General features: G+C 67.4%; 217 protein-coding genes, 3 tRNA genes, 1 pseudogene and 1 riboswitch (2 of these 222 running past the window's edge). Of the genes and pseudogenes, 112 read left to right on the top strand and 109 right to left on the bottom strand.

Annotated features, from left to right (window positions below; genetic code table 11):
* From ATO6_RS05255 to dxs, 4 genes are all read left to right on the top strand, one after another.
* Positions 1-163: the end of a histone deacetylase family protein gene (locus ATO6_RS05255; protein WP_088622846.1), read on the top strand. It extends 764 nt beyond the left edge of the window; the window shows 163 of its 927 coding nt (coding positions 765-927); the start codon falls outside the window, past its left edge; it ends in the stop codon at positions 161-163.
* Between the two features lie 70 nt (positions 164-233).
* Entirely contained in the window at positions 234-476 is a 243-nt protein-coding gene (locus tag ATO6_RS05250; protein WP_088622845.1) for an exodeoxyribonuclease VII small subunit, read from the top strand.
* A 58-nt stretch (positions 477-534) separates the two neighbouring features.
* On the top strand, positions 535-1,350 hold the full coding sequence (locus ATO6_RS05245; protein WP_254919093.1) for a polyprenyl synthetase family protein: 816 nt from the start codon (positions 535-537) through the stop codon (positions 1,348-1,350).
* Between the two features lie 32 nt (positions 1,351-1,382).
* Positions 1,383-3,311, top strand: coding sequence for a 1-deoxy-D-xylulose-5-phosphate synthase (gene dxs, locus ATO6_RS05240; protein ID WP_088622844.1), 1,929 nt, complete (start codon positions 1,383-1,385; stop codon positions 3,309-3,311).
* A gap of 6 nt (positions 3,312-3,317) precedes the next feature.
* Here dxs and ATO6_RS05235 read toward each other — a convergent pair whose 3' ends face one another.
* Both ATO6_RS05235 and ATO6_RS05230 read right to left on the bottom strand, forming a co-directional pair.
* Complete coding sequence (locus tag ATO6_RS05235) at positions 3,318-3,953, bottom strand: exopolysaccharide biosynthesis protein (RefSeq protein ID WP_254919070.1); 636 nt, start codon at positions 3,951-3,953, stop codon at positions 3,318-3,320.
* Positions 3,954-3,983: 30 nt separating this feature from the next.
* On the bottom strand, positions 3,984-4,838 hold the full coding sequence (locus ATO6_RS05230) for an SDR family oxidoreductase (protein WP_088622842.1): 855 nt from the start codon (positions 4,836-4,838) through the stop codon (positions 3,984-3,986).
* A gap of 83 nt (positions 4,839-4,921) precedes the next feature.
* Here ATO6_RS05230 and ATO6_RS05225 point away from each other — a divergent pair, with 83 nt between their 5' ends.
* The 3 genes from ATO6_RS05225 (at position 4,922) to ATO6_RS05215 (ending at position 7,471) form a co-directional block, all read left to right on the top strand.
* Positions 4,922-6,391 carry an AMP nucleosidase gene (locus ATO6_RS05225; RefSeq protein ID WP_088622841.1) on the top strand — a complete coding sequence of 490 codons (1,470 nt, stop codon included), beginning with the start codon at positions 4,922-4,924 and terminating at the stop codon, positions 6,389-6,391.
* A gap of 131 nt (positions 6,392-6,522) precedes the next feature.
* Positions 6,523-6,810, top strand: coding sequence for an HU family DNA-binding protein (locus tag ATO6_RS05220; protein ID WP_088622840.1), 288 nt, complete (start codon positions 6,523-6,525; stop codon positions 6,808-6,810).
* Between the two features lie 106 nt (positions 6,811-6,916).
* A complete protein-coding gene (locus ATO6_RS05215) occupies positions 6,917-7,471 on the top strand; it encodes a GNAT family N-acetyltransferase (RefSeq protein WP_217898968.1) in 555 nt (184 codons plus the stop codon).
* A 72-nt stretch (positions 7,472-7,543) separates the two neighbouring features.
* Here the strand turns inward: ATO6_RS05215 and ATO6_RS05210 are convergent, their stop codons facing one another.
* Positions 7,544-8,155 carry a sulfite oxidase heme-binding subunit YedZ gene (locus tag ATO6_RS05210; RefSeq protein WP_088622839.1) on the bottom strand — a complete coding sequence of 204 codons (612 nt, stop codon included), beginning with the start codon at positions 8,153-8,155 and terminating at the stop codon, positions 7,544-7,546.
* Positions 8,156-8,269: 114 nt separating this feature from the next.
* On the opposite strand from ATO6_RS05210, the gene ATO6_RS05205 reads away from it, so the two are divergent.
* Both ATO6_RS05205 and ATO6_RS05200 read left to right on the top strand, forming a co-directional pair.
* Positions 8,270-8,632: a VOC family protein gene (locus tag ATO6_RS05205; protein ID WP_088622838.1), complete on the top strand. Its 363-nt coding sequence runs from the start codon at positions 8,270-8,272 to the stop codon at positions 8,630-8,632.
* 73 nt (positions 8,633-8,705) lie between these two features.
* The gene (locus tag ATO6_RS05200; protein ID WP_088623419.1) at positions 8,706-9,578 is read left to right on the top strand and encodes a DMT family transporter; all 873 of its coding nucleotides are present in this window, start codon (positions 8,706-8,708) and stop codon (positions 9,576-9,578) included.
* On the opposite strand, the gene ATO6_RS05195 is transcribed toward ATO6_RS05200, so the two are convergent.
* The gene (locus ATO6_RS05195) at positions 9,575-10,120 is read right to left on the bottom strand and encodes an acyl-CoA thioesterase (RefSeq protein WP_088622837.1); all 546 of its coding nucleotides are present in this window, start codon (positions 10,118-10,120) and stop codon (positions 9,575-9,577) included. The genes ATO6_RS05200 and ATO6_RS05195 overlap by 4 nt on opposite strands.
* A 127-nt stretch (positions 10,121-10,247) precedes the next feature.
* Between ATO6_RS05195 and ATO6_RS05190 the strand changes: the two genes are divergently transcribed.
* Positions 10,248-10,535: a YggT family protein gene (locus tag ATO6_RS05190; RefSeq protein ID WP_088622836.1), complete on the top strand. Its 288-nt coding sequence runs from the start codon at positions 10,248-10,250 to the stop codon at positions 10,533-10,535.
* Here ATO6_RS05190 and ATO6_RS05185 read toward each other — a convergent pair.
* The 4 genes from ATO6_RS05185 to ATO6_RS05170 all read right to left on the bottom strand — a co-directional run bounded on the left by ATO6_RS05185 (position 10,523) and on the right by ATO6_RS05170 (position 16,585).
* Complete coding sequence (locus tag ATO6_RS05185; protein WP_088622835.1) at positions 10,523-13,318, bottom strand: DUF2339 domain-containing protein; 2,796 nt, start codon at positions 13,316-13,318, stop codon at positions 10,523-10,525. The two genes, ATO6_RS05190 and ATO6_RS05185, sit on opposite strands and share 13 nt — an antisense overlap.
* Positions 13,319-13,494: 176 nt before the next feature.
* Complete coding sequence (locus ATO6_RS05180) at positions 13,495-14,142, bottom strand: OmpA family protein (protein WP_088622834.1); 648 nt, start codon at positions 14,140-14,142, stop codon at positions 13,495-13,497.
* Between the two features lie 110 nt (positions 14,143-14,252).
* Positions 14,253-15,104 carry a methylated-DNA--[protein]-cysteine S-methyltransferase gene (locus ATO6_RS05175; RefSeq protein WP_088622833.1) on the bottom strand — a complete coding sequence of 284 codons (852 nt, stop codon included), beginning with the start codon at positions 15,102-15,104 and terminating at the stop codon, positions 14,253-14,255.
* A gap of 80 nt (positions 15,105-15,184) precedes the next feature.
* The gene (locus tag ATO6_RS05170; RefSeq protein WP_088622832.1) at positions 15,185-16,585 is read right to left on the bottom strand and encodes a dihydrolipoyl dehydrogenase; all 1,401 of its coding nucleotides are present in this window, start codon (positions 16,583-16,585) and stop codon (positions 15,185-15,187) included.
* Between the two features lie 125 nt (positions 16,586-16,710).
* Between ATO6_RS05170 and sseA the strand changes: the two genes are divergently transcribed.
* The 3 genes from sseA to ATO6_RS05155 all read left to right on the top strand — a co-directional run bounded on the left by sseA (position 16,711) and on the right by ATO6_RS05155 (position 19,869).
* Positions 16,711-17,568 (top strand): 3-mercaptopyruvate sulfurtransferase, encoded by an 858-nt coding sequence (gene sseA / locus ATO6_RS05165; protein ID WP_088622831.1) that lies wholly within the window; start codon positions 16,711-16,713, stop codon positions 17,566-17,568.
* Complete coding sequence (locus ATO6_RS05160) at positions 17,568-18,752, top strand: amino acid aminotransferase (RefSeq protein ID WP_088622830.1); 1,185 nt, start codon at positions 17,568-17,570, stop codon at positions 18,750-18,752. The genes sseA and ATO6_RS05160 overlap by 1 nt, the downstream gene beginning before the upstream one ends.
* 70 nt (positions 18,753-18,822) lie before the next feature.
* Positions 18,823-19,869, top strand: coding sequence for a DUF1036 domain-containing protein (locus ATO6_RS05155; protein ID WP_088622829.1), 1,047 nt, complete (start codon positions 18,823-18,825; stop codon positions 19,867-19,869).
* 136 nt (positions 19,870-20,005) lie between these two features.
* Here the strand turns inward: ATO6_RS05155 and ATO6_RS05150 are convergent, their stop codons facing one another.
* The 3 genes from ATO6_RS05150 to fabA are packed head-to-tail and all read right to left on the bottom strand — an operon-like array spanning position 20,006 to position 22,582.
* Entirely contained in the window at positions 20,006-20,794 is a 789-nt protein-coding gene (locus ATO6_RS05150) for an enoyl-ACP reductase (RefSeq protein WP_088622828.1), read from the bottom strand.
* A 15-nt stretch (positions 20,795-20,809) separates the two neighbouring features.
* Positions 20,810-22,039: a beta-ketoacyl-ACP synthase I gene (gene fabB, locus ATO6_RS05145; protein ID WP_088622827.1), complete on the bottom strand. Its 1,230-nt coding sequence runs from the start codon at positions 22,037-22,039 to the stop codon at positions 20,810-20,812.
* Between the two features lie 33 nt (positions 22,040-22,072).
* Positions 22,073-22,582 carry a bifunctional 3-hydroxydecanoyl-ACP dehydratase/trans-2-decenoyl-ACP isomerase gene (fabA, locus tag ATO6_RS05140; protein WP_088622826.1) on the bottom strand — a complete coding sequence of 170 codons (510 nt, stop codon included), beginning with the start codon at positions 22,580-22,582 and terminating at the stop codon, positions 22,073-22,075.
* A gap of 180 nt (positions 22,583-22,762) precedes the next feature.
* Between fabA and irr the strand changes: the two genes are divergently transcribed.
* On the top strand, positions 22,763-23,194 hold the full coding sequence (irr, locus tag ATO6_RS05135; RefSeq protein WP_088622825.1) for a Fur family transcriptional regulator Irr: 432 nt from the start codon (positions 22,763-22,765) through the stop codon (positions 23,192-23,194).
* A gap of 294 nt (positions 23,195-23,488) precedes the next feature.
* Here irr and clpB read toward each other — a convergent pair whose 3' ends face one another.
* Positions 23,489-26,107 carry an ATP-dependent chaperone ClpB gene (gene clpB / locus ATO6_RS05130; RefSeq protein ID WP_088622824.1) on the bottom strand — a complete coding sequence of 873 codons (2,619 nt, stop codon included), beginning with the start codon at positions 26,105-26,107 and terminating at the stop codon, positions 23,489-23,491.
* A gap of 210 nt (positions 26,108-26,317) precedes the next feature.
* On the opposite strand from clpB, the gene ATO6_RS05125 reads away from it, so the two are divergent.
* Entirely contained in the window at positions 26,318-26,638 is a 321-nt protein-coding gene (locus tag ATO6_RS05125; protein ID WP_088622823.1) for a hypothetical protein, read from the top strand.
* 81 nt (positions 26,639-26,719) lie between these two features.
* Positions 26,720-27,439, top strand: a complete 720-nt coding sequence (pyrF, locus tag ATO6_RS05120; protein WP_088622822.1) for an orotidine-5'-phosphate decarboxylase — start codon at positions 26,720-26,722, stop codon at positions 27,437-27,439.
* A gap of 4 nt (positions 27,440-27,443) precedes the next feature.
* Here pyrF and ATO6_RS05115 read toward each other — a convergent pair whose 3' ends face one another.
* Entirely contained in the window at positions 27,444-27,932 is a 489-nt protein-coding gene (locus ATO6_RS05115; RefSeq protein ID WP_254919069.1) for an NUDIX domain-containing protein, read from the bottom strand.
* Between the two features lie 5 nt (positions 27,933-27,937).
* Here ATO6_RS05115 and ATO6_RS05110 point away from each other — a divergent pair, with 5 nt between their 5' ends.
* Positions 27,938-29,191, top strand: coding sequence for a DNA polymerase IV (locus tag ATO6_RS05110; protein WP_088622821.1), 1,254 nt, complete (start codon positions 27,938-27,940; stop codon positions 29,189-29,191).
* 7 nt (positions 29,192-29,198) lie between these two features.
* Positions 29,199-29,681, top strand: a complete 483-nt coding sequence (locus ATO6_RS05105) for a DUF3237 domain-containing protein (RefSeq protein ID WP_176440833.1) — start codon at positions 29,199-29,201, stop codon at positions 29,679-29,681.
* Here ATO6_RS05105 and ATO6_RS05100 read toward each other — a convergent pair whose 3' ends face one another.
* Positions 29,682-30,545 carry an N-formylglutamate amidohydrolase gene (locus ATO6_RS05100; protein ID WP_088622819.1) on the bottom strand — a complete coding sequence of 288 codons (864 nt, stop codon included), beginning with the start codon at positions 30,543-30,545 and terminating at the stop codon, positions 29,682-29,684. It abuts the gene before it with no gap.
* A gap of 157 nt (positions 30,546-30,702) precedes the next feature.
* Here ATO6_RS05100 and ATO6_RS05095 point away from each other — a divergent pair.
* From ATO6_RS05095 to ATO6_RS05080, 4 genes are all read left to right on the top strand, one after another.
* Positions 30,703-30,777, top strand: a tRNA-Val gene (locus tag ATO6_RS05095).
* Positions 30,778-30,859: 82 nt separating this feature from the next.
* Positions 30,860-30,985 (top strand): type B 50S ribosomal protein L36, encoded by a 126-nt coding sequence (gene ykgO, locus ATO6_RS05090; RefSeq protein WP_005850168.1) that lies wholly within the window; start codon positions 30,860-30,862, stop codon positions 30,983-30,985.
* Positions 30,986-31,031: 46 nt separating this feature from the next.
* Entirely contained in the window at positions 31,032-32,222 is a 1,191-nt protein-coding gene (locus ATO6_RS05085) for an MFS transporter (protein WP_088622818.1), read from the top strand.
* A 72-nt stretch (positions 32,223-32,294) separates the two neighbouring features.
* Positions 32,295-34,109 carry an alpha/beta hydrolase gene (locus tag ATO6_RS05080; protein WP_088622817.1) on the top strand — a complete coding sequence of 605 codons (1,815 nt, stop codon included), beginning with the start codon at positions 32,295-32,297 and terminating at the stop codon, positions 34,107-34,109.
* Between the two features lie 116 nt (positions 34,110-34,225).
* On the opposite strand, the gene ATO6_RS05075 is transcribed toward ATO6_RS05080, so the two are convergent.
* The 10 genes from ATO6_RS05075 to ATO6_RS05030 all read right to left on the bottom strand — a co-directional run bounded on the left by ATO6_RS05075 (position 34,226) and on the right by ATO6_RS05030 (position 45,082).
* On the bottom strand, positions 34,226-35,884 hold the full coding sequence (locus ATO6_RS05075) for a peptidoglycan-binding protein (RefSeq protein ID WP_088622816.1): 1,659 nt from the start codon (positions 35,882-35,884) through the stop codon (positions 34,226-34,228).
* 41 nt (positions 35,885-35,925) lie between these two features.
* On the bottom strand, positions 35,926-37,146 hold the full coding sequence (locus ATO6_RS05070) for a phenylacetate--CoA ligase family protein (protein WP_088622815.1): 1,221 nt from the start codon (positions 37,144-37,146) through the stop codon (positions 35,926-35,928).
* Positions 37,147-37,258: 112 nt separating this feature from the next.
* A complete protein-coding gene (locus ATO6_RS05065; protein ID WP_088622814.1) occupies positions 37,259-38,116 on the bottom strand; it encodes an ABC transporter ATP-binding protein in 858 nt (285 codons plus the stop codon).
* Positions 38,117-38,214: 98 nt separating this feature from the next.
* Positions 38,215-39,501 (bottom strand): ABC transporter substrate-binding protein, encoded by a 1,287-nt coding sequence (locus tag ATO6_RS05060; RefSeq protein ID WP_088622813.1) that lies wholly within the window; start codon positions 39,499-39,501, stop codon positions 38,215-38,217.
* An 89-nt stretch (positions 39,502-39,590) separates the two neighbouring features.
* On the bottom strand, positions 39,591-40,667 hold the full coding sequence (locus ATO6_RS05055) for a branched-chain amino acid ABC transporter permease (protein WP_088622812.1): 1,077 nt from the start codon (positions 40,665-40,667) through the stop codon (positions 39,591-39,593).
* Entirely contained in the window at positions 40,667-40,918 is a 252-nt protein-coding gene (locus ATO6_RS05050) for a hypothetical protein (RefSeq protein ID WP_088622811.1), read from the bottom strand. Before ATO6_RS05050 ends, ATO6_RS05055 begins: the two co-directional genes overlap by 1 nt.
* A gap of 16 nt (positions 40,919-40,934) precedes the next feature.
* Complete coding sequence (locus ATO6_RS05045) at positions 40,935-41,192, bottom strand: hypothetical protein (RefSeq protein ID WP_088622810.1); 258 nt, start codon at positions 41,190-41,192, stop codon at positions 40,935-40,937.
* 3 nt (positions 41,193-41,195) lie between these two features.
* On the bottom strand, positions 41,196-42,182 hold the full coding sequence (locus ATO6_RS05040) for a branched-chain amino acid ABC transporter permease (RefSeq protein ID WP_088622809.1): 987 nt from the start codon (positions 42,180-42,182) through the stop codon (positions 41,196-41,198).
* Positions 42,183-42,192: 10 nt separating this feature from the next.
* Positions 42,193-43,017 (bottom strand): ABC transporter ATP-binding protein, encoded by an 825-nt coding sequence (locus ATO6_RS05035; RefSeq protein ID WP_088622808.1) that lies wholly within the window; start codon positions 43,015-43,017, stop codon positions 42,193-42,195.
* An 88-nt stretch (positions 43,018-43,105) separates the two neighbouring features.
* Positions 43,106-45,082, bottom strand: coding sequence for an AMP-binding protein (locus ATO6_RS05030; RefSeq protein WP_254919068.1), 1,977 nt, complete (start codon positions 45,080-45,082; stop codon positions 43,106-43,108).
* 228 nt (positions 45,083-45,310) lie between these two features.
* Between ATO6_RS05030 and ATO6_RS05025 the strand changes: the two genes are divergently transcribed.
* Together ATO6_RS05025 and ATO6_RS05020 are read left to right on the top strand one after the other, a co-directional pair.
* Positions 45,311-47,188 carry a PAS-domain containing protein gene (locus ATO6_RS05025; RefSeq protein WP_088622807.1) on the top strand — a complete coding sequence of 626 codons (1,878 nt, stop codon included), beginning with the start codon at positions 45,311-45,313 and terminating at the stop codon, positions 47,186-47,188.
* 100 nt (positions 47,189-47,288) lie between these two features.
* Complete coding sequence (locus ATO6_RS05020; protein WP_088623416.1) at positions 47,289-48,662, top strand: aspartate aminotransferase family protein; 1,374 nt, start codon at positions 47,289-47,291, stop codon at positions 48,660-48,662.
* On the opposite strand, the gene ATO6_RS05015 is transcribed toward ATO6_RS05020, so the two are convergent.
* The 3 genes from ATO6_RS05015 to ATO6_RS05005 are packed head-to-tail and all read right to left on the bottom strand — an operon-like array spanning position 48,659 to position 50,693.
* Positions 48,659-49,447: a metal ABC transporter permease gene (locus tag ATO6_RS05015; RefSeq protein ID WP_088622806.1), complete on the bottom strand. Its 789-nt coding sequence runs from the start codon at positions 49,445-49,447 to the stop codon at positions 48,659-48,661. The two genes, ATO6_RS05020 and ATO6_RS05015, sit on opposite strands and share 4 nt — an antisense overlap.
* Positions 49,447-50,223, bottom strand: a complete 777-nt coding sequence (locus ATO6_RS05010; RefSeq protein WP_088622805.1) for a metal ABC transporter ATP-binding protein — start codon at positions 50,221-50,223, stop codon at positions 49,447-49,449. The genes ATO6_RS05015 and ATO6_RS05010 overlap by 1 nt, the downstream gene beginning before the upstream one ends.
* Positions 50,220-50,693, bottom strand: a complete 474-nt coding sequence (locus ATO6_RS05005) for a Fur family transcriptional regulator (protein ID WP_088622804.1) — start codon at positions 50,691-50,693, stop codon at positions 50,220-50,222. Before ATO6_RS05005 ends, ATO6_RS05010 begins: the two co-directional genes overlap by 4 nt.
* A 58-nt stretch (positions 50,694-50,751) precedes the next feature.
* On the opposite strand from ATO6_RS05005, the gene ATO6_RS05000 reads away from it, so the two are divergent.
* The gene (locus ATO6_RS05000; RefSeq protein WP_088622803.1) at positions 50,752-51,684 is read left to right on the top strand and encodes a zinc ABC transporter substrate-binding protein; all 933 of its coding nucleotides are present in this window, start codon (positions 50,752-50,754) and stop codon (positions 51,682-51,684) included.
* Positions 51,685-52,030: 346 nt separating this feature from the next.
* On the opposite strand, the gene ATO6_RS04995 is transcribed toward ATO6_RS05000, so the two are convergent.
* Positions 52,031-53,296: a glycerate kinase gene (locus tag ATO6_RS04995; protein ID WP_088622802.1), complete on the bottom strand. Its 1,266-nt coding sequence runs from the start codon at positions 53,294-53,296 to the stop codon at positions 52,031-52,033.
* Positions 53,297-53,454: 158 nt separating this feature from the next.
* On the opposite strand from ATO6_RS04995, the gene ATO6_RS04990 reads away from it, so the two are divergent.
* Together ATO6_RS04990 and ATO6_RS04985 are read left to right on the top strand one after the other, a co-directional pair.
* Entirely contained in the window at positions 53,455-54,840 is a 1,386-nt protein-coding gene (locus tag ATO6_RS04990) for an aspartate aminotransferase family protein (protein ID WP_088622801.1), read from the top strand.
* A gap of 4 nt (positions 54,841-54,844) precedes the next feature.
* Positions 54,845-56,194, top strand: a complete 1,350-nt coding sequence (locus tag ATO6_RS04985; protein ID WP_088622800.1) for a CoA transferase — start codon at positions 54,845-54,847, stop codon at positions 56,192-56,194.
* Between the two features lie 53 nt (positions 56,195-56,247).
* On the opposite strand, the gene ATO6_RS04980 is transcribed toward ATO6_RS04985, so the two are convergent.
* From ATO6_RS04980 to ATO6_RS04935, 11 genes are all read right to left on the bottom strand, one after another.
* Positions 56,248-57,423 (bottom strand): calcium-binding protein, encoded by a 1,176-nt coding sequence (locus ATO6_RS04980; protein WP_088622799.1) that lies wholly within the window; start codon positions 57,421-57,423, stop codon positions 56,248-56,250.
* 125 nt (positions 57,424-57,548) lie between these two features.
* On the bottom strand, positions 57,549-58,193 hold the full coding sequence (locus ATO6_RS04975) for a DUF1523 family protein (protein ID WP_088622798.1): 645 nt from the start codon (positions 58,191-58,193) through the stop codon (positions 57,549-57,551).
* 12 nt (positions 58,194-58,205) lie between these two features.
* Positions 58,206-58,472 carry a hypothetical protein gene (locus ATO6_RS04970; RefSeq protein WP_088622797.1) on the bottom strand — a complete coding sequence of 89 codons (267 nt, stop codon included), beginning with the start codon at positions 58,470-58,472 and terminating at the stop codon, positions 58,206-58,208.
* Between the two features lie 3 nt (positions 58,473-58,475).
* A complete protein-coding gene (locus tag ATO6_RS04965) occupies positions 58,476-59,855 on the bottom strand; it encodes a DUF6638 family protein (RefSeq protein ID WP_088622796.1) in 1,380 nt (459 codons plus the stop codon).
* Between the two features lie 31 nt (positions 59,856-59,886).
* The gene (locus ATO6_RS04960) at positions 59,887-60,201 is read right to left on the bottom strand and encodes a hypothetical protein (RefSeq protein WP_088622795.1); all 315 of its coding nucleotides are present in this window, start codon (positions 60,199-60,201) and stop codon (positions 59,887-59,889) included.
* Positions 60,198-60,518, bottom strand: coding sequence for a hypothetical protein (locus ATO6_RS04955; RefSeq protein ID WP_088622794.1), 321 nt, complete (start codon positions 60,516-60,518; stop codon positions 60,198-60,200). Before ATO6_RS04955 ends, ATO6_RS04960 begins: the two co-directional genes overlap by 4 nt.
* Complete coding sequence (locus ATO6_RS04950) at positions 60,515-62,452, bottom strand: ATP-binding protein (RefSeq protein WP_088622793.1); 1,938 nt, start codon at positions 62,450-62,452, stop codon at positions 60,515-60,517. Before ATO6_RS04950 ends, ATO6_RS04955 begins: the two co-directional genes overlap by 4 nt.
* Complete coding sequence (locus ATO6_RS24990) at positions 62,449-62,619, bottom strand: hypothetical protein (protein WP_176440831.1); 171 nt, start codon at positions 62,617-62,619, stop codon at positions 62,449-62,451. Before ATO6_RS24990 ends, ATO6_RS04950 begins: the two co-directional genes overlap by 4 nt.
* Complete coding sequence (locus ATO6_RS04945; protein WP_088622792.1) at positions 62,616-63,740, bottom strand: hypothetical protein; 1,125 nt, start codon at positions 63,738-63,740, stop codon at positions 62,616-62,618. The genes ATO6_RS24990 and ATO6_RS04945 overlap by 4 nt, the downstream gene beginning before the upstream one ends.
* A gap of 15 nt (positions 63,741-63,755) precedes the next feature.
* Positions 63,756-63,911 carry a hypothetical protein gene (locus ATO6_RS24985; protein WP_217898967.1) on the bottom strand — a complete coding sequence of 52 codons (156 nt, stop codon included), beginning with the start codon at positions 63,909-63,911 and terminating at the stop codon, positions 63,756-63,758.
* 78 nt (positions 63,912-63,989) lie between these two features.
* A complete protein-coding gene (locus tag ATO6_RS04935; protein ID WP_088622790.1) occupies positions 63,990-65,066 on the bottom strand; it encodes a hypothetical protein in 1,077 nt (358 codons plus the stop codon).
* Positions 65,067-65,231: 165 nt separating this feature from the next.
* Between ATO6_RS04935 and ATO6_RS04930 the strand changes: the two genes are divergently transcribed.
* From ATO6_RS04930 to ATO6_RS04905, 6 genes are all read left to right on the top strand, one after another.
* Positions 65,232-65,786 (top strand): hypothetical protein, encoded by a 555-nt coding sequence (locus tag ATO6_RS04930; RefSeq protein ID WP_088622789.1) that lies wholly within the window; start codon positions 65,232-65,234, stop codon positions 65,784-65,786.
* A gap of 1 nt (position 65,787) precedes the next feature.
* The gene (locus ATO6_RS04925; protein ID WP_088622788.1) at positions 65,788-66,123 is read left to right on the top strand and encodes a cupin domain-containing protein; all 336 of its coding nucleotides are present in this window, start codon (positions 65,788-65,790) and stop codon (positions 66,121-66,123) included.
* A 72-nt stretch (positions 66,124-66,195) separates the two neighbouring features.
* Positions 66,196-66,549, top strand: coding sequence for a cupin domain-containing protein (locus ATO6_RS04920; RefSeq protein ID WP_088623415.1), 354 nt, complete (start codon positions 66,196-66,198; stop codon positions 66,547-66,549).
* 1 nt (position 66,550) lies between these two features.
* On the top strand, positions 66,551-67,552 hold the full coding sequence (locus ATO6_RS04915; RefSeq protein WP_088622787.1) for a P1 family peptidase: 1,002 nt from the start codon (positions 66,551-66,553) through the stop codon (positions 67,550-67,552).
* 422 nt (positions 67,553-67,974) lie between these two features.
* Positions 67,975-69,450 (top strand): NAD-dependent succinate-semialdehyde dehydrogenase, encoded by a 1,476-nt coding sequence (locus ATO6_RS04910; protein ID WP_088622786.1) that lies wholly within the window; start codon positions 67,975-67,977, stop codon positions 69,448-69,450.
* Positions 69,451-69,593: 143 nt separating this feature from the next.
* Positions 69,594-70,808 (top strand): MFS transporter, encoded by a 1,215-nt coding sequence (locus ATO6_RS04905; protein ID WP_088622785.1) that lies wholly within the window; start codon positions 69,594-69,596, stop codon positions 70,806-70,808.
* Between the two features lie 10 nt (positions 70,809-70,818).
* Here ATO6_RS04905 and ATO6_RS04900 read toward each other — a convergent pair whose 3' ends face one another.
* Genes ATO6_RS04900 through ATO6_RS04885 form a run of 4 tightly spaced genes read right to left on the bottom strand, consistent with a single transcriptional unit; the run spans position 70,819 to position 73,827 of the window.
* Entirely contained in the window at positions 70,819-71,754 is a 936-nt protein-coding gene (locus ATO6_RS04900; protein ID WP_088622784.1) for an OmpA family protein, read from the bottom strand.
* Between the two features lie 43 nt (positions 71,755-71,797).
* Positions 71,798-72,373, bottom strand: coding sequence for a peroxidase-related enzyme (locus ATO6_RS04895; protein ID WP_088622783.1), 576 nt, complete (start codon positions 72,371-72,373; stop codon positions 71,798-71,800).
* A 12-nt stretch (positions 72,374-72,385) separates the two neighbouring features.
* Complete coding sequence (locus tag ATO6_RS04890; RefSeq protein WP_088622782.1) at positions 72,386-73,108, bottom strand: N-acetyltransferase; 723 nt, start codon at positions 73,106-73,108, stop codon at positions 72,386-72,388.
* Positions 73,105-73,827 carry a molybdopterin-binding protein gene (locus tag ATO6_RS04885; RefSeq protein WP_088622781.1) on the bottom strand — a complete coding sequence of 241 codons (723 nt, stop codon included), beginning with the start codon at positions 73,825-73,827 and terminating at the stop codon, positions 73,105-73,107. Before ATO6_RS04885 ends, ATO6_RS04890 begins: the two co-directional genes overlap by 4 nt.
* Positions 73,828-73,874: 47 nt before the next feature.
* On the opposite strand from ATO6_RS04885, the gene sfsA reads away from it, so the two are divergent.
* Entirely contained in the window at positions 73,875-74,615 is a 741-nt protein-coding gene (gene sfsA, locus ATO6_RS04880) for a DNA/RNA nuclease SfsA (protein WP_088622780.1), read from the top strand.
* Here sfsA and ATO6_RS04875 read toward each other — a convergent pair.
* Positions 74,576-75,205 carry a hypothetical protein gene (locus ATO6_RS04875; RefSeq protein WP_141101938.1) on the bottom strand — a complete coding sequence of 210 codons (630 nt, stop codon included), beginning with the start codon at positions 75,203-75,205 and terminating at the stop codon, positions 74,576-74,578. The genes sfsA and ATO6_RS04875 overlap by 40 nt on opposite strands.
* 174 nt (positions 75,206-75,379) lie before the next feature.
* On the opposite strand from ATO6_RS04875, the gene map reads away from it, so the two are divergent.
* From map to ATO6_RS04860, 4 genes and pseudogenes are all read left to right on the top strand, one after another.
* Positions 75,380-76,174 (top strand): type I methionyl aminopeptidase, encoded by a 795-nt coding sequence (map, locus tag ATO6_RS04870; protein ID WP_088623414.1) that lies wholly within the window; start codon positions 75,380-75,382, stop codon positions 76,172-76,174.
* 151 nt (positions 76,175-76,325) lie between these two features.
* Entirely contained in the window at positions 76,326-76,706 is a 381-nt protein-coding gene (locus ATO6_RS04865; protein ID WP_088622778.1) for a hypothetical protein, read from the top strand.
* 295 nt (positions 76,707-77,001) lie between these two features.
* Positions 77,002-77,138: pseudogene (locus ATO6_RS24770) on the top strand (IS3 family transposase); the annotation flags it as partial.
* A 145-nt stretch (positions 77,139-77,283) separates the two neighbouring features.
* The gene (locus ATO6_RS04860; RefSeq protein ID WP_088622777.1) at positions 77,284-77,997 is read left to right on the top strand and encodes a Crp/Fnr family transcriptional regulator; all 714 of its coding nucleotides are present in this window, start codon (positions 77,284-77,286) and stop codon (positions 77,995-77,997) included.
* A 42-nt stretch (positions 77,998-78,039) separates the two neighbouring features.
* Here ATO6_RS04860 and ATO6_RS04855 read toward each other — a convergent pair whose 3' ends face one another.
* Complete coding sequence (locus tag ATO6_RS04855; RefSeq protein ID WP_176440829.1) at positions 78,040-78,657, bottom strand: LysE family translocator; 618 nt, start codon at positions 78,655-78,657, stop codon at positions 78,040-78,042.
* A gap of 174 nt (positions 78,658-78,831) precedes the next feature.
* Between ATO6_RS04855 and ATO6_RS04850 the strand changes: the two genes are divergently transcribed.
* Positions 78,832-79,689, top strand: a complete 858-nt coding sequence (locus ATO6_RS04850) for a bile acid:sodium symporter family protein (RefSeq protein ID WP_254919067.1) — start codon at positions 78,832-78,834, stop codon at positions 79,687-79,689.
* Between the two features lie 7 nt (positions 79,690-79,696).
* On the opposite strand, the gene ATO6_RS04845 is transcribed toward ATO6_RS04850, so the two are convergent.
* Entirely contained in the window at positions 79,697-83,635 is a 3,939-nt protein-coding gene (locus tag ATO6_RS04845) for an AAA family ATPase (RefSeq protein WP_176440828.1), read from the bottom strand.
* Positions 83,636-83,936: 301 nt separating this feature from the next.
* On the opposite strand from ATO6_RS04845, the gene ATO6_RS04840 reads away from it, so the two are divergent.
* Positions 83,937-84,179, top strand: a complete 243-nt coding sequence (locus tag ATO6_RS04840) for a DUF4278 domain-containing protein (RefSeq protein WP_176440827.1) — start codon at positions 83,937-83,939, stop codon at positions 84,177-84,179.
* A 403-nt stretch (positions 84,180-84,582) separates the two neighbouring features.
* Here the strand turns inward: ATO6_RS04840 and ATO6_RS04835 are convergent, their stop codons facing one another.
* The 5 genes from ATO6_RS04835 to rsfS form a co-directional block, all read right to left on the bottom strand.
* A complete protein-coding gene (locus tag ATO6_RS04835) occupies positions 84,583-85,923 on the bottom strand; it encodes a S41 family peptidase (RefSeq protein WP_088622772.1) in 1,341 nt (446 codons plus the stop codon).
* A 3-nt stretch (positions 85,924-85,926) separates the two neighbouring features.
* On the bottom strand, positions 85,927-87,069 hold the full coding sequence (locus tag ATO6_RS04830; RefSeq protein ID WP_088622771.1) for a murein hydrolase activator EnvC: 1,143 nt from the start codon (positions 87,067-87,069) through the stop codon (positions 85,927-85,929).
* Positions 87,066-88,583 carry a 2,3-bisphosphoglycerate-independent phosphoglycerate mutase gene (gene gpmI, locus ATO6_RS04825; RefSeq protein ID WP_088622770.1) on the bottom strand — a complete coding sequence of 506 codons (1,518 nt, stop codon included), beginning with the start codon at positions 88,581-88,583 and terminating at the stop codon, positions 87,066-87,068. Before gpmI ends, ATO6_RS04830 begins: the two co-directional genes overlap by 4 nt.
* A gap of 110 nt (positions 88,584-88,693) precedes the next feature.
* On the bottom strand, positions 88,694-89,164 hold the full coding sequence (gene rlmH / locus ATO6_RS04820) for a 23S rRNA (pseudouridine(1915)-N(3))-methyltransferase RlmH (protein WP_088622769.1): 471 nt from the start codon (positions 89,162-89,164) through the stop codon (positions 88,694-88,696).
* Positions 89,165-89,180: 16 nt separating this feature from the next.
* A complete protein-coding gene (rsfS, locus tag ATO6_RS04815; protein WP_088622768.1) occupies positions 89,181-89,543 on the bottom strand; it encodes a ribosome silencing factor in 363 nt (120 codons plus the stop codon).
* A 250-nt stretch (positions 89,544-89,793) separates the two neighbouring features.
* Here rsfS and ATO6_RS04810 point away from each other — a divergent pair, with 250 nt between their 5' ends.
* A complete protein-coding gene (locus ATO6_RS04810; RefSeq protein ID WP_088622767.1) occupies positions 89,794-90,231 on the top strand; it encodes a hypothetical protein in 438 nt (145 codons plus the stop codon).
* Here the strand turns inward: ATO6_RS04810 and ATO6_RS04805 are convergent.
* On the bottom strand, positions 90,222-91,559 hold the full coding sequence (locus tag ATO6_RS04805; RefSeq protein ID WP_088622766.1) for a mechanosensitive ion channel family protein: 1,338 nt from the start codon (positions 91,557-91,559) through the stop codon (positions 90,222-90,224). The genes ATO6_RS04810 and ATO6_RS04805 overlap by 10 nt on opposite strands.
* A 123-nt stretch (positions 91,560-91,682) precedes the next feature.
* Between ATO6_RS04805 and ATO6_RS04800 the strand changes: the two genes are divergently transcribed.
* The 6 genes from ATO6_RS04800 to ATO6_RS04770 all read left to right on the top strand — a co-directional run bounded on the left by ATO6_RS04800 (position 91,683) and on the right by ATO6_RS04770 (position 97,181).
* On the top strand, positions 91,683-91,892 hold the full coding sequence (locus tag ATO6_RS04800; protein WP_088622765.1) for a hypothetical protein: 210 nt from the start codon (positions 91,683-91,685) through the stop codon (positions 91,890-91,892).
* Between the two features lie 225 nt (positions 91,893-92,117).
* Complete coding sequence (leuC, locus tag ATO6_RS04790) at positions 92,118-93,533, top strand: 3-isopropylmalate dehydratase large subunit (protein WP_088622763.1); 1,416 nt, start codon at positions 92,118-92,120, stop codon at positions 93,531-93,533.
* Positions 93,534-93,544: 11 nt separating this feature from the next.
* Positions 93,545-94,150 (top strand): 3-isopropylmalate dehydratase small subunit, encoded by a 606-nt coding sequence (gene leuD / locus ATO6_RS04785; RefSeq protein ID WP_088622762.1) that lies wholly within the window; start codon positions 93,545-93,547, stop codon positions 94,148-94,150.
* A gap of 72 nt (positions 94,151-94,222) precedes the next feature.
* Positions 94,223-94,951 (top strand): hypothetical protein, encoded by a 729-nt coding sequence (locus tag ATO6_RS04780; RefSeq protein WP_176440826.1) that lies wholly within the window; start codon positions 94,223-94,225, stop codon positions 94,949-94,951.
* A 317-nt stretch (positions 94,952-95,268) separates the two neighbouring features.
* Positions 95,269-96,111, top strand: coding sequence for a hypothetical protein (locus ATO6_RS04775; RefSeq protein WP_088622761.1), 843 nt, complete (start codon positions 95,269-95,271; stop codon positions 96,109-96,111).
* 107 nt (positions 96,112-96,218) lie between these two features.
* Positions 96,219-97,181 carry an endonuclease/exonuclease/phosphatase family protein gene (locus tag ATO6_RS04770; RefSeq protein WP_254919066.1) on the top strand — a complete coding sequence of 321 codons (963 nt, stop codon included), beginning with the start codon at positions 96,219-96,221 and terminating at the stop codon, positions 97,179-97,181.
* Positions 97,182-97,183: 2 nt separating this feature from the next.
* On the opposite strand, the gene ATO6_RS04765 is transcribed toward ATO6_RS04770, so the two are convergent.
* On the bottom strand, positions 97,184-98,056 hold the full coding sequence (locus ATO6_RS04765; RefSeq protein WP_088622760.1) for an epimerase: 873 nt from the start codon (positions 98,054-98,056) through the stop codon (positions 97,184-97,186).
* Positions 98,057-98,149: 93 nt separating this feature from the next.
* Here ATO6_RS04765 and ATO6_RS04760 point away from each other — a divergent pair, with 93 nt between their 5' ends.
* The 5 genes from ATO6_RS04760 to prfB all read left to right on the top strand — a co-directional run bounded on the left by ATO6_RS04760 (position 98,150) and on the right by prfB (position 105,146).
* A complete protein-coding gene (locus tag ATO6_RS04760) occupies positions 98,150-99,070 on the top strand; it encodes a LysR family transcriptional regulator (RefSeq protein ID WP_088622759.1) in 921 nt (306 codons plus the stop codon).
* Between the two features lie 57 nt (positions 99,071-99,127).
* Complete coding sequence (leuB, locus tag ATO6_RS04755; RefSeq protein ID WP_088622758.1) at positions 99,128-100,234, top strand: 3-isopropylmalate dehydrogenase; 1,107 nt, start codon at positions 99,128-99,130, stop codon at positions 100,232-100,234.
* 67 nt (positions 100,235-100,301) lie between these two features.
* Positions 100,302-101,288 (top strand): DMT family transporter, encoded by a 987-nt coding sequence (locus ATO6_RS04750; RefSeq protein ID WP_088623412.1) that lies wholly within the window; start codon positions 100,302-100,304, stop codon positions 101,286-101,288.
* Between the two features lie 105 nt (positions 101,289-101,393).
* The gene (locus ATO6_RS04745; RefSeq protein WP_088622757.1) at positions 101,394-103,916 is read left to right on the top strand and encodes a penicillin-binding protein 1A; all 2,523 of its coding nucleotides are present in this window, start codon (positions 101,394-101,396) and stop codon (positions 103,914-103,916) included.
* Between the two features lie 105 nt (positions 103,917-104,021).
* The gene (prfB, locus tag ATO6_RS04740; protein ID WP_088622756.1) at positions 104,022-105,146 is read left to right on the top strand and encodes a peptide chain release factor 2; all 1,125 of its coding nucleotides are present in this window, start codon (positions 104,022-104,024) and stop codon (positions 105,144-105,146) included.
* A 90-nt stretch (positions 105,147-105,236) separates the two neighbouring features.
* Here prfB and ATO6_RS04735 read toward each other — a convergent pair whose 3' ends face one another.
* A complete protein-coding gene (locus ATO6_RS04735) occupies positions 105,237-106,034 on the bottom strand; it encodes a lytic transglycosylase domain-containing protein (RefSeq protein ID WP_088622755.1) in 798 nt (265 codons plus the stop codon).
* A 140-nt stretch (positions 106,035-106,174) separates the two neighbouring features.
* Between ATO6_RS04735 and ATO6_RS04730 the strand changes: the two genes are divergently transcribed.
* Both ATO6_RS04730 and ATO6_RS04725 read left to right on the top strand, forming a co-directional pair.
* A complete protein-coding gene (locus ATO6_RS04730; protein WP_088622754.1) occupies positions 106,175-107,596 on the top strand; it encodes an amidase in 1,422 nt (473 codons plus the stop codon).
* 52 nt (positions 107,597-107,648) lie between these two features.
* A tRNA-Pro gene (locus ATO6_RS04725) sits at positions 107,649-107,725 on the top strand.
* 84 nt (positions 107,726-107,809) lie between these two features.
* On the opposite strand, the gene ATO6_RS04720 is transcribed toward ATO6_RS04725, so the two are convergent.
* The gene (locus tag ATO6_RS04720) at positions 107,810-108,706 is read right to left on the bottom strand and encodes a LysR family transcriptional regulator (RefSeq protein WP_088622753.1); all 897 of its coding nucleotides are present in this window, start codon (positions 108,704-108,706) and stop codon (positions 107,810-107,812) included.
* Positions 108,707-108,838: 132 nt separating this feature from the next.
* On the opposite strand from ATO6_RS04720, the gene ATO6_RS04715 reads away from it, so the two are divergent.
* The 6 genes from ATO6_RS04715 (at position 108,839) to ATO6_RS04690 (ending at position 115,570) form a co-directional block, all read left to right on the top strand.
* Positions 108,839-109,591 carry an HAD-IA family hydrolase gene (locus ATO6_RS04715; protein ID WP_176440824.1) on the top strand — a complete coding sequence of 251 codons (753 nt, stop codon included), beginning with the start codon at positions 108,839-108,841 and terminating at the stop codon, positions 109,589-109,591.
* Positions 109,588-110,514 (top strand): ABC transporter permease, encoded by a 927-nt coding sequence (locus tag ATO6_RS04710; RefSeq protein ID WP_088622752.1) that lies wholly within the window; start codon positions 109,588-109,590, stop codon positions 110,512-110,514. Before ATO6_RS04715 ends, ATO6_RS04710 begins: the two co-directional genes overlap by 4 nt.
* 11 nt (positions 110,515-110,525) lie before the next feature.
* Positions 110,526-111,401: an ABC transporter permease gene (locus tag ATO6_RS04705; protein WP_088622751.1), complete on the top strand. Its 876-nt coding sequence runs from the start codon at positions 110,526-110,528 to the stop codon at positions 111,399-111,401.
* A 61-nt stretch (positions 111,402-111,462) separates the two neighbouring features.
* Positions 111,463-113,013, top strand: a complete 1,551-nt coding sequence (locus ATO6_RS04700) for an ABC transporter substrate-binding protein (RefSeq protein ID WP_088622750.1) — start codon at positions 111,463-111,465, stop codon at positions 113,011-113,013.
* 56 nt (positions 113,014-113,069) lie between these two features.
* Positions 113,070-113,915, top strand: coding sequence for a metallophosphoesterase (locus tag ATO6_RS04695; RefSeq protein ID WP_088622749.1), 846 nt, complete (start codon positions 113,070-113,072; stop codon positions 113,913-113,915).
* Positions 113,912-115,570 (top strand): ABC transporter ATP-binding protein, encoded by a 1,659-nt coding sequence (locus tag ATO6_RS04690; protein WP_088622748.1) that lies wholly within the window; start codon positions 113,912-113,914, stop codon positions 115,568-115,570. The genes ATO6_RS04695 and ATO6_RS04690 overlap by 4 nt, the downstream gene beginning before the upstream one ends.
* A gap of 34 nt (positions 115,571-115,604) precedes the next feature.
* Here the strand turns inward: ATO6_RS04690 and ATO6_RS04685 are convergent, their stop codons facing one another.
* Entirely contained in the window at positions 115,605-116,513 is a 909-nt protein-coding gene (locus tag ATO6_RS04685) for a LysR family transcriptional regulator (RefSeq protein ID WP_088622747.1), read from the bottom strand.
* A gap of 97 nt (positions 116,514-116,610) precedes the next feature.
* Here ATO6_RS04685 and ATO6_RS04680 point away from each other — a divergent pair, with 97 nt between their 5' ends.
* Positions 116,611-116,931, top strand: coding sequence for a nuclear transport factor 2 family protein (locus ATO6_RS04680; RefSeq protein ID WP_088622746.1), 321 nt, complete (start codon positions 116,611-116,613; stop codon positions 116,929-116,931).
* Positions 116,931-117,710, top strand: a complete 780-nt coding sequence (locus ATO6_RS04675) for an SDR family oxidoreductase (protein ID WP_088623410.1) — start codon at positions 116,931-116,933, stop codon at positions 117,708-117,710. The genes ATO6_RS04680 and ATO6_RS04675 overlap by 1 nt, the downstream gene beginning before the upstream one ends.
* A 7-nt stretch (positions 117,711-117,717) precedes the next feature.
* Here the strand turns inward: ATO6_RS04675 and ATO6_RS04670 are convergent, their stop codons facing one another.
* Positions 117,718-118,599: a LysR family transcriptional regulator gene (locus tag ATO6_RS04670; protein WP_088622745.1), complete on the bottom strand. Its 882-nt coding sequence runs from the start codon at positions 118,597-118,599 to the stop codon at positions 117,718-117,720.
* Positions 118,600-118,737: 138 nt separating this feature from the next.
* Here ATO6_RS04670 and ATO6_RS04665 point away from each other — a divergent pair, with 138 nt between their 5' ends.
* Positions 118,738-119,748: a zinc-binding alcohol dehydrogenase family protein gene (locus ATO6_RS04665; protein ID WP_088623409.1), complete on the top strand. Its 1,011-nt coding sequence runs from the start codon at positions 118,738-118,740 to the stop codon at positions 119,746-119,748.
* 115 nt (positions 119,749-119,863) lie between these two features.
* On the top strand, positions 119,864-120,373 hold the full coding sequence (locus tag ATO6_RS04660) for an ATP-binding protein (RefSeq protein ID WP_088622744.1): 510 nt from the start codon (positions 119,864-119,866) through the stop codon (positions 120,371-120,373).
* 15 nt (positions 120,374-120,388) lie between these two features.
* On the opposite strand, the gene ATO6_RS04655 is transcribed toward ATO6_RS04660, so the two are convergent.
* The 3 genes from ATO6_RS04655 to ATO6_RS04645 form a co-directional block, all read right to left on the bottom strand.
* A complete protein-coding gene (locus ATO6_RS04655) occupies positions 120,389-121,669 on the bottom strand; it encodes a flavin-dependent oxidoreductase (RefSeq protein WP_088622743.1) in 1,281 nt (426 codons plus the stop codon).
* Between the two features lie 60 nt (positions 121,670-121,729).
* Positions 121,730-122,536, bottom strand: a complete 807-nt coding sequence (locus ATO6_RS04650; protein WP_088622742.1) for a MaoC family dehydratase — start codon at positions 122,534-122,536, stop codon at positions 121,730-121,732.
* A 233-nt stretch (positions 122,537-122,769) separates the two neighbouring features.
* Positions 122,770-123,456, bottom strand: coding sequence for a response regulator transcription factor (locus tag ATO6_RS04645; RefSeq protein WP_088622741.1), 687 nt, complete (start codon positions 123,454-123,456; stop codon positions 122,770-122,772).
* 158 nt (positions 123,457-123,614) lie between these two features.
* On the opposite strand from ATO6_RS04645, the gene ribA reads away from it, so the two are divergent.
* On the top strand, positions 123,615-124,706 hold the full coding sequence (ribA, locus tag ATO6_RS04640) for a GTP cyclohydrolase II (protein WP_088622740.1): 1,092 nt from the start codon (positions 123,615-123,617) through the stop codon (positions 124,704-124,706).
* Positions 124,707-124,726: 20 nt separating this feature from the next.
* Complete coding sequence (locus ATO6_RS04635) at positions 124,727-125,224, top strand: L,D-transpeptidase (RefSeq protein ID WP_088623408.1); 498 nt, start codon at positions 124,727-124,729, stop codon at positions 125,222-125,224.
* Between the two features lie 3 nt (positions 125,225-125,227).
* Here ATO6_RS04635 and ATO6_RS04630 read toward each other — a convergent pair whose 3' ends face one another.
* The 5 genes from ATO6_RS04630 to ATO6_RS04610 all read right to left on the bottom strand — a co-directional run bounded on the left by ATO6_RS04630 (position 125,228) and on the right by ATO6_RS04610 (position 128,921).
* The gene (locus tag ATO6_RS04630) at positions 125,228-125,620 is read right to left on the bottom strand and encodes a YbhB/YbcL family Raf kinase inhibitor-like protein (protein WP_088622739.1); all 393 of its coding nucleotides are present in this window, start codon (positions 125,618-125,620) and stop codon (positions 125,228-125,230) included.
* Between the two features lie 124 nt (positions 125,621-125,744).
* Positions 125,745-126,689 (bottom strand): ectoine hydroxylase, encoded by a 945-nt coding sequence (gene thpD, locus ATO6_RS04625; RefSeq protein ID WP_088622738.1) that lies wholly within the window; start codon positions 126,687-126,689, stop codon positions 125,745-125,747.
* Positions 126,690-126,816: 127 nt separating this feature from the next.
* Entirely contained in the window at positions 126,817-127,470 is a 654-nt protein-coding gene (locus ATO6_RS04620) for a YggS family pyridoxal phosphate-dependent enzyme (RefSeq protein ID WP_088622737.1), read from the bottom strand.
* Between the two features lie 54 nt (positions 127,471-127,524).
* A complete protein-coding gene (locus ATO6_RS04615; RefSeq protein ID WP_141101936.1) occupies positions 127,525-127,926 on the bottom strand; it encodes a porin in 402 nt (133 codons plus the stop codon).
* 26 nt (positions 127,927-127,952) lie between these two features.
* On the bottom strand, positions 127,953-128,921 hold the full coding sequence (locus ATO6_RS04610) for a porin (RefSeq protein WP_088622735.1): 969 nt from the start codon (positions 128,919-128,921) through the stop codon (positions 127,953-127,955).
* A gap of 272 nt (positions 128,922-129,193) precedes the next feature.
* Between ATO6_RS04610 and ATO6_RS04605 the strand changes: the two genes are divergently transcribed.
* Positions 129,194-129,715, top strand: coding sequence for a DUF3576 domain-containing protein (locus ATO6_RS04605; RefSeq protein WP_088622734.1), 522 nt, complete (start codon positions 129,194-129,196; stop codon positions 129,713-129,715).
* A gap of 34 nt (positions 129,716-129,749) precedes the next feature.
* Here the strand turns inward: ATO6_RS04605 and ATO6_RS04600 are convergent, their stop codons facing one another.
* Positions 129,750-130,994 carry a glycosyltransferase gene (locus tag ATO6_RS04600; protein ID WP_088622733.1) on the bottom strand — a complete coding sequence of 415 codons (1,245 nt, stop codon included), beginning with the start codon at positions 130,992-130,994 and terminating at the stop codon, positions 129,750-129,752.
* A gap of 148 nt (positions 130,995-131,142) precedes the next feature.
* Here ATO6_RS04600 and leuS point away from each other — a divergent pair, with 148 nt between their 5' ends.
* Genes leuS through ATO6_RS04575 form a run of 5 tightly spaced genes read left to right on the top strand, consistent with a single transcriptional unit; the run spans position 131,143 to position 136,601 of the window.
* Complete coding sequence (gene leuS / locus ATO6_RS04595) at positions 131,143-133,707, top strand: leucine--tRNA ligase (RefSeq protein WP_088622732.1); 2,565 nt, start codon at positions 131,143-131,145, stop codon at positions 133,705-133,707.
* Positions 133,694-134,191: an LPS assembly lipoprotein LptE gene (gene lptE / locus ATO6_RS04590; protein ID WP_088622731.1), complete on the top strand. Its 498-nt coding sequence runs from the start codon at positions 133,694-133,696 to the stop codon at positions 134,189-134,191. Before leuS ends, lptE begins: the two co-directional genes overlap by 14 nt.
* On the top strand, positions 134,188-135,216 hold the full coding sequence (holA, locus tag ATO6_RS04585; RefSeq protein WP_088622730.1) for a DNA polymerase III subunit delta: 1,029 nt from the start codon (positions 134,188-134,190) through the stop codon (positions 135,214-135,216). Before lptE ends, holA begins: the two co-directional genes overlap by 4 nt.
* Entirely contained in the window at positions 135,213-135,995 is a 783-nt protein-coding gene (locus ATO6_RS04580) for a hypothetical protein (protein WP_088622729.1), read from the top strand. The genes holA and ATO6_RS04580 overlap by 4 nt, the downstream gene beginning before the upstream one ends.
* Positions 135,996-136,007: 12 nt before the next feature.
* Positions 136,008-136,601, top strand: a complete 594-nt coding sequence (locus ATO6_RS04575) for a glutathione S-transferase family protein (protein WP_088622728.1) — start codon at positions 136,008-136,010, stop codon at positions 136,599-136,601.
* A gap of 9 nt (positions 136,602-136,610) precedes the next feature.
* Here the strand turns inward: ATO6_RS04575 and ATO6_RS04570 are convergent, their stop codons facing one another.
* The 3 genes from ATO6_RS04570 to ATO6_RS04560 form a co-directional block, all read right to left on the bottom strand.
* Positions 136,611-137,753: a saccharopine dehydrogenase family protein gene (locus ATO6_RS04570; RefSeq protein ID WP_088622727.1), complete on the bottom strand. Its 1,143-nt coding sequence runs from the start codon at positions 137,751-137,753 to the stop codon at positions 136,611-136,613.
* Positions 137,750-138,805 carry a saccharopine dehydrogenase gene (locus ATO6_RS04565; RefSeq protein ID WP_088622726.1) on the bottom strand — a complete coding sequence of 352 codons (1,056 nt, stop codon included), beginning with the start codon at positions 138,803-138,805 and terminating at the stop codon, positions 137,750-137,752. The genes ATO6_RS04570 and ATO6_RS04565 overlap by 4 nt, the downstream gene beginning before the upstream one ends.
* Before the next feature lie 192 nt (positions 138,806-138,997).
* Positions 138,998-140,176, bottom strand: a complete 1,179-nt coding sequence (locus tag ATO6_RS04560; RefSeq protein WP_088622725.1) for an acetyl-CoA C-acyltransferase family protein — start codon at positions 140,174-140,176, stop codon at positions 138,998-139,000.
* Positions 140,177-140,251: 75 nt separating this feature from the next.
* Between ATO6_RS04560 and ATO6_RS04555 the strand changes: the two genes are divergently transcribed.
* Positions 140,252-141,826 (top strand): hypothetical protein, encoded by a 1,575-nt coding sequence (locus tag ATO6_RS04555; protein ID WP_141101935.1) that lies wholly within the window; start codon positions 140,252-140,254, stop codon positions 141,824-141,826.
* A 9-nt stretch (positions 141,827-141,835) separates the two neighbouring features.
* Here the strand turns inward: ATO6_RS04555 and ATO6_RS04550 are convergent, their stop codons facing one another.
* Positions 141,836-142,594, bottom strand: coding sequence for a metallophosphoesterase (locus ATO6_RS04550; protein ID WP_088622723.1), 759 nt, complete (start codon positions 142,592-142,594; stop codon positions 141,836-141,838).
* 42 nt (positions 142,595-142,636) lie between these two features.
* Positions 142,637-143,569: a LysR family transcriptional regulator gene (locus ATO6_RS04545; RefSeq protein WP_088622722.1), complete on the bottom strand. Its 933-nt coding sequence runs from the start codon at positions 143,567-143,569 to the stop codon at positions 142,637-142,639.
* Between the two features lie 198 nt (positions 143,570-143,767).
* Between ATO6_RS04545 and ATO6_RS04540 the strand changes: the two genes are divergently transcribed.
* Both ATO6_RS04540 and ATO6_RS04535 read left to right on the top strand, forming a co-directional pair.
* A complete protein-coding gene (locus tag ATO6_RS04540; RefSeq protein WP_088622721.1) occupies positions 143,768-144,214 on the top strand; it encodes a cupin domain-containing protein in 447 nt (148 codons plus the stop codon).
* Positions 144,215-144,235: 21 nt separating this feature from the next.
* On the top strand, positions 144,236-144,613 hold the full coding sequence (locus ATO6_RS04535) for a hypothetical protein (protein ID WP_088622720.1): 378 nt from the start codon (positions 144,236-144,238) through the stop codon (positions 144,611-144,613).
* Between the two features lie 58 nt (positions 144,614-144,671).
* Here ATO6_RS04535 and serA read toward each other — a convergent pair whose 3' ends face one another.
* Together serA and ATO6_RS04525 are read right to left on the bottom strand one after the other, a co-directional pair.
* Positions 144,672-146,270: a phosphoglycerate dehydrogenase gene (serA, locus tag ATO6_RS04530; protein ID WP_088622719.1), complete on the bottom strand. Its 1,599-nt coding sequence runs from the start codon at positions 146,268-146,270 to the stop codon at positions 144,672-144,674.
* Between the two features lie 101 nt (positions 146,271-146,371).
* Positions 146,372-147,526, bottom strand: a complete 1,155-nt coding sequence (locus ATO6_RS04525) for a phosphoserine transaminase (RefSeq protein ID WP_088622718.1) — start codon at positions 147,524-147,526, stop codon at positions 146,372-146,374.
* A gap of 313 nt (positions 147,527-147,839) precedes the next feature.
* Between ATO6_RS04525 and ATO6_RS04520 the strand changes: the two genes are divergently transcribed.
* The 5 genes from ATO6_RS04520 to ATO6_RS04500 all read left to right on the top strand — a co-directional run bounded on the left by ATO6_RS04520 (position 147,840) and on the right by ATO6_RS04500 (position 150,855).
* On the top strand, positions 147,840-148,664 hold the full coding sequence (locus ATO6_RS04520) for a c-type cytochrome (protein WP_254919065.1): 825 nt from the start codon (positions 147,840-147,842) through the stop codon (positions 148,662-148,664).
* Between the two features lie 69 nt (positions 148,665-148,733).
* Positions 148,734-149,618 carry a phosphoserine phosphatase SerB gene (gene serB / locus ATO6_RS04515; protein WP_088622716.1) on the top strand — a complete coding sequence of 295 codons (885 nt, stop codon included), beginning with the start codon at positions 148,734-148,736 and terminating at the stop codon, positions 149,616-149,618.
* A 58-nt stretch (positions 149,619-149,676) separates the two neighbouring features.
* Positions 149,677-150,009: a helix-turn-helix transcriptional regulator gene (locus ATO6_RS04510; RefSeq protein WP_088622715.1), complete on the top strand. Its 333-nt coding sequence runs from the start codon at positions 149,677-149,679 to the stop codon at positions 150,007-150,009.
* A complete protein-coding gene (locus ATO6_RS04505) occupies positions 150,006-150,485 on the top strand; it encodes an SRPBCC domain-containing protein (RefSeq protein WP_088622714.1) in 480 nt (159 codons plus the stop codon). Before ATO6_RS04510 ends, ATO6_RS04505 begins: the two co-directional genes overlap by 4 nt.
* 49 nt (positions 150,486-150,534) lie before the next feature.
* Positions 150,535-150,855: a hypothetical protein gene (locus tag ATO6_RS04500; RefSeq protein ID WP_088622713.1), complete on the top strand. Its 321-nt coding sequence runs from the start codon at positions 150,535-150,537 to the stop codon at positions 150,853-150,855.
* An 88-nt stretch (positions 150,856-150,943) separates the two neighbouring features.
* Here ATO6_RS04500 and ATO6_RS04495 read toward each other — a convergent pair whose 3' ends face one another.
* Genes ATO6_RS04495 through deoC form a run of 3 tightly spaced genes read right to left on the bottom strand, consistent with a single transcriptional unit; the run spans position 150,944 to position 154,643 of the window.
* Positions 150,944-153,280: an aldehyde dehydrogenase family protein gene (locus tag ATO6_RS04495; RefSeq protein ID WP_088622712.1), complete on the bottom strand. Its 2,337-nt coding sequence runs from the start codon at positions 153,278-153,280 to the stop codon at positions 150,944-150,946.
* Complete coding sequence (locus ATO6_RS04490) at positions 153,277-153,651, bottom strand: hypothetical protein (RefSeq protein WP_141101934.1); 375 nt, start codon at positions 153,649-153,651, stop codon at positions 153,277-153,279. The genes ATO6_RS04495 and ATO6_RS04490 overlap by 4 nt, the downstream gene beginning before the upstream one ends.
* 2 nt (positions 153,652-153,653) lie before the next feature.
* Positions 153,654-154,643, bottom strand: a complete 990-nt coding sequence (gene deoC, locus ATO6_RS04485) for a deoxyribose-phosphate aldolase (protein WP_088622710.1) — start codon at positions 154,641-154,643, stop codon at positions 153,654-153,656.
* A gap of 179 nt (positions 154,644-154,822) precedes the next feature.
* Between deoC and ATO6_RS04480 the strand changes: the two genes are divergently transcribed.
* From ATO6_RS04480 to ATO6_RS04465, 4 genes are read left to right on the top strand one after another with little or no spacing between them, the layout of a single operon-like run.
* Positions 154,823-155,779 carry a metal ABC transporter solute-binding protein, Zn/Mn family gene (locus tag ATO6_RS04480; protein ID WP_176440822.1) on the top strand — a complete coding sequence of 319 codons (957 nt, stop codon included), beginning with the start codon at positions 154,823-154,825 and terminating at the stop codon, positions 155,777-155,779.
* Positions 155,779-156,537, top strand: coding sequence for a metal ABC transporter ATP-binding protein (locus ATO6_RS04475; RefSeq protein ID WP_088622709.1), 759 nt, complete (start codon positions 155,779-155,781; stop codon positions 156,535-156,537). Before ATO6_RS04480 ends, ATO6_RS04475 begins: the two co-directional genes overlap by 1 nt.
* 1 nt (position 156,538) lies before the next feature.
* Positions 156,539-157,429 carry a metal ABC transporter permease gene (locus ATO6_RS04470; RefSeq protein ID WP_141101933.1) on the top strand — a complete coding sequence of 297 codons (891 nt, stop codon included), beginning with the start codon at positions 156,539-156,541 and terminating at the stop codon, positions 157,427-157,429.
* The gene (locus ATO6_RS04465) at positions 157,426-158,343 is read left to right on the top strand and encodes a metal ABC transporter permease (protein ID WP_141101932.1); all 918 of its coding nucleotides are present in this window, start codon (positions 157,426-157,428) and stop codon (positions 158,341-158,343) included. Before ATO6_RS04470 ends, ATO6_RS04465 begins: the two co-directional genes overlap by 4 nt.
* Here ATO6_RS04465 and ATO6_RS04460 read toward each other — a convergent pair.
* The 4 genes from ATO6_RS04460 to nth all read right to left on the bottom strand — a co-directional run bounded on the left by ATO6_RS04460 (position 158,340) and on the right by nth (position 162,618).
* On the bottom strand, positions 158,340-159,080 hold the full coding sequence (locus ATO6_RS04460) for a 2-dehydro-3-deoxygalactonokinase (RefSeq protein WP_088622708.1): 741 nt from the start codon (positions 159,078-159,080) through the stop codon (positions 158,340-158,342). The genes ATO6_RS04465 and ATO6_RS04460 overlap by 4 nt on opposite strands.
* 9 nt (positions 159,081-159,089) lie before the next feature.
* Positions 159,090-160,865: a SulP family inorganic anion transporter gene (locus ATO6_RS04455; protein WP_088622707.1), complete on the bottom strand. Its 1,776-nt coding sequence runs from the start codon at positions 160,863-160,865 to the stop codon at positions 159,090-159,092.
* A gap of 122 nt (positions 160,866-160,987) precedes the next feature.
* Positions 160,988-161,977 carry an adenosine kinase gene (locus ATO6_RS04450; protein ID WP_088622706.1) on the bottom strand — a complete coding sequence of 330 codons (990 nt, stop codon included), beginning with the start codon at positions 161,975-161,977 and terminating at the stop codon, positions 160,988-160,990.
* A complete protein-coding gene (nth, locus tag ATO6_RS04445) occupies positions 161,974-162,618 on the bottom strand; it encodes an endonuclease III (RefSeq protein WP_088622705.1) in 645 nt (214 codons plus the stop codon). Before nth ends, ATO6_RS04450 begins: the two co-directional genes overlap by 4 nt.
* A gap of 119 nt (positions 162,619-162,737) precedes the next feature.
* On the opposite strand from nth, the gene ATO6_RS04440 reads away from it, so the two are divergent.
* The 6 genes from ATO6_RS04440 to ATO6_RS04420 all read left to right on the top strand — a co-directional run bounded on the left by ATO6_RS04440 (position 162,738) and on the right by ATO6_RS04420 (position 167,316).
* The gene (locus tag ATO6_RS04440) at positions 162,738-163,358 is read left to right on the top strand and encodes a Hint domain-containing protein (RefSeq protein ID WP_088622704.1); all 621 of its coding nucleotides are present in this window, start codon (positions 162,738-162,740) and stop codon (positions 163,356-163,358) included.
* Between the two features lie 96 nt (positions 163,359-163,454).
* Positions 163,455-164,069: a DUF4178 domain-containing protein gene (locus tag ATO6_RS04435; protein WP_088622703.1), complete on the top strand. Its 615-nt coding sequence runs from the start codon at positions 163,455-163,457 to the stop codon at positions 164,067-164,069.
* Positions 164,066-165,367: a DUF4178 domain-containing protein gene (locus ATO6_RS04430; RefSeq protein ID WP_088622702.1), complete on the top strand. Its 1,302-nt coding sequence runs from the start codon at positions 164,066-164,068 to the stop codon at positions 165,365-165,367. The genes ATO6_RS04435 and ATO6_RS04430 overlap by 4 nt, the downstream gene beginning before the upstream one ends.
* Before the next feature lies 1 nt (position 165,368).
* Positions 165,369-165,530, top strand: coding sequence for a hypothetical protein (locus ATO6_RS24980; RefSeq protein WP_176440821.1), 162 nt, complete (start codon positions 165,369-165,371; stop codon positions 165,528-165,530).
* Positions 165,531-165,551: 21 nt separating this feature from the next.
* Positions 165,552-165,776 carry a DUF350 domain-containing protein gene (locus ATO6_RS04425; RefSeq protein WP_088622701.1) on the top strand — a complete coding sequence of 75 codons (225 nt, stop codon included), beginning with the start codon at positions 165,552-165,554 and terminating at the stop codon, positions 165,774-165,776.
* Position 165,777: 1 nt separating this feature from the next.
* Entirely contained in the window at positions 165,778-167,316 is a 1,539-nt protein-coding gene (locus tag ATO6_RS04420) for a polyamine aminopropyltransferase (RefSeq protein ID WP_088622700.1), read from the top strand.
* Here ATO6_RS04420 and speD read toward each other — a convergent pair.
* Positions 167,283-167,642, bottom strand: coding sequence for an adenosylmethionine decarboxylase (gene speD / locus ATO6_RS04415; RefSeq protein ID WP_088622699.1), 360 nt, complete (start codon positions 167,640-167,642; stop codon positions 167,283-167,285). The genes ATO6_RS04420 and speD overlap by 34 nt on opposite strands.
* A gap of 31 nt (positions 167,643-167,673) precedes the next feature.
* On the bottom strand, positions 167,674-168,513 hold the full coding sequence (locus ATO6_RS04410; protein ID WP_088622698.1) for a GyrI-like domain-containing protein: 840 nt from the start codon (positions 168,511-168,513) through the stop codon (positions 167,674-167,676).
* A 122-nt stretch (positions 168,514-168,635) separates the two neighbouring features.
* Between ATO6_RS04410 and ATO6_RS04405 the strand changes: the two genes are divergently transcribed.
* On the top strand, positions 168,636-169,598 hold the full coding sequence (locus ATO6_RS04405) for an acetyl-CoA carboxylase carboxyltransferase subunit alpha (protein ID WP_088622697.1): 963 nt from the start codon (positions 168,636-168,638) through the stop codon (positions 169,596-169,598).
* Between the two features lie 4 nt (positions 169,599-169,602).
* Here ATO6_RS04405 and ATO6_RS04400 read toward each other — a convergent pair whose 3' ends face one another.
* The 4 genes from ATO6_RS04400 to ATO6_RS04385 form a co-directional block, all read right to left on the bottom strand.
* Positions 169,603-171,417: a hypothetical protein gene (locus ATO6_RS04400; protein ID WP_141101931.1), complete on the bottom strand. Its 1,815-nt coding sequence runs from the start codon at positions 171,415-171,417 to the stop codon at positions 169,603-169,605.
* Positions 171,418-171,491: 74 nt separating this feature from the next.
* The gene (locus ATO6_RS04395) at positions 171,492-172,136 is read right to left on the bottom strand and encodes a glutathione S-transferase family protein (RefSeq protein ID WP_088622695.1); all 645 of its coding nucleotides are present in this window, start codon (positions 172,134-172,136) and stop codon (positions 171,492-171,494) included.
* Positions 172,133-172,780 (bottom strand): GntR family transcriptional regulator, encoded by a 648-nt coding sequence (locus ATO6_RS04390; RefSeq protein ID WP_088622694.1) that lies wholly within the window; start codon positions 172,778-172,780, stop codon positions 172,133-172,135. Before ATO6_RS04390 ends, ATO6_RS04395 begins: the two co-directional genes overlap by 4 nt.
* A 38-nt stretch (positions 172,781-172,818) precedes the next feature.
* Positions 172,819-173,508, bottom strand: a complete 690-nt coding sequence (locus ATO6_RS04385) for a M48 family metallopeptidase (protein WP_088622693.1) — start codon at positions 173,506-173,508, stop codon at positions 172,819-172,821.
* A 110-nt stretch (positions 173,509-173,618) separates the two neighbouring features.
* Between ATO6_RS04385 and ATO6_RS04380 the strand changes: the two genes are divergently transcribed.
* From ATO6_RS04380 to ATO6_RS04365, 4 genes are all read left to right on the top strand, one after another.
* Positions 173,619-173,951: a TIGR02300 family protein gene (locus ATO6_RS04380; RefSeq protein WP_088622692.1), complete on the top strand. Its 333-nt coding sequence runs from the start codon at positions 173,619-173,621 to the stop codon at positions 173,949-173,951.
* 134 nt (positions 173,952-174,085) lie between these two features.
* Positions 174,086-174,161: transfer RNA gene (locus tag ATO6_RS04375), tRNA-Ala, on the top strand.
* A gap of 113 nt (positions 174,162-174,274) precedes the next feature.
* On the top strand, positions 174,275-174,814 hold the full coding sequence (locus tag ATO6_RS04370; protein ID WP_176440820.1) for an AAA family ATPase: 540 nt from the start codon (positions 174,275-174,277) through the stop codon (positions 174,812-174,814).
* A gap of 137 nt (positions 174,815-174,951) precedes the next feature.
* The gene (locus tag ATO6_RS04365) at positions 174,952-175,911 is read left to right on the top strand and encodes an acetamidase/formamidase family protein (RefSeq protein WP_088622690.1); all 960 of its coding nucleotides are present in this window, start codon (positions 174,952-174,954) and stop codon (positions 175,909-175,911) included.
* A gap of 7 nt (positions 175,912-175,918) precedes the next feature.
* Here ATO6_RS04365 and ATO6_RS04360 read toward each other — a convergent pair whose 3' ends face one another.
* On the bottom strand, positions 175,919-176,842 hold the full coding sequence (locus tag ATO6_RS04360) for a glycosyltransferase family 2 protein (RefSeq protein WP_088622689.1): 924 nt from the start codon (positions 176,840-176,842) through the stop codon (positions 175,919-175,921).
* 4 nt (positions 176,843-176,846) lie between these two features.
* A complete protein-coding gene (locus ATO6_RS04355; RefSeq protein ID WP_088622688.1) occupies positions 176,847-177,635 on the bottom strand; it encodes an SDR family oxidoreductase in 789 nt (262 codons plus the stop codon).
* A gap of 176 nt (positions 177,636-177,811) precedes the next feature.
* Between ATO6_RS04355 and ATO6_RS04350 the strand changes: the two genes are divergently transcribed.
* Positions 177,812-178,903 carry a fatty acid desaturase gene (locus ATO6_RS04350; protein WP_141101930.1) on the top strand — a complete coding sequence of 364 codons (1,092 nt, stop codon included), beginning with the start codon at positions 177,812-177,814 and terminating at the stop codon, positions 178,901-178,903.
* A gap of 9 nt (positions 178,904-178,912) precedes the next feature.
* Positions 178,913-179,614, top strand: a complete 702-nt coding sequence (locus ATO6_RS04345; RefSeq protein WP_088622687.1) for a response regulator transcription factor — start codon at positions 178,913-178,915, stop codon at positions 179,612-179,614.
* A gap of 1 nt (position 179,615) precedes the next feature.
* On the opposite strand, the gene ATO6_RS04340 is transcribed toward ATO6_RS04345, so the two are convergent.
* From ATO6_RS04340 to ATO6_RS04325, 4 genes are all read right to left on the bottom strand, one after another.
* Entirely contained in the window at positions 179,616-180,521 is a 906-nt protein-coding gene (locus ATO6_RS04340; RefSeq protein ID WP_088622686.1) for an HNH endonuclease, read from the bottom strand.
* Positions 180,522-180,604: 83 nt separating this feature from the next.
* Positions 180,605-181,807: a hydantoinase/carbamoylase family amidase gene (locus ATO6_RS04335; RefSeq protein ID WP_088622685.1), complete on the bottom strand. Its 1,203-nt coding sequence runs from the start codon at positions 181,805-181,807 to the stop codon at positions 180,605-180,607.
* Between the two features lie 122 nt (positions 181,808-181,929).
* Complete coding sequence (gene pbpC / locus ATO6_RS04330; RefSeq protein WP_088622684.1) at positions 181,930-183,978, bottom strand: penicillin-binding protein 1C; 2,049 nt, start codon at positions 183,976-183,978, stop codon at positions 181,930-181,932.
* Positions 183,975-189,425, bottom strand: a complete 5,451-nt coding sequence (locus ATO6_RS04325) for an alpha-2-macroglobulin family protein (RefSeq protein WP_088622683.1) — start codon at positions 189,423-189,425, stop codon at positions 183,975-183,977. The genes pbpC and ATO6_RS04325 overlap by 4 nt, the downstream gene beginning before the upstream one ends.
* Positions 189,426-189,582: 157 nt before the next feature.
* Here ATO6_RS04325 and ATO6_RS04320 point away from each other — a divergent pair, with 157 nt between their 5' ends.
* Positions 189,583-191,469, top strand: a complete 1,887-nt coding sequence (locus tag ATO6_RS04320; protein WP_088622682.1) for an ATP-binding protein — start codon at positions 189,583-189,585, stop codon at positions 191,467-191,469.
* Positions 191,470-191,472: 3 nt separating this feature from the next.
* On the opposite strand, the gene yaaA is transcribed toward ATO6_RS04320, so the two are convergent.
* Positions 191,473-192,249 (bottom strand): peroxide stress protein YaaA, encoded by a 777-nt coding sequence (gene yaaA / locus ATO6_RS04315; protein ID WP_088622681.1) that lies wholly within the window; start codon positions 192,247-192,249, stop codon positions 191,473-191,475.
* 27 nt (positions 192,250-192,276) lie between these two features.
* Positions 192,277-194,322 carry a DNA helicase RecQ gene (gene recQ, locus ATO6_RS04310; protein ID WP_088622680.1) on the bottom strand — a complete coding sequence of 682 codons (2,046 nt, stop codon included), beginning with the start codon at positions 194,320-194,322 and terminating at the stop codon, positions 192,277-192,279.
* Between the two features lie 342 nt (positions 194,323-194,664).
* On the opposite strand from recQ, the gene ATO6_RS04305 reads away from it, so the two are divergent.
* Positions 194,665-195,486, top strand: a complete 822-nt coding sequence (locus tag ATO6_RS04305) for a hypothetical protein (RefSeq protein ID WP_088622679.1) — start codon at positions 194,665-194,667, stop codon at positions 195,484-195,486.
* Between the two features lie 168 nt (positions 195,487-195,654).
* On the opposite strand, the gene ATO6_RS04300 is transcribed toward ATO6_RS04305, so the two are convergent.
* From ATO6_RS04300 to ade, 5 genes are all read right to left on the bottom strand, one after another.
* A complete protein-coding gene (locus ATO6_RS04300) occupies positions 195,655-196,704 on the bottom strand; it encodes an acyl-CoA dehydrogenase family protein (protein WP_088622678.1) in 1,050 nt (349 codons plus the stop codon).
* 3 nt (positions 196,705-196,707) lie between these two features.
* On the bottom strand, positions 196,708-197,895 hold the full coding sequence (locus ATO6_RS04295; protein ID WP_088622677.1) for an acyl-CoA dehydrogenase family protein: 1,188 nt from the start codon (positions 197,893-197,895) through the stop codon (positions 196,708-196,710).
* 19 nt (positions 197,896-197,914) lie between these two features.
* Entirely contained in the window at positions 197,915-200,011 is a 2,097-nt protein-coding gene (locus tag ATO6_RS04290) for a 3-hydroxyacyl-CoA dehydrogenase NAD-binding domain-containing protein (RefSeq protein WP_088622676.1), read from the bottom strand.
* Between the two features lie 144 nt (positions 200,012-200,155).
* Positions 200,156-200,476, bottom strand: coding sequence for a hypothetical protein (locus ATO6_RS04285; RefSeq protein WP_141101929.1), 321 nt, complete (start codon positions 200,474-200,476; stop codon positions 200,156-200,158).
* 90 nt (positions 200,477-200,566) lie between these two features.
* On the bottom strand, positions 200,567-202,267 hold the full coding sequence (gene ade / locus ATO6_RS04280) for an adenine deaminase (protein WP_088622674.1): 1,701 nt from the start codon (positions 202,265-202,267) through the stop codon (positions 200,567-200,569).
* A gap of 125 nt (positions 202,268-202,392) precedes the next feature.
* Between ade and aroQ the strand changes: the two genes are divergently transcribed.
* Both aroQ and ATO6_RS04270 read left to right on the top strand, forming a co-directional pair.
* On the top strand, positions 202,393-202,833 hold the full coding sequence (gene aroQ, locus ATO6_RS04275) for a type II 3-dehydroquinate dehydratase (protein WP_088622673.1): 441 nt from the start codon (positions 202,393-202,395) through the stop codon (positions 202,831-202,833).
* Positions 202,830-204,248, top strand: a complete 1,419-nt coding sequence (locus ATO6_RS04270; RefSeq protein WP_088622672.1) for a hypothetical protein — start codon at positions 202,830-202,832, stop codon at positions 204,246-204,248. The genes aroQ and ATO6_RS04270 overlap by 4 nt, the downstream gene beginning before the upstream one ends.
* Before the next feature lie 3 nt (positions 204,249-204,251).
* On the opposite strand, the gene ATO6_RS04265 is transcribed toward ATO6_RS04270, so the two are convergent.
* Positions 204,252-204,686, bottom strand: coding sequence for a MarR family winged helix-turn-helix transcriptional regulator (locus ATO6_RS04265; protein WP_088622671.1), 435 nt, complete (start codon positions 204,684-204,686; stop codon positions 204,252-204,254).
* Positions 204,687-204,777: 91 nt separating this feature from the next.
* On the opposite strand from ATO6_RS04265, the gene ATO6_RS04260 reads away from it, so the two are divergent.
* From ATO6_RS04260 to maiA, 3 genes are read left to right on the top strand one after another with little or no spacing between them, the layout of a single operon-like run.
* Entirely contained in the window at positions 204,778-205,806 is a 1,029-nt protein-coding gene (locus tag ATO6_RS04260; RefSeq protein WP_088622670.1) for a cupin domain-containing protein, read from the top strand.
* Positions 205,803-206,495: a fumarylacetoacetate hydrolase family protein gene (locus tag ATO6_RS04255; protein ID WP_088622669.1), complete on the top strand. Its 693-nt coding sequence runs from the start codon at positions 205,803-205,805 to the stop codon at positions 206,493-206,495. Before ATO6_RS04260 ends, ATO6_RS04255 begins: the two co-directional genes overlap by 4 nt.
* A complete protein-coding gene (maiA, locus tag ATO6_RS04250; RefSeq protein ID WP_088622668.1) occupies positions 206,492-207,130 on the top strand; it encodes a maleylacetoacetate isomerase in 639 nt (212 codons plus the stop codon). The genes ATO6_RS04255 and maiA overlap by 4 nt, the downstream gene beginning before the upstream one ends.
* 132 nt (positions 207,131-207,262) lie before the next feature.
* Here maiA and ATO6_RS04245 read toward each other — a convergent pair whose 3' ends face one another.
* Positions 207,263-207,652, bottom strand: a complete 390-nt coding sequence (locus ATO6_RS04245; RefSeq protein ID WP_088622667.1) for a PaaI family thioesterase — start codon at positions 207,650-207,652, stop codon at positions 207,263-207,265.
* A gap of 92 nt (positions 207,653-207,744) precedes the next feature.
* Here ATO6_RS04245 and ATO6_RS04240 point away from each other — a divergent pair, with 92 nt between their 5' ends.
* Positions 207,745-208,140 (top strand): thioesterase family protein, encoded by a 396-nt coding sequence (locus tag ATO6_RS04240; RefSeq protein WP_176440819.1) that lies wholly within the window; start codon positions 207,745-207,747, stop codon positions 208,138-208,140.
* Between the two features lie 7 nt (positions 208,141-208,147).
* Here the strand turns inward: ATO6_RS04240 and ATO6_RS04235 are convergent, their stop codons facing one another.
* From ATO6_RS04235 to ATO6_RS04225, 3 genes are all read right to left on the bottom strand, one after another.
* Positions 208,148-208,765 carry a VOC family protein gene (locus ATO6_RS04235; protein ID WP_088622665.1) on the bottom strand — a complete coding sequence of 206 codons (618 nt, stop codon included), beginning with the start codon at positions 208,763-208,765 and terminating at the stop codon, positions 208,148-208,150.
* Between the two features lies 1 nt (position 208,766).
* Positions 208,767-209,960, bottom strand: coding sequence for a 3-hydroxybenzoate 6-monooxygenase (locus tag ATO6_RS04230; RefSeq protein WP_088622664.1), 1,194 nt, complete (start codon positions 209,958-209,960; stop codon positions 208,767-208,769).
* A gap of 127 nt (positions 209,961-210,087) precedes the next feature.
* Positions 210,088-211,263, bottom strand: coding sequence for a MalY/PatB family protein (locus ATO6_RS04225; protein ID WP_088622663.1), 1,176 nt, complete (start codon positions 211,261-211,263; stop codon positions 210,088-210,090).
* A gap of 98 nt (positions 211,264-211,361) precedes the next feature.
* Here ATO6_RS04225 and def (ATO6_RS04220) point away from each other — a divergent pair, with 98 nt between their 5' ends.
* The 7 genes from def (ATO6_RS04220) to thiQ all read left to right on the top strand — a co-directional run bounded on the left by def (ATO6_RS04220) (position 211,362) and on the right by thiQ (position 218,246).
* Positions 211,362-211,874, top strand: a complete 513-nt coding sequence (gene def / locus ATO6_RS04220) for a peptide deformylase (protein ID WP_088622662.1) — start codon at positions 211,362-211,364, stop codon at positions 211,872-211,874.
* A 3-nt stretch (positions 211,875-211,877) separates the two neighbouring features.
* Positions 211,878-212,372, top strand: coding sequence for a peptide deformylase (gene def, locus ATO6_RS04215; RefSeq protein WP_088622661.1), 495 nt, complete (start codon positions 211,878-211,880; stop codon positions 212,370-212,372).
* Positions 212,373-212,375: 3 nt separating this feature from the next.
* Entirely contained in the window at positions 212,376-213,281 is a 906-nt protein-coding gene (gene fmt, locus ATO6_RS04210; RefSeq protein ID WP_088622660.1) for a methionyl-tRNA formyltransferase, read from the top strand.
* Positions 213,282-213,418: 137 nt separating this feature from the next.
* The gene (locus ATO6_RS04205) at positions 213,419-214,777 is read left to right on the top strand and encodes a dicarboxylate/amino acid:cation symporter (RefSeq protein ID WP_088623404.1); all 1,359 of its coding nucleotides are present in this window, start codon (positions 213,419-213,421) and stop codon (positions 214,775-214,777) included.
* Positions 214,778-214,926: 149 nt separating this feature from the next.
* Positions 214,927-215,029, top strand: a riboswitch (TPP riboswitch).
* Positions 215,030-215,066: 37 nt separating this feature from the next.
* Positions 215,067-216,044, top strand: a complete 978-nt coding sequence (gene thiB / locus ATO6_RS04200) for a thiamine ABC transporter substrate binding subunit (RefSeq protein ID WP_176440818.1) — start codon at positions 215,067-215,069, stop codon at positions 216,042-216,044.
* Entirely contained in the window at positions 216,020-217,567 is a 1,548-nt protein-coding gene (locus tag ATO6_RS04195; RefSeq protein WP_088622658.1) for a thiamine/thiamine pyrophosphate ABC transporter permease ThiP, read from the top strand. The genes thiB and ATO6_RS04195 overlap by 25 nt, the downstream gene beginning before the upstream one ends.
* Complete coding sequence (gene thiQ / locus ATO6_RS04190; protein ID WP_088622657.1) at positions 217,554-218,246, top strand: thiamine ABC transporter ATP-binding protein; 693 nt, start codon at positions 217,554-217,556, stop codon at positions 218,244-218,246. Before ATO6_RS04195 ends, thiQ begins: the two co-directional genes overlap by 14 nt.
* A 90-nt stretch (positions 218,247-218,336) precedes the next feature.
* Here thiQ and ATO6_RS04185 read toward each other — a convergent pair whose 3' ends face one another.
* The 5 genes from ATO6_RS04185 to ATO6_RS04165 form a co-directional block, all read right to left on the bottom strand.
* Complete coding sequence (locus tag ATO6_RS04185) at positions 218,337-219,125, bottom strand: cytochrome c1 (protein WP_088622656.1); 789 nt, start codon at positions 219,123-219,125, stop codon at positions 218,337-218,339.
* Between the two features lie 14 nt (positions 219,126-219,139).
* Positions 219,140-220,459, bottom strand: a complete 1,320-nt coding sequence (gene petB, locus ATO6_RS04180; RefSeq protein WP_088622655.1) for a cytochrome b — start codon at positions 220,457-220,459, stop codon at positions 219,140-219,142.
* 11 nt (positions 220,460-220,470) lie between these two features.
* Positions 220,471-221,055, bottom strand: coding sequence for a ubiquinol-cytochrome c reductase iron-sulfur subunit (gene petA, locus ATO6_RS04175; RefSeq protein ID WP_088622654.1), 585 nt, complete (start codon positions 221,053-221,055; stop codon positions 220,471-220,473).
* A 273-nt stretch (positions 221,056-221,328) separates the two neighbouring features.
* Positions 221,329-221,934, bottom strand: a complete 606-nt coding sequence (locus tag ATO6_RS04170) for a glutathione S-transferase (RefSeq protein ID WP_088622653.1) — start codon at positions 221,932-221,934, stop codon at positions 221,329-221,331.
* Positions 221,935-221,990: 56 nt separating this feature from the next.
* Positions 221,991-222,382, bottom strand: partial view of an FMN-binding negative transcriptional regulator gene (locus ATO6_RS04165; protein WP_088622652.1) — the 3' portion only. Its footprint extends 232 nt past the window's final position; the window shows 392 of its 624 coding nt (coding positions 233-624); its start codon lies off the right edge, out of view; the stop codon is at positions 221,991-221,993.

The following is a 222,382-nucleotide window of genomic DNA, read 5'->3' as shown; positions in this document are numbered from 1 at the left end:
GGAGACGGAGGATTTCGTCCACATCACCCGCGAACTGCTTGCACTGGCCGCCGAGGTCTGCGGCGGGCGGGTCGTGTCCTGCCTCGAAGGCGGCTACGACCTCGACGCGCTGGCCGAGGCGGGCGCGGCGCATGTGGACGAACTGATCGCGGCGGGCGCCTGAGTGCCTTCGCCCCTTGGACCCGCCCGCCAGCGGGGATAAGGTGCGCCACGATCTGAACAGGAGGCCCGCCGTGACCGATCAGCCCGTCGACCAGATGTCCTTCGAGGACGCGATGAAGGAACTCGAGGCCGTCGTCGCCAAGCTCGAACGTGGCGAGGTGCCCCTCGACGAATCCATCAAGCTCTACGAACGCGGCGCGGCGCTGAAGGCGCGGTGCGAGAAGAAGCTGAAGGAGGCCGAGGAGAAGGTCGCGGCGATCACGCTCGACGCCTCGGGCCAGCCCGCCGGCCTGACGCCCATCGACCCCCAGTGAGCCCCGCGTGAGTTTCGACGCCGCGCTGTCCGCCTCGGCCGATGCCGTCGAGGCGCATCTGGCCACCGTCCTCGCCGGCATCCCCGGCGTGACGGGCGATGCGATGCGCCATGCCGCGACCGGCGGCAAACGCCTGCGCGCCTTCCTCGTGCTGGAAAGCGCCCGCCTGCATGGCGTGCCGCATACGCAGGCGCTGTGGCCCGCAGCCGCGATCGAGGCGATGCATGCCTATTCGCTGGTCCACGACGACCTGCCCGCGATGGATGACGACGACCTGCGCCGGGGCCAGCCGACGGTGCATGTGAAATGGGACGAGGCGACCGCGATCCTCGCCGGGGACGCGCTGCAGGCGCTGGCCTTCGAATGCGCGGCGCATCGCGAGGCCGGAACGGCCGAGGTGCGTGCGACGCTGGCGCTGACACTCGCGCAGGCCGCGGGCGCGCGCGGGATGGTGCTGGGACAGGCGATGGACATCGCCGCCGAGACCGCCACGACACCGCTGACCATCGACGAGATCACCGCGCTGCAGGCGGGCAAGACCGGCGCGCTGTTCGAATGGTCGGCCTGCGCGGGGGCGATCATGGCGGGCGCGGATGCGACACCCTTGCGCGACTACGCGCGGGCCTTCGGCCTTGCTTTCCAGATCGCGGACGACATCTTGGACGTAGAGGGCGACGAGGACGCCACCGGCAAACGCGTCGGCAAAGACGGCGCGGCGGGCAAGGCGACCTTCGTCTCGCTGCTCGGGCTGGACGGCGCGAAGGCGCGGGCGGTTGTTCTGGCGGACGAGGCCTGCGACGCGCTCGCCCCCTACGGTGCGGCGGCTGAGAACTTGCGGGAGGCCGCCCGCTTCGCTATCTCGCGCCGGAGCTGACCCGCAGCGCGCGCCCCGAGGAGGGGAAGGCCATGACGAACCGACCGGACACACCGCTTCTGGACCGCGTGCACACGCCCGCGGACATGAAAGGCATGTCGGACGCCGAACTGCGCCGTCTGGCGGACGAGCTGCGGGCCGAGACGATCTCCGCCGTCAGCGAAACCGGCGGCCACCTCGGTGCGGGTCTGGGTGTCGTGGAACTGACCGTGGCGCTGCACGCGATCTGGGATGCCCCGCGCGACAAGATCATCTGGGACGTCAGCCATCAGGCCTATCCGCACAAGATCCTGACCGGCCGCCGGGACCGCATCCGCACGCTGCGTCAGCAGGGCGGGCTGTCGGGCTTCACCAAGCGGGCCGAAAGCCCCTACGACGCCTTCGGGGCCGCGCATTCCTCGACCTCCATTTCCGCGGCGCTCGGCTATGCCGTGGCGCGCGATCTGGGCGGCGTGACGGACGAGGGGCTCGGCGACGCCATCGCCGTCATCGGTGACGGCGCCATGAGCGCGGGCATGGCGTTCGAGGCGATGAACCACGCCGGTCATCTCGGCAAGCGGCTGATCGTCATCCTGAACGACAACGAGATGTCCATCGCGCCCCCGGTCGGCGCGCTGTCCTCCTACCTGTCGAAGCTCTACGCCGGTGCCCCTTTCCAAGAGTTCAAGGCGGCGGCCAAGGGTGCCGTCAGCCTGCTGCCCTCGCCGTTCCAGGAGGGCGCCAAGCGCGCCAAGGAGATCCTGAAGAGCGTGACCGTCGGCGGCACGATGTTCGAAGCGCTCGGGTTCTCCTATGTCGGGCCCATCGACGGGCACGACATGGACCAGCTGCTGCCGGTCCTGCGCACGGTGAAATCCCGCGCCAGCGGGCCGATGCTGATCCACGTGATCACCAAGAAGGGCAAGGGCTATGCCCCCGCCGAACGCGCCGCCGACGGCGGTCACGCGACGGCCAAGTTCGATCCCGTCACGGGCGAACAGAAGAAATCCAAGTCGAACGCGCCCAGCTACACCAATGTCTTCGGCGAGACGCTGGTGGACCTCGCCGCCGAGGACAAGCGCATCTGCGCCGTCACCGCCGCCATGCCGGACGGGACCGGGCTGCAGATGATGGCGGGCCGCTACCCGTCGCGCTGCTTCGACGTCGGGATCGCGGAACAGCACGCCGTCACCTTCTCCGCCGGTCTGGCGGCGGGCGGGATGCGGCCGTTCTGCGCGATCTACTCGACCTTCCTGCAGCGCGGGTTCGACCAGGTGGTCCACGATGTCGCGATCCAGCGCCTGCCGGTGCGCTTCGCCATCGACCGCGCCGGTCTGGTGGGCGCGGACGGCGCGACCCATGCGGGCAGCTTCGACGTCGCCTACCTGTCGAACCTGCCGGGCTTCGTCGTCATGGCCGCCGCCGACGAGGCGGAGCTGAGGCACATGGTCGCCACCGCCGCCGCGCATGACGAGGGGCCGATCGCCTTCCGTTATCCGCGCGGCGAAGGCGTCGGCGTGACCCTGCCCGCGCAGGGCGAGGTGCTGGAGATCGGCAAGGGCCGCATCGTGCGCGAGGGCGCGCGGGTGGCGATCCTTTCGCTCGGCACCCGTCTGGCCGAAGCCGAGAAGGCCGCCGAGGCGCTCGAGGCGCGGGGGATCACGCCGACCGTCGCCGACGCCCGTTTCGCCAAGCCGCTGGACCGCGAGATGATCCTCGACCTCGCAGCGCGTCACGAGGCGCTGATCACGGTCGAGGAAGGCGCCATCGGCGGCTTCGGCAGCCATGTCGCGCAGTTGCTGGCCGACGAGGGCGTGTTGGACAAGGGGCTGAAGTTCCGGTCCATGTTCCTGCCCGACACCTTCATCGACCAGGCCGATCCGCGCGTCATGTACGACATCGCCGCGCTGAACGCGGACGATATCGAGGCGAAGGTGCTGGATGTGCTGGGCGTGACCCGGCTGGACGCCAAGAAGGCCTGACCGGGGTCAGGTCATCAGCCGCCAGATCGCGTAGCCCGCGCCGCCGACCCATATGTAGCCGATCAGCGTGAACAGTCCGTCACGTGCCAGCAGGCCGATGGCGAAGAAACTGATGGCGGTGGCAAACAGCGACGTGACCATCGGCAGGATCTCGAGGAACGGGATCACGAGGCAGATCGAGATGATCACCAGAAGCGTCAGGATGTTCGAGGCCGAGTTCACGAACATCGGCAACCGCTGGTGCGTGCGCGCGTCGATCCAGCCCGCCGGGCGGCGCAGCCAGTTCACGGCGCTCTTCAGCCGATGGCCCTTGATCTGACGACGCTTCAGCCAATCCGGCAGCCAGACGTGGTCGCGCCCCATCAGCTTCTGGGCGCTGATCAGCACGATGAGCGATGCGCCGATGGTCGGCAGGCCGGGGATGCCGGACAGCGGGGACACGAGGATCATCGACGGCACCAGCAGCAGCGGCGCGTAGGAGCGCATGCCGATCTCGTCCAGCGCGCCACCGAGCGACACGCTCTCGTTCCGCGCGGAGGATTCGAGCTTGTCGAGGATGTCAGCAAGGCTGCGCAGTGGCCGCTCTTGAAGGGCGAGTGCGGTGGTGCGTGGCATGGCAACTGGGTTGGGTGCGTCTGTCATGATGCTCAACGCGCCCGGACGAAAAGGGTTTCAGTCCTCTCCCGTCTTCATCAGGGCCGCCAGACCATCGCGATAGGTCGGGTAGATCAGGCGCACGCCAAGCTCGTCCTTGATACGGTCGTTCCGGACCCGCTTGCTCTCGGCATAGAAGCTGCGGGCCATCGGCGTCATCTCGGCGGTCTCGAAGCTCTCTTCGGGCGGCAGAGGCAGGCCCAGCAGGTCGGCGGCATGGGCGATCACGTCCTGTGGCGGGGCGGGATCGTCGTCGCACAGGTTGTAGACCGCGCCGGGGTTCGGGCGGGCGATGGAGGCCGCCAGCACCTGCGCGATGTCCTCGACATGGATGCGGCTAAACACCTGCCCCGGCTTGACGATCCGCCGCGCCGTGCCCGCGCGGACCTTGGCGAAAGGTCCGCGTCCCGGCCCGTAGATTCCCGCCAGCCGGAAGATATGCAGCGGCAGGCCGGGGATGTCTCCCCACTCCGCCTCGGCCGCGACCCGCCACTTGCCGCGCCGGGTGGAGGGGGTGAGCGGGGTCGCCTCGTCCACCCAGCCCCCCTCATGATCGCCATAGACCCCGGTGGTCGAGAGATAGCCGACCCACGCGAACTGCCCGGCCCGCGCGGCGATTTCCGACCGCAACTCGCGCAGCATCGGATCGCCGTCTGCATCCGGCCCGGCCGAGACCAGAACATGCGTCGCCGCGTCCAGCGCATCGGTCAGGTCGCTGCCCGGAAAGACATGCGGCACGACCCCCTCGCCCCGCAGCACCTCCGCCTTGTCGGCGGTGCGTGTGGTGGCGTGGATCGTCCAGCCTTGCGGCAGGAGGAGACGGGCGAGGGCGCGGGCGGAATAGCCGTGGCCGAGGGACAGAAGCGTGCTCATCCCCCTTGGATGCAGCGCGGGCGACGCTTAGGCAAGGGGTCTAGCCACTTGCCTCCGCCCCTCCGCCGGGCCAGATAGTGGACATGGAGCACCCCTTTTCCACGCCCCCCGCCGCCGAACCGCAGGCCTTCACCGATCCCGCTGCCGCGGTCGAGCGGCTGACCGAGCTCTACGAGGCCGCGACGACCTTCCTGCGCGACGCCTTTCACGAGGCGCTGCGCGACGGCCCGCCCGAGGGGCGCATCCGCGCCTTCTACCCCGAGGTGCGGATCACCACGACCAGCCACGCCAAGATCGACAGCCGTCTCAGCTTTGGTCACGTCCCCGCGCCCGGCACTTACGCCGCGACGATCACCCGGCCCCGGATGTTCGCGAACTACCTGCGCCAGCAGATCGGCCTGCTGATCGAGAACCACGGCATCGCCGTCACCGTCGGCTGGTCCGACACCCCGATGCCGCTGCACTTCGCGGTGGCGGGCGACGCCGACGTGACCGTCCCGCAGGAGGGCGCGTCGAGCTTTCCGCTGCGCGACGTCTTCGACGTGCCGGACCTGAACACGACGAACGACGACATCGTCAACGGCACCCATCAGCCCCTGCCCGGCGATCCCCTGCCCCTCGCGCCCTTCACCGCGCAGCGGGTCGATTACTCGCTGGCCCGCCTCGCCCATTACACCGCGACGGATCCGGAGCATTTCCAGAACCACGTGCTGTTCACGAACTACCAGTTCTACGTCTCGGAGTTCGAAAGCTTCGCCCGGCGGATGCTGGCGGACCCGGACTCGGGCTACACATCCTTCGTCTCGACCGGCAATGCCGAAATCACGGGCCCGCTCGGCGACCTGCCGCCCAGCCCCAAGATGCCGCAGATGCCGACCTATCACCTCAAGCGCCCGAACTCGGCCGGGATCACGCTGGTGAACATCGGCGTGGGACCGTCGAACGCCAAGACAGCGACCGACCACATCGCGGTCCTGCGCCCGCATGCCTGGGTGATGGTCGGGCACTGCGCGGGGCTGAGGAACAGCCAGAGCCTTGGCGACTACGTGCTGGCCCATGCCTATCTGCGCGAGGACAAGGTGCTGGACGACGACCTGCCGGTCTGGGTGCCGATCCCCGCGCTGGCCGAGATTCAGGTCGCACTTGAGGAAGCAGTGGCGGAAGAGACGCAGCTTTCGGGTTATGACCTGAAGCGCGTGATGCGGACGGGCACGGTGGCGACGCTGGACAACCGCAACTGGGAACTGCGCGACCAGCGCGGCCCGGTGCAGCGCCTCAGCCAGAGCCGCGCGGTGGCGCTGGACATGGAAAGCGCCACGATCGCGGCCAACGGTTTCCGGTTCCGGGTGCCCTACGGCACGCTTTTGTGTATATCCGACAAGCCCTTGCACGGAGAGCTCAAGCTGCCGGGGATGGCGTCGGACTTCTACAAGACGCAGGTCGCGCGGCATCTGATGATCGGAATCCGCGCGATGGAGACGCTCCGCGACATGCCGCTGGAACGCATCCACAGCCGGAAGTTGCGCAGCTTCGACGAAACCGCGTTCCTCTGACGGGGCGGAAAGCGCGCCAAGATGCGCGTTTTTCCCTTGTTTTATTGCACAAATTGTTGTGTTTGGACCCCACATCCGGTTAAATTCCGGGAATGAGGCCCTACTGATCGGGCAGATTAAGGAGACCAGAAATGGCGAAACCGATGACCAAGACCCAGTTGGTGGCCGCACTGGCCGACGAAATGGGCGCAGACAAGAAGACCGCCTCGGCCGCGCTGGACGCACTGGCTGGCGTGATCACCAAGGAAGTCGCCGGCGGCGGCGCGGTGACCATCCCCGGCGTCGGCAAGGTCTACTGCCGCGAGCGGCCCGAGCGCATGGTGCGCAACCCGGCCACTGGCGACCAGTTCAAGAAAGAGGCCGACAAGGTGGTCAAGGTGACCATCGCGAAGGCGCTCAAGGACAGCGTGAACGGCTGATCTCCGGCATCCGTTCGGCGTCGGTGCACACTGGTCGCTGAACGAACCGGATACCAACGAAGGGTCGCGACATTCGCGGCCCTTTTGCTTTGGAGATATGGGCCTGATGAACCTTGTCATCCCGACACGTCAGCACCTGCCCGATTACCTCGACGCGCTGCAGCGCGGCTGGTCACCGGACAATCTGCGCCCCGAGGCGGCACAGGCCCAGATCGCGGCGGCCAAGGCGGACCCCGAGGCCTTCCTCGCCAGGTTCGACGACCGCAGCGCAGAGGGCCCGCCGATCGTCCTGCCAGACGGCAGCACGACTCCGCGCCTGCCGGGGTTTCAACGCTGGATCTGGCAGGACGGTTTCTGCGGCACCATCGGTCTGCGCTGGCAGCCGGGGACGGAGGATCTGCCGCCGACCTGCCTTGGCCATATCGGCTATGCGGTGGTTCCGTGGCGGCGGGACCGGGGTTTCGCGACAGCCGCCCTGGCCGGGATGCTGCCCGGGGCCCGTTCGATTGGCCTGCGCCATGTGGACCTAACGACCGCACCGGAGAATGCCGCGTCGATCCGGGTCATCGAGAAATGCGGCGGCGTGCTGGTCGAACGGTTCGACAAGCCGGCGGCACTTGGTGGTGGCCCGTCTCTGAGATTCAGGATCGAGCTAAGCTAGTCCGGGGAACGAAAGTGCCCCGCCCGGACGCTGAGGGTCCGGGCAGGGCCGATCGCCTGAGGGGACGCGGTCTCAGGCGGTCCGTGGGGTGCCGTGGCGGCGGCGCGAGGGGCGCAGGTACCAGTACCAGACGCGGTAGGCCTCCAGCGCCGCCAGCGGGGCGAAGTGGACCAGCGCGGCGGCGGGACTGCCCCAGTCATGCAGCGCGGCCCAGTGCACCAGCGTCAGCACGGCGGCGGCATAGGTCCAGCGCTGGAGCGATTTCCACGCGGTCCCCATCCGGCGCATCGCCCAGTCCATCGAGGTCGCGGCGAGCGGGATGAAGATGATGAAGGCGATCCAGCCGGTCCAGATGTAGAGCTTCGGCAGGTCGTCCAGCGTCCGGTCGAGCCCCCGGTCAACGAGATAAAGCACCGTGTGCGCCCCCGCATAAGCGAAGGCCGCGACGCCGAAGTAACGGCGGTTCTTCTTCAGCCAGCGCGGCCCGCGCCAGCCCTTGAACAGCAGCGCCAGCGGCGTGGCCATCAGGGTCACGATCAGCAGCCGGGCCGAGGTCTCGCCCGTGGGGTGGACGAGGATGTGCATGATGCGGGCATTGTCCGATGTCGCCAGTTCCCACGCCATGCCGAGCGCGGGAAGCGAAAGCGCGAACCAGAGCCACCAGGGGTCGAGACGTTTCAGCATGATCTGTCCTTTCCGTTCTGTCAGCTGATACGCGCGGGGCCGACAGCGCCGTCGCCACGCGATGGCATGGCGGGTATGATCTGGGCTCAGAGCGGCGGAACGAGGGGGCCGAAGATGGCGAAAGTGACGGGTATCGGCGGGTTCTTTCTGCGCGCGGCGGACCCTCAGGCGCTGGCCGCGTGGTATGCCGACATACTGGGCATCGGGCCGGAGCCGGATGCGCCGGAGCCGGTCTGGATGCAGGCGGCGGGCCCCACGGTTTTCGCGCCTTTTCCGGAGGATAGCGACTACTTCGCCGCTGACCGGCGGTGGATGCTGAACCTGCGCGTGGACGATCTGGACGGGATGATGGACCGCCTGAAAACGGCAGGCGTCGCCGTCGAGACTCGGGCCGACTGGGACGATCCCGCCGTCGGCCGCTTTGCCCGCATCCACGACCCCGAAGGCAACCCGATCGAGCTGTGGCAGCCCGCCTGACCGCCGCGCCCGTATGGACCCCGCGCGCACCTGCGCCTACACATGGCGCGCGAACGGCGGGACAGGCGGAACCATGAGCATCAGGGCGGTCATTCTGGGACTGAGCTTCGCGCTCTTCTGGTCCTCGGCCTTCACCTCGGCGCGGATCATCGTGGCGCAGGCGCCGCCGCTGGCCTCGCTGTCGCTGCGGTTCCTCGTCTCGGGCATCATCGGCATCGCCATCGCCCGCGCGCTCGGCCAGAGCTGGCACCTGACGCGGGGCCAGTGGTGGGCGACGGTGATCTTCGGCGTCTGCCAGAACGCGCTGTACCTGGGCCTGTTCTTCACCGCGATGCAGACCATCGAGGCCGGGCTGGCGTCGATCATGGCCAGCGCGATGCCGCTGATCGTGGCGCTGGCGAACCGGCTGGTGTTCGGCGAACGCCTGTCATGGATGGCGGTCGTGGGACTGGCGCTCGGGATCGGCGGGGTGCTGATCATCATGGGCTCGCGCCTGTCGGGGGGCGCGGACCCGTTCGGCATCGTCCTCTGCATCCTCGGGACACTGGCGCTGGCCATCGCGACGCTGTCGGCACGGGGCGCATCGTCGGGCGGCAACGTGCTGATGGTGGTCGGTCTGCAGATGCTGATCGGCTCAGCCTTCCTCGCCGTTCCGGCGGCGATACTGGAGCCGATGGAAGTCACGTGGTCGTGGTCCCTGATCCTCGCCTTCCTCTACACCACGCTGGTGCCGGGGCTGCTGGCGACGTGGATCTGGTTCACGCTGGTGAACGACATCGGCGCGATCCGCGCCTCGGTCTTCCACTTCCTGAACCCGTTCTTCGGCGTCGCCATCGCGGCGGTCATCCTTGGCGAGGCGCTCGGCCCCCAGGACGTTCTCGGCGTGGCGATCGTGGCGGCGGGGATCCTGCTGGTGCAGCTGTCGCGGGCACAGAAGGCGGGCTAGACCCGTTCCGGCGGCCAGGGGCGGGCGTTGTCCGCCTCGGCCCACGCGCTGATCCAGCCGGGCAGATGCGGGCGGTTGGCGTGGATCTCGGGGCGGTCGACCAACGGCACGACCACCTCGTCGATGTTCACCATCTTGCGGTTCTTCACCACGGCGGCGCGGAACACGCCCTGCCCGGCGCAGGTCTCTGGATCGGTCCAGAGCGACTGGTCGAAATAGATGAACCGGCTGTCCCACCCGGCAATGCGGGTGCGCTGCTCGATCCTTTCGAACAGGGTCAGGCGGCGGCGGTAGCGGACGGAACTGCCCGCGATGGTCAGCGCCATGCCGTTGGCCTTGAACAGGTCCCAGACCCCGGTGCGCACGGCAAAGGGGATGCGGCCCATGTCGTAGATCGTCAGGGTCAGGCCGTTGTTCAGCTCGGCCATGACGTCGAGGTCCCAGGGCAGGATCCGATGGTGCGAGACATGGGTGTCCCATGGCGCGATCGGGCGGGACTTGTAGCGCAGGACCTGCGTGGTGATACGGATGAACGGATACATGGCGTCACCTCCGGCGGCAGGGAGGCCACGGGGTGACGCGAAGGTCAACCGCGACCTTGCGTCCGCCTTGCGCGAAAGGGGCGCATTGCTTACCTAAGGCGCTGACCAGACCGAAGGGAGCGACCCGGTGCAGAGCCTTTACCAGATCCTTATGCTGATCCTCGACATCGTGTGGTTCTTCATCATCGCGCACGTCATCATGTCGTGGCTGATCAATTTCCAGGTGCTGAACCTGCGCCAGCAACTGGTCGCCCAGATCTGGTATGGGCTGAACCGGATCGTGGAGCCGCTCTATCGCCCGGTCCGCAAGATCCTGCCGCCGATGTCCGGCATCGACCTGGCGCCGCTGGTGGTGCTGGTCGGGATCTACGCGATCCGCATCATCCTTGCGAACAACGTCGGCTATTTCCTCTGATCTTCGGGGCCTTCGGGCTCCGGCCCTGAGGCGTCCGGGCGCAGCACGAACAGCTGGTAGACCCGGCCAATCCCGATCAGGGACAGTCCGAGGCCGAGGAACGACGCCACCCGGAACAGCCCGGTGAGGCCCGACATGTCCACGAGGAACGCCTTGGCCACCGCGATCATCAACACCCCCAGCGAGGCATAGCGCAGCCACGCCGCGCGCCGCCAGACGCCGACGGCCAGCAGCGCCAGCGCGAAGAGGATCCAGACGACGGAATAGGCGTAGAGCTCGCCTGTTTCGGGCATGGTCTCGGGGGTCAGGGTCAAGTCGGAGCCGCGGAAGGCGCGGCGGGTTTCCAGCGTGACCCAGACGAAGGCCAGCAGCCCCGCGACGCCGCCGGTGACCTGCCGCAGCTGTTTCGGCAGGTGGAAATCACGCAATGCGGCGATGGTGCCGAACAGGATCGCGGGGATCAGGTAGGCCAGCGTCAGGCCGTTCACCAGCGGCCAGCTGCCGACCGGCATTCCGGTGGCGATCGGGTTCTGCTGCATCACCTGGAACAGCACGGATGCGGCGAGGGCGAGGCTCAGCAGGCCGATACCGATCCATTGCGCCCAGGGACGCCGGTCCACGACGCGCGCGTGCAGCAGCAGCGCGGCGGCGATGGTCCACCAGATGGTCTGGATCGCGTGATCGGTCAGCTGCCAGCGTGCGCCGAGCTCGCCGTTCGACCAAAGCAGAAGCTGGGTCGAGACCATGAGGAGCGCGAAGCCAAGCGCCGCGACCTCGCACAGCGGGACCAGCAGGTCGCTGTTGTCACGGGCGAACCAGCGGGCGGCGACGGCCAGCGCAACGGCGGGCAGGCCGTAGCCGTAGAGCACCCAGCCGACCACGCCGGGAATACCGCCGTCGTAGTCGAGGATGCCGGGGTTCAGGCAGAGGCGGACGATGATGACCGATGTGACGACCGCCGCCAGCGCCCTGAGTTCGCGCACCGGCAGCTGCCGCCAGATCCACGCGAGGGCTGTGACCTCGACCGACAGGGTGACGGTCAGCCAGGCCTCGCGCAGCAGGCAGGTGAAGGCCAGCGCCAGCGCCGCAGTGGACCCCGCCGCGTAGAGCGCGAGCGCGGTGTCGGACCGGCCCGTGCGCCGCGCCTCGGCCCATGCGGTGACGAGGAAGGCAAGCGCGAGGGCCGCGGCGAGGGTCGCCCAGCTGATGTCGACCTGCAGGCCCCCGATCCGCCAGTAGCCGATGATGAACAGCAGCACCGGCATCGCTGCCGCCGTGCCGGCCCAGACGGCGGGTGTCCGCGCGCCCCGCGCGCCGAACGCACCGCCGATGCCGAAGAGCGCGGCAAACCCCAGCAGGGCGCGGGCGAAGGGCACGTATTCGGGCGGCATGACGAAGGGACCGTAGCCGGGGCCGAAGGCCGGGACCGGCAGGCCGGAGACGAAGGCGGGACCGGTCGGCAGCTCGGGCGCGGGCCAGAGGACGGCGCTCGCCAGCACGATCAGGGCGGCGGCGACGACGAGGCTTTCCAGCGCGGCGCGGCGGGTGGCGAGGACCAGCGCGACGAGGCCGTAGAGGCCGAGGAAGACGAAGCCGCCGGTGTCGAAACCGGTGGCGGCGGCGGTCATCAGCAGCAGGACACCGCAGGCCGTGAAGCCGAGGCCCGAGGTGTCGCTGATCATCGCCGACAGCCAGCGCAGCAACGGTGTGTCGGGCGTCTTGAGCGGCAGGCCGGTGGACAGCAGCGCAAAGAGCGTCGCCATGCCGAGGGCGTAGAGGCCGAGGACAAGCTGGTCGACATCGGCGCCTGCCTCCAGCAGCCAGAGCGCGGGCCATGCCAGCGCGCCCAGCAGGGTCAGGGCCGAGAACCACCACCACTTGCGGGCGGTCATCAGGGCGAGACAGGCCGCGCCGAGGACGAAGAGGTAGAGGAACAGCGGCACCGGCGAGCTGTCGGGCGCGATGATCATCAACGGCACGAGGTAGCCACCGATCAGCCCCATCAGCGCGACGAACCAGCCCTGCCTAAGGGCGAGCGCCAGCGCGGCATAGGCGGTCAGGCCGAGCGCGATGAAGGCCTGCGTCGGACCCATCAGGCCATAGAGGGCATGGGCGGAGAACAGCGAGACGAAGATCGCGAAAATGCCGGCGCCCGAAAGGGCCGAGGGGATGAAGTCGCGCCCCCGGAGCGAGGGCCGGGCCGGGCGGCGTTCCAGCCATTCGCCCCCGCCGATCAGCGCGCCACCGAGGGCAAGGCCCGCGATCACGCGGAAGAGCGGCGTCAGCCAGCCCTGGTCGATGGCGTAGGTGAACAGGAACACGGCGGCGAGGCCGATAGTCAGCGCGCCGAGCCAGATCATCCACTTGGAGGCGAAGGATTCCTCCATGCTCCGCGCGGCGGCGGGTTGTGGAGTTTCGGCGGGCACTTCGGGGGTCGCTTCCGGTTCGGCGGACGGCGGCCGTGGCGTCCACGGGCCGGAGATGCGGGGACCGCTGTCCTCGGCCCCGGCGGAAACGGGGGCGACCGGCGTCTCGTCGGGCCCTTGCGCGCCCGCCTCGTCGGGTGTCGGCGCGGGCGGTATTTCGTCGGGCTCTTCAACGGCCGCGCCGGCTTCAGCAGGCGCGCGGACACCCGCTGCCATCGCGCCTTCCAGCTTGGCGACATGCGCGGCCAGCGCGTCGATCCGTTTGCGGGTATTGCCGATCATCACGAAGAGGACGATCGGCCCCCCGATGAAATAGGCCGCGATGGCCAGCCCGATCAGGGCGAAAATGCCGTCCATTGGCGTCACCCGCACACCACCGGCGCCGCGTCGGTCGCGCGACTCTGCCCGGTTTCACTGTCCCGGCGCCGAGGAAACCCGGAATCCGGCGGTTCGCCAACGAAAATCTGCGGCCCGGAACGCAAACGCCCGGCCGACTGGCCGGGCGGTGCCGATAGCGGTGCCGTCCTGACGGATCAGGCGTTCGGCAGGATGACGATTTCCACCCGGCGGTTCTGGGCACGCCCCTCGACCGTCTGGTTGGTCGCGCGCGGCTGATCCTCGCCACGTCCGAAGGACTGGACGCGGGCGCCGTTCACGCCGGAACCGATCAGGATGTTCGCCACGGACTGCGCGCGGCGGGCCGACAGGTTCTGGTTGTAGTCGGCCGACCCGGTGTTGTCGGTGTGGCCGATGACCTGAACGGTGGTGTTCGGGTAGCGGTTCAGCGAGGCGGCGACGGTGCGCAGGTCCGACGTCTGGTCGGCGCGCAGCGTGGCGCTGTCGGTCGCGAACAGGATGTCCTGCGGCATGGTCACGATCAGACGGTCGCCGGTGTTGACGATCGAGGTGTCCGACCCGAGCGAGCCGCGCAGTTCGCGTTCCTGCTGGTCGAGGTAACCGCCATAGGCCGCACCCGCGATACCGCCGACGATGCCGCCGACAGCCGCGCCCTTGGCGTCGCCACCGAGGATCGCGCCGGTCACGGCACCGAGGCCGGCGCCGATGGCCGCGTTGTTGCGGGTGTTACGGTAGCCGTCGTTCTGGTTCATCTCGCCGCAGGCGGTGAGGGTCAGAAGGGCGACACCGGCCAGTCCGAAGAATTTCGTGCTGCGGGTGGTCATATCAATGCCTCTTGCAAAGTTGGTCTGCTCGTCCGCCCGTATAGCAGAGCGGTTCCGCCGCAGAACGCAACTTTGTGAGAGGATCGGCGGCTTTTCGCTTAACTCCGCCGTCAGGCCACCGGTTCCGCCTCTTCGCGCGCGCTTTCCCAGGCGAGGATCGCGCGTTTGACCGGCAGACCCCAGTGATAGCCGCCAAGGCCGCCGGATTTCCTAAGCGCCCGGTGGCAGGGGATCAAAAAGCTGATCGGATTGCGCCCGACCGCCGTGCCGACCGCGCGGACGGCTTTCGGCGTGCCGATGGCCTGCGCGATCTCGGAATAGGTGGTGACATGGCCCGAGGGAACGCGCATCAGCGCCTCCCACACCTTGATCTGGAACGGGGCGCCGATCAGGTGCAACTGCGCCTCGCCCGATTGCGCGAAGGCGGCGGCGGACATGACGTCCAGCGCGCCGGGTGTATGGGTGTAGGTCGCATTGGGCCAGCGGCTGGTCATGTCGGCCATGGCCGCATCGCGTGTCGTCTCCGCCGTAAAGGCGATGCCGCAGATGCCCTTGTCGGTCGCCATCACCAGCGCCTCGCCAAAGGGGCTGTCCACGTAGTCCCACCGGATCGCCAGCCCCTCGCCGCCACGGGCGTAGTCGCCGGGGCTCATCGCCTCCCATCTCAGGAACAGGTCGTACAACCGGCCCGTGCCCGAGAGACCCGAGGCATGGGCCGCCTCCAGCGTCGTGAACCGGGCCTGCAGAAGCGCGCGGGCGTGGCCGAGCGCGAGATACTGCTGATACCGCTTGGGCGAGACTCCGACCCAGGCCGAGAACAACCGCTGGAAATGCGCGGGGCTCATCCCAATCCGGGCGGCGAGGTCGTCGAGGGTCAGCGTGGCCTCGGCGGCGTCGATCTCGTCCAGCGCGCGGCGCATCACCTGGTAGTGGTATCGGTCGGGGGTCATGTCCTGTGGCATCGGGCCTCTCCTTTGCCACAGGTATATCGCGCCGCCGGGCCGCCGCGCGACCCGGATGTTGCGCAATGATCGGACCGGGGTCAGACGCCGGGCGGCGAGCCTTCGTCGGTCGTCCAGTGGACCCCGGCCTCGATCGCCGCGCAGAGGTCGCGGAAGGCGGACTTCACGCCCTCCTCGATCGTGGGATGATAGAACGGCAGATCCTTGGCCGCCCCCGCGTCGATGCCGAGGCCGATGATCCAAGCCATCTGGTGCGCGATGTGTTCGCCGTCGGGCAGGCAGAGGTCCGCCCCCACCAGTTTCCCCGTCTTGCGGTCGGCATGGACGCGGATCATCCCGCCCGCCCGGTCCTCGACCCGCGACCGGCCCTGGTTGGAGAAATCCGCGCGACCCGTGACGAGGTCGTTGTCGTTGGACGGCAGGATGCCGACGATCGCCGCACTCGGGCGGGTGAAGGTGATTGCCAGCGCGGTCTTGCGATCCGTCCGGCGGATGTCGGGGAAATGCGCGGCGTTGTAGCCCGCGATGGCGCCCTCGTCGGACGCCTCGTGCAGCAGGGGTCGGACGCCGTTCACGTCGCCCGCCATGAAGACGGGCACATCGGTGCATTGCAGGCAGTCGGGGTTCACCACCGGCCTGCCGTCCTCGTCGAACGCCATCCCGGACTTTTCGAGGTCGAGCCCGTCGAGGTTCGGCGGCCGCCCGGCGGCGATCAGCAGGCGCTCGAACTCCGCCTCGTGGCCTTCGTAGGTGATCCGCACACCCTTCTTGACCTGCTCCGCCTCGGGCGTGACCCCCATGTGCAGGTTGAACTCGAGCGCCAGCAGGTCGCGCAGGACACCGCCGGTTTCGGCGGGCATCCCGGCGATGGTGTGGCCCATGTCGTAAAGCTCCACCCGCACGCCGAGCCGGGCCATCGCCTGCGCCAGTTCCACCCCGATGGCGCCCGCGCCGATGACGCCCATGCTATCGGGCAGATCCTTCAGCTCGAAGATCGACTCGTTCGTCAGGATCAGGTCGCCGAAGTCCTTGAACGGCCCCGGAATCGCAGGGGCCGAACCGGTCGCGACCACCACGGCCTTGGCGCTGACGGTGTCGCCCTGATCCGTCTCCAGCTCTCCCGGCGCGGTGAAACGGGCGCGGCCACGTAGCGGCACGTCCTCCGGCAACCGGTCGAAACTGGCGCGCACACCGCCTGCGAACTCGTCGCGGAACCGGCGTACCCGCTCCAACACCGCCGGACCGTCGACCTTGCCTTCGGCCTTGATGCCGAACGCGCCCGCCCCGCGCACCGCCGCCATCGCGTCGGATGCGGCGATCAAAAGCTTGGACGGCATGCAGCCGACCGTCGCGCAGGTGGTCCCGTTGAAATAGGGGTCGATCAGCAGCGTCTTCGCCCCCTCGCCCCGCGCCTTGCGTTCCGCCGAGATCCCGGCGGTGCCCGCCCCGATCACCGCCACGTCGCAGTCGTAATGTGCCATCTGGACCCTTTCCGTTACCGCGACCAACAGGACGCCCGCCCCCCCGGTTCCGTCAACCCAGCCAATCCACTTGCCAGATTGGCCCCCGGACGCTAGGCAGAAGCCGTTTTTGCTAGGGGGGAAAGATGGCCCAGGACGATCCCAAGACGCTCGTATCCACCGACTGGCTGGCTGCGCATATGAAGGATCCCGACCTGCGCATCCTCGACGGGACGACATTCCTGCCCGGCACCGGCCGCGACGCCAAGGCAGAATACGAGGCCCAGCACATCCCCGGCGCCCGCTTCTTCGACATCGAGGACATCAGCGACGCCCGGTCCGAGCTGCCGCACATGGCACCCCCGGTGGAAAAGTTCATGTCCCGCCTGCGCGCCATGGGCGTCGGCGACGGTCACCAGGTGGTGGTCTACGACGGGCTGGGCCTGTTCTCGGCCGCCCGTGTCTGGTGGCTGTTCCGCCTGATGGGGCAGGACAACATCGCCGTGCTGGACGGCGGCATGCCGAAATGGCTGGCCGAGGGCCGCGAGGTCGAGGACATGGAGCCGATCGTCCGCGACCGCCACATGACCGTCCGCCGCCAGAACCAGCTGGTGAAGGACGTCACGCAGGTTTCTGCCGCGTCCAAGCTGGGCGACTACGCCATCGTCGACGCCCGCGCCGCCGCCCGCTTCCGCGGCGAGGCGCCCGAGCCGCGGCCCGGCCTGCGCTCCGGCCACATCCCCGGTTCGCGCAACGTGCCCTACACCGACCTGTTGAATGCCGACGGCACCATGAAGACCCCGGACGAAACCCGCACGATCTTCGAAGCCGCCGGCGTGGACCTGAAGAAACCCGTGATCACGACCTGCGGATCCGGCGTCACCGCCGCCGTCCTGTCCCTTGCCCTGGAACGGATGGGCAAGCGCGATCATTCCCTCTACGACGGGTCCTGGTCCGAATGGGGCGCGTTCCCCACCCTTCCAATCGCCACCGGAGAGGCATGATGTTTCAGAACCTCAAGGAACAGCCCGCGGACAAGATCCTCGCGCTGATGGACCTCTACAAGGCCGACGACCGTCCGAACAAGATCGACCTCGGCGTCGGCGTCTACAAGAACGCCGAGGGCATCACCCCGGTGATGCGCGCCGTGAAGGCGGCCGAACAGAAGATCTGGGAAACCCAGGACTCCAAGGCCTACACCGGCCTCGCCGGCGACCCGGTCTATTCCGACGTGATGATCTCGCTCGTCCTCGGCGGCGCGGTCCCCCGTGACCACGTCTCGGCGGTCGCCACCCCCGGCGGCACCGGCGCGGTGCGCCAGGCGTTCGAGCTGATCAAGATGGCCACCCCCGGCGCGCGTGTCTTCGTGTCGGACCCGACCTGGCCGAACCACCTGACCATCCTGAAATACCTCGGGATGGAATCGGTCCCCTACCGCTATTTCGACAGCAATACCGGTGGCGTCGACTTCGACGGCATGATGGCTGACCTCGGCGGGCTGAAAGCGGGCGACGTCGTCCTGCTGCACGGCTGCTGCCACAACCCGACCGGCGCGAACCTGAACCTGACCGAGTGGAAACAGGTCATCGCGCGGCTGAACGAAGTAGGCGCGGTGCCGATGATCGACATCGCCTACCAGGGCTTCGGCGACGGGCTCGACGACGATGCGGCGGCGGTGCGGCTGGTGGCCTCCTCGGTGCCCGAATGCCTGATCGCGGCGTCCTGCTCCAAGAACTTCGGCATCTACCGCGAACGCACCGGCCTCCTGATGGCCGTGGCGCAGGACAAGGCGCTCGGCAAGGTCACCCAGGGCAACCTCGCCTTCCTGAACCGGCAGAACTTCTCCTTCCCGCCCGACCACGGCGCACGGATCGTCTCGACCATCCTGACGGACGAGGCCCTGACGGCGGAATGGAAGACCGAGCTCGAAGAGGTCCGCCTGTCGATGCTCGGCCTGCGCGAACAGCTCGCCTCCGAGCTGCAGCGCCTGTCCGGCTCCGACCGCTTCGGCTTCCTCGCACAGCACCGCGGCATGTTCTCGCGCCTCGGCTGTTCGTCCGAACAGGTCGAGACGCTGCGCCGCGACCACGCGATCTACATGGTGGGCGACAGCCGGATGAACATCGCCGGGCTGAACAAGGCCACCGTGCCGCTGCTGGCCAAGGCGATCATCGACGCGGGCATCTGAGCCGAAATCCTTGCCGGGCGCGCCCCGCGCCCGCTAGGCTCCCCCGATAACGAGTTGGGGGAGCTTGAAGATGTCCATTTTCCGGATCGCGGCGGTCATCGCCGCACTGGCCGTGCCGTCGGCCGCAACGGCCGGGCTGACCTTCTGCAACGACAGTGGCCGCAGCCAGTCCATCGCCATCGGCTACAAGGTGGGCGAGTCCTACCTCTCGCGCGGCTGGTGGAACCTCGATCCCGGCGCCTGCAAGGAGGTGCTGACCGGCGACCTGACCCAGCGATATTACTACTACCGGATGGAATCGCGCGGCTACAGCTTCGACGGCGATTACGCCTTCTGTGCGGAAAACGCGGCGTTCCGGATCGAAGGCGACACCGCCTGCGCCACGCGCGGCTACGACGAACGGCGTTTCCGCAAGATCGACACCGGCAAGACAGCGAAAACCTTCACCTATACCGTAACCGGATCCAGCCAGACGGCGCTCAAATCGGACGCACCCGCCAAGACCCCCGCCCAACCGGTTCCCGCCACACCGGCCCCCGCGCAGGGCTTCGCCCCCGGCACCTATGGCGAACCCTACAGCGATGCCGTCACCTTCCAGGGCTGCGACAGCCTCGACGGCCCGTTCAGCTGCAGCTTCATCGCCAACCTGACCCGGTTCCACGTCTATGACGACGGCCGCACCCCGGCCCCGGTCATGGCCGCGCTGAAATCCTTCGCCCCCGGCACGCCGCTCTCGGTCACCGGCGACCTCGCCGGCATCTTCGACACGACCGCCGAAGTCGTGCTCTCGGCCGCCACACCCCGCCAACCGAACAACGCCGACAAGTGGCTCGCCGCGATGCAGGGCGGCTGGTACGCGACCGACGACAGCCGCGTCCAGATCACCGTGCTCGGGGCGGAGATGGAGGAAACCTACGACGGCACCGTGACCGCCCGCAGCTACATGGCGGTGCAGGGAACCTGCGGCGACGCACCGGCACAGGGCAACTACCTCGTCACCCGAGACTCGGAAACCGGCGACATGTACTGCTACGGCCTCGACCGGATATCGCAACTGGACTGGAGCATGTTCTATCTCCCGCGCGGCAACCTGCTCGCCTACCGCCGCCTCGACTGAGACACGCGCCGGGTCCCCTGCTTCTTCTGGTCAAAAATACTTTGGGGGAGTTCGAGGGGGCAAAGCCCCCTCGTCACGACACAAGTAAGGGAATGCGCCGCAGGCGCACGATCAGGTCAGAACCGGCCCGTAAGGCCTACAGGTTTTCCGGCTGCGGCATGCCCAGCACGTGATATCCGCCGTCGACCCGGATGATCTCACCGGTCGTGCAGGCCCCCGCATCCGAGGCGAGGTAGACCGCCGTGCCGCCGACCGCCTCCAGCGTGGCGTTCGCGCGCAGCGGCGCGTTGGCCTCGGTCTGGCGGAAGGTCTTGCGCGCCCCGCCGATCGCCGCGCCGGCCAGCGTCTTCATCGGACCGGGCGAGATCGCGTTCACGCGGATCCCCTCCGGCCCCAGGTCGTTGGCGAGGTAGATCACCGCCGATTCCAGCGCCGCCTTGGCCACGCCCATCACGTTGTAATACGGCGTCACCCGGGTCGAGCCCTGGTAGGTCAGCGTCAGGATCGCGCCGCCGTCCTTCATCAGCGGCACCGCGCGCCGGGACACGTCGATCAGCGAATAGCACGAGATGTCCAGCGACTGCTTGAAGTTCGTTCGGCTGGTGTTGATGAACCGCCCCGACAGCTCGTCCTTGCTGGAAAACGCGATGGCGTGGACGAGGATGTCCATCTTGCCCCATCTCTCCTTCAGCGTCGCGAAGGCCGCGTCGAGCGAGGCGTCGTTGGTCACATCCGCATCCAGCAGCAGGTCGCTGCCGACCGAGGCCGCCAGCGGCTCCACCCGCTTGCCGAAGGCCTCGCCCTGGTAGGTGAAGGCCAGCTCGGCCCCCTCGGCGGCCAGCGCCTTGGCGATTCCCCATGCGATCGAGCGATCGTTCGCGACCCCCATGATCAGGCCGCGTTTGCCTTTCAGTGCATCACCCATCGTTCCGCCCTCAGATCACGCCCGGTACCGGCTGAGCAGCATGGAGCCGTTCGTGCCGCCGAAGCCGAAGGAATTGGTCATCACAGTGTCGAGTCCGGCGTCCGCCTTGAACGCCGTCGCGATCTCTTCCGGCTTCAGCGCCGGGTCCAGATGCGCGACGTTGATCGACGGCGCGATGAAATCGTGCTTGAGCATCAGCAGGCAGAAGATCGCCTCCAGCGCCCCCGCCGCGCCCTGCGCGTGGCCGGTCATCGACTTGGTCGACGAGATCGGCGGCGTGCTGCCGTCACCGAACACCCGCCGCACCGCCTCGACCTCGCCCACGTCACCGACCGGGGTCGAGGTGCCGTGCGCGTTGATGTAGTCCACGCTGCGCCCTTCGGGCAGCGTCGACAGCGCCAGCCGCATCGCCCGCTCGCCGCCTTCACCGGACGGCGCGACCATGTCGTGCCCGTCCGAGGTCGCGGCATAGCCCGTCACCTCGGCATAGATCGTCGCCCCGCGCGCCAGCGCGTGTTCCAGTTCCTCCAGCACGACGATGCCGCCGCCGCCCGAGATGACAAAGCCGTCACGGCCAGCGTCGAAGGCGCGGCTCGCCTTGGCCGGGCTGTCGTTGTACTTGGACGACATCGCGCCCATGGCGTCGAATAGGCAGGACAGCGTCCAGTCCAGTTCCTCGCCGCCGCCCGCGAACATCACGTCCTGCTTGCCCAGCATGATCTGTTCCGCCGCGTTGCCGATGCAGTGCAGCGAGGTCGAGCAGGCCGAGGTGATGGAATAGTTGATGCCCTTGATCTTGAACGCGGTGGCGAGGTTCGCCGACACGGTCGAGGACATGCATTTCGGCACCGCGAACGGCCCGATCCGCTTGGTCGCGCCGGACGACAGCACGGTCTGGTGCGCCGCGAACATCGCGCTGGTGGACGGGCCGCCCGACCCGGCGACGAGGCCGGTGCGCGGGTTCACGATCAGGCTCTCGTCCAGCCCCGCATCCGCGATCGCCTGCTGCATGGCGATATGGGCATAGGCCGCGCCCTGCCCCATGAACCGCAGCGCCCGCTTGTCGATATGCTCGGCCGGGTCGATCTTCAGGGTGCCCGCGATCTGGCTGCGGAAGCCGTGCTCCGCCATCTCGGGCGAGGCTTCGATCCCCGACGTCCCGGCCTTCAGCGAGGTCAGGACCTCTTCGGCGTTGTTCCCGATCGAGGACACGATCCCCAGACCGGTGACGACAACTCGGCGCATTCGCTCTTCCTCCTCGGTGCCCTCTGTCCAGCCTCAGCTTTCGGACAGGGCGACCTTCATGTCCTTGACCAGATAGATGGTTTCGCCATCCGCCTCGACCCGTCCGTCCGCGACGCCCATGGTCAGCCGCCGGGTCTGCACGGCCTTGGTGAAATCGACGTAGTAGGTCAGCATCTTGCGGTCCGGACGCACCATGCCGGTCAGCTTGACCTCGCCGACGCCCAGAGCATAGCCGCGCCCCTGCCAGCCGCGCCAGCCGAGATTGAAGCCGGTCAGCTGCCACAGCCCGTCGAGGCCCAGGCACCCCGGCATGATCGGGTTGCCGGGAAAGTGGCACTCGAAGAACCACAGATCGGGATTGATGTCGAATTCGGCCACCACGTGGCCCTTGCCGTGTTCGCCGCCGTCGCCGCTGATGTCGGTGATCCGGTCCATCATCAGCATCGGCGGGGCCGGAAGCTGGGCGTTGCCGGGGCCGAACAGTTCGCCACGGGCGCATTTCAGCAGGTCGTCTTTGTCAAAGCTCGTCGGATAGCCCGCCATCGTCTCTCGCTCCCCCGCCACAGATCCGGTCTGAAAACTTCGACCCCCTCTATCACCCGCCGAAAGCCCAAGGCAAGTATTGCGACCCGAATGCAAGCTCCTGACGCAACGACGGGGTAAATCGTTAAACCGATTGAAATTTGGTCCGATACTTTCCTATATTGCCGTCCGAAGAGGGGAATGCCTGTGCAGACCATCACCAAGGACGCCACCAGACGAGGCAGCGACTGGCTGTCGCGCGGCGGGCTGCGGCCGACACGGCAGCGCCTGTCGCTTGCCGCATTGCTTGTCGGCGACGGGCGGAACCGCCACGTCACCGCGGAAAGCCTGCATGTCTCGGCCCACGACCACGGCCAGCCGGTATCGCTGGCCACGGTCTACAACACGCTCCGCGCCTTCTGCGAGGCGGGGCTGATGCAGGAAATCACGGTCGACGGGTCGAAGAGCTACTTCGACACCAACATGCACGACCATCCGCATTTCTTCTGGGAGGACGAGGGCCGTCTGACCGACGCGCCCGCCGACCAGCTTGAGTTCACCCGCCTGCCCGACGCGCCCGAGGGTGCCGAGATCAGCAAGGTCGACGTGGTCATCCGCCTGCGCCGCCGCTGACCCCGCGCAGGTTGCGGCCAAGCTCTGCAAACCCGGCCCAGCGGCCGGGTTTTGCGTTTCAGACCGTCGCGACGGTGGCCTCCTGCGTGACGCCAAGGTCGGCTCCGCGCAGGTTGGGATCGCCCATGTCACAGGCGGCAAGCGCCAGGGCGGAAAGGATGAGGGCGGCAAGTTTCATGCGGTTCTCCTGTATGATGCGGTCATGGTGCCGCCCCATACAGCATCTTGCAACTCCAGACAGAAAAACGGCCCCGCAAAGGGGCCGTTTCGATTTTGCTTTCACCTTGCGGAAGCTCAGTGCACCGTCGCGTCCTGCGGCTTGTCGCGGTTGGTGCTGCCAACCCGGTCGCCGATCAGCAGACCGTCCGCCCCGGCGCTGACCGGAACGACCGCGCCATCCTTGACGTCGCCCGCCAGCAGCAGCTCGGCCAGCGGATCCTGGATCGCCCGCTGAATCACCCGCTTGAGCGGACGCGCCCCGAACACCGGATCGTAGCCCTCGTCCGCCAGCCACTTGCGCGCGGCCTCGTCGAGCGTGAGCGTGATCTTCCGACCCGCCAGCCGCTTCTGCAGCCGCGCCAGTTGGATGTCGACGATCCCGTCCATGTCCTTCCGCGCCAGACGGTCGAAGATCACGATCTCGTCCAGACGGTTCAGGAACTCGGGCCGGAAGTGGGCCCGGACGGCTTCCATCACGTCGCGCTTCGCATCGCCGGCATCGGCACCTTCGGGCAGCCGCGACAGCGCCTGCGAGCCGAGGTTCGACGTCAGCACGATCAGCGTCTGCTTGAAGTCCACGGTCCGGCCCTGACCATCGGTCAGCACGCCGTCGTCGAGGACCTGCAGCAGCACGTTGAACACGTCCGGATGCGCCTTTTCGACCTCGTCGAACAGCACGACCTGGTAGGGCCGGCGCCGGACGGCTTCGGTCAGCACACCGCCTTCGTCATAACCGACATAGCCCGGAGGCGCGCCGATCAGGCGGGCGACGGAGTGCTTCTCCATGAACTCGCTCATGTCGATCCGCACCATCGCGCTGTCGTCGTCGAACAGGAACTCGGCCACGGCCTTGGTAAGCTCGGTCTTGCCGACGCCGGTCGGGCCGAGGAACAGGAACGACCCAAGCGGCCGCCCCTCGTCGTTCAGCCCCGCACGCGCCCGCCGGACGGCGTTCGCCACGGCGGTGACGGCGGCGTTTTGGCCGATGACCCGCTTGTGAAGGCCGTCTTCCATACGCAGCAGCTTCTCGCGCTCGCCTTCCAGCATCTTGGTGGTCGGGATGCCCGTCCAGCGCTCGACCACGGCGGCGATCTGCTCCGGCCGGACGGCCTCTTCGACCATCACGCCCTCGGCTTCCTGCTGCTCGGCCTCGCCAAGCTGCTTTTCCAGTTGCGGGATCACGCCGTAGGAGAGCTCACCGGCCTTCGCCAGATCACCCTGCCGCTTGGCGATCTCCAGATCGGCCCGCGCGCGGTCCAGCTGTTCCTTAAGCTCGCGCGCCGAGGCCAGCTTGTCCCGCTCGGCCTGCCACTTGGCGGTCAGGCTGTCGGATTTCTCCTGCAGGTCGGACAGTTCCTTTTCCAGCCGCTCCAGTCGGTCCTTCGACGCGGCGTCGTCTTCCTTCTTCAGGGCCTCGCCCTCGATCTGGAGCTGGAGGATCTGCCGGTCGAGCTGGTCGAGCTCTTCGGGCTTGGAATCCACCTCCATCCGCAGACGGGACGCGGCCTCGTCGACGAGGTCGATCGCCTTGTCCGGCAGGAACCGGTCGGTGATGTAGCGGTTCGAGAGCGTCGCTGCGGCGACAAGGGCGGAGTCGCTGATCCGCACGCCGTGGTGCAGTTCATACTTCTCCTTGATGCCCCGCAGGATGCTGATCGTGTCCTCGACCGTCGGCTCCTCAACCATGACCGGCTGGAAGCGCCGCGCCAGCGCCGCGTCCTTTTCGACATACTTGCGATACTCATCGAGCGTGGTCGCGCCGATGCAGTGCAGCTCGCCCCGCGCCAGCGCCGGCTTGATCAGGTTGGCCGCATCCATCGCGCCGTCGGTCTTCCCGGCCCCCACGAGCGTGTGCATCTCGTCGATGAACAGGATGATCTCGCCCGCGGCGGTCTCGATCTCCTTCAGGATCGCCTTGAGCCGCTCCTCGAACTCGCCGCGATACTTCGCACCGGCGATCAGCGCACCCATGTCGAGCGCCAGAAGACGCTTGTTCTTCAGGCTTTCCGGCACGTCGCCGTTGACGATGCGCAGCGCGAGGCCCTCGGCGATCGCCGTCTTGCCGACGCCGGGTTCACCGATCAGGACCGGGTTGTTCTTGGTGCGGCGCGACAGGACCTGCATCGAGCGGCGAATCTCGTCGTCGCGTCCGATGATCGGGTCGATCTTGCCCTCTTCGGCGGCCTTGGTCAGGTCGCGGGCATATTTCTCCAGCGCCTCGAAGGTGTCCTCGGCGCTCGCGCTGTCGGCGGTCCGGCCCTTGCGGACGTCGTTGATCGCCTCGTTCAGCTTCTGCGCGGTGACGTCGCCGGCTTCCAGCGCGTCCTTGGCCGGGCTGCGGACAAGCGCCAGCGCGGTCAGCAGACGTTCGACCGGGACAAAGCTGTCCTTGGCCTTCTGCGCGATGCTCTCGGCCTCGCTCAGGACCTTGACGGTCTGGTTGTCCATGTAGATCTGGCCCGCGTCGCCGGACACCTGCGGGATCTTTTTCAGCGCCACGTCCAGCGCTTGCGTCACGCGTTTCGGATCCCCGCCCGCCTTGCGGATCAGGTTCGACGCCATGCCTTCGGGGTCATCCATCAGTGCCTTGAGCACGTGTTCGGGCGCCAGCCGCTGGTGGCTGTCCCGGATCGCGATCGTCTGTGCCGCCTGGATGAAGCCGCGCGACCGCTCCGTGAACTTGTTCAAGTCCATCGTTCGTCTCCTTTTCAAAGCGTCCCCTGGCGACCACCCTGAAACAGGCATGTGCCGCACCGGAACCTTGAAGCTGAAATGGGGGGCGGTTGACCACCGTTCAAGCGCCCGCGCACCCCGCATGGGAACATTTTGCACCATCTGTGCGTTCGGTCACCAATAAGAAACGAATGGGCAGGGACAGTTGGCATGGCTTTATCGGAGGCATCCATGACCACTCAGAAAACCCGGATCTCGCAGATCACCTACAACCCGGCGCGGCGTTGTTTCGAGGCGTCGGTCACCCTCTTCGACGGGGAACAGGCATACACCTACCCCATCTCGATGCCGGCACCGCTGGACAGCGCGTATTCGGACATCTCCAAGGCCGTGCTGGAGCGCGCGCGCCGCAAGCATGAAAAGGCGCTCGGGCCGATCCGTTCGACCCGCCTGGCAGAGGACGCGCTGGCAATGCCGATCGTCCTGCCACCCTCGGTGCGCGAAGCGACCGTGGGGCTCTGGGACCGCCTGCTGAACCACCGCGCCGCCTGAAACGGCGCGGCCCCGCCGCCATAAGGCTTGACCGCAGCGCCCCGATCGCTCATCCGGGGCGCGACACGGCGGGAGAGAATGATGGCAAGCGACAAGCTGATCGTGGCGCTCGACGTACCGAACGCCCTGCAGGGACTGGAACTGGCGCAGCGCATCGGTGATGCGGCGACGTTCTACAAGATCGGGCTGGGCATGCTGACCGGCGGCGGTCTGGCGCTGGCGAACGAACTGAAGCAGGAGCACGGCAAGCGCGTGTTCCTCGACATGAAGCTCTTCGACATTCCCCAGACGGTGGAAAACGCGGTGCGCGGACTGGCCGCCTTCGATCTCGACTTCCTGACCGTGCACGGCGATCCCTACGTGGTCGCAGCCGCCCGCGCCGGGGCGGCAGGGCGCGTGACGCAGATCCTCGCCGTGACCATCCTGACCTCGCTGGAACGCGCGGACCTTGACGACGCGCTGATCACGGCGGGCGACGTGCGCGAGATCGTCACCGCCCGCGCCGTGCGCGCCTTCGAAGCCGGGGCGGACGGTGTGATCTGTTCCGCCCGCGAGGCCGCCGCGATCCGCGCCCTGCCCGAGGCCGAGGGCAAGCTTATCGTCACGCCGGGGATCCGCCCGCTGGCCTCCGCCGACGACGACCAGAAGCGCGTCGCCACCCCCCGCAGCGCCATCCGCGACGGCGCCGATCACATCGTGGTCGGCCGCCCTGTCTGGCGCGCCGAGGATCCGCGCGCGGCGGCGCAGGCGATCCAGTCGGAAATCGAAACGGCGTGGCAGTCCAACACCAGCTTCGCCTGACCGCTCATCCGACCTGGCGGTCGGCCTCGCCCCGCATCATCCCCGTCCCGGTCATCGCGTCCCGCAGGCGCGACCTGAAGTGCGGCACGGCCGTCGCATCGGCCAGATAGTCCGCGGGCCGGACCAGGTCCCAGCCCTGCCCTTCGTTGCCGAAGCGGATCTCCCCGGCCCGCGCCGGATGCAGATGCGCCAGGAAGAACCACGCGGGGATCTCTCCATCATACCAGCGCCGCCAGGACACGTCGCCGGGGCTGACCACCAGCCCGATCTCCTCGCGCGCCTCGCGCAGGGCGCAGGCCAGTGGGCTCTCGCCGTTCTCGCGCCCGCCGCCGGGCAGGTCGAGGTAACCGGGCCACGGAATCGGCTTGTCCACGTCGCGCCGGACGACCAGAAGCCGCCCGCCGACGATCAGCGCGATCTTCGCGCCCTTGAACGGCCTGTCATATCCCATGCGGCAGATGTAGGATGCCCGGACCACGCTTGCCAGCGACACGTCACATGCCCGCCCTCTGCCGCGACTGCCTGACCGAATTTCCGACCGGCGCGCGCTGCCCCGCCTGCCGGTCGCGCCGCGTGATCGCCCATGCGGAACTGAACACGCTCACCATCGCGCATATGGACTGCGATGCCTTCTACGCCTCAGTCGAGAAACGCGACAATCCAGAGCTGCGGGACAAGCCGCTGATCGTCGGCGGCGGGCGGCGCGGCGTCGTGTCCACCGCCTGCTACATCGCCCGCATCCGCGGCGTCCGTTCGGCCATGCCGATGTTCCAGGCGCTGAAGCTGTGCCCCGAGGCGGTCGTCGTGAAGCCGCGCATGGCGGCCTATGTAGAGGCGTCCAAGGCCATCCGCGCGATGATGGAGGAGCTGACGCCGGTCATCGAACCGCTGTCGCTGGACGAGGCGTTCATCGACCTGACCGGCACGGCACGGCTGCACGGACATCCGCCCGCCTACATGCTGGCGCGGCTGGTCAAGCGGATGCGGGTGGAGCTGGGGCTGACCGGCTCCATCGGGCTGTCGCACAACAAGTTCCTCGCCAAGGTCGCCTCGGACCTCGACAAGCCGCACGGGTTCTCCGTCATCGGCGAGGCTGAGACGGCGGATTTCCTGCGCGACAAGCCGGTGCGGCTGATCTGGGGCGTGGGCGGCGCGGCGCAGGCGGCGCTGGACAAGGCCGGGATCCGGACCTTCGCCGACCTGCTTCGCTGGGACCGCGCGGACCTGACGGCCCGCTTCGGGTCGATGGGCGACCGGCTATGGCACCTCGCGCGCGGGCAGGACCGCCGCCGCGTGTCGGCCAACGCGCCGGTCAAGTCGATCTCCAAGGAAACGACGTTCTTCGAGGACACCGGCGATGCCGATATCCTCGATGGCCACCTCTGGCGGCTGTCGGAACAGGTGTCGGACCGGGCAAAGGCGCGCGGACTGGCCGGGCGCGTCGTGGTGCTGAAACTCAAGCGCGCCGACTTCCGCCTCGTGACCCGCCGCATCTCGCTGCGCGAGCCGACGCAGATGGCGGACACGATCTATCGCCGCGCCCGGTCGCTCTATGACCCGGTCGCGAAAGAGGCGCCGTTCCGCCTTATCGGCGTCGGCATATCCGACCTCGTGCCCGAGGGGGACGCCGACCGTTCGGGCGACCTGCTGGACCCCGATGCCGCCCGCCGCGGCAAGGCCGAACGCGCCGCCGACGCGATTCGCACGCGGTTCGGCAGCGACGCCATCATCAAGGGCCGTGCCCTGCGCTGAGGACTTCATGGAAACCGACACGATACTCGCCGGGCTGCCCCTGCCCACCATCTCGACCTCGCTGCTATGGGAGGCGCTGATCGACATCGCCCCGCGCGAGGACATCGGACAGGGCCCGCACGGTCACCGGGTCATCGTGCCGATCACCGGCGGCAGCTTTCGCGGCGGGCCGGAGCATCCGGACCTGTCCGGCTCGGTTCTGGCGGGCGGGGCCGACCGGCAACTGCACCGCACGGATGGCGGGCGCGAACTGGACGCGCTCTACGAAATGCGGATTGCGGACGGGACGCTGCTGACCATCCGCAACCGGGTCATCATCGACGACGCCGCACCGGAGGGCCGCTATGCCCTGTCGCGGGTCCAGGTGACGGCGCCCACGGGCGTCTGGGACTGGCTGAACCGCAGGGTCATCATCGGCACCCTGCAACCGGCGATGCCGAAACGGCAGGCCGTGGTGATCCGCGCCTTCCTCGCGCGGACCGGGATCTGATCACTCCGCCGCCAGCGGCAATTCCCCGGTGCGGCCGATCTCGGTCACCTCGGCGATGACGGTGCGCAGCAGCTTGCGGAACGGCTCGAAGTTGGAGTTCGGTCGGATCATCCGTTCGTTCATGTAGATCGAGCGGTCGATCTCGATCTGGATCGCGTGCTGACGCCGCGAGGGACGTCCGTAGTGCTGGGTGACGAAGGCGCCCGCGAAGGGCGCGTTTCGGATCACGTGCAGCCCGACACCGGCAAAGGCCGCCTCGATCCGGTCCACCACGGCATTGTCGGCCGAGGCGCCGAAGCGGTCGCCGATGACGACGTCGGGGCGTCGTGCCCCGGCGCGGGCAATGCAGTCCACCGCCTCGTGCGGCATGGAATGGCAGTCGATCAGGATCGCCTCGCCGAAGGTGCGGTTGGTGATGTCCAGCAGCGCCTGCAACGCGGTGTGATAGGGCCGCCAGCACGAATCGATCCGGTGCTGCGCCTCGGCCCGCGTGATCTTGCCGCGATAGATCGCGCGGCCATTCGACACGACGCGGGGAATCACCCCCAGCCCCGACGTGATCCGCGGGTTGTGCGAGGCGCGGCGCACGCCCTCGACCAGCGCGGGGTCCAGTTCATCGGCGGACCGGTTCAGATCGACAAAGGCGCGCGGCACCCGCGCGGCCAGCATCGGCGCACCGAATTCGATGGCCGGCGCGAAAAGCTCGTCGACAAAGGCATCTTCCGACGAGCGGATCGTGAAATCGTCCAGCACCGTGGTCCGCAGGAAATCGCGCGGGTAGTCCCGCCCGCTGTGCGGCGAGGCGAAGACGACGCTGGTGGTCTGCGCGTCGGGGGTATGCAGGCGGTATGGAAGGCTTTGCATGAGAACTCCGTTAGCCTGATAATAGCGCCAAAATTTGGGGAGCCAAAAGCCCTTGATCCTCCCTTCGACTCCTTTTATAGACCGGCGGACCGGCGCGGAGCATTCCCGCGCCCCTTTTGTTCGGGGTGCACACGGGATAGTGAAACGCAGGCCATACGGGCGGTTAGCTCAGCGGTAGAGCACTACGTTGACATCGTAGGGGTCACTGGTTCGATCCCAGTATCGCCCACCATGAATTCACCGGTTCCTCGGGGCAACCCGCGGCACCAACCGAGAAACCCTGGCGCCCCGCGCCGCGACAAGAGGAGAAGGCCATGAAGGTCCGCAACTCGCTCCGTTCGCTCAAGAACCGGCATCGCGACTGCCGCGTGGTGCGCCGCAAGGGCCGCGTCTACGTGATCAACAAGACGCAGCGTCGGTTCAAAGCCCGCCAGGGCTGAGACCGTTCGCAGGACACACGATTGGCCGCCTCCGGGCGGCCTTTTCGTGTCCGGCCACATGCTGACACCCGCCACCACACCGCCCCGCCTGATCACCCTGATTCTCCTGTCGGGCGCAGCGCCTCTGACGCTGAACATGTCGCTGCCCTCGCTGGCGCATATCGCCGAGGACTTCGACGCCTCCTATGCGCTCGTCAGCCTGTCGATCTCGGGCTACCTCGCCATGACGGCGGTGGTGCAGCTGATCGCCGGGCCGCTGTCGGACCGGCTGGGTCGGCGGCCGGTGATGCTGTTCGTGCTGTCGCTGTTCACGCTGGCCTCCATCGGCTGCACGCTGGCGCCGAACGTGACGCTGTTCCTGATCTTCCGCATGCTGCAGGCCGGGATGATCTCGGGCTACGCCATCTCGCTCGCCGTCACCCGCGACATCCTCGGCGACAGCGGCGCGGCGAAGCGGATCGCGCAGATCGGCATGGCCATGGCGATCGTGCCGATGGTCGGGCCGGTCTTCGGCGGGATGCTCGACACGCTGTTCGGCTGGCGGTCGGGCTTCATGCTCTACACGGCGATCGGGATCGGCCTGCTGATCCTCGCCTACCTCGACATGGGCGAGACGCGGGCCCATGCCGCCACCCGCCTGCCCGCCCTCGGCCTGCTGAAATTGCCGGCCTTCTGGGCGCCGACGATCTCGGTCGCCTTCTCGGTCGGCGGGTTCTTCACCTTCGTGTCGATCGCGCCCCTGGCCGCGACCAATGCCTACGGGCTGAACGGCGCCGAACTCGGGGTGCTGATCGGCTCCATCACCATCGGCTTCGCCATCGGCAACTGGATCGTCAGCCGCGCCAGACGAGCACCCGAGGTGCTGATGGTCATGGGCCGCATCTCGACCTGCGTGGGGATCGCCCTGTCGACGCTGGTGCTGATCACCGGCCTGCCCGGCGCGATCACCTTCTTCGCCCCGATGCTGCTGGTCGGCTTCGGCAACGGCCTGACGATCCCCTCGGCCAACGCCTCGCTGCTGGCCGCCGCTCCGGGACGCGCGGGTGGCGCTGCGGGGCTGTCGGGGGCAATGACGGTCGGCGCGGGCGCGGCGATCACCGGCCTTGCGGGGGCGCTGGCCAGCCCCGAGACGGCGCGGGCGGACATGCTGGCGATGATGACCGTGATCTCGGCCATCGCGCTGCTGGCGGCGCTGGCGAACCTGCGCATCGTCCGGCGTCACCGCGCCGCAGGCTGACACAGATCATTGTGCGGGGGCGGGAATGCCCCCACCTTTGCGGCATCCCCAATTCGAACCGGGCCGCGCCAGATGCCGAAATCCAAGGTCACACCCCTCTATCCCGAACAGCCCGCCAGCACGCCGCAGCGCACGCACAACGCACCGCCACGCGCCGAGGCGCCCTATCCCCGCGCCCTGCTGGACCGCAGCGCCCGCGCCGCGCTGGCCCGCGCGACCGGCGGCGTGTCCCCGGCCGCGACCATCGAGGCGTGGACCGACTGGGCCCTGCACCTCGCCGCCGCGCCGGGCCGCCGCGCCGACCTCGCCGACAAGGCCGCGACCGACGCGATGGCGCTGTGGACATGGGCGATGAAAGGCGCGCTGACCGGCAAGCTGCCCGAGGAGCGCCCCTTCGTCCCGTCGAAGAACGATCACCGCTTCACCCACCCCGGCTGGGCTTCGGCACCCTTCGCGCTTTGGCAGCAGGGCTTTCTCGCCTCGCAGGACTGGTGGGCGGAAACCACCCGCGCGATCCCCGGCCTGCACCCGCACAGCGCCGACCGGATGCGCTTCATGCTGCGCCAGATGCTCGACACCGCCTCGCCCTCGAACCAGCCCGCGCTGAACCCCGAGATCATCGAGGCCACCCGCGACAGCCACGGCGCGAACTTCGTCGAAGGGGCGGCCAACCACCGCGAAGACCTGATCCGCCTGCTGACACAGGCCCCCAAGGAGGTGCCCGAGGGTTACGAGATCGGCGAAAAGATCGCCTGCACCCCCGGACGGGTCATCTATCGCAACGAGATCATGGAGCTGATCCAGTATTCCCCCCAGACCGAGTCCGTCCGGCCCGAGCCGGTGCTGATCGTTCCGGCGTGGATCATGAAATACTACATCCTCGACCTCAGCCCCCAGAACTCGCTGATCAACTGGCTCGTGGGACAGGGCCACACGGTCTACTGCATCTCGTGGGTGAACCCCGGCGAAGAGATGCGCGACCTCGAGCTTGAGGATTACCGCAAGGACGGCGTGATGACCGCGCTCGACTGCATCTCCCGCGTTCAGCCGGGGCGGCAGATCCACGCCTGCGGCTATTGCCTGGGCGGGACGATGCTGGCGATCACGGCGGCGACCATGGCGCGGGACGGGGACGACCGTCTGGCCTCGGTCACGCTGCTGGCGGCGCAGACCGATTTCACCGAGGCGGGCGAACTGCTGCTGTTCCTGGACGAAAGCCAGGTGGCCTACCTCGAGGACCTGATGTTCGACCAGGGCTACCTCGCCAAGCCGCAGATGGCCGGCGCCTTTGCCGCCATCCGCGCCGAGGACCTGATCTGGACCCGCGCCGTCCGCCGCTACTTCCTCGGGAAGGAGGACGCGCCGACCGACATCGGGGTCTGGAATGCCGACGTCACCCGGATGCCCGCCCGGATGCACTCGCAATACCTGCGGGGGCTCTTCATGGAGAACCGGCTGTCCGCCGGACGGTTCGCGGTCGAGGGGCGGGTGATCTCGCTCAACGACATCACCGCGCCGCTGTTCATCGTGGGCACGGAAAGCGACCACATCGCGCCGTGGCATTCGGTCTACAAGATCAACCTGTTCACCAAGGCGCAGTCGACTTTCGTGCTGACCAAGGGCGGGCACAACGGCGGCATCGTCAGCGAACCGGGCCACCCCGGCCGCCACTACCGCATCGGCTGCCGGGAACAGGGCGCGCTCTACACCGATCCCGACACGTGGTTCGCCTCGCATGACCCGCAGGAGGGGTCCTGGTGGCCCGCATGGGGCGACTGGCTGGCCAGCCGCAGCGGCAAGCCGGTCGCGCCGCCCCGGACGGGCGCGCCGGAAGCCGGGCTCAAACCGATGGAGCCTGCGCCCGGCACCTACATCTTCCAGCGCTAGCGGTTGTCCCACGGGTGCGCGGGTGGAGGGCGAGGCGGGGGCTCTGCCCCCCGGCCTGCGGCCGTCCCCCGAGGTATTTGGAACCAGAAGAAGCAGGGGACGGTCGCGATGACCGGTCAGCGGACCGCAAGCAGGCGGACCATCGTTTCCTGGTTGATGAAGCCGGTGACCTGGATGCCCTGCGACTGCTGGAACCGCCGGATCGCCCGCCGCGCGGCGCGGTCGAACTGACCGTCGATCGCGCCCGGTTCGAAGCCCAGCTGTTCCAGCCGGCGCTCGACCAGCAGGCGTGTCACGGGGTTGCCCGCAACCTGGTTCTCGATCCGCTGCGCCTCTTCCCGCTGGGCGGCATTGTTGCGGTCGTCCTGCAGTTCCGCGATCCGCGCCCGCGCGGTTTCGGCGAAGGGCGACTGCGGGAACCGGTTGAGGAACTCCTGGTAGGCCTGGATCGTGTTGCGCTGTTCGGTCTCCTGCCAGGCCAGCCGCTCCTCGCGGCGGACCTGGTCGGCGCGCTCGGCCTCGATCGCGTCGAGCCGCTCGCGGGCGACCTCGGAATAGACGCCGTCCGGATAGCGCTTGAGATAGGCGCGCAGCGACGCCTCGTCGGCCCCCTGCCCCAGATCGCGCCAGTAGGCCCGGTCGGCCCGCTCCTCGGCCGCGCGCCGTTCGGCCGCCTCGCGCTCCAACTGCGCGGCGCGGACGTCGGCGGCGGACTGGATGCGGTCGATCTGCGCGGCGGTCAGGTAGGTCGTCCGCTCGTAATTGTTGGCCGACTGCCATGCGCCGATGGCTGTCCGTGTCGCGGGGCCGAAGATGCCGTCGATCCCGCGCGGGTCGAAGCCGATCAGGGCGAGGTTGCGCTGTATCTGCCGCCGCTGGTCGCGGTTCAGGTTCAGCGCCTTCTCGATCGCCTCGGCCTGCCGCACGGGCGCGGCCTTGGCGTCCTCGATCATCCGGCGCGCGTCGGCGGCGAATTTGCCATTCGGATAGCGCTCCAGATAGGACTCGAGCGCCTCGACGGTGCCGATGTCGCGGACGGCGGACCAATACGCGATCTCCTGCGTGTCGGGATCGTCGCGCGGCGGCGTCGGTGCCGGCGTGTCGCCCGCCGCGGCCCCCGTCAGGCCCGACGCGGTCGAGATGTAACCCTCGGCCTGCACACCGCGTCCCGCCTGGTCCAGCGCGGCGGCATAGCTCGCGCCGGGCTGCAGCAGCCCGTCCCGCAGGAGGCTCAGCAGGTCATCCGCCGATCCGCGCGCCACGGTTACGCCCTGCGGCGCCTCGAAATCGACGCCGCCGGACACGAAGCCGAACCCGCCGTCCAGCTCCGTATCCGGGTAGGCCAGCAGCACCACGGCCTGCCCCGGCGCGGTCGCCGCGAGTTCGGCCAGCGGGGCGAGCGGCAGGGCCGCGCCACCGATGCCGAAGGCGTTCGGCTCGTCCACCGTCCGCCCGAGCAGCCAGCCGCCCGAGGGCGTCTCCGCCATGTGCCCGGCCAGCACGATCACGATACGGTTGTCGTCGCCGTCCTGCACCTCGTCGGCGAAGTCGGCGGCAAGGCGCTGCATCTCGGCTCCGCTCATGTCCGCGCCGCGGAAGACGGTAAAGCCCGCACCCTCCAGCGTTTCGGAAAAGAACCGGTCGAACCGCGATCCGCGGATGTCCGACACGCGGTCGTAGTCCGAATTCACCACGACCAGCGCGATGTCCTTTGCTACGACGGGCGTCGCGAGCCCCATGGCCGCGACGGCGCCCAGTATACGGATGGCCTTCATCTTTCCTCCTCCCGCCCCTCAGGCAAAAGGACGCCGGGGCCTCAATCGTAACTACGCAGGTCCTCGATCACCTTGCCGTCGTTGGGCAGGCTGCCCGGCGGCACGATCTCGATCTTGCCCTTCAGTTTCAGCGCATCAACCACCGAAGACAGGTAACGTTCCCCTTCACCGCCATTCGCCGATTCGATCCGGACGATCATGACATCCATTTCGCCTTCGCGGTCCGCGATGACACGGGCCTTTGAAATGTCGTCATGCCGCGCGACCAGCGCCGCCACCTGCTCGGGCCGGACGAACATGCCCTTGATCTTGGTGGTCTGGTCCGCGCGGCCCATCCAGCCCTTGATCCGCATGTTGGTGCGGCCGCAGGGGCTGGTGCCTTCCATCACCGCGCTCAGGTCGCCGGTGGCGAAACGGATCAGCGGGTAGTCGGGGTTCAGCGTCGTGACCACGACCTCGCCGACCTCGCCCGGCTTCACCGGGGTGCCGGTTCCCGGCGTCACGATCTCGACGATGACGCCCTCGTCGACGATCATCCCTTCCATCGCCGGGCTTTCGTAGGCGATGTTGCCAAGGTCCGCCGTGGCGTAGCTCTGCAGGCAGGAGATGCCGCGGTCGGCATACTCCTGCCGCAGCGACGGGAACAGGGCCCCACCCCCGACCGCCGCCTTGGTGATCCCCAGGCGGAGCCCCATCTCCTCGGCCTTGTCGAGGATCACCTTCAGGTAATCCGGGGTCCCGGCATAGGCCGTGGTCCCCACGTCATGGGCCGCCTGCGCCTGCAGTTCGGTCTGGCCGGTCCCGGCGGGCAGCACCGTCGCCCCGACCGCCCGCGCGCCGTTCTCGAAGATCATGCCGGCGGGCGTCAGGTGATAGCCAAAGCAGTTCTGCACGATGTCGCCCTTGCCGATCCCCGCCGCATGCAGGAACCGCCCCATCCGCCACCAGTCGTGCCCGTTGCCGCCCGGTTCGTAGATCGGCCCGGGGCTCTGGAACACATGGGCGAAGCTGCTGACAGGCAGCGTCGTCAGCCCGCCGAAGGGCGCGGCGGCCTTCTGCGCGGCGACGAGGTCCGACTTCCTGAGCACCGGCAGCTTTGCCAGCGCGGCGGGCCCGGTGATTTCCGACGGGTCCACGTCCTTCAGCGCGGCATAGCCTGCCAGCCCCTTGGCCGCCTCGATCTGCAGCGGCAGGTCGCGGGCATAGGCGGAGGCGCGTTCATCCGCGCTGCGGGTCTCGCTGGTGTCGAAATAGGTGCTCATCGCATCCCTCGTCGCATGGGGCGCCTGTCCGGCGCACATGGCTCCGGCGCCGCCCCTCGCGGGCGGACGCGTGATTGTCGTCGATGACGGCGCTGTCTCTGTCGCCGCCGGATCAGCTCAGCCAGCGCTTGCGGCGCCGGTAGGAGCGGACGTCGCGGAAGGACTTACGCCCTTCGTCCGAGACGCCAAGATAGAATTCCTTCACATCCGGGTTCTCACGCAGGTCGGCGGCAGGGCCGTCCATCACCACGCGCCCGGATTCGAGGATGTAGCCGTAATGCGCGAACCGCAGGGCCACGTTGGTGTTCTGTTCGGCCAGCAGGAACGTCAGCCCTTCCTTCTCGTTCAGGCTTTTGACGATCTCGAAGATCTGCTCGACCAGCTGCGGCGCGAGGCCCATCGACGGTTCGTCCAGCAGGATCATCTCGGGCCGCGCCATCAGCGCCCGCCCGATGGCGACCATCTGCTGTTCGCCGCCTGACGTGTAGCCCGCCTGCGACCTGCGGCGTTCCTTGAGACGGGGGAAATAGTCGTAGACCATGTTCAGGTCCGCATCGATCTCGCCCCGGCTGGACCCGCGCGTATAGGCGCCGGTCATCAGGTTTTCCTCGACCGTCAGGTGCTCGAAGCAGTGACGGCCCTCCATCACCTGGATGACGCCCTTCTTGACGAGGTCGGCGGGGTTCAGCCCGTAAATCTCTTCGCCGCGATAGACGATCTTGCCTTTCGTCACCTCGCCCCGTTCCGAGCGAAGGAGGTTCGAGATCGACTTCAGCGTCGTCGTCTTGCCCGCGCCGTTGCCGCCCAGCAGGGCCGTGATGCCCCCCTTCGGCACGGCGAGCGAGACGCCTTTGAGGACAAGGATCACGTGGTTGTAGATCACTTCGATGTTGCTCACGCGCAGCAGCGGCTCACCCGCTTCGGGTGCGTCCACGGGGGCGGTCGGTGCGATCGTCTCGGCCTGGCTCATCTCGTCCTCGAAATCCTGTCGGGCCCTGCGTCCGTCGGACGGCCCGGTTGGGGTGCCGGGGCCCCGTTGCAGGGCCCCGGCGCTGTCACGTCACGCTATCAGTTGCACTCGCGCGGGGTGATGCCGGCTTCGGTGGCGTAAGCCATCGAATCTTCCTGGATCAGCGGGTCGATGATCTCGAAGTCCGGCTCGATGTAGTCGGTCAGCACGGTCCAGGTCTTGTCCGCCGCGTTCCACTGCTGCACCGCCGCGAGGCGCGGGGTGGAGTGGGCGCCGCAGGTCTGCGACACGGCAGGCGCAAAGCCGCCAAGGCCGATTTCCTCGAACCGGGCGTCGGAGACGGTCAGGTTCTCCAGCGCGTCGCGCATGTCGGCGGCGGTGATGGCCGCATTGCCGGTCTTTTCCTGTGCCTGGCGGATCGCCTCGGCAGTCATCGCCGCGGCATAGACGCCACGGTTGTAGCCGACTTCGCCCCACTTGGAGCCGTCACCGGCGTTCTTGCCGGCGTCGATCACGGTCGTCTTGATCTCCTGCAGCGCAGGGAAATCGGTGCCTGCACCGTGGAAGGTCAGCGACTTGTAGCCGTTTGCACCTTCACCGGCCGGAACCACGTCAGCTTCGGAGCCGGACCACCACACGCCGATGAACTTGTCCATCGGGTAGCGGATGTTCGCGGCTTCCTGGATCGCGACGGAGTTCATCACGCCCCAGCCCCACATGAAGACGTAGTCAGGACGCTCGCGGCGGATTTGCAGCCACTGCGACTTCTGTTCCTGGCCGGGGTGGTCCACGGCGATCGGAACGAATTCGAAGCCATGCTTCGCAGCCAGCGCTTCCAGCGTGCGGATCGGTTCCTTGCCGTAGGCCGAGTTGTGGTAGACCAGCGCGATCTTCTTGCCTTCCAGCGAACCGCCTTCCTGCTCCATCGCGTATTTCACCGCGACGGACGCGCCGTCCCAGTAGGTGACGGGCAGGTTGAAGATCCACTCGAACACCTTGCCGTTCACGGCCGAGGTGCGGCCATAGGCCATCGACCAGACCGGAATGCCGTCAGCCGAAGCTTTGGGGATCAGCTGGTAGGTGATGCCGGTGGACTGCGGAATGTACAGCAGCGAGCCCTGGCCCTTGGTCTGCTCGTAGCATTCCACGCCCTTTTCGGTGTTGTAGCCGGTTTCACACTCCAGAACGTTGATCCGCTCTCCGCCGATGCCGCCGTCGCGTTCGTTCAGCAGCGTCATGTAGTCCGAATAGCCGTCGGCGTAGGGGATCCCGGAGGGCGCATAGGGGCCGGTCCGGTAGTTGAGCGCCGGGATGGTCAGGTCGGCGTAGGCCGGCACTGCCGTCATCAGCGCAGCGGCCGCGGCCGCGATCATCTTCAGTTTCATCGGTCGTATTCCTCCCAATTGGTTTTTTACCGATTTCTTGCCCGCCCGCGGGTTGTTTCCCCCCGCGGTCTCCTCCCGGCTCGCCCGCGTTAATGCGGGAACGGCCAGAGTCTCATCTTCTCCTTCAGCGTCCGCCAGTAGGCGGTCAGCCCGTGCGGCTCGAGGATCAGGAACATCATGATCAGCCCGCCGAGGATCAGCAGCTCGAGATGCGCGGCGAGGTCCGTCGCCCATCCCATGCCGCCGACCAGCACGTTCTTCAGGAACACCGGCAGCAGCACGATGAACGCCGCCCCCGCGAAGGACCCGAAGATCGAACCGAGCCCGCCGATGATGATCATGAAGAGCACCAGGAACGATTTCTGGATGCCGAACACCTCGCCCACCTCGACCGCGCCGAGGTAGACCGAGAAGAACAGCGCGCCCGAGATGCCGACAAAGAAGGACGACACGGCGAAGGCGCTCAGCTTGGCGGCCAGCGGGTTCACCCCGATGATCTCGGCCGCGATGTCCATGTCGCGGATCGCCATCCACTTCCGTCCGACCGAGCCGCGGGTCAGGTTCCGCGCCAGCCACGCCATGACCGTCACGAAGGTCAGGCAGATCAGGTATTTCGCCCAGGGCGAAGCGGTCGGGCCGGTGACCTCGATGCTCAGCACGGTCCGTGTCGGCGCGCTGATCTGGCCCGAGGCCGAGTAGTTGTAGAACCAGCCCACCTTGTTGAACAGCCACACGAGGAAGAACTGCGCCGCCAGCGTCGCCACGGCGAGGTAGAAGCCCTTGATCCTGAGCGACGGCAGGCCGAACAGCACGCCCACGCAGGCGGTGACGCCGCCCGCAAGGATCACGTGGATCACGATGTTCACTTCGGGGAATGCCGTCATCAGCTTGTAGCAGGCATAGGCCCCCACGGCCATGAAGCCGCCGGTGCCCAGAGACACCTGACCACAGAATCCCGTCAGGATGTTCAGCCCGAGTGCCGCGATCGCGTAGATCAGGAACGGCAGCAGAACCGCGCTGGCCCAGTAGTCGTTGATGACCAGCGGCACCGCGATGAAGGCGATCGCGAGGATCGCGTAATATCCCCACCGGTCGATCCGGATCGGGAAGGTCTGGCTGTCGTCCTTGTAGGAGGTCTTGAAGTCCCCCGCCTCACGGTAAAGCATCAGACGCTCTCCCCCTTGTTATCTTCAAACGTCGGCACGCCCCGTTTCGGCGTGGCCGCATACCCTGTCCGTTCCGAATGCCGCACGAGCTGGAAATAGGCCCACAGCCCGAGCGCTCCACCCAGCGCCGCCAGAAGCGCCGCCGTCACCATCTGCCCCGCGTCGTCGACATGCGCCGAAAGCGCGAGGTATCCGAAGGCCCAGAAACCGGACCACGCCACCACGTTCACCACCGCGATCGCCTTGTGCATCCGTCCGTCCTCCATCTCAGGCCATGCCCCAGCGGCGGCAGAGCCACCGCTCGGTCGAGGCGCTCAGCGCGACCAGCGCCAGCGCCGGGCCGCCGATCCTCAGCCACGCAGCCAGCTGGCCACCCGTGGTCCGGGCCTCCTCGCCCAGATCCGCGCCGCCCTCGACCGCCTGCCGCGCGATGCCCAGACCCGCGATGCTGCCGAAGGTGGCGATGATCGACATCCCCAGCACGATCCGCAGGATCAGCAGTATGGTCTTGCGCAGCAGCAGCACCGGCTACACCCTCTCGATGATCTTGTCGCCGAACAGCCCCTGCGGGCGGAACACCAGCACCACCAGCGCCAGCACGTAGGCGAACCAGTTCTCGGTCGCGCCGCCGACCATCGGGCCGATGGCGAATTCGAACAGCTTCTCGCCCACGCCCACGATCAGCCCGCCGACGATGGCGCCGGGGATCGAGGTGAATCCGCCCAGCATCAGCACCGGCAGCGCCTTGAGCGCGATCAGAGACAGCGAGAACTGGACGCCCGACTTCGACCCCCACATGATACCCGCGACCAGCGCGACGAAGCCCGCGACTGACCACACCATGACCCAGATGAAGTTCAGCGAGATCCCGACCGACAGCGCGGCCTGGTGATCGTCCGCCACGGCGCGCATCGCGCGGCCCTGCTTGGTGTATTGCGCAAAGATCACCAGCGCGACCACCAGCAGCGCGGCCACAACCGACGCAACGATGTCGAGGTTGTCGATGAAGAAGCCGTAGCCGAAGGCATTGAATGTCGTTTCGTCGATGAACCCGTTCAGACCCTGAGGCAGACCGACGTCGAGGTTCTTGATGTCGGACCCCCACATCAGGTCCCCGAACCCTTCGAGGAAATAGGCCAGACCGATGGTCGCCATGAACAGGATGATCGGATCCTGGTTCACGAGGTGCCGCATGATGTAGTGGTTCACCAGGTAGGCCAGCGCCACCATGACCACCATCGTCAGCAGGATCGCCGCGATAGCCGGGATCTCCCATCCGAAGTGATGGAGGTCCGTGCCGAAGATCGCGTTGATCAGATGGCTGAAGGGCACCTGCCCCTCCATGATCCCGACCAGCGTCAGCGCCGCGAACAGCGCCAGCACGCCCTGCGCGTAGTTGAAGACCCCGGAGGCCTTGAAGATCAGCACGAAGCCGAGCGCGACAAGCGCGTAGAGCACCCCGGCCATCAGGCCGTTGAGGATGACTTCCATCGCGAAGAGTAGTTGTTCAGGCATGTCTCTCCCCTCAGTCGTGCGCCACGCCAAGATAGGCGTCGATCACTTCCTGGTTGTTGCGCACCTCGTCCGGCGTGCCGTCCCCGATCTTCCTGCCGTAGTCCATCACGACCACCCGGTCGCTCAGGTCCATGACGACGCCCATGTCGTGCTCGATCAGCGCGATGGTGGTGCCGAATTCGTCGTTCACGTCGAGGATGAAGCGGCTCATGTCCTCCTTCTCCTCGACGTTCATGCCCGCCATCGGCTCGTCCAGCAGCAGGATCGACGGCTGCGCGGCCAGCGCGCGGGCCAGTTCGACCCGCTTCTTCAGACCGTAGGGCAGGCGCGCGACCGGCGTCTTGCGGATGTTCTGGATCTCGAGGAAGTCGATGATCTTCTCCGCCACTTCGCGGTTCTCGATTTCCTCGCGCTGCGACTTGCCCCACCACATGGCCTGGCTCAGCAGCCCGGTGTTCATGTAGTTCAGGCGGCCGGTCATCACGTTGTCCAGCACCGTCATCCCCTCGAACAGGGCGATGTTCTGGAAGGTCCGGGCGATCCCCTGCCGTGCCACCTCGTAGGGCTTCATCGGCGGGCGCTTCTGGCCCTTGTAGATGACCTCGCCCTCCTGCGGGACGTAGAAGCCCGAGATCACGTTCAGCATCGACGACTTGCCGGCGCCGTTCGGGCCGATGATCGCGCGGATCTCGCCCTCGCGGATGTCGAACGAGATGTCCTTGATCGCCACCACGCCGCCAAAGCGCAGGGTGATGTTCTTCATCTCCATCACCACGCCGCCGATCTTGCGACCGTCCGCTGTGACAAAGCCCTCTGCCGGTTGTGCGTCCATCATGTCCTTCCCTCCCCGCGGCCTGCCGCTCTGCCCCTGACGCCCGCACGGGATGGCGGGCGGGGCGTCGCGGCACGCGCGCGCCGTTCCGTCATTCCGCCGCGACCGCCTTGGGGGCCGATGCCGGCACCGTCTTGGCCTTCACGATCTTCAGCGTCGCGCTGATGTAGCCCTTGCGCCCGTCCTCGTAGGTCACCTCGGTCCGGGTCGCGATCTCCTCCGAGCCGTCATAGAGCGCGGTGATGATGTCGGCGAACTTCTCGTCCACCGTCCGCCGCCGCACCTTGCCGGTCCGTGTGATCTCGCCGTCGTCCGGGTCCAGTTGCTTGTGCAGCACGACGAAGCGGTGGACCTGGCAGCCCGACAGCATCTCGTCCTCGGCGACGCTGGCGTTCACCTCCTCGACGTGGCCCTTCATCATCTCCAGCACCTTCGGGTGCCCGGCGAGTTCGGTATAGGACGAATAGGCGAGGTTGTGACGCTCGGCCCAGTTGCCGACCGCGTTCAGGTCGATGTTCAGGAAGGCCGTGCATTCCTCCCGGCCATTCCCGAAGACCACGGCTTCGAGGATGTTGGGGAAGAACTTCAGCTTGTTCTCGACGTACTTCGGCGCGAACAGGGCGCCGTTGGCCATCTTGCCCACATCCTTGGCCCGGTCGATGATCCGCAGGTGTCCGCTGTCCGGCTCGATGAAACCCGCGTCGCCCGTTGCGACCCAGCCCTCGGCGTCCTTGGTCGACTTCGTGCTTTCCTCGTTCTTGTAGTAATACTCGAACACGCCGGGGCTGCGGTAATAGACCTCGCCATTGTCCCCGATCTTCAGCTCCACCCCCGGCGACGCGACGCCCACGGTGTCCGACCGCACCTGTCCGTCGGGCTGCTGCGTGATGAAGACCGACGCTTCGGTCTGGCCATAGAGCTGCTTCAGGTTGATCCCGAGCGAGCGGTAGAAGTGGAAGATCTCCGGCCCGATCGCCTCGCCCGCGGTGTAGCCCACGCGCACCCGGCTCAGGCCCAGCGAGTTCTTGAGCGGGCCGTAGACGAACAGGTTCCCCAGCCAGTACTTGAACCGGTCGCCCGCGCTGACGCTCTCGCCGTCGAGGATCTTGCCCCCGACCTTGCGGGCATGGGCCATGTACTTGTCGAACAGCCGCTTCTTGAACTTCGAAGCGTCCTCCATCCGGATCATGACGTTGGTCAGCTGACCCTCGAACACGCGCGGCGGGGCGAAGTAATAGGTCGGCCCGATCTCGCGCAGGTCCGTGACCATCGTTTCCGGGCTTTCGGGACAGTTCACGCAGAACCCGGTCCACATCGCCTGACCGATCGAGAAGATGAAATCGCCCACCCATGCCATCGGCAGGTAGGCCAGCACCTCGTCGCCGGGCCCGAGGCTGTCGAACTCGCTGGAATTCTTCGAGGTTTCGATGATGTTGCGGTTCGACAGGACCACGCCTTTGGGCTTGCCGGTCGTGCCCGAGGTGTAGAGCATCACGCAGACGTCGTCATAGGCCAGCTTGGACTTGCGCGCCGTCAGCTCGGGCGTCAGCTCGTCGATGGCCGCGCGGCCCATGGCCTGCACGTGTGCATATTCATGCAGCTTGGCGTGGTCGTATTTCCGCAGCCCGCGCGGGTCGAGGTAGATCATGTGCTCGAACTGGTGCAGCTGGTCCTGCACCTCGATCACCTTGTCGACCTGCTCCTGATCCTCGGCCACGACAAAGCGCGCGCCGCAGTGGTCCAGCACATAGGCCATCTCTTCGGCGGCGCTGTCCTGGTAGATCGGCACCGGGATCGCGCCCACCATCTGTGCCGCCGGGAACACCCAGTAGAGATGCGGACGGTTCGACCCGATGATCGCGATGAAATCGCCCGGCTGCACCCCGAGGTTGATCAGCCCGAGAGCCAGCGCCTCGATCTCTTCCTTGGCCTCGGCCCAGGACCACGTCTGCCAGATCCCGAATTCCTTTTCGCGATAGGCGGGTTTGTTGCCGAACCGCTTTGCATTGCGGTCCAGAAGGGCCGGAATGGACGCAATCGCGCCCGCGTCCTGAGACGGTGCTGCCAACGGTATCTCCTCCCCTTGTCCCGGCTCCCCCCGGGACGCGCCTTGATGGCGATTCTCTGCGGCCCGTCTCCGGGCTGTCCCTATGTGTCGCGGGGAAGTCTTTCCCCATCATTTCCTAATTCTAACGAATTGTAACAAGTCGGGACGCTTTGCCTGCGGCCCGCCCGGTGCTAGCCATGTCATCAAGCAGGGAGGGGAGGTCCCGTGCCGACCGGAGCGACGCAGAACATGACGATGGCGGGGCTGAACCTGATTCAGCAGGCCCTGACGATCTACGACAATGACCTGCGGCTGGTGCTGTGCAACCGCCGCTTCGTCGAGATGTTCGACCTGCCGCATCACCTGAACGAACCCGGCGCGACCTTCGAGGACACGATCCGCTTTCTGGTGGAACGCGGCGAATACGGCCACCTGCCCGATACCGAGGCCGCGGTGCGCGAGCGCGTGGATCAGGCGATGACCTTTCAGCCGCACTACCTCGAACGCGAACGCGCCAACGGGCGCACCATCAGCGTCGAGGGCTCGCCCCTGCCCGAGGGCGGATGGGTCACCGTCTATACGGACATCACCGAGATCAAGGCGCAGGAGGCCCTGCTGCGCGCCCGGTCCGAGGAACTGAACGCTCAGCTCCTGACCCGCGCCGAGGAGCTGTCCGCCGCCAACCGCAAGCTCTCGGCCACCAACGCAGCCTTGGCCGAGGCCAAGCGCGAACTGACCGCGATGGAGGCCCGCACCCGCACCACGACCGAGATGATGCCGGCGCATATCGCCCACCTTGGCCCCGACCGGCGCTACACCTTCTCCAACCGCCGGCTGAACTCGATCATGCCGGGCCGTCCGTCGAACATCATCGGCCTGCACATCGCCGATGTCCTCGGCACGCAGGCCTACCGCGCGATCCAGCCCTATCTCGAGGCCGCGCTGAAGGGCCGGTCCTCGGTGTTCACCTTCACCGACGAAGCGTCGTCCCGCCGGATCCGCGTGGCCTTTACCCCCGACCGTCATGACGGGGCCTATGTCCTGTCCACCGACGTGACCGAGGAAACCCAGACCCGCGTCGCCCTCGCCCAGACCCGCCGCCGCGCGCTGGCGGCGCAGATGACCAGCGGGATGGCGCATGATTTCTCGAACCTGCTGACCATCATCCTCGGGATGCAGGCGCAGCTTGGCCGGATGGACCTGCCCGACCGCGCCCGCGACCTCGTATCCGCCACGCTCAACGCGGCCCGACGCGGCGGCGACCTGCTGAACCGGATCGCGGAGATGACCACCGGCCCGGAACACCGCCCGACGGCCACCGGCCTCGGCCCGTTCCTTGCCGATTTCAGCACCATCGCCACCGCCGCCCTGCCCTCGTACATCACGCTGGACATCGTGGACGATACCGGCGGCGCGACCCTGATGCTGGACCGCGGCACGCTGCAGGATTCGCTGCTGAACCTCGTTCTGAACGCACGCGATGCGATCGGGACCGAAGGCGCGATCACCCTCCGCGTCGCCTCGGTCAAGGACACATGGGTCGAATTCGCGCTGACCGACACCGGACCCGGCTTCAGCCAGGCGGCGCTCGACAATGCCTTCACGCCGTTCTTCACCACCAAGGGCGGCGAGGGCTCGGGCCTCGGGCTTGCCATGGTCTACAACGCCACCTCGCTGGCGGGCGGTCAGGTCCGCGTCGGCAACGCACCCGGCGGCGGCGCGCGGATCAGCCTGCGCCTGCCGTGGCGTGGCGCGCCGCGACCCGTGGATCCCGGCCTCGTCCTGCTGGTCGAGGACAGCGCCGACCTGCGCCGCTCGGTCCGGGACATGCTGCGCGACCTCGGCCATGCGGTGATCGAGGCGACGACGGCGGACGAGGCGCTGGACCTGATCGCGCAGGTGCCCGGCATCACCCTGATCCTGTCCGACATCTCGCTCGAAGGCACGGGCACCGGCATCGACCTGCTGGACCGCTTGCCCGCCGGTGCGCCACCCTGTTACCTTATGACGTCGCTGCGGCCCGACCACCCGCTGCACGCCGCCGCCGTCACCCGCGCGCCGGTGCTGCGCAAGCCGTTCGGAGCCGAGGCGCTGGCCGCATACCTGCGCGGAGAACAGGCCGCCTGAGCCTTTCTTGATCGCGCCCGGTTGACTCTCGTGTCGCGCGGTGCGCCACTCTGCGGCGACAGATATATCCGATCCATGGAAAGGGCCCACCATGAACAAGATGAACCAACTGCCAAACTCCATCGAGGCGCGGGATGCCCGCGTCCACATGCATCCCTACACCAACGCCCGGATGCTCGAAGAACAGGGTCCCGTGGTGATGCAGCGCGGCGATGGCGTCCATGTCTGGGACGTCAGCGGCAAGAAATACATCGAGGCGATGGCCGGCCTGTGGTCCGTCGGCATCGGCTTTTCCGAACCCCGCCTTGTCGAGGCGGCGGCGAAACAGATGGCCGAACTGCCCTACTACCACACCTTCGCGATGCGGTCGCACACCCCCGCCGTCGAACTGGCCGAGATGCTGATCGACATGATGCCGGTGCCGATGTCCAAGGTGTTCTTCACCAACTCCGGCTCCGAGGCGAACGACACCATCGTCAAGATGGTCTGGTATCGGTCCAACGCGCTCGGCAAGCCGGAAAAGAAAAAGATCATCGGCCGGGTCAAGGGCTATCACGGGATCACCGTCGCGTCTGGCTCGATGACCGGGCTTGCTCCGAACCACACCTCGTTCGACCTGCCGCTGCCGGGCTTCCTGCACACCGGATCGCCCCATTTCTGGCGCGAGGGCCAGCCGGGCGAGACCGAGGCGGAGTTTGCCGCCCGCCGCGTCCGCGAACTGGAGGAGCTGATCCTGGCCGAGGGTCCGGACACCATCGCCGCCTTCATCGGCGAACCGCTGATCGGCGCGGGCGGCGTGATCGTTCCCCCGCCGGGCTACTGGGAAGGCATCCAGGAGGTGCTGAACAAGTATGACATCCTGCTGATCGCGGACGAGGTCATCAACGGCTTTGGCCGGACCGGCAACATGTTCGGTTCCGAAACCTTCAACATGAAGCCGGACATCATGACGCTGTCCAAGCAGCTGTCGTCCTCCTACCTGCCGATCTCGGCCATCGTGATGAATGACCGGGTCTACCAGCCGATCGCGGACGAGACGCAGCGCCTCGGCGGGTTCGGCATGGGCTTTACCGGCGGCGGGCACCCCGTCGCGGCAGCCGTGGCGGTCGAGAACCTCAAGATCATCGCGGAACGCGACCTGCTGGGCAACGCCCGCACCGTCGGTGCGCACATGCAGAAGCGGCTGGAGGAGCTCGCCTCGCACCCGCTGGTCGGGGAAAAGCGCGGCACCGGCCTGATCGCCGGTCTTGAACTGGTTCTGGACAAAGAGGCCAAGACGGCGATGGAAAAGCCGGGGATGCTGGGCATGAAAGCCGCCGCCAACATCTTCGCCGAAGGCGTCGTGACCCGCGCCATCGGCGACACGCTGGCCTTCTGCCCGCCGATGATCATCACCAAGGAACAGGTGGACGAGGTCGCGGACAAGGTGAAGATCGGTCTGGACAAGACCGCGTCCGAGCTGGGTATCGCCTAAGCGCGCCTGAGCCCGAACACAGCGGTCGCCGCATAGACGGCGGCCGCGCTCGCCACGATGGACGGCCCCGCCGGCGTGTCGAGCCACAGCGCCAGCTGCAGCCCCCCAAGCGCCGCCGCCACCGCGATCACCGCCGCCATCCCCGCCATCACCTCGGGTGTCCGCGCCAATGGCCGCGCCGCCGCTGCAGGGATGATCAGCATCGCCGTGATCAGCAGCGCGCCGACCACCTTGATCGACACCGCGACGACCACGGCCAGCGCCACCGTCAACACCATCTTCTCGCGCTCGGGCGAAATCCCCGCCGCCGCGGCCAGATCGCCGTTCACCGTCGCGGTCAGCAGCCGCTGCCACCGACACGCCAGCAGCGCGGCAACCAAGGCACCGCCACCCCAGATCACGCCAAGATCGCCCCGGCTGACACTCAGGATGTCGCCGAACAGGTAGGCCTGCAGGTCCACCCTGACATTCGGCAGCAGCGCCACCGCCATCAGGCCGAAGGCCAGCGCGGAATGCGACAGCACCCCCAGCACCGCGTCCGCCCCCTGCCGCCCCGACGACAGCACCGCGACGGCCAGCCCCATGATCACGGCCACCGCCAGCACCCCCGCCGTCACCGGCAACGCAAACCCCAGCGACAGCGCGACCCCGAGGATCGCCGCATGCGCCGTCGCATCCCCGAAATAAGCCATCCGCCGCCACACGACGAAGCACCCCAGCACCGAGGCCACAAGCCCCACGCCGACCCCGGCCAGCGCCGCGCGGACAAGGAAATCGTCCAGCATCACTCCGCCCCCTCGTGGTGGTGGTGATGCGCATGCCCGTGAGGGTGATGATGGTGGTGATGCCCGTCATGGCCGTGATCGTGGTCATGCCGGTAGAGCGCCAGCGCCCCCCCGGTCCCCGTCCCGAACAGCGCCCGGTATTCCGGCGCGCTCGACACATGCTCCGGCGCGCCCTCGCAGCAGACGTGCCCGTTCAGGCAGATCACCCGGTCCGACGCGCTCATCACGACGTGCAGCTCGTGGCTGACCATCAGCACCGCACAGCCGACCTCGGCCCGGATCTCCTCGATCAGCCGGTAGAACGCCGCAGAGCCCGGCTGGTCCAACCCCTGCGTGGCCTCGTCCAGCATCAGCACCTGCGGCTCGCGCAGCAGCGCCTGCGCCAGAAGCGCCCGCTGCAGCTGCCCGCCCGACAGTTCCGTCACCTGACGCCCCGCGATCTCGGAGCCCAGCCCGACGCGCACCAGCGCCGCGTCCGCCTTGGCGGACCCGACCCGCCGCGGCAGGTCCAGGAACCGCCGCACCGTCAGCGGCATCGTCGGATCCACATGCAGCTTCTGCGGCACGTAGCCGATGCGCAGCCCCGGCGCCCGCTCGATCCGCCCCGCGCCGGGCTTCAACGCGCCGGAGAGCAGCCGCAGCAGCGTCGACTTGCCCGACCCGTTCGGGCCGACGATCGTCACGATCTCGCCCGCGTCGAGGCGAAAATCCACGCCCTCCAGCACCACGCGCCCGTCATAGGCCGCGCGCAGGCCCGTCCCGGTGATCAGCCTCATGCGCCCGTCTCCTGACAGGCCGGGCACAGCCCCTCGGCCTCCACCACCGTGCTTTCCACGGCAAACCCGGCGGTCCCGCCAAGGGGCGAGCGCGCCTCGGCCTCCGCCACCTGCCCGCAGCCCCGGCAGATCAGGAAGGCCGGATCGTGGCTGTCGCCCGGATGGACGCAGGCGACATAGGCGTTCAGCCGCTCCACCCGGTGCGCCAGCCCGTTGTCCACCAGGAACCCCAGGGCGCGATAAGCGACGGGCGGCTTCGACCCGAATCCATCCTTCGCCAGCCGCTCCAGCACCTCGTAGGCGCCGAGCGCAGCGTGATGCTCCAGGAGGATCTCCAGCGTCCGCCGTCGCACCGGCGTCAGCTGCACCTTGCGTGCGCTGCACAGCGCCTCCGCCTGTTCGAGCGTCGAGGCGATGCACCGCTGGTGATCGTGTTTCGTGAATCCGAGGGGTTGCAGGTCATCCGTCATGGTGCAATGTTATAACGTAACAAGTCGAAACACCACCCCAAAACGCAAGGAGCCCTCCATGCGGCTGATCCACTTCGCCCTGATCGCAACGCTCGCCACGCCGCTGGCCGCCGAACCGCCCCGTGTGGCGACCGACATCCTGCCGATCCACTCGCTGGTGGCAAGCGTGATGCAGGGCGTCGGCACGCCGGACCTGCTGGTCAGCCCGGGCGCTTCGCCACACGGCTACGCGCTCCGCCCGTCCGAGGCGCGGGCGCTCTCGGAGGCCGATCTGGTCATCTGGGTCGGTCACGGCATCACGCCCTGGCTGGAGGAGTCGCTCCCCACCCTCGCCCCCGACGCGACCTCGCTGGAACTGCTGGAGGCCGAGGGCACGCTCCTGCTGGCCAACCGCGAGGCGGATCATCACGATCACGCGGACGAGGGGCACGAGGAAGACGACGACCACGCGGACCACGCCGACGAACACAACCACGGCGACAGCGACCCGCACGCCTGGCTCGACCCGCGGAACGCCCGCATCTGGACCCGCCTGATCGCCGAGGACCTCGCCGCCCGCGACCCGGAGAACGCCGAAACCTACCGCGCCAACGCGGACCGGGCCGAGGTCGCGCTGACCGAACTCGAAACCACGATCACCAGCCGCCTCGACGGCGTGGAGGGCGAATTCATCACCTTCCACGACGCCTACCAGTATTTCGAGGCCCGCTTCGGCCTGACCTCGCACGCCGCCCTGTCGCCCAGCGACGCCCGCCAGCCCGGACCGGCCCGCATCGCGGCCCTGAGGGACGAGGTGGCCGAACACGGCATCACCTGCCTCTTCGCCGAACCGCAGTTCAATCCGCGCCAGATCGAGACGCTGGCAAACGACCTCGGCGTGAATCACGGCACGCTCGACCCCGTCGGCGCGGATATGGAGCCCGGATCGGAGCTCTACCCGGCGCTGCTGACCCGCATGGCGGACAGCCTCGCCGCTTGCCTCAGGGGCTGAGCGGCGGCACCTCGACCGCCACGCTGGACCTCGTTTTCGAACCGGTCGGCGTGGCGGACAGCCTTTGCGCGCGTCTTGTGCCGGGGCACGTTTTGAGGCCGTCCAAGTTATGGCGCGGGGCCTGACCCCGCCCCTCGCAAAGCAGAGAGCTGCGGCGGGCTCCTTGCTCCCGGCGACGGTCTGAGTGGCGATCACGCGCAACGCCGCAAGATCACCTTGCCCTGCCAGAGCCGAAACGAGTGGCTGCACGATAGTTCAACCGACCCCCTCGCCCTACCAGACTCCGTGTGCGGAAACGACGTGCGAGCGAGTCCCGCGCCATCAGCTGCCGGTCCGGCCCCCGGCCCTACTCCACCAGTATCGCCCGGAAGTCGTTCACGTTCGTCCCGGTCGGCCCCGGCACGAACAAACCGCCCACCGCATCGAACGCGCCCCACGCGTCGTTCCGGCCCAGCGCCTCGGCTGGGTCCACGCCCGCCCCACGCATTTCCGCCGCGGTGGCACCATCCGCGAAGGCCCCGGCGTTGTCCTCGGACCCGTCGATCCCGTCCGTATCCGCCGCCAGCGCGTGGATGCCCTCACACCCTTCGACCGCCATCGCGAACGACAGCAGGAACTCGCTGTTCCGCCCCCCGCGCCCGTCCTTGCCGCGCAGCGTCACCGTCGTCTCGCCGCCCGACAGGATCACGACCGGCTTGGTGAAGGGCCGCCCCTTGGCCGCAACCTCGCGCGCGATGGCGGCGTGCACCTTGGCCACCTCGCGCGCCTCGCCCTCCACCGCATCCGACAGGATCACCGCCGGCACGCCCGCATCCTCCGCCACCCGCGCCGCCGCCTCCAGCGACCGCGCGGCCGAGGCGATAACGTGGACCTCGTGCCCGGCCAGCCGGGGATCGTCCGGCCCCGGCGCATCCTCCGGCGCGTCCTTCAGGAACGCCGCCACCCGTTCCGGCAGCGCGATGCCATAGTCCCGCACCGCCCGCATCGCCGCCGCCCGGTCCGTCGCGCTGGCGACCGTCGGCCCCGACGCGACCTCGGCCGGATCGTCGCCGGGCACGTCCGACACCACCAGCGTCACGACCTTCGCCGGATGTGCCGCCAGCGCCAGCCGTCCGCCCTTGACCCGGCTGACCTGCTTGCGGATCGCGTTCATCGCCCCGATGGGCGCGCCCGAGGCCAGCAGCGCCTCGTTCAGTGCCTGTTCGTCCTCCAGCGTCAGCCCCTCCGGCGGCGCGGCCAGCAGGGCCGAGCCCCCGCCGGTGATCAGGGCCACGACCAGATCGTCCGCCGTCAGCCCGTCGAGCGCCGCCATGACCTCGCGCGTCGCGGCCTCGCCCGCCGCGTCCGGCACCGGATGCGCCGCCTCGATCACCTTGAGCGAAGGGCACGGAGCGGCATAGCCGTAGCGGGTCACGACCACGCCCTCGACCGGCCCGTCCCATGCGGCCTCGAACGCGGCGGCCAGCTGCGCCGCGCCTTTGCCTGCGCCGATCACAACGGTCCGCCCCTTTGGCCGTTCTGGCAAATGGCCTTTCAAAGCCTCGGCGGGATCGGCGGCGCCCACGGCGGCCTCGAACAGCATCGTCAGAAAAGCTCGTTTCGCCTGATCCATACCGCGCAGCTCCTTTCGGGTCCGTTACCGACCCATTTCCGGACCCAAGCCTAGGCCGCCCGGCATCGGCCTGCCACCCCGATTGCCCCCGATTGCCAATGGCGGGGAACAGTCCTACGCTCCTGCCCAAATCCCCACCCCATGACCGGAGCGTTCCCATGGACGGCAAATTCCAGGACAACGACATTTCCAAGATCGTGGACGCCGACCGCGCCCATGTCTGGCATCACCTGACCCAGCACAAACCCTTCGAGACCGGCGAGCCGCGCATCATCGTCGAGGGCAAGGGCATGAAGGTCTGGGACCAGAAGGGGGTCGAACACCTCGACGCCGTGTCGGGCGGGGTCTGGACGGTCAACGTCGGTTACGGGCGCGAATCCATTGCGAACGCCGTCCGTGACCAGTTGATCCAGTTGAACTATTTCGCCGGTGCCGCGGGTTCGGTCCCCGGCGCGCTCTTCGCCGAGAAGCTGATCGAGAAGATGCCGGGCATGACCCGCGTCTATTACTGCAACTCGGGCTCCGAGGCGAACGAGAAGGCCTTCAAGATGATCCGTCAGATCGCGCACAAGCGCTATGGCGGCAAGAAGCACAAGATCCTCTACCGCGACCGCGACTACCACGGCACCACAATCGGCGCGCTGTCGGCGGGCGGTCAGGAAGAGCGGATCATGCAGTACGGGCCGATGGCCCCCGGCTTTGTCGCCGTGCCGCATTGCCTCGAATACCGCGCCCAGTGGGACCTGAGCGGCGAAGAGTACGGCCGCCGCGCCGCCGACGCCATCGAGGAGGTGATCCTGCGCGAAGGCCCCGACACCATCGGCGGCCTGTGCCTGGAGCCGATCACCGCAGGCGGCGGCGTCATCGTCCCGCCCGAGGGTTACTGGCCCCGCGTGCAGGAGATCTGCCGCAAGTACGACATCCTGCTGCACATCGACGAGGTCGTCTGCGGCATCGGCCGGACCGGCAAGTGGTTCGGCTATCAGCATTACGGGATCGAGCCGGATTTCGTGACGATGGCCAAGGGCGTCGCGTCCGGCTACGCCGCCATCGCCTGCTGCGTGACCACCGAGAAGGTGTTCGACCTGTTCAAGGACGACGCCTCGGACCCGATGAACTACTTCCGCGATATCAGCACCTTCGGCGGCTGCACCGCCGGTCCGGCGGCAGCGCTGGAGAACATGCGCATCATCGAGGAGGAGAACCTTCTCGAGAACTGCGAGAAGATGGGCGCGCGGCTGATCGCCAATCTCGAGGCTCTGGCGGAAAAGCATGCCGTCATCGGCCAGGTGCGCGGCAAGGGCCTGTTCTGCGGCGCGGAACTGGTGAAGGATCGCGAGACGAAGGAACCGGCGGACGAAAAGCTGTGCGCCAAGGTCGTGGCCGAATGCGCGGCGGAGCGGGTGATCATCGGCGTCACCAACCGCTCGATCCCCGGCTTCAACAACACGCTGACCTTCAGCCCCGCGCTGATCGCGACCGAAGAGGACATCGACCGGATCACGCAGGCCGTGGACGTTGCCCTGACCCGCGTGTTCGGCTGATTTGATGCAGGACATCCGCGACGCGCTCGGCCTGAGCGGCACCCCCGCCACGATCACCGGCGAGGGCAACCTACCCTCGCGCTACGCCGTGACCGACGTGCTGGCCGCCTCGGTCGGCGCGGTCGGCGAGGCGTTGGCCCAGCTCATGGCGGGCACCGGGCTGAGCGCCTCGGTCCCCGCCGTCTCTGTCGACAGGCGGCTCGCCTCGTTCTGGTCCTGGTACTCCCTTGCACCAGACGGTTGGGAGCTGCCGCCGGTCTGGGACGCGGTGGCAGGCATCTACCGCACCCGCGACGGCTGGATCCGCCTCCATACCAACCTGCCGCATCACCGCGATGCCGCCCTCGGCGTGCTGGATGCGCCGGTGGATCGCGACGCGGTGGCGGCCAAGGTTGCGGAATGGGACAAGGACCCGCTGGAAACCGCGATTGTCGAGGCAGGCGGCGTCGCCGCCGCGATGCGGTCGCGGGCCGAGTGGCGGGCACATCCGAACGGTGCGGCGGTGGCGGCCGAGCCCCTGATCCACTGGGACAAACCGCATCCTGCGCCCAAGCTGAACTGGGAGGGCCGCGCCGACCGGCCGCTCGCCGGGCTGCGCGTCCTCGACCTGACGCGCGTTCTGGCAGGCCCCGTTTCGACCCGGACGCTGGCGGGCTTCGGGGCCGAGGTATTGCGCATCGACCCGCCCGGCTGGGACGAGGCGAACGTGGTGCCGGACATCACGCTGGGCAAGCGCTGCGCGAAGCTGGACCTGAAGGACAAGGACGACCGCAGCCGGTTCGAAACGCTGGTGCAGGGCGCCGACGTGATCGTGCACGGCTACCGGCCCGAGGCGCTGGCGGGGCTGGGCTATTCGCCCGCCGCGCTGCAGATCCTCAAGCCGGGGCTGATCGAGGTCACGCTGGACGCCTATGGCTGGACCGGCCCGTGGAACACGCGACGCGGGTTCGACAGCCTCGTCCAGATGGCCTGTGGCATCGCGGACGCGGGCATGGGCTGGGCGGGGGCCGACCAGCCGACGCCGCTGCCGGTGCAAGCGCTGGACCATGCCACCGGCTACCTGATGGCCGCCGCCGCGCTGCGCCTGATCCACCAAGCCGCCGCGGGCGAAGGCGCGGGCCGGGCCCGGCTGTCACTCGCGCGGACAGGCGAACTGGTGTGCAGCCATCGTCAGGAGGTGCCGGGCACACTCGCGCTCAAGCCCTCGGATGCGGACTATGCCGAGGCGGTCGAGCAATCGCCCTGGGGTCCGAGCCGACGCCTGCGGCCCTCGCTGACCGTGGCGGGCGCGCCGATGCACTGGGACCGCAGCGCGCAGGTGCTCGGTTCCTCGCCGCCGGAATGGCTGTCCTGAACTGAAAAAGGCCGGGCTTGCTGCCCGGCCTTTTCGTTTTCGGATCAACAGGTTCAGACCAGGTGGGCCGCGATCATGTCCGGCAGGTCGCTCTGGCTGACGAACACGAAATCCGCCACCGTGATGTCGCCCGCCGCTGTATTCTCCAGCGTCAGGATCAGTTCGTCCGACGCGCCGGTGTTCAGGCTGACGGACGTGGTCATCGTCCCGGCGTCATGGCTGATCGTCAGATCGGCCGGATCAGGCGCGCCGGCCACCGGATCGTAGAACAGGACCAGTGAATCCTCGACCCTGTCGAAATCGGTGATCGTCGCGGCCGCGTGGCCGTCCTGACGCAGCAGGCCGAAGGTATCCGCCCCGTCGCCCCCGGTGGCGACATTCAGACCGTGCATCAGCAGCAGGTCGTCGCCCTCGCCGCCATCCAGCGTGTCGTTCTCTTCGGGCGGATGCAGGCTGAACGGATCGTTGGGCGTGCCGCCGCCGAGCAGGACGTCGTCACCCTTGTCGCCCGCGATGCTGTCATCGCCTTCGAAGCCGTTCAGGTAATCGTTGTCGTCGCCGCCCGAGATGTAATCGTCACCGCCGCCGCCGTTCACCGTGTCGTTGTCCTGACCGCCAAGGATACGGTCCGCGCCGACACCGCCGTGCAGCGAATCGTTCCCGGCCTCGCCCCAGATCAGGTCGTCGCCGTTGTGCCCCTTGAGGTCGTCATCGCCGAACCCGCCCTTGAGCGTGTCGTTGCCGTGATCGCCCTCGGCCCAGTCGTCGCCATCGCCGCCCTTGATGGAATCGTCGCCGCGCTGGCCGTGGATCTCGTCGTCGCCGTCGCCGCCGAGCAGCGTGTCATCCCCGAGCGCACCCCAGAGCTTGTCCTCGCCCGTGCCGCCGCGCACCAGATCGTCGCCGGCACCACCGTGAAGCCGGTCGTTGCCCGCGTCACCTTCCAGCAGGTCGTCGCCGCCGTGACCCTTGAGCACGTCGTCTCCGCGCTCGCCGCGCAGGTCGTCGTTGCCGTCGTCGCCTTCAAGCGTGTCGTTGCCCGATGCGCCCCAGATGTCGTCATCGCCCGGTCCGCCGATCAGCCAGTCGTCGCCGGCCATGCCGTACATGCGATCATCGCCCTCGGCGCCGTCGATGGTGTCGTCCCCGTCGGTGCCTTCGATCGTGTCGTCACCGGGCCCTGCGGTAAACGCACCCATAAGTCCCAGCAAACTGAGTAGATAAAGCATGGCAGCCCCCCGGCCGAAATATCGTTAACATTCCGTTAACAATATAGCTCTTGGGGGTGGCTACCAGCGCGAAACCGGAAACCCGTTGTTCTAGGATTGGAAACAATCAGGCCGCAGGGCGCCGATCATTTCGATCGCCACGTCCCCAGCCAGCGGGAAAAGCGCCCCCGCCGTTCCGCCATACGGTCTCCGGCGGCCTCCCATGTGTCGCCGACATCCTCCATCATCGGGTCGATGCGTCGCTGGCGAAAGCGGATCCAGCGCACGCGGATCGCCCAGACGATGGCCGCGAAGATCGTCAGGATGATGATGTTCAGCCAGGGGATGATCGTCACGTCCGGGCCCGCCACCGGCTTGACCCCGACGGCGTTCGGAAAGATCGACATGAACTCGTTCCGCCAGCCGTAATGGGTGATCGAGACCCACTTGGGGTTCTCGGAGGTCGACTTCATGTCCGCCGCCTCGGCCTGCAGGTTTGAGGTGTCGAACTTGAAGTACGGCGGCCAGCCCCAGCCGGTGTCCTCGTTGCGATAGACCATGACCTTGCCGTTGGCCTTGCGCGCCTGGATGAAGAACACGTCGCGGTTCACGGTCGTGCCGTCCGTCCCCACATCCGGCTGCGCCCAGAAGATCGAGTTCTCGCCGAAGTCGATCCGCTTTTCGTAGGTGTCCGTGACCCGCGCGATGTCGTGCTGGGGCAGCGTGTAGTGAAAGAACGCGGCGACAAACAGCCAGACCACGATCCAGAAGGTCCATTTCACATAGCGCATCGCGGGGTCCCCTTACATGAAGTTGACGACATAGATGATCGTGGCCACTGCTGCCAGAGGCACGAGGTACACGAGGAGGATCAGCTTGCGGCGGAAGCTGTCGTCGTAATCCTCCAGCCCCTCCTCGACGTAGGTCTCGAGCTCGCCGGGGCGACCGTCCTCCTCCCAGCGTTTGCGCAGCTTGCCGCGCCGCACCTGGCGCGACCAGAACGAAACGGCGGCGTAGATCACCGTCAGGATGACAAAGCCGACGATGAAGACCGGGATGAAACCGAACATGGCCTACCTCCTCCTAGGGATCGCGCCCCACGGGCCGACGCGGGCCACCAGATCGTCCTGCCGCGCACGCTTCTTCGGTTCGGGCTGCGGCGGCGGCGGCGGATCTTCGGCCAGAGGCGCGTCGTGGCCGAACAGCGCATCCCGCGCGCCCGCCTTGTCGGCGGCATATTCGCGGGCGAGGAAATCGGCGACATAGCTCTTCTTGGTGTCCGACCAGCCGGAATAGAGCCGGTAGAACAGCTCCTTGTGGCAGATGAACAGCTGCCGGACGTCCTTGGGGCTGAGTTCCGACAGCAGCATGTTCACCAGGTCGCGATCCGGCACGTCCGCCGCGCGGAGCGTGTAGAAATAGGCCGGGTCCTCGGACGAGACGCGCGGCCACTGCCCGCCCTCCTCGGCCCAGGCGACCAGCCTGCGCAGGGTGTGATACTCCGGCGGCAGGTCATCCGCGTGCTTGCGCGCCAGCTGCCGGATGTCGCGCCGGGTCGCGCCGGTCAGGTCCATCCCCGACTCCTGCGCGGCATCCACGACGATGAAGTCCATCTTCTGCCGCAGGATCGCCGCCCCGTCGATTCCGCGCGCCCGGACGATCGGCTCCACCAGCCCGTTCAGTTCAAAGAACTTGGCGATCTGGTTGCGGTCGTCCATGTCGTAGACCCGCATGACCCCCATGTCGCGCAGCCGGTTCTTGTAGCCGCCCGTGATGACCGCCGGATGTTCGACACCCCGGAACAGGTAGGTCCCGCCGAAATGGGCGGTCCAGAAGTTCTCCTGCGTGAAGGTCGTATGGGTCAGCTGCACCGGGTTCCGCGTCACGTCGCCGGTGCGCTTGGCGATGGTGATCATCTCGGCGATGAGCACGTCGTCGAACCACGCGTCGTCCTCGTTCAGGAACCGGTTCACCCGCCGCCCCAGCTCGCCCGCATCCTTCAGCGTGCCCGAGGTCGTGTCGGCCTCCACCACCACCTTGCGGATATCGAGCAGTCGCGCGGGGTCGTCGACGGAGAACACGGTGTTCACAAGCTCCCCCGCCACCGCGTCACGGGTCGTCAGCGCGAACAGCTGCGCCTCGTTCTGTTCGATGAACTGCCGCAGGATCCCGCGCGAGGTCGAGAACGAGGCGTTCAGGAGAGGCGCGGTCTTCTGTTCGGTCGAGAGCAGGATGAACTGCCGGTTGCAGCCATTCTCGTTGAGATAGAGCTCGTCCCCCAGTTCCACGCCGATCTCGGGAGAATAGCCCGAGATGTCGATGTGGAAATCGGTCAGGGCGGTGCGCTTGCCGGTGAGGTGTTCGAGCGCGCGGTTGTAGCGTTCGATCAGGGCCGGGGCCCGGACGGGGATCAGGTTGCCGAACATCAGGCCATGGGCGATGAGGCGTTTCATGTCATGCTCCCCTCGGTCAGGCGAAAACGGGTCATGCCGCGGGCCTCTTCACCAGTACCGACAGGATCCCCGAGATCAGGACCACGACGGCGGCGACCAGCAGGCCGAAGATCACATGATACACCACCATCAGCGGGTCCGCCCGGATCGGAATGACCGTGCCCACGATCTGGTCGAAGAACGTCAGTTCCAGCGCCGCGAATGCACCGACCACCAGCAGGGACAGGGCGACGCGCCCGGCCCCGCGCATCGCGGGGCGCCACGCCCGCAGCACCCAGGGCAACGGCGCCAGCAGCACCGCAGGCCCGAACAGCAGGATCGCTCCCAGCCAGTCCGACGACGTCATCTCGCACCTCCCCCGGCGCGCGACAGCCACAGCGCCGACCCGAGCGCGCAGAGCGGCGCGACCACCATCCCCGCCAGTGCGGCCGTCAGCAGTGTCGACAGGGGCGCGATGGTCAGCGGTTCGACCGGCAGAACCGGGACGAGCACGAATATCGCGAGCCAAGCGATCACCAGCCAGACGTAGTCGAGCGCCAGCATCAGCACCGGTGCCCCGACGGCCAGTTCCGCCCGGCTCGACCCCGGCGCGAACCGGCGCAGAACGAATGGCAGCGCCAGTCCCGCCAGAACCGGCGGCAGGATGACGAGAGCGACGCTCATTCCCGCCCCTCCAGATACCGCCGCTTCGCCTCTTCCTGACGCCCGAAGTCACGCACCATCGCCTCGATGGCCACCTCGTCGGACTTGTCGGCATAGCGGAATTCGGAATCCGCGTAGCGGTTGATCTCCTGGATCACCATGTCGGTGGTGATCGGCACCCGCAACTCCGCGATCATCGCGGATTTCTCGTCGTAGGATTTCCGCAGGAACAGCTCCGGGTTCTCCATCCACGCGTCCGGCAGCTCGAAATCCATCGCCCGCACCTTGACCGCGTCGGTGATGTTCTTGATCGCCCGGCCCGTGAACCGCTCGTCGGCCTCCTGGATGGCCTTCAGGTAGGTGCCCATCTTGGCAATGGTGTCCAGTTCGCCGACCTGCGCCTGCACCCGGTCGAAGACCTTGACCAGCCCCTCTTCATGCGGACGGGCATGGCCCTCGAAGGTCCGGGCGACGGCGCGTTTGATCTCCTGCGCAGAGAACAGCTCGTGCTCGCCCAGCGGGATGTTATGCTTCTTGCCCATCAGCAGGGCGAGGATGTCGATGTAGTCCTCCCGCGTCTGCGGCCCGTCGACGAGGAACCGCGCGCCCGCCCGCTGGCGGAGGGCGTCGTCCACGTTCTCGGGATAATTGGAGAACATGCCGAAGGTGCAGTTGCCGCGCACGACGGTATTCGCCCCGGCAAAGGCCTCCATGAAGACCGCCGTCACCTCCTGCTGGCCCGCGCTCGACTGACGGTCGCCACGCTTTCCGGCGATCTGGTCGATGTCGTCGATGGTGCCGAAGCCGATCACCTGCGGGTCCAGCACGTTCTGGACGAAGGCATTGGCGTTCTGACCGGACTTGCCCTGGTAGCTGTCGATGTTGTCGATGCCGAAGTTCTGGTAGCGGAAGGTGTAGCCCGCGACCTTGCAGTAATCGTTGATCAGCCCGGCCATCATCTGGATCAGGGTGGTCTTGCCGGTGCCCGGCTTGCCGTCGCCCATGAAGGTGAAGATGAAGCCGCCCAGCTCGGCGAAGGGGTTCAGCCGCCGGTCGAAATCGTAGGCCATCAGCATCTTGCTGAGCTTCATCGCCTGATACTTGGCAATGTGGTTGCCGACGACCTCGTGCGGCTTCTTGAAGGTCATCGTCAGGACGGTGCCCTTGGCCTTGCGCGCGGGCTCGAAGCCGCGGATGGCGAAATCGTCCGCCTCCACGCGCCAGGCCGCGCCGCGAAACGCCTCCAGCCGCGGCGCACCCTCGGACCGCAGCGCGATCTTCTCCATCAGCGCCTCGGCAAAGGCCATGACGGTCGCGACCATCCGGTCCTCGTCGGTGCCGAGCGCCGCGATGTCCTGGTCGAGTTCCCACAGCACGCCATGCAGGGCCAGCTGCACGTTGTCGGTCAGCACCTCGTCCACGTCGCCCAGCTCGACGGTGACCTCGGTGGCATGCGGGGCCAGCAGGAAAGCGGTGGCATTGGCAAAGACATGCAGCCCGATCAGCGCCTCGGCGGCCAGCAGTTCGGAAAACGCCGTCCGCCGGTCGGCAGGCAGAGCCGCCTCGAGGTTCTGCCGCTTGAGGTCCTTCAGCCCGGTCCGCTCCTCATAGCTCTCCGCCACGGCCAGCGCGATGGCGATGGCCCGCCGCAGGGCCGCGCCGACGGCGGCCTGCCGCGGCGAGGTCATGGGATCGTCGCCGTCCGAGGCCTCGATCCGGTCCAGAACCCGAACCCCCTCGGTCCGCTCCACCCGGCGCGTCGCAAGCCCCGGCGTGGTCGACCGGAACCGCCGCCGCGTGCCGATGCCCGGCGACCGCTCCTCAGCCGTCACCGGCTGCGTCGCCACTCCGATCCGGGGCGCATGGTCAAACCCGTCGAGCATGGCAAAGGCCGCATCGTAGTGCTTGCGGATATCCTGCTCGCGCAGTTCCATCTGGTCGGACGTCAGGCTCATGCGGCGATCCTATGCTTCATCTGGCCAAATAAACTCCCGCCGGAGGCTTCGTCGTCGAAGACGGCGAAATCGAAGCGCTCCGCTACAAGCCACCGCGCCGGCGGGCGGGCGCGGGACAGAGATTTCATGCCTCCGGCGGGAGTTTTTCTGGCCAGATGAAGGATCATCGGTAGCTCAGTACCTTTCCGTCCGGGGCGACGACGAACTTGCGGACCGTCGCGAAGCCCGCCGGCTGTTTCTCGGCCAGCACCTGGTAGGGGCGGGTCGGCAGGATGATCGACCGCTCCATCGAGGTTGCGCCGGTATCCGCGCCGCGGCCCGAGAACGGGTCGAGCGCGAAGATCTCGCGTTCCACCGTGCCGAACCAGCCGGAGCGCTGTGTCTTGACCTCTTCGGACCGCAGGTCCTCGACCGTCCAGGCCAGCGCCCAGTCCTCGCCGTCCGGCGCGGCGGCCTCGGCCAGAACCTCGCGGATCGGGCCGGTCTGGCGCGTATAGGCATGCGAATACATCGGGCCCACGTGGATGCGGCGCAGGCGCTTGGGGTGGAGGTCGTCGAAATCCTCGTCGAACCCCTTGGCGATGGTCAGCAGCTTGAGCCCGCCCAGCGACTGCGCCATCAGGTGCGCCTGTGCCTCGGGCCAGCGGCGTTCGTCCTTTGGCAGCGCGGTGCGGCCCGAATCCTCGACCTCCATCAGGTAGAGGACCGGCAGGTTGATCTGGCTGTCGTAGACGGACCAGTGGACGAGGTATTTCCGACGGTCGGCAAGGCCCGAGAGCCATTGGGCCTGCGGGTCATTGCGCGGCCAGAAGATCTGTCCCCGCGCCAGTTCCTCGTAATAGAGCCGCTGTGAAAGGGCGAACTGCAGGCGGGTCGGGATCTCCTGCTCGCGGATGATCGTCTCGACCATCTGTTTTTTCAGCTCGGCCACGCTGGCCATGTCGCGCAGGTGGCGGTCGGCCTGCTGCGCGTCGTTGGCCATGACCAGCAGTTCCTGCGTGGCCGGGAACCCGCTTTCGTGGTCGTCGATGGTCAGCGAGCCGAAGAAGCGGCCGGTGTCACGCCCGGCCAGCAGGTATTTCATCGACAGCGCGCGGAAGGTGTAGGTCAGGGCCGCGATATGACGCGCGATCACCTTGGTCTCGTCACGGGTGAAGGTGCCCTCGACCTCCATCAGCCCGGCGACGCGGGCCATGTGGCCCGTGATCCGCTCGAACTTGCGGAAGTAGCGGCGCGAGGCGAAGGTGTCGGTGATGCCGACGTGGTCGTTGGCGGCTTTAGTGCTCATCTACGGTGGACCGTTTCAATCATCGTGATCGCAATCGGAGTGATCGACGAAAAGGTAGGTATCGTCCTCGAGCGCATCGCCCGGCCGCGCCAGCCCGACCACAAAGATCGCGATGCCCATCAGACCGGGACCGATCGGGTAGAACGGAAAGACCTGCGGCCAGAACACCATGCCGAGAAACCAGAGAAACCCGGTCGCCCCCAACACGGCCGCGATGAAATGGAGAAGGCGCCGCCACTGCCGCACCCGTCAGCCGCCGTACAGGTTCTTGTCGTGCTTCTCGACGATCTGCTGGAACCGCCGGGCAAAGCGTTCGTCGGCCTTGGCCTTTTCCTCGAGCACCTTGCGGGCGAAGACCATGTGACCCTCGTGCGCCTCGAGCATGTCGGCCATCCGGGCATTGGTCGCGGCGCCGATCTGGGCCATCGCCTGCTGCGCCTGCTTGTCCGTCTCGGTCCCGATCTCGTTGATCTTGTGCGCCACGTCCTGCTGCTGCGCGGTCTTCAGCGACTTGGTCAGCGCGTCATAGAGCACGACCCGCTGCTTGGTGTCCGTCTGCAGCTTGTTGATCAGCACCATCTGCGTCGCCGCCTGGTTCTGGAGGCTGTCGACCCACGACTTGCCCTTCTCGATGTAGCGTTCCAGCGTCTGCGACTTGGCGAGCTTGACCTGCTCGTCCTGCACCAGCGCGTTGTACTGCTTGTTCAGGTCCGCCAGTTCCGTCTCCAGCTTGGTGCGGGCGGCGGCGTCCTGTTCGACGGCGATCTTGTTCTCGAGCTCGATGATCTTCGGGTCCATCGCGAGGATCTCGGCCCGGACGGTTTCCAGTTCGCCGACCGTCACCTCGCGCTCGTCCAGCGTCTCGGTCAGGTTCGTCTCGACCCGCGTCTTCTGGCTGTCCAGCACGTCGAGCTGGCTTTGCAGCAGCTTGGTGATGACGTCGGACTTGCCGATCAGGTCCTGCAGCTTGTCGTCGATCGAGGCGGTCCGGATACGCTCGCCGCGCATCGAGTCCGCCTTGGCCTTGGAGAAGATGCCGACGAAGCTTTCCCAGCCGGTCTTGGACCGCATCTCGTCGAAGTCGCGCGAGAAGGCGGCGGTCACGTCGTCCAGACCCATGATCAGTTCCGCGATGTTCGCGTTCATCACGTCGGCATGGGCGTGGACCTCGTCCAGCGTCGCGTTCTCGATGTCGACCATGGCGTCGTCACCGGTCTTCATCTTCTGCCGCGCGCTTTCGATGCGGCTGGTGACCTCCGCGATCTTGGCCTGCGCCTTGGCGACCTGTTCCTGGCTTTCGCGGACCTGAGCGTCGAAATCGGCCATCTGGGCCTCCGTCTGAGAAATGGGCTTGTTCGATATGGGCACAATTAACGCGATTTTCACTGGCGCGTCACCGGAAATCGGGGTCAGGTTATCCCGACTTGCGGGCGTTTGACCACCGATGCACAGCTTGGGCGGCACGAACCGGATTTCAGAACGGAGTTTGACATGAAACGATTTTTCCTTGCCGCCGGCCTTGCCGCGATCCTTGGCACCGCAGCCGCGGCAGACGAGGTGACGGACACGCTGCAAAGCGCGCTGGACGCCTATAACGACGGCGACCTGCAGTATGCGCTGGAAGAACTGGACTTCGCCAAGCAGCTGATGCTGGCGATCAAGACCGACGCGCTTGGCGCATTCCTGCCCGCCGCACCCGAAGGCTGGACCCGCGAGGTCAACACCGAGATGAACGCGGCGCTCGGGATGATGGGTGGCGGCGTCGGGGCCGAGGCGGATTATTCCGGGCCGGGCGAGGGTTTCAAGATCACGATCCTGGCCGACAACCCGATGGTCGGCGCCATGGGCGCGATGATCACCAATGCGGCGGCCTATGGCGCCAAGGTGGAACGTGTCGGACGCGAGAAGTTCATGGTGCAGGACGACACCGTGCAGGGCCTGATCGACAACCGCATCCTCGTAAAGGCCGAGGGCGGCGACGTGCCGATGATGCTGGAGCTGCTCGGCACGATGGATTTCCGCGAACTCGGCCGGTTCGGCAACTGACATGCCGCTGATCCCCGTCACGCCCTCCGTTCCGCCGGAAACCGATCGCCCTGCGCCCGAAAAGGTGATCTCGGGCGATCCGGTCTTCACCACGTGGAACCTCGAGGAGCGCGACGGGCTCTACTGCGGCCTGTGGGAGGCGACGCCGGGCAAGTGGCGGATCGCCTACGACGAATGGGAATACTGCCGCATCCTCTGGGGCCGGTCCGTCATCACCGAGGATGGCGGGGCCAGCTTCACGGTCACGGCGGGGGACAGTTTCGTAATCCCGCCGGGCTTCCAGGGCACGTGGGAAGTCCTCGAGACCACCCGCAAGGACTACGTCATCCGCCTGTGACGCGCGGGGGTTTCCTTCGCCCGCCCGCCTGACTAGCGTGCGCCCGGAATGCAGGAGGCGCAGATGGCGAAGCTGACCAAGGTGACCCTGTCCGACAAGCTCGGACTGTTCTACAGCCACTGGGATCCGCATGTCGTGGCGGATTACAACGGCAACGACGTCATGGTCGTGAAGTTCGCGGGCGAGTTCCCGTTTCATCATCACGAGACAACCGACGACTTCTTTCTGATCCTCGAAGGCGAGGTCGTGATCGACGGCGAGGACGGCGACAGCGTCACCCTGCGGGCCGGGGACCTCTGCGTGGTGCCCGCGGGCATGACACACCGGCCGCGCGCGAAGACGGAGGCGAAGGTGCTGCTGATCGAACCCAAGGGGGAGCCGAACACCGGCGATCCCGCGACGGCCGCCGCGAAACCGAGGATCTGACATGGCTGAACGACTGCGTCCGGGTCCCCGCAACCTGATCACCGACGTCACCGGCCTGAAGGTCGGCAATGCCCGCGAAGACCGGATCCGGACCGGCGTCACGGTGCTGACCGCCGACCGGCCTTTCACCGCCGGTGTCCACGTGATGGGCGGTGCGCCCGGCACGCGCGAAACCGACCTGCTCGCACCGGACAAGACGGTGGAGGCGGTGGATGCGCTGGTGCTGTCGGGCGGCTCGGCCTTCGGGCTCGATGCGGCGTCGGGCGTGATGGACCGGCTGCGGGCGGCGGGGCGCGGCTATGCCGCCGGGCCGCACCGGGTGCCGATCGTGCCGGGGGCGATCCTGTTCGACCTCGGCAACGGGGGCGCGAAGGACTGGGTGGAGAACCCCTATGCCGCGCTCGGGCGGCGGGCCTACGACGTGGCGGGGCCGGAATTCGCGCTCGGCACCGAAGGGGCCGGGACCGGGGCCAACACCGCCGGGCTGAAGGGCGGTCTGGGGTCGGCGTCGATCGTGCTGCCCTCGGGCCATACGGTCGCGGCGCTGGTCGCGGTCAACGCGCTCGGGACGGCGGCAGTGGATGGCGGGCCGCATTTCTGGGCCGCACCCTTCGAGATCGGGGATGAGTTCGGCGGGCTGGGGGCGGCAACGTCCTGGCCCGACCCGCACTGGCCGGTGACGAAGGCCAACGCCAGGCGCAACACGACCATCGGGATCGTCGCGACGGATGCCGTTCTGACGCAGGCGCAATGCACCCGGCTGGCGGTCGCCGCGCATGACGGGTTCGCCCGCGCGCTGGTCCCGAGCCACACACCACACGACGGGGACCTGATATTCGCCGTCGCCACGGGGGAAAAGCGGATGGACACGCCCTCCGCCGATACGCTGATCCTTGGGCATGCGGCGGCGACCTGCATGGCGCGGGCGGTGGCGCGGGGGGTCTATGCGGCACGGTCGGAGGCCGGGGATATCTTCCCGGCGTGGTCTGCGCTTTTCGGGTGAGGGTGGCGCTTGCCGCCGTGGTAGGAGGGGGGCTGTCTGCCCCCCGCTGCCTGCGGCAGCCCCCCCAAAGTATTTTTGACCAGAAGAAGCAGGGGACGGGGCAAGGGTGCGGACAGTTTCGTTTCCGGGATCGGTCAGGGCTTCTATTATTCTGAAGGATAACGATATTCGGCGGGCTACCGGCTGGCCTGCCAGTTTGAGGTTGGGGCTCTTTTCCCGTTTCCGAAGACAGGGCATTCGTCCGCGCCGGTTCTGATCGAGACCGGGATCCGGCGGAGGCGCAGCATGCGTTCCGATCTGTAAGCGGTTGCCTCTGGCAGATCGAGCCCGTCGCGCCCGGACATGGCCGATCCGTGCTGGCGCTGGACAATTCGGGGCCTAAGTGATCAGCCTAGGCAAGCACCAATGCAGGAAGAGCCGCCATGCTGGACAGCACAACCGATCTGAAATCCCTTCTGAAGGATCCCTCCCTCCTCGTCGAGGCCGCCTATCTGGCCGGCGAATGGGTTCAGGGCGACGAAGGCACGTTCGACGTCACCAACCCCGCGCGCGGCGATGTCATCGCCCGTGTCGCCGACCTGAGCCGGGCGCAGATCGCCACGGCCATCGACAAGGCCTACGAGGCGCAGAAGGACTGGGCCAGCTGGACCGGCAAGGAACGCGCCGCCGTCCTGCGCAAGTGGTTCGACCTGATGATGGAGAACCAGGACGACCTGGGCACCATCCTGACCGCCGAGCAGGGCAAGCCGCTGGCCGAGGCCAAGGGCGAGATCGCCTATGGCGCGTCCTTCATTGAGTTCTTCGCCGAGGAGGCCAAGCGGGTCTACGGCGAGACGATCCCCGGCCACCAGCGCGACAAGCGGATCATGGTGCTGAAGCAGCCGATCGGCGTCGCGGCATCCATCACGCCGTGGAATTTCCCGAACGCGATGATCACCCGCAAGGCCGGGCCTGCGCTGGCCGCAGGCTGCGCCTTCGTCGGGCGGCCCGCCAAGGAGACGCCGCTGTCGGCGCTCGTCATGGGCGTGCTCGCGGAACGCGCGGGGATCCCCAAGGGGGTCTTCTCGATCGTGACCTCGTCTAAGAGCTCGGATGCGGGCAAGGAGTTCTGCGAGAACCCCAAGGTACGCAAGCTGACCTTCACCGGCTCGACCGAGGTCGGGCGTATCCTGCTGCGGCAGGCGGCCGATCAGGTCATGAAGTGCTCGATGGAGCTGGGTGGCAACGCGCCGTTCATCGTGTTCGACGACGCCGACATCGACGCGGCCGTCGAGGGCGCGATCATGTGCAAGTTCCGCAACAACGGCCAGACCTGCGTCTGCGCCAACCGGATCTACGTGCAGGCCGGTGTCTATGACGCCTTCGCCGAAAAGCTGAAGGAGGCGCTGAGCAAGATGAAGGTCGGCGACGGGCTGGAAGACGGCACGCAGCTCGGCCCGCTGATCAACGCCGACGCCAAGGAGAAGGTGAAGGAGCATCTGGAGGATGCGACCTCGAAAGGGGCACTGGTATTCTACGGCGGCGATCTGGGCGACATGAACAGCAACTTCTGCCCGCCGACCATCGTGACCGGCGTCACGCAGGACATGCAGGTCGCGCAGGACGAGACCTTCGGCCCGCTGGCCCCGCTGTTCAAGTTCGACACCGTAGATGACGTGATCGCCATGGCCAACGACACGATCTTCGGGCTGGCGTCCTACTTCTACGCCAAGGACCTGAGCCGCGTGTACAAGGTCGCCGAGGCGCTGGAGTACGGGATCGTCGGCGTGAACACCGGCATCATCTCGACCGAGGTGGCACCGTTCGGCGGCGTCAAGCAGTCGGGCCTCGGGCGCGAGGGCAGCCATCACGGGATCGAGGACTACCTCGAGATGAAATACATCTGCATGTCGGTCTGATCCGATCCAAGGATTGATGTGGGGCGGCCTTCGGGCCGCCCTTTTCATGTCGCGCCCCCAAGGCCGTGGTCGACTCGGATTGATCGGCCGGGCGACCCGTGGCACGCTCGGTCGGACCAATTCCGATCAGTGAGCGCAGAGCCATGGCGACCCGGACCGCAAAGCCGTCTGACGTGAACGTGGCGATCTTTGCCGGGTGCATGGTCGCCTTCCTCGGCTTCGGCTTCGCGGCCACCTTCGGCGTCTTCCTTGCGCCGATGTCCGCCGAACTGGGCTGGGGGCGCGAGACGTTTTCACTGTCGGTCGCCGTGCAGGCGCTGACATGGGGGTTCGCGCAACCGGTCGCGGGGGCCATCGCGGACCGGTATGGCACCGCCCGCGTGCTGGCATTCGGCGCCATCTGCGCCGGGCTCGGGTTCGTCCTGCGCGGCATGACCACCGATCCTGTCCTGTTCGTCATGACAGGCCTGCTGGTCGGCGCGGGCACCGGGGCGGCGTCGTTTCCCATCGTCATCGGCGCGCTCGGCAAGATCGTCACGGCCGAGCGGCGCAGCTTTATCCTGGGGCTCGGCACCGCTGCCGCGTCGCTGGGGATGTTCGTATCGGCCCCCTCGGCCAGCCTGATGATCGGCGGCTTCGGCTGGCAAACCGCGCTGATCGCCATCGGCTTCAGCTTCGCCCTGATCCTGCCGTTCCTCATCTTCATCTCGCGCGTCTCGGTCCCGACCGCCACCGGGTCGGGCGCGGGCGCGTTCGGGACCGCGATCACCGCCGCGTTCCGTGACCGCAGTTACCTGTGCCTGTTCTTCGGCTTCTTCGTCTGCGGGTTCCACGTCGCCTTCATCCAGACCCACCTGCCCGCCTACGTGGTCGATATCGGCCTCGCCCGGTGGGTGGGCGCGTGGTCGCTGGCGCTGATCGGGCTGTTCAACATCGCCGGGTCGTTCCTGTCTGGGTGGTCCGGGCAGGTGCTGTCGAAGAAGAAGGTGCTCAGCGGCATCTACTTCACACGCGCGGTCGTCATCGCGATCTTCATCTCGCTCCCGGTGTCCGAGGCGACGGTGCTGGTGTTCTCGGCCGTCATGGGGCTGCTGTGGCTGTCGACCGTGCCGCTGACGATGGGGCTGGTCGCGCAGACGCAGGGGCTGAAGTTCCTGTCGACGCTGGCCGGACTGGTGTTCCTCAGCCACCAGACGGGCAGCTTCATCGGGGCATGGATGGGCGGGCGGATCTATGACCTCAATCAGGACTACACGCCGATGTGGTGGGCGGCCATCGCGCTCGGCCTGCTGGCGGCGCTGATCCACCTGCCGATCCGCGAGGAGCCGGGGCCGCTGGCGCAGGCCGAGATGTCCTGAGACACGGCGATTATTCCCGGTTCGGGATTTCCGTGTTCAGCAGCACCGCCTCGACCCGCCGGTTCGCCTCGCGCCCGGCGGCGCTGAGGTTGCTGGCGATCGGGGCGAGATAGCCCATGCCCTCGGCATCCAGCTGCCCGCGCGGGACGCCATGGCGGTCGACCAGCCGCTCCGCGACCGACTGCGCCCGGCGGCGGGACAGGGCGATGTTGGCTTCGAGCGATCCCTGCGTGTCCGTGTGCCCGACCAGCGCGATCCTGAGGCCGGGCGAGGATTTGAGGTAGAGCGCCAGCGCGGCCAGAGAGGTATAGCTGCCTTCGGTCAGGTCCGACGAGCCGGTGGCGAATTCCAGATCGGCCAGCGCGACGTGGCCGTCCCGTTCCAGCCGGGCGCTGACACCTTCCGCATCCTCGGGCACCTCGGGCAGAGGCTCCGCGACATCGGACGGCGGCGGGGTGCCCGTGCCGGTCTGGGCGCCTTCGGGCTCGATCACGACCGCTTGGATATAGCCGGAGGTCGCGGCATTGCTGACGAGGATCAGCAGGTGGCTCGCCCGGTCGCCTGTCCCGCGCGAGGCGGTCAGAACCCGGTAGTCGAACAGGTCGACGATCATCGCGGGGGCCTGGAACAGCTCGGTCGCATAGCGGAAATCGAAGCCGCCGCAGGCCCGGTCGGCGCATTCGAGGATGATGTCGTAGCCCGCCTTCGTCACCTGCTCGCGGAACGGCGCCATGAACTGCAGGGTCGTCATCCCCTGCGTCGGCACCTGCCACGCGCGGCGGGTGACACGGCCCTCGACTTCCAACACCGGCAACCTGCCGCCGGAAAAGACGCCGACCGGCAGGGAATAGCTGTCGTGATCGCTGATGGATTCGGCCGTCACCCGCGCCGAGGTGGGCAGCGCCAGATCGAATGCCAGACCCGGCCCCGCCGACAGTCCGAGCATCAGAACGCCGACGGTCAGAGCGGATGATCTCCGCCCCGTCACCTCAGCGGCCCAGCCCGTGGTATTCGTCGTTCGGACGCATGTCGACGGCCGAGGCCACGCGGTTCGACATGTTGAAGAAGGCCGCGACATTGGCGATGTCCCAGATGTCGCGGTCAGAGAACCCGTGGTCGCGCAGCGCCTGCCGGTCGGCCTCGGTGATCGCGTGGCTTTCCACGGTCATCTTGGAGGCGAATTCCAGCATCGCGCGCTGTTCCGGCGTCACCGGCGCGGTGCGCCAGTTCATCACCAGATGCTCGCCCAGTATCGGATCGCCCGACAGTTCCCGCACCGCCGCGCCATGTGCTGTCAGGCAATAGAAGCAGCGATTGATCGACGACACCGTGACCGCGATCATCTCGCGCTCCAGCTTGGTCAGGCCGCTGTCGTTCAGCATCAGGTCGTTGTAGAGCGCGGTGAAGGCGTTCAGCTTGTCGATGTCGAAGGCATGCGCCTTGAGAACGTTCGGCACGAGGCCCAGCTTGTCCTGGCAGATGTCGAAATACTTCTGCGTCTGCGGCGGCAGCGGATCGACCATCGGCAGGTCGAGCGCGGTGACGCCGTTGTCCTTGCGGGCCATGCGCGACCTCCTTCAGAGCTTCTGGCGGTAGTGGTAGCCGCCGATCACCTTCATCCCGAGTGAGGAGTATAGCGCATTCGCCGCCGTATTCGCCTCGGTGCAGGCCAGCGCGAATGTCGTCGCCCCATGATCGCGCGCCCACATGGCCGCGTCGATCGTCGCACCGCGCCCCATGCCGCTGCGGCGCGATCCCTTGCGGACCTCCAGCGCGTGCAGCATCGCGATGTCCTCGTAGACCGCCGCGAAGGCGGTGCCGCCGACCTCATTGCCCATGCGGCCGAGGAACCCGGTATGCGGCTCGATCGCGCGGTCCATCACCGCCAGCCGCTCGGGCCCGATCCCGCCGTCGCGCCACAGCTCGACCATGAAGGCCAGCGGGCCCCAGCCGTGGATCGTCTTGACGTCCTTGCCGGTCTTTGTCTGATCCGCCACCGTATCGACGGGCGCGGCATAGAGCCGGGTCGGATCCACGACGACATAACCCCGCGCCGCCAGCATCTCGTCCAGCGCGGCATCGCCGGGGCGGATCATGAACAGCCGCGTCTGGCCGAGGTCCAGCATAGCCTGCTCCGCCGCGTCGATCTCGGCCTCGGTGACCGCGTCTTCCGCCGTCGCCGCCGACACGCGCTTGCCGCCGCCCTTGCCGTCGCGGATCGTGAAGGGACCCACGGAAAACTTGTGCGCGGCGGGCCATGTGGCTTCGAGCGTGGCGAAGAGGCGATTGAGGTCGGTCATGCGGGGAACATCTCTGCAAGTTTGGTCATGGCTTCGTCGATCCGTGCGCCATCGACGCCACGGACCACGACATTTGCCCCGAACACGCCGTTCTGGGAATAGGGGTAGGACCCAAATGACAGGTCCGCGTATTCCTTTGCCAGCGCCCCGAGCGGCTCCGCGATCTCGCCCTCGCCCCGTTCGATCCTCAGCGACTGGCTGAGCAGCGGCTGCCCGCCGGTGATCCGGGGCAGGATCGTCGCGACCATCGCCTGGAACACCGCTGGAACGCCGGCCATGATATGCACGTTGCCGACCGTGAACCCGGGCGCGATGGAAACCGGGTTGTCGATCAGCGTGGCCCCGTCCGGGATCCGCGCCATACGCATCCGGGCGTTCGTGATCTCCACCCCGCGCCGTTCCCAGTGGGCGCGCAGCAGCGCGGCGGCATCGTCGCGCACGTCGATGTGGCAGCCGAACGCTTCGGCGATACAGTCGGCGGTGATGTCGTCGTGTGTCGGCCCGATCCCGCCCGAGGTGAAGACCTCGTCATAGGTTTCGGACAAAGCCTTGACCGTGGTCACGATGGCCTCGCGATCGTCACTGACGATGCGCACCTCCTTGAGGTCGACGCCGTGCTTCACCAGTTCCTGCGCGAGGAAATGCATGTTGGCGTCGCGGGTCCGGCCCGAGAGAATCTCGTCGCCGATCACCAGCATCGCAGCGGTAGGGTTGGGCATCCGGGACCTCCTTGAGTGCGCCTGACGAAGGGTATAGGCCCGGCCTCATGCGGTTTCAAACCCCCCTTCTCCCCGCGCGGCTGATCCGCCGCTACAAACGCTTCCTCGCCGATATCCGGCTGGACGACGGGACCGAGGCGGTGGCCCATTGTGCCAACCCCGGTTCGATGATGGGGCTGGCCGATCCGGGCACGCGGATTTGGGTGGAGCCGAACGACGATCCCCGGAAGAAGCTGAGGTATGGCTGGCGTCTGGTGGAACACGAGAACGGCCATTTCACCGGCGTCGACACCTCGGTTCCGAACCGGGCGCTGCGCGACGTGCTGATGGCCGGCGCCCTGCCCGGCCTCGACGGCTATGCCGAGGTGCGGCCCGAGCAGAATTACGGCACCGGCAGCCGCATCGACTTCCTCTTGCGCGGGGACGGACGGCCCGACGCCTATGTCGAGGTGAAGTCGGTCACGCTGTCCCGCCGCCCCGGTCTGGCGGAGTTTCCCGACAGCGTCACCGCGCGCGGGCTGAAACACCTGAACGAACTGGCCGAGGTCGCCCGCGCCGGGCACCGGGCCGTGCTGCTGTTCCTCGTCCAGCGCACCGACTGCGACGCGGTCGACGTGGCCGCCGACATCGACCCGGCCTATGCCGCGGCGATCGCCCCCACGCTGGCGGCGGGAGTCGAGGTCATGGCCATCGGCTGCGCCATCACGCCGGATGCGGTCGAGGTCGCGCAGCCGTTGCAGCTGACCGGTCAGTTGTCGGGAACGACCAGCTTGAGGTCCGGATCGTAGGTCATGTCGATCACCACCGTCTTGCCATCCGGCGTCGGCTGGTAGTGCGCGGTGCTGTCCCGCAACTCGGTCCGCAGGAGATGCCCGGTCGCCTCTTCGACAAAGATCGTCTGCCGCCCGCCGAACCACGCGCCGAATTCGTCCGGGTTCGTCTTGGTGTGGAACCGGTAGACCGTCACGGCAGTCCCGTTCAGATCCTGTGCGCCCAGACACTCCGGCTCGGTCACGTTGGCGCGGCGATCGGCGTCCTGTTTTTCCTGCCATTCGCGCCGCCCGTTCGGCAGCGGCGTCCCCATCGGAGTCCACGGGCCGTCAAGCGTCGGCCCGGACCACATCTTGGTCTCGTCGATCAGCATGACCACCGCCTGGCCCCGCGTCTGCGAGGCGTAGCGCAACGGCGTTTCGACCCACTGATCGACCACCGCCTCCTCTGATCCATCGGCGGCAAAGGCGGTCATGACCTGCGTATGCGGCGGACGGGCAAAGCTGCTCATCGGTCCATCGAACAGCGCGTCGATCTCCTGCGCGCAGTCGGCAGAGACCGCGGAGGCCGCCATGAGCAGGGCGGCGAATACATAAAATACCTTCATCAAATGCTCCCAAAATGCGAAACGGGACGGTGTTGCGACCTTAAATCGCTCCGCGGAGGGTTACAATTCCGCGCGCGCTCTGGAAAATCCCGGCTCTACCGGCTATTTTCCCGGCAGAACCCCGCTAAAGACCCATGAAAGGCACTTCGGGTGGACAAAGAGAACCGCGGCAGGATGACCAAGGATGGAATCCGCATCTACGAGGATGCGGACTTCGACGGCATGCACAAGGCCGGACGGCTGGCTGCCGAGATCCTCGACGGCATCGCGCCCCTCGTCTTCCCCGGCCAGACGACCGAGGCGATCGACGCCCGGATCGAGGAGATGGTCAACGAAGCGGGCGCCACCTCGGCCACCATCGGTTACAAGGGCTACAAGCACGCGTCCTGCATCTCGGTGAACCATGTCGTCTGTCACGGCATTCCGGGGACCAAGCTGCTCAAGGACGGGGACATCCTGAACATCGACGTGACGGTCATCGTGGATGGCTGGTACGGCGACACCAGCCGGATGTATGTCGCGGGCAAGATGAACCGCAAGGCCGAGCGTCTGGTGCAGGTCACCCACGATTCCCTGATGAAGGGGATCGAGGCGGTGAAGCCCGGAAACACCTTCGGTGACATCGGCCACGCCATCCAGAGCTATGTCGAGGCGCACCGCATGTCGGTGGTCCGCGACTTCTGCGGCCACGGTCTGGGTCGGGTGTTCCACGCGCCGCCGAACGTGCTGCATTACGGCCGCCCCGGCACCGGGCCGCGGATCGAGGAAGGCATGTTCTTCACGATCGAGCCGATGGTGAACCTCGGCCGCCCCGAGACCAAGATCCTCGCCGACGACTGGACCGCCGTGACCCGCGACAAATCGCTGTCCGCGCAGTTCGAACACTCGGTCGGCGTCCGTGCCGACGGGGCCGAGATCTTTACCCTGTCGCCGGGCAACCTGTTCCACCCGACCTACACAACGGACTGATCCGACCCGCCACCGACGGTCACAGGCTCTGGGCGGCTTTCGGCCAGTCCAAGCTGGATTCTCCTGCTGCATTGACGCATCCGGCCATGTTGCCGACGATGCCATCCCGTGCGCCCGGATTGTCGGGCGCCCCGTCAGACGGAGACACGCATTGCCCAATCCAACCCATTTCACACCCGCCGCCGCGCTGATTGCAACGCTCGGTGTCGCCGCCCATGCCGCCACCAGCGAAGACCCCGCGCCGGGGGACGGCGTCACCGCGATGTGCGCCCTGCGCGACGACCCCGAGGTCTGCACCTGCGCGACCGAGGCCCTGCAGGATGAGGTGACGGAAGAGGATTTCGCCGCCTACGACAGGATTGGCGCGGATTTCACCGCCCGCCGCGAAGCGGGCGAACCGCTCGAGGCCGCATGGGATGCCGCACTTGCCCCCGTCGCCGATGACATGGGCCTGCGCCCGAACAAGCTGCAGGCGCAGATGAACCCCGTCGGCAGGGCTCACCGGACCGCCATTCGCGGCTGCAAGAGCTAGGACAGCGTGCGGCCGGACGGTAGCAAGAGGTTTCGAGGGCGGGTTCTGTCGGAGCGTTGAAGCAGGAACTGGCGGGGTGCCTGACGTTTGACGTTGTATCCTGAGACCATTTCCCGAAAACACATTGATGAGCCGTCTTAATTGGAGGTCGAGTGTGCGGTCGAAGCTGCCGTTCGCCGCTGTAGCAAAGCCACGGTCTTGGACCTGCTCCCCTGAAAAATCCGCGTTTTGAAGTTAGCCTGTTCTCCAGACGAGGAGACAGACAACCAAGAGATTCCGTTTCAGCGAACGGCAGATCACTGCCATCCCGAAGGCGCATCAGGCCGGGCTGGGCGCGAGGGAACTGTGCGGCAAGCCCGGGGTCAGCGACGCGACCTTCTGCACGTGCCGCTCGAATATGGCGGCATGGAGATGTCCGGTGCCCGTCGGCTGGCGGCGACCCACTCGGCAGTTTCTGAGCCAACCACGAACGGCGAGAGACATTTTCATTCAGATAAGTCGCAAGAACTGAATGTGTTTGTGCTACAGCAAGCAGTGCCACGTGAACGCAAGCCGTCGGAATCCTGTGAGGACCTGAATGCCGGATCAGAAAATCGAGGCGATACAGAGCTGTTACCTCTTTTCCGAAGCGGACAGGCAGGGCCTTTCGGCTCTCGCCCAGGCCAGCCGCATGGTACGGTCCGCCAAGGGGACCACAATATTCCAGGAAGGGGACGAGGCCGACGGGCTGCGCGTCATGCTCTCGGGCCTTGTGCGGATCTGGATCGCCGACCAGGAGGGGCGGGAACTGACCCTTGCGCTGGTCGAACCGGGGGAGACCTTTGGCGAGATCGCCATGCTGGACGGCTTGCCACGCACGGCCAATGCGACAGCGCTGGAGGATAGCGAATGCCTCGTCACCCCCTCGGGCGCGCTGGATGCGGCGCTGGCGCAGGACACCAAGTTGGCGCGCCACTTGATCCAGTTGCTCTGCGAATTGCTGCGCCGGAACACGGAAACGATGGGCGCCTTTGCCTTCCTCGGACTGGACGGGCGGCTGGCGCAGAAGCTGCATGACCTCGCGCTGTCCCATGCCACCGTCTCGGGCGGCCGTGCGCAGTTCCAGCGCCAGTTCTCCCAGACCGACCTCGCGCAAATGCTGGGCGTCACGCGGGAGGCCGTGAACAAGCGGCTCAAGGCGCTGACCCACGACGGGCTGATACAGCAGACCGAGGGCCTGATCGCCATTCCCGACCTGGGCGCGCTTGCCGCGCGCGCCCAGAGTGCCACGGGCCTTGCCAAAGGCCGCTAGGGCCTTTGGCGTCCTGCCTGTCCGTCCTCGAAGGCAGAGCCTTCACCAAGCCGCACCCAGTGCGATGGCGGCCAGGCCGACGCAGAGCAGTGCCCCGCCGGAAAGCCCTTTCAAGAGCTTCTGCCCCCCGGCCTTGACCAGCACCTGCGACGCCGCAAGGTAGGGTGTCAGCGCCGCGAACGAGGACAGGACCACCGCGCTGCCGCAGAACACGAGGAGTTGCGCCGGAGGTTCATCTGCGATCGAGCCGATCAGGCCGGGAAAGATCGAGACGAAGAAGATCAGCGCCAGGGGATTGGCCAGCCCGCCCCAGGTGCCAAGCGCCGCCAGCCGCAGGGCCCCGTTCACGCTGGGCACCCGGTTTGCCACCGTGACCGCCGGAGCCCGCAGCATCCGCGCCCCGGACCAGACCAGGAAAGCACCGCCGCCGAGTTGCACGCCCAGAAGCACGCCATCTGCCACTTCGCGGGCCGTCAGGGTCAGGGCCAGGGCGATCGCGGCCCAGATGAGTTCCGCCACGAGGATGCCGCCCGTGGCGACAAGCCCACCGAACAACCCGCCCCGCGCCGTCGCCGCCCCGACAAGAGCCACGTTCTGTCCGGGGGCCAGGTAGGCGGCGAAATTGGCCGCAGCAAGGGTGATCCAGATTTCCGGTGTCATGATGTCCTCCACTCTTCCCGCGCGGAGTGACATCTTTCGGCGCGCCGCGATGTGACCCTGTTCACAGAGTTTGCAGACAAGACGGAGCAGACTGGGTGAAATCCGGTCGGCTGCCGGATCCCGGTGACAAGACGTGAGCCGTTGACCTAACGTGATTTCAAAAGGAGCCTGCCCTTGCTTGTCGATCTCGTCCTTCCGGCGGTTCTGACCGTCATCATGTTCTCGCTTGGTCTCGGGTTGACCGGGGATGACTTCGCGCGGGTTGCCAAGGCGCCTCGGGCGTTCGGCCTTGGCGCCGTCAATCAGGTCATCCTCCTGCCTGTGGTCGGATTCCTCGTCGCGACGCTCTTCGGGCTCCCGCCGGAGCTTGCGGCCGGCACCATGATCCTTGCGCTCTGCCCCGGCGGCGTGATGTCCAATGTCGCGACGCGCATGGCGGGCGGATCGGTGCCCCTTTCCGTCTCGCTCACGGCGGTGATCAGCCTCGTGTCCATCGTGACGCTGCCGGTTCTGACGGCGCTTTCGGTCCGCCACTTCATGGGGTCCGAGGCGCCCGAGGTCGACGTCACGGCGCTTGGCGTGACCATGTTCCTGTTGACGGCGGTGCCGGTGGGGCTGGGGATGCTCCTGACACGGCTGGCCCCCGCGGCGACGGTCCGGATCACGCCGTGGATGCACCGGATCACGACGGTCCTGTTCGCCGTGCTGATCCTGTTGGCCCTGGCCGCGAACTGGGGGCTTTTCCTGGCCAATATCGGCACGCTCGGCCCGGCTTTGGTGGTGATGACGGCGGTGTTGCTGGCGATCGGTGTGCTCAGCTCGCGCGCGGCGGGGCTCGGCCCGAAGGAGGTCACGACCGTGGCCATCGAGTCCGGCATCCAGAACGGGACGCTGGGCATCGCGGTCGGGGGCATCATTGCCGGGGTCACGACCGGCCTGCCGCCGCTGACCCTGCCGACGGCGATCTACTCGGTCACCGCCTGGGCCCTGGTCATCCCGTTCATCACCTGGCGCCGCAGGGCGACCGCCTGAGGACGGGTCAGGCCGAGAGCCGCCAGAGCTTTGGCAACGGGATACCTAGCCGCGCCAGGTGGCGGTCCCGCTCGGCCCCGGCACCGGCGATCCCGGTCCGGTCGAGCCGGTCGAGCGCATTGGCCGCCGCATAGCTCATCGCCCGGTCCTCTGCCGCCGCGACAGAAGCCTGCCAGGCCTTCTGCGCCTTCTCGGCCTTGCCCTGCCACCAGAGGCTGTCGCCCTCGGCCAGGGCCGCCATCGGCACGCCGGCCCGGTATTGCCGCCCGATCCGTTTCGCGGATTTCGTGACGGTCGCCAAATGGCCCTGCAGATCCTCCAGCGGCATCCCGCGCTCATGCAGGGCCCAGAGCAGATCGCAATAGATCGGCGCGTTCTGCGTCATGTAGACCTGCGGCCGTTTCGTCCGTGCGACGATGTCCAGCGCCGCGACCAGCGACGCCCGCGCACCCGCGTCGTCCCCGTCGGCCAGCGCGAGGGTGGCCGCGGTGTAGTTGAACACCAGACGGTTGTTGTCGTTGGCGTCGACCGCGTTGGCCGGATCGTCGAAGAGCCTCTGCATCGCCGCGACGTCTTCCCACATCTCGTCCCATCGGGACAGGCACAGAAGGTCCCGAGACCGTCCGTTGTGCGACCAGATGATGCCATGCACGACACCACGGTCCCGGCTGGCGGCCAGGGTGACGTCGGACCAGCCCCTTGCCTCCTCGAACCAGCCCTCCAGCCGCTTCAGATTGGCGAGGGTGGAGGTCGAGGTTTCCCAGGTCTTCCGCTCTCCGCAGGCCTCGGACACGGCCATGGCATGGCGGAAATACCGCTCTCCATCGGACCAGCCGCCCTTGCCGGATTCGTAATTGCCGGAAACCATGTAGACCCAGCCCTCGGTCGGCGGATCGTCCAGACGGTCGACGATTTCCAATGCGCGTTTCTGCAGAGCGTCGCCATCCAGCGCCCAGGGCAACGCGGTCGAAATCAGCGCCATCCCGATATAGAGCTTGGCGAGTGTCGCGCTGTCTCCGCCGGCCTTCCGGGCGAGGTTCGCGCCACGCAGGATCTCTGACAGGGCGAAGGGGATTTTGTTCAGCTCGTAATGCAGTTCGGACAGCATCATCGTCGCGTCGGCGGCAAGGATGATCGGGGCACGCTCGTCGGCCGGCATCTCCTCCCGGTGGGGTTTCAGCCGAAAGGCCGCATAGCCCGAGATCAACCCCCGAGTCGCCTGGCCGCCTGTCTCCGGCGGCGGCCGGTCGAGGTCCGAGATGCAGCGCTTCAGGAAATCCTCTGCCCGCTGGTACTGTCCGATGGCGCGCAGCGCATAGGCGATGTCATAGCGCCATTGTGCCGCCGCCAGACCGTCCGCGGCGCGCTGCGGGGCGATGGCCAGGGCACGTGTCAGGAAATCCACGACTTCGAGGTTCGCATAGGCGCGCTTGGCCCCCTCGGCGGCCGCCGCGAGGTGGGCGATTGCGGCATCGTGATCCTCGGCCCGTTCCGCATGGTGCGCCATCAGCGCGAGGTCGGACTGGTCCGGGCTGTCCCCGGCGCGGCGCGCGATCTCGGCGGCGGCCCTGGCATGCAATGCCCTGGCGTTTGCGCTGACCAGCGAGTGATAGGCCGCATCCGCGATGATCGCATGGTGGAAATGCCAGTCGCCATCGGCACCACCTTCAATCAACCCGGTGGCGGCGATCTGCTCCAGATGAGTGTGAATCGTCTGGGCATCGGCCGAGGGATGGATGGCGGCCAGGGTCACTGCATCGAAGGTCCGGCCCAGCACGGCGGCGGTTCGGATCGTCAGTTGCTCTGCCGGAGCGAGGCGGCTGATCTGTTCCAGCACCGCCCCCGCCGCATCGGCCGGAATATCGACATGGGCCAGACCGGATTCGCCGAGCCGAAGATGGGCATACCCCCCTTCGACCGGGACCAGTCCGCGTGCCGCCAGGGCTTGCACCAGGGCAACGGTAAAAAGAGGATGCCCCGCGGCCGTCTGCTGCAAGAGCTCCGCCAGGGGCGATGCGGATGCGCGGGCACCCAGTGCCTGGGCCGCAAGCAGACCACTGTCATCCTGCGTCAGCGGCGCAAGGTGCAGCACCTCGATCTGCTCGGGGTCGAGGAACCGGCGTGCCTCCGTCGGCAGGTCGTCCGGCTTCAGCGCGCGCGTGACAAGGCAGACAGAGACCGGGGCCGACCGCCCAAGTTCATCCAGCAGCTGCCAGGTCGCGGAATCGAGCCAATGGGCGTCCTCCACCACCAGCACCGATCCGTCGTGCGGCAGACGCCGAGCGATCAGCGACACTGCAAGCTCCCGCGTCTGTTCGGCGCGCCCTGCACCGACCAGCGCGCGGGAGCGGTCCGTCTCGGGAATGTCGACGGGCAACAGGGGCGAGAGCAGCGGCAAGAGTGCTTCCGCCTCCGCCCCCAGCGTATCGAGCAGCGCGGTTTGCCAGACGGCCAGCAGATCGTCCGGGCCAAGGTCCATCAGCTCCGAAACCAGCGGCACCACGGGCGCGTAGCCGATCGCGCGCCGGATGCTGTCGGCCTGGATGCTCGCATGGGGGACATTGGCCACGTCCATTTGCTGGCAGAACCAGTCCGCGAGGCGCGATTTCCCCATCCCGGCCTCGCCGGTGATGAAGAGATCGGCCTTCTCGCCCGCTTTCAGGCGGACGATCGCGGCACTCATCAGGTCCTTTTCGGCCTGCCGCCCGATCATTTCGCCCGCATGTGTCAGCCCGCCCAGCCGTTCCTGCGTGACCTCGAACACGGCGGCGGCCCCCTCCTGCCCTTTCAACTGTAGCCGCGAGACCTCCCGCGTCTCGAACCGTCGCGCGATGCGGTCGCGCGTCGCGGCATCGAGCGTCAGCGGCGCGGCCCCGGCGAGGCACATCGCGGCAGACCGGTTGACGCAATCGCCGATGACAACGTGCTGGAGGTAGGGATCGGCCCCGATCAGCCCGACAAAGACCTTGCCGGACGCCACGGCGGCGATCATTCCTTGCCCGGTCAGCGCCTGTGCGGCGCGCACGGCCCTCTCGGCGCCGTCCTCCCAGGCGCTGGTGGCCAGGCCCCAGGCCGCAAGTGCGACGAACCCCTTGTCGTCGCAGCAGGTCTGCAACAGCGTCCCGCCTTCCGCCTCGACCTGAGAAACGATCCGGCCCAGCGCCGCAGCCGCGTCGGGCAGATCGGCCTCACCGTCGAACGAAAAGCCCGGCACGCGAAGGAACAGCACCGAGATCTGCCGGAACTCCGCGGCCCAGTCGGGGCCCAGCGCAAGCCCGGCGCGCTGATGCGCCCGCAGCCAGGGGCCGGCGTCCAGGGGGGCGGGGGCAACGCCGGGCATCGGCTCGGCCTGCATTGAGGTGACGATGAGTTCTGCCCCGATCAGGTCAGCGGCAGCAGCGGTCAGGCGCACACCCTCCGGACTCAGCGCCAGATCTTCCACCGCCCGCAGCGCCGGTCCGCAGAAGAGGCTCTGACGACCGGTCGGATCATCGATATCCACCAGCCAGGCCGGGCCAATACTGACGCCCGCCCGCATTTCGAGCGGCGTTTCAGTCGTCGCGATTCCGGCAATCCGGTTCTGCACCGTCAGGCCGCAAGCCACCGCCCGGCGCACCGCTGCCTGGGGCGCCCCGACGGACGGCCAGTGCGCCGCCACCGCATCCCCGGCGTAATAGAGGACCGCGCCCCCATGACCCGAAATCACCTCGCTCACCACGCTGAAGACCGCGTCGATGGACTGCTGCACCAGTTCGGCACCGCGCTCCGACCTTGCAACCGTCTCGGCGCCCATGCGGGAAAAGCCTGAGAGGTCGCAGAAAAGAACCGCGCCCTCGCAGGCCAGCGCCCGCGGCTCCGCAGGGGCAGGGCCTGTCAGCAAGGCCCGCGCCGTCGTCGGCACCAGCACCGCTTCTGTCAGCACAGACGATTCGGTTGTCATTTCCATGGACATGAATCCCCCCTCCGTCGGGATGAAGCCCGGCAGGTTAACCTAGGGTAACTATGTTGCCTGTATGCAGCTTTGGCCAGCCTGCTCCTTGCTTTGGACGGCTTTAGGATCGCCAGCCCGTTTCCGGACCGCCCTTTGCTGAAAAGTCCGCGCCGCAAGGAGCAGGGCCAGAGGTGTGATCTGTTTCACCAGTGGGTTGTGACCCGGGTCACAGCGGGCAAACGCGCAAACAGGCAAAGTCATCTCAGCGTTCACGAGACGCCAAATGAAATCAAACACCAAACCAAGGAGAATACAGATGGCTAAGCTTATTTACCGCGGCGTGGAACATGATGGCTTCAAAGAATTCGTGGCCCGCACCCCCAAGGCCATGACCTATCGTGGCGTCCGGCATGACGGCATGTCCTCGCAGACCGTAACTGCGCGCCGCAATATCGAGTTGCGCTATCGCGGCGTCGCCCATGTCATCGCAGTCAACGGCACCCGCATGGTCGCAACTCCGATTACCCGCGAGATCCCGCACAACGCACTCGCAGCCTGACGCGCCTAGGCCGCCCGGCCGGATGCCGGACGGCCGAGATCATACCGGCCTGATCTGCCGCCCATGTCCTACAGTTAGGTAGTGACACCGCCACTGGCAGAACGGGCCGGTTTGCCTGACCGTCGATTGGATTGCCGCAGACCCTCGACAAGGCATTCACGTGGCCCGGCGTCAAAGGGCCAAAGTGACCATCGTGCGCTTCGCGTCCAACGACCGTCCCAAAGACTTAGGGCCTTGGACAACCTGAGCGCGCCGTTGCGCGTGCAAAATCAGCCTGGCGCCCTCTGTATTAGTTTGTCCTCGAAGCAGACATTGCACTTCGGACCTCCCCATTTCGTATGAGCATGACACATTAAAAAAGGGGGCCCTGCGGCCCCCTTCCTTCGTTCCTCGATCCCAGCACTTACTTCGGCGCCAGCGCCGAGTAGCCCTTGAGGATGTCGATCGCATAGGCCAGCTGATAGTCGTCATCCCGCAGCTTGGCGGCCTCTTCGGCCTTGGCGCGCTCTTCCTCGATCTGCCGGATCTCGTCCTCGGACAGCGAGTCGTTGGACAGGGCGCCGCGCAGGTCCGCTTCGGACCGGGACCGGCGGGCGGCGCTGGTGGCGTCCTCCTCGTCCTCGGCTTCGGGGTTGCGCGGGGGCTGTGCCACGACGATGTCCGGCGAGATGCCCAGCGACTGGATCGACCGGCCCGACGGCGTGTAGTAGCGCGCCGTGGTCAGGCGCATCGCGCCGTCGCCACGCAGCGGCATGACCGTCTGGACCGAGCCCTTGCCGAAGGACTTGGTGCCCACCACGATCGCGCGGCGGTGATCCTGCAACGCGCCCGACACGATTTCCGATGCCGAGGCCGAGCCGCCGTTGATTAGCACGACCATCGGCTTGCCGCCGATCAGGTCGCCCGGCGTGGCGTTGTAGCGCTCGCCGTCCTCGGGCGCACGGCCACGGGTCGACACGATCTCGCCCTTGTCGAGGAAGGCGTCAGAGACCTTGATCGCCTGCGTCAGCAGACCGCCGGGGTTGTTCCGCAGGTCCAGCACGACGCCGTTGATGTTGTCGATGCCGCCAGCCGCGTCGATCTCCTTTTTCAGCCCCTCTTCGAGGTTGATGTAGGTCTGGTCGTTGAAGGTGGTGACCCGCAGGACCACGGTCTTGCCCTCGGTCCGGGCGCGGGCGGCGGTCAGCTTGATCGTGTCGCGGATGATCGAGATGTCGAAGGGTTCCGCCGTGCCCTCGCGCACCACGGTGATCACGATCTCGGACCCGACCGGGCCGCGCATCAGGTCGACCGCGTCGTCCAGCGTCAGGCCCAGCAGGCTCTCGCCGTCGACATGGGTGATGAAGTCACCCGCCTCGACGCCGGCCTCGGCCGCCGGGGTGCCGTCCATCGGCGACACGACTTTGACGAAGCCCTCTTCCTGCGTGACCTCGATCCCCAGCCCGCCGAACTCGCCACGGGTCTGGACCCGCATGGCCGAGGCATCCTCGGGCGACAGGTAGCTGGAATGCGGGTCGAGCGAGGACAGCATGCCGTCGATGGCAGCCTCGATCAGTTTGCCCTCGTCGACCTCTTCCACGTATTGCGCGCGGATGCGTTCGAAGATGTCCCCGAACAGGTCGAGCTGTTCGTACACGCTGGTCGGGCGGGAACTTTCCTGCGCCAGCAGCGGTGCGGCGACCTGGGTGCTGACCAGAACGCCGGTGGCGATCCCGCCGGCTGCGGCGATCAAGAAGCGTCTCATGAATTACTCATCCTTCGTCGTTCTGAACCAAGTTTCGGGGTCTTGCGGCACGTTGTCCTGCCGGACCTCGATATAGAGCGATTCCGTGCGGTCGCTCCCCCCGCCTGCACCAGCCTGCTGAAGGATGGCACCCGCACTCGGGTCCCGCCCCCCCATGAGGCCCACCGGATTGCCGGCCGGAAGCACCTCGCCGGCAGCACCATAGACCACATCGAGTCCGGCCAACACGAAAAGAGTACCCGCTTGCGGCTCAAGGATCATCACGTTTCCGTAGCTGAGAAGCGGGCCCCGATAGCGGATCGTGGCCGCCGTCGGTGTCGTCACAAGCGCGCCCGGACGGGTCGCGACGACGATGCCCTGACGGGTCACGCCGGCGGCGTCGGTGTCGCCAGCGCGGCGCAAGATCGTGCCCTCGACCGGCAGCGGCAACGTGCCCCTTCGCTCGGTGATGTCGGGCAGCGATCCCGGCGCCTCGTTCTCGGCGATGTCGGTCAGGCCGGATGCGAAGGCCTCCAGCGTCTCGGTCGAGGCGATCAGCAGCGCGGTCTTGACCGGATCCTCGGTGAACCGGCGTGGCAGGCTGGTGCGGTCGGCCACCGCCTGGCTGAGCGCGGCCCGCGCCTGCTGCACGCCATCCAGCCCGTCACGCAGCCGGGCGGCGGCGGCATCCTGCAGCGCATGCAGGTCGCGCGCCTCTTCCAGCATCCGGCGCAGTTCGGTCACGCGGGTTTCCAGGGCGGGGGCGACATCCGACAGGATCATGCCGGACCGCGCGGTGCCGACCGGGCCCGACGGATGCAGCATCCGCACCGGCAGCGGGTCGCGCGTCATGGTCTGCAAGACCCCCAGCAACTGCCCGATCTCCGCCTCGCGTGCGTCCAGCTCGGCCTGCAGCTCGGCCTCGCGCAGCGACACCCGGCGCAGCCCCTCGCGCATCGCGCCCAGCCCGGTTTCGAACGCGCGCAGTGTCGCCGTCAGCGCCTTGACGCGGTCGCGGGCATCCTCGGCGGTCGCCAGTTGAGCCGACGCCTCCTCCAGCGCCTTCGCCGCCGCACGGGCCTGCGCGCCGGGATCGGGCGCCTCGGCCATGAGCGCGGGCGGCGTCAGCGCAAGCAGCGCGGCGAAGAGGGCGCGGCGCAGGGTCATCCGATCAGGCTTTCCCCCGTCATCTCGGGCGGCTTGGGCAGTTCCATCAGTTCGAGGATCGTCGGCGCGAGGTCGGCCAGCCGTCCATCGTGCAGCACGGCGCCCTCGGGTCCGCCGAACAGGACAACCGGCACGAGGTTCGTCGTATGCGCGGTGTGCGGCCCGCCGGTCACGGGATCCACCATCACCTCGCAATTGCCGTGGTCGGCGGTCAGCACCATCGCCCCGCCCGCCTGTTCCAGCGCCGCGACGACGCGCGCCAGGCCACGGTCCACCGCTTCGCATGCGGCAATGGCCGCCTTTAGGTCGCCAGTGTGGCCTACCATGTCGGGGTTTGCGTAGTTGGTGACGATCAGGTCATAGCCGTGCTCGATCGCCGCGACGAAGCGGTCGGTGACCTCTTCGGACGACATCTCGGGCTGCAGGTCATAGGTCGCGACCTTGGGCGATTTCGGCATGAACCGGTCCTCGCCATCCTCCGCGACCTCCTTGCCGCCGTTCAGGAAGAAGGTGACATGCGGATATTTCTCGGTCTCGGCCAGACGGAACTGGCTGCGCCCCTGCCGCGCGACCCACTGGCCCAGCGTGTTCACGATCTCCTGCTTGGGATAGCAGGTGGACATGTAGGCGTTGTGGCCCTTGGAATACTCGACCATGCCCAGCAGGGCCGCCAGTTTCGGGCGGGGCCCGGTGTCGAACCCGTCGAAATCCGGTGCACCGATGGCCGCGAGGATCTCACGTGCCCGGTCGGCGCGGAAGTTCAGGCAGAACACGCCGTCGCCGTCCCTGACGCCCGCGTAGCCCCCCAGAACGGTCGGCGTGATGAATTCGTCCGTCTCGCCGTTCTCGTAGCCTCGCGTGATGGCCGCATGCGCATTGGTGCTGCGCTGGCCTTCGCCCTTGATCATGGCCGTGTAGAACTCCGCCACCCGCTCCCACCGGTTGTCGCGGTCCAGCGCGTAGTAACGGCCCGACAGGGTGCCGATGCTGGCGCCGTCGGGCAGCCCTTCCTCGATCTCGCCGAGGTAGCCGTAGGCCGATTTCGGCGCCACGTCGCGCCCGTCGGTGATCGCGTGCAGCACCACCGGCACACCGGCCCTTGCAACGGCGCGGATGGCGGCGAGGATATGGTTGGTGTGCCCGTGCACCCCGCCGTCGGACGCCAGCCCCATCAGGTGCGCGGTGCCGCCACTGGCCTTCAGCACGTCGATGAAGTCGTTCAGTGCGGCGTTTTCGAAGAACGACCCGTCCTCGATGGCCAGGTCGATCTGGCCGAGGTCCATCGCCACCACGCGGCCCGCGCCGATGTTCGTATGCCCGACCTCGGAGTTGCCCATCTGTCCGGTCGGCAGACCCACGTCCGGGCCATGGGTGATGACACGCGCATGCGGGCAGGTCGCCATCAGGCGGTCGTAGGTCGGGGTATGGGCGAGGTGCGGGGCGTTCGCCTCGGTCCGGTCGCTCAGACCCCATCCGTCCAGAATGCACAGAACCACCGGTTTCGGTGCCGTCATCACTGCCTCTCCGCTGCCCGGCCCCTACCTAGTGCGGGCGGGGGTGGAATGTCCACAAGGCCGGGGGCCGCTACGGGTCGGATGAGCGCATTTGTCACCGGAGCGGGCGCTCATTCGCGGTGATAGGGCGATCCGGCAAGGATCGTCGCGGCGCGGTAGAGCTGTTCGGTCAGCATCACGCGGGCCAGCATGTGTGGCCAGACCATCTTGCCGAAGGACAGCGACCAGTCCGCCCGGGCCCTGAGCGCCGGGTCGATCCCGTCCGCCCCGCCGATGACAAAGGCCACGTCCTGCGCCCCGTCGTCCCGGTGCCGGGCCAGCCGGTCGGAGAACTCGGGCGAGGTTATCACGCGGCCGCGTTCGTCCATCGCCACCACCACGGCGCGGTCGGGGATCGCCTTGTCCAGCAGAACCGCCTCGGCGGCCATGCCGCCGCCCTTGCGGTCGTCCACCTCGACAACGGACACCGGCCCGAGCCCGAGGGCACGGCCGGTCCGGTCGAAGCGTGTCAGGTAGTCGTCGATCAGCGCACGTTCAGGCCCCGCCCGCAGGCGGCCGACGGCACAGATATGCACGCGCATCAGGGCGCGGGCGCGATCAGACGCGGGATGCGGCGGCCTCGGTCGGCAACCACATCTTTTCCAGCTGGTAGAACTCGCGCACTTCGGGGCGGAAGACATGGACGATCACGTCGCCCGTGTCGATCAGCACCCAGTCGCCCGTCTCCTTGCCTTCCATCTTGCAGGACCGGCCGAGGTCGGACTTGATCCGCTCGGACAGTTTCTCCGCGATGGCGGACACCTGACGGGACGAACGGCCCGAGCAGATCACCATGTAATCCGCAATCGAGGTCTTGCCGCGCAGGTCGATCTGCACGATTTCCTCGGCCTTGTCGTCGTCAAGCGATGTCAGGATAAGCGCGAGGAGCTCTTCGCTGGTCGCGTCTTTATGGGGCTCCATCAACGCAAGCCCCTTGTCAGCGGCAATGGCCGCGTCGAGGTCGAATGACAGGACATTGTCCTCCCGGTCTGCACACCGTCAGAGCCCCGGTGCTGGGCATGTCCTTAACGTAACAACAAAGATGTGCCGTTTCAATGAAACCGGGACACATGCTCCGGGTTCCGCCGATTTCCCATATCCGGGGATTGCCGCGCCTGACCGGCCTCGTCAATCTCCCCGGATTGGCGACCGACCGGAAACCACGCCAGACATGCCGATTTCCTTTGCTTTTCCCGCCGGAACCGACCTGGTCATCATCAGGCTGATCGGTCTGGTGTCCCGTGCCGAGAACGACGCATCGCGCCGCGCCGTGCTGTCGCATCCCGGCACGCCGGGCATGCGGCGGCTGCTGACGCTGACCTCCGACCTGTCGGGGACCGAGGTCGACTCGGCCGACATGCGTCGCACCGCGCACGCGCTGGCAGCCTCGGCCGTCGCCCGCGCCCGACCGCTCAGCGCCGCGATCAGCGCCAGAGACGACTCGCTGGGGTTCGCCATGGGGCGGATGTTCCAGTCCTTCGCCACCGGTCTGCCGGGCTTTGCCGAAACGCAGGTCCTGACGCCGCCGCAGGCCGAGGACTGGGCGGGGCTGGACGAGGCGTTCGACACGATCCTCGACCGTGACGGTCATCTCATCGTTCAGGACTGATCCGCCCCGCCGCGCGTTTCCAGAACCGATCCGTCCAGCACCTTGACCTCGCGCTGCGGGAACGGGATCGAGATGCCGTTGGCCTTGAACGCATCCCAGAGCGCCAGATAGACATTGCCCCGGATGTTGGTCAGCCCCTGCGTCGGGTCGCGGATCCAGAACCGCAGGATGTAATCGACCGAGCTGTCGCCGAAGCCCACGATATGACAGACCGCCGGCTTGTGGGTCAGCACACGCTCCACGCTCATCGCCGCCTCGATGGCCACCTTGCGCACCACATGGGGATCGTCGCCGTATGCCGTGCCAAAGAAGATGTCGAGCCGTACGAAATCGTTGGAATGGGACCAGTTGACGACCTGACCGGTGATCAGGTCCTCGTTCGGGATCAGGTATTCCTTGCCGTCCCGCGTGGTGATCGACACGTACCGCGCGCCGAGGCTGTTGATCCAGCCGAAGGTCTCGCCGAGGCTGATGACGTCACCGGGCTTCACCGACTTGTCGAGCAGAATGATGATGCCCGAAACGAGGTTCGACACCACCTTCTGCAGGCCGAAGCCGAGCCCGACACCGATCGCGCCCGACAGCACGGCAAGGCCGGTCAGGTCCACCCCGACCGCCCGCAGCCCGATGAAGAACGCCGCGCCGTAGAGGATGACCTGCAGGAACTTGACCACCAGCACCTGCATCGAGGGGCTGATGTCCTCGACCCGGTTGATGTTCGCCGCACTGGCATGGGCAAGGAACCGCGCCACGGTGAACAGCGCGGCCAGCATCACCATCGCCTGCAGCAGCAGCCACAGCGAGAAACGGGTTTCGCCGATGCTGAAGGCCACGGAGTCGAGCAGCGTATGCGTCTCGTCCGTCAGCCCCACGATGATGAGCGTCGCCCAGATCCAGCCGCCGATCCGGACCAGTGACCGCAGCAGGTTGTTGGCGATCAGGCGCGTGACCAGTGCAATGGCGAGGTAGGCGAAGGCGAGGCTGCCGATGATGGTCAGCAGGTAGGACCGGGATGGCCATGTCGCCTCGCGCATCAGCCAGACCAGCGGCCAGATCATCGCGACGAACAGGATCAGCCGCATCCGCCTGTGCAGCAGCAGCGCGAACCGCAGGCGCCACTTGGGCCACCCGTCGCGTTCCCGCAGCCAGGCGTGATACCGGGGGCCAAGGATACGGGACCCGACCTCTGCCAGCACGATCAGCCCGAGGGCGATCAGGATCTGGTAGAGATTCCACTGCCGCATCAACCCGTTCAGAAAGAACTCGGTCTGCTTGTAGAGACCCTCGAAGATCTCTCGCGCGATCTCGCTCGTCTGGTATGGGTGCATCGCTCCGCCCTTTGGGTAACTGATCCTGCACCACCCCGCGGGGTCCCGGCAAGCCTGCGGTCCTCCGCCGACATTCTGCACCGCGTCGTGACCCGACCGGCCCGGATGTGCGAGACTCAGGGCATGGCACATACCGACTCGCGCACAGACGCCCCGCTCAGCCGCTTCACGCAACCGGCCCGCGCGGCCCGCGACAGCTATCTGCTTCAGCGGTACCGCAGGGCCCTCCTGTCCCATGGCACGGGACCCAAGGGCATCCTCATGGTCGCCGACCGGGATCCGGATCGCGACCGTGCACAGGCGCTCGTCTTCGGCCAGCCCGACGGCGCCTGACCCGGCGGGCCTTGTCCCGCTTCGCTGCACTGCCGCGTGCCTCGCACTTGCGGGGCGCGCGGTGCAGGCGTATCACACCGGGCATGAAACGTATCTTCGACATGGATGATCGCGCGCGCCTGCCCTGGCGCTTTTTCGGCGCGTCCCTGACGGTTCTTGCCAGCCTATAAGGCCGGCCCTTCCCCGATTCCTGATTTTCGAAACAAACACTCCAGGAGAGGACTCATGTCCCCCAAGACGCTCTACGACAAAATCTGGGATGCCCACGTGGTCGACCAGTCCGATGACGGCACCTGCCTGCTCTACATCGACCGCCATCTCGTGCACGAGGTCACCAGCCCGCAGGCCTTCGAAGGTCTGCGCATGTCGAACCGCAAGGTCCGCGCGCCGGAAAAGACCATCGCCGTGCCGGATCACAACGTCCCCACGACCGGCGACCGCGACGCCAAGATCGAGAACGAGGAAAGCCGCATCCAGGTCGAGGCACTCGACAAGAACGCGCGTGACTTCGGTCTGAACTACTATCCCGTGAACGACATCCGTCAGGGCATCGTCCACGTGGTCGGCCCGGAAAACGGCTGGACCCTGCCCGGCATGACCGTGGTCTGCGGCGACAGCCACACCGCGACACACGGCGCCTTCGGTTCGCTGGCGCACGGGATCGGCACGTCGGAGGTTGAGCATGTGCTCGCCACCCAGACGCTGATCCAGAAGAAGTCCAAGAACATGAAGGTCGAGATCACCGGCAAGCTGCGCCCCGGTGTGACCGCCAAGGACATCACCCTGTCGGTCATCGGCCGCACCGGCACCGCCGGGGGCACCGGCTATGTCATCGAATATTGCGGCGAGGCGATCCGCGACCTGTCGATGGAAGGCCGGATGACCGTCTGCAACATGGCGATCGAGGGCGGCGCCCGCGCCGGCCTGATCGCGCCCGACGAAAAGACCTTCGACTACGTCAAGGGCCGGACCCACGCCCCCAAGGGCGCCCAGTGGGAAGCGGCGATGAACTGGTGGAAGACGCTCTTCTCCGATGACGACGCGCATTGGGACAAGGTCATCACGATCAAGGGCGAGGACATCGCGCCGGTCGTGACCTGGGGCACCTCGCCCGAGGACGTGCTGCCGATCACCGGCGTCGTCCCCGCGCCCGAGGACTTCAAGGGCGGCAAGATCGAGGCGGCCCGCCGTTCGATCGAATACATGGGCCTGACCCCCGGCCAGAAGCTGTCGGACATCGAGATCGACACCGTCTTCATCGGCTCCTGCACCAACGGCCGGATCGAGGACCTGCGCGCGGCAGCCGAGATCCTGAAGGGCAAGAAGATCAAGGCCGGTCTCCGCGCCATGGTCGTGCCCGGTTCGGGCCTCGTCCGCGCTCAGGCCGAGGAAGAGGGTATCGCGCAGGTGTTCAAGGACGCCGGTTTCGAATGGCGCCTCGCGGGCTGCTCCATGTGCCTTGCCATGAACCCCGACCAGCTGGCCGAGGGCGAGCGCTGCGCCTCGACCTCGAACCGCAACTTCGAAGGGCGTCAGGGCTACAAGGGCCGCACGCACCTCGTCTCGCCCGCCATGGCGGCGGCGGCGGCCCTGACCGGGCGGCTGACCGACGTGCGTGACATGATGACCGAAACCGCCTGAGGACCCGACATATGGAAAAGTTCGAAAAACTCTCCGGGATCGCGGCCCCCATGCCGCTGGTCAACATCGACACCGACATGATCATCCCCAAGGTCTTCCTGAAGACGATCAAGCGGTCGGGCCTCGGCGTGAACCTGTTCGACGAGATGCGCTATGACCGGCAGGGCAACGAGATCCCCGATTTCGTGCTGAACAAGCCGGCCTATCGCGAGGCGCAGATCCTCGTGGCGGGCGACAACTTCGGCTGCGGCTCGTCGCGGGAACACGCCCCGTGGGCGCTGGCGGATTTCGGCATCAAGGTGGTCATCTCGACCTCCTTCGCGGACATCTTCTTCAACAACTGCTTCAAGAACGGGATGCTGCCCATCGTGCTGCCGCCCGAGCAGGTCGAGGTGCTGATGAAGGACGCCGAGAAAGGTGCGAATGCCCGGATGGAGATCGACCTCGAGGCGCAGACCGTCACCGCCTCGGACGGCGAGGTGTTCCACTTCGAGATCGACCCGTTCCGCAAGCACTGCCTGCTCGAGGGCCTCGACGACATCGGCCTGACGCTGGAAAAAGGCGCGGCCATCGACACGTTCGAGGCCTCGGCCTCGCAGGCCCGTCCCTGGGTCTGACCTGATACCGGCGGCCCGGTCACCGGGCCGCCGACTTCCCCCCCGGGGCCACTTGACCGGGACGCGCGGGACATGCGGATCATCTTCAGCCGAAAGGGCGTCGACAGCGCGGCGGGCGGATGCGCCTCACCCATCGTCGACGGGCGGCTCTTGTCGCTGCCGATTCCCGCACCCTTCGAGCGCAGCCTCACCACATATGACGACCTCGGCCTCGGCGACCTGATCGAGCGCCAGAGCCGCGGGCGCGTGCGCCGCGATGCGCTGGCCCATGCGGATCCGGAGTTTCACGCGGGCCGCGTCGCCTTTGGCCAGACCGGCGCTGCCCTGTCCCACCTGGAGAACCAGGGCGTCGGACCGGGCGATGTCTTCCTTTTCTTCGGCGTGTTCGACCACGACGGGCGCCGCGATCACCGGATTTTCGGCTGGATGCGGATCGAGGCGATTCTCAGCCCCGCCGACGCAGACGGCCCTCGCGCCCCGCTCGGTGGGTCCTTCGCGCATCCCCACACGCTGGCGGGCTGGGGCGCCGGGAACACGATCTACGTCGGCCCCGGCGCTTGCGGTGCACCACCCGATCCCGCCCTCTGCCTGACTGCGCCCGGCGCCGCGTTGACGGACTGGCGGGTGCCCGGATGGCTGCGCGACAGAGGCCTGAGCTATCACGGCGCACCGGGACGATGGACGCCCCCCGACCGTTTGCGGGCGGTCGCGCGAGGGCAGGAATTCGTCACCGACGTGACCGGTCATGCGGCCGCCGCATTCTGGCTTGAGAATGTGATCGAGCGAATTTCGGCAGGCTGATCCATGTAACCACTGATTTGCTCGCTGTGGTTGTGGTGATTTTTCACCTAACACCCTGAGATTGCGGGTGATTTGAGATCAATATGTTGAGACAGCACCCGCTATTGCCACAATTCTGCCCGCAGATTGATGCAAGAACGCACCAGTCGGTCCCTTCAATAGCCTCATTTTCAACGTCAATTGCGGGTGACGCTTGAGCCCCGTTCCCAATCGCGGCAACAATTGGGCAATATTGAGGCATCCGCGACCCGCGGGTTCAAGTTGGAACACAGGGGCGGCGACGTACCGCTCCGGGCCAGTTTGAAGGAAAACGAGCTGTGATCGTCCGTCTGACCGGCGCGCTTCTGCGTGCACTCCTGGTGGCGCTTGTCATCGCAACCCCGGCGCTTCTGTTGCCCGAGGTCGAAGCGGATTCCGCCCAGGTGGTGGCGCTGATGGCGCTGATCGCCGGAACCTTCGTGTTCCTGGAATACTTCAGCCGCTATCCCTCGATCATCGAGTTCCGCTTCGCACCGCCGTTCAACCGGCTGCGGTTCTTCGCGATCTTTGCCGTCGTGCTCCTCCTGACGGTCTCGACCGCCGGGGATCATCTGGAAACCCCGGTCGCGGCGCTGTTCCGGGTGCTGGGCACGATCTTCAGCCAGGCGCTCGATTTCCCGTATTCGCCCGTGCACCTCGTCCTGCTCGCGCTGCCCGAAGGCACCCCGCCCGCCGAGGTCGCGATGGTCCGCGACGCCGCGGGCATCTCGTATCTCGTCGCGCTCTGCGCCCTGCTCGTCTTCGCCTACCTCGTCAAGGTCAAGGGTTGGCCGGGCCGCTACGGCGCGTTCAACGTCTGGATCAACCTGCCGCTGTTCGACCCGACAGGCGGCGGAGACGTGCTGAACCGGCTCAAGCGGGACTCGGTCGTTAACGTGGTCTTAGGGATCCTTCTGCCATTCCTGACCCCGGCAGCATTCAAGCTGGCGACATTTGTGGTCGGGCCGGTCTCGATCACCGACCCGATGACTCTGATCTGGACGCTGACGGCATGGTCCCTGATCCCGGCAAACCTCGTCATGCGCGGCATCGCCCTGATGCGCATCGCCGATATGATCGAGCAGAAGCGCCGCCGCACCTATGCCGAGGCGCGGACCGAGGAACAGTTCCAGGCCGCCTGATCGCGGCGCTTGCGACGCTGCTGATCCTCGCGACTCAGTCCGTCGCGGCGGATCACCTGCGGATCGCCTATTTCGACTCAGAACTGGCCCGTGACGGTCCCGGCCTGTTGCTGCGCGACATTCAGCGTGGCGACCCTCAGGTCGCCGCCGTGCAGGCCGTGATCGACCGTGCCGGTGCAGAAATCCTGCTGCTTGCGGGAATAGACCACGACGGTGCGGCACAGGCGCTGTCCGCGCTGAACGCGGGTCTGGCCGAACCCTACCCGCATATCGCCGGGCTGCCCGGCAATGCCGGTATCGACAGCGGGCTGGACCTGAACGGCGACGGGCGGCGTGGCACGCCGCACGACATGCAGGCATGGGGCCGGTTTTCCGGTCAGGGCGCGATGGCCCTCCTGTCCCGCCACGCAATCGACCACGACGGCATCATCGACCTGACCGGCCTGCTGTGGCGCGACCTGCCGGACAGCGGGATCGTGGACCATAACGGTCAGCGGGGCGCCGCGGCCAAGGGGGCCGACGTTCTGCGCCTGTCCACCGGCGGACACTGGATCGTGCCGCTGATCCTCCCCGGCGGCGGCACACTGACCCTGCTGGCCTTCAGGGCCGGCCCCCCGGTCTTCGACGGACCCGAGGACAGGAACGGCTGGCGCAACCGGGACGAGGTTCTGATATGGCGCCACCTCCTCGACGGTCGGCTGGGCCCTGCCCCGGCGCCGCCGCTGATCGTTGCCGGTGGCGCGAACCTCGACCCTGCGGATGGCGAGGGGCATCGCGACGCGATCCGCACACTTCTGTCGGACCCCCGCCTGCAGGACCCGCGTCCGGCGACGCCCGGCGGCTCCATCGCCGCCAATGCAGGGCACAAAGGTGATCCCGCGCGCGACACCGTCGACTGGACCGATCCCGTCCCCGGCAATCTGCGGGTGGACTACCTGCTGCCCTCGGCCGGGCTGAGGATCCGGGCCGCCGGCGGGATATGGCCGCCGCCGGACGATCCATTTGCCCCGACCGTGACGACGGCCAGCCGCCACCGGTTGATCTGGGTGGACATCGCCCTGCCCGACTGACCTCAGGCCAGCGGTGCCACGGCCCGGCGCAGGATTTCTGCCTGCGGCGTCGGACGGTAATCCGGCAGCAGCCGCTTCAGCGCCCCGCCGCCCAGCCGGTGCGGCATCGACCAGAGATAGCGCATCTCGAACACCCCGCCGAGCACCGGCATCACCGGCCGCAGCAGCCACAGCGGCCACCACGCCATGCGACGCACCGTGACGGGCTGACCGACAACCGGCGCCAGCGCCGCGCCGAGATCCCTTGCCGTCAGCGTCAGACCTGGATCGGTCACCACCGTGAACCGCTCCAGCGTCTCAGCCCGCTCCGTCAGCATCACCGCGATCCGCGCGGCATCCGGCAGCCAGCACCACGCATGCGGCGCATCGAGCGCGCCGGGATAGCTGAGCCGCCCCTTCCATACCTTGGGCGCGATGAACCGGTCGAACCAGTTGCCCGAGGCGCGGTCGTCGATGAAATCGCCACAGACCAGCATGATCGTCCGCACCCCGCTCTCGCGATAGAGCGCCTCCATCCGCCGCCTGAGCAGACCGAGCGGATTGCCCGCCCGCTGCGGGCTGGCTTCGTCGAGGTCCGGCGCACTGCCAGCGCCAAAACCATAGACATTGGCGGCGAGGACCACCGGCACGTCCTCGGCCAGCGCCGCGGCAATGACCTGTTCGTGCAGAGGCAGGAACTGCGCCGCCCACAGGTCATAGCTGGGCGGGTGCATGCCCATGACGATCGCATCGACGCCCCGCGCGGCCTCGCGTAGATCGTCGCGAGCCCGGTCGAAGCGGCGGATGGTCCAGCCTGCCGAGGCAAAGGCGTCAGCGGTATGGCGCCCGAACTTGCCGCTGGCGCCGGTGATGAGGACTGTCTTCGGTTGGGTCATCGGGGTCTCCTTTTCGATCAACTGCCCCGGATCTGCGCCACGACCCTTTGAATTGGAATTGCCCAATATTTCGCTTCATGTATTCAATTATGAATGACCTCTCCTCTCGCCCGCATCGACTGGACCCTCATCGAAGCCTTCCTCGCCGTGGCCGAGACAGGATCGCTCTCCGCCGCCGCGCGCCGGATCGGGGCCAGCCAGCCGACCCTCGGGCGACACATCCAGAGGCTTGAGACGGAAACCGGCCAATCGCTCTTTGCCCGCCACCCGCGCGGGTTCGAGCTGACCGAGGCCGGGCAGGCGATCCTGCCCGCCGCGCGGCGGATGCAGCAGGCGATGGCGGACATCGCCCTGACCGCCGCCGGACGCGACAGCGCACTCAGCGGCACCGTCCGGATAACCGCCAGCGAAGTCGTGTCGCACCATATCCTGCCGGGCATCATCGCCCGCATCCGGCAGGCGGCACCGGACATCCAGATCGAACTCGACGCGCGGGACACGACCGGCAACCTGACCTTTCGCGAGGCGGATATCGCCGTCCGCATGTATCGCCCGGAACAGCTCGACATCGTGACGCGGCACCTTGGCGACATCGAAACCGGCTGCTTCGCCGCGCGTAGCTACATCGACCGTCATGGCCGTCCGACCGGCCCGGACGACCTGATGACCCACGCCCTGATCGGCTATGACCGGACCGAGCTGATGCTGCGCGCCATGCGCGATATAGGCTGGCCGGTCAGCCGCACCGATTTCGCCACCCGGTGCGACAACCAGGTCACCTACTGGGAACTGGTGCGCGCGGGTTGCGGCATCGGTTTCTTCCAGGCGCAGATCGGCCGCGCCGACCCGGCGGTCGAGGAAATCCAACTCGGCCTGCCCCTGCCCGGCCTGCCGGTCTGGCTGGCGGCGCATGAGGCGGTGCGCCGGACCCCGCGCATCGACCTTGTCTGGACCCACCTCGCCGAGGGCCTGTTGCCGCACCTCATGCGCCCCGGCCAGACGGCGGTTTCTTGACCGCCCCCGGCCAAAGGGATAGGCGATTTGCGGAACGGGAAAAGGAAGGACAGGCTCATGAGCAACCCCTCGCTCCTGATCCTCGCGGGCGACGGCATCGGCCCCGAGGTGATGACCGAAGTTAAGAAGATCATCGACTGGTTCGGCGCGAAACGGGGCATCGCCTTTGACGTGTCCGAGGACCTCGTCGGCGGCTGCGCCTACGACAAGCACGGCACGCCGCTGCACGACGACACGATGGCCAAGGCGCAGGAGGTCGACGCCGTCCTGCTGGGTGCCGTCGGCGGCCCGAAATACGACAACCTCGACTTCTCGGTTAAGCCCGAGCGCGGCCTGCTGCGCCTGCGCAAGGAGATGGACCTCTACGCCAACCTGCGCCCCGCGCAGTGCTTTGACGCGCTGGCCGATTTCTCCTCGCTGAAAAAGGACGTGGTGGCCGGGCTGGACATCATGATCGTCCGCGAACTGACCTCGGGCGTCTACTTCGGCGAGCCGCGCGGCATCTTCAAGGAAGGCAACGAGCGGGTCGGCATCAACACGCAGCGCTACACCGAGAGCGAGATCGAGCGCGTCGCGCGGTCGGCCTTCGAACTGGCGCGCCGTCGCGGCAACAAGGTCTGCTCGATGGAGAAGGCCAACGTGATGGAATCCGGCGTCCTCTGGCGCGAGGTGGTGCAGAAGATCGGCGACACCGAATATCCGGACGTCGAGCTGAGCCACATGTATGCCGACGCGGGCGCGATGCAGCTGACCCGCTGGCCCAAGCAGTTCGACGTGATCGTCACGGACAACCTGTTCGGCGACCTGCTGTCCGACCTCGCCGCTATGCTGACCGGCTCGCTCGGGATGCTGCCCTCGGCCAGCCTCGGCGCGCCGATGGCGAACGGCCGGCCCAAGGCGCTGTACGAGCCGGTGCACGGTTCGGCCCCCGACATCGCGGGTCAGGGCAAGGCCAACCCGATCGCCTGCATCCTGTCGTTCGCGATGGCGCTGCGCTATTCGTTCGATCTGGGCGACGAGGCCACCCGCGTCGAGCAGGCGGTCGAGAAAGTGCTGGCCGACGGTCTGCGCACCGCCGATCTTTTGGGCGAAGAGGGCAAGGCACCGGTCAGCACCGCCGAAATGGGCGACGCGGTCGTGGCTGCGCTCGACGCCTCTCTCTGAACCCGGTCCGGCGGCCCTAAGATGGGGCGGGACGTAAGACAAAGCGTCCTGCCACATGGGGCCGCCGATGGGACACAATGCCAAAGGGGCGGGCTTTGCCCTGCTCGCCTTCGCGATCTACGCCACGCATGACGTGGTGGTTAAGACACTGGGGGGACAGTACGCGTCCTTCCAGATCGTCTTTTTCAGCGTCCTGTTCGGCTTTCCCCTCGCGATGCTGGCCCTGATCCAGGATGTGACGCCGGGCACCCTGCGCCCGGTGCATCCGTGGTGGAGCCTCGCCCGCGTCGCCGCCGCCGTCTGCGCCGGGTTCAACGTGTTCTACGCGTTCTCGGTCCTGCCGCTGGCGCAGACCTACGCCATCCTGTTTTCCGCACCGCTTCTCGTCACCGTCTTCGCGATCCCGATCCTTGGCGAGCGGGTGCGTCTGAGGCGGTGGACGGCGGTCATCATCGGCCTGTGCGGCGTGCTGGTCGTCGTGCAGCCGGGCAACGCGGAGCTCGGGCTGGGACATCTCGCTGCGTTCATCGCGGCGATCAGCAGCGCGCTGGCCTCGGTCATCGTGCGCAAGATCGGGCGCGAGGAGCGGGCCATCGTGCTGATGCTCTACCCGATGCTGGCCAACTTCTGCGTCATGGCCGTGCTCATGCCCTTCGTCTACAAGCCAATGCCGATTGAACATCTCGGCCTGACGGCCCTCATGTCCGTTTTCGCCTTCATCGGCGCGAACCTGATGATTCAGGCCTACCGGCGCGGGGAGGCGGTCATCGTCGCGCCGATGCAATACAGCCAGATCGTCTGGGCCATCCTGTTCGGCGCGCTGATCTTCGGCGAGCATCCGACGACGACGACCCTGATCGGCGCGGCAATCGTCGTCGGCAGCGGGCTCTATATCGTGCTGCGCGAGGGCCGGATGCACGGCGACACGCAGGCCCCGGTGCTGCGCACGCGGTCGCGGTTCGAAACGGGCACCTTCCTCAGGATCGGACCGCTTCTGCGGCTGCGCGAACGGCGCTCGGCGGCGCGGGAAAGGGCGGGGCCTGCCGCTGAATGACAAGTGTCGTCACGAACGGCGTCCGCCTGCCTATTCAGGCCGTTGTGTTTTGCGTCATTCCGCCGTTCGGCCTATATAATGGCCTGAAATCCCAAGGGGCGCGACGTGATCCGATTCATTCTGTCATTCTTCGGTTCGATCTTCACACTCGTGACGCTCGGCATGGCCGTCGTCGCGCTGTCGATCGGCGCCGTGTTCTGGGTCTATGGCCGTGACCTGCCCAGCCACGAGAGCCTCGCGCAGTATCAGCCCAAGACGATCAGCCGGATCTATTCCGGCGAGGGCCGGATCATCGACGAATTCGCCGTCGAACGCCGCCTGTTCGCCCCTGCGGAAGAGATCCCGGACCTCGTGAAACAGGCCTTCATCTCGGCCGAGGACAAGAACTTCTACAGCCACGGCGGCTATGACACGCGCGGGATGGTGGCTGCGGCCGTCGATGCGGTGAAGTCCCGCGGCAAGGATGTGCGCGGGGCATCGACGATCACCCAGCAGGTGATGAAGAACTTCCTGCTGTCCGGCGACCGCAAGATCGAACGGAAGATCAAGGAAATCATCCTCGCCACCCGGCTCGAGGAATCGCTGCCCAAGGAAAAGATTCTCGAACTCTACCTGAACGAGATCTTCCTCGGTCAGAACTCCTACGGCGTCGCCGCCGCCGCCCAGACCTATTTCAACAAGACGCTCGGCGAACTGGCCCCGCACGAGGCGGCGATGCTGGCCGCCATGCCGCAGGCGCCGGGCCGCTATCATCCGGTCACCGCAAAGGCGCGGGTGACCGAACGGCGGAACTACGTGCTGCGCGAGATGATGGAGAACGGCTATATCACCGAAGCCGTCTATCGCGCCGAGGTGCAGGAACCGCTGCGCTCGGTCCAGAACGGCGACTTCACCGGTTTCAAGGAAAGCCTGCCGCCGCGCGACTACTTCACCGACGAGATCCGCCGCCAGCTCAGCCGCGACTTCGGCGAGGGCGAGTTCCTGACCGGCGGTTTCGCCGTCCGCGCCACGATCGAGCCGGACATGCAGGTGCTGGCCGCACATGCGCTGCAGACCCAGCTGGAAAACTACGACCGCGGGGCCGGCCAGTGGCGCGGCACCGGCAAGACGATACCCGAGGAAGAGCTTGGGTCGGAGCAGGCCTGGCGTGACGCGCTGGCCCGCACCGACGTGCCGCGCGACATCGATCTCGATTCGCAGTGGTATCCCGCCGTGGTGCTGGAGATCGGCGAACAGGAGATGCGGATCGGCATCGAGGGGGTCGAGGAAACCGCCGCCGAACCGCATGTCATTCCGCGCAAGGACATCTCGTGGATCCGCGGCAGTTTCCGCGACAACTTCAACCGCGGCGACGTGGTGCTGGTCCGCCGGATGACCGAGGATGACGGCGGCGCCTTCATCCGCTGGACCCTGCGGCAGGTGCCCGAGGTCGAAGGCGGCTTCATGGCGATGGACGTGAACACCGGCCGCGTGATCGCGATGCAGGGCGGGTTCAGCTACCAGCACTCGGTCTTCAACCGCGCCACGCAGGCACGCCGCCAGCCCGGTTCGTCGTTCAAGCCCTTCGTCTACGCCGCCGCGCTGGACAGCGGATATACCCCCGCAACGATCATCATCGACGCCCCGATCGAGGTTGAGACGGCCCAAGGCATCTGGCGGCCGCAGAACGCCAGCCGCGAATTCTACGGCCCCACGCCGCTGCGCACCGGGATCGAACGGTCGCGGAACCTGATGACTGTGCGCCTTGCGCAGGAGGTCGGGATGGACGTCGTCGCCTCCTACGCCGAACGCTTCGGGGTCTACGACAACATGGGCCAGTTCCTGGCCAACGCGCTCGGGTCCGAGGAAACGACGCTGTTCAACATGGTCGCCGCCTACGCCATGTTCGCCAACGGCGGCGAGCGGGTGGAACCCACGCTGGTCGACCGAGTGCAGGACCGCTACGGCAAGACGATCTACCGTCACGACCGGCGCGACTGCGTCGACTGCGCCGATCCCGCGCTGCCCAACCACGCCTCGCCCCGCATCGTGTCGAACCGCGACCGGGTGATGGATGCGATCACCGCCTACCAGCTGACCTCGATGATGCAGGGCGTCGTCCAGCGCGGCACCGCATCCGGCTCGGTCAAGCTTCCGGTGCCGACGGCGGGCAAGACCGGCACGACGAACGACGCCAAGGATGTCTGGTTCATCGGCTTCACCTCGAACATCGTGGCCGGCTGCTACATCGGCTACGACGAACCCCGGTCGCTGGGCCGCGGCGCGTCGGGCGGCGGATATTGCGGGCCGGTGTTCCAGCGCTTCATGTCCGAGGCGGTCAAGAAATACGGCGGCGGCAAATTCCGCATCCCGCCGGGCGGGCATTTCATCAAGATCGACCGCTTCACCGGCGCCCGGCTGGCCGATGACGCTTCGGGCCCGAACGTGGTGGCGGAATACTTCCGCGACGGCGAAGAGCCGATCTTCGGCATCTCCTTCGACGGCGGTTTCGCCATGGGGTCGAACCTGCCGCTGTTCGAGGAAGCCCGCGGCGGCCAGGGGCAGGAGGTCACCACATCGACCGGCCGCAAGGCCGTGGTGGGGCCGAAAGCGAACTTCGGCACGCTGTCGTCGGGTGGCCTTTACTGATGACGTTCCGGTGATACGGCGCTGACCCGGCGCCGTATCGCCCCATCTGCTTGCCGGGGGGCGTCCGCCACGGTATCAGGCGGCACCGATCCACGGGAATGACCTATGCGCGCCGAAACCCAGTCCATCGTCACCGAAATCGAGAAAAGCCTGACCCTGCTGGGCCAGCGCATGGGGCTGGACACCGCCGCGCACCGGCTTGAGGAATTCAACGCGCGCGTCGAGGATCCGAACCTCTGGGACGATCCCGCCAAGGCGCAGAAGCTGATGCGCGACCGGCAGATGCTGGTCGACGCGATGGACACCTACGACGCCCTGAACCGCGACCTGACCGACAATGTCGAACTGATCGAGATGGGCGAGGAGGAAGAGGACACCGATGTCGTCGCCGAGGCCGAAAGCGCGCTGAAAGCGCTGAGGGCCCGCGCCGCCGAGAAGGAGCTGGAAGCGCTTCTGGACGGCGAGGCGGACGGCAACGACACCTTCCTGGAAATCAACGCGGGCGCCGGTGGCACCGAGGCCTGCGACTGGGCCGCGATGCTGCAGCGGATGTATGTCCGCTGGGCCGAAAAGCGCGGCTACAAGGTGGAACTGCAGTCCGAGGAAGCGGGCGCCGAGGCCGGGATCAAGTCCTGCGCCTACAAGATTTCCGGCCCGAACGCCTATGGCTGGCTGAAGTCCGAGTCGGGTGTGCACCGGCTGGTGCGCATTTCGCCATTCGGCAAGGGCACGCGAGAGACCTCGTTTGCCTCGGTCTGGGTCTACCCCGTCGTCGACGACAACATCGAGATCGAGGTCAACCCGGCCGACATCCGGATCGACACCTACCGGTCCTCGGGCGCGGGCGGTCAGCACGTGAACACCACCGACTCGGCCGTGCGGATCACCCACCATCCGACCGGGATCGTCGTGACATCGTCGGAAAAGTCGCAGCACCAGAACCGCGACATCGCCATGAAGGCGCTGAAATCGCGTCTGTATCAGCTCGAGCTCGACCGCCGGAACGCCGCGATCAACGAGGCGCACGAGGCCAAGGGCTCGGCCGGTTGGGGCAACCAGATCCGGTCCTACGTCCTGCAGCCCTACCAGATGGTGAAGGACCTGAGGACCAGCCACGAGACGTCGGACACGCAGGGCGTGCTGGACGGCGATCTGGACGCCTTCATGGCCGCCACTCTGGCGATGGCCGTCAGCGGCAAGAGCCGGGCCGAGGCGCGAGCCGAGGGCTGAGGACGCGGGGGCTCTGCCCCCACACCCCCGAGGTATTTGGAACCAGAAGAAGCAGGGCACCTGTGCGATCCCCTGGGCGTCGGTCGTGCGTCAGCGGTCGATCCGGGCGGCGGTCAGCGCGATCGCCTGCTGGTAGACCGTGGCGGCATTCCATTCGTTCAGGACGCGGAAGTTCTGCGTGCCTTCCTGGTAGGGCTGGCCGGGCTGCCAGCCCTTGCGGCGCAGGAAATTGGCGGTCGAGGCCAGCGCGTCGGTCTGGTTGTACAGATCGACGCGACCGTCCCCGTTGCCATCGACCCCATAGGTGATGACGTTGCCGGCGAGGAACTGGGTGTGCCCGATCTCGCCATGCGCCGCGCCGCGTGCGTTCGGGTCCAGCCAGCCGCGGTCGACCAGCTGCAGCGCCGCCAGCAGGTGCTGGCTGAAGAACGCGCTGCGGCGGCAGTCATAGGCCACGGTCGCGACCGAGGAGAGCACGGAGTACTTGCCCATCACCCGGCCAAAGCCCGATTCCATCCCGTGGATCGACAGCAATATCCCCGCGGGCACGCCGTAGGTACGTTCCAGCGCGGCAAAGAAGTTCGGGTTCTGCGCCTTGCGCTGGCGGCCCATCGAGGCGATGGCGTCGGTGCCCCGGATCCGCATGAAATCCTTGAGCGAATAGCGCACGCCGGTCTGCTTCCGGTCGGCTGCGATGGTGCCCGTGGAATATTGCGTCTGCATCAGCACCGACACCCCGCGCTGGCCGATACCGGCGCCCCGTGCCTCCTGCGCGAAGGCGGCTTTCCAGGCTTCGAAGCCTGACGCGGTGTTGCCGCAGGGCGCGGCCAGCGCCATCGGCGCGGTGAGCAGCAGGCTGGCAAGGGTGGAGATGAGGGCACGTCGCATCGGATTATCCTTTGAAAAAATGCTTTTCCAGAAACTAGCCCGGCGGACCGCACCGATCCAGTCCGCAGGTATGCGGAAAGACATGGCACCCCGCCGCCCGTCAGGTCTATCCTGCGGCAAACCGGAGGAAAGGCGGCACCATGACCCTCATAGACCTGAGCGCGGCAGACCTTCTGGCCCGCATCCGCAACGGCGAAACCAGCTGTGTCGAGGCGATGCAGGCCATGCTGGACCGAGTCGCCGCGGTGAATGGCGACATCAACGCCATCGTCAGCATGAAGGACCCGGACGCCCTGCTGTCGGAAGCGCTGGCCGCCGACACCGCCCGCGCCTCAGGCGCCGACATCGGGCCGCTGCACGGCCTGCCGCTGGCCGTCAAGGACCTGGCCAATGCGGCGGGCTTTCCGACGTCCAAGGGCTCTCCGATCCGGCCGGGGGTGATCGCCGAACAGGACGACCTGGCCATCGGCCGCCTGCGCGCGGCGGGCGCGATCGTGGTGGGCAAGACCAACACGCCGGAATTCGGGCTGGGCAGCCACACGTTCAACCCGGTGCACGGGCCGACGCGGAACCCCTATGACCTGACACGGTCGGCCGGGGGCAGCTCGGGCGGGGCGGGGGCTGCGCTGGCGGCACGGATGCAATGGGCCTGCGACGGGTCCGACGCCATGGGCAGCCTGCGCAACCCCGCCGGCTGGAACTGCTGCTACGGCTTCCGCCCGAGCTGGGGGCGTATCCCGCCGGATCCGGAGACCGACGTGGTGATGCACCCGCTTTCGACACTGGGACCGATGGCCCGCGACGTGACCGATGTCGCGCTCTTGCTGGACGTCATGGGGGGCCCCGATCCGCGGGCCCCCTTCGGACCGGCGCCCGAGGTCTTCTCGGGCCGCATCGACGCGGACCTCAAGGGGCGGCGCATCGCCTGGGCTGCCGACTGGGGCGGCGCATGGCCGATGGAGGAGGGCGTGCTGGACACCTGCGAGGCGGCTCTGACGATCCTCGCCGATCTGGGCTGCGAGGTTGAGCGGATCGATCCGCCCTTCCCCGCCGACGAGCTGTGGGACAGCTGGACCACCCTGCGCAGCCTGTCGAACGTCAGTGGCCGCGTCGCGGATTATGACGACCCAGTCAACGGCCCCCTGCTGCGCGACGTCGCGGTGTGGGAGGTCGAGCGTGGGCTGGCGCTGACGGCCCGCGACATCACGCGGGCCAGCAAGATCCGCTCGCGCTGGCACGGCGTCGCGGCGGGGCTGTTCGCGCAGTATGACGCGCTGGTGGTGCCGACGGCGCAGTGCTTCCCCTTCCCCGTCGACTGGAAGCACCCGACCGAGATCGCGGGCCGCCCGCTCGACACCTATCACCGGTGGATGGAATGCGTGATTCCCGCCAGCCTGCTGGGCCTGCCGGCTCTCGGCGTGCCCGCCGGATTCGGCCCTGCGGGGCTGCCGATCGGCCTGCAGTTCGTCGGGCGGTACGGCGGCGATCTGGGGATCCTTCAGCTTGGCCAGGGCTGGCATCTGGCGACGGAGTTCCCGCAGAAGAATCCGCCGCGCATATGATCCGCCGCCCCTTGCCAAACCCTGCATATCGGGTTACTCCGCCCGCCACGGTCGGAGTGTAGCTCAGCCTGGTAGAGCACTGTCTTCGGGAGGCAGGGGCCGGAGGTTCGAATCCTCTCACTCCGACCAAGTGAACAAGGCGTCCCACCGGGGCGCCTTTTGGTTTTTGGCGCCCTGAGCCAGATGCGGACCGGACCAAGGGCGAGCGCGGCATCACCCGGTCGAGGCGCCGGCCATCTCTGACCCGAAGGCGCGGGCCACACCGAAGAACCCGTCGATGATCCGCCCCTCGCTTCCGGCGAGGCTGAAGACCGTCTCGTGCGTTCTCAGCGTCGTCATCTCGGCGATCGGCAGGCGCACGACGCCATCAGACCGGCTGGTGCTTTCGCGCCACAGAAACCCGATGCCCAGACCGTTGACCACCGCCTCGTAAAGTCCGTCCCGCGCATCGAGCGTCAAGAACGGTTGCGGCGACAGGCCCGCCCGCGTGAACATCCGGTCCACCGCGCGCTGCGTGGACGACCCCGAGGCGCGAAAGATCAGGGGCTCGCGCGACAGGGTCTCGGCACTGACCTGCGCGTGACGGGCAAGCGGATGCCCGACCGGGGCGATGGCGATGACCTCGGACCCGGCGATATGCTCGCGCCGGAACCGCGGGTCCTGAGGGATGTCCGGCAGCACGCCGATGTCGCATTCATGGGTCAGCACCGCGCGGGTGATCTTCTGATGGGATCCGGTTTCGACCTTGAGGGTCACGCCGGGATAGGCCCGGTGAAAGGCCGCGATCAGCGCCATGCCCGGCATGGCATTGCCCAGCCCGATGGAAATCCGGCCCTCGCGCAGAGACGACCGGCTGAGCAGCAGCCGCTCCGCCTCGTCCCGCGCCTCGGCCATGCGCTCGGCCGAATCGCAAAGTCTGTGACAGAGCTCGGTCGGCAACAGCCTGCCCGCGTCGCGCAGGAACAGCTTTACCCCGAAATCCGCCTCAAGGCCCCGGACCTGAACGGAAATATTGGGTTGCGTGACGCCAAGCAGCCGTGCGGCCGCGGCATAGGAACCAGTTTCGGCGACGGCGCGGACGGCGTCCAGACGGGCATTGCTGAGGGTCATCTGCGGGCGGTCCCAACTGCAGGTTTGCTTTGGCCATACTCTGGCTTTGTTTCGTTACAGCCATGTCACAGCCGCTCTCCAAATGTGGGCATCAGACGCGGGGCCCGGCCCGCGAAGATGCGGAGAGATGATTTGGACCTCGAGACGACCCTTGTGCCGGCTGACCGCCACGCGGCCCTCGACCCGCGCGCCGTGAAGGATGCGGGGCTGGTGCTCTGCGATCTCGACGGGTGTCTGGTGTCCGAAGGGCGCCCCTTTGCCGACACGGCCGCCTTCGTCGCGGCCTGCGGATCCCGTCTGTGGATCGTGTCCAACGCGTCGGGCAGCACGGCCGCGGCGCTTTCGCTCAGGCTCTCGGAGATGGGCCTGACGGTGCCCGCCGCCCGCATCCTGCTGGCCGGAGAGATCACGCTGGGGCATCTGTACGAGGTCGAGCAGATCCGCCGCCTGCGCCTTTACGCCGCGCCTGCATTGGCCGATGCCGCGCGGGCGCTCGGGATCGACACCGGGTCCGACCGGCCCGAGGCGGTGCTGATCTGCCGCGACGCGGGTGTCACAGTCGACACCATGGGCCCGATCCTGTCCGACATCGGACTTGGCGCGCGACTGTGGATCGCGAACGAGGACCTGTCGCATCCCGCCCATGACGGTCAGCCGGTGGCCGAAACCGGCGCGCTGCTGGCCGCGTTGCGGGCGATCCGGCCCGAACTGCAATGGCGCAGCCTCGGCAAACCTGACCCGACGATGCTGCAGATCGCGCTTGCCCGGACCGGCACCGCCCCCGAACACGCGGTGTTTGTCGGCGACAACGCGGCGACCGACGGGCGCGCGGCGGCGGCGGCGGGCGTGCCCTTCCTGCATATCCAGCGGAGGCCCGGACGATGATCCCGTACCTGCTGCGCATTCTGGTCAAGGCCGTGGTGACGATCTTTGCCATCGTCTCGGTCACCTTCATCGCGACCCGCATGTCGGGGAACCCGATCGACACATTCCTCGGCGACGGGCTGACCGCCGAGGGACGGGAGGAGCTGATCCGCTATTTCCAGCTGGACCGGTCGCTGGGCGAACAATACCTCGCCTTCCTGCGCGGCGCCCTGTCCGGCGAATTCGGGCTGAGCTTCGTCGACCGCCGCCCGGTGACCGAGGTTGTGGCCGAACGACTCTGGCCTTCGGCGCAGCTCCTGCTGGCCTCGGTCGTGTTCACGATACTCGTCTCGATCCCGCTGGGCGTGCTGGCGGCGATCTATCGCAAGAGCTGGGTCGGATCGGCGGTCATGGTCATCGCCTTCGCGGGCTACGCCGTGCCGTCCTTCATCCTCGCCATCGTGATGATCCTGACGTTTTCCTACTGGCTGAACTGGCTGCCTGTGGTGGGGAACGGTACGGCCCTGCACTTCATCATGCCGACGATCGCCATGTCGGGCGTCCTGATCGCCGCGCTCACCCGGTTCACCCGCAACGCCATGCTGGACGTGCTGGGACAGGACTTCATCCGCACCGCCCGTGCCAAGGGGCTGGGCGAGGCGCGGGTGGTCCTGCGGCACGGGCTGGGCAATGCGGGCGTCACAGTGATCTCGGTCATCGGGCTGCAGATTGCGGGGCTCGCCGCGGCGGGCAGCGTGGTGGTCGAAAGCATCTTCTCCTGGCCCGGCATCGGCCAGCTGCTGGTGAACTCCGCCATCGGGCGGGACTACCCGGTGCTGCAGTTCGGCGTGATCGCCGTCGCCGTCGCCGTGGTCGCCATCAACGCCGTCACCGACATCGCCTATGCGCTGGCCGATCCGCGCATCCGGCTTGCCCGCAGCTGAGGAGATCGACCATGGCCAGCATCGCAGACACCGCCGCGCCCCGGCGCTTTCGCATCGGGCAGACCGACCTGATCCAGAAGATCGCCATCGCCACGGCCCTGATCCTGTTCGCCTGCGCCCTCTTCGCGCCGCTGATTGCCCCCTACGATCCCCTGGCGCAGAGCCTGCTGAGCCGACTGCGCCCGCCGATGGGGTTCGACCGCTATGCGTCCGGCCACTACACCGGCACCGACGAACTGGGCCGCGACGTGCTGTCGCGCGCGCTGTACGGCCTGCGTCTGACGCTGACACTGGCCTTTGCGGGGGCGGTGATTGGGCTGGCGATCGGCGGCACGCTGGGCCTGATCGCGGGGCTGCGGCGGGGCTGGGTCGAGGACACGATCATGTCGCTGGTCGACATGCAGATCGCGATCCCCTTCACCCTCGTCGCCCTGCTGATCCTGTCGCTCTTCGGCTCCAGCCTGACGGTGCTGGTCCTCGTCCTCGGGATCGCGGGGTGGGAGCAATATGCCCGCATCGTCCGCGCCGAGGTCCGCAAGCTGGGGGCCCTGCCCTTCATCGAGGCCGCGCGCGCCGCCGGTGCCGGCCCGGTCTACACCGCCCGCCACCACGTCCTGCCCAACATCGTCTCGCCGCTGGTGGTGCAGTTCACGCTGGCCGTGTCGAACATCGTGATCCTCGAAAGCACGCTGTCGTTCCTCGGCCTCGGCGTCCAGCCGCCCCAGCCGTCGCTCGGCTCGATGGTGGGCCTCGGGCGCGACTACATGCCGACCGCGCCGTGGATCGTGCTGACCCCCGCCGCGCTGATCGTGGCGCTGACCTTTTCCGTGCAGATCCTCGGCGACTGGCTGCGTGACCGCGCCGACGTCCGCCTGCGCGACCGCTGAACAAAGACGAGAGCCGGACAACCGGCCGCACCACGACACTCAACCAGAACCGGAGAACCAGATGTTCCGACTGATGCTGACCACCGCCATCGCCGCGCTGCCCTATGCCGCCAGCGCGCAGGAAATCACCGTGGGGGCCGCCAACATGGCACCCTACCTCGACCCGGGCCGCGACCATTCCAACGTCGGCTCGCAGTTCTACTACAACAGCTTCGACACGCTGATCGACCGCGACCACACCAAGCTGGAACCCGAATGGGTCCCCGCGCTGGCCACCTCGTGGGAACTGATCGAACCGACCGTGATGGAGCTGAAACTGCGCGAGGGCGTCAAGTTCCACAACGGCGACGACATGACCGCCGATGACGTGATCTTTTCGCTGAACCGGATGATGCAGGCGACCTTCCCGCCCTATGTCGTCCGCGCCAAGGACCGGCTGGGCAACTTCACCCATGCCGAGAAGATCGACGATCACACCATCCGCATCCACGCCGAACGCGAGGAGCCGCTGTGGGAGACGCTGATCTCGCTCCAGCAGGTCATGATCATCCCCGAAGCCTACACCAAGGCCCTGTCCGGCGATCCCGAAGTGGCCGAGGACAGCGACTACGAGGCCTTCGCCCTCGCCCCCGTCGGCACCGGGCCCTACGCCATCGAAAGCTTCCAGCCGGGTGAAAAGCTGGTCTGGGCCCGCTTCGACGATTTCTGGGGCGACAGGGCCCCGCTGGCCAGGGTCAACGTCGTCCAGATCGCCGAAACCGCGTCCCGCGTGACCGCGCTCAAGACCGGCGAAGCGGACATCATCACCAACCTCGCGCCCGACCAGCTGTCGCTGGTGGACAGCGATCCGAACCTCAAGACCGAAGGCTCGGCCACCGCGCTGTTCCACGTGATGATCATGAACCAGAACCACCCCAAGCTGCAGGATCCGCGCATCCGCAAGGCGATGAGCCTCGCCATCGACCGCGACGCCCTGAACGAGGCGCTGTGGCTGGGCAAGGCCGTGGTTCCGTCCTCGCACACGATGGTCGAGATGGGCGCGCTGCACCAGCCTGACCTCGTGACCTTCGAATACGATCCCGAGCGCGCAAAGGCCTTGCTGGAAGAAGCCGGTTACGACGGGTTCGAGATCACCTATGACACCGCCGCGACCTATTACACCAACGGCCTGCTGGCCGCGCAGGCGATCATGGAGATGTGGGCTGCGGTCGGCATCAACGGCAAGGTGCAGGTCCGCGACAAGTGGTCGGGCAACGACCCCGAGATGATGGCCCGGAACTGGTCCAACCCGATGTATTTCGCCGACCCCTTCGGTTCGTTCGGGGTGATGTGGGCGCCGAACGGCCCCTCGCAGAGCGAGGGCCGGTTCAACACCGACGCGGACTATGCCGAGAAATGGGAACGCTTCCGCTTCTCGACCGATGTCGCGGCGCGCAAGGAAGCCTACCGCGAGGTGATGGAGCGGGTGAAGGACGACCCGGCCGTCCTGCCGCTGTACCGCCCGTTCGAAAGCTGGGGCATGAAGCAGTCGGTCAACTGGGCGCCGATGCCGGGCCACATCCCCTACGTGCTCGACTTCCGCGCCGGCAGCATCTCGCTCGCCGACAGCTGACGCCATCCGGGCCGGGCGCATCGGGCGCCCGGCCCACCCCTTCAGGAGCCATACCCATGACCCGGATCGCCATCGTCACCGACATCCACCACGGCGCGCCCTCGCACACCAAGCGCGGGGACACCGCGCTGCAGCTGCTGGCCGACTTCGTCACCTGGGCGAATGCCGAGACGCCGGACCTCGTCCTCGACCTCGGGGACCGCATCTCGGACGTCGACAGCCAGTCCGACGCCCGCCTCGAACGCGAGGTGGCGGATGTTCTGTGCGGGCTCGACGCGCCGCTGCACCATGTCTGCGGCAACCATGACCGCGACAACCTGAGCGTGGCCGAGAACGCGGACATCCTGTCGGCCGATCTGGCGCACGAAATCCTCGACCTCGGCGACTGGCAGCTTGCCCTGTGGCGCGCCGATTCCAAGATCAACCGCACCGCGCCGCGCCCCGGTTTCGACCTGCCCGAAGCCGATCTGCTGTGGCTGTCCCAGATGGCGCAGCGGGCCCAGAAACCGACGCTTGTCGCCAGCCACGTCCCGTTCTCGGGCCATAGCCAGATCGGCAACTACTACTTCCAGCGCAACGCCTCGCTGTCCACCTATCCGCAGTCGGACCGCGCCCGCGCCGCGATCGCGCAGGCGCGCGTCCCCGTTGCCTGTGTGGCCGGGCACGTCCACTGGAACACCGTCACCACCGTCGACGGGATCCCCCACATCACCCAGCAGAGCCTGACCGAAAGCTTCACCACGGGCGGTGAACCCGCCCGCGCGTGGGGGATGATGACGCTCGGGGAAAAGGTCCACTGGCAAGTCTTCGGCGATGATCCCTTCGAGGCGACCCTGACCCCCTCGCGTCACCGCTGGACCCCGCCGCTCGCCCCCTTCTTCACCGAGCTTGCCGCGGAATGACCGTCACGCCCCCCAATCCGCCCGTCCTCTCGGTCCGGGACCTGCACGTCGCCTTCGGTTCCACCGGGGCCGTGCACGGCCTGTCGTTCGACATCCACAAGGGCGAGACGCTGGCGCTGGTCGGTGAAAGCGGCTCGGGCAAGAGCGCGACCGCGCTGTCCATCCTGCGCCTGATCGAACGCGAGGGCGGGCGGATCGCCGGGGGCTCGATCCGGCTGGGCGGTGACCGCCCGGCCGAGATCACCGGCCTGAAGCCCGCCGCGCTCAGGGCGCTGCGCGGCGACCGGATCGCGATGATCTTTCAGGAGCCGATGACCTCGCTCAACCCGGTGATGACCATCGGCGCGCAACTAGCCGAAACTCTGGCGCTCCACCGCAACCTGCGTGGCACCGCGGCGCGCGAGGCGGCGCGCGCCGCATTGGATCGTGTCCGCATTCCGGAACCGGACCGGCGGCTCAGGCAGTATCCGCACGAACTGTCCGGCGGGCTGCGCCAGCGGGTGATGATCGCCATGGCGCTGATCTGCGAACCCGAGGTGCTGATCGCGGACGAACCGACGACCGCGCTCGACGTCACCACGCAGGCCGAGATCCTGCGCCTGATCGCCGCGCTCCAGCGCGACATGGGGATGGCGGTGCTGTTCATCACCCACGACCTCGGCGTGGTGTCCGAGATCGCGGACCGCGTCGTGGTGATGAAGGACGGCCGCAAGGTCGAGGAAGGTCGCACCGCCGACCTCTTTTCCGCACCCCGCGCCCCCTACACGCGCGAACTGATGGCCGCCTCGCCACGCCTTGGCGAAGGCGCGCCCGCGCCGCTTCCTGCGCCCGAGCCGGTCCTGAAGGTCTCGGGCCTGACCACGATCTTCGGCGGCGGACTGTTTTCGGGGCAGGCGCCGGCGCCCGCGGTCCGCGACGTCTCGCTGGAGCTGGGCCGGGGCGAGACGCTTGGCCTCGTCGGGGAATCCGGCTGCGGCAAGTCCACGCTCGCCCGCTCGATCATGCGGCTGGTCGAACCCGCCACGGGCCGGATCGAACTGATGGGCGCGCGGATCGACGGCCTGTCGCCGGCACGGCTTAAACCGCACCGTGCGCGGATGCAGATGGTCTTTCAGGACCCCTATGCCTCGCTCAACCCGCGCATGTCCGTCCGTGATCTGGTCACCGAACCCGCCGCCCTGCACGGTCTGCCCGAAGCGGACGACCGCGCCGCACTCGCGGCTGATCTGCTGGCCCGCGTGGGCCTGCCCGCCGATGCCGTGCACCGCTACCCGCACCAGTTCTCGGGCGGTCAGCGGCAGCGCCTGTGCATTGCCCGCGCGCTGTCGGTCCGCCCGCAGATCATTGTCGCGGACGAGGCGGTTTCGGCGCTCGATGTGTCGAACGCGCGGCGGATCACCGACCTGATGGCCGAGATCCAGCAGCGCGACGGCGTGTCCTTTCTCTTCATCAGCCACGACATCGCGATCGTCGAACGGGTCAGCCACCGTGTCGCCGTCATGCTCAAGGGCGAGATCGTCGAGACCGGGCTGACCGAGCAGGTCCTGCGCGACCCGCAGCACGCCTATACGCGAAAGCTTCTGTCCGCCGTGCCGCGCATCGGACGGCGACCAGCCCCCGCCGTTCCCAGGATCGAAGAACCGGTTTTCGGCTGATCCGCACCGACGGGCCGCGGGCCTTTGGACAATCTCAGCCCGAGGGTCCGGAGGCCGGCACGCCGCGCCGCGCCATGGCCAGGAACGCCGCGAACCCGGCCGAGGGGTTGCGGCGGCCGGGGTAGTACAGGCAGAAGCCCGGACGCGGCGGTGTCCAGTCGTCCAGCAGCCGGACCATGCGTCCCTCAGCGATGTCGTCGATCACATCCTGTTCGATGAAATAGCCGATGCCCTGTCCATCCAGCACCGCCGCCCTCGCGATCGCGGCCTCGTCGATGGTCAGGCGGCCCCCGGCATCGACCAGCACCGGCGCGCCGTCCTTCTCGAACGTCCAGCGGTACAGCGCGCCGTTCGGCAGGCGCACGCGGATGCAGTCCTGCAGGGGCAGGTCGGCAGGGCTGAGCGGGCGCGGGTTCGCAGCGAGCCATCCGGGTGAGGCGACCACGGCGTGCCGCTGCGCAGGACCGAACGGCAGGGCGATCATGTCGCGCGCCACCAGATCGGCCGGCCGGACCCCGAGGTCGAAGCCCTCGGCCACGATGTCGACCAGCCGCCCCTCGGTCACCAGATCGACCTCCATCTCGGGGTAGCGCCGCAGGAACGCCAGAACCAGCGGCGCGATCTGCCGTCCGCCCTGAACCGAAGCGTTTATGCGCAGCTGACCGGACGGTGTGTCGCGCAGGGACCGCGCGGTATCCAGCGCCGCGCGGATGTCCGTCAGCGCGGGCGCCACACGGTCGATGAAGGCCCGCCCGGCATCGGTCAGCGACACGCTGCGGGTCGTCCGGTTGAACAGGCGGACGCCCAGCTCGGCCTCCAGCCGTGCGATCATGTGCGACAGCGCCGTGGTCGAGACGTCGAGATCCAGCGCGGCGGCGCGAAAGCTGCCCCGGCGGGCGATGGCCAGAACGGCATCCAGCGTTTTCAGGCCGACGTCTTTCATTGTCCCGATTTTGTCATCTCCAGATGCCGATTTATCCCGCTTATCGGGTTGATCGTCCACTCCTACCTTTCGGGCATCAACAGAAGGGAGCAATCCGATGACACTGCCCGACCCGATCCAGACCTATTTCTCCGCCCGCGCCCCGCAGGATGCGTCGCTGCTGGCCGCCGCCTTTGCCCCGAACGCCGAGGTGCGCGACGAGGGGCAGGTGCTGCGCGGCCCCCAGCAGATCCTGCGCTGGTGGCAGGAGGCCAAGGCGAAATACGACCATCGTGCCGAACCGCAGGACATGACCCAGACCGCCGGACGGACCGTGGTCCGCGCGCGCGTCACCGGCAACTTTCCCGGCAGTCCCGCCATGCTGACCTTTACCTTTGCCCTGTCCGGCAACCGGATCGCCGCGCTGGAGATCGGATGATGCCCGGCTTCCTGACTTTCGAAGGCCGTCGCGCGCTGATCACCGGCGGGACGCAGGGCGCAGGCGCCGCGACCGTCGCGCTGTTTCGCGACCTCGGGGCGCATGTGCTGACCACGGCCCGCAACCGCCCCGAGGGCCTGCCGGACGACATGTTCGTCGCCGCCGACCTCACGACGCCCGAAGGCTGCGAGACGGTCGCCACCGCCGTGCGCGATCGGATGGGCGGGGTGGACATCGTGGTGCACATGCTCGGCGGTTCCTCGGCCCCCGGTGGCGGGTTCGCCGCGCTTGGCGAGGCGGAATGGCAGGCGGAGCTGGACCTGAACCTGATGCCCGCCGTGCGGCTGGACCGCGCGCTGCTGCCGGGCATGATCGCGCAGGGGGCGGGCGTCGTGATCCACGTCACCTCGATCCAGCGCCTGATGCCGCTGCCCGCCTCGACCACCGCTTACGCCGCCGCGAAAGCCGCGCTGTCGGTCTACAGCAAGAGCCTGTCCAAGGAGGTTTCGCCCAAGGGTGTCCGCGTGCTGCGCGTGGCACCGGGGTGGATCGAAACGGACGCCTCGGTCCGGCTGGCCGAGCGTCTGGCGCAGGAGGCGGGGACTGACCTGGAGGGCGGCAAGCGGATCATCATGGAAGGTCTGGGCGGCATCCCCATCGGCCGGCCGAGCACGCCGGAGGAGATCGCGAACCTGATCGCCTTCCTCGCCTCGGATCGCGCCGGGACGATGACCGGGACCGAAGTGGTCATCGACGGCGGCACGGTGCCGACGGCCTGACCGCCGATCAGGCGAACTCCGCCGCCAGCGCCTCGATCAACAGGCGGATCCGGCGGATGCGGCCACGCCCGGCGGGATAGACGACCTGCAGGCCGATCGGCGGTGTCTCGAATGCCGTCAGCAGGGGCACCAGCCGCCCCGCGGCCAGATCGCCCGCGATGTCCCACTCGGATTTCCGGGCGATCCCGTGACCGTCGATGCACCAGCGGCGCACCGCCTCGCCGTCGTTGGCGGTGCGGTCCCCGCGCACCGCAATCCGGCGTGTCCGCCCGTCGATGTCAAAGGGCCAGAACCGGTCGGTGTTCGCGCCGAAACGCATCATCAGACAGTTGTGGCGTGCGAGGTCCTCGGGATGCTCCGGCACGCCGTGACGGTCGAGATAGGCGGGCGCCGCGCAGACATGGCGGGCGCAGTCGGCCAGCCGCCGCACCATCAGCGTGCTGTCCTGCAGATCGCCGTACCGCACGGCCAGGTCAAAGCCCTGTGCCACGAGGTCGACATAGCCGTCACTCAGGTGCAGGTCGATTTCGACCTCCGGATGCGCGGCCTGAAACGTGTCCAGAACTGCCGCGATCCGGTTGCGCCCGAGGTCAGCCGGGGCCGACAGGCGGATCGGCCCGGCCACGCGCGCCGCGCCCAGCCGGATGCGGGCGTCCAGATCCTCGGCCTCGGCCAGCAGGTGCTGCGCCCCCGCCGCCAGCGCCCGGCCCTCCTCGGTCAGGCTGAAGGACCGCGTGGTGCGATGCAGCAGCCGGGTGCCGTAATGCGCCTCCAGCGCCGCGAGCCGTTCCGACACGGTCGCAGGCGACAGCCCCATGTCCCGCGCCGCCGCGGCCAGCGAGCCACGGTCGAGGATCGTCAGGAAAAGGCGGAGCTGGTCGAGGAGCATTGTTCGCCCATGCCGAAGTATCACTTCGGATCAGGCCCCATTATCAGGAGCATTGGCAAGGACTACCTTGCGCCGCAGATGCAACTCCACGGCTCCGAGGATTTCACGATGCCAGACACCCACACCCCCGCCGCGACCATGAAGGCGGTCGGCCTGACGCGCCACCTGCCGGTCGACGACCCGGAGGCGTTCCTCGATCTCGACCTCCCGCGTCCCGTCCCGCAGGGTCACGACATCCTGGTCGAAGTGCGCGCCGTTGCCGTGAACCCCGTCGACACCAAGGTCCGGCGCCAGCCGGGCGAGGTGCAGAACCCGCCGCGCGTTCTGGGGTTCGACGCCTCGGGCGTGGTGGCCGGGGTCGGCCCGGAGGTGACCCTCTTCGCACCCGGTGACGAAGTCTATTATGCGGGCGACATCACCCGCCAAGGATCGAACCAGCAGTTCCAGCTGGTCGACGAGCGCATCGTCGGCCGCAAGCCCGCCAGCCTGACCCATGCCGAGGCCGCCGCCCTGCCGCTGACGACCATCACCGCCTACGAGGCGATGTTCGACCGGCTGGGCATCGACCGGGACGGCGCCGACAGCGGCCAGACGATCCTGATGTTCGGCGGCGCGGGGGGTGTCGGCTCCATCGCGATCCAGCTGGCCAAACGGGCCGGGCTGACGGTGATCGCCACCGCCTCGCGCCCGGAAACCATCGCCTGGGCCAGAGAGCTCGGCGCGGACCATACCGTCAGCCACCGCGAAGACGTCGTCGCGCAGGTCCGCGCGCTCGGGTTTCATCATCTCGACCACATCGCCATCTTCAACGACATGCGCCACTGGGATGCGGCGGTGGAGCTGATCCGGCCGCAGGGCGGGATCGTCACCATCGACGACACCAGCCTGCCGATGCCGATGGCGGGGATGAAGACCAAGGCGGCCAGCCTGCACTGGGAATACATGTTCGCCCGCCCGGTGCACGGGACGCCCGACATGATCGAACAGCATCGCCTGCTGTCCTTCGTCGCGGACGAGATCGACGCCGGACGCCTGCGCACGACCGTCAGCGAGGTTCTGAGCCCGATCAATGCCGCGAACATGCGGGAGGCCCACGCGATGATCGAGGCAGGAACCGCCAAGGGCAAGATCGTGCTGGAAGGGTTCTGACCCTCTGCGACCCCGCGCAAGGACGCGGGGCCAACTCTGGCGAAAGACGGTTCGCCGGACTACTGGACTGTCGGGCCGCGCGGCAGCGGGGCAAAGGACGGACCGGGAGCAACCCATGCACAATCCCAAGCAAGAACCGACCCTGCACCTGATCTGCGGACGGATCGCCGCCGGGAAATCCACGCTGGCCACCAGGCTCGGCGAGGCGGACAACACCGTGGTGATCCGCGAGGACGACTGGCTGGCGGGGCTCTATGGCGATCAGATGGCGACCATTCAGGACTACCTGCGATGCGCCGCGCGGCTGCGATCCGTCGTCGGTCCGCATGTCCGAGAGCTGCTGAACGCGGGGATGTCGGTGGTCCTCGACTTTCAGGCGAACACGATCGAGTCGCGGGCATGGATGCGCGGCATTCTGGACACCTCTGGGGCCGCGCATGTGCTGCACCTGCTGGACGTGTCCGAAGAGCAGTGCCTGGCGCGCCTGCGCGCCCGGAACGCGGCGGGCGATCACCCCTTTGCGGTGACCGAGGCACAGTTTCACCAGATTTCGCGCCACTTCATGACGCCGCAGCCGGACGAGGGGTTCAATGTCGAGGTGCACCGCCCTCGGGCGGAGGCCTGAGGCCCCCGGAACCGTTCAGCCCGCCACGGTCGCGCCGGACGGGATCGTCCGCGGGGCCGCGTTCAGCGCCTCACGCGCAAAGCCCGCGGCCTTCTGGTAACCCGCCATGAAGTCCCGCCGCTCGGCCTCGGGGATCACCTCGTCGATGTCGTCGAACGTGCCGCCACAGCGTTCGTCCACGAGGTTCAGCAGGCCGAAGGGCCCCGCCCCCCGGTTGCGCAGGATCACCTGCGATATCGGACCGCAGAGCGCGTCGTCATAGGCCGCCAGCGCGTCCGGCGTGACACCGTGGGCCAGCATCCTGGCCCCGATCACGCGGGCATCCACGATGGCCTGGCTCGCGCCGTTCGACCCGGTCGGATACATCGCATGGGCGGCGTCGCCCATCAGGGCCACCGCGCCGTCGCGCCACGTGGGGATCGGATCGCGGTCGATCATCGGGTTCTCATAGGCCACGTCGGCGCCCCGGATCAGGCCCGGCACGTCCAGCCAGTCATAGGTCCAGCCCTCGAAATGCGCGGCGGCCTCCTCGACACCGACCTGCCGGAACCAGCCCGTGCGGGACCAGCCCTGGGCCGGGTCCAGCGTGATCTCGGCGATCCAGTTGACCATCGCGTAGCCTTCGGCGTCGGGATACGAGATCGGGTAGATGACCATGCGGTGCCGGTGCGTGCCCAGGCCCACGAAGGACGATCCGGTGCGGATCGGCTTGGTCCGCGTCGTGCCCCGCCACATCACCGCGCCGCCCCAGTGGATCGGCGGCTGGCCCGGATGCATCTGGGCCCGGATCGCGGAATGGATGCCGTCCGCGCCGATCAGCAGCGTGCCGCGCTCCTCGTGCACCGTGCCGTCCGGCCCCTCGACCAGTGCGACGACGCCTGCCCCGTCCTGACGATAGCCGGTGACCTTGTGGCCGAGCCGCAGGGCATCCGGCCCGGCCCGGTCGGTGAAGGTCTGCGCCATAAGCATGTGGAACGCACCCCGGTGCGCGGCATATTGCGGCCAGTCGTAACCGGCGTAGGTGCCGCGCGGTTCGGCATAGATGTCGTTGCCGTTCAGACCGACCAGCGCCCATTCCCGCGCGGGCACGCCGACGGAATCCAGCGCCTCGGCCCCGATCCCGAGGTCGTAGAGTTCGCGCACGGCGTTCGGCTGCAGGTTGATCCCGACACCGAGCGGCTTCAGCTCTCGCACCGCCTCGTAGACCCGGCAGGGCACGCCGATCTGGTGCAGCGTCAGGGCGAGGCTCAGCCCGCCGATACCGCCGCCCGCGATCAGGACCAATGGATCACTCATGCCGCCCCCTCCTGCGCTGCCGCTGGTCTTTTAGCAGGTCGCGACGGGGTGGCAACGCGCTCACTTGCCGGGGACGAGCTCCGAGATCGCCATTTCCACCAGCACCTTGCCGTCGCGCGACAGGCAGATGGCCGACCACTCGCCCGCACCCTCGACACGGACGTCAAAGGCGTCGTCCCAGTGGATCGGGCGGCGGAAGCGGATGTCCATGCGAATGTGCTTCGGCGCGAACTGCCGCCAGATGGCGGCGGTCAGGTAGCGCACGCCATGGGCCCCGCCGATGATCGGCGCGCGGTAGCCCGCGCGGTTGGCGGCGTCCATGTCGTTGTGGATGGGGTTGGTGGTCTTGAGGCTGTAGGCCGACACGATGTCCGGCGTCAGCTGGATGTGCTCGATGACCTCTAGCGCTTCGGGATCGGCGATCACCGGATCGGGCCGCTTGCCCGCCCCGCGCAGCTTGGGGTCGGCATATTTCTTCGGATCGGTCCGCAGCGAGACGCGCCCGGTGCGCAGGCACAGCCGCCCGTCCGAGCCGTGATAGGTCGCCTCGGCCTCAGAAGTGGTGCCCCGCGGCACCTCCTTGACCTCGACGATGCCGCCGGTGACCGTGACCTCCTCGTCGAATTTCGGCAGGTCGCGCACCTCGAGCCACTGCACCATGTTCACCGCCCCGGACGAGGGCACGCCGTTGCGCACCTGCTCCTCGATCGCCAGCGTGATGAAGGTGGCCGGGTCCAGCCCCCCGCCAAAGGTCATCGGGTCAATACCGCAGATTCCCAGCAGGCGCTTTTCATCCTCGGCATTCGGCACGAAACGGCGCTCGGCGTACTTGAACCCGGCGTAGGGTTCGAATTCCTTAACGGTCATTGGCGATCCTCCCTCCCGCAGCCTGTCACCGCCCGCACCCCCCGTCACCGGCCCGGCCCCAGCCTTCGCGGATGTGCAAAAAAAAGCCCGGGCCAAGGCCCGGGCGAGTCCAACAGGGAGGTGCGTGACGTAACCCGGTCACGCGCGGGTTGGGTTAATCATAACTTGCGATATGGATACCACTTTGATCCAGCGCAAGTCAGGTCAGGGATTCCTTACGTGGTGTGGCGATTTTACGCGACCAGGCGATAGCCGCCGGATTCCGTCACCAGCAGGCGGGCGTTGGACGGATCGGGTTCGATCTTCTGCCGCAGCCGGTAGATGTGGGTTTCCAGCGTATGCGTGGTCACACCGGCGTTGTAGCCCCAGACCTCGTGCAGCAGCACGTCGCGGGCCACCACGCCTTCGGTCGCACGGTAGAGGAACTTGAGGATGTTCGTCTCTTTCTCGGTCAGACGGATCTTCTTCTCGTCCTCGGTGATCAGCATCTTCATCGACGGCTTGAACGTGTAGGGCCCAAGCTGAAAGATCGCGTCCTCGCTCTGTTCATGCTGGCGCAGCTGCGCACGGATGCGGGCCAGCAGCACCGGGAACTTGAACGGCTTGGTCACGTAGTCGTTGGCGCCCGAATCGAGGCCGAGGATCGTGTCGGCATCGCTGTCGTGCCCGGTCAGCATCAGCACCGGCGCCTTGACGCCCTGCTTGCGCATCAGGCGGCACAGTTCGCGCCCATCCGTGTCGGGCAGGCCGACGTCCAGAATAATGAGGTCGTAATGCGCGTCCTTCACCTTCTGCATCGCCTGCGATCCGCTGCCCGCTTCGAAGACGTCGAAGTCTTCGGTCATGACAAGTTGCTCGCTCAGCGCCTCGCGCAGGTCGTCGTCATCGTCGACCAGAAGGATTTTTCTAAGTTGTCCCATAAGGGGCCTCCTTTTTCACTGGCGATCACATCTGCATGACGCCCCCGCCCGGCAAGTTATGCGTCAGATGTTTCACGCGGACGTGTCCCCCGTCCGTCGAATGTTTCAAATCCGTTAGAAAAGTCTTAGATGAACCGGACATCAGACCGGTATCCCGCATGAGCCTTGCCCCCGACATCACCGAAACGCTGGCCCGCGCCCGCTCCGACCTGCGGCTTGGGCTGGGGGTCGTCCTGTCCGACGGCGCGTCCGGCGCGCTGGTCATGGCCGCCGAAACGCTGAGCCCCGCGCGCCTGCAGGACATGCTGGCGCTTGGCGGGCGGCCGGTGCTGGCGATCACCGCACGGCGGGCCGCGACGCTCAAGGCCCGGCCCTATGATGGCGATCTGGCGCGGATCCGGCTGCCGGGCGATGTCACGCCCGGCTGGATCATGGCAGTCGCGGATCCGGCGGACGATCTGAAATCGCCGATGAAGGGGCCGCTGGTGGCCGAACGCGAGGGACCGGCGCACCTGCACCGTCTGGCGCTGAAGCTGGCGAAATCCGCCCGCATCCTGCCCGCCGCGCTGGTCCTGCCGATCCCCGAGGCGACCGCCTTTGCCGCCGAACATGGCCTGACCCGCGTCGACGCACCCCGCGCCGCCAGCGTGGTGGACGAGATGAGCCCGCTGCACCCGGTCGTCCATGCCCGCGTGCCGCTGGAGGCGTCGGAGGCCGGGCGCGTCCACGTCTTCCGGCCCGACGACGGCGGAGAGGAACACTATGCCATCGAAATTGGCCATCCGCCCCGCGACGAACCGGTTCTGGCCCGCCTGCATTCGGCCTGTTTCACCGGCGACCTGCTCGGCTCGCTGAAATGCGACTGCGGCCCGCAGCTGCGCGGCGCGCTGGCGCAGATGGGGAGCGAGGGCGCGGGCGTGCTGCTCTACCTGAACCAGGAAGGACGCGGGATCGGCCTTGCCAACAAGATGCGGGCCTATTCGCTGCAGGATCAGGGCTTCGACACGGTCGAGGCGAACCACCGGCTGGGCTTCGAGGATGACGAGCGCGATTTCCGGCTGGGAGCCGAGATCCTGAAACGGATGGGGTTCCGGTCGGTCCGCCTGCTGACGAACAACCCCGCCAAGATCGCGATGATGGAAAAGAACGGCGTCACCGTCACGGAACGGGTGCCGCTGAAGGTGGGCGAGAATGCCCACAACCGCGCCTACCTCGCCACCAAGGCGAAGAAGTCGGGGCACCTGCTGTGACCACCGTCAGTCCCGCCGACATGGTCCTGACCCCGACCGGCCTGCGCTTTCTGGGCCGCCGGTTTCCCTGCACCATCGGGCGCGGCGGCATCCGTGCGGACAAGCGCGAAGGTGATGGCGGGACCCCTGTGGGAACGCACCGGATCGTCGGCCTGTTCTACCGTCCCGACCGGATCGCGGTTCCGAACAGCTGGGCCGAGCCGATCCTGCCGCGCGACCTGTGGTGCGACCAGTCGGGCGATCCCCACTACAACCACCTCGTGCAGGCGCCCTATTCCGGCGGGCACGAGACGCTGCGCCGGGCCGATCCGCTTTATGACATCGTGATGGTGATGGACTGGAACTGGCCCGACGCCGTGCCCAGCAAGGGCTCGGCCATCTTCATCCACGGCTGGCGGCGTCCCGGCTATCCGACCGCCGGATGCATCGCGTTCCGCCGCGATCACCTGCGCTGGATCGCGGAGCGGGTGATGCCCGGCACGCTTGTGCATGTGCCGGGTCAGATCACCGTGGACTGAGTTTTATTCGGGGTAACGGCGCTTGGCGGCCGCCTTGGCCAGCACCTTGTTTCCCGCTTTGGCCGTCGCACGCCATTCGTAGGTGTGCACCCCGCTCGGCGGACAGGGGCTCTTGTATTTGAACAGCCCCGCCGGAACCTTGCCGCTGCCCGTCATCTTCAGCCGTGCCCCGCCATGGTCGTAGCTGGGGACATCGAGATCGACGAGCTTGAATTCGATGGTTTCCGTCCCTGCCGGCACACCGCTGAGGGTGAACTGCGGATTGCCGACCGTGTTCGGCCGACCGGAGGTGCAGGAGGGGATGTTGCCCCAGCCCGAGAAGGACAGCTTCATTTCGGCAGAGGCCGCGCCGGCAGAAAGTGCCAGCAGCGCGGCGGCGAGAAGTGATTTGTGCATGTGAGAATTCCGCAAATACCAAGTGTGAATGCGGTCATGCTAGCACATCCCGGTGGAATTCAGAGAAGTATTGAGATTCGGACGGGCACAGGTTCAAACCCTGCGCCCGGTCCGCATTTCATTGTCAGGCAAACGCGCCACTGACCGGCTCGATCGGATCGGGGACCGGCCGGCCCTGGTTCGCAAGGAACGGCGGGCGCGGCTTGTCCGCCGCATAGGGGTCGCCCACGAGGTTCGACATCGCGTTGTAGACGAAGAAGCCGTTCGACCGCGGGTCCGGCGTGATGTTCCCGTTGGACCCGTGCAGCGTGTTGCACTCGAAAAAGACGATCGTCCCGGCCGGACCCGTCGCCACGTCGAGGCCCAGCTCCTTCACCAGCCGCGAAATCGTATCGGGCTGTGGCACGCCGATCTTCTGCGCCTTGAGCGAGGTCTCGTGGTTCGCATCGGGCGTTTCACCTTGGCAGGCGATGAAGGTCTTGTGCGATCCCGGCACCAGCATCAGCGGTCCGTTCAGCGCGGAGTTGTCGGTCAGCAGGATCGAGGCCGACACCGCGCGCATCCGGGGCATCCCGTCTTCGGCGTGCCAGGTCTCGAAGTCCGAATGCCAGTAGAACTCCTTGCCGGTGAAGCCCGGTTTGTAGTTCAGCCGGGACTGGTGCAGGTACACCCGGTCCCCCAGCAGGAACTCCGCAACGCCGGCGACACGGGAATCCCGTGCAAGCCGGTCGAAGAGCGGCGAGTGCGCATCGAGCCGGAAGATGGTGCGCACGGCGTCGCTCTCCGGTTCGGTGATCAGGTCGTCCCGGCCGATCTCCTGCGGTGCTTCGCGCAACCGGGCGGAGGTGTCGATCAGGGCCTGCAGTTCATCCGGAGAAAAGACGTCGCGTCGGACAAGGTAGCCCTTGGCGCGGTAGTGATCGGCCTCGTCGCGGGTGATCGGCGCGGCCTCATGCCATTCGGACCACAGGACAGGATCCAGCCTGTCGGTCAGCCTCTCACCGTCGCGCAGCCGCGTGGGATAGGCGTCCACCTCGGTGAACTGCCTCTCGGGGGTGGTGACGTTCATCACGCTCCTCCTTGAGTCTTGCAACAAGTTTTCGATTTTTCGCCGCGCGCCTAGGCGCGGCCTGCCACACTAACCTTGGGTCGCGCAGCAGGTTCCGGCTTGTCTCCGCCGCAGCGCGGCGAACGCATCAATGCGTATCGCGGGCCCCGAAGATGGCCGAACCGACGCGCACATGGGTCGCGCCCTGCCGGATCGCCTGCTCGAAATCGCCGGACATGCCCATCGATAGCCCCGGCAAACCGTTGCGTTCGGCGATCTTGGCGAGCAGCGCGAAATGCAGCGTCGGCTCTTCCTCGACCGGCGGGATGCACATAAGGCCCCGCACCGGCAGATCCAACCCCCGGCATTCCGCGACGAAGGCATCCGCCTCGGAGGGCAGGACACCTGCCTTCTGCGGTTCCTCGCCCGTGTTCACCTGGATGAAGAGGTCGGGACAGGCCCCGGTTTCCTGTGCGATCCGGGCTATGGCACCCGCCAGCTTGGGCCTGTCGATTGAGTGGATCGCCTGCGCTAGTTCCATCGCCTGCCGCACCTTGTTCGACTGAAGCGGGCCGATGATGTGGAGTTCGATCCCGTCATAAGTCTCGCGAAAGCGGGGCCACTTGCCCGCAGCCTCCTGGACCCGGTTCTCGCCGAACATCCGGTGCCCCGCGCGCAGCACGTCCTCCACCACGTCATCCGGCTGCATCTTGGAGACGGCGATCAGGCTGACCGAACCGGGCGCCCGGCCGGCGGCTTCTTCGGCTGCGGCGATTCTCGACTGGATTTCGGACAAGGACATGGCAATTCTCCCGCGCTGGCGGGACAGAACACCAGAACGCGCGCGAAGTGAACCCTAGTAGCGGACCGGCGGGCGTTGCGGTTCGCCGGTGGTGGTGATGTAGAACATGGGTGCGTTCCATTGCACCGGCTGCCCGACGCCACCTGTCGCCCGCATGTTCACGCCGGCGGACAGGCCGTTGTCCATCGGGACGTGGATCGTCGTGTCCAGACGGTTGCGGCCGTAGAGGTCGGTCGTGTCGTTCAGACTGCTGTCATAGGTCACGCCCATCGAGGCATCCCCCGAAAACCGGATGACCGGCTCGGCCAGCGCCGTTTGCGGCGCAATGAGGAGGATGAGAGTGGAGATCAGACCGTGTCGCATGTCATCAGAATGCGCGAGGTCCGCCACCGGGGCAAGCCGGGCGTCCATCCGGTCGCCCAAACGTGAAAAGGGCAGGTCCGAAGACCTGCCCAATCCTGATGTCCTCGACTTCTGAAAGATCAGAAGTTGAAGCGAACACCGAGGTCGGCTTTGGTGCCGCCGTATGCGCGCTCAACACCGCCGCGGACCGAAGCGCCGCCGCCGAGGTTGTGGATGAAGCCCAGGCCGAAGTTGGTCTGGTTGCCAGCAACCGAAGTGTTGGTGTTGTTCTCGTCGATCGAGACATATGCCTGGACCGAAGTCGCGGTGTTCACAGAGAACGAACCGGACAGGACGTAGAACATGCCGTCGGTGCCGTTGTCAGCAACTTTGGCTGCGACCGAAGCCGGGCCGATGTTGCCGCCGAGCGTTGCGAGCCATTCGGTTTCCGGGCCAACTGCGTTGTCCTGGTAACCAGCTGCGAAGGTCCAGCCGTTGAACTCGACGTTACCCGTGATCTGGGTCTTCGAGGTGGTGCCGACGTAGCCGTGGGTCAGCATCACGCCGTACATGCCGTTCGAGTACTCGACTTCTTTACCTTGTGCGAGACCGCCGCCACCGGAGGAGTACGACAGGTTGTCGTGGGTCAGAACGCCGCCCAGAGTCGGGACGTTGGCGAACGACATGCCGGTCAGACCGATCGAGCCGTGGTACAGGTTCGGCATCGAGTCGAATGCGCCCAGAACGTTGCCGACGCGAACGGTCAGGCCGTTTGCGGAGACGTAGAACTGGGGTGCGTTCCAGCCAGCACCGGTCGCGGTGGTGTTCGCAGCGCGAGTCACCAGAACGCCGTTACGGAAGAAGTTGGAGTTGACGGTCGGGCGGGTCCGGAACTTGGCGCCGAACTTGATGCCCTGGTCAGACGTGGTCGACGCTTCGATGTCGAACTGCAGACGCGAGTGCATGGCAACTTTGCCGCTGTTGGCGCCGCCGTTCGGGTCGGAGTAGACCAGACCAAAGCGGCCAAAGCCGCTGAAGTTCACGTCGCCGGCAACCGCGACGGTCGAGGTCGCGATCAGGGCAGCCGTGGTGAAGAGAACTTTTTTCATCGTTTTCCCTCGGTTTCTCAGTCACCCCAAGACCGGGGCATCCGGCTTGGGTATGCAGGGTCTTTCGCTCTTTTGGGGGTCTCATGGCAAGTGGATGCCCCATGCCCGGATGACTGGACCTCAAATTGGTGCAGCAATGCCACAGTGATGCCACGGTTAAGAAAGCGCGTCCTCGCATCATAAGCGGACTGCACCGTGGGAATCTCATTTTCCTTGCCCCTCGGACGGCCCTTGTTTAGGACAAAGGCCACAGGATCGGAGCGAACAGACGCATGATTTTTTCCCGTGTTTTCAGGATCGCGGCCACGGTTTCGCTGATAGCGGCACTGGCAGCCTGCGGGAACCGCGGCGGACTGCTGCCTGCCGGCGAGCAGGAAGAAGGCGCGACCGAGATCAATCCCTCCACGGGTCGGGCGGTCAACCGCGGCAACCCGCTGGAACAGGGCGACGGGACGTCGATCTTCGACATCCTGCGCGACCGTGACGACGGCACCAAGGTCGCGGTCAACCGCTACCTCTGGAATGCCTCGCTGGATGTCCTGAATTTCATGCCTGTCCAGACAGTTGACCCCTTCACCGGCGTCATCGTCATGGGCTACGGCACCCCGCCGGGCGGCGGCGGCAGCTATCGCGCGACCGTTCACATCAGCGATCCGGCCCTCGAGGCGCGGTCGCTGCATGTCTCGCTGCAGACCCGCGGTGGCCGTCCGGTCAGCGCATCGACTCAGCGTGCGGTCGAGGATGCGATTCTCACCCGCGCCCGCCAGCTTCGCGTCGGCGACAGCTTCTTCTGACGTGCGGGCCGCGTTCTGATCCCGCATCGCGGGGTCAGACGGTCATGTCTGCCAGGTCCTGAACCCACTGCATCTGCCGTGGCAGGCTGATGGTCTTAAGATCATAGCGTTCCCGGATCAGGTTGCGCGCAGTGCGTCCCAGCCGGGTCCGCGCCTCTGCCGAGTCGAGCAGCCGCCCCACCTCGTCGACCAGTGTCCCACCGTCGAAGAAATCCACCAGCCGCCCGGTTTCGTCATGCACGATCGCCTCGCGCACCGGTTCGGTCCCCGAGGCGACGATCGCAGCCTCGGCGCTCATCGCCTCGAACAGCGACCAGGACAGGACGAAGGGATAGGTCAGATAGATGTGCACCCGGCTGAGCTGAAGCAGTTCGACGAACCGGCTGTAGGGGATCCGCCCGAGGAAATGCACCCGCGCCCAGTCCGCGTCCGGTATCTGCCCCCGCACCTCATCAATAAAGATCTGTTTCCACGTCTTTCCGGCCGGGGCGGCGGCGCCGTAGCTGACGCCATCGCCGCCGACGATCATGATCTGTGCATTGGGCCGTGACTTGAGCAGATCCGGCAGGGCGCGCATGAACACGTGATACCCGCGGTAGGGTTCCAGGTTGCGGTTGACGAAGGTGATGACTTCGTCCTTGCGGGTCAGCGTCGGTCCGGTCGGCAGCTGGTAGCTGGCCCACTGGTTCCGCTTGATCGCCTCTGTGTCGATGCCGTCATGGACCACGGTGATCCGGTCGCGGAACGATGCGGGAAAGGTGTTGGCCTGAAACTTCGTCGGACTGATACCCGCCTGCGCGATCTGGAAATGCAGCTCGTTGTTCAGGTTCTTGAGACGCAGGCGAATCGCCTCGGTCTTGTCGTGGGGCCGGCTGAATTCGCGGTCGAAGCCGACATGCGGATATCCGGCCAGATGATACAGCTCGCAATAAAGCCCGATCCGCGCCTTCGGCCAGACGTCACGCAGGAACAACGACTCGCCCCAGCCATGATGTGCGATGATGACGTCGGGGTTGTATCCCGCTTCCTTCAGCTTGCTCGCAGCGTGAAAACAGGACTCGGCCCGCGTAACCTTGGTGTCGAGGTCCAGCATCCAGGGATGTGTCTTCTGCTCGGTCTTGCGGCGGATGCTGTAGGGCAGGATCTTGACGCCGTTCCAGTCCGTCGGCTCTTTCACACGTAGGGTCAGCGCGACCACGTGATGTCCCGCCTTGGCCAGGGCGACCGAGAGGTGCTTGAACTGGCCGGGGAAGTTCTGGTGAATGAAGAGAATATTCATCGGAGCTGCTTGCTGTTTAGGGCTCTTTATACGACCAGCCCCGCCCCTGACCAGATTTTGCCAGCGCTCCCCCCCGGCAATCGCTCTGGACCCTTGCCTAATTGCCGCATATCACCCCCGAAACGCTGAAAAGACGAGGAAACCGGTCATGGCCCGCTATGAGCCCGCAGAGATCGAGGCACGCTGGCAGAAGGCGTGGGAAGACGCGCGCATCTTCAAGGCCGAACGCGATCCGTCGCGGCCGAAGTACTACGTGCTCGAGATGTTCCCCTACCCGTCCGGCCGGATTCACATCGGTCACGTGCGCAACTACACGATGGGCGACGTGGTGGCGCGGTTCAAGCGCGCGACCGGGTTCAACGTGCTGCACCCGATGGGCTTCGACGCCTTCGGGATGCCGGCCGAGAACGCGGCGATGGCCAACGGCGGCCACCCCAAGGACTGGACCTATTCCAACATCGACACGATGGTCGAGCAGATGAAGCCGCTCGGCTTCTCGCTCGACTGGACGCGGATGTTCGCGACCTGCGACCCGGAATACTACGGCCAGCAGCAGGCGCTGTTTCTCGACTTCCTCGAAAAGGGCCTCGTCTATCGCAAGAACGCGGTGGTGAACTGGGACCCGGTCGACATGACCGTGCTGGCCAACGAACAGGTCATCGACGGCAAGGGCTGGCGCTCCGGCGCGCCGGTGGAACGCAAGGAACTGACGCAGTGGTTCTTCCGCATCTCCGAGATGGCGGGCGAACTGCTCGACGCGCTCGACGGGCTGGACGACTGGCCCGCCAAGGTGAAGCTGATGCAGGCCAACTGGATCGGCCGCTCGCGCGGGCTCCAGTTCTCGTTCGGCGTGGTCGAGCCCGAGCACGGGCACGACCGGATCGAGGTCTACACCACCCGCCCCGACACCCTGCTGGGCGCGTCCTTCGTCGGCATCTCGCCCGACCACCCGCTGGCCAAGGAGCTGGAGCGGCACGACCCCAAGGTCGCGGCCTTCTGCACCGAGGCGCGCAAGGGCGGCACCACCGAAGAGGCGATCGAGACGGCGGAAAAGCTGGGTTACGACACCGGGCTGAAGGTCCGCCATCCCTTTGACACGTCGTGGGAACTGCCGGTCTACATCGCCAACTTCATCCTGATGGATTACGGCACCGGCGCGATCTTCGGCTGCCCCGCGCATGACGAGCGCGACTTCGAATTCGCGACCAAGTACGGGCTGGACATCATCCCGACCTTCGAACCGGTCGAGGGCGACTATCCCAAGGGCGCCTACGTGCCCGCCAAGACCGACAAGGTCCGCTGGACCCGCGGTTTCGCATGGGACGAACTGGCGACCGGACAGGACGCCATCGACGCGGCCATCGACTTCTGCGAGTCGAAGGGCGTCGGCCAGGGCGTGACCAAGTTCCGCCTGCGCGACTGGGGCCTCTCGCGCCAGCGCTACTGGGGCTGCCCCATCCCTGTCGTGCATTGCGAAACCTGCGGTGTGGTGCCCGAGAAAAAGGAAAACCTGCCGGTCGAACTGCCCTACGACGAGGGCGGCAAGCCGATCGACTTCTCCATCCCCGGCAATCCGCTGGACCGTCACCCGACGTGGCGCGACTGCGCCTGCCCGTCCTGCGGCGGCCCCGCCCTGCGCGAGACGGATACGATGGACACCTTCGTCGACTCGTCGTGGTACTTCGCCCGCTTCACCGCGCCCCGCGCCACCACGCCGACGGTGGCCGAGGATGTCGACTACTGGATGAACGTCGACCAGTATATCGGCGGGATCGAGCACGCGATCCTGCACCTGCTCTATTCCCGCTTCTTCGCCCGCGCGATGCACATCTGCGGCCACCTGCCGGAGAAGTCGAAGGAACCCTTCGACGCGCTGTTTACGCAAGGAATGGTCACGCACGCGATCTACCAGACCACCAAGAACGGCCGTCCCGTCTACCATTACCCCGAGGACGTGGACCTGAAGGACGGCCGCGGCTACCTCAAGGACGGGACGGAGGTGGAGATCATTCCCTCGGCCAAGATGTCCAAGTCCAAGAACAACGTCGTCGACCCGGTCGCGATCATCCAGCAATACGGCGCGGACACCGCCCGCTGGTTCGTCCTGTCCGACAGCCCGCCGGAACGCGACGTCGAATGGACCGCCGCCGGGGCCGAGGCCGCGAACCGCCACCTCGCCCGCGTGCACCGGATCGCCTCCGAGATCGCCGAGACAGGCGAGGCGGGCGCGAAAGGGCCCGATGAGCCGCTGCTGCGCGAGATGCACAAGACGATCCGAGACGTGACGCTGGGGGTCGAAAGCTTCGGCTTCAACGCCGCGATCGCCAAGCTCTACGCCTTCACTAACACGCTGTCGAAATCCGACGCCGCTCCGGCGGCAAAGCGGCAGGCCGCGCTGACCCTCGCGCAGCTCATGTCGCCCATGACCCCGCACCTGTCCGAGGACATCTGGTCCCTGCTCGGCGGAAAGGGGCTGATCGCCGAGGCGCCGTGGCCCGTGGCCGACGAATCCATGATGGTCGAGGACTCCGTCACCCTGCCGATCCAGGTGAACGGCAAACGGCGGGGCGAAATCACCGTGCCCAAGGACATGCCTGCGGGCGAGGTTGAAAAGGCCGCGCTGGCAGTCGAGAATGTGCAAAGGGCGCTGGACGGGGCACAGCCCCGCAAGGTCATCGTCGTCCCCGGCCGGATCGTCAATGTGGTCGCCTGACCGTCGCCAGTTCCTGTCTCTCGCCGCACTCGCGGGCCTTTCGGCCTGCGGGTTCTCCCCGGTCTACGGACCGGGCGGGGCTGCGAACCGGCTGACGGGCCGCATCCGGCCCGCCGACCCGGTGACGGCGGATGAATACGTCCTCGTGCGCGAGCTTGAGACCCGGCTGGGCCGCGCCGCCGCCTCCGCGCCGATGTCGCTGGCCTACACCACCTCGATCACCGAGGAACGGATGGCGATCACCACCGACAACATCACCACCCGGTTCAATGTCATCGGCTCGGTCGAGTTCGACGTGGTGGATACCGCAACCGGCGGCACGCTGACCTCGCACAAGGTGCAGAGCTTCACCAGCTACTCCGCCACCGGCTCCACAGTGGCGACTCAGGCCGCGCGGCGCGATGCGCATGAACGGCTGATGGTGATCCTGACCGACCTCATCGTCGCCCGGCTGATGGCCGAGTCGGACAGGCTGCCCGCATGAAGCTGACCCCCCGCGACGCCCCCGGCTACTTCAACCGGCCTGAGGCGGACCGGACCGGCATCCTGATCTACGGTGCCGACGGCATGCGCGTGGCCCTGCGCCGCCAGCAGGTGGTCAAAGCCCTCGTCGGGCCGCAGGGCGAGGAAGAGATGCGCCTGACCCGCATCGCCGCCGCCGACCTGCGCCGCGATCCCGCGATGCTGGCCGATGCGATCAAGGCCACGGGGTTCTTTCCCGGCCCCCGCGTCGTGCATGTCGAGGACGCGGGCGAGGCGATGGCCGATCCGATCCTGAACGCCGTCGGAGACTGGGCGCCGGGCGATGCGCAGGTGGTCATCACCGCCGGCACGCTCAAGGCGACGTCGAAGCTGCGCAAGTTCTTCGAGGGCCACAGGAACGCCTGGGCCATCGGCATCTACGACGACCCGCCCTCGCGGGCCGAGATCGAGGGCATGCTGACCGACGCCGGGCTGAAGAACCTCGACGACGCCGCGATGCGCGACCTGACCGCGCTGGCGCAGGTGCTCGACCCCGGCGACTTCCGCCAGACGGTCGAGAAGCTGGCGCTCTACAAGTTCGACGACCCGGTCCCGCTGAGGGGCGAGGACATCGCCGCCGTCGCGCCGACCTCGACCGATGCCGACATCGACGACGTCCTGAACGTGGTGGCCGAGGCGCGCGCGGCCGAGATCGGGCCGGTGATGCGGCGGCTGACCGCGCAGGGGGTGCAGGCGGTGACGCTCTGCATCGGCGCGATGCGGCATTTCCGGACGCTCTATGCCGTGGCCTCGGCCCCAGGCGGCCCGTCCGAGGGGATCAACCGCCTGCGCCCGCCGGTCTTCGGCCCGCGCCGCGACCGCATCCTGCGGCAGGCGCAGGGTTGGGGCGCGTCCCGGCTGGAGGACGCTCTGGCGCTGCTGACGGACACCGATCTCGCCCTGCGCTCCGCCGGACGCACGGCACCGGACATGGCGCTGGTCGAACGCGCGCTGATCCGGCTGGCGATGATGTCGGCGCGCAGATGATCCGGGCGCTCGCCCTCGCCCTGAGCCTCATCGCGGCGCCCGCCGCCGCGCAGCAAAGCATCATCGGCGGCCATCCCTGCGGCCCCGCACTGATCCTGTCGCACGGCTTCGGCGGTTCCTCGAATGGCCTGTCGGACCTCGCCGCGGCGGCGGTGTTCGGCGGCTGGAACGTCTGGCTGCTGGACCACCCCGAAAGCGGCCGCGACGCCCTGCGCGATGTCCTCGCCGCGCCCGACCGCCGCGCGGCGCTGGCCAGGGCGGTGGCAGACCCGGCCCTCAACGCCGCCCGCGCCCGCGACCTCGACCACCTGCTCGCCACCGCCCTGCCCCGTTGCGCGGCCCTGATCACCGTCTTCGGCGGCCATTCGATGGGCGCGCAGACCGCGATCATCGAGGCGGGCGCGGCGAACGGCATGGGTGTGACGGGCAGTGACCGGTTCGACGCCTACATCGCGCTGTCCCCGCAGGGCCGGGGCGAACGTTTCAAACCCGGTGCATGGGCCGGGATCGACAAGCCTGTGCTGATGATCACCGGCACCCGCGACACGGCGATCGAGGGCGACTACCGCACTCGCCTGTCGGCCTTCGAGGGCCTGCCCGCCGAAGGGACCAAGTGGCTGGCCATCATCGACGGCGGCACGCACCGGCATATGTCCGGGCGCGGTGACGATCCCGAGGCGGTGCTGGTCCGTGAAATCGTGTTGGATTTCCTGACCGGCCTCGTGAATGGTGGCGTGGACCTGAAATCACGTCCCGGTGTCGAGATCCGCCACCGGTAAGGGAGGATCACGATGTATACCCTGCTCGGCTCGGGCCAGTCCCGGACGTTCCGCATCCTGTGGATGCTCGAAGAACTGGGCGAAAGCTTCGACTGGCTGCCCGAGGCCCCGCATTCAGAAAAGGTGCGGGAACATTCCAACCTCGGCAAGCTGCCGGTTCTGCTGGTCGACGGGACACCACTCACCGACTCGGTCGCGATCATGACCTACCTCGCGGACAGCCACGACCGGTTCACCGCCGCGCCGGGCACGCTGGAGCGGGCATTCCAGGACAGCCTGACCAACCAGATCCTCGACGAGATCGAGGGCGCGGTCTGGACCTCGGCCAAGCACAGCTTCGTCCTGCCGGAAAAGATCCGCGTCCCCGAGATCAAGCCGGTCTGCCAGAAGGAATTCGCCCGCTCGACCGCCAAGCTGGCGGAACGCGCGCGGGGCGGCTACCTGACCGGCGACACGCCGACCGTGCCCGACTTCCTGCTGACCCACTGCCTGAACTGGGCGCGCACCGCGAAATTTCCGGACGCGCCCGAGGCGCTGGTGGCGATCGGCGAACGCATGCGCGCCCGCCCCGCGTTCCAGGCGACCGTCGCGCGGCTCAAGGGCTGACCGCCTGCCTCAGCCGACGTGATCGACCAGGTCGATCCGCTGCGCGATCTGGCCGATCTCGTCCAGCCATTCCTCCACGATCTGCGGATCGTGGGGGGCTGGCGTGACGCCCTCGGGCAGACGCCCGGCCAGCACCGCCTCGACCGCCAGCGAGACGGGGACCGAGACCAGACGGCCCATGGCCGAGGCCTCGTCATCGCCCCATGCGTCCATCGCGTAGGTCTTGTGCCAGACGGTCTTGCCGTCCTTCTCGGCCTTCAGCGACACGAACAGGACGACGCGGTCCGGCTCGCCCTCGTCATAGGCGTGGTCGCGCCAGAACTGGTCGGACATCTCGGTCAGCCGCGCCTCGCCCTCGGGACCGGTGAGGGTTTCGATCTCGCGGAAGATCGGGTCCCATGCCCTGGCCCAGCCATCCAGCCGCAGCGTGCCGCGCACGAAGGTGCGGACCTTCCAGTCGGGATCGAAGCGGTAGTCCTCGATGAAGGGAAAGCTGTCGCGGTTCGGATAGGCCTCGAACGTCTCCTCGCCCGGCAGGGGCGAGGTGAAGCGGGTGATGGCGTTCCACGGGCGGTCGACGTTCAGCGTCTCGAAATCCTTCAGGGATTTGGACGGCGAGCGCAGCGCCTTGAGCACGCCGAGCGGGGACCACGAGAACTTGTAGCGGAAGTCGTTGGCAATCTTGGGAAACCCGCCGCAGTAGGAGGTGAAGCTGATCTCGTTCGCGGGGTCAAAGGCGTCGGACGCGCGGTAGTCGGCCACGAGATGATGCGCCATCAGGTGGTCGATGCCGGGATCGAGGCCGACCTCGTTGACGAAGCTCAGGCCCTTGTCCCGCGCCGCGCCGTCCAGCGCGCGGGTTTCCGGCGCGATATAGCTGGAGGTGACGAAATGCGCGCCCTTGTCGACGCAGAGCGCGGCAAGCTTCGGGTGCCAGTCGCCGGGCAGCATGGAGATCACGACATCGCCGGGCGCGACGGCGGCATCCAGCGCGGCCATGTCGAAGGCGCGGATGTCGTCGGTCAGGTCGCCGACCTCTTCCTGTGCCCGCGCGACGGTCCGGTTCCAGATGGTGACCGGATAGCCGAGGCCGATGAGGCGGCGCAGGCCGGGGATGGCCGACAGGCCGGTGCCACACCAGTGGATGGTCATGCGAGGTCCTCCATATGTCTGTCGAAGATGGCTTTGGCCCGGCCCCAAACGCCTGCGTCGAGGGCATCTAGCGTCTGCAGCGAGGGCAGAAGCTGCGCGGCGTAGTCCTGCGAGCTTTCCAGCGGCAGGAGCGAGGGCAGGTTGTCGATCGCGGTCACATCGAGCGGCGGGGCGTCATGCACGCGCAGCGCGGGGGCGTCCCATGTCGTCGTGCGGTCGTAGACCTTGATCGGCGAGAAATCCGAGGTCGGGTCGCAGGCGATGTCGCCGATCACCGTCAGGTCGCGCGGCTGGCCGGGCAGGTCGGCGGGCACGAAGACCGGGGTGCCCGGCATGGCAAGGATCGCGTTCAGGAAGATCTCGTGACGTGCGATCTCGGGGAACGGCCCGCCGCTGGCGGTCTCGTCCTTGTCCCACTTGGTAACCTGCATCCCCATCTCGGTGCAGAGATCCGAGGCCCCCGTCCCGACCCGCCCGAGCGCGCCGATGACGATGGCACGGGGGGTGCTCTTCGCGCTTTGCAGCGCGCCTCGCAGCTCACCGGTCAGGGCGTCGCGGTTGGGGTAGGAAGAGACGGGTCCGCAGATGCCGCCGTCCTGCTGCGCCAGCCAGCATTTCAACGCCACCGCGGCACCGGCGAAGCCCGCCCAGTAGCCGAAGGCGGCGACACGGCGGCCGGTGTCGTCCAGAAGGTATTCGAGGTCGTAGAGCGTGCCGCCGCCTTCGCGGAACCGTTCCAGCAGGATGCGCCCGGCGGGCTGGCCCTTGAAGGCGTGGCCGAACATTATGTGCCGGTGGCGCAGAGGCGTGCCGTCCTCGGGCAGTTCCTTGAGGCCGAAGACGATGGCGTCCTGCGGCGCGTCGGGCCAGCTGGCCTCGGGCGCGACCTCGGCCCCGGCGGCGCGGTAGGCGTCGAGCGGGATGATGCGGGTGCGGCTGTCCTCCACCGTCAGGCGGAAGCCGCGGGCGATCAGATCCGCCGCGCCCTCGGGCGTGAGGCCGGTGCGGTCTTCGTTCGGGCGTTGTTCTGCGCGAAGCCAGATGTGAGTCATGTCTGTGTCCCTCGGTCGGGACAGCCGTAGGGGATAGCCGCGCCGGGCGCAACGGGGGCGCTGGAGGTGGCTGCGGAGGGGGGCGCTGCCCCCCGCCGGGCCTGCGGTCCGGCGTCCCCCGAAGTATTTTTGACCAGAAGAAGCAGGGAACCTGCGCGCCCCGTCATCGGACGAGGCGGGTGGTCCGCCGGGTCAGAGGCGCTCGATGGCCAGCGCGATGCCCTGGCCGCCGCCAATGCACATGGTGATCAGGGCCGTCTTGCCGCCGATGCGTTCGAGTTCGTAGAGCGCCTTGACGGTGATGATCGCCCCGGTCGCGCCGACCGGGTGGCCAAGCGCGATGGCACCGCCGTTGGGGTTCACCTTGGCGGGGTCGAGGCCGAGGCCCTTGTTCACCGCCAGCGCCTGCGCGGCGAAGGCCTCGTTCGATTCGATGACGTCGAAGTCCGAGATCGACAAGCCGGTGCGTTTCAGCAGGTTCTCGACCGCGGGGACCGGGCCGATGCCCATCACCTCGGGGCGGACGCCGGCATGGGCATAGCCGATGATCCGCGCCTTGGGCTTGAGCCCGGCCTTTTCCGCCGCTTCCGCCGTCGCCAGAACGATGGCCGCCGCGCCGTCGTTGATGCCCGAGGCGTTGCCCGCCGTGACGCAGCCGTCCTTCTGGAAGGCGGGGCGCAGGCCGGCGAGGCCTTCGAGCGTGGTCGAGGGCTTGACGTGTTCGTCGGTGTCGAAGGGGACCTTGTCGCGCTTGATCTGGATTTCGACGGGGACGATCTGGGACTTGAAGTGCCCGGCTTCGATCGCCGCCATCGCGCGCTTCTGGCTTTCGAACGAGAAGGTGTCCATCTGCTCGCGGGTGATGTCGTGCTCCCTGGCCACGTTCTCGGCCGTCACGCCCATGTGGCCGGTGCCGAAGGGGCAGTTCAGCGCGCCGAGCATCATGTCGAGCACCTTGATGTCGCCCATCTTCTGACCCCAGCGTTCCGAGGGGTTGATGTAGGGGCTGCGCGACATCGACTCGGCACCGCCGGCGAGGCCGAACTCGGCATCGCCCATGGCCAGCGACTGGACGACCGAGACGATCGCCTGCGCGCCCGAGCCGCAGAGGCGGTTCACGTTCATCGCGGGGGTGGTGTCGGGGATACCGGCCTCGATCGCGGCGACCCGGCTGAGATACATGTCGCGCGGCTCGGTGTTGATGACGTGGCCATAGGCGACGTGGCCGATCTGCGCGCCCTCGACGCCCGACCGTTCCAGCGCGGCCTTGGCGGCGGTCGCGCCGAGGCTGATCGGGGCGATCCCGGCGAGGCTGCCGCCGAAGGTGCCGATGGCGGTGCGTGCGCCGTCGAGAATGACGATGTCTTTCATGTGCTGGTCTCCTCTCACCGGGCGCAACCGCGCCCCTTTGACACTGTCTTGCCCTGTGGTGGGTGAACATGCAACGTGTCCGCCATGCTGCTTGCCGATTTCGCCCCGCTGACCCCGGCCGAGGAGGCCATGGTCGCCGGGGCCCCCGGCGACGGGCGGATCGTCATCGGCGAGGCCCTGCCCGAGGGCGAGGACGACACGCTGCGGATCCGGGCCGGGCTGATCCGGCTGGCGCTGACCGGCGCGGATCCGGGGCTGGTTCTGAACGACAAGGGGCTGCGGCTGAAGGGCGCGCGGATCGAGGGGGTGCTGGACCTGCGCTCGGTCACGACGCGGTTCGACCTGGCGCTGACATCGTGCCACCTGACCGATCCGGCCGAGATGATGAACGCCCGGATGCGCGGGATATACCTGAGCGACTGCTACCTGCCGGGGATCGAGGCCGACGGCGCGGTGCTGGACGGGTCGTTCTACATCCGGGGCGAAACGCTGGTGAAGGGCGAGCTGAGCCTCGCCGGGATGCGGGTCGAGGGCGACATCCAGTTCTGCGGGCTGGCGATCAAGGCGAGCGGGCAGGACGCGATATTCGCCCCGTCGCTGAGCGTCGGCGGATCGGTCTACCTGGGCGACTACCCCTATGCCAACGGGCGGACGACGCTGGACTGCGAAGGCGCGGTGTTCATGGCCTCCTCGCGGATCGGGCGGGACCTGTTCGTCACCCGCTGTGCCATCGCCGCCAGCGAACCCACGGGCGAAAGCCTGTTCCAGGCGAGCGAGGAGCACGGGCCGGAGAACGCGTTGTCGCTGGCGCGGGCCAACATCGGGGGGATCCTCTATTTCAGGGAGAACCAGATCGCGCGCGGGGCGGTCAGCCTTGCCGGGGCCCATGCCGCACGGCTGCGGGACGAGCCCGCCGGGCCGGGGGCCAGTTATCCGGTCCGGCTGGACGGGTTCACCTACGACGACTTCTCGCGCCATGCCGAGACCGGGATCGGCGCGCGGCTTGAGTGGCTGGCGCGGCGTCCGCGCGACACGGCGTTCACCGCGCAGCCCTATGAGCAGTTCGCACGGACACTGGATCACATGGGGCACAGGTCGGACGCGCGGACGGTGCGGATGACCAAGGAGCGGGTGCTGCGCGAGGCCGACCGGGAAAAGCTGCGCGCGCGGCACGGGCGTGGTCTGCGCTGGTGGCTGGACCTTGCGGGCGACGTCATCATGCGGTTCGGCGTGGGCTATGGCTATCGGCCCGGCCGGGCGCTGGTGATCGCGGTGGTGATGATCGCGGGGCTGACGGTGTTCTTCGACCGGGTCTGGCAGGCCGGGGACATGGCGCCGAACGCCGCGCCGATCCTCGTGTCCGCGGGCTGGCAGGCGGCGGTGGAGGCGCATCCGGACAACCCGGCCGCCTTCTGGGCCGCGCCGGGTCAGGCCGGGCAGGATTACGAGACGTTCAACGCGCTGGCCTATGCGGCGGATGTCTTCGTGCCGCTGGTTTCGCTGGGGCAGGAGGCCGCCTGGGCGCCGTCGACCGCGCGCTCGCCGCTCGGGCGGATCGGCTGGTGGCTGCGCTGGATCGCGACGGCGCTTGGCTGGGTGGTCACGGCGCTTGGCGCGGCGGCGGTGACGGGGGCGGTGCGGCAGGACTGAGCGTGAGGCTCAGCCCCAGACCCGTTCCTCGTCGGGCGCCAGCGGCTGCGGCGGCAGCAGTTCGTGCCCCTTTTCGGTGATCATGAAGCACTCGCCCTCTTCCATCACCGCGACGACCAGATCGCGGCCAAGGCCCGCGCCCGCGTCGAGGTCGATGTGCGGCCCGAAGTGGCGCGCGGCAGGCACGGGCGTGTGTCCGTGGATGACCAGCCAGGGGTGCGGGCCGGGATCGAGCAGGAACTCGTCGCGGATCCAGATCAGGTCGTCGTTGGACTGCTGGTCCACCGGCAGGCCCGGCTTGATCCCCGCATGCACGAACAGCAGGCCCTCGCGTTCATGGGCATAGACGAGCGAGGCAAGGAATTCTGCGTGGTGATCGGGCACGGCGGCGGCAAAGGCGCGTTGCAGGTCCTCGGGCGCGAGGTCCGGGTCTGGATCGATGCCGTAGCTCTGCATCGCGACGCCCCCGAGGCGGGGATGCGACCAGCGCGCGGTGGCCCGCATCCGGGGGTCGGTGTCGGTGCCGTCGGTCAGGTAGTTCAGCATCATCCGGTCGTGGTTGCCCATCAGGCAGGTCCAGTTGCGCCCCTCGGCCATTCCCCTGGACAGGATCTCGAGCACGCCCGCGGTATCCGGCCCCCGGTCGACGTAGTCGCCCAGAAAGACGATCTCGGCATCCGGGCTGCCGTAGTCGCGTTCGACGAGAGCCAGCGCGTCCTCGAGAAGCGCGCGTTGGCCGTGGATGTCGGGAATGACGTAAATGCTCATGGGCGGAAGGAACCACGCGTCCGGTGAAAAGGGAAGTCCGTGTTACATATCCAGAGGACGCGTGAGCGCGGCGATCTGTTCCCGCAGCCACCGGTGTGCCGGATTGTTTGTCGACCGGCGGTGCCAGACGATACAGATGGTGGCCGCGTCGACCGGCATCGGCGGGGCGTGGCAGGTCAGGCCCGCAGCGGGCGCGACACGCCGGGCCAGCGCGGTCGGGATCAGGGCGATCAGGTCGCTGCCCGCCACGGCGCGGTAGACGCCGGAGAAGACCGGCAGCGTCATCGCCACAGTGCGCTTGCGCCCGACCTTGTGCAGCGCGGCGTCGCCCATGGCCTGCAGGCGGCCCTCGGGCGAGAACAGGACATGGTTCAGCGTGCAGAACAGGTCCATCGGGATCGGGTCGCCGTCCGCGATTCCGGCCTCGGCCAGCGCGGGATGACCGCGGCGGGCTATGGTGGTGAAGGTGGAGTTGAAGATCACGCGGTGGTCGACCCAGTCGGGAAAGGTCATGCGCGGGATCAGGGCCATGTCCACCTGGTAGCGTTCGAGCGTGTCGATGTAGTTGTCGGGCACGAGATCAACCAGCTGCACACGCATCCGGGGCGCGACACGTCCGACGTGATCGCCGAGGCCCGGCATCAGCATCTCGGCGAAGAAGTCGCTGCCGGACAGCTTGAACGACAGCTCGGCGGTGCCCGGATCGAAGGCACCGGGCCCGGCCAGCATGTCCTCGATCCGCTCCAGCGTCTCGCGCAGCGGCGTTTCGAGGCTGCGGGCGAAATCCGTCGGTTCCAGCCCGCGCCCCTTGCGGACGAAGAGCGGGTCGTTGAACGCATGCCTCAGCCGCGACAGGGCCGCCGAAACCGCGGGTTGCGACAGCCCCGCCCGGTTACCGGCCCGCACGGTCGATCCCTCGGCCAGCAGGGCGTCGAGGACCTTGAGCAGGTTGAGATCGAATCCGGACAAATTCATGCGGTGAATTATTAAGATACAATCAATCGATTTCTATAATCCGATTGGGTGGGTCATAGTCTCATTGCCGGCGCGGATCCCCCCGAGCATCCCCCGGCCCCCTTGAAAACGCCCCGACCGGCGGCAGGCACCTTCCCGCGACCCTGTGGTCCGCGACCGGGACCGGTTTGTCCGACGGGCCAGTAGTGAGTAACGATCATGACACTTCCCCCATTGGGCACGGACGCCCTCATCTGGCTGGGCACTGAATACAAAGTGCTGCTCTCGCCCGAGGATACCGAGGGCCGCCTGTCCCTCGTCGACAGCATCTCTCCGGTCGACAGCGGCCCGCCGCGCCATGTTCACGAGGCCGAGGACGAGATCTTCTACCTGATGACCGGAGCCTGCGAGTTCTGGCTGGAGGGCGAACAGTTCACCCGCAGCGCAGGCGAGGCGGTGTTCGTGCCGCGCGGCCGGGAACACACCTTTCGCGCAATCGGAACCGAGGCGTGCCGGCACCTCGTCATCCTGACCCCCGGCGGGTTCGAGGGTTTCTTCCGCGACATGGCCGAGGGACAGTTCCGGATTCCCGACGACATGCCGGCGGTCGAGGAGTCGGCGGCGCGCCACAATATGCGCTTCACGGGTCCGCCGCTTGGCGTATGAATGAGAAAAAGGGAGGGACCAATGAACCTTATCGCACGCACTTTCGTGACGCTCGGCGTCGTCTGCGCCGTGATCGGCATGGCCTGGGGCATCCATATGTCCGCCTCGGGCGACCACATGCTGTCACCGGCGCACGCGCACCTGAACCTGCTGGGCTACGTCAGCCTGTTCCTGTTCGGTGTTTACTACCACCTCGTGCCCTCCGCGGCGGAGGGTATCCTCGCCAAGGTGCATCTCGCTGTGGCCGTCGCGGGCGTGGTGATCATCGTGCCGGGGATCGTTCAGGCGATCCAGCAGACGGGCGAAACGCTGGCCAAGATCGGATCCGTCCTGACGATCCTGTCGATGGTCGTCTTCCTGATCGTCGTTCTGACGACCGCCGGACGGCGCACCGCCTGAAACGACAGGAGCCGCCCCTTACGGGACGGCTCCGTTCATTCTCACATGGCGGCGTGGCTCAGACCACGTCGAACACCAGCGGTTTGACCTGGGTAAAGACGCCGGTGCCTTCCAGCTTCTTCAGCAGCTCGTTCGACGGCGCCGTGTCGAGATAAAGCAGCGCGATGGCCTCGCCACCCGCCGCGGCGCGGCCGAGGGTGAAGTTCGCGATGTTCTGGCCGGCCTCGCCCAGCGTCGACCCCAGCGTGCCGATGACGCCCGGCACGTCCTTATTGGTCGTGTAGAGCATGTGGCTGCCGACCTCGGCGTCGATGTTGATGCCCTTGATCTGGATGAAGCGCGGCTTGCCGTCCGAAAAGACGGTGCCCGCGACCGAGCGTTCCCGCTTTTCGGTCACGACCGTCACCTTGATGTAGCCGTCGAAGGCGCCGGACTTGTTCTGGTTGGTGGTCGAGATCTTGATCCCGCGTTCCTGCGCGACGACCGGGGCCGACACCATGTTCACGTCCGGATTGGCCTTTTTCATGATCCCGGCGATCACCGCGCAGTTCAGCGCGGCGAGGTTCATCTCGGCCACGACACCATCATAGAGGATGTTGATCGCCTTGATCGGCTCGTCCGTCATCTGGCCGATGAAGCTGCCGAGGTGCCCGGACAGGGCGACCCAGGGGCCCATGACCTTGGCCTCTTCGGCGGTCATCGAGGGCATGTTCAGCGCGTTCTCAACGGCGCCGTCCAGCAGGTAGTTCGACATCTGCTCGGCCACCTGCAGCGCCACGTTCTCCTGCGCTTCGGTCGTCGCCGCGCCGAGGTGCGGGGTGCAGACGACGTTGGGCAGGCCGAACAGGACGTTGCTGGTCGCCGGTTCCTCGGAGAAGACATCGAAGGCCGCGCCGGCGACGTGGCCGGATTTCAGCAGGTCGGCCAGCGCCTCTTCGTCAACCAGACCGCCACGGGCGCAGTTGATGATACGCACGCCCTTCTTGGTCTTTTCGAGGTTCTCGCGCGACAGGATGTTACGGGTCTGGTCGGTCAGCGGGACGTGCAGCGTGATGAAATCGGCGCGTTTCAGCAGGTCGTCCAGATCGTCGATCTTCTCGACGCCCATCTTGTCAGCCTTTTCCTGGCTCAGGAACGGGTCGTAGGCGATGACCTTCATCTTGAGCCCGCGGGCGCGGTCACAGACGATGCCGCCGATGTTGCCCGCGCCGATCACGCCGAGGGTCTTGGCGGTCAGCTCGACGCCCATGAACTTGGACTTTTCCCACTTGCCCGCATGGGTCGAGGCCGACGCCTCGGGGATCTGGCGGGCGACGGCGAACATCATCGCGATGGCGTGTTCGGCGGTGGTGATCATGTTGCCGAACGGCGTGTTCATGACGATCACGCCCTTCTTGGAGGCGGCGTCCTTGTCGACGTTGTCGACGCCGATCCCGGCCCGGCCGATGACCTTGAGGTTGGTGGCAGCGGCCAGGACCTTGTCGGTCACCTTGGTGGCCGAGCGGATGGCGAGGCCGTCGTAGTTGCCGATGATCTCGAGCAGCTTTTCCTTGTCCTTGCCGAGCTTCGGCTGGAAGTCGACCTCGATGCCGCGATCCTTGAAGATCTGGACGGCCGCGTCGGACAGTTCGTCAGAGATGAGTACCTTGGGAGCCATGTGTCTGGTCCTTTGAGAATGGGGGGCGGTGCGTGCAGAGCACGCACCCTACGGGATGTCGGGGAGGCAGTAGGGTGCGTGCTCTGCTCGCACCGTCCGTGTCACGCGGCCTGGGCCTGCGCGGCGATCTCGGCGTCGAAGGCCCATTCGACCCACGGCATCAGGGCCGTGACGTCGGAGGTTTCGACCGTGCCGCCGCACCAGATCCTGAGGCCGGCCGGCGCATCGCGATAGGCGCCGAGGTCGAGCCCCACGCCCTCTTTCTCCAGCCGCTTGGCGACTGCCTTGGCGAAGGCCGCGCCGTCCTTGATCCGGTCGTCCGCGAATTTCAGGCAGACCGAGGTGTTCGACCGCGTCGCCGGGTCGATGGCGAGATTTTCCAGCCACGGGGTCTTTTCGCAGAAGTCCCAGATCACCTTGGCGTTGGCATCCGCGCGGGCCATCAGGCCCTTCAGCCCGCCGACCGACCGCGCCCAGTCGAGCGCGACGAGGTAATCCTCGACCGCCAGCATGGAGGGGGTGTTGATCGTCTCGCCCACGAAGATGCCTTCGTTCAGCTTGCCGTTCTTGGTCATGCGGAAGATCTTGGGCAGCGGCCACGCGGGCTTGTAGCTTTCCAGCCGTTCCACGGCGCGGGGACTGAGCACGAGCATGCCATGCGCCGCCTCGCCGCCCAGCACCTTCTGCCAGGAGAAGGTGACGACATCCAGCTTGTCCCAGGGCAGGTCCTGCGCGAAGGCGGCGCTGGTCGCGTCGCAGATCGTCAGGCCGGCGCGATCGGCGGGGATCTTGTCGCCGTTCGGAACGCGGACGCCCGATGTGGTGCCGTTCCAGGTGAAGACGACGTCGGTGTCGAAGTCGATCTCCGCGAAATCGACGATCTCGCCGTAACCGGCTTCCTTGACCTCGGCGTCGATCTTGAGCTGCTTGACGACATCCGTCACCCAGCCCGAGCCGAAGCTTTCCCACGCGACCATCGTCGCCTTGCGGGCGCCGAGCATGGACCACATCGCCATTTCGACGGCGCCTGTGTCAGAGGCCGGAACGATGCCGATCTTGTAGTCGGCGGGAATGCCGAGGATCTCGCGCGTGCCCTCGATGGCGGCCTTCAGCTTTTCCTTGCCGATGGCTGCACGATGCGAGCGGCCGAGCGGTGCGTCGGACAGCAGATCGAGCGAGAATGTGGGGATCTTGGCGCAGGGGCCGGAGGAGAATCGCGGGTTGGCCGGACGCGTCGCCGGTGCTTGGGTAGCCATGTAGCCTAACCTTCCAGATAGATGCCCCCCGTTGGGGAGGGGTGTCCCGCCGCCGGATATACGGGCGATTCGGTTGCCTTGCAATGAAGCTGGTGTCGCATTTGGGCGCAGCCTTGCCGCAAATCGCCTCTGGATGCGCTTTCCTGACGCCTATCGGAAACCCCGCGCGGCTCAAACGCCCTTGTCCGGGCGGGTTCGGCGCCGGACGTCGGGCTTAAGTGGCGTCCACCCAACATCTTTTTCTTGCACCTCACGTGCGCGTGATAATGTCGACGAGGGGTCGTTACCGTTATCACGTCGGAGGAAGTTAATTTTGTTCAGACCTATCGCGACCGCATTTGCCGGTCTTTTGCTGTCCACGTCCCTTGCCAGCGCCGAAACGCCCGTCGAGCGGGGGCAGTATCTGGTCGAGGGCCCTGCCGCCTGCGGCAACTGCCACACCAGCCCGGTCCCCGGATCGCCCGCCTATGGCGGATGGTCGATCATGGAGCCGAACTTCACCGCCGAGGCGCCGAACATCACGCCGGGATCGCGCATCGCGGGCTGGTCGGACGCGGAGCTTGCCAAGGCCATCCGCGAGGGCATCCGCCCGGACGGCTCGGTGATCGGGCCGCCCATGCCGATCGGCCTTTATCGCGGCCTGGGCGACGACGACCTTGCCGCAATCGTCGCCTACGTGCGCACGCTCGAACCGGTGGAGACGGAGTTCAAGGCCTCGCAATACCCGTTCCCCCTGCCCCCCGCCTACGGGCCGCCGGTCGACAGCGTCACCGCGCCCGAGCGCGGCGAGACGGTGGAATACGGTGCTTACCTCGCCGGGCCGGTCGCGCATTGCATGGAGTGTCATTCGCTCAAGAACGGCATGCCGGACCTGGAGAACAACCTCGGCGGCGGCGGGCATGAATGGCACGGGCCATGGGGCATCTCGGTGGCCGCGAACCTGACCAGTCACCCGGATGCGCTGGCAAAGTACACGGATGACGAGGTGATCGCGATGATCACCAAGGGCACCCGCCCGGACGGCAGCCCGATGTTCCCGCCGATGCCCTATGCGCATTACGCCAACATGACCGATGGCGATGCGAAAGCGGTCGTTGCCTACCTGCGCACCCTGCCGCCGATCGAACCGGGCAACTGACCAGTCCAAAGTATCTGGTCCTCCCTACTGCGCCGTGGTTAAACCGCGGCGCAGCTTTGCGGAGGCCCCATGTACGTCGTCACCCTGAACAGCGATCCCCTCGCCCCGGCGCTCGATGCCGGTATGGTGGAGGCCATGCGCACAGACTGGCAGGGGGGCGAGCTGCGGTGGCTGGCCGAGAACGAGGCGGCGGAGTTCCCGGTGCCCGCGATGCCTGCCGATTTCCGCGCGGTCTGGGAGGAGATACAGGCGCGACGGATCGACCTGAACATCCAGCCCGCCGCGGGACGGCGCAAGAAGATGCTGCTGGCCGACATGGACAGCACCATGATCCGTCAGGAATGCATCGACGAACTGGCCGACGAGGCCGGGGTCGGCGAGCGCGTCAAGGAAATCACCGCCCGCGCCATGAACGGCGAACTGGGGTTCGAGGGCGCGCTGACCGAACGGGTCGGCCTGCTGAAAGGCCAGCCGGTCGGGATCATCGACAAGGTGCTGGACGACCGGATCGAGCTGATGCCGGGCGGGCCGGAGCTGCTGGCCACGATGAAGGCGCAGGGGGCGTTCTGTGCGCTGGTCTCGGGCGGGTTCACGGCCTTCACCGGCCGCGTGGCGGAACGTCTGGGCTTTGACGAGAACCGGGCGAACACGTTGCTGGAGGCGGATGGCCTGCTGACCGGCGACGTCGCGCGGCCTATCCTCGGGCGCGAGGCCAAGGTGCAGGCGCTGGAAGAGATCACCGCCCGGCTCGGTATCGGCGAGGGCGACGTGATCGCGGTCGGCGACGGGGCGAATGACCTAGGGATGCTGAAACGGGCGGGAACGGGCGTGGCGCTGCATGCCAAGCCGGTGGTCGCGGCGGAATGCGAGGTCCGGGTGAACTTCGGCGACCTGACGGCGCTGCTTTATCTTCAGGGCTATGCGCGGGACGCCTTCGTCTACCCTGATCTTTGATTTCTAATTCTGTTAATTAACTGTTGCGCAAATTAAGGAATCGGTCCAGCTTGTCCCCATGACAAGTCTGACCGACACCTTCGCCGCGCTCTCCGATCCGACCCGCCTGTCGCTGGTCGAGAAACTGCTGACACGCGGCGAACTGCCGGCCGGGACGCTGGCGTCCGAGGCCGACATCTCGGCCCCTGCCATTTCGCGGCACCTGAAGGTGCTGCGCGAGGCCGGGGTCATCCAGCAGCGCGTGCAGGGCACGCACCGCTATTACTCCGTCCGGCCCGAGGCGCTGCGCACAGTGAACGGCTGGACCATGGACCACCGCGCGTTCTGGGCGGGCAGCCTCGACAGGCTGGACGACCTGCTGGCGCTCGATCCCGAGGGAGACGACACATGAAGGATACGGAAACCACCGATGTCGCGTTCGTCCGCGACTACTCGGTCGCGCTGGACAGATTGTGGAGGGCGGTGACCGAACCGGTCCAGCTGATCCAGTGGTTCGGGCCAGAGGGGCTTTTCATCCAGGACTGCGACCTGGATTTCCGCCGGACCGGGCCGTGGTCCTGTTCCATGGTCGGAAAAGAAAGCGGCAACCGCTTTCATGTGTCGGGACAGATCACCAGTGTCAGCCCCCCGGCCGAGGGGCGGGGCAGCGTCGGCCTGACGTGGGCCTGGCACGACGACACCGGCAGGCGCGGACCGGAAAGCCATGTGAGCTTCACCGTCGAGCGGACGGCCACGGGCGCGCGCCTGACCCTGACACACAGGGCGCTGGAAAGCGTGGATTCGGCGCAGGACCATACGCGTGGCTGGCTGTCGACGCTGCGCAAGCTCGATTTCTTCCTCGATCCCGGCGCACGGCTGCCGGACTGACCCGGCAACCCGCAGCAGACGCTGCATCCAGACACGTGAAAGGACTGACATGCCCAAGTTTCTCTATATCTACCATGGCGGCGCCGCCGGTGCGCCCTCCACCCCCGCCGCACAGGAGGCCGCGATGAAGGCCTGGGGCGACTGGATGGCCACGGTCGGCCCGGCCCTCGTCGATCCGGGCGAGCCGGTCGGGAAGTCGAAATCGGTGACCGCCTCGGGCGTGTCGGACGATGTGGCGCAGGCTGCCTTCGGCTATTCCATCGTCGAGGCGGAGAGCATCGAGGCGGCCTGCGAAATGGCCAAGGGGAACCCGATGGTCGCAGGCGGCGGCTCGGTCGAAGTCGCGCAGATCATGCCGATCCCGATGTGACCGGCGGGGATGGGGGCTCTGCCCCCGCCGCGGCCTGAAGGCCGCGACTCCCCCGAAGTATTTGGAACCAGAAGAAGCAGGGGACCTGCTATTCGCCCCAGGGGATCCAGACGGTCTTGATTTCGGTGGCCGCGTCGAGGAAGGCGCGGCCTTCGGCTTTCGTCCAGTCCGTCGCGCGCCCGTCGTTGACCCAGGTGCGTTTCAGGTTGCCCGCGCTTTCGGCCTCGATGACCTTGGACAGGTCGGTGGAGGAGAAGGACCAGACGGCATCCACATCGAGGTGCTTGGCAAGGACCGGGGCGAGTTCCGCGTGACTGCCGGTCAGGATGTTGGCCACGCCGCCCGGCACGTCGGAGGTGTCGAGGATCTGGTAGACGTCGGTCGCCGCCAGCGGGTGCGCCTCGGAAGCGACCAGCACCATGCGGTTGCCCATGGCGAGGCCGGGGGCCATCAGCGAGATCAGGCCGAGAAGCGGCGCCTCGTCCGGGCAGATCGCGCCGATCACGCCGACGGGTTCCCGCATCCCGAGCGCGGTGCCGCGCAGCGGGACGTTCTTGACCTCGCCGCCATACTTGTCGGCCCATGCGGCGTAGGTGAACAGGCGGCTGATGCTCGCCTCGACCTCGGCCATGCCGCCGGTGCCGGTCATGGCGTCGATGCGGGCGGCGAATTCGTCGGCGCGGGCCGAGAGGTTCTCGGCCACGTAATAGAGGATCTGCGCGCGCAGGTGGCCGGTGGATTTGGACCAGCCGGCGGCGGCCTGCGCTGACTCGACCGCGTTGCGGATGTCCTTGCGGTTGGCGACACCGACCTGGCCAAGCGGCGCACCCTTGGCCCCGTGGACGGTGCGGGAGTAGCCGCCGTCAGGCCGGGCCTGCTTGCCGCCGATGTAGAGCTTGGGGGTCCGGTCGAGGCCCTGAACCGGGCCGGTGTCGCCGTTCACCGGTTCGAGACGTTTCAGCGGCTCTGTATCGCCCTTCTGCGCCGTATAGGCCATCAGACCTTCCCAGCCCCCTTCCCGGCCGAAGCCGGACTCGCGCACGCCACCGAACCCGGCGGCAGCGTCGAACATGTTTGTGCCGTTCACCCAGACCACCCCGGCGGCCAGCTTGGGCGCGATGTCGAGCGCGAGGTTCACGTTCTCGGTCCAGAGTGTCGCGGCGAGGCCGTAGCGGGTGTTGTTGGCGAGGCTGACCGCCTCGGACGGGGTGCGGAAGGTGGTGGAGACGAGGACGGGGCCGAAGATCTCCTCCTGCATAAGCGGATCGGAGGGCGACAGGCCGGTGATCAGCGTCGGCGGGTAGAAGCAGCCCGAAGCGGGCATGTCGCAGGCGGCGCGGTGCACATCTCCGGCGCGGTTGGCGTTGACCAGCCGGGTGATCGTGTCGATCTGGACCGGATCCACGATCGCACCGACGTCGATGCACTTGTCCAGCGGATCGCCGACGCGCAGCTTGTCCATACGGATGCGCAGGCGGCGGTGGAAATCCTCGGCGACGCTCTCCTGCACCAGCAGGCGCGAACCGGCGCAGCAGACCTGGCCCTGGTTGAACCAGATGGCGTCGACCAGACCCTCGATCGCGCTGTCGATGTCGGCGTCGTCGAACACGATGTAGGGCGACTTGCCCCCCAGTTCGAGCGTCAGCGCCTTGCCCTGCCCGGCGGTGGCGCGGCGGATGCGGCGGCCGACCTCGGTCGAGCCGGTGAAGGCGACCTTGTCGGCCTCCGTGTGGGTCACGATCATCTCGCCCGTCGCGCCGTCGCCGGTGACGATGTTGACGACGCCGCCGGGGACACCGGCCTGTCGGCAGATGTCGGCGAAGAGCAGCGCGGTGAGCGAGGTGTATTCGGCAGGCTTCAGCACCACGGTGTTGCCAGCCGCCAGAGCCGGGGCGATCTTCCATGCCAGCATCAGCAGGGGGAAATTCCACGGGATCACCTGGCCGCAGACGCCGATGGCGCGGCGGTCGGGGTGTTCGGCCTCCATCAGCTGGGCGAGGCCCGCGTGGTAGTAGAAGTGCCGGTGGACCAGCGGGATGTCGATGTCGCGGCTTTCACGGATCGGCTTGCCGTTGTCGAGCGTTTCGAGCACGGCGAAGAGGCGCGCGTTCTTCTGGATCAGCCTGGCCAGCGCGTAGAGCACGCGCGCGCGGGCGTGGCCGCCCTGCGCCTCCCATTCCGGCTGTGCGCGACGGGCGGCGGCGAAGGCGGCGTCGACATCGGCCTGGGTGCCCTTCGTGATATTGGCGAGGACCTCGCCGGTGGCGGGATTCTTCGTCTCGAACGTCTCGCCGGGATCGGTGAAGGCGCCGTCGACGAAGTTGCCGAAGCTTGCGCCCTGATCGACGATCCAGGCGAGCGCATCCTCGGCGCTTTCGGGGGCGGGGCCGTAGTCCATGGTTTCGAAGATTTCCTTGACGGTCATCGGGACAAGTCCTTGCATTCGAGCCGACTGATCGAGGCGTCCTGCGCGCCGTAGATCAACCTGACGACGGTAAGCGGGGGGGCGAGTTTGCGGTCATCCGTGCCGGGCACCGGCTGGCCGTACACGACGATGACCGAACTTGCGTCGAGATACGTTTTGCGTGCACCGGACCTGTAGACGGTATGAGCGTACATCTCCTGATCGTCGGCCGAATAAACCAGCGCTTGCATGAAGACGCCGATTTCAACGGGTGGCCCCACCGGCGCACCGTCTATCATCCAGGGGCCACAGGCAAAGGTCTGAGCCTGGCCGGATACGGCCAGAAGAACGGTCAGGACGCTCGCTGCGCCAAGAATACCGCGACCGGCCATCCTCACCCCGCCGCGTGCCGCCATCCGGCGGAGTATGCGCCGGTGACGTGGTGTTCCAGCTGCCGCTCGATATCGCCGAGCAGCGAGGACGCGCCGAAGCGGAAGAGGTCGGGGCGCAGCCAGCGGTCGCCCAGTTCCTCCTTGATCAGCGAGAGGTAGACGAGCGCGTCCTTCGCCTTGGAGATCCCGCCCGCGGGTTTGTAGCCGATGCGGATGCCGGTGCGGTCCTGATAGGCGCGAATGGCGCGGATCATCGTCAGGCTGACCGGCAGCGTCGCGTTCACGCCCTCCTTGCCGGTCGATGTCTTGATGAAGTCCGCCCCGGCCATCATGCAGACCAGCGAGGCGCGGGCGACATTGCGCAGCGTGCCGAGTTCGCCGGTCGCGAGGATCGCCTTGACGTGCGCCTCGCCGCAGGCGGCGCGAAACTCCTTCATCTCGTCATAGAGCGCCTGCCAGTTGCCGGTCAGCACGTGGCGGCGCGAGATGACGATGTCGATCTCCTTGGCCCCGGCCGCGACGCTTTCCCCGATCTCGGCCACGCGCAGGCGATAGGGCGAAAGGCCCGCCGGAAAGCCGGTGGACACGGCGGCGACGGGGATGCCCGATCCCTCCAGCGCCTCGACGGCGGCGGGCACCATCTCGTGATAGACGCAGACCGCGCCGACGGTCAGGCCGGGCCGGCCCAGCGTGTCGAGGATGTCGGCGCGCACCGGCTGGCGGGCCTTGGCGCAGAGGCGGCGAACCCGGCCCTCGGTATCGTCACCGGCCAGCGTCGTCAGGTCGATGCAGGAAATCGCGCGGGCCAGCCACGCGGCCTGGTAGTCCTTCTTGACCGACCGGCGGCCGGGCAGTGTCGCCGCGCGGCGTTCGATGGCCGAGGTGTTCGCCTGAACCGAGCGCACCCAGTCCATGTCCAGTTCCATGCCCGGATTGCGTGGCTCCACCGTCTGGGGAAGTCCCGGCGCGAGGGTTTCGCTGACCTGATCCATCGGTGCTCCTCCCGATAATGCCGGGAAAGGGTGTCATGCCGCCCTGCCCAAGGCAAGCGAGGCGGCGCGACGTCAGGCAGCGGGGCGCCGGTTTCGGCGGATTTATGAAAATGGTTCTCAATTGCATTGACTTGATGAGAATGGTTCTCAGATACTGATGTGCAAAGGAGAATCATCACATGCGTCTCAGCCGCCGCCAGATGCTTGCCACCTCGCTTGCCGGTCTCGCCGCCACCCGCCTGCCCGCCGCCGCGCCGGTTCAGATCGTGGCGACGACCGGGATGATCGCGGATGCCGCCCGGACGATCGGCGCAGGGCTGGCCGAGGTGCGCGGGCTGATGGGGCCGGGGGTCGATCCGCATTCCTATCGCCAGACCCGCACCGACATCGTCGCGATGACCCGCGCCGATCTGGTGCTGTGGCACGGGCTGTATCTCGAGGCGCAGATGGAGCAGTTCATGCAGGATCTCGCCGTGCGCCGGAACGTCGTCGCGGTGGCCGAGAGCATCCCGCGCGACCGGCTGCGGGCGCATGCGGATTATGCCGAGAAATTCGATCCGCACGTCTGGATGGACCCGGCGCTCTGGTCCACGCCGGTGGCCGAGGTCGCGCGTGCGCTGACCGTCGCCGTGCCAGGGGCCGAGGCGCGGATCGCCGAACAGGCGGCGGGCTATCAGGACGTTGTTGCACGGCTCGACACCTACGCGCGCGAGGTGCTGGCGACGGTGCCGGACAGCGCCCGCGTGCTGGTCACGGCGCATGACGCGTTCGGCTATTTCGGCCGCGCCTACGGGTTCGAGGTGGTCGGCATCCAGGGCATCTCGACCGAGAGCGAGGCGGGGCTGAAACGGATCGGCGACATCGTGCGGATGCTGGTCGACCGCCGGATCGGGGCGGTCTTCGTGGAAAGCTCGGTCTCCGACCGCAACATGCGCGCACTGGTCGAAGGGGCCGCCGCCGAGGGGCACGAGGTGCGGATCGGGGGCGAGCTCTATTCCGACGCCATGGGCGTGCCGGGGACTTACGAGGGGACCTATCCGGGGATGATCGATCACAACGTCTCGGTCATCGCGGCGGCGCTCGGCGGGCGGGTGCCGCAGGGCGGCATGGACGGGCGTCTGAAGGCGGTGCTGTGATGCTGATGCGGACTGAGCCCGAGGATGTCAGCGCCAGTCCCTTCGCCGTGCGCGGCCTGACCGTGGGCTACGGCGGCGATCCGGTGGTGCAGGGCGTGGACCTGACGGTGCCGGACGGCGCGATGCTGGCCATCATCGGGCCGAACGGGGCGGGCAAGTCGACGCTGCTCAAGGCCTCGCTGGGGCTGGTGCCCCGGATGGCCGGGACGGCGACGGTTTTCGGTCAGCCGGTCGCGCGGCAAAGGGCGCGGATCGCCTATGTGCCGCAGCGCGCGAGCGTCGACTGGGACTTCCCCGCGCGGGCGATCGACGTGGTGATGATGGGCCTCTACCGCGACCTCGGACTGCTGCGCCCGGTCCGGGCGCGACATCTGGACCGGGCGCGCGACTGCCTCGCGCGGGTCGGGATGGAGGACTTCGCCAGCCGCCAGATCGGCCAGCTCTCCGGCGGTCAGCAGCAGCGCGTCTTCCTCGCCCGTGCGCTGGCGCAGGATGCGGAGGTCTACCTGCTGGACGAACCCTTCGCCGGGGTGGATGCGGCGACCGAGGCGGCGATCATCGCCGTGCTCAAACTGCTGCGCGATCAGGGGCGGACGGTGGTCTGCGTGCATCACGACCTGTCGACCGTGCGGGATTATTTCACCCATGTCTTCCTGATGAACCGCACCGCCGTGGCGCAGGGCCCGGTGGCCGAGGCGTTCACCCAAGAGACGCTCCAGCGCGCCTATGGCGGCCGGCTGGCCTTCGCGGCGGGCTGAGATGGAGCTTGGCTATAACGCCCTGCTGGTCCTGACCGGCGCGGGTCTGCTGGGTTTCACCGGCGGCGCGACCGGCACCTTCCTCGTCCTGCGCAAGCGGGCGCTGCTGTCCGATGCGATCAGCCATGCGACCCTGCCGGGGGTGGCTCTGGCCTTCATGGCCATGGTCGCGCTCGGGGGAGAGGGGCGGAACCTGTTCGGCCTGATGCTGGGCGCGGCGCTGTCCGCCGGGATCGGGCTGGCGGTCGTGCAATGGCTGACCGGACGGACCCGTCTGGCCGAGGACGCGGCGATCGGGGCGGTGCTGTCGGTGTTCTTCGGCGCGGGGGTCGTCCTGCTTACCGTGATCCAGACCATGACCGCCGGACGGCAGGCGGGGCTCGAGGCGTTCCTGCTCGGCTCCACCGCCGGCATGCTGCGGAGCGAGGCCGAGATCATCGCGGCGGGCGGCGCGCTCTGCCTGCTGGCGGTCGCGGGTCTGCGGCGGCTGCTGGTGCTGGCGGCCTTCGATCCGGGCTATGCCGAGAGCATCGGCATGAACCCCCGCCGGATCGACGCGGCGCTGATGATGCTGGTTCTGGCGGTGGTGGTCGTGGGGCTCAAGATCGTCGGGCTGGTGCTGATCGTCGCCCTGCTGATCATCCCGCCGGTCGCCGCGCGGTTCTGGACGGATCGCGCCGGGGTAATGGCGGTGATCGCCGGGCTGACCGGGGCCGCGGCGGGCGCGGGCGGGGCGCTGATCTCGGCGCTGGTGCCGGGGGTGCCGACAGGGCCGGTGATCGTGCTGCTGGCGGCCGGGGCCTTCGTGCTGTCGATGATCTTCTCGCCGAAACGCGGCGTGCTGGCGGCATTGGCCCGGCGCAGGCGCTGGCGGGCGGAGGTGATGGAATGAGCGGCGAGGAATTCGTCCCCCTGTCGCTGGTGCCCCTTCTGATCGGGGTTTGCGCGGCGCTGGCCAGTGCGCTGCCGGGGAACTTCCTGATCCTGCGGCGGCAGGCACTGATCGGTGACGCGATCTCGCACGTGGTGCTCCCGGGGATTGTCGTGGGCTTCCTGCTGACCGGGCGCGTGGCAACCTGGCCGATGATGCTGGGCGCGGGCGGCACGGCGCTGGTGTCGGTGCTGCTTATCGAAGTGGTCGCCCGCTTTGGCCGGGTGGAGCCGGGGGCGGCCATGGGGGTCGTGTTCACCTCGATGTTCGCGGGCGGCGTGCTGCTGCTGGAACTGTCGGACACCTCATCGGTCCACCTCGACGTGCAGCATGCGCTTTACGGCAACCTCGAGAGCCTGATCTGGCTGGACGCCTTCGGCTGGGAAAGCCTGTTCGACCCCGTCGCGCTGGCGGGCCTGCCGCCGGAGCTGCCGCGCATGGCGCTCGTGGCGCTCGGCATCGCATTGTTCATCCGGGTGCTCTGGCGGCCGCTGATGCTGTCGACCTTCGACGAGGGCTTTGCCGCCATGGCCGGGATCGCCACCCGCCCGCTGAGCCTTGCGCTGATGGTCATGTCCGCCATCGCGGCGGTCGCGGCCTTCGATGCGGTCGGGTCGATCATCGTGATCGCCATGTTCATCTGCCCGCCCGCCGCAGCGCGGATGATGACCGACAGCCTCGCCCGCCAGATCGGGTGGAGCGCGGTCTTCGCCACCGTCTCGGCGGTGCTGGGCTACGTGCTGGCGGGCTACGGGCCGCTCTGGCTGGGCCGGGCGGATGCGGTCAGTGCGGCGGGGATGATTGCGGTGGTCGCGGGCGTGATCCTCGGGCTGGCGGCGGTCTTCGGTCCCTGCCGCAGGCGGGCGGGGACCTAGCGCGTCAGCCCGAACTTGGTGCCAAGCGCCAGCATGCCCTTTTCCGCCGCCTGATCGCCCCGGACCTGCAGCACCGGCACGCCCTGCGCCTCCAGCCCCTTGCGATAGGCCGTCGCGGCAGTCCCGTCGCCGACCACCGCCACCTGCTGCCCCAGCCAGAGCGCACGGGCCGAGGCCAGTTCCGCCCCGATCAGCGCGCCGAGCGCAACGTCGCGCCGTTCGGCCACCGCCGCGCTGCCCAGCGTCGCGGCCAGACGCTCAGGCCGCGACAGGCTGTCGGACAATGCGTCGGCATCGGCCACCGCTTCGGCCGCGCCGAGGCTGGCGGCCAGCGTCATGGTCAGCGCGGACTGGAGAAACACGACCTCCGCCGCGCTCAGGCTGATCCAGTGCGTCACCGCGCCGGGCAGGCAGATCGTGCCGTCCCAGTCAGGGTTGAGCGCGGCAAATCCGATGGCCTTCAGTCGCGCGCCGTTCAGCCGGTGCAGGGGTTTCGCCTGTTGCAACGCTGTCAGCACCAGCCCGCCGGGGGCCTGATGCAGCGCGTCGGGGGTCAGTTTCGCCGGGATGGCTTCGGACGGTGCGTCTGCGGCCCCGGCGATCAGCAGGCGGTCGGAAGGAACCTGTCCGGGAGCCGCGCGGCTTGCCTCGGCGTCCAGCCGCGCCCGCACGGCGGAGCCGTCGAAGCTCCAGCCGGTCAGCCCGTCATCGGTGCCGCATATGCCTGTCCAGTCCATCCACGCTGGCTATTCCGCCGCCGCCGCGCGGTCAACCGCGGGCGGCATCAGACCGGGGGTCAGTTTGCGGTAGGCGTCGTATTGGGACAGGAAGACCTCGCCCGACAGCTCGTCCAGGAAATGCGAGCGTTTCAGGCGATCCATGACCGGCCCCTTCACCTCGCTCAGGTGCAGCGCGATGCCCATTTCCTGCAGCCGCTTGTTGATCTCCTCCAGGCTTTCCAGCGCCGATAGGTCGATCTCGTTCACGGCCGAGCACATCAGTACGATGTTCCGGATCGGCTGCTCGCCTGCCACGCGGGCCAGGATGATGTCCTGCAAAAAGGCCGCGTTGGCGAAGTAGAGCGACTCGTCGATGCGGATGGTCAGCAGCGAGGGGTCGGTGTCCACCTTGTGCCGCTTGATGTTGCGGAAATGCTGGGTCTCGGGGACTAGCCCGACCTCGGCCACATGAGGGCGCGAGGTCTTGTAGAGGAACAGGCCGATGGACAGCGCGACACCCGCCGAGACGCCGATCTCGACCCCGAAGCCGAGGGTCAGCAGGATCGTCGCGGCGACGGCGGCGAAATCCACGCGGGAATAGGACCACGCCCGTTTGAGGATGGAAAAGTCGACCAGCGACAGCACGGCGACGACGATGGTCGCGGCGAGGACGGCCTTGGGCAGGAAGTAGAGCAGCGGCGTCAGGATCAGCGCGGCCAGCAGGATGCCGACCGCCGTGAAGGCCCCGGCCGCCGGCGTTTCCGCGCCCGCGTCGAAGTTCACGACCGACCGGGCAAAGCCGCCGGTGACCGGATAGCCGCCGCTGACCGCCGCCGCGATGTTCGACGCGCCGAGGCCGATCAGCTCCTGATCCGGGGTGATCCGCTGGCGGCGCTTGGCGGCCAGCGTCTTGGCGACCGAGACGGATTCGACGAAGCCGATGATCGAGATCAGGACGGCGGCGAGGGCAAGCTGGCTCCAGAGTTCGGGATCCGCGCTCGGCAGCGTGAAGGGCGGGATCCCCTGCGGGACCGAGCCGACGATGGCGACACCGCCCCAGCCGGACAGACCGAGGGCCCAGGTGGCCAGCGTCCAGAACGCGACGGCGGCGACCGGGCCGGCCTTGGCCAGCACGTCTGCCATGCGCGGGGACAGGCCGCGTTTCAGCAGCAGCGGCTTCAGCCCCTTGCGGACCCAGAACAGGAAGGCGACCGACGACGCGCCGATGATCAGCGTCAGTACATTCGTGCTGCCGAGGTTCTCGACCAGCGACACGACGAGGCCGATCAGCGAATGGCCGTCCGCGCTGATGCCGAACAGGTGCTTCAGCTGCGAGGTCGCGATCAGCAGGCCCGAGGCGGTGATGAACCCGGCGATGACCGGGTGCGACAGGAAGTTGGCGAGGAACCCGAGGCGGAAGATGCCGAGCAACAGCAGGAACGCGCCGGACATGAAGGCGAGCGTGATCGCGGCGGTGGCATAGCCTATGCTGCCCTGCTCCGCGATCGACCCGACGGCGGCGGCGGTCATCAGCGACACGACCGCGACCGGCCCGACGGCCAGCGCCCGCGAGGTGCCGAAGATCGCATAGGCCACCAGCGGCAGTATCGAGGCATAGAGCCCCATTTCCGGCGGTAGCCCGGCCAGCAGCGCATAGGCCAGCGACTGCGGGATCAGCATGATCGTCACGATCACCGCCGCGACGAGGTCGTTGGTCAGCGTGTCGCGGTCATAGCTGCGGCCCCAGTCGAGGATGGGCAGGTAGCGGCGGGCGGCCTTGGCGAGTTGGGACGGCTGGGGCATGCGGAGGTTCCTTGATTCCCCGCGACGGGCGCGGGGTGGGCCTCACATATATTGTGAATTGAATATGTAGTTCAACCCCGGATCGGAGTCGCGGTGCCCCCGACTTGATACCGTCCCCCCTCTCAGATCAAGCCTTCCTTGCGGAACAGCGCCTTGAGGTTCGCTTCGGGCCGCGCCCCGACATGCGCGATCACCTCGGCCGCCGCGACGCAGCCCATGCGGCCCGAGGTGGCGAGGTCGGCGCCGGTGGCGAGGCCATAGAGGAACCCGGCCGCGAACAGGTCGCCCGCGCCGGTGGCATCGACCGGGGTCACGGGGGTGACCGGCACGATCGCCTCTTCCTCGCCCTTCACCAGCACCACGTCATGGCCCGAGCGGGTACAGACGATCAGCCCGGATTCCCCCGCCGCCGTTTCCAGCGCCTTGCCGAGGTCGTCCGTCTCGTAAAGCGACAGCCATTCGTGTTCGTTGCCGATCACGTAGTCCAGTTCCCGGACCAGCCGGCGGAAGTCGCTGCGGTGCCGGTCAACGCAGAACGGGTCGGACAGCGAAATCCCCGCCATCCCGCCTGCCTCGCGCGTGGCGCGGCTGACGGTCTCGAAGGCGGCCTTGCCCTTGTCCTTGTCGAACAGGTAGCCCTCGAGGAACAGGATCCGCGCGTCGGCGGCCACGTCCAGCGGCACGTCTTCGGGCCCAAGTTCTGCCGAGGTGCCGAGGTAGGTGTTCATCGAACGCTCGCCATCGGGCGAGACGAAGATCATCGAGCGCGACGTCGGCAGGGTGTCGTCCTTGACCGGACCGTTCGGGAAATCGGTGCCGTCCTTGGCCATCGCCTGTGCGTAGAACCGCCCGAGCGCGTCGTCGCGCACCCGCCCGATGAACCCGGTGCGCAGCCCGAGGTTGCCGCAGCCCGCGATGGTGTTCGCGACCGACCCGCCGGGTGCCTGCACCTGATCCCTCATCGAACCATAGAGCATCTCGCCCCGGTCGCGTTCGACCAGCTGCATGATGCCTTTCTGGATCCCCATCAGTTCGAGGAAATTGTCGTCGGCGCGGGCGATGACATCGACAATCGCGTTGCCGATGCCGATCACGTCGTAGGTCTTGGTCATGGGGTCTTGTCCTCGAATGGGCAGAGATCGCGGATCAGGCAGGCGTTGCACTTGGGCTTGCGCGCCACGCAGATGTAACGACCGTGCAGGATCAGCCAGTGATGGGCGTGCTGCTGGAAATCGACCGGGACGTTGTCCTCGATCGCGCGTTCCACGGCGACCACGTCCTTGCCGGGCGCGATGCCGGTGCGGTTGCCGACGCGGAAGATGTGGGTGTCGACGGCCTGCGCCGGATAGTGCCACCACATGTTCAGCACCACGTTCGCCGTCTTGCGCCCGACCCCTGGCAGCGCCTGCAGCGCCGCGCGTGAATTGGGCACCTCGCCGCCATACTCGTCGACGAGGATGCGGCTCAACTTGATGACGTTCTTGGCCTTCTGGCGGAACAGACCGATGGTCTTGATGTGCTCGGTCACGCCTTCTTCGCCAAGCGCCAGCATCTTTTCCGGCGTGTCGGCGACGGCGAACAGCTTGCGCGTGGCCTTGTTCACGCCCGCATCCGTCGCCTGCGCGGACAGCGCCACGGCGACGACCAGCGTATAGGCATTGACGTGTTCCAGCTCTCCCTTCGGCTCCGGCTCCGCCGCGTGGAACCGGTCAAAGATCTCACGCATCGTGGTATAGGGGAGTTGCTTGGCCATGACGTCTTAATGCACGGCGGCCCCGTGGGTGGCAAGCTGCGGCGCGGGGTTTCGGGGTGTCTGCCTTAACCGGCGGGAAACTCTGATCGCGGAAGGTGCAGGCGCGGAGGATCGGCGCCATGCTGAACAGTCATTTTCCCCTGACGGGTCTGGGGCCCGGCACCATGCTGCTGGCCGCGTCGGGTGAGATCCCGGTCGAATGGCTCGCGCCCGGCGACCGGCTGATCACCCGCGACCACGGCGCGCAGCCGGTGCTGCATGTCGCCCGGCTGCGGACGATGCCCGACGGCGGGGCACTGCCGCCGCCCATCGTCTTCCTGCCGGGCGAATACGGGCCGGGCGGCAGGCTGATGGAAAAACTGCGGGTCGCGCCGGGGACGCGCGGGCTGGTCAAACGTGCGGAGTGCGAGCTCTATTTCGGCACGGACGAGGTGCTGGCGCGGTTCGGCGACCTGACCCGGCGGGCCGAACCGCGGGTAGACCCCGGCATGGGCCCGCTATCCTACCACCTGATCGTCATGGCCCGGCACGAGATCATCAATGCCGGATCGCTCTGGGTCGACAGCGTGGATGCCGACACGGCCCGGACGCTGGACCTGCCGCCTGCCGTCCGGCGGGCGACCGCCCTGCTCGACCCCGGCGCCCGCGCCCCGCGTCGCTGCCTGACGCGGGACGAGGCGGTGCTGATGCGGGGCCGTCTGCCGCCCGAACTGTCGCTGCTGGACCTGCTGGCCGCCTGACGGTCCGCCACGGATGGGGCGCAGGGTGACGCGCGGCTTGCCGCACCCTGCCTGAATTGGCATGGTCGCCCGGACCGACCAGGGAACCGGGACGACATGGCCGATCACAACTGCCCCAATTGCGGCGACCGCATCGACCCGCGCATGGCGGGCTTCCGGCATGTCGTCTGTCCGTCCTGCGGCACCTCGCTGCTGATCGAGGACGAGGCGGTGCGGCAGGCCGGTCAGGCCGGCGTGATGCACGACGCGCCGATGCTGTTCGGGCTGGGCGACCGGGTGAATGTCTGGGGCAAGAACTATGACATCCTTGGCCATGCGCGATTTTCCTACGGGCGCGGATGGTGGGACGAATTCCAGGCCGTGAACGAGGCGGGCAGCCTGTTCTGGCTCTCGGTCGACGAGGGCGACGTTGCCATCCAGGCCCCGCTGCCCCAGCCCAACTGGCCCAAGGCCACCAGCGCCCCGGCGCTCGGCGCCCAGTTCAGCGTGGACGGGCGCAAGTTCAACGTGACCGAGGCCGAGCGCGCCGAATGCCTCGCCCTGCGCGGGGCCTTCGACGAAGAGCTTACGGTGGGCGAAACCTATGACTTCGTGAACTGCGCAGCCGCCAATGGCGCGCTGCTGTCGGGCGAGTTCTGGCCCGGCGGACGGTCGTGGTTCATCGGCAACTGGGCCGATCCCTTCGACATCCGGGTGGAACGCGCAACGTGACCCGCGACGCCGAGATCAAGTCGATCAACTGCACTTCCTGCGGGGCGGGCCTCGACGTGCATGGCGGCGGTCGGGTGCTGGCGCATGTCTGCTCCTATTGCGGGGCCGAACTGGACGCGGTCGACAACTACAAGGTGCTGGCCAAGTTCGAAGGGCTCCAGCGCCCCGGCTCGCCGCTGCGGATCGGGATGCGCGGGCAGATCGAGGGCGTGGAGTATACCGTCATCGGCACGCTCGGGATGGAGGAACGGTATCACGGGCAGGTCTGGAACTGGGTCGAGCATCAGATCTTCTCGCCCACCCATGGCTACGCCTGGCTGACATGGGAAAGCGGGCACCTGGTGTTCACCCGGAAATACCGGGGCGAGGTATCGCCCGGCTGGGTGTCGTCGGCGCAGGTCGAGCGGGCCGAGGGGCGGCCGAGCGTGAACAGCCGCGGCGTGCGGTTCGGCTACTACGAAACCTCGGACGCCGCGATCACCTTTGCCGAGGGCGAGTTCAACTGGCGGCCCCGGATCGGCGACCGGACGACCACCGTTTCGATGCTGGCCGACGGGGCGATGCTGGATTTCGTGGACAGCGGCAATGAGCGCGAGGTGGAGCTGACGCACTACCTGCCGCAGGCCGAAACGCTGGCGGCCTTCGGGGCCGAGCCGCGGCCCAAGGCGCCCTATGTCCACGCGGTGCAGCCGGTCTGGCGCTATCCCGACGACACCTTCCTGCTGGTGGCCGGGCTGGTCTTTGCCGTGGTCAGCCTGTTCGGCGCGCTGATCCTCGGCTTCGACGACGGGCGCGAGGTGTTACCGGCGCAGCAATTCGCCCTGTCGCAGCTGCCGGCGGAAGTGAGTTTCGACCTGACCGACACCGAGAAGCTGGCGCTGATCCAGCTCTATGCGGATGTCGACAACTCGTGGACATGGCTGGAGGCCAGCCTGACCGATCCCGAGGACCAGCCGGTGTTCGAGGTGGGGCGCGAGATCGGCTATTACTCGGGCTATGACGACGGCAACTGGACCGAGGGGTCACGCTGGGCCACGGTGCGGTTCCACCCGCCCGCACCCGGCACCTATACGCTGGAAATCGCGATGGCCGAGGCCGAGACGTGGGAGCGTTCCGGCAGCCCGCTCAGCCGCGTCGGCGTCACCGTCAGCGAGGGCGCGAAAAGCGGGTTCTGGCTGGTGATCGCGGCGGGCCTGCTGATGCTGCCGGGCCTGCTGACGGTCGGCGGGCGGCTCGTGTCGCGCCGCCGTCGCTGGCAGGGCAGCGACTGGGTCGAAGAAGACGAGGACGACGACTGAGATGAACCTGTTCCGCGTCGTCTTTCTGATCGCAGCCCTCGGGACCGTCGCCGGGGCCGGGTATCTGTCATATTTCGGGGTCTGGCGCGACAGCACCGACCTCGACCGTTCCGTCCGGCTGGGAAGTCCGGGCGGCGGCGGTATCAACGGACGCGTGAAATAGGCGCGAGACACAGGAGAGCGCATGGAACCAATCGTCGCCATCAAGCTGGCCGAGCTTGTCAGCACCGTCATCTACACCTTCGTGGGCGTGGCGCTGCTGTTCATCATCTGGAAGCTGATCGACTGGGTGACCCCCTTTCCGGTGGTCAAGGAGATCGAGCAGGACAACAACATCGCGCTCGCCGTGCTGATCGGATCGGTCTTCGTATCCGTCGCCATCATCATCGCCGCCGTCATCCTGTCCTGACATGACGGACCTCAGGGTCGCCCCGCGCGAGGCGTGGCTGCTGGTCGCCACGTTCCTCGTCGCCGTGGCCGGGCTGATCTACGAGCTGATCGCGGCGACCCTGTCGAGCTACCTGCTGGGCGACAGCGTCCGGCAGTTCAGCTTTGTCCTCGGCGTGTTCCTGTCGTCGATGGGGGTGGGCGCTTGGGTGTCGCGCTACGTGGGCGATGCGCTGCAGGGCTTCGTCCACGCGCAGATCGCGCTTGGCATCGTCGGCGGGTTCCTCGCGCCGATCCTGTTCTTCACATACGCGGCCTACGGCGCGGTCGCGCTGCCGCTGTTCCTGGTGCTGGTCGCCGTCGGGGTGCTGTCGGGCATGGAAATCCCGCTGATCGCCCGCGCGCTGAAGGAAATCGGCGCGCCGGAGTTCCGGTTCGAAAACGTGCTGTCGGCGGACTACCTCGGCGCGCTGGCCGCCTCGCTGGCGTTCCCGGTGCTCGTCATTCCCTACCTCGGGCTGATGTCCGCGAGCCTTGCATTCGGGCTGCTGAACCTCTGCGTCGCGGGCCTGTCGCTGTGGCTGTTCCGGGCGCGGATGGCCTGGGGGTCCGTCGCGGTCTGGGGCGTGGCGATGGTGATGACGGTGATCGGCCTGGCGCAGGCGGAACGGATGGTCTCGGTCGCCGAGGCGCAGCTGTTCGAGGACGAGGTGATCCTGAGCGAGGCGACGCCATACCAGAACATCACCGTCACCCGGTTCCGCGACCGGGTGCGGCTGTTCCTCGACCATTCGATCCAGTTCGATACGCAGGACGAATACCGTTACCACGAGGCGCTGGTGCATCCCGCGCTGTCGATGGCCCCCCGCGCGAGGCATGTGCTGATCCTCGGCGGCGGCGACGGGATGGCGCTGCGCGAGGTGCTGAAGCACGACGATGTGGAGCGTGTGACACTTGTCGATCTCGACCCCCGGATGACCGAGCTGTTCACCGATAACCCCGACCTCGCGGCGCTGAACGGCAACGCCTTCGGCGATCCGCGGGTGGAGGTGCGGAACACCGATGCCTGGCGCTTCGCGGAAGAGAGCGGGGAGAGTTACGACGTGATCATCGTCGACCTGCCGGATCCGAAGAACATCGCGCTATCCAAGCTCTACAGCCTCGAATTCTATGCCGTTCTGATCGACCGGCTGTCGGCGCAGGGCATCCTCGTGACGCAGGCCGGATCGCCGCTGTTCGCGCGGCAGGCGTTCTGGTCGGTGGCCACCACGCTGGGGGCCACGCGCAACCCGCAGCGGCCGGGCGAAGGGCTGTGGACCCTGCCTTACCACGTCTACGTCCCGAGTTTCGGGGACTGGGGCTTTGTCATCGCCGCGCCGATGCAGCCGAGGGGGACGTCGCCCGTCCTTCCGGACGGTCTCCGGTACCTCACGCCCGAGACATGGGCGGCGGCGCAGGTCTTCGGGACGGACACGGGGCCGATCGCGGCCGAGGTGAACTCGATCCGCGACCACGCGCTGGTCGGCTATTACAACCAGGGCTGGGACGCCTGGTTTCGCTGAACCTCGGTGACGCGGGTGTCAGAGGGTGCCAGTGCCTGCTGCAGATGCGCCGCCGCCGCGCGGGCGTCGGTGCGGCCGCACATGAAGATGTCGACGGCGGCGAACCCGATCTCGGGCCATGTGTGGATCGAGATATGACTCTCGGCCAGCAGCACCACGCCGGTGACGCCTCCCCGGTCGGGAAAGCCGTGGAAGTGATCCGACAGCACCGTAGCCCCCGCCGCCCGCGCCGCGCCTGTCAGGGCGGTCCGCAGGCGGTCGGTGTCGGTCAGGTGCCGTGCGCCGTAGAGGTCGATCAGCAGATGGGTGCCGGGGCTGTGGTCCATGCCCCATGGCTAGCGCGGCAGGACGTTCAGGTCACGCGGGTTTCAGGGGAAAGTGGATTTCGGTCACCAGATCCTCGGGCGCGGTATCGAGCGGGGTGTTGAGGTAGAGCTCGTAGAGCGCCTCGCCCGAAGGTTCGCGCCCCGACGCCGGGAACCACGTGCGGAACAGGTGATCATAGCCCTGCGGCAGGTCGGCATAGGGCCCCCGGAAGGTCAGCACGGCTGCGGGACCGGGCGGAAGGCGTCGTTCCTCCAGCCCCTCCGGCAACGGCATGTCATTTTGCGCCACAAGAGCGGCAAAGCTTGTCAGCTCGGCTTCGGGCACCGTGTTGATGTCGTCGTAGAAGATGGCGATCATCGGGCCCAGAACCTGCGTCAGATCGCGCGCGGCGACGGTTGCGCCAAGGCGGTCGTAGGCTTCGGCGATCCGGTAATAGGCGCCAATGTGCGGCAGGCCGAAAAGGCGGCGGACGGGGATGTCGCGGATCTCGACGGGGTAGGCCATGGTCTCTCCTCTCATGTCGGACAGCAGCGGCAGCGGGCCGCCCCGGTCGCGGAACCGGCGCGGGGTCATGCCGTATTGCGCGGCAAAGGCGCGGGCAAAGCTGTCCACGTCGGGGTAGCCGACCCGCCGCGCCAGTTCGCCCAAATCGTCCGGACGGGATCGCGCCAGTTCGCTGGCAGCCATGTGCATACGGATCCGCCGCAGCCAGACCGCCTGCGTCTCGCCCATGTGCTGACGCCAGACGCGGTGCCAGTGAAAGCGGCTCATCGCGGCCACGTCGGCGAGGTCGTCCAGCGAATGTGCGCGACCGGGATCGGCATGGACATGATCGATGACGCGACGCAGGCGGCGTTCGACGGCTGACATTCTCCGCACCTTGTCAGGTTTCCTCCGGTCGTTATCTGCCATCACACCGCCCGGCAAATCTTGCGCAGTTGCATCATTCCCTTGCCGCCTTCATATAGCAAACAGCCGCAACGGAGGTCCCGATGACCAACTACCTCGACTTCGAACGCCCCCTCGCCGAGATCGAAGGCAAGGCCGAGGAACTGCGCGCCATGGCGCGGCAGAACCCCGAGGCGCATGTCGAGGAGGAGGCGGCGGCGCTGGACAAGAAGGCGTCGGACATGCTGGTCAAGCTCTACAAGGAGCTGACACCCTGGCGGAAATGCCAGGTGGCGCGGCACCCGGACCGGCCGCATTGCAAGGACTACATCGAGGCGCTGTTCACAGACTACACGCCGCTGGCGGGGGACCGGAATTTTGCCGACGATCACGCCGTCATGGGCGGTCTGGCGCGGTTTCAGGACAAGCCGGTGGTCGTGATCGGCCACGAAAAGGGCAGCGACACCAAGTCCCGGATCGAACGCAACTTCGGCATGGCCCGGCCCGAAGGCTATCGCAAGGCGATCCGGCTGATGGAACTGGCGGACAAGTTCGGCCTGCCCATCGTGACGCTGGTCGACACCCCCGGCGCCTATCCCGGCAAGGGCGCGGAGGAGCGCGGCCAGTCCGAGGCGATCGCGCGGTCGACCGAGAAATGCCTGCAGGTCGGCGTGCCGCTGGTGTCGGTGGTGATCGGCGAGGGCGGATCGGGCGGGGCCGTGGCCTTTGCCACCGCGAACCGTGTCGCGATGCTGGAGCATTCCGTCTATTCGGTGATCTCGCCCGAGGGCTGCGCGTCGATCCTGTGGAAGGATGCCGAGAAGATGCGCGAGGCCGCCGAGGCGCTGCGTCTGACCGCGCAGGACCTCAAGCAGCTGGCTGTGATCGACCGGATCATCGCGGAACCGATGGGCGGTGCGCATCGCGATTCCGAGGCGACCATCGCTTCGGTCGGCAAGGCCATCGGAGAGATGCTGGCCCAGATGCACAACATGTCGCCCAAGAAGCTGGTCGAGGACCGGCGCAACAAGTTCCTGTCGATGGGTTCCAAGGGCCTCGCCGCCTGAGGCTTCAGAGCTTTTCGAGGTTCCCGCGCCGCAGGCTCGCCCGCCAGAACAGCACCAGCAGCGCCGCGACCCCGGCGGTCGGGTACCCGATCCACCGCGCGAGGTCCGCGTTCCCGGTCAGCACCGCAATCACCGTGGCAAGCGCCGCGTAGGGCACGGCCAGCGCGACCAGGGCCCAGCCCCTGCGCCGCCCGCGCGGCAGGCCGGGGCCGCAGGTGACGCTGTCGTAGTCGTAGCCCCCGTCATCGGGCAGCAGCGGCAGGTTGGAATAGTTCATCTCGTTCAGCACCGTCATCCGGAACAGCCCGTCGATCACGGTCCGGTTCTCGAAATACGCGTTGTGCGACCTTGCCGGGGCGGGAAAGTCGTAACTCTGCACATGGACATCATCCACGGCGCGTGCCCCCGGCCCGCTTTCCACCGGAGACTGAAGCGGACCCGAGATCGGATCGGCGTCGTCCCAGTAGTTGATCCAGTGGATATGCGGCTTGCGGTTCTTGACGAAGGGCATCCGCGCGGTGGTGGTCTTGAGCTGGTCAAGCACGTCGAGAAAGCTCAGCACCTTGCTGCGCTGACCGCCGAAGAAGTAGTGGATCTTGTCGATCGGGCTGCCCATCGTGACGAAGTGGCTGATCTTTTCCAGCGGGATCGGCCCCGCAATCGGGTTTGACCGGCCATGCGCGAGGTTGCGCATCGCCAGCAGCGGGATGGTGTCGAAGGCGACGCTCGTCCCCAGCGAATGCGCGGTGACGACGACCCGTCCGCAGTCCGGATCGCACAGCACGTGGCGCAGGGTGTCCTGCCCCATCGTCAGCACCTTGGCGCGGCGTTCGAAGGTCGCGTCGGTCTCGGTGTAGGTCGACCAGCCATAGACGTCGCCCATCGACTCGGTCAGGAACCGTGTGACGCCGATCAGGGACAGGCCGCTGACCACGATCCCGGCGGCGGTCTGGACGGTGGGCTTCAGATGGTCGCCGAACAGGTCGCGGATGGTCGATAAGACCCCGGTTCCCTCGGCCTCGGTCGCGATGATCTGAAGCAGGTGGAACACCGACCACACCAGCCCGCCGAGCGACAGGACCAGCGTCAGCAGCAGGGTGCCCAGCAGGAAGGCATTCCGCGCCTCGATCAGGTGGGCGTAGATCCACCAGACCCACGCCAGCTTCTTCATCCGCTTCGCCGCCTCGGGGTAGCGGCGCAGGCCGGTGTCGAAGAGCTTGAGGAAGTGCCAGAAATATCCCCGCCAGCCCCGGTGGTAGAGCGATTTGCGGAACCGCCCGTAGGCGCCGAGCATCCGGTCGAAATCCTGATCGGTGACGCCTTCTGGCCAGTAGTGCGGACATTGCTGCAGGTCGCGCAGCATGGATTCCCGCAGGCGATGGCGTTCCCACCACGGGGTCGCGGCGGAATAGATCGGACGCAGCACCTGCTTCAGCATCCACAGGCCGATCCCGTAGGCCGATTTCGACCCGGCCATCGCGGGGGCCCAGTAGCATTCGTAGACCCGGATCTCGCGCTCTCCGCCCGTCTGGTGGGGCGCAGGCAGATGCCTGGCGCGCATGTAGGTGACGATGCCGTCCTCGCTGCGCCGGTCCGGTTCCTGCCGCGCGCCGATGCCGACAAGACGGCCGAGCGACTTGCCCTCGCCCTGCTGCCGGTTGCGCAGGTAGACGTCCATCGCGTCGATCAGGCGGCACGATTCCTCGTAGCGGCGCTGGCTGCCCATGCCGTGGAAGTGAACGATGGCGGTGTAGCCTTCGCCGGACTGGCCACCGGGATCCGGCGTGGCCTGCGGCAAAGCGTCGGTCGAACTGGTCATTCTGAAATCACCCCGGAGGGACGGGCCGCAGCCCGGCTGCAATGACCGGAGCATGCCGTAAGGTCAGGGGCCGATCAACCCTCGGTGGAATCGACCGGCAGCCCCGCGTCAGTCGTGGTCACGCTCGGGCGCTCTGCCATGGCCTGCCACCAGCGCGACAGGACCGGGTGGCGTGCCAGCATCCCGGCCCCCTCGGGGGCGGTGGCAAATGCGGCGATCATCGGGGCGAGCTGGATGTCGGCCAGCGTGACCGGACCGGACAGGGCGAGGCCCTCGGTCGCGATATCCTCGAGCATCGCCAGAACGGGACCGGCGGCGGTGAGGCCCGCATCCAGTTCCGCCTGGTCCACAGTCCGTCCGACCGCACGGTCCCACGCCCCAGCGACATAGACCTGCCGGACCAGCGGCCAGTAGGCGTAGCTGTTCACGATCCCCTGCACCTGCCACATCCGGGCGCGGCGTTTCGGATCGTCGGGGATCAGGGCCGGACCGGGGAAGCTGGCGATGTAGTCGAGGATCGCCAGCGTCTCGAACAGGCGGAATCCGTCGTGATTCAGAACAGGGATGCGGTTCATCGGATGCGGGTTCGGCGGGTCGTTTGCGCCCGAAAACGGGTTCACCTCGATCAGCGCATAGTCCAGCCCCCGTTCGTGCAGGGCGATGCGGGCGGCGCGGACGTAGACGCTGTAGCGGAAACCGTGGAGCGTCAGGCCGCTCACGTCACAAGCATCCTCAGGCCCTGCGTGACGTCCGACCGGACTGCAAGGCGCAGGCCGGGTTCGTCCCCGGCCTTCAGCGCCGCGATGATATGCCGGTGGTAATGCGGCGCCTCGCGGCGGCGGACGCGGCCATAGAGCTTGGCCATCGTCGGCCCCAGCTGCAGCCAGACCGTTTCCGCCATTGCCAGCATCGCCGGGGCCTGCGCCCGCAGGTAGAGCGTGCGGTGGAATTCGAGGTTCGTCCGGATGTAGCCGACGGCGTCGTGGCGATCGACCATCTCGCCGATCGTGGTGTTGATTGCCTGAAGGCGGTCGATCAGCGCGAGGTGCGCGCGCGGCAGGGCGCGGCTGGACAGCTCCACCTCGATCAGGGCGCGCAGGGCGGCCAGTTCCTCAATCCGCTCGTTCGACAGGTCCGGCGTCGCGACGCGGCCCGAGGCGGAGAGGGTCAGCGCCCCTTCTGCCACCAGACGGCGCACCGCCTCGCGCGCCGGTGTCATCGAGACGGAGTATTCCGCCCCGATGCCGCGCAGGGTCAGCGGCTGGCCGGGTGGCAGTTCGCCGTGCATGATCCGCGTCCTGAGACCGCGATAGACCCTGTCATGGGCGGAGGGGGACGGATCGGGGCGTGTGTTCAACAGCATGAAAAAACTGTGATCACAAAACCGCGGGCCGTCAACGATCAGTCGAAGCGCAGCGCGTGCAATCCCGGCCCGTGCTGCCGCAGCCAGCCCCGCGCCGCCTTGTGCGGCCCGTAGAGACGGTCGACATGCGCCCAGAAGGCGGCGGAGTGGTTCATCTCGGCCAGATGCGCAACTTCGTGCGCCGCGACGTAATCCAGGATCTCGGGCGGGGCGAGGATCAGGCGCCAGGAATACATCAGCCCGCCGTCCGCCGTGCAGGACCCCCAGCGGGACCGCGTGTCGCGCAGCGTCAGCTTGGTGTAACGCCGTCCAAGCGCCGCCGCATGCCGGTCCGACGCCTCGGCCAGCCGGTCGCGGGCCAGCGCCTTGAGCCAGGCGGCGATCCGGCGGCTGGCGGTATCCGCGCTGCCGGGGACGATCAGCGCATCGCCTTCCAGCCGCAGCCCGCGCCCTGTGCCGGCGCGAATCGTCCGATCCACACCTTCCACCGGAAGGCTGGCGCCGATACCGATGCTGACCGGCTGCGCCTGCCGGTCGAGGTGCCCGCGCAGCCAGTCTGCCTTTTCCCGCGCAAAGGCCAGCCCCTCGCGTTCGCTGACCCCGCGCGGCAGGGTCAGCGTCACACGGCCGTCCAGGCCCGAGACACGCAGGCTGATCCGCCGCGCGCGGATGGATCGTTTCAGATTGACCTCGACCGGGGGGTTGCCCGGAAGGATGTGCTGTCCCATATGCCTCATGCTCGTGTGATCCGGCCCCGAAAGGCTTTGACACCCATATCGCGTTATGGCAGGTGGCGCGGATCGCCGACAATATATGTCACTGAACGAAGGGATTTCCCATGCCCAAGGAAGAGTGGGGCACCAAGCGCGTCTGCCCGACCACCGGGAAGCGATTCTACGATCTGAACGCCAATCCGATCGTCAGCCCGTACACCGGCGAGGTCGTCGAGATCGACACCGCGCGCGGTCGCATGATCGCCGCCGACGCCGAGGATGCGGCGACCAAGAAAATGCGTGCCAACGACCGGGACGACGATTCGGATGTCATCGAAGACGATGATGACGACGTCGATGTGGATCTGGACGACGATCTGCTGGACGACGACGACGATGACGACAACGTGTCGCTGGACGACATCGCTGATGTGTCGAACGAGGATGGCGACGACTGACCGTCGCGCCACCTGAACCGAGCCGCGCCGCCCTCTGGGCGGCGTTCGCTTTTTGGGTGATTGCGAAATCCGTCGCGGGCCTTCCGTTTTTCGCTTGATCCCCGTCCAAGCCTTCACTAGATACCCGCCACTACGGGGCCTTAGCTCAGCTGGGAGAGCGCTTGCATGGCATGCAAGAGGTCAGGGGTTCGATCCCCCTAGGCTCCACCAAATTCCCGCCAGTGCCGACAGACCTTTGCGCGAAGCTTCCGTTGCTTCGGGCTGCTTGGCGGCTGTCTCTCACCGCACGGCGGGCGGAACTCCATGACATCAGGGGACGCCCCATGAGCCACCGTTTCTTCGTCGTGACGGGCGGTCCCGGTGCGGGCAAGACCAGCCTGATCCGGGAGCTCGCCCGGCGCGGTGTGCAGACCGCGCCCGAATCCGGCCGCGCTGTGATCCGCGAGGAGCAGGCACGCGGCGGCACCGCCCTGCCGTGGGGTGACCGGCTGGCGTATGCCATGCGGATGCTGGAACGCGATCTGACGGGCCATGCCTCGGCCGGGGCCGGCACGGGGCCTGTGGTCTTTGACCCTGGCGTGCCGGATGTGCTCGGCTATCTGGCACTCTGCGGTCTGGATGTGCCCGAAAAGGTGGCGCGTGTGGCGCGCGAGACCCGCTACAACCCGACGGTATTCTTCGCGCCCTACTGGGGCGAGATCTTCACGCAGGACGCCGAACGCAGGCAGGACCGGGCGGAGGCCATGGCGACCGCGGAGATCATGGCCGAAACCTATGCGCGCCTCGGCTATCAGATCGTGGAACTGCCTCGCGCGGACATCGCCGCCCGCGCGGAATTCGTTCTGGCCCGGCTGCATGGTTGAACTGAGCGCCAAGTGCCACCGCCTGCCGCCTGCGCATTACGCATCCACCGGGTCCCGGGACAGCAATCCGCCGCGGACGCTGGTCCCTGCCGTGACGCTCAGCCAATCTGCGGACGACATCAGCAAGGAGACTCGGGATGCCCACACATCGGATCGACGCCGGACCTGACACTGCGCACTGGGGCTGGTTCTCGGCCCGCGCGACGCCGGTCGTGACGGTGGACAGCGGGGATACGGTGATCATCACCTCGGTCTCGGGCACGCCCGAGGTCATGCCGCCCGACGAAATGACCGTGCGCCCCGAACTGCTGGCCATCCACGACAAGGTGGAGCGCAAGCTGCCGGGGCACATCCTGACCGGGCCGGTGGCGGTCAGGGGCGCCATGCCCGGCGACGTGCTGGAGGTGCGGATCCTCGACGTCGCGCTGGCGGATGACTGGGGCTATACGATCACCCGCCCGCTGGCCGGGGCGCTGCCGCTGGAGGTCGGGCGGACGCTGATCCACACCGCGATCGACCAGACCGCGGGCACGGGCCGCCTGCCGTGGGGGACCGAGCTGAAGATGGCGCCCTTCTTTGGCGTCATGGGTGTCGCGCCGCCGGACGACTGGGGCATGATCTCGACCATCCAGCCGCGCGCGCATGGCGGCAACCTGGACAACAAGGAACTGGTCGCGGGCACGACACTGTTCCTGCCGGTGATGGCCGAGGGGGCGCTGTTTTCCTGCGGTGACGGGCACGGTGTGCAGGGTGATGGCGAGGTCTGCGTGACCGCCGTCGAGACCGGGCTGACCGGCACGTTCGAACTGCACCTGCACAAGGGACTGGGCTGGGACTATCCCCGCGCGGTGACGCCCGATCACCTGATGACGATGGGCATGCACGCCGATCTGGACACCGCCGCGCAGGACGCGTTGCGGCGGATGGTGGACTGGATCACGGACCTGTCCGACCTGACGCGGGACGAGGCGCTGATGCTGATCAGCCTGTCCGGGGACGTGCGCGTGACCCAGCTGGTGAACGAGCAGAAGGGTAGTCACGTGATGATGTCGAAGGCCATCCTCGCCACCCTGCCAGGGGCGAAACCGGCGCTCTGACCCAGGTTCAGGCGGACCGGAACGGCCGCATCGCGTGGTAACAGGCCGCGCGGAACAGGTCGCCCGCGGTGGCCGCCGGTGACACGAGGCCATGCGCGCGCCGCAGCCGCAGGGTGCGGCCGACTATGCCGGACCTGGACATTTGGCGCAGGTCGTCCTCCGCGATCTCGGCGACGATCCCGCGCATCGCGTCTGCCGCTGCGCCCGAGCGGGCGGCGATCAGCTGCGCGCCCAGCCGGGTGATCGGACGCGGGCCGGTGCGGCGGCGGACGGCAAAGCCGAGGTCCGAATCCTCGACGTGAAAATAGAGCCGTTCCGCCGGGTCCCAGTAGATCTGGCCGGCCAGCAGGACCTGCGCCCAGAGCGGGCTGTCCTCGCCATACATCGCGCGTTCTGCGTCGTAGTAGCCGCCGAACCGCTCGAACACGCCGCGACGCACCATGACACAGCTGGAATGCAGGGCGTCCACGAGCTGTTTCCACCGCGGCGGGTCGTAGCGATAGACCGGGCCCGCAGGTCCGTCGAGACCGAGCGCGCGCACCTTGTTGTTGCGCTTGTGGGCATATGCGCCTGCATCGTAGCCGCTGACATAGGCCACACAGTCCGGATGGGCGTCGAGCGCGGCAAGCCCTGCACAGGCGAACCCGTTGCACCACTCGTCATCGGCATCGAGAAAGGAGAGGACCGGCGCACTGGCCAGTCGCGCCCCCGCATTCCGCGCCGCCGCCGGGCCCGCATTGGCCTGCCTGACGATGCGCATCCGGTCATCCTTTCGGCTCTCGGCGATCTCGGCCGATCCGTCCGTGCTGCCGTCGTCGACGACGATCAGCTCGACCCCGTCGGGGCACTCGGGCCCGAGGACGGAGTCGATCGCACGCAGGACCGTCCTGCGCTTGTTGTAGAGCGGGATGATGACGGAAAGCCGGATCATGCCGTCATGCGTCGATCGAGGCGCCGACGAAGGCGTTCACGATCCCGCCGTCCACCGTCAGCGCATTGCCGACGATATAATCGCCCGATCGGGCCGCAAGGTAGATGGCCGCGGCCGCGATGTCCTCGGGATTGCCGATCCGGCCGTTCGGGATTTTCTTGCCCACATCGTCGGCGTGGTCGCGGGCCGCACGGTTCATGTCCGATGCAAAGGCGCCGGGGCAGATGGCGGTGACGTTGATCTGGTCCTTGATCAGCTCCGCCGCCACCCGACGGGTCAGGTAGATCAGCCCGGCCTTGGAGGCGTGATAGGCGTAGGTGTCCCACGGATTCAGCCGCTGCCCGTCGATCGAGGCGATGTTGATGACCTTGGACGGCTTGTCGGCACTGGCCCGCGCCGCCAGCATCGGGCGCAGTTTCTGCATCAGGAAGAACGGCGCCTTCAGGTTCAGGTCCATCGACCGGTCCCAGCCGGTTTCCGGGAACTCGTCGAACGGCGCGCCCCACGCGAGGCCCGCGTTGTTGATGAGGATGTCCAGCCCGTCCTCATGCTCCTTCAGCTGGGCGATCAGGCTGTCGATGCCCTCCATGTTCGACACGTCCGCGGGCAGGGCGATGCAGTTCGGGCCCAGTTCCTCGGCGGTGGCGAAACAGGCTTCGGCCTTGCGGGACGAGATGTAGACCTTGGCGCCCGCCGCGACGAATGCCTCGGCAAAGTGCTTGCCGAGGCCCCGCGACCCGCCAGTGATCAGCGCAGTGCGGCCCTTGAGCGAAAAGAGTGTCGAAATGTCCATGTGTCCTCCCTGATCCATGTCCGGGCCGCGCTGATTTCTCGCACGGCTTGCAATCGATCCGGGACTATACGATTGGACCCGCAAACGCCAAGCTGTAACATAATCGTGTGCGGACTGCGCCACCGGCCAGACAAGGCCGGGGCATGCATTTGGGGAATGGATAGGGACGCGAAGCATTGAAGGACGAACTGCGCATAACAGAGGACCGGGGCCGGATTTCGCCCCAGGCCCGCCGCCACAACGATATGCGCCGCGCCGCGGTCTCGGCCCACCCCGACCTGCGCGGGCTGGCCGGGACAGAGCCGCGCACCGCCCTTGCCCTGCCGGTCATTCTGCTGGCGCATTGGGGCACGGCCTGGGCCGTGTCGGATGCGCCGATCTGGGTGATCTTCCTTGCCGCATTCTTCGTCGGCCAGATCGCGATCCATGCCGCTGGGTCGCTGCTTCATGAAACCGCGCACAAGCTGATCTTTCGCGGACGCCGCGCCAAGCTGGCCTTCGACATGGGGCTGGAGTGGATCATGTCGTCCTATGGCAAGCAGCTGACCTACCAGTATGAACACGTCACCAGTCACCACCCCTATATCGGCGACTACGAACGCGACTATGAACACGAGGACATCTGCGCCCTGCAGTCCCGGATGATGCTGCGCTCCGAGAACCCGGTGCTCCAGCACATCCTGACCGGTCTTGTCCTGATCCTGCACCTGCTGCCGCTCGGCTCCGTCCTCGGCGATCCGCTGATCCGCTGGATCAACAACCGTGCCACCCACCGTCCGCAGAGCGACCCCGACCGGCACATCAACGCGGCCAAGCCCCCCGTGGGCGAGATGCGACTGTTCATGGCCGTTTCGCTGGTGTCTAACCTGACGCTGCTGTGGCTGCTTGGTCCCTGGGCGCTGCTCTATCACCTGTGGGCGCTGTCGCTGTTCCTGGGCAAGTTCGGCATCTGGAACCTCGGCCAGTCGCTGTCCGAACATCAGGGCCAGGACGAGGTCACGCCGACCCGCTCCTATTACGGCTGGCTGAACTGGCTGCTGTTCAACACGGGCTATCACAACGAGCATCACACCTTCCCCGCCGTGCCGTGGAACCGCCTTCCGGCCTTGCGCAGCGGCGCGCCCGAGGTCTTCAATGTCGAGGTGGACAAAAGCTATTTCGGATACTGGCTGGACCACGTCCGGGGCGACTTCACCGCCAGCCGCGAGAACCCGATGCTGAACGACGACAATTCCGCCCGCTGTGCCGGACAGGGCCGACCGGCCTGATCCCATGCAATGAGTGCCCCCCTCGTCACCATTCTCGACGACGAACCCGAGATCCGCGCGATGCTGGCCGCCGCGCTGGAAGAGGCGGGGTTCCGCACCATGGGCTTTTCCCGCGCGACCGAGTTCGAGGCGGCGCTCAAGAGCTTTTCGCCCGATCTCTGCCTCGTCGACCTGTCGCTGCCGGACCGCGACGGGCTGACCCTCGTGCACCGGCTGGCGCTGGAACAGGGTGCGACGGTCATCATCATCTCGGGCCGCGCGCAGGTGCAGGACCGGGTCACGGGGCTGGAGCTGGGCGCTGACGACTACATCATCAAGCCCTTCGACCCGGCCGAGGTCGTGGCCCGCGTCCGCGCCCGCCTGCGCCGCGACCGCCCGGCCGCCTCGGGGGGCGAAACGGCCCGCTTCAACGGCTGGACCGCGCATTTCGACCGCTTCTCGCTGGTGGACGAGACGGGCGCCGAGACGCCCTTTTCCCATGCCGAGGGCGAGGTGCTGCGCCTGTTCCTCGAACGCCCCAAGCGCCTGATCTCGCGCGCGATGATGCAGGAAACGCTGGGTGGCGCGGCGGGCGAGAGCTTTGACCGCGCGATGGATGTCCGCATCTCGCGCCTGCGGCAGAAACTGCAGGAAGACCCCAAGAACCCGCGGCTGATCAAGACGATTTACGGGGCGGGTTATATATTTCTGGGGGATGTGGAATGGGCCTAGGTCAAGCGACCCGGCCGAATACCTGCTCTCGGTGAAACCTCAGATAGTCCGGGTGCGGGTGATGGCGCAGGTTCGGCGGCGCCATCAGCTTCTGACCGGGATGTATCAGGCGGCGCGCCGTTTCGGGATCGACCTTGTTGTGTGAGACGAGAATCGTCATGTCCTCGGCGACCGAGATGAGCCCCCGGTCGAACATCCAGTGCAGTGTCCCGGACAGGGCAATCCCGTTGTTGATCGTGTCGGGACCATTGTTCTTGACCGGTCGAATATGCGCGGCCTGCACCTCGGGCCGTCCGCCGCCGTTTCGCAGTGACAGCCCGGAAATGGCGCAGCGTCCGCCATAGGCTGCCTTCGCCTTTCTCTCAAAGGACTGATCCCGATAACTGCGCGATGCCAGTATGCGCCGCCGGTCACCCGAAAGCGGCGCTACACTATAGTCGGTTTGTGCTTCCTCGAGGCCCGGCCGGTCGGTTCGCGGCATCGCATCCGGCCCGGCAATAGCGGCCAGCCCTGCATCCACGATCGCTGCAAACTCCGGGTCGGACAGCAACCGGACGGCCGAGACGTTCTGCCCACCCGACGTCGCCCGCCCGTCCGCGCCGCGGAGCGATTTCTCATAGGCGATGCCAAATGGCGTTTCGCGCGGCACGATATGTTCGAAGTCCATCAGGCTGCCCGGCTCGATGACTGCATAGTAGTGATCGAACCGCACCGGATCAGGCTCGATCCCGATGACCTTCTGGACTCCTACATAGCCAAAAGCGCCCTTTCGGCTCTCATAAAGGACGACCCAATCGCCAACTGTCTCCTTCACACGCGACAGATAGATTTTCGGGAAGTTGTAAACCTCGCCGGGGGCATCCGCATAGATCGAGACAGGGTTCTGAATGAATACCGCATGTCCCAACGTCCACTTCCTCCCGGCACGTGTGCGATACGCTGCCAGGAGATGTCCCACGACACAACCTCATTAAGCGATAGCCAAGGACCTCACCCCGCCATCTTCTCCACCGCCCCGGCCAGCACCTTCAGCCCGGTGACAAGGTCGTCCTCCGCCGTGTCCTCGGCGAAGGCATGGCTGATCCCGTCGATCGACGGCACGAAGAGCATCGACACCGGCATCAGCCGCCCCACGCTCGCCGCATCGTGCAGCGCCCCGGACTGCATCCGTCGCCAGCGACCGGGTGCGACCGCCTCGGCCGCCTCGCCAAGCGCGGCCTGCATGCCAGCGTCCATCGGCACGGGGTCGAGGCCCACGAGCCCCGAGTAGGACAGCTCGAACCCGCCCGTTTCGGCCACCTCGCGGGCGGTGTCGCGGATGATCTCCTCCATCCGCGCCAGCCGCTCCTTGTCGCCATCGCGCCACTGCATGGAAAAGCTGCACCGCCCCGGCACGATGGAATGCGCGCCGGGATGCACGTCGACATGGCCGCTGGTCCAGACCGACTGCGGCGTCACCACGTTGCGGAACCGCTCCGCGATCAGCGTCTGGAACTTCAGCATCGCCTGCAAAGCGTCGCGGCGGCGGTGCATCGGCGTGGTGCCCGCGTGGTTTTGCTGACCCCCGAAGGTGATGCGCATGTCGCGGATGCCGACGATGTCGGTGACGACCCCGACCGCCTCGCCCGCTTCGTCCAGCCAGGGCCCCTGTTCGATGTGACATTCGACGAACCCGCTGAACCGCGCCGGGTCTACGAAATCGCCCGCCAGATGCGCCATACGGGCGCGCGCCTCGGCCAGTGTCACCCCGGTGGGATCGCGCAGCTTGTCCGCCTCGTCCAGGCTCGTCGCCCCCGACCAGACCCGGCTGCCGGTGGTCACGCCGAACCGGCCTTCCTCGTCCTGAAAACTGACAGCCGACACCGCCGGCCCGCCCCCCTCGCGCGCGGCCCGTGCCAGTTCCAGCCCGCAGATCACCCCGAGCGCGCCGTCCAGCCAGCCGCCCTCGGGCTGGCTGTCGGAATGGGACCCGACCAGCAGAGACTTGCCCTCCGCCAGCCCCCAGACCGATCCCATCGGGTCGATGCGCGGCTCCAGCCCCGCCGCCCCGTACTTCGCAGCCAGCCATTCGCGCGCGGCGATGTCCGGATCGGAATAGCCCGGCCGGACCACCCCCTTGCCGACGCCGGAGGCGCCGAAGCCTCGCAGTTCATGCAGATCGGACAGGAAACGCTCGGGATCGACGGGAATCATCAGGGCACCTCGCTTTCGCCCGATTACAGCCGTCCGCGCGGGGAAGGTCAAATTGATCACGATAATTTCCGGGGCCCCCGGCCGGGAATGGCAGGAATTGCCTCAGCGCTGTCGGCCGGACGTTATCTGACCTGAACCCGGACCCGTGCCGCCCGGCCTTCGGCGTCGATCACCGCGATCTCGGAGAAACCCCGGCCCAGCCCGTCCAGGAGCATCTCGCGCCGCCGCACGCCGGTCGCGACAGGCTCGCCGCTGACCAGCCATGTGAAAGGGGGCCTTCCCTCGCGCACCTTCACCGGCACGCCCGACCTGCCCGCCTCCAGCACAGCGCCTTCGGGCGGAAAGGCCATGACCGGCGCGCTGTCGTCCACAGCGACCGCGGCGCGGCCACGGAACCACTTCAGTGGCTCCGGCAACTGCGACGCGCCGATCAGCAGCGTTTCCGGCGGCGGGGCATGCAATGGATCCAACGTGGGTTTCAGACGCTGGAACGCCTCGAACAGCAGCGGCGCGGCGACATCGGCGCCGAACGCGCCCGGCACCGGCGTGCCGTCCGGGCGGCCCATCCAGACGCCGATCACATGCTGTCCGTCGAACCCGACGGCCCACGCATCCCGGTGGCCGTAGCTTGTCCCCGTCTTGTAGGCGAGCCGGTTGAGCGGCGCATCCGGCGGCGGGGCGAGGCCCGACAGCACATGCCCGACCTGCCATGCCGCCGCCCGGCTGACGACCCGCGCACCGGTCACGGCGGGATCACCCATACGCCACCGCAGGGAAACCCGCTTGCCGCCCTGCGCCAGCCCGGCATAGAGCCCGGTCAGATCCTCCAGCGTCACCCCGACACCGCCGAGAGCGATGGCAAGCCCCGGCTTGCCACCCGGCAGCACCGCCCGCACCCCGGCCCGCGTCAGCGCCGACATCAGCACCTCGGGCCCGAGCGCGTCGGTCAGCAGCACCACCGGCACGTTCAGCGACAGCCTCAGCGCATCCGCCACCCGCACCTCGCCCCGGAACGCGCCGTCGAAGTTCTGCGGAGCATAGCGCCCGAAGGACACCGGGCGGTCCGCGATCAACGTCTCCGGATGCGCCAGTCCCGCGTCGAAGGCCAGCGCGTAGACCAGCGGCTTCAGCGTGGATCCGGGCGAGCGCAGGGCGGTCGTCATGTCCACGAATCCCTGCCGCGCCTCTGCGCTCCCGTAGCCCGCCGATCCGACCGAAGCGAGGATCTCGCCCGTGGCATGATCGGCCACCACCATCGCGACCGAAACGCCATCCGCCGCGCCGCGCAGGCTGTCCTGCGCCAGCCGCTCGAGCCTGGCCTGCAACGCTGAATCCAGCGTCAGAACCTGCACGGCCCGGTCCGGCGCATCCGCCCGCGCCCGGTCCGTCATGTGCGGGGCAAGAGCCGGAAACGGACGGCGCGCGAAAGGCACCGGTTCGCTCTTGCCGACACGCGCGGCCTCGGACCCGATCACACCGGCCGCCGCCATACGGTCCAAGACGCGGTCCCGCGCCTGCCGCGCGGCCTCGCGGTCCAGATCCGGCCGCCGTGCCTCGGGCGCCTGCGGCAGCGCGATCAGAAACGCCGCCTGCGCGGGCGTCAGCCGCGCCGGTTCCTTCCCGAACCACGCCAGCGTTGCCGCGCGCAGCCCTTCGAGGTTTCCACCGAACGGCGCCAGCTCCAGGTATAACGCAAGGATCTCGTCCTTGCTCAGCCGCCGCTCCAGCGCCATCGCCAGCCGGGCCTGGCGCAGCTTGCCCGCCCACTGGCCGGTCCCGCTGTCCTCAAGCAGCCGCGCGACCTGCATCGTCAGCGTCGAGCCGCCCGACACCACACGCCCGTTCCAGACCGCCTGCCACCCGGCGCGCAGCACGGCGAGCGGATCGACCCCGTGATGCGACCGGAACCGCCGGTCCTCGTAGGCCACCAGCATCCGCAGATACCCGGCATCGACCCGCGCCGGATCGACTGAAAGCCGCCACAGGCCATCCGCCACCGTATAGGCTCGCAGCAGCGCCCCGCCCCGGTCCCGCATCTCGACCGCCGTCTCGGGCGTGAGCGCGGGCAGCACCGTCCGGTCCACCCATGCGTCCACCGCGTCCCGGCCCCCGGCCCCGAGGCCGAGCGCCAGAACCAGCGCGCCGAGCGTCAGGCCCGCGCGGCGGGTCATTCGGTGACCGTCACCTGACCCGCATCCGTCCATGCGCGGTAGCGCGGGCGGTACATGTCCTCGACCACCGCCGCCGGGTGATGGTAGCTGCCCGGAGAGATGGCGCGGACGATATAGGCCAGGTCAAAGCTGTTCTTCGACCGCCAGTCCACGGCGGCGAGGAACCGGTCGGACCGGAACTCGGTCGTCTGGGTGTCCGCCGTGTCGAGCCAGTCGAGCGCCGCGATATCGCCCGAGCGCAGGAGCGACGGGTTGTCGATCTCGAACCCGGCGGGCAGCGGATCGTCCACCATCAGCCGCGCGCCCGTCTCCTCGAACGGCCGCACCCGCAGCACCACGACCAGCCGCGTCCCGGCGGCCACCGTGTCGGGCGACACCGCCTCGCCCTCCATCGTGTAGTACATGCGGTCGATCGTGTAGCCGTAGCCGCCGGCCGGTCCCGGCTGCGACGGCACGCCGATGGTGGTCAGCGTGATCTCGGTCGCGCTCTGGCTTTCGTTGCGGATCGCCATGCCGACGGCGGCCTCGGCCTCCATCGCGCGGACCATCGGGCCGTCGACCGTGACGCCGTTCACCGAGATGCCGTTGACCGAGGGATCGTCCACCAGCGCCTTGGCCGCCAGCAGCGTCCACGCGCTTTCCTGCGTCGACAGCGGCCCCTCCGCCGCGCCCACAACCGAGGCGAGCTGCAGACGGTCCACCGCCGTCGATCCGGCCTCGACCGCCAGCGAAAGCACGCCCGCCGCGTCGCGCAGGTTGGTGCCGTAATCAGCCCGGAACACCTGCGCCTCGGACCGCGCGCGCCGCGCCTCCAGCTTGCGGCCCGCGATGGTGAACATCGCATCCGCCCGAAGCTGGTCGCCGTAGCTCGCCAGCGCCGCGCCGACCTGGGCAGCGGCCAGCGGTGTGGCGAAGTCCTCGCCCTTCACGTCGGCATAGTAGCGCAGATCACCCATGTTCGCCGCGCCCTCGCGGGCCAGCACCATCAGCGCATAGGCCACGTCCTCGCCCCCGCCGTTGGTTTCGGCGTCGAAGTCGGGCGCGTAGTTGATGCGGTTGCGCAGGTTGTCCATCGCATTGCGGAAGGCGATGTCGGGCACCGGGTAGCCCGCCGCCTTGGCCCGGCTCAGGAAGTCGGAGACATAGGCGTCGAGCCAGAAGTCCCCCGAATCCGCCCGCCACAGCCCGAAGGCGCCGTTCGACGCCTGCCGGGTCAGGACCCGCGTCACGGCCTGCGCGATGCGTTCGTCCACCTGCGGCTTGCTGGCCAGTCCCATGGCCTCGGCCACGGACGACAGATAGAGCAGCGGCATCGCCTTGGACGTCACCTGTTCGGTGCAGCCATAGGGATACCGGTCGAGCGTGGCGAGAAGCGCCGGCGCGTCGAGCCGGGCCAGCGGTCCGGCCGAGACGATGGCCTGCCCGGTGCCGGGGCGCAGGCCCGCGAAGACCTGTGCGTCCAGCGTGAAGGTCGCGCCCGCCGCCAGCGAGAAGCGCTGTGTCGTGGACATCGCCGGATCGTTCGCCCGGACCGGCACCGTCAGGGACTTGGTCAGCGCCCGTCCGCCCGGCGTGGTCAGAACCACGCGGATCTCATGATCGCCGACTTCGTCCGCCGTCACCGGCAGCCTCAGCACCGCCTTGCCCTGCTCCGTCAGATCGACGCCCGACGGTGCGGCGGCAACACTCACGCCATCCGCCACCACGTCGAGCCCCGCGCGCCCTGCCGGGCCGGAGGCGTGCACGATCTCCAGCAGCAGCGTGGAGCTGTCGCCCGGCGCCATGAAGCGCGGCAGGGTCGCAGTGACCACCACCGGGTCACGCACCAGCACGTCCGCCTCGGCCGAACCGACTCCGGTCGGGGTCCACGCCAGCGCGGCCAGCCGGACCGTGCCGTTGAAGGCGGGAATGTCGAAGCTGACCTCGGCCCGCCCGTCCGCCCCGACCTGCACGGGGCCCGAGAAGAAGGCGACCAGCTCCTCGGTCGGCGGCGGGCTCTGCAGCCGCGCCTGACCCTCGCCGTCGCCACCCGAGCGCACGGCCCCCATGGCGCCCTGCGAGCCGTCGATCAGCCGTCCGTAGAGGTCACGGATGTCGACGCCAAGCCTGCGCTGGCCGAAGTAGTAGCCATTGGGATCGGGCGTCTTGAACCCGGTCAGGTTCAGGATGCCGACATCCGTCGCCGCCACCGTGACCCAGGCCGTTTCGCCCTCGGCCACGCCGTTCACCACGACAGCCGCCGTCAGCGTTCCGCGCGGATCGCTCTCCGCCGGTGCGTCGAAGCTGACGTCCAGCGCCTTCGCGCCCGGATCGATCTTGGCATAGCCCAGCCCGAGCGCGCGGGCCGGGTTGTGCCCGGCAGGGGTGTCCATCGGTCGGATGACCGACACGGTCACGTAAGCCCCCGCGCCCCAGTCGGCCGTGACAGGCATGTCGATGACATTCTCGCCCTCGGTTACCGGCACCGCTTTCGTGTCGATCAGCCGGTTCGACAGCACCGTCACCAGCGCCGTCCCCGCGTAGCGCGGCACGACGCGAACCTGCGCGGTATCGCCGATGGCATAGCCCGGCTTGTCCAGCGACAGCTCAAGCGTGTCCGGGGTCGAGGATGTATCCGCGGGCGCATACCAGCCCGCATAGAAGGACATGGACGAGGCCATGTCGCCGCCGGCCTGCTCGACCACGATCTCGTACTGGCCCCAGTCGACCGGTCCAGCGACACCGACCGGATCGCTGCCCAGCATCGCGGTGCCGCTGGCCACCTCGGTGCGGGTGGTGAAGGGCTCCCATTCCCAGCTGCCGTATTGCTGATACCACTGATAGCGCGTCTCGACGCGGTTCAGCCGCCACCGCACCTCCATCGGTGCGGGCGTCAGATCCGGCCCGATGGCGATCAGGTCGAACGTGGCATCCACCCCCTCGGGCGCGACATCGTCGAAGCCGGGACGGATCCCGATCACCGGCGCGTCCGGCAGGACCATCCGCGTCGCGGCGCGCTCGACCGGGCGGCCCGAGCCTTCGCGAACGCGGACGGTCAGGCTGACCTCGGCGGGACGGTCCAGATCGTCGAACTCCGGCAGGCCGAAGGTGATCGCGGCGCTGCCGTCCTCGGCCGTCTCGCCGCCGGGGAACTCGCCGATCTGATCGTAGAGCTGTTCGTCATGCCGCCCGAAGCGATAGCGCGGAAACTGCTCCAGCGTGCGCTTGGCCGAAACGCGGACATCGCCCTCGATCCCCAGACCGCCCGCAGGCGCGCCGAAGAGATACTTCGCCTCCAGCGTGACCTCTGGCATGTCGCCGAGGCTCATCACGCCCTCGGGCAGCGCGAGATCGAAGTCGATGCGCTCGGGCAGGAAATCCTCGACCAGCACCGTCTTGGACGACAGCGCCGGCGCGTCGGGATCGGCGTGGATGTCCAGCCGGTAGGTCCCGCGCGGGGCCGCTGCGGCGACGGGCAGCGCCCAGACATGACCGCCCGCCCGGTCGTCGGTCGAGGTCACGCGCGAATATTCCACCCCGTCGGGCCGGGTCAGCACCGCCGTCAGCGGCAGGCCGTCGATGGCTGAAGCAACCCCATCCCGTGCCAGCGCGGTCGCATGGATCACCTCGCCCGCCCGATAGGCGCCCCGGTCGGTCGCAAGGAACACGTCGATCGGCGGCGCGGGCTGGCGCCCCTCGACGCCACGGTCGGACAGGTCGAACGCCGGATCGGTCAGCGCGAGGAAGGCAAGGTCGTCCGACCCGTCCCGCACCGTCACCAGCGCGGGCGCGGCACCGCCACGGCCCCGCGTCAGCCCGGCCTCGAAGACCACATGCCCCTCGGCATCCGTCTGCGCCGTGCCCAGCACCCGGTTGGCGCGCGACAGCAATTCCACCGTCACCCCTTCGCGCGCGGCGGCATCGCCGAGGCCACGCACGAAGACATGGGTGCCGTCCGTTCCGCTCATCGTCGTGATGCCGAGGTCGGTCAGGATGAACCACTGCGTCGCGGGCTCATACTCGTCCTGATCCGGCACCGTCGCGGTCAGTGCATAGGCCCCCGGCGTCAGCCCGGCGAGGATTTCCCCCATCGGCAGGCGGGTCATCATGTCCGTGTTCAGCTCGTTCGCCGTCTCGCCGGTGCCGGTCCAGATCTCCTCGGCCACATCGGCGCCAAAGCTCTCTTCCTCCCACTCGTAGATCGGACGCCCGAAATAGCTGTCCTGGATCGCACGCAGCAGGTTGCGGTCGATGACCCGGCGCAGCTTCAGCTCGACCTTGTCGGTGTTCACCGTCTCGATCGGCAGCGCCGCGTCCCCGGCGGCGGGCAGCACGTAGGCCCGGCCGGGGAAACGCGCCATCGGCGTCCGGTCGCGGATGTAGAACCGCAGCTCGACATCCTTGGCCAGCACCTCGCCCGACTTGGCGGGCATGCCTTCACGGAACACCACCGTGTAGCGTTCGCCATGGGTGCCGCCGTTGATGCAGATCTGGTTGCCGTTCGCCTCGACCGCCATGGTCTGATCCGGCAGCCTGACGTAATCGGCGTAGTTCACCCCGTCCTCGACCAGCGGCTCGGTGAACTCGGCGCAGATGCGCGGCCGGGCCTGATCGTTGTCGACGCGATGCTCCTCGATACGGAAGCCGTATTTCGCGATGGCGTCGTCCAGCGCCGCCTCGATGTCCTCGCGCGGCTGCAGCGACCGGGCCAGCCGCAACGCCGGGATCGTGTCGCGCCCGCGTCCGTTCACCCGCAGCGCATCCGCCAGCGCGGTCAGCGCGTTGACCCGGACCGGCACGGCATCCGCCCGCAGGTAGGCGTTGGCGGCCGCATCCAGCGCGCGGTCGCGATAGCGGCTCCGGTCGCCCGAGTTCTCCGTCCGGACCTCCAGCAGCAGACGCGAGAATTCAGCCCAATGCGCGGCCTGATCGCTCTGCGCGACTGCGCCGCCCATCCAGCGCATCGCATTCAGCGTATCGCCCGAGACATCGGCGCTGCGCGAATTCTCCAGCATCCGCTGAACGTCGAACTGGCCCGAGGGATGGATCCAGCCGATCTGTTCCGCCAGTTCGCGCGCGCCCGTCAGCGTCCTGTCTCCGAGAAAGCCCAGCTCCCCGACACGCTCCGCCGCCAGCAGCCGCGCACCGTTGGTCGGCGTCAGCATCACCGCCGAATGCGCCCCGTCGAAGGGGATCTGGCTGGACACCGCGGATTTGGGGAAACAGGCGTTCGATTTCGCGTTGAAGGTGAACGCAGTGCAGGCATCCAGCGCCTCGCAGGCCGTGCGGCAGGCCTCGAACGAGGTGTCGAACATGTTCTGCAGGTCGGAGCCCGGAAAATCCGTGTTCATCGTGACGATCATCCGCTTCTTGGGCAGCGGCTGGTCGGCGGCCGTCTGGCCCAGACCGGGCAGGGCAGAGGCGAGGGTCAGTCCACCCGCCACGAGAACAGCAAGAAATCGATTCATCGGAAAACTCCTTGGGCAATTGCCGCATGGTCGCAGGAGGTCACGTCGCACGCAAGGATTCCATCGGAATCGGCAGGAAAGTGAACGCATTGTTTACCCTCGTCGCGCACCCTGTCCGGACCCGAATTCCGGGCCGAGAACGGAGCGTCGCGCGGCAATGACAATGGCCGACAGATTGTCCGAGGAACGTCGCGGCCGGCTGGCCGCCGAACGCCTGCTGGAGCAGAAGCAGGCGGAGCTGTTCGCCGCCAACCGCAAGCTCGGCCTGCACGCGCGGCAACTGAGCGAGGAGATCACCGAGACCCGTGAAGAGGTGCGCAGCGTCCGGGACGAGAACCAGCGCTTCCGGTCCGAGATCACCGAGGCGAACCAGAAGATCGCCATCGCCGAACGCCGCCTTTGGATGTCGATCCGCGCGATTCAGGACGGGTTCGCCTTCTTCGACAGCGAAGGCCGGATGATTGCCGCCAACGATGCCTGGATGCAGATATTCGACGGTCTGGACGAGGTGCAGCCCGGTGTCTCCTACGTCCGCCTGCTGCAACTCGCCACCGAGGAAGGGATCATCGACACCGGCGACGAGTCGCCCGCGCAGTGGCGCGGTCGAATGATCGACCGCTGGCAGGACGCCGCGCCAGAGCCCGAGGTCATCCGCCTGTGGAACGACCACTTCATCCGCCTCATCACCCATCGTGGCCACGGCGGCGACGTGGTGAACATCGCCATGAACATCACCGCCTCGGTCCGGTACGAGGAACGTCTGCGCGAGGCCCGCGAACGGGCCGAGGCCGCGAACCGCGCGAAATCCGCCTTTCTCGCCAACATGAGCCACGAGATACGGACGCCGATGAACGGCGTGGTCGGGATGGCCGAACTGCTCTGCGACACCGCGCTCGACCCCGATCAACAGCTCTATGCCGAAACCATCCGCTCGTCGGGCGAGGCGCTGCTGGTGATCATCAACGACGTGCTCGACTACTCGCGGATCGAGGCGGACAAGCTGGTGCTGAACCCCGAACCGTTCGAACTGGAACAGATGATCCGCGAGGTCATGACGCTGCTGATGCCGTCCGCCCGCGCCAAGGGGCTGGACCTGCTCACGGACTACGACGCATGGCTGCCCGCGGTGGTTACGGGCGACCGGGGGCGGATCCGGCAGGTGCTGACCAACCTGATCGGCAATGCGGTGAAGTTCACAGCCGAGGGGCATGTGCTGGTCCGGGTCATGGGGTTCCACCTGCGCGGCAGCGTCGATCTGCACATCACCGTCGAGGACAGCGGTATCGGGATAGACCAGGCCCAGGTCGACCGGATCTTCGACCAGTTCAGCCAGGCCGAAGGCGCGCACAACCGCCAGTTCGAGGGGACCGGGCTGGGCCTGTCGATCTCGCGCCGCCTGATCGGCCTGATGGGCGGCGACATCTGGGTGGACAGCGAACCGGGGCGGGGATCGGCCTTTGGTTTCCGTATCACCCTGCCGGTCCATTGCGCGGCGGATGCGGCAAGGCCAGCGCCGGATGCCCCGGCCCCCTCGACGGCCGTCGGCACGAGTGCCGGGCAGGGCTTCGTATCCCGCCGCCACCGGCAGGACGCGGCGCAGGAACCGGCCCCGGAGTTACGCCTGCTGCGGGTGTTGGCGGCCGAGGACAACCCGACCAACCGGATGGTGTTCGACCGGATGCTGCGCGGCGCGCGGATCGAGTTGCATTTCGCAACCAACGGCGAAGAGGCCGTCGACGCTTGGCGCGACCACGCGCCCGATCTGATCTTCATGGACATTTCCATGCCCGGCATGGACGGCAAGGAGGCGACCCGCCTGATCCGTCAGGCGGAGCAGGCCACGCCCGGCGCGCATGTGCCGATCATCGCGATGACCGCCCATGCCCTGCAGGGCGACGCGCAGGAGATCCTGTCGGCAGGGCTGGATCACTACCTGACCAAGCCGCTGTCGCGCGACGCGATCCGCGCGGCGATCACCCGTCACGCGCCTCAGGGCACGCTCTGGCCTTTCCCGCGCCTGTCGTCGCTGGCCCTGACGGGCTGAGCCTCAGGCCCCCGCCTGCCTCGGACGGACAAACGCCGGACGCCCCGGTTCCGACCGCGCAGGATCATGCGCATAACCGTCCTCGGCGAACTCCACGATCCGCGCCGGGTCCGTCACGTCCCCCCGGATCAGCCAGCCCGCCATCGCACCCCGCGCGCGCTTGGCGAAGAAGCTGATCATCTTGGCGCTGCCGCCATCCTCCTCGAGGAACTGCGGCGTGATGACGTTCAGTTTGAGCCGCTTCAGATCGACCGCGCCGAAATATTCCTGGCTGGCGCAGTTCACCAGCGTGTCTGTGCCCAGCTCCTCGGCCCGCCGGTTCAGCACCTTCGCGGGTTGGTCGCGCCAGTAGTCGTAGAGGTTCGCACCCCGCCGCGTCGACAGCCGGCTGCCCATCTCCAGCCGGTAGGGCTGGATCCCGTCCAGCGGCCGCAGCACGCCGTAAAGCCCCGACAGGATCCGCAGCCGCTCCTGCGCGCGCATCATCTCGGACCCCGTGAACTCCCCGGCCCTGAGCCCCTGGTAGGTGTCGCCCGCAAAGGCCAGCACGGCGGGCCGCAACGCAGAGGCGACCGGCGCGTCCGAGAACGCCTTGAACCGGTCGCGGTTCAGCCGGGCGAGGTCGTCGCTCAGGTCCATCAACCCCTTGAGATCACGCAAGGTCTGATTGCGCATCGTCTTGGCCAGCCGGTTGGCGTCGTCCTGAAACTCGGGCTCGGTCAGGGCGAGGTCGCGCTCCTCCCAGTCGAGCTTCTTGGCCGGTGAAATGACGATCAGCATGGCAGGTCCCCTCGGTTCCGGGATGACTTAGCCCGTCGCCCGGATGGCGTCCAGAAAGGCCGCGCCGAACCGTTCCGCGCGGTGTTCGCCCAGTATCCGCTCCAGCGCCGCCTCGCTCTCGGGCCGCGCCTGCGCCACCTTGGCCACCTGCGAGGCGGAACAGCTGAGCGGCTTGTCGATCCCGTCCGGCCCGCGCGCGAGGTCGGCCTGAACCTCCATCAGCCGGTCGTAGAGCGACCCGGCCCCCTGCCCCGCCAGCCTGCGCCGCGCGGGGTGCAGCTCCTCCGACGCGCCGGTGATGACCTCGAGGAACATCGCCCCGTAGCGTTCCAGCTTCTTGGCACCCACCCCGCTGACCCGCGCCATGTCGTCGAGGCTCTGCGGGCGGCTCTCGGCCATCTCGATCAGCGTGCGGTCGGGGAAGATCACATAGGCCGGCACCCGCGCCTCCTCGGCCAGCGCGCGGCGCTTGGCCTTGAGCGCGGACAGCAGCGGCTCGTCCTCCTCGGACACCATCGTCCTGACGGCAGGGCGCGAGGCCTTGGCCCGCGCCCGGTCGATGCTGTCGCGGCGCAGGTCGATCGACTCCTCGCCCCGCAGGATCGGGCGCGCGGCCTCGGTCATCGTCAGCGCGCCGTGGCGGTCCGGGTTCGGACGGATCAGGTCGTGACCCATCATCTGCCGGAACACCGCCGACCATTCCCGTTTGCTCAGGTCCTTGCCCACGCCGAAGGTCGGCAGGTCGTCATGCCGACGCTGCCGGATCTTGTCGGTGACATTGCCGATCAGGATGTCCGTCAGATGCCCCGCGCCGAACCATTCCTCGGTCCGCAGGATCGCCGACAGCGCCTTGCGCACCGCCTCCGTCCCGTCGAACACCTCGGGCGGGCTGTCGCAGCAGTCGCAATTCCCGCAGGCCGTCGCTTCTTCCCCGAAATACGTCAGCAGCTTGGCCCGGCGGCATTCCAGCGCCTCGGCAAGCCCCAGCAGGGCGTTCAGCCGGGCATGGTCCGCCGCCCGCCGCTCCGGCGGGGCGAGCCCCTCGTCGATCTGCGACCGGCGTAGGCGGATGTCGTCGGGCCCGTAGAGCGTCAGCGTCTCGGCCGGTGCACCGTCGCGCCCCGCGCGGCCGATCTCCTGGTAATAGGCCTCGATGCTCTTGGGCAGGTCCGCATGGGCGACCCAGCGGATGTCGGGCTTGTCGACACCCATGCCGAAGGCGACCGTTGCGCAGACGATCAGCCCGTCCTCGCGCTGGAACCGGGTCTCGGCCACGCGCCGGTCCTCGGCCTCCATCCCGCCGTGGTAATGGATCGCCAGATGTCCCGCCTCGCGCAGCGCCTGCGCCAGCGTCTCGGTCTTGGCGCGGGTGCCGCAATAGACGATGCCGGACTGCCCCTTGCGCGCGGCGGCGAAGGTCAGGATCTGCGTGCGCGGGTTGTCCTTGGCCTGAAACGCCAGATGGATGTTCGGCCGGTCGAAGCCGCGCAGGAAGGTCTCCGGCGGCCCGTCGAACAGCCGCGCGACAATCTCGTCCCGCGTCTCGGCATCCGCCGTCGCGGTGAAGGCCGCAACCGGCACGCCGAGCGCTTTCCGCAACTCCCCGATCCGCAGGTAATCGGGCCGGAAGTCATGCCCCCACTGGCTGACGCAATGCGCCTCGTCCACCGCGATCCGCTTCACGCCGATCCGGCGCAGCATCCGCACCGTGCCCTCGCCCGCCAGCCGTTCCGGCGCGAGATAGAGCAGCCGCAGCGCCCCCGCCTCGATCCGTTCCCAGACGAAATCCGTCTCTTCCGGCGTGTTACCCGAGGTCAGCGCCCCCGCCTCGACCCCCGCCTCGCGCAGCGCGCGGACCTGATCGCGCATCAGGGCGATGAGGGGGGAGATGACGACCGTCAGCCCCTCACCCATGAGGGCAGGCAGTTGATAACACAGCGATTTTCCGCCGCCGGTCGGCATGATCGCCAGCACGTCGCGGCCCGCGCTCACCGCCTCCACGATCTCGGCCTGACCCGGACGGAATCCGTCGAATCCGAAGACCTCGCGCAGTATCGTGCTCGCGTCGCTCATCGCCTGGGGTGGGCCTGTGTGTTCTGGTTAAGCTGCTCTTAGCAGAACTTTCCCACACTAAGATTCGGTGAACAAGAGTCCTTGGGGAGGAAAACGTGGAAGCCTTCGACAAACCTCGTGAGGAAGTCTGCTAGACGGACAGATTTGCCATTCGCCGCATATGGTCGATCTACGTTGCGCCCGCGAAGACACAAGGGAGGTAGGGCGGAAATCGGTCTTTCGCCGCACCGGCAAAGAAGCAATCCTTGCTTCAAACAAGCGGACGTTCCTAATCATCTAAAAGAGCCGTAAATGCGGCCATACTTCGCATGTAGTAGTTGCGGAAAAGTGAGTGGCCGAGCCATGAACAGTGCGAAAGAGTCAGAATTCCTTCATCTCAACGAATTCTTTCGAGCCGCAGGTATCGTGCCCGAAAAGCTGGAACCTTACGAGTGTCCGGACTTCATCGCAGTCATTGACGGAGAGACCGTCGGGATCGAACTCACGATTGCAAGGCATGAAGCTGGGAAATTTGGTGCGCTACAGATCGAACATGCCCAGAGCGAATATGCGAAAGCACTGCGCAAATTGGTTGAGAAGAATGCAAGGGAGGGGGATGATGGGTTGATCATCAACATTGCCTTTGTAGACGGAGTTCCTGTCAGCGTCGAAGACAAAGACGACCTACCGCGAGTGGCGGCTCTGATCTCCGACGCTGCGGCGAAGCTGCCAAACCCAGGTGCCATAACAATTTGGTCAGAAAGATGGGCACGCATCCGCTACGACGGGGGAATGCGAAGCGCGCGCTCAGAGCCGTCCGCCCAGTTGCCGGAGTTCATCCAGAACATTTCCCTCTACAGGGACGGGAGACACGACATCAAGGTGACTGGCAGCCGAGGTGGTATCACGCCAGACTTCGACGACCGCGTCCTCTTACCGATCCTGAAAAGCAAGAACGATCGGCTGAAGAAATATGCGGCCTGCGACCGGTCCTGGTTGGTGATCGTTTCCAGGGTGATGCAATTTGAAGGCCACAGCCCTCAAACAGAGCGTGCGAATGCGGCCTTCTCATCGTTTGCCACCACATTTGGCATTGTCAATGTGACGCGGCCAATCCCGTCCGACTTTGACGAGACCTATCTGTTCAAATGGCCGTCGGAGGTCACGCGCCTCTCAGGAGACTGAGATCAAGCCGATTTAGCGCGGCGTCGCGCGTGCAAAATTGGCCTGACGCGCCCAGTCCAGTCTTGGCTCGAAGCGGTCATCGCTCTCTCAACCATCGGCTCACCACCCCCCAAAAAACGCAAAAGGCCCGGACAACCGTCCGGGCCCCCGCAAACCTTCCGCCCGAAATCAGGCCGCCGCGACCTGCATCAGGTGATAATCCGTATCCCCCAACTGCGCGTCGATCATGATGATGCGCTTGGCGTAGTGCGAGCCGGGGTATTCCCAGGTCATCGCGATGCCGCCGTGCATCTGGATCGCCTCTTCGGCCACCTGCCGACCGGCGCGGCCGATCAGGTTCTTGGCCATCGAGCAGTAGCGCGAGGCATCCGCACCACCCAGCTCGGACGCCGCCTTGATGACGATGGAGCGGGCCTGAACGATCTCGGTCAGCATGTCGACCGCGCGGTGTTGCAGCACCTGGAACGTGCCGATCGGACGGCCGAACTGCTTGCGCTGGCCGAGGTATTCCACGGTCATCTTGTGCAGCACTTCCATCGCGCCGACCGCTTCGGAACACAGCGCCACGATGCCCGCGTTGATCGCGTCCTGGATCGCGGCATCGGCATCCTTCAGCACCAGTTCCGCCGGAGCGTCCTCGAGCACGACCTCGGCCGCGCCGCCGCCGTCCATCATGCCGTAGCCGGTGACGGAGGCGTCCTCGGCTTTCACCGAATACACCGAGACCGACCCGCCGTCCTTGGCCGCGATCAGGAAGCCATCCGCCGCCTGCCCGCCATAGACGATGGACTTGCGGCCCGACAGCTTGCCGCCCTTGGCCTCGGTCGTCATCTGGCTCAGGTCGTAGGGCGCGTCCAGTTCGCCCAGCCCGACCGCGTATTTGGTCGCGCCGGAGAGCAGCGCCTCCTGATCCGCACCGGCGGCGCTCAGGATCCGCGAGGCCATCAGCGCCCCAAGCACGGGTTCGGGGCAGAGCGTCCGGCCCAGTTCCTCGAACACCACCGAGATGTCGAACCCGGTGCCCCCCATGCCGCCCGCATCCTCACCGGCCAGCGCATAGAGCGCGCCAAGTTCCACCAGCTCGTCCCACTTGGACGGATCGTGGAACGGCTCGGCATAGGCCACCTTGTTGCGGTGCTCGACCGGGTACTTGTCGCCCAAGTAGCGCCGCAGGCTGTCCTGGAGCATCTGGCGGTCTTCAGTCAGATCAAAGTTCATGGATTACAGCCCCAGCATGGTCTTGGTCAGGATGTTGCGCTGGATCTCGTTGGATCCGCCAAAGATCGACGTCTTGCGGTTGTTGAAATACCGCGCCGCGTCGTTCGCATGGCCAGCCGGCGCCACGTCGAGGTTCGAGCCTTTGAGCGAACCGGGGAACGGCGCCGCGTTCGGTCCGAGCGCCCGGCGCTTGAGGTCCTTGAGCTCCTGGTTGATGACGGTGCCCTTGATCTTGAGGATCGAGGTTTCCGGCCCGGGCGCACCCTGCTTCTGCGCGGTGAAGAGCATCCGCAGGTTGGTGATCTTCATGGCTTCGAGGTCGATTTCGGCCTGTGCCACGCGGGCGGCGAACAGCGGATCCTCGGCCAGCGGCTTGCCGTTGCGCATCACCTTCTTGGCCAGTTCCTTGACCTCTTCCAGCTCGAGCATCGAGAAGCCGACACCCGCGATCCCCGTCCGCTCGTGCGTCAGCAGGTACTTCGCGATGGTCCAGCCCTTGTTTTCCTCACCGACGAGGTTCTTCAGCGGAACCCGCACGTCGGTAAAGAAGACCTCGTTCACCTCGTGGCCACCCTCGATCAGCTTGATCGGGCGCACTTCGACGCCGGGGGTCTTCATGTCGACGAGGATGAAGGAGATGCCTTCCTGCTGCTTCACGTCCGGATCGGTGCGGACGAGGCAGAAGATCCAGTCGGCGTGCTGGCCGAGGGTGGTCCAGGTCTTCTGACCGTTGATGACCCACTCGTCCCCGTCCTTGACGGCACGGGTCTTGAGCGAGGCGAGGTCGGACCCCGCGCCGGGCTCCGAATAGCCCTGGCACCACCAGTCGTCGCCGTTCAGGATGCGGGGCAGGTAGTAGTCCTTCTGCTCCTTGGTCCCAAACTTCTGCAGCACCGGCCCCAGCATCGACAGGCCGAAGGGCACGATGCGCGGGGCGTAGGCGCGGCACGATTCCTCGTCGAAAATGTGCCGTTCCACCGGGCCCCAGCCGGGCCCGCCGTATTCCTCGGGCCACGTGACCGCCAGCCAGCCCTTCTTGTTCAGGATGGCGTGGTAGCGCTCCATGATGCTCTTGGTCAGCTCGCCGCCGTTCTTCACCGCGTCGCGGATGTCGTCGGGCAGGTTCTCCTTGAAGAAATCGCGGACTTCCTGGCGGAAGGCTTCTTCTTCGGGGGTAAACGTCAGGTCCATGTCAGGTCCTCCCTCCTGATTACGAATTCAGATCGGCGAACGTGGTGCCGTCGGCCGCCATCTTGCGCAGGATCTCCGGCACCTGCCAATAGTGTGCGTCTTCCTTGGCATAGGCCTCGATCCGCTTGACCAGCTCCGCCGCGCCGATGGTGTCGGCGTAGTGCAGCGGTCCGCCCCGGAACCGGGGGAAGCCGTAGCCGAACAGGAACACCATATCGACATCCACCGGACGCTTGGCGGTCCCGTCTTCTACGACGCGGGCGGCTTCCGAGATCATCGCGGTCATGTAGCGATCCACGATCTCCTGTTCGGTAAAGCTCTTGGGGGTGATGCCCTGCTCGGCGCGAACGGCGTCGATGATGCCTGCCACGTCTTCGTTCGGCACCGGCGCACCGGCGTCGTAGACGTAATAGCCCTTGCCGGTCTTGCGGCCGTACCAGCCCTGTTCCGCGATCCGGTCGGCCACCACACCGCCATAGCGTTCGGCGGGGTTCAGACCCTCTTCCTTCATCCGCTGGCGGTTCATGTAGCCGATGTCGAGCCCGGCAAGGTCACCGACCTTGTGCGGCCCCATGGCCAGCCCGAAGCCTTCCAGCGCGTCATCCACCTGCTGCGGGCTCGCGCCGTCCAGCACGAGGTAGGCGATGACCTTGGAGTAGTGCCCGAGGATGCGGTTGCCGATGAACCCGTCACAGACCTGCGCCAGCACGCCGACCTTCTTGAGGTTCGCGGCCAGGCGGAAGCCGGTGGCGACCACGTCGGCGGCGGTCTTTTCGCCCTGCACGATCTCCAGCAGGCGCATCACGTGCGCGGGGCTGAAGAAGTGCAGGCCCAGTACGTCCTCGGGCCGCTTGGTCACGGCGGCGATCTGGTTCACGTCCAGGTAGGAGGTGTTGGAGGCAAGGATCGCCCCCGGCTTGCAGATGCGGTCGAGCTTTTCGAAGATCTCCTTCTTGATCTCCATCTTCTCGAACACCGCCTCGATCACCAGATCGACATCGGCCAGCGCCTCCATCTCGAGGCTGGTCGACAGCAGGGCCAGCGTGGCGTCCCGCTTGTCGGCGCTCATCTTGCCGCGCGACACGGCCCCGTCGAGGTTCTTGGTGATCGTCGCGACGCCCCGGTCCAGCGCCTCCTGCTTGACCTCGACCAGCATCACCGGGATCCCGGCGGTCAGGCAGGCGGTCGAGATGCCCGACCCCATCGTGCCGCCGCCGATCACGCCGATCTTGTTCAGCGGCCGGTGATCGCCCTTGGCCTCGGGGATGTTCGACACGGCCCGTTCGCCAAAGAACGCATGGATCAGACCCGCGCGCTGCGGCGTGTTCATGCAGTCGATGAAGCACTGGCGTTCGACTTTCAGACCCTCTTCCAGCGGAAGATTGCAGGCCGCGACCGCCTCGACGCATTTCACCGGGGAAATCAGGTGGGGGTTCTTCTTCTTCACCCCGGCCAGCGTGTCGTCGATGACCTTCCGGTCATACTCCGCCTCGATCAGGTCCGTCCGCCGCGTCGGCAGGGTGCCGTCGATGACCTCCTGCCCCGCCTTCAGCGCGACATCGCGCGGCTCGCCGGCCATGACCTTGTCGACCGCGCCCTTGGCGGCGGCTTCCTTGGCCGGTACCTGGCGGCCCGACAGGATCACGTCCAGCGCGAATGCCAGCCCGGACAGACGCGGGAGACGCTGCGTGCCACCGGCACCCGGCAGCAGGCCCAGCAGGACCTCGGGCAGCCCGATGCGCGCGCCTTCGACGGCCACGCGGGCATGAGTCGAAAGCGCCAGTTCATAGCCGCCCCCGAGCGCGGTGCCGTGAATGATGGAGATAACGGGGATCGGCGAACCTTCGATCGCGCTCAGCACATCGCCCAGGCCGGGGGCCTGCGGCGGCTTGCCGAATTCGCGGATGTCGGCCCCGGCGACAAAGGTGCGGCCCGCGCAGTAGATCGCGATGACCTTGGCGCGGCCTTCGGAAACCAGACCCTCCATCGCCTCTTTCAGCCCGGCGCGCACCGCCTGACCGGTGGCGTTCACCGGCGGGTTGTCGATGCAGATCAGGGCGATGTCGCCCTCCATCCCGGTGCTGATGACGTCGTTGATCCGGTTCGCTTCGGCCATGGCCTACCCCTTTCAGAAACAAATCGGGGGGACAGGTCGAACGGGCGCGCTGGAAACGCGCGCGACCTCCCCCCGGCGCGCGCCAAACTAGGCAAGCGTCGGGGAGAGGTCAATGCGTGGAATTATGTTCCGATTAGCGGAAAATCACAACTCCCAGAGGCTCTGCTGTTTCGGTTCCACGGCCTCGCTGTTCGCGGGCAGCGGCCCGCAGCGCACGCCGCGTCCGTTCTCGTCGTTCTGGTAGGATCCGCACAGCTTCAGGTCGCCGGACGCGCGGTCCAGGACGATGACGCTGATGAACGGGTCGCCGGTCGGGGCGGACAGCCGGTCGTCGCGGTCCGAGATGCCGGGGGCGCCTGCGATCCCGATCTCGGATTTGGTGATGAAGCCGGACTGCGCCTGTGCGGCGGTCCCGGCCAGTGTCAGCGCGGTCACCGCGCATAGGGTCGTTCGAAGCATGGTCACTCTCGTGCCTCCTTTGGTCTTCTGTCAGAGCTTATACGCCTGAAAGATCAGGAAGTTGCGTGACAACTCCGTTCATGCTGCGTGAGCGGATCACGAGATGATCTCGAACTTCACCACGTCGACCATGCCCCGGTCCGTGATCTTGAGCGCCGGGATCACCGGCAGCGCAAGGAAGGCCAGTTGCAGGAACGGCTCGGCCAACGTGACCCCCAGCCGCTTGGCGGCCGCGCGCAGTTCCACGAGGTCGGCATGGACCGCCTCGAAGGGCGAAAGGCTCATCAGCCCGGCCACCGGCAGCGGCAGTTCCGCGATGACCTTGCCGTCGTCCACCACGACGAACCCGCCCTCGATCTGCCCCAGCCGGTTCGCCGCCAGCGCCATGTCGTCGTAGTCGATGCCGACCACCGCGATGTTGTGATGGTCGTGGCAGACGGTCGAGGCGATGGCCCCCCGTTTCAGCCCGAACCCCTTCACGAAGCCGGTGGCGATGTTCCCGTTCTTGCCGTGCCGCTCCACCACCGCGATCTTGACGAGGTCGCGCGCCGGGTCGGGGCGCTTGTCGCCGTCCTCGATCGCGATCTCCTCCTTCAGATGCTCGGTGATGATCTTGCCGTCGAGGATGCCGATGACGTCCGTCTCCTCCCGGTTCGCGGTCGTGCGGAAGTCGTCGCCGTCCAACACCGGCGCCTTGACCGACCCGCGCCCGACCGGCGGCGTGACAGGGCGAACGGCAAAGGCCGCATCCTCCAGCACCACACCGCCCGCCAGCACCATCTCGGCCCGGCAATCGGCCAGATCAGAGAGCACCACGATATCCGCCCGCTTGCCCGGCGCGATCTGGCCCCGGTCCTTCAGCCCGAACGCCTCGGCCGCCGACAGGCTGGCCGCGCGGTAGACGGCGAGCGTGGGACAGCCCAGCCGGATCAGCTCGCGGATCATGTAGTCCAGATGCCCGTGCTCGGCGATATCCAGCGGATTTCGGTCGTCCGTGCACAGGCACATGTAGGCACTGGTGATGTCGGTCAGCAGCGGCTGCAAGGCATGCAGGTCCTTCGACACCGAGCCTTCGCGGATCAGCACCCGCATCCCCTTGCGGAGCTTTTCGCGCGCCTCCTCGGCGGTCGTGGCCTCGTGCTCGGTCCGGATACCGGCGGCGATATAGGCGTTCAGGTCGCGCCCGCTCAGCTGCGGGGCATGTCCGTCGATATGCCGGCCGCGAAATGCCTCCAGCTTTTCCATGCAACCGGGATCCTGAAAGATCACGCCGGGATAGTTCATGAACTCGGCCAGCCCGATCACCTTGGGATGGTCCGCCAGCGGGATCAGATCGGTGGCCCCGATCTCGGCTCCAGCCGTTTCCATGTGGCTCGACGGTACGCAGGACGACAGGTTCACACGGATGTCGATCAGGGTCTCCTGCGCGGCGGCGAGGAAATACTCGATCCCCGGCACCCCGATCACGTTCGCGATCTCGTGCGGGTCGCAGATCACCGTCGTCACGCCCCGCGGCCCGACGCAACGGTCGAACTCATGCGGCGTCACCAGCGAGCTTTCGATGTGCAGATGCGTGTCTATGAAGCCCGGAACCAGCGTTTTCCCGGTGACGTCGATCACCTGCCGCCCCTCGTATCCGGCCCCGATCCCCACCACGGTGTCGCCGCAGATCGCCACGTCGCCCGCGACCAGATCGCCCGTCACCACGTCCAGAACCTGCCCGCCCTTCAGCACCAGATCCGCCGGCGCATCGCCGCGCCCCTGAGAAATGAGATCGGACAGCGCTGGAATGCTCATGCAATCACCCGGTTCTGTAAGAGGTCCGGTCACAGGTGACCGCAAAGCGCCCGGACTGTCCAGATCGGGCATTGCAGACCCGCCGGTCGCATGGCAGCGTCGCGCCAAACGCGACAGGCGAACCGATGACACAGACGATCCTGATCCTGAACGGGCCCAACCTGAACCTTCTCGGACAGAGACAACCGGACATCTACGGATCCGAAACGCTGGCCGACATCGAGGCCGACTGCCGCAGGCTGGCCGAGACGTTCGGCTACACCATCGCCGCCCTGCAATCGAACCACGAAGGCGAACTGGTCGACTGGATCCACGATGCGCGGGGCAAAACGGCGGGGATCGTCATCAATCCCGGCGCCTATTCGCACACGTCCGTCGCGATCCTCGACGCGCTGAACGCCTACGAGTCGCCGGTGATCGAGGTGCATATCTCGAACGTGCACAAGCGCGAAAGCTTCCGTCACCATTCCTACGTCTCGCAGCGGGCGGACGGGATCATCGTCGGGTGCGGCACCAACGGCTATCAGCTCGCCGTGCGCCACCTCGCCACGATCCTGGCTTCATGAGCGGCACGACGGGGCCGCGCCCGCTCGACATCGCGATCCTCGGGCCCGGCATCCTGCTGCTTTGGCTGCTTGTCACGGTGAACCACTGGGGCGGCGCCACATGGGCGATACAGGCGGCGGGGATCCTGTTTCCCTTCCTGATCGCCGTTCAGGCGCTGAAGGTCCGCAAGGGGCGGCTGATGTTCGTGGCCGTCGGACTGGCCCTGATCGTGCTGGCCATCGCCACCCGCGACGACTGGATCATGCAGGTCCGCGCGGCCTTCGAACGCTCGGCCTTCATCATGGCCTATTTCGCCGCCCTCGCCACGCTGCAGCATGCCGCCGACACCTCGCCCTCGATCGCCCGCTGCGGCCTGTTCCTCGCCCACCAGCCGCCCGGCCGCCGCTACCTCGCCCTGACCGCCGGCGCGCATATGTTCGCGGTCCCGCTGAACTACGGCGCCATCGCGCTGCTCGGCTCGCTCTCGACCGCCAGCGCCGCCGACGAACCGGACGAGGTGGTGCGCAACCACCGAGTCCGACGGATGCTGCTGGCCATCCAGCGCGGCTTTTCCGGCATGCTGACGTGGTCGCCGCTGGCCTTCGCCGTCGTGATCGCCACCGTCCTGCTGCCTGACCTGGTCTGGGCGCGGGCCGTGCCCTATGCGCTGATCACCTCGGGCCTGATGATCGGCATCGGCTGGGCGCTCGACACGATCTTCAAGCCGCGGATCCCCGGCCGCCCCACCATGGTCGCCACAAGCGATTACGGCACATGGGCCACGATCCTGCCGCTGCTGTCCCTTCTGGTCGTCCTGATGGGCACCGCAATCGGCTTGCACGAAGCCACCGGCATGCGCGTGACATCGATCATCCTCGTGATCGTGCCGCTGATCGCCGTCGGCTGGTTCGCGATACAGGGCCCCGCCGGAACCCGCGCGGGCTACCTCGGCCAGCGAACCTCGAAGCTCGTCCGCGACGACCTTCCCGGCTTCCGCGAGGAATTCCTGCTGATGGGGATGGCGGGCTTCATCGGCGCGCTCGGCGCGACGCTGCTGACCCCGCTGGTGCAATCCACCGGCCTGACCCTCGACCGCCTGCCCGCCTGGGCGGCGCTGGTGGCGCTGGTCTGGCTTGTCCCGCTCGGCGGCCAGCTCGGGATGAGCCCGCTGCTCGCCACCACCCTGATGTTCCCGATCATCCCGCATCCCGAGGTGATCGGCGTCTCTTCCACCGCCGTCTTCGTCGCGCTGACCGGCGGCTGGACGCTCGGCGCGATCAGTTCGCCCTTCGCGGCCCCGACCCTGCTGCTTGCCCGGTTCGGCAGCGTCCCGCCACGCCATGTCAGCTGGCGATGGAACGGCGCCTACACGATCCTGTCGGGCCTCGCGATCTCGGCCTACGTCTCGGCCATCGCCATCTTTGGGCTGGCTTAGAGCCTATTCCGCCCCGGCAACCCGCCGCAGCTGCGCCATGAACGTCGCCCGCTCCGCCTCTGGCAGGGGGGCGAGGATCTGTTCCTGAACCGTCTCGACCAGCGGTCGTGCCCGCGCCAGCAGCGCCTGCCCCTCCGGCGTGAGCGACAGCACCCGTGCCCGCCTGTCCGTCTGGCTGACCGCGCGGGCGATGACGCCACGCGCGACCAGCCGGTCCACGACTCCGCCGATGGTCGCCCGGTCGTAGGAAATCGTCGCCGCCAGTGTCGCCTGGTCCATCCCCGGTGCATGGGCCAGCGCGGAAAGCGCCGCGAACTGCACCGGGGTCAGCCGCATGTCCGTCTCGGCCATCGCCTCGCCGAACAGCGCGGTGGCCTGCTGCTGCAGTCTGCGGATCAGGTGCCCCGGCATCGCCAGAATGTCCGGCCCTTCTGTCATCGCGTCCTCCCCGCTTGCGACACTGCCCCTCAGGATAATATGTATACTTACCAAAGAACCGATGCCAACCGAGTCGAAGGGGAGGAGACCAATGGCAGATCTTGGCACGCTCGAAGAGCTTCCGCAGGACTATCGCGACGACATGACCGCCGCAGGGGTCGCCCCGCTCTGGCCCATGATGCGCAACGTGCTGCCGCATGGCCAGCCGAAACCCGTCACGAAACCGGGCCACTGGGCCTATGACGCCGTCCGCCCGCTGCTGCTGCGCGCCGGCGAGCTGACCCCGGTGGAAAAGGCCGAACGCCGCGTACTGGTCCTGTCGGACCCCGGCCGTGGCCCCGGCGCGATGTGCGCCACGCCGTCGATCTACCTCGGGATGCAGCTGCTGCTGCCGGGCGAAACTGCGCCCGCCCACGTCCACACGCCATCCGCCACCCGCATCATCGTCGAAGGCAAGGGCGGCTACACCGTCGTTGACGGAGAGAAACTGCCGATGGAGGAAGGCGACCTCGTCCTGACCCCCGGCGGCGACTGGCACGATCACGGGCACGAGGGCGACGAACCGGTCGTCTGGCTCGACGCGCTCGACCTGCCGCTCTTCGTCTATCTCGAAGGGTCCTACGCGATCGAAGGCCCGCTTCAGGCGCAACGGAATCGTCCCGACGCCAGCCAGGTCGAATACCTCTCCGCCGGGCTCGTGCCGTCGCGCCTGCGCGGCGCGCCGCGCAAATACCCGATGACCCGCTTTCCCTGGGCCCGGACCGAGGCGGCGCTGCGCCAGATGGCGGCCTATGGCGACGGGTTGCCTGAGCTTGACTACGTGAACCCCGAAACCGGGCAGGACGTGCTGCCGACCATGGGCTTCACCGCGATGATGATCCCGGCGGGCGCGACCGACCGGCCGCCGGTCCGCTCCACCTCCGCCGCCTTCCATGTCGTCAGGGGGCGCGGCACGACCACCGTCAACGGCGAAAAGATCGCCTGGGGGCCCAAGGACACCTTTACCGCGCCGGTGTTTTCCGAGATCACCCATCAGGCGGAGGAGGAGTCCTTCCTCGTCCGGATCCACGACCGCCCGCTTCAGGAGAAGCTGGGCTATTACGAGGAACGCGCCCGATGAGCCTTTTCGACCTGCCCCCGATCCCCGACGTGCCCGTGAAGGGCGAAACCGAAGGCTACCCGGTCCGCCGCATCTTCTGCGTCGGCCGCAACTACGCCGCCCATGCCGCCGAGATGGGCAACGAGGTCGACCGAGAGGCGCCGTTCTACTTCACCAAGTCGCCCGCCCACCTCGTCCTGACCGGCGCGACCCTGCCCTTCCCGCCGGGGACCGAGGATTACCATCACGAGATGGAATTCGTCGTCGCCCTCGGCGCGCCGCTCTTCCGCTGCTCGGCGGACGAAGGCATGGCGGCGGTCTACGGCTATGCCTGCGGCCTCGACATGACCCGCCGCGACCTGCAGGGCCAGGCCAAGGACAAGCGCCGCCCCTGGGATCTCGGCAAGGACGTCGAGGGCGCGGCGGTGATCGGCGAGATCACCAAGGCGGCCGAGTTCGGCACGGTGTCGGACCAGTCCATCACGCTCGCGGTCAACGGCGAGATGAAGCAGGACGCGACGCTGGCGGAACTGATCCACGACGTGCCCGCCGTGCTCGTCCACCTGTCGCGCTACTATCACCTCGGACCGGGCGACCTGATCTACACCGGCACGCCGGCGGGCGTCGGCGCGGTGCAGCCCGGCGCGGTCCTGCATGGCGAGGTCGCGGGCCTCGGCCCGGTCGACCTGACCCTCGGCGACCCGGAATGAAACTGATCGGGCGATCCGGCTCCTCGGCCAGCTACCGGGTGCGGATCGCCCTCGCGCTCAAGGGCGCGGGCGACCGCGTCGCGATCGAGCACATCACGGAAGGCGCGCAATACGACGATGCCTTCCGCGCTCTCAATCCCCAGATGCGCCTGCCCTGCCTCGTCACGGAGGACGGCGTGATCGTCCAGTCGATGGCGATCCTCGAATATCTGGACGAGGTCTTCCCCGACCCGCCGCTCCTGCCCGGCTCCGCACTCGACCGCGCCCGGTCCCGCGCCATCGCGCAGATCGTGGTGGCCGACATCCATCCCCTGCAGAACACCGGCGCCCTCCGCGTCCTCGGCACCGACTTCGGCCTCGGCGCAGAGGCGCAGCAGGACTGGGCCCGCCACTGGATCCGCCGCGGCCTCGCCGCCTGCGAGGAGCTGCTCACCACGCACCCGACAGGCCCTTTCGCCACCGGCGACACACCCGGCATGGCCGACATCTGCCTGATCCCCCAGATGCGCAACGCGGCACGCTTCGGCGTCGACATCTCCGACCTCACCCGCCTCGCCGCGATCGCCGCAGCCGCCGCCGAACACCCGGCCTTCATCGCCGCCCATCCCGACAACAACCCCAACCCCGACGACTGACAGTCCCGCCCGCGCCGGTCCCCCCTGCTTCTTCTGGTCAGAAATACTTCGGGGGAGTCGCGGCCCGCAGGGACGCGGCGGGGGCAGCGCCCCCATCACGACCCGGCCACGCGCACCGAGGCCCGACTGTCGTCACTCCGACGGCATATGGCTGGTCGTCACCTCGACCATCACCTTGCCGTCCGGCCGGATCACCTCGGTCCGCACCACCGACAGCCGCCGCCCCTTCTTGACGTAGCGCGCCCGGCCGGTGATGACCCCTTCGCGCAGGTTGGTGAACAGCCGCGCGTTCAGATCGACGGCCAGCGGAAATCCCTTCATCCCCGCACTCGCGCTGGCCTCGCCCAGCACCAGCCGGGTGGCCATGACGTCGGCGAACCAGATCATCGCCCCGGCATGCACGGTGCCAAAGGGGTTCATGATCCCCTTCTGCACCTCCATCTCGCCGCTCGCCGTGTCCTCCCCCAGTCCGTCATACCGGATGGTGTAGCGGATATTGCCCTCGAATACCGTATCTGCCATGCGCACTCCTCCTGCTCGCGCCAGAAGGCCACGGCACCGTCCGGCTTGCAATCCGGGACATGCGTGAAAGGATGGTGGCAAAGGAGACACCCATGCCCGGCACCGAAACCCTGCGCACCTATGTCCAGACCTGGCACTGCGACGAGATGGGGCACATGAACGTCCGTCACTACCTTGGCATGTTCGATGACGCGGCCTTCGTCCTCATCGCCATGATCGGCCATGTGACCGACGACACCTACGGCTGGGCCGACGTCCAGCACACCCTGCGCTACCTGCAGGAAACCCCGCGCGGCACCGCGATCGTCGTGACCTCGGAACTGGTCAAACTGGGCGGCAAATCCATGACAGTCCTGCACAGGATGACCGACGCCGCCACCGGCGACGTGCTGGCCGAAGCCGAAACCGTGACCGTCTACTTCGACCTCAAGGCCCGCAAGGCCGCCCCGATCCCCGACCACTTCCGCGAGGCGCTTCAGGCACTCTGATCAGGCTCTATTCCAGCCATTTCTCGCCATCCGGCGTCGACAGCAGCGCCCGCAGCCCCGGCGCTGGTCCCTGACCCACGACGACCCTCGGATCGTCGATCACGCCCTCCAGCATACCGGCCAGCCGCTCCGGCTCCGGATGCGCGATCTCCAGCCGCAGCAGGTCCAGCCCGGCCCCCGCCATCCGCGTCGGCGGCAGCGCATCGGCCTGCCATTCCAGCACGCTCGGAAACGCCCCGCCCTCGGGCAGCGACCCGTCCTCGGGCACCGTCAGCAGCCACCGCAGATCGCCCCGCGTCACCGGGATCGCCGGTCCGCAGGCCGCCGGAAGACGCGGGTGCAGCGCCGCCATGTCATCCGTCCGCACCACCCAGTGCGCCAGCCGGGGCGCGGCGGGGGGCGTGTCCAGCCCGAACCATCGCGCACGCGACGGCGCGGGCGCGTCCGGATCGACCGAGATCACCTCGAGAAATGAGGCCTCGCCAAGCCTGACCAGGTGGTTGTGGGTCCCCATCAGCGGATGCGATCCGCCCGGCGGGGGGCGCACACCGATCATCCGCTCCACATGGTCGAGACCGGCCGTGAGGCCGGATGAGACCACCACGATATGATCCAGCACAGCCATCCTACACCGCCGCCGACGTCAGCCCGGTCGAGCCGTAAATCCAGTCCAGCACCTCGTACCACTCCTCCGGCGACTTCGCCCCCATGATCTGGTTCCTCAGCGCCGCATGCACCCCCGCCGGATGATAGATATGCTCGCCGATCTGGCGCGAGGTCAGCTGCACCCGCGCGGTCCTGAGCCGCCGTTTCGACGCATAGTCCGCCAGCGCAGTCTCCGTGTCCGCCGTCTTCCCCAGTTCCGCGGAAAGGCAGACGGCATCCTCCATCGCCATGCAGGCGCCCTGCGCCATGTACTGCATCATCGGATGCGCCGCGTCCCCCAGCAGGGCCACGCGCCCGTCCACCCAGTCCATCACCGGATCACGATCGCACAGCACCCAGAGCCGCCAGTCCTTGCCCTTCTCGATCACCTGCCGCGCCACCGGCGCGACATGCTCGAACCCGCGCCGCACCTCGTCATGGCTGACCGGCTGGCCCGCCACCGGCTCCGGCGCGTCATTGTGATAGGTGACGACGAGGTTGAACACCTTCCACCCCGACAGCGGGTAATGGACGATATGGCACTTCGGCCCCGCCCAGAGCGTCGCCGCGTTCCATCGCAGGTCCTCGGGCATCTCCTCGGTCGGGATCACCGAGCGATACGTCGTATGGCCAGACACCCGCGGCGCGCCATCGCCCACGACCTTCTTGCGGATGTTCGACCACAGCCCGTCCGCCCCGATCAGCGCCGCCCCGGTGACACGCGACCCGTCGGCGAGGATCGCCGTGACCGACCCGCCGTCCTGTTCGTAATCCACCACCTCGGACGAGGTCCGCAGATCCACCAGATCGCTCTCACGGCAGGCCCTCAGGAACACGCCGTGCAGATCGCCGCGATGCACCACCGCGTAGGGATTGCCGAACCGCGCGCGAAAGTCGTCGCCCAGCGGGATGCGACAGATCTCGTCGCCCGCGATCGCATCCATCAGGCGCAGGTTCTCGATATAAACCGCCATCGCCCGCGCCGCCTCGCCCACGCCGAGGTAGTCGAAGGCGTGGAACGCGTTCGGCCCGAGCTGGATGCCCGCCCCGATCTCGCCGAGCGCGGGGGCCTTTTCCAGCACGATGGACCGGCGACCGTGCCGGGCCAGTCCCATAGCGGCGGCCAGCCCGCCGATTCCGCCGCCGGCGATCAGAATAGGTGTGTCGGATGCCATGCGTGTCTCCTCCTCCGCACAGATAGGATGTATACTTACTATCCTGCACCCGATCAATCGCGCAGATGCGAAAGGGGCCGCGTCATATCCGACGCGGCCCCCTGTTCGCCTTCCGCAATGCGCGCGATTACTGAAGGTCGGAAAACGCCTTCTGCAGCCGCTCGACCGCTTCCTCGACCCGGCTGCGCGGGGTGGCGAGGTTGAAGCGGTTCCAGCTCTCGCCGCCATGCCCGAAGGCCGGGCCCTGGTTCACGGCGATCTTCGCCTCGTCCGCGATCCGGCGCATCATCTCGTCGCGGTCCATCCCGGTGCCCGAGAAGTCGACCCAGGCCAGGTAGGTCCCCTCCAGCGGCATCGAGGTGACACCGGGGATCCCGGCCAGCCCGGCGTCGAAAACTTCGACGTTTCCTCCGATATAGGCACACAATTCATCGACCCACTGCGCCCCTTCCGGCGAATAGACCGCAGGCACCATGTGCTTGGCAAAGGCATTGGGCGACAGGCCGAGCCCGGCCATCGTTTGCCCGAACGCCTCGCGCAGCGCCGGGTCGTCCACGATGACATTGCCGTTGTGCATCCCGGCCAGGTTGAAGGTCTTGGTCGGCGCCATCATCATCACCGTCCGCGCCCGAGCCTCCGGCGCGGCGACCGAGAACGGCACGTGCTTGTGACCCGGCAGGACGATGTCGCAGTGGATTTCATCCGAGACGACGATCAGGTCGTGCTTCTCGGCAAAGGCCGCCAGCGCCTTCTGTTCCTCCGCGCTCCAGACGCGGCCGCCGGGGTTGTGGGGCGAGCAGAAGATGATCATCTTCTCGCGCCCGGTCATCTGCGACTCGTAGGCGTCGAAATCCATCTCGTAGCGCCCGTTGTGCTGGACCAGTTCCAGTTGCACGATCTCGCGCCCCGCCGCTTCGATGATGCGGTGGAAGGCGTGGTAGACTGGGGTGAACAGGATCACGCCGTCGCCCGGCTTGGTCCATGTGTGCATCGCCAGCGCGGCGCCGTTCACCAGACCGTGGGTCGAAAAGATCGCCTCGTCCTCAGCGATCTCGTAACCGTGCCGCGTCCTGGCCCACCATTTGATCGAGTCGAGATAGGCCCGGTCATCCCCGAAATAGCCGAAGATCCCGTGATCGGCATATTTGCGGACCGCGTCGATCACCGCCTGCGGCGGGCGGAAGTCCATATCGGCCACCCACATCGGGATGCCGTCGTCGGGGGACACGCCGGAATACTCCTGCATCTTGTCCCATTTGCTCGAGTGCGTACCCCTACGCTCGATAATCTCGTCAAAGTTCATTTTTTCTTCCTCAGCAATCCGGACGGACGCTAGTCCTTTGCACACCGGCTGCAAGGGGGCCGTTGCGTAGCCTGCATGCTTCGCCTAAATCAACCTGCATGAAGCGTCCGATCCTCATTCATCCCGACCTGCGCCTGAAAAAGGTGGCAGAGCCCGTCGCAGACATCAGCGACGAGCTGCGCAAGCTTGCGGATGACATGCTGGAAACCATGTACGACGCGCCGGGCATCGGTCTGGCCGCGCCGCAGGTCGGCATAAACAGCCGCCTGATCGTGATGGACTGCGTCAAGGAAGGCACGCCCAAGCCCTACGTGATGTTCAACCCGCGGGTCATCGCCCGGTCCGAGGAAAAGAACGTCTACGAGGAAGGCTGCCTGTCGATCCCCGAGCAATACGGCGAGGTCACTCGCCCGGCCGAGGTCGACGTTCAGTGGATCGACCGGGACGGCAAGGAGCATGTCGAGGCGTTCGACAAGCTCTGGGCGACCTGCGTCCAGCACGAGATCGACCATCTCGATGGCAAGCTGTTCATCGACTATCTCAGCCCGATGAAGCGGCAGATGATCACCCGCAAGATGCAGAAGCTCAAGCGCGAGCGGGCGCGGGTCTGACCCGTGGCGGTCCGTCCGATCCTGCGCTGGCCCGACCGGCGGCTGCGCACGCCTGCCGCCGACGTTGAAGCGGTGACGGACGAGGTCCGCGCAGTCTGGACCGACATGATCGACACGATGGAGGCGATGCCGGGCGTCGGACTGGCCGCCGTGCAGATCGGCGTGATGCAGCGTCTGGCCGTCGTGGATGCCTCGGACAAACGCGGGCAGGCTGTGCGGATGGCGAACCCCGAGGTCCTGCACGCCAGCATCGAACCGCGCGACCATGACGAGGCCAGCCCCTGCCTTCCCGGCGTTTCGGCAAAGATCGCCCGGCCCCGCGCGGTGACGGTGCGCTTTCTGAACGAAAGCGGAGAGATCGAGGAGCGGGACTTCGTCGGGCTCTGGGCCACCAGCGTCCAGCACCAGATCGACCACCTTGCCGGACGGATGTATTTCGACCGGCTGAGCAAGGTGAAGCGCGACATGCTGCTGCGCCGCGCGAAAAAGGGGGGCTGAGCCATGCGGATCGTCTTCATGGGGACGCCGGATTTCTCCGTCCCGGTGCTGGATGCGCTGGTCGATGCGGGGCACGAGATCGCCGCCGTCTACTGCCAGCCGCCCCGCCCCGCAGGTCGCGGCAAGAAGGACAGGCCGACGCCGGTCCATGCACGGGCCGAGGCGCTCGGGCTGACGGTCCGCCATCCGGTGTCGCTGAAAAAAGAGCCTGAACAGGCGGAATTCGCCGCCCTCGGGGCCGAGATCGCGGTGGTGGTCGCCTATGGGCTGATCCTGCCGCAGGCGATCCTCGACGCGCCAACGCGCGGCTGCCTGAACATCCACGCCTCGCTGCTGCCCCGCTGGCGCGGCGCCGCGCCGATCCACCGGGCGATCATGGCGGGCGATGCGGAAACCGGCATCTGCATCATGCAGATGGAGGCCGGGCTGGACACCGGACCCGTCCTGCTGCGCGAGGAGACCGAGATCGGGGCCGAGGAGACGACCGGCGAACTGCACGACCGGCTGGCCGTCATGGGCGCAGGGCTGATCGTCCAGGCGCTGGCCCGGATCGACATGCTGATCCCCGAGGCGCAGCCCGAAGAGGGCGTCACCTACGCCCACAAGATCGACAAGGCCGAGGCGCGGATCGACTGGACGAAACCCGCCGCCGAGGTCGACCGGCTGATCCGCGGCCTGTCGCCGTTTCCGGGCGCATGGTGCGAGGTCGGGGGCGAGCGGCTGAAGCTGCTCGGCAGCCATCTCGCATCCGGCAACGGCACCGCCGGGACCACGCTGGACGATGCGCTGACCGTGGCCTGCGGCGACGGCGCGCTGCGGATCACCCGACTTCAACGGGCCGGAAAAGGCCCGCAGGACGGTGAGTCGTTTCTGCGCGGGATGCCGGTTCCGGCCGGAACACGGCTCTGAACCCGCCCGCGATCCGGCGGAATTGCCCTATTAATCAATCTTAAACACCGCTTTTGCGCGGATGAGCCTCGCTTCGATTAGGCGATCCGGGGCTTTCGTGTCACGCTTCCGTCATCCAACCGGAGATGGAGGCGTACATGACCGCTGCAACCACAACCCCACCGTCCGGCGGCAAGATGTCCCTGACGGTGAAAGTTCTGATCGGCATGGGGGCCGGACTTGTCCTCGGCGTGATCTTCAACCTGATCGATTCCGAATTCATCAACACGCATATCGTCGGCGGCCTGTTCGCGATGATCGGCAAGATGTTCGTCAACGCGCTCAAGATGCTGGTCGTGCCGCTGGTGTTCTTCTCGCTCATCACCGGGGTCACCGGGATCGGCGACATTCGCGTGCTGGGCCGGGTCGGCGGCAAGAGCTTTGGGCTCTATATCGCGACCACCGCCGTGGCGATCGGCGTTGCGATCATCCTCGCCACCATTATCGGGCCCGGCAAGGGCTTCAACATGGAAGGCGTCGACACCTCGGGCGTCACCGGCAAGGACGCGCCGTCGGTCTGGGATGTCTTCGCGGGCATCGTGCCGACCAATCCGGTTCAGGCCTTTGCCAGCGGCGAGATGCTGCAGATCATCTTCTATACCATCGTTCTGGGCGTCGCGGTGCTGATGCTGGGCGGCAAGTCCAAGCCGTTCGTCGAGGGCTGCGAATACATGAACGAGGTGATGATGAAGGTCGTCACCATCGTCATGGCCTTTGCCCCCATCGGGGTGTTCTGCCTGATCGCCAAAACCTTTACCGAGCAGGGGATCGACCTGTTCATCCCGGTGATCGCCTATGTCGTGACGCTGGTGCTGGCGCTGTTCCTGCACCTGTTCGGGACGCTGATGCTGATGCTCAAGGTGCTGTCCGGGCTGAACCCGATCACCTTCATGAAGAAGATGCGCCCGGCGCAGATCTTCGCCTTCTCGACCGCCTCGTCCAACGCGACGATCCCGGTCACCCTGCGCTGCGTGACGCAGCGGGTCGGGGTCGACAACTCGGTCGCGTCCTTCTGCGTGCCCTTCGGCGCGACGATCAACATGGACGGCACCGCGATCATGCAGGGCGTGGCGACCGTGTTCCTCGCCAACGTCTATGGCATCGACCTCGGACTGGGCGGCTACATCACCGTGATCGCGATGGCGGTTCTGGCGTCGATCGGGACGGCGGGCGTGCCGGGCGTCGGCCTCGTCATGCTGACCATGGTGCTGGGTCAGGTCGGGCTGCCGATCGAGGGGATCGCGATCATCCTCGGCGTCGACCGTCTGATGGACATGATCCGGACGGCGGTGAACATCACCGGCGACGCGGTCGTGTCGACCATCGTGGCCAAGGGCGAGGGCAAGATCGACATGGCGGTCTTCGACGACCCGGATGCGGGGATCCTGACCGATGACGACCTCGGCATCGACGAGGCGGCCGAGAAGGACCTGGCCGCCTATGCCAAACCGCACTGAGGCCTATGGGGCGGCGGGGGGCCAGCCCCCCGTCGCGGCCTGAAGGCCGCGACTCCCCCCGGCATATTTCGGGCAAGATGAAGCAGGGGGCCGTTTCGCGGCCCCTTTCGTTTGCGCCCTTGCCGGGGGTGGCGGGCCGCACTAGGGTCTGCATCACCTCGGGGTGCCCGGCTGCGGGCTGAGATGCGATGACGCGAACCCGTTGAACCTGAACCGGTTAGAACCGGCGGAGGGAAGGCTGTTCCGAAGGCACCCGCCCCGATCCGCCCGATGCGACATGGAGGATGCCTTGAGACATCTTGCACTTGCCACGGGATTTATGTTCGCCACGCAGGCCGTGGCGCAGACGCCCGTTTTGACGATCTACACCTACGACAGCTTCAACACCGAATGGGGCCCCGGCCCGGTGGTGGAAAAGGCGTTCGAGGAAACCTGCGGCTGCGACCTGCAGTTCGTCGCCGCCGGGGACGGCGCCGCGCTGTTGTCGCGGCTGCGGCTGGAAGGCGCGCGGTCCGAGGCGGACATCGTCCTGGGGCTGGATACCTCGCTGATCGCCAAGGCCGCGGAGAGCGGGTTGTTCGCACCGCATGGCGTGTCCGTCGACATGGACCTGCCGGTGGCGTGGGAGGATCCGCTGTTTCTGCCGTTCGACTGGGGCTGGTTCGCCTTCGTCGGCAACGTCGACGGGCCGATGCCCGCGAATTTCGAGGAGCTGGGCGCGGGGAACGCCAGCGTGGTGATACAGGATCCGCGCAGCTCGACCCCCGGCCTGGGGCTGCTGATGTGGGTCAAGGCGGCCTATGGCGACCGCGCGCCGGAAATCTGGCAGGCGCTGGCGGACAACATCGTCACCGTGACGCCCGGCTGGTCCGAAGCCTATGGCATGTTCCTGGAAGGCGAGGCGGACCTCGTGCTGTCCTATACCACCTCGCCCGCCTATCACCTGATCGCCGAAGGCGACAGTTCCAAGCAGGCGCTGGCCTTTGACGAGGGGCACTACCTGCAGGTCGAGGTGGCAGGCAAGCTCGCCTCCACCGATCAGCCGGAACTGGCGGATGCGTTCCTGCAGTTCATGATGACCGACGCGTTCCAGGCGGCGATTCCGACGACGAACTGGATGTATCCGGCCGTCACCCCCGCGGGCGGCCTGCCCGACGGGTACGATTACATGATCCGGCCGAAGACTTCGCTGTTGCTGCCGGCGGACGAGGCCGAAGCCATGCGCGGTCCGGCGCTGGACGAATGGCGGCAGGCCCTGTCGCGCTGAGCCGGGGCCTGCCCGGCCGCGCGGCGGCATGGGCCGTCATCGCATTTCTCGTTCTGCCTCTGGCGGCCGTGCTGACGGCAGCGGGGGGCAGCGGGCGGATCGCGGCGGCGGATTGGGCGGCGATCCGGTTCACGGTGGTGCAGGCGTCGCTCTCGGCGTTGTTTTCGACCGCTCTGGCCATTCCGGTGGCGCGCGCGTTGTCGCGGCGGCGGTTTCCGGGGCGCGGCATCTACATCGCGCTGATGGGGGCACCGTTCATCCTGCCGGTGATCGTCGCAGTGCTGGGCCTGATCGCCGTGCTGGGACGCGGCGGATGGGTGAACGGGCTGCTTGGCCAGATGGGGATCCCGCCGGTGTCGGTCTACGGGCTGCACGGGGTGGTCCTGGGGAACGTGTTCTTCAACCTGCCGCTGGCCACGCGGCTGATCCTGCAGGGCTGGGGTCGCATTCCCGCCGAACGGTTCCGGCTGGCAGCACAGCTGGACGCCCGGCCGCGTGACGTGTTCCGCCTGCTGGAGGCGCCGATGCTGGCGCGGGTGGTGCCGGGGGTGCTGGCGGTGATCTTTGCCATCTGCCTGTCCAGCTTCGCCATCGCGCTGACGCTGGGCGGCGGACCGAAGGCGACGTCGGTCGAGCTGGCGATCTTCCAGTCCTTCACCTTCGAATTCGACCTCGGGCGGGCGGCGATGCTGGCCATTGTGCAGTTCCTGCTGGTTGCCGCCGCCGGGCTGGCGGCGCTGCGACTGACCCCGCGTGCGATCTCGGGCGCGGGGTTCGACCGGCCCGTGGCACGCTGGGACACCGGCGGCGCGGGGATGCGGCTGGCCGATGCGGGGTGGATGCTCGTCGCCGCACTGTTCCTGCTGGGGCCGATGGCGGCGATCGTGTCACGCGGGATCGGAGGGCTGGCTCGGATGCCCGTGGCGGTGTGGCAGGCGGCGGCGACCTCGGTGGTCATCGCGCTGCTGGCGACGGGGCTGACGCTGCTGCTGACGCTGGCGCTGGCCAGCGCACGGCGGAACTGGGTCGAGGTGGCGGGGCTGGCGCCGCTGGCGGCCTCGCCGCTGGTTCTGGGGACCGGGTTGTTCGTGCTGATCAACCCATGGGACCGGCCCGGCGACTGGGCCTTTGTCGTGACGCTGGTGGTGAACGCGGTCATGGCACTGCCCTATGCGCTGCGGGTGGTCGGTCCGGCGGTGAGCGAGGCCGAGGCGTCCTATGGCCGTCTGGCCGACAGCCTTGGCCTGACGGGCCTGGCGCGGCTGCGCTGGCTGATCCTGCCGCGCTGCCGGGGGACGATCGGCTTTGCGGGCGGGATCGCGGCGGCGCTGTCGATGGGGGATCTCGGGGTGATCGCCCTGTTCGCCGATCCGGAGCGGGCGACCCTGCCGCTGATGGTCTGGCGGCTGATGGGGGCCTACCAGATGGAGGCCGCGGCGGGCGCGGCGCTTCTGTTGCTGTCGCTGAGTTTCGCGCTGTTCGCGCTGTTCGATTTCGGGGGGCGCTGGCGTGCTGAGACTTGAGGGGCTGACTCTGGTGCAGGGCGACTTTCGCCTGCGCGCGGACTGGACGGTCCCTGCCGGCACGCGCGTGGCGCTGATCGGGCCGTCCGGCGCCGGCAAGTCGACGCTGCTGAACGGGATCGCGGGATTTCTTGCGCCGCAGTCCGGCCGGGTGACGTGGGACGGGCGGGACATCGGCGGGCTTGCCCCCGGCAGACGGCCGATCGCCATGCTGTTCCAGGATGGCAACCTGTTTCCGCACCTGAGCGTCGCGCGGAATGTCGGGCTGGGGATCCGGCCTGACCTGCGCCTGTCGGCCCAGCAAAAGGCGCAGGTGGCCGAGGCGATCCGCCGTGTCGGGCTTGAGGGGATGGACGCGCGCCGCCCTGCGGAACTGTCAGGCGGGCAGCAGAGCCGCGCGGCTCTGGCGCGGGTGCTGGTGCAGCGCAGGCCGCTGCTGCTGCTGGACGAACCTTTCGCAGCGCTTGGGCCGGCGCTGCGGGCCGAGATGCTGTCTCTGGTCGACGGTCTGTGTCGCGAAACCGGGGCGACGCTGCTGATGGTCAGCCACGCGCCCGAGGATGCCCGGCGGATCGCCGACAGCGTCGTGCTGGTGGACGAAGGTATCGCGGAGGCGCCGGTGGCCACGGCTGAGGCGTTCGACGACCCGTCGGACCGGATGCGCCGCTACCTCGGCTGAGGCCCTCATCACGCCTTACGGCATGTCTCGGAGTTCACAAACGAAAACCCCGCCCGGATGGGCGGGGTTTTACGTGAAACGCCTTTGGCCTCAGGCCTTCAGCTTTTTCTTGTGCGGTGCCCAGAGCGCCTTGTTCGTCAGGTAGAGCAGCGAGGTCAGGATGATGAGGAACACCACGGCTGCAAAACCGGCGTGCTTGCGCGCCATCATCTTCGGTTCGGCTGCCCACATCAGGAAGGCTGCGACATCCTCAGCCTCGTGGTGCAGTTCGTTCGAATGCTCGTCCGCGAACTCCACGTCTTCGCCGGCCAGCGGCGGCGCCATCGCGATCCAGCCGCCGGGGAACGCCTTGTTCTCGTAGAACGTCGTGCCGGCCTGTTCGCGCGTCTCGCCGGTGTAACCGGTCAGGATCGACACGATGTACTCGGGCCCGCCGATGCCGTTCACGAACTGGTTGATCCCGGTGCCGTAGGGCCCGTGGAACCCGGCGCGCGCCTTGGCCATCAGGCTGAGGTCGGGCGCGTTGGCAAGGTTGGAGCCGGGGAAGTGATCGTTCGGCGTGGCCGGACGGGTGTCGTCCAGCTCCGGGTCGAACACTTCGAAGTTGCCGGCATAGGCGCGGATCTGATCCTCGGGCATGTGCGGCCCGCCCTCGTCCGAGAGGGTGCGGATCGGCACGTAGCGCAGGCCGTGGCAGGCCGAGCAGACCTCGGTGTAGATCTGCAGGCCACGCTGAAGCTGGTTCTGGTCGAAGGCGCCGAACGGGCCTTCGAACGAGAAGTCGACATCGTGGACGTGGCCTTCGGCACCCGCCGCGAAGGCGGAGCCAGCACCGAGCACCAGAGCCGCGGCAGCCGAGAGGGTGAAACGTTTGATCATTGTCATTTCTCCACTTACTCGGCCGGGTGGCCCTTGCCGTAATGCGCCTCGAAGTCCTCTTCGATCGTCGCCGGCGGGGTCTTGGGTTTCTCGATCACGCCGAGCAGCGGCAGGATCACGAGGAAATAGGCGAACCAGTAGGCCGATCCGATCAGCGAGATGGTCGAGTACGGCGGTTCTGCCGGCATCGCGCCACACCACATCAGAACGACGAAGTCGATCAGCAGCAGGGCATACCACCACTTGAACATCGGCCGGTACCGACCCGAACGGACCGACGAGGTGTCGAGCCACGGAACCAGCGCCATGACCGCGATCGCGCCGAACATCGCCAGCACGCCGAAGAACTTGGCCGTCACGATGCCGCCGGTGATGAAGTTGGCGAACATCACGATCCAGACGTCGGCGGTGAAGGCACGCAGGATCGCGTAGAACGGCAGGAAGTACCATTCCGGAACGATGTGTGCGGGCGTCGCCAGCGGGTTGGCCTCGATGTAGTTGTCGGGGTGGCCGAGGTAGTTCGGCATGAAGCCCACGATCGCGAAGAAGACGATCAGAACGACGCCGAGGGCGAAGAGATCCTTGATCACGAAGTAGGGCCAGAACGGCAGCGTGTCCTTCTCGGCCTCGGCCTTGGAGCCCTTGCGCACGTCCACGCCGGTCGGGTTGTTGTTCCCGGTCGAGTGGAAGGCCCAGATGTGCACGATCACGAGACCGGCGATCACGAAGGGCAGCAGGTAGTGCAGCGAGAAGAAGCGGTTCAGCGTGGCGTTGTCCACCGCGGGCCCGCCGAGCAGCCAGGTCTGGATCGGCTCGCCGATCAGGGGGATGGCGCCGAACAGGCCGGTGATCACGGTAGCGCCCCAGAAGGACATCTGACCCCAGGGCAGAACGTAGCCCATGAAGCCGGTGGCCATCATCAGCAGGTAGATGATCATGCCGATGATCCAGGTCACTTCGCGCGGGGCCTTGTAGGAGCCGTAGAACAGGCCGCGGAAGATGTGGATATAGACGGCGAAGAAGAACAGCGAGGCCCCGTTGGCGTGAAGGTAGCGCAGCATGTGGCCGCCGTTCACGTCACGCATGATGTGTTCGACGGATGCGAAGGCATAGTCGACATGCGGGGTGTAGTGCATCACCAGAACGATGCCGGTGACGATCTGCATCGCGAGGCAGAAGGCCAGGACGATGCCCCAGATCCACCACCAGTTCAGGTTCTTGGGGGTGGGGATGAACAGGGTGTCATACACGAGGCCGACAACCGGAAGGCGCGCGTGCAGCCACTTTTCGATGCCGGTCTTGGGCTCGTAGTGATCGTGGGGAATACCAGACATTGCGACCTTCCTCAGCCCAGGATGATTTCGGATTCGCCGTCGAACCGGGCGACCGGGACAGGCAGGTTTTGCGGTGCGGGGCCACGGCGGATGCGGCCTGCGGTGTCGTAGTGCGACCCGTGGCAGGGGCAGAACCAGCCGCCGAAGTCGCCCGCGCCGTCACCGAGCGGCACACAGCCGAGGTGGGTGCAGACGCCCATCATGACCAGCCATTCCTCGGCCGCCTCGCCCTCTGCGCCCTCGGGGGCCAGAGCACGGTTCTGGTCGGTCGCCGGAGCGCCATCGGTGATGTTCTCGTTCCGCGCCAGTGGATCGGGCAGCGAGCTCACGTCGACTTCATTCGCGCTCTGCACCTCTTCCGGGGTACGACGGCGGATGAACACGGGCTTGCCGCGCCATTTCACGGTGATCTGGGTCCCCTGTTCGACACCGGACACGTCCACGCGGATCGAGGACAGCGCCTGCACGTCGGCAGAGGGGTTCATCTGGTTGACCAGCGGCCAAACGGCGGCACCGGTCGCGACAGCGCCCGCGCCTGCGGTGGCGTAGTAGAGGAAATCTCTTCGGGTGCCTGCGTGATCGTCAGCGTGGGACACGGACTTGTCTCCATTACCTGGGCCGGAGGGCGGCCGTCATATCGTATTGGGCCACGTGTGCGCGCGACCTTACCGGTGCGGTGTTTAGCGGCGGTTTTTCGCAACGTCCAGAGAACAATGGCCGCAGTTTGCGGGTGGCGCGGAAGTGTCGCGGTATGCGGCGGGATCCACCCGCCCCGACCAGCCTCGCGGCGCGGTGTCCTTGCCCCTGAAAATGGCGGAAGCGACGGCGATACCCGCCGCCGCTTCCACGTCGTTTCCCTGTCCCCGCCGTCAGCTCGGGGCGGTGTCCTTCATCGACTGACGCTCGTTGAACGCCGCGAACCAGTCGTCCAGTGCGCCGCATCCCTTGCGCCAGCCGCGTTCGTCGTGGCGGAAGTCCAGGTAGGCCAGCGCGCAGCCCATGGCGATGTGGCCCATGTCGACCGGTCCGGCCAGGTGGCTCATCCAGCGGTCGTTTACCACCTTCACAGCGCGGGCGACCTTTTCCCAGTGGGCATCCATCCATTCGTCCATGACTTTTTCCGGCGGCCGCAGGCGCTTTTCATAGGAAATGCCCGTCACCGCCGAATCGAGGATCCCGTCCGCCGTCGCCTCGAGCGTCAGCACATCCCAGATCCGCGCCTCGGGATAGAGGTTCGACCCGCCCTTGGCATCGAGATAGCGGCAGATCACCCGGCTGTCGTAGAGCGCCGGGCCATCGTCGCGGGTCAGCGCCGGGATGCGGGCCAGCGGGTTGACGGCGATCAGCCCTTCGTTCGATTCGAGCAGATTGGTCGGCGTCGGATCTTCCTGCACCTGATCGGTCAGGCCCGCTTCGCGGATCACCACACGCACCTTGCGCACATAGGGCGAGGCGTTGGAGGAGAAGAGTTTCATGAAAAGGCTCCCTGTTCGTTCCGCGCCACGTTAGGCAGCGCCCGGAGCCTTGTAAATCAGCCGTCCCCGCGCGGCGGGGGATTCCGCATATGCGTGGCCAGCACCGGATCACCCGCCGCCTCGACGCCTTCGGCGGCGGCCAGCCGCACCGCGTCGGGCTTGTTCTGCGACAGCTTCCACGTGGCGTCGATGTCGTCGACCGCCATGCGCACGGGAACGATGGCCCGCATCATCCGCTCCATCAGACCCTCGGTCATCTTCTCCGACCGCCACGGCGTCTTCGGCAGAAGCCGTTCTTCGAACTCCGCCGACTGCCGGTCCAGCAGGTCGCGGAACCCCTCGCCCTCTGCCAGCTCCAGCGTGCCGGTCAGATGGACGGCGACGTAGTTCCACGTCGGCACCTGGTCCTCGACGCCATACCAGTCGGGCGAGATGTAGCCATGCGGCC

The organism is Oceanicola sp. 22II-s10i (assembly GCF_002210105.1).
Taxonomy (GTDB): domain Bacteria; phylum Pseudomonadota; class Alphaproteobacteria; order Rhodobacterales; family Rhodobacteraceae; genus Pseudooceanicola.
Note: the sequence above shows the minus strand (reverse complement) of the source record. Positions and strands in the feature narration are given on the sequence as shown.

What these genes read in the sequence shown, in the direction of transcription:
- dxs (WP_088622844.1), top strand. Translation starts at nt 1,383, where the DNA reads ATGACGAACCGACCGGACACACCGCTTCTGGACCGCGTGCACACGCCC.
- ATO6_RS05235 (WP_254919070.1), bottom strand. Translation starts at nt 3,953, where the DNA reads ATGACAGACGCACCCAACCCAGTTGCCATGCCACGCACCACCGCACTC.
- ATO6_RS05230 (WP_088622842.1), bottom strand. Translation starts at nt 4,838, where the DNA reads ATGAGCACGCTTCTGTCCCTCGGCCACGGCTATTCCGCCCGCGCCCTC.
- ATO6_RS05225 (WP_088622841.1), top strand. Translation starts at nt 4,922, where the DNA reads ATGGAGCACCCCTTTTCCACGCCCCCCGCCGCCGAACCGCAGGCCTTC.
- ATO6_RS05220 (WP_088622840.1), top strand. Translation starts at nt 6,523, where the DNA reads ATGGCGAAACCGATGACCAAGACCCAGTTGGTGGCCGCACTGGCCGAC.
- ATO6_RS05215 (WP_217898968.1), top strand. Translation starts at nt 6,917, where the DNA reads ATGAACCTTGTCATCCCGACACGTCAGCACCTGCCCGATTACCTCGAC.
- ATO6_RS05210 (WP_088622839.1), bottom strand. Translation starts at nt 8,155, where the DNA reads ATGCTGAAACGTCTCGACCCCTGGTGGCTCTGGTTCGCGCTTTCGCTT.
- ATO6_RS05205 (WP_088622838.1), top strand. Translation starts at nt 8,270, where the DNA reads ATGGCGAAAGTGACGGGTATCGGCGGGTTCTTTCTGCGCGCGGCGGAC.
- ATO6_RS05200 (WP_088623419.1), top strand. Translation starts at nt 8,706, where the DNA reads ATGAGCATCAGGGCGGTCATTCTGGGACTGAGCTTCGCGCTCTTCTGG.
- ATO6_RS05195 (WP_088622837.1), bottom strand. Translation starts at nt 10,120, where the DNA reads ATGTATCCGTTCATCCGTATCACCACGCAGGTCCTGCGCTACAAGTCC.
- ATO6_RS05185 (WP_088622835.1), bottom strand. Translation starts at nt 13,318, where the DNA reads ATGGACGGCATTTTCGCCCTGATCGGGCTGGCCATCGCGGCCTATTTC.
- ATO6_RS05180 (WP_088622834.1), bottom strand. Translation starts at nt 14,142, where the DNA reads ATGACCACCCGCAGCACGAAATTCTTCGGACTGGCCGGTGTCGCCCTT.
- ATO6_RS05175 (WP_088622833.1), bottom strand. Translation starts at nt 15,104, where the DNA reads ATGCCACAGGACATGACCCCCGACCGATACCACTACCAGGTGATGCGC.
- ATO6_RS05170 (WP_088622832.1), bottom strand. Translation starts at nt 16,585, where the DNA reads ATGGCACATTACGACTGCGACGTGGCGGTGATCGGGGCGGGCACCGCC.
- sseA (WP_088622831.1), top strand. Translation starts at nt 16,711, where the DNA reads ATGGCCCAGGACGATCCCAAGACGCTCGTATCCACCGACTGGCTGGCT.
- ATO6_RS05160 (WP_088622830.1), top strand. Translation starts at nt 17,568, where the DNA reads ATGTTTCAGAACCTCAAGGAACAGCCCGCGGACAAGATCCTCGCGCTG.
- ATO6_RS05155 (WP_088622829.1), top strand. Translation starts at nt 18,823, where the DNA reads ATGTCCATTTTCCGGATCGCGGCGGTCATCGCCGCACTGGCCGTGCCG.
- ATO6_RS05150 (WP_088622828.1), bottom strand. Translation starts at nt 20,794, where the DNA reads ATGGGTGATGCACTGAAAGGCAAACGCGGCCTGATCATGGGGGTCGCG.
- fabB (WP_088622827.1), bottom strand. Translation starts at nt 22,039, where the DNA reads ATGCGCCGAGTTGTCGTCACCGGTCTGGGGATCGTGTCCTCGATCGGG.
- fabA (WP_088622826.1), bottom strand. Translation starts at nt 22,582, where the DNA reads ATGGCGGGCTATCCGACGAGCTTTGACAAAGACGACCTGCTGAAATGC.
- irr (WP_088622825.1), top strand. Translation starts at nt 22,763, where the DNA reads ATGCCTGTGCAGACCATCACCAAGGACGCCACCAGACGAGGCAGCGAC.
- clpB (WP_088622824.1), bottom strand. Translation starts at nt 26,107, where the DNA reads ATGGACTTGAACAAGTTCACGGAGCGGTCGCGCGGCTTCATCCAGGCG.
- ATO6_RS05125 (WP_088622823.1), top strand. Translation starts at nt 26,318, where the DNA reads ATGACCACTCAGAAAACCCGGATCTCGCAGATCACCTACAACCCGGCG.
- pyrF (WP_088622822.1), top strand. Translation starts at nt 26,720, where the DNA reads ATGGCAAGCGACAAGCTGATCGTGGCGCTCGACGTACCGAACGCCCTG.
- ATO6_RS05110 (WP_088622821.1), top strand. Translation starts at nt 27,938, where the DNA reads ATGCCCGCCCTCTGCCGCGACTGCCTGACCGAATTTCCGACCGGCGCG.
- ATO6_RS05105 (WP_176440833.1), top strand. Translation starts at nt 29,199, where the DNA reads ATGGAAACCGACACGATACTCGCCGGGCTGCCCCTGCCCACCATCTCG.
- ATO6_RS05100 (WP_088622819.1), bottom strand. Translation starts at nt 30,545, where the DNA reads ATGCAAAGCCTTCCATACCGCCTGCATACCCCCGACGCGCAGACCACC.
- ykgO (WP_005850168.1), top strand. Translation starts at nt 30,860, where the DNA reads ATGAAGGTCCGCAACTCGCTCCGTTCGCTCAAGAACCGGCATCGCGAC.
- ATO6_RS05080 (WP_088622817.1), top strand. Translation starts at nt 32,295, where the DNA reads ATGCCGAAATCCAAGGTCACACCCCTCTATCCCGAACAGCCCGCCAGC.
- ATO6_RS05075 (WP_088622816.1), bottom strand. Translation starts at nt 35,884, where the DNA reads ATGAAGGCCATCCGTATACTGGGCGCCGTCGCGGCCATGGGGCTCGCG.
- ATO6_RS05070 (WP_088622815.1), bottom strand. Translation starts at nt 37,146, where the DNA reads ATGAGCACCTATTTCGACACCAGCGAGACCCGCAGCGCGGATGAACGC.
- ATO6_RS05065 (WP_088622814.1), bottom strand. Translation starts at nt 38,116, where the DNA reads ATGAGCCAGGCCGAGACGATCGCACCGACCGCCCCCGTGGACGCACCC.
- ATO6_RS05060 (WP_088622813.1), bottom strand. Translation starts at nt 39,501, where the DNA reads ATGAAACTGAAGATGATCGCGGCCGCGGCCGCTGCGCTGATGACGGCA.
- ATO6_RS05055 (WP_088622812.1), bottom strand. Translation starts at nt 40,667, where the DNA reads ATGCTTTACCGTGAGGCGGGGGACTTCAAGACCTCCTACAAGGACGAC.
- ATO6_RS05050 (WP_088622811.1), bottom strand. Translation starts at nt 40,918, where the DNA reads ATGCACAAGGCGATCGCGGTGGTGAACGTGGTGGCGTGGTCCGGTTTC.
- ATO6_RS05040 (WP_088622809.1), bottom strand. Translation starts at nt 42,182, where the DNA reads ATGCCTGAACAACTACTCTTCGCGATGGAAGTCATCCTCAACGGCCTG.
- ATO6_RS05035 (WP_088622808.1), bottom strand. Translation starts at nt 43,017, where the DNA reads ATGATGGACGCACAACCGGCAGAGGGCTTTGTCACAGCGGACGGTCGC.
- ATO6_RS05025 (WP_088622807.1), top strand. Translation starts at nt 45,311, where the DNA reads ATGACGATGGCGGGGCTGAACCTGATTCAGCAGGCCCTGACGATCTAC.
- ATO6_RS05020 (WP_088623416.1), top strand. Translation starts at nt 47,289, where the DNA reads ATGAACCAACTGCCAAACTCCATCGAGGCGCGGGATGCCCGCGTCCAC.
- ATO6_RS05015 (WP_088622806.1), bottom strand. Translation starts at nt 49,447, where the DNA reads ATGCTGGACGATTTCCTTGTCCGCGCGGCGCTGGCCGGGGTCGGCGTG.
- ATO6_RS05010 (WP_088622805.1), bottom strand. Translation starts at nt 50,223, where the DNA reads ATGAGGCTGATCACCGGGACGGGCCTGCGCGCGGCCTATGACGGGCGC.
- ATO6_RS05005 (WP_088622804.1), bottom strand. Translation starts at nt 50,693, where the DNA reads ATGACGGATGACCTGCAACCCCTCGGATTCACGAAACACGATCACCAG.
- ATO6_RS05000 (WP_088622803.1), top strand. Translation starts at nt 50,752, where the DNA reads ATGCGGCTGATCCACTTCGCCCTGATCGCAACGCTCGCCACGCCGCTG.
- ATO6_RS04995 (WP_088622802.1), bottom strand. Translation starts at nt 53,296, where the DNA reads ATGGATCAGGCGAAACGAGCTTTTCTGACGATGCTGTTCGAGGCCGCC.
- ATO6_RS04990 (WP_088622801.1), top strand. Translation starts at nt 53,455, where the DNA reads ATGGACGGCAAATTCCAGGACAACGACATTTCCAAGATCGTGGACGCC.
- ATO6_RS04985 (WP_088622800.1), top strand. Translation starts at nt 54,845, where the DNA reads ATGCAGGACATCCGCGACGCGCTCGGCCTGAGCGGCACCCCCGCCACG.
- ATO6_RS04980 (WP_088622799.1), bottom strand. Translation starts at nt 57,423, where the DNA reads ATGCTTTATCTACTCAGTTTGCTGGGACTTATGGGTGCGTTTACCGCA.
- ATO6_RS04975 (WP_088622798.1), bottom strand. Translation starts at nt 58,193, where the DNA reads ATGCGCTATGTGAAATGGACCTTCTGGATCGTGGTCTGGCTGTTTGTC.
- ATO6_RS04970 (WP_088622797.1), bottom strand. Translation starts at nt 58,472, where the DNA reads ATGTTCGGTTTCATCCCGGTCTTCATCGTCGGCTTTGTCATCCTGACG.
- ATO6_RS04965 (WP_088622796.1), bottom strand. Translation starts at nt 59,855, where the DNA reads ATGAAACGCCTCATCGCCCATGGCCTGATGTTCGGCAACCTGATCCCC.
- ATO6_RS04960 (WP_088622795.1), bottom strand. Translation starts at nt 60,201, where the DNA reads ATGACGTCGTCGGACTGGCTGGGAGCGATCCTGCTGTTCGGGCCTGCG.
- ATO6_RS04955 (WP_088622794.1), bottom strand. Translation starts at nt 60,518, where the DNA reads ATGAGCGTCGCTCTCGTCATCCTGCCGCCGGTTCTGGCGGGACTGGCG.
- ATO6_RS04950 (WP_088622793.1), bottom strand. Translation starts at nt 62,452, where the DNA reads ATGAGCCTGACGTCCGACCAGATGGAACTGCGCGAGCAGGATATCCGC.
- ATO6_RS24990 (WP_176440831.1), bottom strand. Translation starts at nt 62,619, where the DNA reads ATGATCCTTCATCTGGCCAGAAAAACTCCCGCCGGAGGCATGAAATCT.
- ATO6_RS04945 (WP_088622792.1), bottom strand. Translation starts at nt 63,740, where the DNA reads ATGAGCACTAAAGCCGCCAACGACCACGTCGGCATCACCGACACCTTC.
- ATO6_RS24985 (WP_217898967.1), bottom strand. Translation starts at nt 63,911, where the DNA reads ATGGTGTTCTGGCCGCAGGTCTTTCCGTTCTACCCGATCGGTCCCGGT.
- ATO6_RS04935 (WP_088622790.1), bottom strand. Translation starts at nt 65,066, where the DNA reads ATGGCCGATTTCGACGCTCAGGTCCGCGAAAGCCAGGAACAGGTCGCC.
- ATO6_RS04930 (WP_088622789.1), top strand. Translation starts at nt 65,232, where the DNA reads ATGAAACGATTTTTCCTTGCCGCCGGCCTTGCCGCGATCCTTGGCACC.
- ATO6_RS04925 (WP_088622788.1), top strand. Translation starts at nt 65,788, where the DNA reads ATGCCGCTGATCCCCGTCACGCCCTCCGTTCCGCCGGAAACCGATCGC.
- ATO6_RS04915 (WP_088622787.1), top strand. Translation starts at nt 66,551, where the DNA reads ATGGCTGAACGACTGCGTCCGGGTCCCCGCAACCTGATCACCGACGTC.
- ATO6_RS04910 (WP_088622786.1), top strand. Translation starts at nt 67,975, where the DNA reads ATGCTGGACAGCACAACCGATCTGAAATCCCTTCTGAAGGATCCCTCC.
- ATO6_RS04905 (WP_088622785.1), top strand. Translation starts at nt 69,594, where the DNA reads ATGGCGACCCGGACCGCAAAGCCGTCTGACGTGAACGTGGCGATCTTT.
- ATO6_RS04900 (WP_088622784.1), bottom strand. Translation starts at nt 71,754, where the DNA reads ATGCTCGGACTGTCGGCGGGGCCGGGTCTGGCATTCGATCTGGCGCTG.
- ATO6_RS04895 (WP_088622783.1), bottom strand. Translation starts at nt 72,373, where the DNA reads ATGGCCCGCAAGGACAACGGCGTCACCGCGCTCGACCTGCCGATGGTC.
- ATO6_RS04890 (WP_088622782.1), bottom strand. Translation starts at nt 73,108, where the DNA reads ATGACCGACCTCAATCGCCTCTTCGCCACGCTCGAAGCCACATGGCCC.
- ATO6_RS04885 (WP_088622781.1), bottom strand. Translation starts at nt 73,827, where the DNA reads ATGCCCAACCCTACCGCTGCGATGCTGGTGATCGGCGACGAGATTCTC.
- sfsA (WP_088622780.1), top strand. Translation starts at nt 73,875, where the DNA reads ATGCGGTTTCAAACCCCCCTTCTCCCCGCGCGGCTGATCCGCCGCTAC.
- ATO6_RS04875 (WP_141101938.1), bottom strand. Translation starts at nt 75,205, where the DNA reads ATGAAGGTATTTTATGTATTCGCCGCCCTGCTCATGGCGGCCTCCGCG.
- map (WP_088623414.1), top strand. Translation starts at nt 75,380, where the DNA reads ATGACCAAGGATGGAATCCGCATCTACGAGGATGCGGACTTCGACGGC.
- ATO6_RS04860 (WP_088622777.1), top strand. Translation starts at nt 77,284, where the DNA reads ATGCCGGATCAGAAAATCGAGGCGATACAGAGCTGTTACCTCTTTTCC.
- ATO6_RS04855 (WP_176440829.1), bottom strand. Translation starts at nt 78,657, where the DNA reads ATGACACCGGAAATCTGGATCACCCTTGCTGCGGCCAATTTCGCCGCC.
- ATO6_RS04845 (WP_176440828.1), bottom strand. Translation starts at nt 83,635, where the DNA reads ATGGAAATGACAACCGAATCGTCTGTGCTGACAGAAGCGGTGCTGGTG.
- ATO6_RS04840 (WP_176440827.1), top strand. Translation starts at nt 83,937, where the DNA reads ATGGCTAAGCTTATTTACCGCGGCGTGGAACATGATGGCTTCAAAGAA.
- ATO6_RS04835 (WP_088622772.1), bottom strand. Translation starts at nt 85,923, where the DNA reads ATGAGACGCTTCTTGATCGCCGCAGCCGGCGGGATCGCCACCGGCGTT.
- ATO6_RS04830 (WP_088622771.1), bottom strand. Translation starts at nt 87,069, where the DNA reads ATGACCCTGCGCCGCGCCCTCTTCGCCGCGCTGCTTGCGCTGACGCCG.
- gpmI (WP_088622770.1), bottom strand. Translation starts at nt 88,583, where the DNA reads ATGACGGCACCGAAACCGGTGGTTCTGTGCATTCTGGACGGATGGGGT.
- rlmH (WP_088622769.1), bottom strand. Translation starts at nt 89,164, where the DNA reads ATGCGCGTGCATATCTGTGCCGTCGGCCGCCTGCGGGCGGGGCCTGAA.
- rsfS (WP_088622768.1), bottom strand. Translation starts at nt 89,543, where the DNA reads ATGGAGCCCCATAAAGACGCGACCAGCGAAGAGCTCCTCGCGCTTATC.
- ATO6_RS04810 (WP_088622767.1), top strand. Translation starts at nt 89,794, where the DNA reads ATGCCGATTTCCTTTGCTTTTCCCGCCGGAACCGACCTGGTCATCATC.
- ATO6_RS04805 (WP_088622766.1), bottom strand. Translation starts at nt 91,559, where the DNA reads ATGCACCCATACCAGACGAGCGAGATCGCGCGAGAGATCTTCGAGGGT.
- ATO6_RS04800 (WP_088622765.1), top strand. Translation starts at nt 91,683, where the DNA reads ATGGCACATACCGACTCGCGCACAGACGCCCCGCTCAGCCGCTTCACG.
- leuC (WP_088622763.1), top strand. Translation starts at nt 92,118, where the DNA reads ATGTCCCCCAAGACGCTCTACGACAAAATCTGGGATGCCCACGTGGTC.
- leuD (WP_088622762.1), top strand. Translation starts at nt 93,545, where the DNA reads ATGGAAAAGTTCGAAAAACTCTCCGGGATCGCGGCCCCCATGCCGCTG.
- ATO6_RS04780 (WP_176440826.1), top strand. Translation starts at nt 94,223, where the DNA reads ATGCGGATCATCTTCAGCCGAAAGGGCGTCGACAGCGCGGCGGGCGGA.
- ATO6_RS04765 (WP_088622760.1), bottom strand. Translation starts at nt 98,056, where the DNA reads ATGACCCAACCGAAGACAGTCCTCATCACCGGCGCCAGCGGCAAGTTC.
- ATO6_RS04760 (WP_088622759.1), top strand. Translation starts at nt 98,150, where the DNA reads ATGACCTCTCCTCTCGCCCGCATCGACTGGACCCTCATCGAAGCCTTC.
- leuB (WP_088622758.1), top strand. Translation starts at nt 99,128, where the DNA reads ATGAGCAACCCCTCGCTCCTGATCCTCGCGGGCGACGGCATCGGCCCC.
- ATO6_RS04750 (WP_088623412.1), top strand. Translation starts at nt 100,302, where the DNA reads ATGGGACACAATGCCAAAGGGGCGGGCTTTGCCCTGCTCGCCTTCGCG.
- prfB (WP_088622756.1), top strand. Translation starts at nt 104,022, where the DNA reads ATGCGCGCCGAAACCCAGTCCATCGTCACCGAAATCGAGAAAAGCCTG.
- ATO6_RS04735 (WP_088622755.1), bottom strand. Translation starts at nt 106,034, where the DNA reads ATGCGACGTGCCCTCATCTCCACCCTTGCCAGCCTGCTGCTCACCGCG.
- ATO6_RS04730 (WP_088622754.1), top strand. Translation starts at nt 106,175, where the DNA reads ATGACCCTCATAGACCTGAGCGCGGCAGACCTTCTGGCCCGCATCCGC.
- ATO6_RS04720 (WP_088622753.1), bottom strand. Translation starts at nt 108,706, where the DNA reads ATGACCCTCAGCAATGCCCGTCTGGACGCCGTCCGCGCCGTCGCCGAA.
- ATO6_RS04710 (WP_088622752.1), top strand. Translation starts at nt 109,588, where the DNA reads ATGATCCCGTACCTGCTGCGCATTCTGGTCAAGGCCGTGGTGACGATC.
- ATO6_RS04705 (WP_088622751.1), top strand. Translation starts at nt 110,526, where the DNA reads ATGGCCAGCATCGCAGACACCGCCGCGCCCCGGCGCTTTCGCATCGGG.
- ATO6_RS04700 (WP_088622750.1), top strand. Translation starts at nt 111,463, where the DNA reads ATGTTCCGACTGATGCTGACCACCGCCATCGCCGCGCTGCCCTATGCC.
- ATO6_RS04695 (WP_088622749.1), top strand. Translation starts at nt 113,070, where the DNA reads ATGACCCGGATCGCCATCGTCACCGACATCCACCACGGCGCGCCCTCG.
- ATO6_RS04690 (WP_088622748.1), top strand. Translation starts at nt 113,912, where the DNA reads ATGACCGTCACGCCCCCCAATCCGCCCGTCCTCTCGGTCCGGGACCTG.
- ATO6_RS04685 (WP_088622747.1), bottom strand. Translation starts at nt 116,513, where the DNA reads ATGAAAGACGTCGGCCTGAAAACGCTGGATGCCGTTCTGGCCATCGCC.
- ATO6_RS04680 (WP_088622746.1), top strand. Translation starts at nt 116,611, where the DNA reads ATGACACTGCCCGACCCGATCCAGACCTATTTCTCCGCCCGCGCCCCG.
- ATO6_RS04675 (WP_088623410.1), top strand. Translation starts at nt 116,931, where the DNA reads ATGCCCGGCTTCCTGACTTTCGAAGGCCGTCGCGCGCTGATCACCGGC.
- ATO6_RS04670 (WP_088622745.1), bottom strand. Translation starts at nt 118,599, where the DNA reads ATGCTCCTCGACCAGCTCCGCCTTTTCCTGACGATCCTCGACCGTGGC.
- ATO6_RS04665 (WP_088623409.1), top strand. Translation starts at nt 118,738, where the DNA reads ATGAAGGCGGTCGGCCTGACGCGCCACCTGCCGGTCGACGACCCGGAG.
- ATO6_RS04660 (WP_088622744.1), top strand. Translation starts at nt 119,864, where the DNA reads ATGCACAATCCCAAGCAAGAACCGACCCTGCACCTGATCTGCGGACGG.
- ATO6_RS04655 (WP_088622743.1), bottom strand. Translation starts at nt 121,669, where the DNA reads ATGAGTGATCCATTGGTCCTGATCGCGGGCGGCGGTATCGGCGGGCTG.
- ATO6_RS04650 (WP_088622742.1), bottom strand. Translation starts at nt 122,536, where the DNA reads ATGACCGTTAAGGAATTCGAACCCTACGCCGGGTTCAAGTACGCCGAG.
- ATO6_RS04645 (WP_088622741.1), bottom strand. Translation starts at nt 123,456, where the DNA reads ATGGGACAACTTAGAAAAATCCTTCTGGTCGACGATGACGACGACCTG.
- ribA (WP_088622740.1), top strand. Translation starts at nt 123,615, where the DNA reads ATGAGCCTTGCCCCCGACATCACCGAAACGCTGGCCCGCGCCCGCTCC.
- ATO6_RS04635 (WP_088623408.1), top strand. Translation starts at nt 124,727, where the DNA reads ATGGTCCTGACCCCGACCGGCCTGCGCTTTCTGGGCCGCCGGTTTCCC.
- ATO6_RS04630 (WP_088622739.1), bottom strand. Translation starts at nt 125,620, where the DNA reads ATGCACAAATCACTTCTCGCCGCCGCGCTGCTGGCACTTTCTGCCGGC.
- thpD (WP_088622738.1), bottom strand. Translation starts at nt 126,689, where the DNA reads ATGAACGTCACCACCCCCGAGAGGCAGTTCACCGAGGTGGACGCCTAT.
- ATO6_RS04620 (WP_088622737.1), bottom strand. Translation starts at nt 127,470, where the DNA reads ATGTCCTTGTCCGAAATCCAGTCGAGAATCGCCGCAGCCGAAGAAGCC.
- ATO6_RS04610 (WP_088622735.1), bottom strand. Translation starts at nt 128,921, where the DNA reads ATGAAAAAAGTTCTCTTCACCACGGCTGCCCTGATCGCGACCTCGACC.
- ATO6_RS04605 (WP_088622734.1), top strand. Translation starts at nt 129,194, where the DNA reads ATGATTTTTTCCCGTGTTTTCAGGATCGCGGCCACGGTTTCGCTGATA.
- ATO6_RS04600 (WP_088622733.1), bottom strand. Translation starts at nt 130,994, where the DNA reads ATGAATATTCTCTTCATTCACCAGAACTTCCCCGGCCAGTTCAAGCAC.
- leuS (WP_088622732.1), top strand. Translation starts at nt 131,143, where the DNA reads ATGGCCCGCTATGAGCCCGCAGAGATCGAGGCACGCTGGCAGAAGGCG.
- lptE (WP_088622731.1), top strand. Translation starts at nt 133,694, where the DNA reads ATGTGGTCGCCTGACCGTCGCCAGTTCCTGTCTCTCGCCGCACTCGCG.
- holA (WP_088622730.1), top strand. Translation starts at nt 134,188, where the DNA reads ATGAAGCTGACCCCCCGCGACGCCCCCGGCTACTTCAACCGGCCTGAG.
- ATO6_RS04580 (WP_088622729.1), top strand. Translation starts at nt 135,213, where the DNA reads ATGATCCGGGCGCTCGCCCTCGCCCTGAGCCTCATCGCGGCGCCCGCC.
- ATO6_RS04575 (WP_088622728.1), top strand. Translation starts at nt 136,008, where the DNA reads ATGTATACCCTGCTCGGCTCGGGCCAGTCCCGGACGTTCCGCATCCTG.
- ATO6_RS04570 (WP_088622727.1), bottom strand. Translation starts at nt 137,753, where the DNA reads ATGACCATCCACTGGTGTGGCACCGGCCTGTCGGCCATCCCCGGCCTG.
- ATO6_RS04565 (WP_088622726.1), bottom strand. Translation starts at nt 138,805, where the DNA reads ATGACTCACATCTGGCTTCGCGCAGAACAACGCCCGAACGAAGACCGC.
- ATO6_RS04560 (WP_088622725.1), bottom strand. Translation starts at nt 140,176, where the DNA reads ATGAAAGACATCGTCATTCTCGACGGCGCACGCACCGCCATCGGCACC.
- ATO6_RS04550 (WP_088622723.1), bottom strand. Translation starts at nt 142,594, where the DNA reads ATGAGCATTTACGTCATTCCCGACATCCACGGCCAACGCGCGCTTCTC.
- ATO6_RS04545 (WP_088622722.1), bottom strand. Translation starts at nt 143,569, where the DNA reads ATGAATTTGTCCGGATTCGATCTCAACCTGCTCAAGGTCCTCGACGCC.
- ATO6_RS04540 (WP_088622721.1), top strand. Translation starts at nt 143,768, where the DNA reads ATGACACTTCCCCCATTGGGCACGGACGCCCTCATCTGGCTGGGCACT.
- ATO6_RS04535 (WP_088622720.1), top strand. Translation starts at nt 144,236, where the DNA reads ATGAACCTTATCGCACGCACTTTCGTGACGCTCGGCGTCGTCTGCGCC.
- serA (WP_088622719.1), bottom strand. Translation starts at nt 146,270, where the DNA reads ATGGCTCCCAAGGTACTCATCTCTGACGAACTGTCCGACGCGGCCGTC.
- ATO6_RS04525 (WP_088622718.1), bottom strand. Translation starts at nt 147,526, where the DNA reads ATGGCTACCCAAGCACCGGCGACGCGTCCGGCCAACCCGCGATTCTCC.
- serB (WP_088622716.1), top strand. Translation starts at nt 148,734, where the DNA reads ATGTACGTCGTCACCCTGAACAGCGATCCCCTCGCCCCGGCGCTCGAT.
- ATO6_RS04510 (WP_088622715.1), top strand. Translation starts at nt 149,677, where the DNA reads ATGACAAGTCTGACCGACACCTTCGCCGCGCTCTCCGATCCGACCCGC.
- ATO6_RS04505 (WP_088622714.1), top strand. Translation starts at nt 150,006, where the DNA reads ATGAAGGATACGGAAACCACCGATGTCGCGTTCGTCCGCGACTACTCG.
- ATO6_RS04500 (WP_088622713.1), top strand. Translation starts at nt 150,535, where the DNA reads ATGCCCAAGTTTCTCTATATCTACCATGGCGGCGCCGCCGGTGCGCCC.
- ATO6_RS04495 (WP_088622712.1), bottom strand. Translation starts at nt 153,280, where the DNA reads ATGACCGTCAAGGAAATCTTCGAAACCATGGACTACGGCCCCGCCCCC.
- ATO6_RS04490 (WP_141101934.1), bottom strand. Translation starts at nt 153,651, where the DNA reads ATGGCCGGTCGCGGTATTCTTGGCGCAGCGAGCGTCCTGACCGTTCTT.
- deoC (WP_088622710.1), bottom strand. Translation starts at nt 154,643, where the DNA reads ATGGATCAGGTCAGCGAAACCCTCGCGCCGGGACTTCCCCAGACGGTG.
- ATO6_RS04480 (WP_176440822.1), top strand. Translation starts at nt 154,823, where the DNA reads ATGCGTCTCAGCCGCCGCCAGATGCTTGCCACCTCGCTTGCCGGTCTC.
- ATO6_RS04475 (WP_088622709.1), top strand. Translation starts at nt 155,779, where the DNA reads ATGCTGATGCGGACTGAGCCCGAGGATGTCAGCGCCAGTCCCTTCGCC.
- ATO6_RS04470 (WP_141101933.1), top strand. Translation starts at nt 156,539, where the DNA reads ATGGAGCTTGGCTATAACGCCCTGCTGGTCCTGACCGGCGCGGGTCTG.
- ATO6_RS04465 (WP_141101932.1), top strand. Translation starts at nt 157,426, where the DNA reads ATGAGCGGCGAGGAATTCGTCCCCCTGTCGCTGGTGCCCCTTCTGATC.
- ATO6_RS04460 (WP_088622708.1), bottom strand. Translation starts at nt 159,080, where the DNA reads ATGGACTGGACAGGCATATGCGGCACCGATGACGGGCTGACCGGCTGG.
- ATO6_RS04455 (WP_088622707.1), bottom strand. Translation starts at nt 160,865, where the DNA reads ATGCCCCAGCCGTCCCAACTCGCCAAGGCCGCCCGCCGCTACCTGCCC.
- ATO6_RS04450 (WP_088622706.1), bottom strand. Translation starts at nt 161,977, where the DNA reads ATGACCAAGACCTACGACGTGATCGGCATCGGCAACGCGATTGTCGAT.
- nth (WP_088622705.1), bottom strand. Translation starts at nt 162,618, where the DNA reads ATGGCCAAGCAACTCCCCTATACCACGATGCGTGAGATCTTTGACCGG.
- ATO6_RS04440 (WP_088622704.1), top strand. Translation starts at nt 162,738, where the DNA reads ATGCTGAACAGTCATTTTCCCCTGACGGGTCTGGGGCCCGGCACCATG.
- ATO6_RS04435 (WP_088622703.1), top strand. Translation starts at nt 163,455, where the DNA reads ATGGCCGATCACAACTGCCCCAATTGCGGCGACCGCATCGACCCGCGC.
- ATO6_RS24980 (WP_176440821.1), top strand. Translation starts at nt 165,369, where the DNA reads ATGAACCTGTTCCGCGTCGTCTTTCTGATCGCAGCCCTCGGGACCGTC.
- ATO6_RS04425 (WP_088622701.1), top strand. Translation starts at nt 165,552, where the DNA reads ATGGAACCAATCGTCGCCATCAAGCTGGCCGAGCTTGTCAGCACCGTC.
- ATO6_RS04420 (WP_088622700.1), top strand. Translation starts at nt 165,778, where the DNA reads ATGACGGACCTCAGGGTCGCCCCGCGCGAGGCGTGGCTGCTGGTCGCC.
- speD (WP_088622699.1), bottom strand. Translation starts at nt 167,642, where the DNA reads ATGGACCACAGCCCCGGCACCCATCTGCTGATCGACCTCTACGGCGCA.
- ATO6_RS04410 (WP_088622698.1), bottom strand. Translation starts at nt 168,513, where the DNA reads ATGTCAGCCGTCGAACGCCGCCTGCGTCGCGTCATCGATCATGTCCAT.
- ATO6_RS04405 (WP_088622697.1), top strand. Translation starts at nt 168,636, where the DNA reads ATGACCAACTACCTCGACTTCGAACGCCCCCTCGCCGAGATCGAAGGC.
- ATO6_RS04400 (WP_141101931.1), bottom strand. Translation starts at nt 171,417, where the DNA reads ATGACCAGTTCGACCGACGCTTTGCCGCAGGCCACGCCGGATCCCGGT.
- ATO6_RS04390 (WP_088622694.1), bottom strand. Translation starts at nt 172,780, where the DNA reads ATGCTGTTGAACACACGCCCCGATCCGTCCCCCTCCGCCCATGACAGG.
- ATO6_RS04385 (WP_088622693.1), bottom strand. Translation starts at nt 173,508, where the DNA reads ATGGGACAGCACATCCTTCCGGGCAACCCCCCGGTCGAGGTCAATCTG.
- ATO6_RS04380 (WP_088622692.1), top strand. Translation starts at nt 173,619, where the DNA reads ATGCCCAAGGAAGAGTGGGGCACCAAGCGCGTCTGCCCGACCACCGGG.
- ATO6_RS04370 (WP_176440820.1), top strand. Translation starts at nt 174,275, where the DNA reads ATGAGCCACCGTTTCTTCGTCGTGACGGGCGGTCCCGGTGCGGGCAAG.
- ATO6_RS04365 (WP_088622690.1), top strand. Translation starts at nt 174,952, where the DNA reads ATGCCCACACATCGGATCGACGCCGGACCTGACACTGCGCACTGGGGC.
- ATO6_RS04360 (WP_088622689.1), bottom strand. Translation starts at nt 176,842, where the DNA reads ATGATCCGGCTTTCCGTCATCATCCCGCTCTACAACAAGCGCAGGACG.
- ATO6_RS04355 (WP_088622688.1), bottom strand. Translation starts at nt 177,635, where the DNA reads ATGGACATTTCGACACTCTTTTCGCTCAAGGGCCGCACTGCGCTGATC.
- ATO6_RS04345 (WP_088622687.1), top strand. Translation starts at nt 178,913, where the DNA reads ATGAGTGCCCCCCTCGTCACCATTCTCGACGACGAACCCGAGATCCGC.
- ATO6_RS04335 (WP_088622685.1), bottom strand. Translation starts at nt 181,807, where the DNA reads ATGATTCCCGTCGATCCCGAGCGTTTCCTGTCCGATCTGCATGAACTG.
- pbpC (WP_088622684.1), bottom strand. Translation starts at nt 183,978, where the DNA reads ATGACCCGCCGCGCGGGCCTGACGCTCGGCGCGCTGGTTCTGGCGCTC.
- ATO6_RS04325 (WP_088622683.1), bottom strand. Translation starts at nt 189,425, where the DNA reads ATGAATCGATTTCTTGCTGTTCTCGTGGCGGGTGGACTGACCCTCGCC.
- ATO6_RS04320 (WP_088622682.1), top strand. Translation starts at nt 189,583, where the DNA reads ATGACAATGGCCGACAGATTGTCCGAGGAACGTCGCGGCCGGCTGGCC.
- yaaA (WP_088622681.1), bottom strand. Translation starts at nt 192,249, where the DNA reads ATGCTGATCGTCATTTCACCGGCCAAGAAGCTCGACTGGGAGGAGCGC.
- recQ (WP_088622680.1), bottom strand. Translation starts at nt 194,322, where the DNA reads ATGAGCGACGCGAGCACGATACTGCGCGAGGTCTTCGGATTCGACGGA.
- ATO6_RS04305 (WP_088622679.1), top strand. Translation starts at nt 194,665, where the DNA reads ATGAACAGTGCGAAAGAGTCAGAATTCCTTCATCTCAACGAATTCTTT.
- ATO6_RS04300 (WP_088622678.1), bottom strand. Translation starts at nt 196,704, where the DNA reads ATGAACTTTGATCTGACTGAAGACCGCCAGATGCTCCAGGACAGCCTG.
- ATO6_RS04295 (WP_088622677.1), bottom strand. Translation starts at nt 197,895, where the DNA reads ATGGACCTGACGTTTACCCCCGAAGAAGAAGCCTTCCGCCAGGAAGTC.
- ATO6_RS04290 (WP_088622676.1), bottom strand. Translation starts at nt 200,011, where the DNA reads ATGGCCGAAGCGAACCGGATCAACGACGTCATCAGCACCGGGATGGAG.
- ade (WP_088622674.1), bottom strand. Translation starts at nt 202,267, where the DNA reads ATGAGCATTCCAGCGCTGTCCGATCTCATTTCTCAGGGGCGCGGCGAT.
- aroQ (WP_088622673.1), top strand. Translation starts at nt 202,393, where the DNA reads ATGACACAGACGATCCTGATCCTGAACGGGCCCAACCTGAACCTTCTC.
- ATO6_RS04270 (WP_088622672.1), top strand. Translation starts at nt 202,830, where the DNA reads ATGAGCGGCACGACGGGGCCGCGCCCGCTCGACATCGCGATCCTCGGG.
- ATO6_RS04265 (WP_088622671.1), bottom strand. Translation starts at nt 204,686, where the DNA reads ATGACAGAAGGGCCGGACATTCTGGCGATGCCGGGGCACCTGATCCGC.
- ATO6_RS04260 (WP_088622670.1), top strand. Translation starts at nt 204,778, where the DNA reads ATGGCAGATCTTGGCACGCTCGAAGAGCTTCCGCAGGACTATCGCGAC.
- ATO6_RS04255 (WP_088622669.1), top strand. Translation starts at nt 205,803, where the DNA reads ATGAGCCTTTTCGACCTGCCCCCGATCCCCGACGTGCCCGTGAAGGGC.
- maiA (WP_088622668.1), top strand. Translation starts at nt 206,492, where the DNA reads ATGAAACTGATCGGGCGATCCGGCTCCTCGGCCAGCTACCGGGTGCGG.
- ATO6_RS04245 (WP_088622667.1), bottom strand. Translation starts at nt 207,652, where the DNA reads ATGGCAGATACGGTATTCGAGGGCAATATCCGCTACACCATCCGGTAT.
- ATO6_RS04240 (WP_176440819.1), top strand. Translation starts at nt 207,745, where the DNA reads ATGCCCGGCACCGAAACCCTGCGCACCTATGTCCAGACCTGGCACTGC.
- ATO6_RS04235 (WP_088622665.1), bottom strand. Translation starts at nt 208,765, where the DNA reads ATGGCTGTGCTGGATCATATCGTGGTGGTCTCATCCGGCCTCACGGCC.
- ATO6_RS04230 (WP_088622664.1), bottom strand. Translation starts at nt 209,960, where the DNA reads ATGGCATCCGACACACCTATTCTGATCGCCGGCGGCGGAATCGGCGGG.
- ATO6_RS04225 (WP_088622663.1), bottom strand. Translation starts at nt 211,263, where the DNA reads ATGAACTTTGACGAGATTATCGAGCGTAGGGGTACGCACTCGAGCAAA.
- def (WP_088622662.1), top strand. Translation starts at nt 211,362, where the DNA reads ATGAAGCGTCCGATCCTCATTCATCCCGACCTGCGCCTGAAAAAGGTG.
- fmt (WP_088622660.1), top strand. Translation starts at nt 212,376, where the DNA reads ATGCGGATCGTCTTCATGGGGACGCCGGATTTCTCCGTCCCGGTGCTG.
- ATO6_RS04205 (WP_088623404.1), top strand. Translation starts at nt 213,419, where the DNA reads ATGACCGCTGCAACCACAACCCCACCGTCCGGCGGCAAGATGTCCCTG.
- ATO6_RS04195 (WP_088622658.1), top strand. Translation starts at nt 216,020, where the DNA reads ATGGCGGCAGGCCCTGTCGCGCTGAGCCGGGGCCTGCCCGGCCGCGCG.
- ATO6_RS04185 (WP_088622656.1), bottom strand. Translation starts at nt 219,125, where the DNA reads ATGATCAAACGTTTCACCCTCTCGGCTGCCGCGGCTCTGGTGCTCGGT.
- petB (WP_088622655.1), bottom strand. Translation starts at nt 220,459, where the DNA reads ATGTCTGGTATTCCCCACGATCACTACGAGCCCAAGACCGGCATCGAA.
- ATO6_RS04170 (WP_088622653.1), bottom strand. Translation starts at nt 221,934, where the DNA reads ATGAAACTCTTCTCCTCCAACGCCTCGCCCTATGTGCGCAAGGTGCGT.